We start from the raw sequence: 182,960 nt of genomic DNA on the forward strand, positions 1-182,960 counted from the left end.
CCCGCAGCAAATCCGGGAGAGCCTGGTGACTATACCTATCGGAGCTTTACTTACGGCAGCGGCGAGGACTTGCACCGTTCTGAATACGGCAAGGAAGTCGGTCTTCTCTCCTCCACTGCGGATGCCTCGGCTTATATCAAAACCTGGCCCAAGCTGCGGACTATATTCTGGGGATTCGACTACAGCTCGCTCCCGTTAAATGCCCGTGTCTGGATGCCCGACGGTGAAGGCCCCTTCCCGCTTGTGCTTATGGTTCATGGCAACCATATGATGGAGGACTACTCCGACGAAGGCTACACTTACTTGGGCCAGCTGCTGGCCAGCCGGGGATTTATCGCGCTCTCCCTGGATGAGAACTTCCTGAATTATTCAGCCTGGTCCGGCATTCCCGACAACGACTTCAAGGTGCGGACCTGGATGATTCTAAAGCATCTCCAGCAGATCGGTGTCTTCAACGAGCAGGCCGGCAACCCTTTCTATCACAAGGTGGATTACACCAAGACCGCCCTGCTTGGCCATAGCCGCGGCGGGCAGGCTGTTGCCATGGCTGCCGATGCCGGACGCTGGTTCAAGAGCGATCCCGTGCTGGCTGACGCCAATAAGTTCTCGATAGCCTCAGTCATTGCCCTCGCTCCCACAGATAAGGAAATCGACGAGCAGCAGGCTAAGCTGGTTGACGTCAATTACCTGACCCTGCAAGGCGCACGGGACGGGGATGTGCATGACTTCTATGGAGACCGCCAGTATATTCGTTCTAGTTATTCCCGCGGCTCCTCCGCTTTCAAAAGCTCTCTATATATCGCCGATGCCAATCATAGCCAGTTCAATACCGACTGGGGACTCTTGGATCAGTCATTGCCGGCAGGATTGTTCCTCAGCCGAACGCATATTATGGACGGAGACGAGCAGCGGCAAATTGCCAAGGTCTATGTAGCCGCGTTCTTGGAAACAACCCTGCATGGAGAGGCAGACTATCGCGGGCTATTCCGCGATTACCGCCGCGGAGCGAGGTGGCTGCCGGATACTGCGTATTATAGCCGATTCCAGAGCGGAGAATTCATCCCGGTAGCCACTTTTGACGAAGACCGCAACAAGAACACAGCACTAGGCGGAACAGCAGCTGCCACGGGTCTTAGCTGGACGGAAGAAGTTGCCCGGGACCGTGAGCTGAAGAGCAAAGCAACACATGGCATCCTGCTGGAACGCAGTGCCAGCAACAGCGGTGAAGAAGCTGCTTACACCCTCACGCTTAAGGATAGTGTCACTAACGACATTGCCGGGTCCGGTGCAGAAGGCCTGAGCTTTTCCCTGGCTAACCGCAACGCCGATACTGATGAGGATGAGAATACCGGCACTGGTGACAATACAATGCCTTCCCTCTCGCCTGATGTAGTGGTCGAACTCACGGATAGCAATGACATTGCCGCCCGCCTGCCGCTGGATGAGGTGATGGAGATTCTGCCGCTGCCCCAAACCCAGTTCACGGTAAATCCCTGGCTGGAAAAACGGATAAGCGACGGCAAATACGGTGATCTTTCGGAAGCCGTATTCCAGACCTACGAGCTGCCGCTTGAAGCCTTCCTGGAGGAAGAGCCCGCACTTAATCCCGGCAAGCTGACTGAAATAACCTTCTATCTGCAGGAAGAAGGCGATAAAATCATGCTCGACGATATCGGATTTTATAACAAATCCGGCGAAATCAATGGATTGCAACAAATAGGGCCTCTCCCTTTTGCTGATTAACAGCGAAGGGAGGGCCCTTATCCTATTATTCCTATTACAATTCCTTCTTGCTTCTTATTTCAGGGCTTTTATGCAGACCGGTGAAGGAACTTCCAGTTCATTGCCGGTAGGAATCAGCCTGCCACTCTCACAGTCGATTCTAAACGAGACGATATTGCCGCTGTTCTGATTGGCAGCGAGCAGCATTCCGCCCATAATGGCAAAGTTGCGCGGCGTGCGGCCGCCCGAATTGACCCAGTCCGCCGGTTCAAGCAAACCTGTAGCTGCATCAATAAGGAATAGGGCGATACTGTCATGCCCGCGGTTAGAGGCATAAAGGAACCGTCCGCAAGGAGAAACATGAATGTCGGCAGCCGTATCATCACTGCCCGCTGTGTACTGCTCCGGCAGTGAACTGACACTCTGGAGTACTCTCAGGTCCCCCTGCTGTTCGTCGCTTGCAAATACCGTAATGGTGCTGTTCAGCTCATTGATCAGATATAACCATTGTTCTGTGGGGTGATAGGCCAGGTGGCGCGGTCCCGAACCGGGAGGCAGATCCACTTCACGATGTGTAATCAGCTTGCCGTCCTGCACACGGTACAGCAGAACCTGGTCGAGACCCAGATCGCAGACCAGCACCCGCCCGCCGGTACTGTCGGGAATTACCGAATGGGGATGCGGCGCTTCCTGGCGGTCTGTGCGAATCCCTGAGCCTTCATGCCGGACCTGGGCCGACATCTCTTGGAGAGAACCGTCCCCGCCCACAGGGAACACGTTGACATTGCCGCCCGTGTAATTGGCGACATATATGTAATCCCCTTGCGGATGAACGGAGACATAACAAGGGGCACCGCCTTCTGTACTTCTGCCGCCTAGCGGATGCAAGGCTTTGGTTCCCGCTTCAATGGCAAAGGCATGAATTTCGCCCTCATCCTGTTCGCTCGCTGCATATAGAACAGTTCCCGCACGGTTTACAGCCAGATAGGACGGATTCTCAATCCCCTTGGTACCGTCCAGTACTCTCATTTCCCCTGTATCCTTGTTCAAAGCCCCCAGCAGAATAGCATCCTCTTCCTTGGTATTATAAGTCCCCACATAAAATAGTACTTCATTAGGCTGTTCCATAGCAGCGTCTCCTTTTAGTGTAATAGCAGCGTATCTTGCTTGACCCCGGGAGACCCGCTTTCGGAGCTATCGTTTGCAGGTGTATTCCCTTACTTCTTATATACCCTGCAAAGCACCCTGTTCACTCATATCCGCGCTTCATTTTCACTATAACATGTTTATATACCCAACACATTATGCGGGTTAAACAGCATCTTTTGGGGCATACTTGAATACTGATAATAAGCAGCTAGGCAATATTTTACACATGGTTTAAACGTTCCGCTTGCGGTTAATAGTAACCATCGAAGATAACAAACACAAAGGAGCTGAAGCATAATGAGTTTATTATGGATGTTAATTGTAGGCGGGGTAATTGGTTGGTTGGCAGGTCTGATCATGGGCAGAGATATTCCTGGAGGCATTATCGGCAACATTATTGCCGGTGTTCTGGGTTCATGGCTCGGTGGCATGCTGCTTGGAAGCTGGGGACCAAAAATCAGTGATTTCTATGTCTTCCCTTCATTGATTGGTGCCATTGTCCTGATCTTTATCGTCAGCCTGATCCTCCGTTCGGTCGGTGGACGCAGCCGTTCTTAAGCTTGCCGACGAGCCAAGCTGACCAGATGAGTTGAACATTTGAACACAACCCGCCAGGGTCACCCTGGCGGGTTTATTGTGTCCCGACGAGCAGATATCCTCAGCATACCCGCCTGAATTTTTAGTTTCAGCTGCGATTCTGAACATCACAGAATTTCTGCTATAATGGAGAAATAGTGACACAAATCACAGAGAGGAAAGTGAATCATGGGCAATATTAACCCCTCGCTTCTGCATGTGGGCTCCACACTGGGGGCCGTGTTTATGGCGCTGATGGTTATTTTTATCCGCCTGAAGGCAAGCGCGAGACCGGTGACCCTCCGTAAAATATGGATACCGCCGCTCGGCATGTCCACAGGTTTTGCCATGTTCGTTGTACCAGAGGTCCGGTTTCCCTGGTGGTGGGCCGTTGCGGCTTTCCTGATCGGCTGGTTCATTTTCGCCTATCCGCTAATTCGCAGCACGGTATTTGAAGAACGGGACGGGCAGATCTATGCCCAGCGTTCCAAGAGTTTCGCCTTCATTCTGCTCGGATTGCTGCTGATCCGCACAGTGCTTCATGAGTTTATCAACCGATATGTATCCATACCGCAGTCAGGCGGATTATTTTTTATTCTGGCCTTTGGCATGATCCTCCACTGGAGGGTGTACATGTATAAGCGCTATACCCGAATGGCTCTGCCGAAGGCACCTATTCCCCAGCCCCGCGGATAAGAATGAAGCCTAAAATGAGTAAAAAGAGCATTTCATTGACCCTTAGGGCCGCACGAATGCTCTTTTTTTTATTCCTGGAAGTCCACCTTCACGCTACAAGCATAGAATATTCTATAACTCCGCCCAGTCATTCCTAACCTTTCATGTCATTTGTGGCAGAAAATGTTCGGTAAACACCCTCTTTTTTCACCTTCATGTCAGGTAACTTGCAATCAGATCAGTTAGAATATAAGCATACTTCACCAAGGATAGGAAACTCATACTTTTTAGAGAGCGAGGACAGGCAATTGAAAACAAAATCGAGAAAAGTGGCGATCGTCGGCTCCGGTAATGTGGGCTCCAGCTGTGCCTATTCCATGGTCAACCAGGCGATTTGCGATGAGATCATGATGGTCGACCGCACCTATGACTGGGCCATGGCACAAGCGCTTGACCTCTCGCATTGTATGGATTTCGCAGGGACACGCACCAAAGTATATGCCGGCACCGCCAGCGATTGCAGCGGAATGGATGTCGTTATCCTGACTGCCGGAGCCAATCCCAAACCGGGCCAGACCAGACTTGATGTCCTGGATGATGCTGCGGTTATAACCAAGGCTATTATTACAGAAATTATGGCTGGCGGATTCGACGGTATCTTTGTTGTTGCCGCCAATCCGGTTGATATTGTCACCTATATGGTATGGAAAATCTCCGGACTGCCGCGCCACCGCATTATCGGCACCGGCACCTCCATTGATTCATCGCGGCTGAAGACGCTGCTATCAGAAGTATTCTCCATTGATCCCCGCAGTGTGAACGGCTATGCACTCGGCGAACATGGAGAATCCCAGTTTGTTGCCTGGTCGCATGTAACGATCGGCGGCAAACCGCTTCTGCAGATTATGGAGCAGCACCGCGAGCGGTTCAGGGATCTGGATCTGGAGGACCTCGCCCGCAAAACGAAGGATGCCGGCTGGGAGATCTTTACACGCAAAGGCTCCACACATTTTGGCATCGGCAGCGCTCTGGCTTATATCACGCGCTCCATCCTGAATGATGAACACAAAATCATTGCCGTCTCGGCGATTCTGGACGGAGAATACGGGCAAAAGAATGTATGCGCCGGAGCTCCTGCCATTATCGGCGGGGGCGGCATTCAGGAACTGCTGGAGCTCAATCTCAGTGATCAGGAGTATGCGAAGTTTGATGCTTCATGTGGCATCATCCGATCCGGCATCGAAAGCCTGCACCTGGAAGAGCAGGTTTAATTCTCAAGTGGAAACGGCTTCTCGTTCCTCAAAAGGACGGTATCCGTTAGCGAGAAATAGAAGGATAATTTATAGCGTGAAGCATATAAATTCTTATCTTTTCAAACGAAACAGCCCCCGGCTGCCGCGCTGCAACTCGCGAAGCCGGGGGCTGTTCTTATTTTATCTGCTGATTAACGGAATTTCTCGATCTCTTCTTTCAGCTCGGACATCATCAGATTCAGTGATTCCGCAGAATTGACTACCCGCTTCATTAGCTCCTTCTGATCTGTCGAGGCCTCAGCGACCGCCTGGGCGTTGTCCGCGGAAGTCTTGGCGATAATCAGCATATCGGAAATGGATGCCGTAATTTCTTCCGTGCCTGCAGACATCTCTTCATTAATAGCAGATACGTCCTGGATCTGCACCGAGACCTCACGGATGGAGGAGCGGATATGGTCAAAGGCGGACCCAACTTTCGTCATCTTGTCCATACCATCGCCGATTTCGGAAATACTTTTTTCCATGGATACTGCGGCATTCGTTGTCGAATCCTGAATTTGTCTGATTAATTCAACAATATGCACAATCGCTATATTGGTACGCTCGGCCAGCTTCTTCACTTCATTCGCTACCACTCCGAAGCCCCGTCCATGCTCGCCCGCTCTGGCTGCCTCGATGGAAGCATTCAAGGACAGCAGTCCTGTCTGGTTGGATATCTCTGAAATCACATCGACGATTTGCCCGATTTGTTCCGATTGCTGTGTCAGTGTGCCGATGAGTTCAGCAGTCTGGCCCGCCGTAGAACTGATTACCTTCATCTGTTCAAATGTCGCCTTGATCTCATGATAGCCGTTCTCGACCTCCACACTTACGGACTCCGCCTGATCGGATACACTCACGGAGGATTCAGCAATCCTTTGCAAGCCTACCGCCATCTCTTCTGTAGCCCGTGCGGACTGCTCTGAACTTCTGAACTGCTCCTCCATTCCCTGCGCCACTTCCTGAATCACCTCTGCAATCTCTGCCGAAGTGTTGGAGGACTGAGTGGCGTAATCCAGCAGACCTTCCGCAGATACCGCTACCTCCACTACGGTTGTATCGATCTTGCTGACAATTCCGGACAGGGATTCAATCATATGATTAATACTCCGGCTCATCTGGCCGATTTCATCCTCTGAACCAACAGCCACACGCTCATTCAGCCGTCCGTCTGCCACCCTTTTCATCACTTCTGAAATAGCGACAATCGGCTTAACAATCTTCCGGGTAAGATAGAGGGATAATACCACGACAAGCAAAATAACGATGACTATAAAAATTGTCGTCAAGGTCTGGGCCGAATTCACTTTAGCGTAAACTTCGCTTTTGGGAACATTAATCAGCAGCTTCCAATCGGTGCCAGGGATAGTTTTGAAATATGTAATAAGAACTTTGCCCTCTTCGCCCTTATAGGTTACCGAACCGTTAGGCTTACTCAATATACTTTTAACCGCTTTTTGCGTCCCGGGTTTCTCTGCATAATCCGCAATATTTTTCCCGATCTTTCCCGGATCAGAGGAGGCATAATAGTTCCCTTCCCCTGAAACTATAAATCCGTACCCGGTGTCTCCCACCTTGATATTTTTGGCCATTTCCATCATTATCTCCGGTGTAACCGAAAAGGCAATACCGCCGTTAAACTGGTTATTCTTATCCATAATTGGGACCATAATCGTAATGATATGTTTATTCAGCTGTTCCAGAAAAGTCATATCAGCTATTGACGGTTTATGTGTCTCCTTAGCCTCCAAGAAATACGGGGAGGTACCCGAATCCGCCGTCATCCCCATCATATTGCTGAGTTTACCTTCTTTACTGATAACGCTATAGCCTTCAGACTGAATGTCACTCTCTTCGAGCACCTTGATTACCGGGAAAATGCTCTCCGGCACTGCCGTATCAAATTCGGGATGCGTAGCGATCAGTTCCTGCACCGCAGAGGTTTTGGACTCCAGCCATTCCCCGAGCTTGGAACTATTCATGTCCAGAGTAGTTTCCGCCAACTCTTGACTATCCGACTTGGTTACACCGCCGAAATACTGCATAAAAAAGATGGTAGCTCCCAGCAAAGGCACGATGGAAATGGCAAGAATCACAAGCGACCATTTCGTCTGCACAGATGCTGGCTTTCTTTTCTTTGCTTTCATTTTCATTTTTTCCCGCTTCATTTCTGTCTCTTCCACCTTAAGTCCTCCTAGCAGTACTAGATACAATTTTCCAATTGCTGTAAATGTATACTAATATATCGGCAAAAACAGACATAAATCATTATATTCAATACAAAAAATAAGCCCTTAGTCCCACAATATGGAATCTAAAGAGCTTACTTTTTCATACTATTTTCATGTTTTTTCACATAATTTTCAAGCTATACAAGTTGAACTTAAATTTACCGAGCCGGCATAAAACGCAACTGCGGTGAATGTTTGGACTTCCGGCCGCTGTTGTCTACAGATTTCTTGAATTTATTCCGCTGCTTTTGCCTCTTGGTAGTTCTTTAGTTCAACTGATATAGCTTCAGGACTCCTATGACATTCATTCCGATTTAGGTGCCTGCAGCGCCCTGATGCTGTTCAGCACAGCAAGTACGGTTACACCCACATCCGAGAATACTGCCTCCCACATTGTAGCAATCCCGAATGCACCCAGCAGCAGAAAGACCGCCTTGACCGCCAGGGCAAAAATTATATTCTGCCATACAATGCTCCGCGTCCGCTTGGCTATTCCGATGGCTGCCGCAATCTTCGACGGTTCGTCGGTCATAATGACAATATCCGCCGCTTCAATCGCTGCATCCGAGCCAAGTCCGCCCATTGCAATGCCCACGTCTGCCCTCGCCAGCACAGGGGTATCGTTGATTCCGTCGCCGACAAAAATAATTTTCTCCCGCTGTGACTTTTCCTTCTCTAATCTTTCGACAGCTTCTACTTTATGCTGCGGCAGAAGCTCGGCATAAATTTCATCAATTCCCAGCTGGCGCCCGACAGCCTCCGCTACCGACGAAGCGTCACCTGTCAGCATGACCGTCTTGCGGATGCCCAGCGCCTTCAGTTTGCGGATCGCCTGAAGGGAGTCGTCCTTCACTTCATCAGATATAACCAGATATCCTGCATATTGTTCATCAACAGCGATATGAACGATTGTTCCGCTCACCTCAGGAGTCCGGCTGGAGATCCCCTCGCGCTCCATGAGCCGGGCATTTCCGGCGAGTACTGCCCTGCCTTCTACAGTAACGGCTATCCCATGACCGGAAATTTCATTGTAATCAGCAATAGCTTCACCCGGAATATCTGAGCCGTAAGCCGACCGGATGGATTCCGCAATAGGATGGGGCGAATGACTCTCCGCATAAGCGGCAAGCCGCAGCAGCTCGCTCTCGGCAATACCTTCCGTTGGAAAGATGCCAGTAACTTTGAACTGCCCTTTTGTCAGCGTTCCCGTCTTATCGAACACAACAATCTTCACATCATTCAGTGCCTCAAGATAATTGCTGCCTTTAACCAGAATGCCATTCCGGGAAGCCGCTCCAATGCCGCCGAAGAAGCCAAGCGGAATGGAGACAACCAGCGCGCAGGGGCAGGAAATGACGAGGAAGACAAGCGCCCGGTAGATCCAATCCGAGAAGGTGGCCCCACTGATAAACAGTGGCGGCAGTACTGCCAGCAGCAGAGCTGTAATGACTACAACCGGAGTGTAGGCCCGGGCAAATTTCGTAATGAAATTCTCTGTTTTCGCCTTGTTGCTGGAAGCATTCTGCACCAGTTCAAGAATTTTGGATACCGCTGATTCTCCGAAGGTTTGAGTGACCTGAACGGTAATCACACCGTTGCGGTTGATAAAGCCGCTTAGCACCTGAGCGCCCGGCTCAGCCGAGCGTGGCACCGATTCTCCGGTAAGTGCGGACGTATCCATCATTGCACTGCCCTCGAGGATTGTTCCGTCAAGCGGCACCTTCTCACCCGGCTTGATAACAATGATGTCTCCAACGGCTACTTCCTCCGGCGATACTTTTCTCAGCTGCTCCCCTTCCTTAAGAAAGGCAAATTCCGGACGGATATCCATCAGCGCTGTAATGGAGCGGCGGGAACGGTTAACTGCCAGGCCCTGGAAGAGTTCGCCGACCTGATAAAAGAGCATGACAGCAACGCCTTCCGGGTACTCGCCGATGGCGAAAGCTCCGATCGTCGCCAGTGCCATCAGGAAATTCTCATCGAACACTTGGCCGCGGACAATATTCCTTGCGGCTGACCAGACGACCTCGCCGCCGACAATAAAATAAGCAGCCAGGAAAATCAGCAGCTCCGTGAATCCGCTGACCGGCAGGAACATTCCGGCTGCCGCTAGAATTCCGCCGGCGCCCAGCCGCAGTAGGATTTTGCGCGTATCCCCTTCCCCATGCTCATGGCTATGGGAGTGGCCATGAGCTTCATCATGTGCATGATCATGATTATGGGCTTCATCACTGCCATGAGTGTGACTATGTCCGTGGCCCTCCCCCTGCCTTCCACCGGCAGTTTGAACCTCCTTCAGCTTCACATGCGGCTCAAGAGTAGTTACTGTCCGCTTTGCCTCTTCGGATACCGTGTCCGCATAAGCTGCGGCAGTCTCCAGTGTCATCATCTTCATGGTGAAATTTACGGAGCAGGATGACACTCCTTCAATCTTTTTCACCTTGTTCTCAATTTTCATGGCGCAATTTGCGCAATCCAGACCTTCGAGCACCCACTGACGTCTTACGTTTCCCTCCACCGCATTCAAATCACTCATCTCCCTTGGAAAAATCTATATATGAGTATCTGTTCATATGTTTACTTACACATATTATATTCTCCCTAAACTTGCAGTGTCAATGCAGATTCCGTATACTTCACCACTTTTTTTAAAATGATAAGAAGATCACAATTGTTTCCAAAAGGGACTTGTAATTCAGCTCAGTTGCGAATACTATTAACATATGAGCAATCATTCATATGTTATTTTAGGAAGGGGTACCTGTATGACAAATCATCAACACAACGATAGCCACCATAAGCATGAACATCAGGAGCAGGAGCACGGACACCATCATTCGGAACATAATCATTCCGGCCATTCTCATTCTCATTCTCATTCCCACTCTCACGCCCCCGATAACCTCAAAGGCCTATTAATCGCTCTGATCATTACCGGAAGCATCATGCTGCTGGAGTTCTTCGGCGGCCTGGTTACGGGCAGCTTAGCCCTCCTGTCAGACTCCGGCCATATGCTGGGCGATACGGTTTCGCTGGCCTTAAGTCTTGTCGCCATGATCTTTGCTGTAAAGCCCCCTTCTCTGAAAAATTCTTACGGCTACTACAGATTTGAGATTATGGCAGCCTTATTCAACGGAGTTACGCTGTTTATCATTGCCGGATTTATTATATGGGAAGCGTACCAGCGGTTCTTCTCACCCCCGGAGGTAGCAAGCGGTACAATGATGATCATTGCGGCAGTCGGACTGCTGGCTAACCTGGTCAGTGCATGGTCTTTAATGCGAAAAAGCAATGTGCAAGAGAACATCAATGTCCGCAGTGCCTATCTTCATATCGTTAGTGATGCATTAGGCTCGGTCGGAGCTCTGCTTGCCGGGTTAATCATGAAATTGTTCTCCTGGTATATTGCAGATCCAATCATCAGCGTGCTTGTAGCACTGCTCATCCTGAGAGGAGCCTGGGGCGTAATTAAACAGGCATTCCATATTTTAATGGAAGGAACTCCGCTTAACGTGAATACCCGTGATGTACAAGAAGCGCTGCTGCGCATTGACGGAGTCATCGAGGTTCATGACCTGCATATCTGGACCATTACCTCAGGGCTGGATGCGCTTAGCGGCCATCTGCTGATTCAGGACCCTAAGGATCATCAGCGTGTTCTCCAGGAGGCCACCAGTCTCGTGGAAGAAACTTTCGGCATTCATCATTCGACACTGCAAATTGAGGACTCCTCCATGAAGCACAGAAGCTTGAAGGTATAACGTGCGCTAGGACGGTGAAATCTCCTGACGCAAACAAAAGAAACCGTCCTTGCGCTAAAGCTAGCGCAGGACGGTTTTGTGTTTACAGCTGAGTTCTCATGAAAATCTATTCATGTCTGATATGCTCATGCGTCTGCAGAAAAATCTGTTCCACATGCGCATCGTTTAGTGAATAATAGACCGTCTTGCCTTCCTTGCGGCGCTTTACGATCCGCAGATTGCGCAAATAGCGGAGCTGATGGGATACGGCCGATTGCCCCATGTCGAGGATAACCGACAAATCGTGCACACACAGCTCTCTCTGCGACAAAGCGTAAATGAGCCGTACCCGGGTCGGGTCGCCCAGTGCTTTGAACATTTCCGCCATTTTATCCGTTGTTCCGCGGTCCGGCAGAATCAGCGCCATAGATTCCGGTTCCAGCTCCGAACCATTGCATGTGTTGTCGCATTCTTCAAGTGCCTCAGGCTCCATGCTCTCGCCCTCCTCTAATATGCTTATCCGGTGTTACTGGTTGTTAATAGTATCTTCTACGATTAATTATAGAAAAAACTTCACCGGATGTCCATGAGAAGGATTCAGCACTGCATGCAGCATAGAGATATTATACCGCTTTGCGCAAGAAGTGGAGCAGGCCTCCCGCCAAAAAGAGAACCAGGCTTCCTGTAACTACCAGCATCAAACTCTCCATCGGCAAATTAAAAGCTCCGAACTTATCTTCACCGTAAGGAGACATGGCCAGCAGCGGCTGCACCCAGGGATAATATGGGCCGTAGGTGGCTGAATTGGAGATGAGCATATTCGGTAAAGTCAGGCTTACATTCAGTGCCAGCGGTGCGCCGAAGCTGCTCCAGCCCTGGGATACTGCCAATTGCAGCGCGGCCAGCGGCAGGCAGGCGAACCAGCCGCCGAAGAGGCTGGTGAGAAGCAGCTGCCAAGGCACAGCACCTTCCGCACCGCGATATATCCCCATGCTTACCACCATAACTATAAACAGCAGCTGCACGGCGGCCAGCATTCCCATTATCAGTGTGAATTTAGCCAGGTACACAGAACTTCGTGTTACAGGCAGGGACAACAACTGCTTCCAGCCACCGTCGGTATGCTCGGAACGGCAGATTAAAGCCGCAAATATGCCGGCGAGCACGGGAAGGAACAACATTGAATGCATTAGCGACATTACACTCAGCAGCACCTGCCAGGTGATCTGCCCATCATCCTTCATATCGGCTAGCCCTCCGATAGGCAGCGCGACAGCCGGACTGAGCAAAATAAGCAGCCAGATATGAGATTTGGACATTTTCAGCTTCTCAGCCGATAGAACTCTCCAAAAGGTTCTCATCCTAGTCCACATCCTTTCGCGCAAAATGTATGGATCCCGGCAGCAGAATCAGCAAGCCAAGCAGCAAGCCTGCTCCGCTGAACAGCCAGGGCCGGGGAGCGCTCCAGGCTAGGGCCGGCCAGCTCAGGGGAACCCATTCCGACAGAAACAAGGAGAAGATGCTTAGCAGCGACAAGGTAATTCCCACCGACACCGGAAACGTCTGATTGCGGCTGGACAGGGAGAACCACAGCTGCAGTGAGATCACCGGGAGTGCTGCAGCATAAGAAGCAAAGCCGATTTGCAGCACCTTCGCATAAGGGATTGGCTGCGACTGGAACCCGAGGATCACTCCCAAGCCCACCGTACCCGCCGCCAGCAGCAGACAGGAGATAGTAAGCAGCAGCAGGCAGAGCAGCAGCTTGGCCATAAAGACAGAGGTCCGGGAAATCGGCAACGCCAGGAGCTGCTTCCACGAGCTCATTTGGTGCTCCACGTTGGCCATCATCGAACAGATCAGCGTGCCCCCCAGATAAAGAGCCACCGGAACGAAGTCAGCCACATTGCTGAGCAGCCCGCCCCATAAATCGGCATGATATTGCTGGGTCAGATAATCGTAACGTAGCCCAAAGTTCAGCCCCTGCATGGCAAGCAGGCCGATGGGGCCAAGGAAGACCAGAAACCACAGCCCTTTGCCGCGGATTTTGAGCCAGTCAGCCGACAGCGCCCGCCACATCATGATGCGCCTCCCTCAACAACCTGCAGGAAGAATTCCTCCAGTGATTGTCTGCGTTCTTCCACCCTGTAGATTGCATGTCCATCCTCGACCAGTTCTTTAATCAGGAGCGCCACTCTGGCATCGCTCATCCGCGGCAGCACGAGCCGCCCTTCCTGCATTTCACCGCCGCAGCCTCTTCGCAAGGCGAGCGCCAGTGCTGCTTCCGGCTCGGATACGGCAAGCCGGAGGTCTCCTGCCGCCTGCTGCTGCAGATGGACAATGGAGTCCTGATAAACCATCTTGCCCTGGCGGATAATGCCGACCGTATCCGCCATCTGTTCAATTTCGCTCAGCAGGTGACTGGACACAAGCACGGTAATTCCCTGCTCTTCCGGAAGCCGCTTGATCAGCGAGCGGATCTCCTGTATACCTGACGGATCAAGTCCGTTGGTCGGCTCATCAAGGATCAGCAGCTCCGGACTCCCGAGCAGTGCGGCAGCAATACCCAGCCGCTGCTTCATGCCCAGCGAGAAGCCCTTCACAGGCCGCTTTTCTTCTCCTGTCAGCGAGACAATATCCAGCACCTCGGCGATCCGCTGCTTAGGCACATTAAGAATCCGGCGGATCGCCTCCAGATTGTCCAGTGCACTCAAATGCCCGTAATATGACGGGGACTCCACAAGCGACCCCACTTTGCGCAGAATCTGCAGCTTGTTTTTACGGAGCTCCTGGCCGAATACCTTGATTTGCCCCGATGTCGGCTTGATCAGCCCCAGCAGCATGCGGATAGTCGTTGTTTTGCCTGCGCCGTTGGGTCCAAGAAAGCCGTAAATTTCACCTTTACCAATATTCAGGTTCAAACGCTCCACCGCAGCCCGGCCGCGGTATTCCTTCAGTAAATCCTTTGTTTCAATCACAGTTTCTTTCATTCTCGTTCACCTCGGTAACTAGCATAACGTCCCAAGGTTAAAAGAGCGGCGGCAGCAAGTTTAAATTTCGTTTAAATTTTATCCCGGCGCTGAGAAATGACAATAGAGGTACCCTGCTCACTGCTGTCGACCGTCCATTCCAGCTCCATCCGCTTAAGCAGCAGCTCTACAATAGACAAACCAAGTCCTGCCCCTTTGGAGTCAGAGTTGCTCATCATTCCCTTGCCATGGTCCGAGACGATAATCACAGGGCGGCTGTCCCGGACTTCCAGCGCAATGCCTACATATAGTCCGCAGCGGGCATGGCGCAGGATATTCTGAAACAGGTTGTCCAGAATCCGGCGGAACCAGCTCTCGTCTATAGTCCAGTATAGAGGTTCACCCTCCAGGTCAATATCAACCTGGAACCCTTCCTTCTCCCAAAGCGGATACCAGGCGGCGGCACTTTCGCGCAGCAGCCGCAGCACGTCCCTGCGCTCCAGCTTCAGCGTTATCTTTCCGCTGCTGAGCAGATTATAAGAGAGCAGATTCTCGATCAGCACGCTGAGCCCGGCAATCCGTTCATCCATCAGCTCCAGCGATTCCTGCCCGCGCGGCGATAGGCTTTCCTTGCCCAGCACATGGAGATGAGTACGGATTACGGTGAGGGGAGTCCGCAAATCATGCGACAGATCGGAAACCAGGCGCTTGCGCAGCCCCTCCTCTTCCGCCTCTCTAGACCGGCTGGCAGTAAGCTCAGTCACCATCGTATTAAAGGCCTCCTCCAGACGGCCAATCTCATCCGTTCTGCCGCCAGAAGTAACGGGCTTCGGAATTCCGGCCCCGCCCGTGAAACTCATCGCCGTCTGCAGGCGCAGCAGCCGGGTCCGGATCCCTATGAAGAACAGCAGCGACACCACAATGAAGCCGGCAAAAAACAAAACCAGAACGATTAAATACCACGAGCTTAGCCCATCAATACTTTCTTCATCCCTCAATGCATCCGGAATTTGCATCACCATAAAACCTTCTCCGGCTTCCGCACGGTCTCCTACAAAGGCGACAATGGCGAGCGGATTAAGCTCTGTGCTCTTTTTCATAAAGGCAACCGCCTCTGCAGCACTCCACTGCGCGGGCAAAGCATCACCCTTTACCTGCTTCTGCAGCTCGGGATCTTCCGGCATAAGGCTTAGCCTGGTTTTCCCGTGGCTGTCTACCCAGAACATCCCGGCCAAAGGATACTCACTGCTGAGTTGCCGCATCCGCTCATTGATCGCCTCCGGCGGTTTGCCCAGCAGATCCAGCGCTTCCTGATGCCACATGGTCTCCAGCTTGGTGATTCTGGAGTAAGGGGCATACTCATCAGGCGGACCTTCCCGGGTCCATGCGCTGAATAGGCCGTATCCGACAAAGGTTGCCGTCATCATGACAGGCAGGAACAGCAGCGCTGCAATAATGATCAGCAGGTAGCGGGAAAGCAGCGAACTGCGCAGTTTATACAAGCGCCTAATGGCCCTCATGCTCTCACCCGGTAGCCGATTCCCCGGACCGTCTCTATAATCTCGGGTGCAGCCGGGTCAAGCTCCAGCTTCTCGCGCAAATACCGGATATGTACCATCAGTGTCTTGTCCCCCTCTATGTAAGCCTCACCCCAGACGGCTTCATAGATCTGTTCCTTGGTCAGAATCTGCCCAAGATGGCGGAGCAGGTAGGAGAATATCTGAAACTGCTTGCCGGTTAACAGGATTTCTTTGCCGCTTGCCGCTTCTTGAATAAGGTGTTCCCCTTCATGGACGATCAGATGCTTAATCCTTATCGGTGCAGGTGCCGCAGCACCGCTCCTTCTCAGCAGGACTTCAATCCGTGCGACCAGCTCATCCGGGTGAAACGGCTTGGTTAAATAATCATCGGCAAATTCCAGCCCCTGGAGCTTATCGTCGATGGAGGTGCGGGCGGAGAGCATCAGAATTGGCAGCCCCGGATACGTCCGCTTCAGCCGCTGCCCAACGGTGAAGCCGTCAAGACCGGGCAGCATGACATCGAGAATGGCTAACTGACAGCCGGCAGCCGCCTCCACTGCCCCTTCACCGCTCTCCAGCCAGCGGACGGCATACTGGCGTTCCCGAAGATCGGCGGAAACCGCACTGCCAATCTCCCTGTCATCTTCAACATATAACAATGTAACGCTCATTTAGCTTTCAATTCCTTTCTCGGTGGAAATGGCAGGACATCATAAAAACCCGAAGGCGGCGGATTACCGTCTGCGCTTCGGGGAGGGTATAGGTTGTATTGATTAGCACCAAAGGAACCGGACCGGTAACATTATCGAGTACGTCTAAATTTCAAATTTTCAGCCCTCTAATTGTAACATGATTTACCATAAGCCAGCTATCCTCCGGACGGCAAAAAGCCATCTATAAACCGTAGGGTTTACGATGGCCAGCTGTTTCATATCTTAGGTTTATTTGCCGTTAACTGCGGCCGCAGGCTGCCAAACGCCATGCTCTTCGTTTTTGCCGACATACTCTATCCGTGCCGGTGTAAGCTCCAGAATGACATAGTCAGGATCATCCGGTCCTTTGAACCATTTCTCCAGTGATTGGTCCCATACTTTGGCCCGTAAGCCTTCATCCCTGGTAACGGCGACTGTTGCTTCGATCTCCAGCACATCCTTGCCGCCGCCCTTTTCATATCCAAGCAGCAAAAAAGCATGCGGATTATCCTTCAGCTCTTCTACCTTATGCGTCTTCCGGTTGGTAGCGAGGTAAATGTTTAACCCCTCATGAAATACTGCCATATAACGCACCTTAGGTTTGTTGCCGGCTTCTATCGTGCCGAAGGAACCGAACTTATTGTCATCCAGCGCTTTGATGATATTTTGCTCCAGCTCATTGTTATCCATTGACGAAACAGCTCCTTTCCAATATGTGTGCTTATTATAGTGTACCCGTCCGGTTCAGAATGAATCCGGGGCAAAATCATGAACTCACTTATGCTTTTCTCCCGCCCTGGGGCTGGGTGTATGTCATCGCCGTGGCTGCAGACGCTGGCCATTATTGCAGGAATCCTATTTTCACTCAGCTTGGCAGCCTGGAAATTAGGGTAATATAGAAGATGTCAAAATCCTGTGCATAAGGGTGGAATCGTTAATGACTGAGCATTTCTCCGAACACACCGAACCTACACTACATACCGTTCTGCTGCAGTTTATTTTCCCCTTCTCCATCAAGGACGGTGAGGACAAGAGCCTGGCCCGGCAGCTTGGGCTTGACGGCTTCACCCGATTTTTTCTCAACAACAAAGAGCTGGAGGATGCTTATTACGGCGAAGGCTACTGCGTATCCCATGAGAAAATGGAGCGGAGCTATCTGCCGTTCGCAGCCCATGTCTTATTCCCGCGGGACAAGGATAAAGAAGATTCCTTCCGCCGGTTTTCCCGGGTAAACAATCTGGCCTGCAGGCTGGAAATGACACAGCAATCCGTAAACTTCCGGGTACTCTCGACGGATGTATTCATTTGTCCGTTTCAGCTTGGATTTCTGACCGTAAGAGTCCGCATCGAGGAAGAGAACCTGCCCTTCAGCACAGCGCTGGAATTCGCCGACCGTTTCCGCACACTCGAGGATGTCTCCTACCAGGACAAACATACCTATATCCATTACCAGGACAAAACCTTCGATCAGGTGGAGGATTTTGTGTTCAGGAATCTGGCCGATGGCCTGCAGCCGTTTATGGACCAATCGGAAATTGACGGGGCCTATTTTGAGACACTTCCCTTCTTCGTAGACGAACGAATGCTGGTCCAAGCCTTTTATGGCTTCAACCGGCAGGAGGATGCAGACGAGATCAGCGTGGAGCTGCGTTACCGCGCCTCCCAGCTGGATGGGCTGAATCTGTACGGAAAACCCTATATCAGCGCCAGCGATCCCGAGTATATCGAAGAGTACTGCCAGGCACATTCGTACAACCGCTGGGGGCCGGATACCTACTATATGACCAACGAGCAGACTTTCTGCTGCCTGAGCCGGGCCGAACCGGAGGTAGCCACTCCACTGGTCAATCAGATGTACGGGCAGTATTACTACGGGCTGCTCCTTAGTATTTTCCACAAAATCGTCCTGTTGAAGCTTTCCAATCTCCACTCCCGGCTGCGTATCAACCACGATTATGATCAAATTGAGAATCTGATCTTCCTGATTAACAAGTTTTCGGCCAAGTTTTATTTTCTGGAGCTGATTTCACAGTCGCAGGGCCGGGAGATCTTCATCCAGCTGCGCAAAGTATACGGCAATGATGCCCTCTTTGATGAAGTCAAAATGACCCTGAACGACCTGTTCCAGTACCAGGAGAAATTCCAGGCTAAACGCCGGGATACGCTGCTGATGATTCTGACTGTCTTTACAGTGGTGAGCGGCATCTACGGGATGAACCAGGTTATTGAAGACTTGAAGGGACGCATTGAATGGAGCAAAATGCTGGAATACTCTCCTTTTGAATATTTGGCACTGCTGCTCACCTTCACCGGGATCCTCGTCAGCATCCTCCTGACGCTGAAAGAGCTGTGGAACGGAATCCGCAGCCGCCGCAGAAAAAGATTTTATACCAAGGATTGATAAGCTTCCGGAAACTATCATGAGCGCCGGGGCGGAACCGGGGAAGCTGCTGCTGCCGGAGCTGCACGGAACGAAATTTCCGCCGAACAGGAAGTTCTTTCCCGCGAGACGGCCAGTGAATTGATCGGCTGCGTGCAGCAGATGGGCGAACCGGACCGCAGCCTGTTTCTGCGCAGATATTTCCTCTATGAGAGCCTTGATCAGCTTGCGCAAACCTTCAGTCTCAGTAAAAAGGCAGTCGAAAGCCGCTTATACCGTTGCCGGACGCTGCTCAAGCAGGCGCTAGGCCTGTCTGAGAGTCAGGGAAAGGAGGCGCAACATGGCCAAAGACATGAAAATTGAGGAACAGCGCCTGTTCGGAATGATTGATTCTATGAACTTCAGTGATGCGGAACTTGCCTTAGGTGTACTGCCGGAGATTAACCAAGGTCCGCACCTGGCAGACGAAGAGGAGACAGCTTCGCTCGCCCGCATCAAAGCACGTACACTTGCCCGTCTGGAGCCTGAAGCCGCTGTCCACACCGTCCGTTCCTTCGCCCGGAGATCCCGGAGGCGGAATATCTTCGCGGCCGCAGCAGCGGTAATACTCATTGCTGCCGGTATGCTCGCCTTCTCTCCTGAGGTACAGGCCGGGTTAAGAAAGGCGCTGAGTTTCCTTCCTGGCTTCGGCACCGTCGTGGAGAACAGCCCCGGTGACCGGATCTATGTGCTGGGCAAATCCTATGATATTGCTCTGGGGGACGGAAGTCTGACCGTAGATGCCGTTCTCCTGCAAGAGCTTGGCGGGAGTATTACGCTTCGCGGCCGGAAAGTCCCTGAAGTCAGCGAATTTGAGGCAAATATCGGCGGCAACCGCTATACTTTCACCTCTTACATGCGTTCGTCCTCGGAGAGTGAGTGGTACGGCAGCTACAGTTCAACTCAACCGCTGCAACTGAAGAAGAATAATCTTCTAACCCTGCATCTGGTCGGCACAACCGTTGGTCCGTTACAGCTCACCGCTCCGAAGACAGCTGAGGAGCTCGGGGAACTCGGCGCAAGCGATATACAGCAGGATGTGCGGATTACTGCTTTTCCGGTGGACCTTGGCGGCGGGCTTGTCCGTGTCCAGTTATTGCCCACTCTGACGGCGGAATCCGGGCTGACTGTCCATGCTTACGGACTGGAGCCGCTGGTCCCTGGATCAGGTCTCTATATAGAGAACGCAGCAGGAGAAAAGGCGGCACTGGAGCAGCCTGAATCCATGTCCTATCCTTCCGACTTCCGGTTTCATGAGACTGCCGGGGCGGGCGCTTGGCCTTATACGGTCTTCATTCCTTATATTGAAGTTTCAGATCATGACGCTGTATCTGCAGAAGTAGAGATTCCGCTGCCTGATATCGGCCAGGAGCAAATGCTCCACACACGCGCGGAAATCGCGGGCTTTCCGGTAGAGTTCACCCGCATTGAACGTACCGGCGAGACGGCTGCCAGCGTCGATGTGAATGTGAATTTCAATGCCGCAAAGCTGCGGACGCTGAAGCATTTTCTTATTCGCTATCCGGGGCAGGCGGACAACAGCTCGTTCTCTTGGGTGAATACGGACCAGACCTACGGCGTGATGAAGACCCTCCATTTAGAAACAAAACCCGGGGAGGATAAGCTGCGTTTTAAGCTGTCCGAGCCGCATTTTCTGCTCAAAGGGCCGTGGCGCCTGCCGCTGAAGCTTGATAGCTAAGCAGAGTTGCTACTGGACAACTATGGAGCAGGCGTCTATAATACACCGTAAGAACACAGCAATACCTATAACTTCATAGTACCAGGGGTGCTGGAATTGGCCGGCTGAGATTGTATCCCACAAGATACTGACCCTTATACCTGATCTGGATAATGCCAGCGTAGGAATCGTCAATCGCTTACGGCCGTTTATGGCCCAAGCCACAACCTTGCGCAAGTAACTGGTGTCCCGATTCTCGGGGCACCTTTTTTGTATGGGACTATTCAGAATTTGGAAGACTAGGGTTGCTGGAAGGAGAGAAGAAGAGAAATGGGAGTCACAAAAGTATTAAAGCTCAGCCTCACCTGCATGCTGGTCTTTGCCATTGCCGGATGCGGCAATAGCAATGGGAACTCCGGGGGGAATGCGGCAGAGACTGCCGGGAACAGCACCGCTGCTCCTGAAACCACTGCCGGGGCAGCAACGGACGCTCCGAAGGAGCTGACCAAGGTCAAGGTCGCGCTGGACTGGACGCCGAATACGAATCATACCGGGCTTTATGCGGCAAAAGAGCTGGGCTATTACGAAGAGGAAGGGCTGGATGTTGAAATCGTGCAGCCGGGCGCTGCCGGTTCCGACACGATGGTTACCTCGGGCGAAGCCGCTTTTGGCATCAGTGCCCAAGAGGCACTGACGCTGGCCCGCCTGCAGAAGGTGCCGCTTGTGTCCATCGCCGCTATCATTCAGCATAATACCTCCGGGTTCGCTGCACCGAAAAACCGCAATATTAAGACACCGAAGGATTTCGAAGGCAAAACCTACGGCGGCTGGGGTTCCCCTGCCGAAGAAGCGGCCATGAAAGCCATTATGGACCCCGAAGGCGGAGATGTGAAAAAGGTGAAGCTGGTGAACATCGGTGAAGCGGACTTCTTCACCGCCGTGAAACGCGACATTGATTTTGCCTGGATCTTCTATGCCTGGACCGGGATTGAAGCGGAGCTGCGCGGAGAACCGCTCGACATGCTCTACCTCAAGGATTATGCACCCCAGCTCGATTACTACACGCCGGTACTGACTACGAGCGAGAAGGAAATTGCCGAACATCCGGAGCTGGTGAAGGCTTTCCTTAAGGCTACCTCGAAAGGTTATCAATACGCCATTGATCAGCCGGAGGAAGCCGCAGCCATTCTTTCCAAAGCTGTTCCTGAGCTGGACCCCAAGCTGGTCCTGGCCAGCCAGAAATGGCTCAGCCCGAAATACAAGGATGATGCCGTCCGCTGGGGCGAGCAGAAGAGCGAGGTCTGGCAGGATTACGCCGACTGGATGTATGGCCTGAAGCTGCTCGATCAGCCGCTGGATGTTCCAAGCACATTTACGAATGAGTTTTTGCCAGCTAACTGATTAAGGATGAAGTGATTTAAACTGAGAGGATTGATATATTGTGGCCAATACATTGCTAAGCATTCAGGTAATTCCCAAAACTCCGAACAACGAGGATTCGATTCCTTACGTGGACAAAGCCATCGAAGTGATTCAGAAATCCGGTGTAAAACATCAGGTTAACCCGCTGGAGACCACGATGGAGGGCGACATCACCGAGCTGCTTGAGGTTGTGCGCCAGATGCATGAAGCGCTGATTGCCGCAGGCAGTCCGAGCGTCATCTCCCAGATCAAAATCGCCCATAACCCGAATGGAATCAGCATGGACAAACTGACGGAGAAATACCGGCCGTGAGATCGTATTGGAAACAGATTTGGCCGCCCCTTGTGGCGGTCGTCTTTTTTCTGGGGTTATGGCAAGTTTCGGTATCCCTGTTCCATATCGAGTCATGGATCCTTCCCAGCCCAAGCGATATCGCCCGGGAAACCTCGGGCAATGCTTCCGGCATTTGGGCACATACAGCGGCTACGCTGCGCCTTACCCTGATCGGCTTCCCCATCGGCACAGGCGTGGGTCTTATTGTTGCCCTGCTGCTGCATCTGCTGCCTTGGCTCAAGAGAGCTCTCTACCCGCTGCTCATTCTCAGTCAGAATGTGCCCTCGATTGCGCTCGCGCCGCTGCTGATTATCTGGTTCGGCTTCGGGCTGCTGCCGAAGGTTGTCCTGATTACACTTGTCTGCTTCTTCCCGGTTTCAGTCGCCGCCATGGGCGGCCTGATGCAAAGCGACCGGACCATGCTGAACTATATGAAGATGGCCGGCGCGAACAAATGGCAGATCTTCACCAAGCTGGAGCTTCCGGGCTCCCTGCCCGCCCTGTTCTCGGGGCTTAAAATTTCGGCCACCTACGCCGTAATGGGCGCTGTTGTCGCGGAATGGATCGGAGCTGACAAGGGCATCGGCTACTACATGCTGCTGCAAAAATCCGCTTACCGCACAGACCGCGTATTCGTCGCCATTGCCATCATCGTGCTGCTCAGTCTTGTGCTGTTCGCACTTATCGCGCTGCTGGAGAAATGGCTGGTGCGCTGGAAGCCGCGCAAAAGTTCCTAGAAAAGGAGGATGGCCGACAATGCCGCATATTACAGATAACCCGCCATCCGGCACTGAAGCAGCCGGCATTCCTGAAGCCAGGACCTTACCGCCTGCACTTGAGGTAAAAGGAATCTCCAAAACCTTCACCCACCGCCGCCGCGAAACCCGCGTGCTGGATAACGTATCCCTTACAGTGCGGCCGCAGGAATTCGTCTCGATTGTCGGACCCTCAGGCTGCGGAAAAAGCACTTTATTCCATATTATCGGGGGCCTGGAGCTGCCGGATGCCGGAACGGTAAGCATGAACGGCAACCTTGTTACAGGGCAGCGCGGAGAGATCAGCTACATGCCGCAGCAGCCCGCGCTGTTCCCTTGGCGAAGCATCGAGGACAACGTCCTGCTCGCCGGTGAGCTTAAGGGCGCGCCGCAGGCTGCGGCGCGGGAAACCGCCCGCCACTGGCTGGCCAAGGTCGGCCTTGGCGGCTTCGAGCGGGCCTACCCGCATATGCTGTCGGGCGGCATGCAGCAGCGGGCTGCCTTCCTGCGGGCGCTGCTCGCGCCGCAGGAGCTGATGCTGCTGGACGAGCCGTTCAGCGCGCTGGATGCGCTGACGCGCAGCGAAATGCAGCGCTGGCTGCTGGAGCTGTGGGAGGAGAACCGCCGCTCCGTGCTGTTCATCACCCACAACATCGAAGAAGCGCTGCTGCTCTCCAGCCGCATCTATGTGTTCTCTGGACGTCCCGGCTCCGTCCTGCATACGGTCGATGTCCCGTTTCCCCGGCCGCGCCGTGAGGAAATCGCCGATTCGCCGGAATTCCTCCAGCTCAAGCGCCAGCTGTCACAGTGGATGCGGGAAGAGCAGGCGAAGAGTTCCAAGTAGTCTTAAGCGATATCCGCTTAACAGCCTCTACAAAAGACCAGCCGCCCTATGAACCGGACGGCTGGTCTTATTAATATGTAGTTATTTCAAGATAACGGCACACGAATGCGCACTGATTCAGCAGCGCAGGGCTCAGCAACACAAACAAAAGGAAACTTGTCCGCTAATTTTATATAAAACCCACTTAATATTGATTTAGAGGGAATTACTACCTGTATTATTCAGTAATTAGGCCATTTTTCCATTTCTCAAGGAATTACCGGTAGTAAATCCCTCTGATTACCCATCATTCTGTCGGTGGCATAATTAGCGGGACCCTTTCCCTTTAAGCTATAGGCATACATCGGCTCCACAAAGAGACTAATAGCCCCCTTCCCGCCGCTCCATATAGCATTCAGCCTTATCACAATTTATCCGTACATAACCAGTAACAATCCACCTGTAGCACGCCCGCCACAGCATTCGGGAATATCAAGAGATAATAAACGCCTAGATCCAGCCCTTCTCCTCAGCCAGCCGTACGGCTTCGATCCGGCTTTTCACTTCCAGCTTACCCAGAATTTCCGAGATGTAATTGCGGACTGTGCCATACGAGAGGTGCAAACTCCCGGCAATTTCACCAGCCGTCTGCCCTGCACCGGCCAGCCGCAGAATCTCCCGTTCACGGGAGGACAGCGGATTCTCTTCCCGCAGGCTGCCGAAGACCAGTTCCGGAGAGACCTCACGGTGTCCTTCCATGACGCGCCGGATCGCATCCGCCAGCTTGTCGACCGGCTCGTCCTTCAGCAGATAGCCCTGAATCCCGGCCTTCACGCCCCGTTCGAAATAGCCCGGCCGGGCAAAGGTCGTCAGGATAATGATCTTCGTCCGGCAGCCTTTGGCTTTCAGCAGCTCCGCAACCTCCAGCCCGCTCTTCAGCGGCATTTCGATGTCCATAAGACACACGTCCGGCTCCAGCCGCCCGATCAGCGCAAGGGCCTCTGCCCCGTCACCGGCCTCTCCGAGAACCTCAATGTCCTCCTCCAGGTCAAGCAGCGAGGCCATCGCCCCGCGCAGCAAACGCTGATCCTCGGCGATTACAATGCCTATCATGCCAATTCCCCCTCCTTATGTTCCTTGATAATCCTCGGAATTACTACAGATAATGCTGTCCCCTTGCCCGGATTGGAGCTAAATGTCATGGAGCCGTCAACGAGCGATAACCGCTCGGCCATCCCTTTCATTCCGTTGCCTTCGCGGCGTTCACGGCCTGCTCCATCAGGAGTGAGGCCGATTCCGTTATCCTCAACGGTGATCCGCACCGCCCCCTCCGTCAGTGCAATTCCGATTCGGCAACGGGTGGCTTGGCTATGCTTCACTATATTTGTCACCGCCTCCTTGATGCAGAGGCTAAGGATATTCTGTGTCAGGTCAGGCACGTCCTCCAGCGACACCTTCCCCTGCACTTCAAGGGCGATCTCCGCAGCCCGCAGCATTTTCCCGGCCTCTGCCAGTTCCTCGGCTACGGTAACTGCCCGCATCTCCGAGACCAGCTCGCGAACCTGGCGCAGTGCCGCACGCGAGGTGCGCTGAATCTCCCTGGCTTCGGCCTGCGCGCGCTCCGGGTCCTTGGCGACAAGCCTCTCGATTAGCTGGCTTTTCAGCGTAATCAGCGACAGGGTATGGCCCATCGTATCATGCAGGTCCCGGGCAATCCGCATCCGCTCTTCGCGTTTGATTAGCTCCTCGATGACTTCATTAGCCTGATCCAGCTGTTTCTCCAGTATTTTCCTACGCCCTAGAGATTTTATCCCAAACGGAGAGACCAGCATGATAATTAAAAAAGGAAAAAAGAACAGCAGGTCATATGGATTCATCCCCCATGCCGCTATAACCAGTGGTATCAGAATCACGCCGCAAAAAACTACATAAGCTATCTTAAACTCTCTCTTGCCGGCATACCAGCCGACAAAGTTGGAAGAGAAAAAGCCCATGAAAAAATTAACCGGGTTGTAGCATAGGCTCAGCACCACAATCAGCAGCATTTGCAGCCCCAGCCAGTAGTTAAAGGCTTTGTCACCGGCCCAGTATAACTGGCGGTATGTCACGGCGAAGAGCAGCAGCAGAGCTGCTCCAATGATCAGCTTCAGGCCCCGCTCCTCCTGCAGATTAAAGGCCGGAAGCAACAAATAGAACATCCATACAAAAGGGAAAAAACCGTATTTTTGCGGGAACAACCGAAACTTCCTGCCTGACAACATGCATTACACCGCTTCCTGTTTTTTTCGAATATACAGCGATAGTAACATAAATATTGCCAGATAGCCGAGCAAAATCAGCACACCGCTCCACTGTGGATGGCCTCCGCGTACAATCTCCCACGCCCCGTTTCCATAATTATAAGAAGGCAGCCAGCGGCCGATCCGCTGCATCAGCTCCGGAAGAATATCCAGCGGCATCCACATGCCGCCGGCGAGCGCCAGTCCCATATAGAGCACATTGCTGACACCGCTTGCCGTGTCTACCCGTTTCATAAAGCCGACAAGTGTGCCCAGTGCCAGAAAAGGCAGGGAGGCGACAACAATCCATAATCCGCTGAACAGCCACTGCCCTGGAGTCAGGGACACCCCGTTCATCACATAACCAGCGGCAAATATGCATACCACGGAGAAAAGCTGCATCATCATCTGAGCGAACATTTTGCCGGTGAAATAGACATAGGACGGCAGCGGAGTAATGCGGATAAAGGTGTTCCAGCCCTGGGTCCGCTCCTGCACAAGCCGGATGCCAAGCGTCATTATCGCTGACCCCATTACACTGAACGCCGCCATCGACATCAGATAATGAGCCTGCCAGAGGGCAGCGTCGTCCATGCCTGTATTCACCACTTTAGTGAAGATGAAATAGAACATGATCGGCATGACCAGCGACCAGAACACATAATAAGGATTGCGTAAGATCCGCAGCAGCTCGGACTTGCATTGGTTGATCATTATTTTCATGGCTTGACGCCCTCCTCCGGTTGAATCGTCAATTGCTCAAAGGCCTCATCCAGCCGGCCCTGATCGATGCGGACATCCTTCACTTCAAGCCCGCCGGTAAAAATTGCACGGAGCGCCTCGTCCGTATTCTCTGTCGTGACCACAATCCGGCCGTCCTTATCGTACATTTCCTCGACCGCCGCCAATTGCCGCAGCCGTCCGCGCAGCTCTTCAGGATCGCTTGCTGCCAGAAAGGACAGCGATTGCCGCACAATTCTCCCCTTAATCTCATCCGGGCTGCCGTCCGCCACCAGCGCGCCTCGGCTGAACAGCAGAATCCGGTCGGCAATATCCTCGGCCTCCTGCAGATAGTGGGTCGTGAAGAGGATCGTCTTTCCTCCAGCGGCCAGTCCGCGTACCCTGTCCCAGAAATGCCGCCGCGCTGTAATATCCATCCCAACCGTAGGTTCGTCAAAGAACAGCAGATCGGGATTGCCCGCCAGGGCCAGGGCGAAATTCAGACTGCGCCGCTGGCCGCCGGAGAGCTTCTCGGCATACCGCTGCAGATCGGCCTTGGCCAGGCCCGTCGCCTGCAGCAGAACCTCCATAGCCATGGGCTGCGGGTAATAGCTGCGGATCAGAGCGATGATCTCCCGGACCTTCAGCCGGTCCATTACGCTTACTTCCTGCAGCATGGCCCCCGTTTTTTCCCGGACCAGCCGGCTTCCGGGCGGAAGCCCGAACACCTTTATACTGCCTTCCGTCTGCTCCTTCAGTCCAAGCAGCATGGATAACACGGTTGTTTTCCCCGCCCCGTTAGGCCCCAGAATCGCAGTAACCGACCCCCTGCTGATCTTGAAGCTAATGCCGTCCACCGCTTTTTTGCCGTGAAATATCTTGCTTACCCCATCCATTTCGATCACGTTGTCTATACCGTCCATGTCCGTTCCCCCCGTATCTTAAGCCCTGATCTATATTTCTATGGTATAAAAAATGGGGAAATGAGATCAGTATGGACTGTCATTCCTTTGAGATGACAACTGTCACCTGGCTCTAAACGCATAGCAAAAAGCCCCGGCACCAAACGGCAAGCATTTGGCATGAGGCTCTTTGGATCGCTTCAAGAAGCTTATAACCATGCTATTTTTGCATGAATCCCTTTTCCTGCAGAAATTCCTTCATATGCATGCGGGCCGGCTCCGCGAAACGTTTAGCCATCATAGCGGACCAGGGTGCATCACTCTGTCCGCCCGTCCGCTCACGCATATATGCACTCGACACTTCGTCATAAGCTGCAACCTGCCCGGCAGTTTTGGCCTTGTCATAGCCGTTCCGGTGCAGTACAGCTTCCAGCGGAAGACGCGGACGAAGTCCGGAGGCCCCGGCAGGATAGCCGAGACACATGCCGAATACCGGATAGACCCGTTCAGGAAGATTCAGCAGCTCCGACAATTCGGCGATATTGTTGCGGACTCCGCCGATGTAGACGATGCCCATGCCTAGCGATTCTGCAGCAATGGCAGCGTTCTGCGCCGCAAGTGCTGCGTCAACGGTCGCAACAATGAAATTTTCAGTGGAATCGAAGGATTCGGCTGATTGCAAATAGGGTGCCGTTGTTTCATGCAGCCGGTACAGATCGGCACACCAGACCAGAAAGACCGGACACTGCTCGATATAAGCTTGATTGCCCGAGAGAGCGGCAAGCTGTGCTTTAAGCCCGGGCTCAGTGACTGCGATGACACTATAGGCCTGAACATTGCTGGAGGTCGAGGCCATCTGGCCTGCGCCGATGATGGCAGCAAGCTGTTCTTCACTTACCGGCTTGTCCAGGTACTGGCGGACGGAGACATGCTGGTTTAATAATTCAAGGGTTTCGTTATTCGGTTTCATGATCTGTTCGCCTCTCTTTTCTCCTTATTAGCCACAAACAAATGAATATAGGCCACACTCTTACCATCCGCCCCCGCGTTTCACTTCTTCGACAATGGCCTTGACGCCTTCGTCGATCTGGTCCAGCCGGGCGCGTGAAATGCTGATCCGCATAAACTTCTCCCGGTTCCCGTAACCGGTCATATAGAATCCCTTGCCTGATACGACGCTGATCTTTCTCTGCGCAAGCCGCTTGACCACACGATCCAAATTCACTGTCTCCGGCAGCTTATACTGCATGTAGATCCCGGAGCTGTCCGAAGACACTTCAATCAGACCTTCCGTATTGTGCTGCTGGAGTGCCTCATACATTGCACTGATTCTTTCGGCATACAGAGCTTTTATTTTGTGCTTGTGATGCTCATACATGCCATTCCTGATATACACCTCAAGAGCTGCCTGGGACAATAATGAATTGTCCGTGTATCCTTTATACGCGCAGAATGTCTTAAACAGGGTTTCCGGCACAACAGCCGCACCCAGCCGGAGGCCCGGAAAAATGATTTTGGAATAGCTTTTCAAATAAATAACATGTGAAGTCTGGTCATACGCATAAATAGGATCAAAGCGCCGTTCTGCACCCAGGTCTGCCATATAATCATCCTCAACGATGTACACATCGTATTTGCCGGCCAACCGGGCAATGGCTTTCCGTTCCTCCGTACTGAGAGAGGTTCCGAGCGGATTATGATATCTGGGCATGGTATAAAAGAATTTGATCCCCCCGGCTCTGAACCTCTCCTCCAGCTCCCGCAGATCAATACCGGCTGCCGAACGGGTAATCCCGCTCACCGGCATCCCCTCAGCCTCCAAATAACGCAGGTACAGATCGTATCCGGGCTGTTCAACAAGGATTTCTGTCCCGCCATTCGGAAATGGCATCTTGGCCAGTACCTCCAGCGCCTGCTGGGTTCCCGAAGTGATGATAATCTGCCCCACTTTGGCAAAGACCTGATATTCCGCCAGATGGGGCACAAGGGTCTGGCGCAGCGTACCCAGTCCCAGCGTATCTCCATAGGTGAACAAGTGGTATTTGTGCCTGTCAATCGCTTTATTGAGACAATGCTGGAAATCCAAATATGGAAACACATTCAGATCGGGCGAGGCCGAGGCAAAATCAATCGTCTCCCCGCCCCTGGCAGGTCCCGCATCTTCAGACCTTTCAACCATGTAGTATCCGCTCTGCGGAATAGAATAAATCGCATGTTGTCTTTCCAGCTCCCCGTATGCCCGCAGAATAGTGCTGATGCTGCAGCCGTAGAAATCTGCACTGCTACGCACAGAGGGCAGTTTTTGCCCCGGGCTGTATTGCCCCTCTCTGATCCGGTTTTCCATATCGGACAAGACCGAAAGATACTTTTTCATAATGCGCCTCCTGAATGGCCTTCTACACTAAGTAAGTTCATGTTACCACTATTCGTCTCTATTCATTATATAGCAATCAACAAACTGTATCGGTACAGTCATAGAAAAACAGTATTGTTCGCGCAGGCATTTCCCTTTAATTTTAAAGTAACAGATAAGACGTTTAGACGATCCTGTCCTGTTAACGAAAAGGAGATGCTACTATGCCGCAAAAAGGACTCAAGCTGGCTTATATATTTGCCGTGCTTAACGCAGTTATTATCGGATTCTCATTCTTATTCACCAAAGTAGCGCTCGGTCATGCCGGACCGCTCGATACGTTAACCTACCGCTTCGCGGCTTCGTTTATAGTGATGTCGATCCCGGTTGCCTTCGGCTGGGTCAAAATATCCTACAGCGGCAAGCCGATTGGTAAAGCACTGCTGCTGGCAGCCATGTACCCGCTCGGATTCTTCACCCTTCAGGTATTCGGACTCCAGCATGCCAGCTCTGCCGAGGGAGGAATTCTCTATTCTTTCACCCCGGTTGTGACGATGATCATCGCCTCTATATTCTTGAAAGAGCGCACGACGCTTCTGCAGAAGCTGTGTATCTTCCTGTCCGTATTCGGCGTTGTGTTCATCTTTGTCATGAAAGGGAGCAGTATTAATCTGTCCAACATGACCGGGATTGTGTTGTTATTCCTGACCTGTCTGGCCTTTGCCGGATACAGCGTACTGGCCCGGTCACTCTCCAAGCATTTCAGCCCCGCTGAACTCAGCTATTTGATGATGGGAATTGGCTTCGCCACATTCCTGATCATTTCGCTTACCGGACATGTGTCCAGCGGCACGCTTGGCGATTTCTTCAAACCGCTCGGCAGCAGCACCTTTATCTTGTCTACCCTTTACTTGGGTATTATAGCGTCGCTCGTCACCACCCTAACATCAACCTATATTTTGTCCAAAATCGAAGCTTCCCTTATGAGTGTGTTCACCAATCTCTCGACCATCGTCTCCATTGCGGCCGGGGCGATCTTTCTCGGGGAAAACATCACTGTGTATCACTGGATCGGATCGTTCCTGATTATTGCAGGGGTTATTGGCACCAACCGTCTGGGACGCAAGAAAGCCGCCGGGGCTTAATGCCCGGCGGCTTTTTTATCCGTTCTGCTCCAAGAAAAGAGCATTCCCCTGTGGAGAAAATGATGAGATTTACAGCTTGACCCGCTGCAGCCGCAGCGCATTCAGCACGACCGATACAGAGCTGAAGGCCATTGCCGTACCGGCAAGCCATGGCGCCAGAAAGCCTAGCGCAGCAATCGGTATCCCAATGGTATTGTAAGCAAGCGCCCAGAACAAATTCTGCTTAATATTGGTCATGGTTTTGCGGCTCATCAGGATCGCATCCGGAATGCTCATCAGATCACCCCGCATGAGGGTAATATCCGCTGCTTCCATCGCTACGTCGGTGCCGGTACCAATAGCCATACCGGTATCGGCAGTGGCCAGGGCAGGGGCATCATTGATGCCGTCCCCGACCATCGCCACCTTGGTTCCCCCGCTCTGCAGCCTGCGGATCTCGGCAGCCTTCCCTTCCGGCAGCACCTCGGCCAGCACCGTACGGATGCCAGCCTGCCCGGCAATGGCCTCGGCTGTCAGCTTGTTGTCTCCCGTAATCATGACCACTTCAATGCCCATATCATGCAGCTTGGCTACGGCAGCCCGCGAAGTATCCTTGATGGTGTCGGCTACCGCGACAATCCCGGCAATGGCCCCGTCCACGGATACCAGCATCGCGGTCTTGCCTTCCTGCTCCAGCTTCTGCATCAGCCCGGTCCACGGACCGGTGTCTGCACCGCTTTCTTCCATCATCCGCCGTGTTCCCACGCGGATGCTCTGGCCGTCAACCACCGCAGAAATGCCGCGTCCCGGCACCGCCTCAAACTGCTCGGCACCCGGCAGGTCCAGGCTTCTTTCCGCAGCACCAGCCACGATGGCATCCGCCAGCGGATGCTCTGACAGCTTCTCGGCAGCAGCCGTAACGGACAGCAGCCGGTTCTCGGCCAGTACTCTGCCATGTGCGGCGATTTCCGTTGTCGTTATAATATCCGTCAGCACCGGCTTGCCGCTGGTTACAGTTCCCGTCTTATCCAGTACAACGGTCTTGATCCCCTGTGCGGCTTCAAGATGTTCGCCGCCCTTGAACAGAATCCCGAATTCAGCCGCGCGTCCTGATCCGGCCATAATTGAGGTTGGTGTAGCCAGACCTAGTGCGCATGGACAGGCGATAACCAGTACAGCGATGGCTTTCTCCAGTGCATCGGCGAACTGGCCCGGCGCTCCCCAGATATACCAGACTCCAAAGGTTACAGCTGCAATTACGACCACTATCGGCACAAAGATGCCGGAAATCACATCGGCAATCCGCTGAATCGGAGCCTTGGAGCCTTGCGCTTCCTCTACTACTCTGATGATTTGCGCCAAGGCGGTGTCACGGCCAACTTTGAGTGCCTTAATCTTCAGCATTCCATTCTTGTTCAGTGTTGCCCCAATGACAGTATCTCCCGGCTTCTTCTCTACCGGAATGCTCTCGCCTGTCAGCATGGATTCATCCACAGATGACAGCCCTTCAACGACCTCGCCGTCTACCGGCACCTTCGTTCCCGGCTTAACCAGCACAATGTCTCCCGGAATGACCTCTTCCACAGAAATGCTGAGCTCAACACCGTCACGGATGACCAGCGCCGTCTTAGCCTGCAGGCCCATCAGGCTTTTAATGGCGTCGGAGGAACGGCCCTTGGCCAGTGCTTCGAACCATTTGCCTACCAGAATCAGCGTAATCAGAATCGCGCTGGTCTCGTAATATAATTCCACCGAATGGCCCATGCCTGCCATCGACAAGGAATCTATCGTCAGGTACAGACTATAGAAATAAGCAGCCGAGGTGCCCAGAACAACCAGCACATCCATATTGGCACTGCCGTTCTTCAGCGCCTTATAGGCGCTGACATAGAACTGCCAGCCGATAATGAACTGCACAGGGGTCGCCAGCACAAGCTGGAACCAGGGGTTCATCAGTATATCCGGTGCAGGAATCCATGAAGTGAAGGAGAAATGCGCCGCCATCGCCCAGAGCAGGGGAAAGGACAGAACTGCGGAAATGATCCATTTATTCCGCTTGCGCACAATTTCCTGGCTGCGCTGATCGGCCGTGTCCTTGCGGTCCTGTTTCAGCGCAGCCTTATATCCGATGCTGCTTACTTTCTCCATGATCTCAGCCGTGCTGATGTTTCCGGGTGTATATTCCACATGTGCCGTCTCCAGGGCCAGATTCACATTGACCGCCGCGATTCCGGGCATGCGCCCAAGCACCTTCTCAATCCTTGCAGAGCAAGCGGCACAGGTCATTCCTGTAATATCAAAATCTGCCGACTCCTTCAGCGTATCGTATCCCAGCGAGCGGATCTTCTCTTCAATTTGCGGCAATCCCGCTACCGCCGGATCAAAGCCCACTGTCGCTTGCTCCAGCGCCAAGTTGACGTTGGCCCGCGATACCCCCTCCATCCGGGACAGCCCCTTCTCGATCCGGGCCGCGCAAGCCGAGCAAGTCATGCCGGTAATCTGCAGCGTGGTCTGCTGCAGGCCGGATTCTGTCGTTTTCTCCACGATCTCCGCGCCTCCTCATACCCCTTAGGGGTATATTAATGTGTAAAAGAAAAGGCTGAAGCCTACGGAACCTGCAAAGTTCCCCGCCCCAAGCCTCATTATTCATTCATCCGACTTAAACCACGTCGTATCCCTGGTCCTCAATCGCTGTCTTAATTGCACTAAGGCTTACCTTGTTCTCATCGTATTCAACAGCGACTGTCTTCGCAGGCAGGTCGACTTTGGCGGCAGCGCCAAGACCGCTTACGGCTTTCTCCACAGCACTGACACAGTGACCGCAGGACATTCCTTCTACAGTTAACGTTACGTTTGACATATTAAAAACCTCCTTAAAGTTTTGTGAGCTTAACTTCATTGATTCTACTTCGTACAAAACTGTCTTCGAAAGCATACGCTTAGTTTTGTGAGCTTTACTTCGTTGATTCTACTTCGTACAATCCTTATTTCATAAGCTTGTTAACCGTGATCAGCAGCTCATCAATAACCTCATGCTCACCGGCTTCAATGCGCTCAATAATACAGCTCTTCATATGTCCTTCAAGCAACAGCTTTCCGACACCGTTCAACGCAGCCTGTACTGCAGCGAGCTGATTAAGCACATCGTCACAGTAGGTATCCCGTTCAATCATGCCCTTGATGCCGCGAATCTGGCCTTCGACCCGGTTGAGGCGGTTCGTGAGGCCATTCTTGAATTCCGGTGAATGGTGGCTCTTGCGTTCTCCGGGGGTATGACAACCGCTATCACATGATTCAGGTGACAGCTTCTCTTCTTTGGGCGCCATCTACGCACCTCCTTGTATCCTGGCTGCAACTTAATCTTAATATACCCCCCATGGGTATGTCAAGAAAAATCATCTTCCTAAAAAAAGGTATTTTGGCGAAGTATAACGAATGAAAGACTCAGGAATCCAATTATTTCATATTTCCCATTCTTGAACAGAGGCAGGTAGGGTAATGGTTTACGATGGCATCATTCTTGGTCTAATTGTAGGGTTCTTCCGGGGCGGTTTAAGACACGGCCTCGTCCAGTTCAGCAACATTCGGCTCAAGGCAGGATGGATCTTCCCGCTGCTACTGGTATTCCAATTTTTTATGTATTATATTCAGGAGCGGTCGTCCACTGTAGCCGCAGCCAGCGGTTATATCTTTACCGCTGTGTATGTGGTTGGGCTGATTTTTTTATGGTTGAACCGGCACAACAAAGGATTCTGGCTCATTATGACGGGTGTATTCCTTAACTTCCTGGTTATGCTCGTTAACGGGGGGAGAATGCCGGTATCCTTTGAAGCGGCTTCTGTACTCGATCCGGTTTATCTGGAGATGCTGCAGAGCGGCGATGTGGTGACCAAGCACTATCTGCTTGACGCCTCAACACGCCTGCCGTTTCTTGGCGATATCATCCCCCTGTCCAGCCCTTATCCGCGTACTCAGGCGATCAGCATCGGAGATGTAGTGATGAATCTCGGGATTTTCCTCTACATTCTGTCGATCATGACACCGGCTGCTGCAGACCTGAAAACATTGCCCAAAGTACAGGGATAAGCCGTTAACCAAGTGAAAGGAGGAGTTCCCATGAAAAAGAAACTGGAAGGCATCAAATATTCCCGTCTTGCGATCAATGCTATTATTGTAGCTTCCGTAGTTATCGCGCTTACTTCGGGTTTCAGAATCGGCGGACACTAATTCCTCCACAAGAAGCAGGCTGAAAACAGCCTGCTTCTTTGCAAATTACTATTCATTTATCCCTAAAACCATTATTATGTACACAGGCACATTTTGTTAATAAAGAGGGGTAATCATGACCAAGCTTAAAACGTTTGCAGGCAATATTAATTCAGGCCATATCTATGCACTGCTCATATCTCTTCTGGGAGTAGCGCTTTTCACGTATAGCAATCATTTGGAATTTCTGCAGTATCCAACCCCAAGGTGGGTATGGATTTATGCGCTTACCGGAGCCAGTTTAATACTCACCTTTTCCCTGGTGCAGCTTCCTCCGGAGGGCAACGAACTGACCATGGAATCAGCGGTGTATTTGGCCTGCATTTTTGTCTTTGGCGGCTCTGCCACTTTGACTGTTCTTCTTCTCAACTGCCTGATCTTTTTCTTTTTTGACACAAGCACCAGCTGGTGGAAACATCTGACAAATTTCTCAATTTACTCCATTATGATCTGTGTTTCTTCCTATACCTTTGATTTGTTTGGAGGACATCCCGGACCGCTGATCAATGACGAACTGCCGGCTTATCTGATGACACTTGCGGTCTATTTTATAGGTAACACCCTCTTGATCGGACTATATTACTACATTATATATAAAGGCACCCTTTATGAGACGATTAAGGATATTATTAAAGATTCTTTCGTCGTTTATCTGTGCACATTGGTTCTTTCTCTGGTTCTCGTTGTACTGATCGTCCATAACAGCTTTTTCGGGCTTGTCCTATTCTTGTGCCTGAGCACGCTGCTCTGCTACTCCTTCAAAAGATTGTTCTCCATGTACCGCAGCATTGAAGAACGGGCCAACACCGATCAGCGGACCGGGCTATTCAATCACAGCTACTTTGAGGAAGCTTTGGAACAGGAAATCCAGAAATCAAGGGCATCGGGCGTTCCGCTTTCACTCGCCATGATCGACCTTGACGACTTCAAGAAATATAATGACCATTTCGGCCATCTGCAGGGGGACAAGCTGATCGCATTTGTTGGTGAGACGCTTAAGAGCGAAGCCCAGCAGCATGGGATTATTCCCGCCCGTTATGGCGGTGAGGAATTTACGCTGCTCATGCCGGCCTACGATATCCTTCAAGCCCGTGTTTACATTGACCAGCTGCGCAAAAAGCTGAACAACAGCCGGTTTGACGGCGTTGAAATTTTCCCGCTTGGCTGCCTCGCCTTTTCCGCCGGCATTGCCTCCTGCACCAGCGATATCCACGATAAATCACAGCTCGTCGACCAGGCCGACCAGGCTCTCTACTATTCCAAGCGCCAGGGCAAGAATACAGTGCATACGTACGGAGCATACTCCTCACTGGAGCAGGAGCTTGACTTCAGCCAGGATGTACGCGACATCGAGCAGCAGCTGAACCTGTTTATGTATAAGGATATGGAGACCTTCCGCCACTCCAAACGCGTATTCCGCTATGCGATGGATATCAGTGAGCTGCTCGACATCGACGCCCTTTCCAAAAGACACTTCACACTCGGCGCGCTGATCCATGATATCGGCAAGCTGGAAATTCCGTGGGGCATCCTTAACAAGAAAGACAAGCTGGAGCCGGAGGAGTGGGAAATGGTCAAGTGGCATGTCACCTGGGGCAAAAAAATGGCACTCACCAACGACAAATTCAAGGATCTCGCCCCCTACATCGAGCTGCATCACGAACGGTATGACGGCAAGGGATATCCCTACGGGTTTAAGGGTGAGGAAATTCCCCGCTTATGCCGGATGCTGACCATTATCGATTCCTTTGACGCCATGACTACGGAAAGACCCTACCAGCCAACCAAGTCCGTGGAGGAGGCGATCATTGAGCTGAGAGCTTGTGCGGGAAGCCAATTCGACCCTGAACTGACTGAATTTTTCATTACCTATATTGAAGCCCGAGAGCTTAGCGCCGGAGATGCAGCTATATAGCTGCAGAATTCCCCGGCCGAAGCTCTTTTTTTGTTCCCTCGTCTAGAAGCCCCCAATCCTGACCACAATACAAAAAGCTATACTTTAATTACTTAATTCCCCCCTAAAAAAAATAACTCTTGCTCACCTATTCAAATTTGAATATAATGAGTTCTGTTTCCACTTGCCGTTTTTTCTTAAGGAAATCATTAACTTTACAAAAAGGAGCCTGCGAAGCATGCACACTAAAGAAAGCAATCTCAAACTCGTAGTTGTCGGTCTGCTGCTTGGTATTCTAATGTCCGCTATGGACAATACCATTGTTGCCTCAGCTATGGGTACTATTGTTTCCGATCTTGGCGGACTCGATAAAATCGTCTGGGTCACCTCGGCTTATATGGTCATGGTCATGGCCGGAACACCGATCTTCGGCAAGCTGTCCGATATGTACGGGCGCAAGCGTTTCTTCATTTTTGGCCTTGTCGTGTTTCTGGCCGGCTCGGCACTCTGCGGGATCGCAACCAGCATCACGCAGCTTAGCATCTACCGCGCTATTCAAGGCGTGGGCGGCGGCGCACTTATGCCAATCGCCTTCACTATCGTATTTGATATTTATCCGCCGCAAAAAAGAGGCAAGCTGACCGGACTTTTCGGTGCCGTCTTCGGCATCTCCAGCGTAATCGGCCCTTTGCTCGGGGCCTACATTACTGAGTATGTAGGCTGGCAGTGGATCTTCTATATCAACCTGCCGATCGGCATTGTCGCTTTTATTCTGATCTCCATGTTCTATAAGGAATCCGTCTCCCATGCCAAGCAGCGGATCGACTGGGGTGGAGCTTTTACCCTTGTAGGCTCCGTCATCTGCCTGATGTTCGCCCTTGAGCTGGGCGGCAATGAATATGCCTGGGACTCCGCGGTCATCCTTGGCTTATTCGCCGGCTTCGCAGTACTGCTGATTGCGTTCCTCTTTATAGAACGGACAGCAGCCGAACCGATTATATCCTTCGACATGTTCCGCAAGAAGCTGTTTGCAACGAGCAGCATCATCGGTTTATTCTACGGCTCGGCCTTTATCGTAGCTACCGTGTATATCCCGATTTATGTACAGGGTGTATATGGAGGTTCCGCCACCAACTCGGGACTGATTCTGATGCCGATGATGATCGGCACGGTAATCGGCAGCCAGACCGGGGGGCTGCTCACCACCAAAACCAGCTTCCGCAATATTATGATGCTGTCAGCCGTTTTCTTTGTGGCAGGCGTCTTCTCCTTAAGCACCTTGTCGCCGGATACTTCCCGCCTGCTGCTTAATGTATTTATGGCGCTGACCGGCTTCGGTGTAGGCTTCTCCTTCTCCGTGCTCAGCATGTCCTCGATTCATCATTTCGAGATGCGCCAGCGCGGTTCGGCTACTTCTACCAGTACCTTCATGCGTTCCCTAGGCATGACGCTGGGCATTACCATCTTCGGTATTATCCAGCGCAACGGATTCACAAGCAGCCTTAGTGATGCCTTTGGGGGTGGTGCCGAAGCTTCCTCGTTCGGCGATCCACGCGCCGCCCTGACACCGGAAGCCAGAGCACAAATTCCGGCTCCTGTACTGGAGAAGATTACGGGCGCATTGTCCAGCTCCATTGCCCACACCTTTATGTGGGCGCTGATTCCGGCGGTGCTGGGTCTGGCTTTTGTACTGCTGATGCCCAAAGACCGGCTCACCGATCATAGTAAGGAAACTCAGCCTTCGGGCGGAAGAGGGTAAACGGAAATGTCCATGAAGATGGTCATTCTCGGGCTGCTGCTGGAGAAGGACAGGCATCCCTATGAGATCACACTCGTAATGAAAGAGCGCATGTATGACCGGATGATAAAGCTGCAGATGGGGTCGCTGTACTACGCCGTTGATAAACTGGCACAGGAGGGACATATTGAAGCTGTAGAGACCATCTCCAGCAACGACCGCCCGGATAAGACCATCTACCGGATTTCTGATAAGGGCAAAACCCTGTTCGAACAGCTGGTCATTCAGCAGATCAAGAAGACCGATGAGGTCTTTCACCCGCTGTACATGGCTCTTGCACTCTCCCGGCATATTGATCAGGGCAAGGTGGAGAAGCTGCTGCAGGAGCGGATACGCGAAGTTGAGCATCAGGTCAATTATGCTTATCAGGTGTACGAGGAGCATATCTCCATCGTCCCCCGGTCCGCGCTGCACTTGATGTACGGCAGATACGAGCATAGCCTCACTGAGCTGAAGTGGCTTAAGCGGCTCTATGACGATGTAGCCGCCCGCAAGCTCAGCGACATCGGAACACCGCTCGATTTGCAATAAACGTTATACACTGGAGGCCCTCAGGGGCCTCTTTGCTGTTTAACACAGGTCAAAACCGTTTATTAACGAGCAACTGCAACTGAACATCAGGCGGGTATATAGGGCCGTTCCGCCTCCTAACTTATAAGAGAGCGAGGGAATCACACATGAGTGAAGAAAAGAAATTTCAAGGAGACAAACGCGACCATCCCGAGCAATATCCAACCGACACTCCCAGTCTGTTCGACCTGGACGAAAGCGAGCAAAATGTGGATCCGATTCCGCTGGAAGACCTGAAGCTGGAGAAAGAAGAAGAGAAGGATAAAGAGGGCACGAAACACCGCTCCTCCAGCGACAAAAAATACCATACCGGTTTCTAAAGATGTACAATATTCGGTATAACGTTAATCCTATCTCACGGAGGGATATTATTGCTGAAAACGCTACCACTGCATACGCGCGGGATTCCAGCCAGCCGCATTGCTCTGGGCTGCATGGGACTGGGCGGAGGCTGGGACCATGAGCCGATCACTGCCGGGAATGTCAGACAGGGACATGAGGCCGTTGAGGCTGCACTGTCTATCGGAATCAACTTTTTTGATCATGCAGATATCTACACCTGCGGAAAGGCGGAGAAGGTATTCGGACAGCTCTTCAAAGACCGCCCCGGACTGCGGGAAGAGATTATTATCCAGTCCAAATGCGGCATCAAGCTGATTGAGCCAGGCGATACCTCTAACAGCTTCGACCTCTCCGGGGAGCATATTCTGAAGAGTGTCGAAGGAACCCTCTCCCGGTTGGGCACGGAATATATTGATATTCTGCTGCTGCACCGTCCCGATCCACTTATGGACCCCGAAGAAGTAGCCGAAGCGCTGCGGAAACTCAAAGCGGCGGGAAAGGTGCGTCACTTCGGCGTTTCCAACATGAGTGCCGCCCAGATCCGGCTGCTGGAGCATTATTGTGACGAACCATTCGCCGTGAACCAGCTGCACATGAGTCTGGCCAAAATAAGCTGGCTGGATGCCATGGTCAGCGTAAACCGTGAACCCTGGAAAGACATCACCTTTCCCGAAGGTACCCTCGAATATTGCCGGACGCAGAACATCCAGCTGCAGGCCTGGGGTCCGCTGGCCCAAGGCTTATTCAGCGGGCGTTCACTTACAGGCCAGCCTGAGAGTGTCGTGAACACGGCGGCTATGGTCCAAACGCTCGCCGAACAGAAGAACACTACCCCTGAAGTGATTGTCCTGTCTTGGCTGATGACTCATCCTGCGGCCATCCAGCCGGTAATCGGGACGGTGAATCCGCAGCGGATCGCCGCCTGCGCGGGTGCGGACAAGCTGGAGCTTACGCGCAAGGAATGGTACGACCTGTATGTCAGCTCGCGCGGCGAGAAGCTGCCGTAAGCCTCATATCCTCATCCGCATGCCAAAAGGAGCGTCATCTCCGGTTCATGTAGCCGGAGATGACGCTCCTTTTATGTCCTATTCCCGATTCTAATTATTCTTCACCTGCTCAAAGTTGTTCTTGAAGGTGAAGTTAACCGATTTGCCCTGCAGACTGTCATTATCGAAGCCGAGGCCGGTATCATCAACAAAAGTCACGTTATAGGCCAGATGCATTGTCTTCTTGGCAGGAAGAATCAGGTTCGGGAGATTGGCATCCCGCCCTGCCCCGCTGTTGTACAAATCCTTAAGTGAACCTACATACGCATCGGAAACGCTGACCAGTACAGTCTGGCCGTTATTGTCTACGCGGTATGTCCAGTCGAGCACAGCTTCTCTGGCAATCGCGAAGGCTTCCTGTCCGTTGCGTGCCAGTGCCTTCAGGAAGGAAGGACCGTTAATCAACGATTTGAACAGCCGGTCCGCAGCTTCGTTCACCTCATTGAGCGCATCGGCATTAAGAGTGACGCCGCCTGGAGCAGCCAAAGCGGCTACAGTAACCACCGCTTGCTCACCGAATGCGAGCGCATCGGCCTGCTGTGCAGGTGTTCCTTCCGGGATGGCAATCAGATCGGTCAGTTTGGCATCCAGCGTTCCGGTATTCTTGATCAGCATGGCGCGGGTATGGGTATCTTTCGGTGCCCACAATCCTGTTCCCATGCGTCCGGCATCGGAGTCGCTGGTATAGAACATCGGGCCTTCAACCGGCACATCATTGCGGTGAGTACTTAAGGACAACGTACCGGAAGCAAAGGTGTTGCCGGTGTTTTGGGCGGAGCTGGTGAACAAGGCATACGTGCCTCCACCAATGGCGGCGCAGAGCAGCACCACAGAGGAAAATGCGGCAATCAGCATTTTTTTCTTTTTCATCATTGAAGTAAGCTCTCCTTATTAAAAAAGGGGGCAGCCCCCTTTTTATTTGATTTTTAGTTATAGATCCGTTCGTTATGAGGCTTAGTTATTTTTAGTCTGCTCTGCATCTACTTTAATGGAGGCTGTACCCGACTTACCTTGATAGCTGTTGTCAGCTGCTTTCGGGAACTCTGCTTTGACATAAATCGTCTCCGATCCGCCCACGGTAAGTACACGGTCGGCAACGGTAAGCGGTACCGTTCCAGCCGCATCTGAATATGCGGTAATAACCAGCGGGGTTGCTCCGCCGCCGAGGTCGCCGCCTACAGCCAGCGAGAGATCATAACGCAGCTCAAGCGTTCCTTTGTTGCTAACTACTACAGGCTGGATTTCAGAATCTCCCGGAGCCCAATTTGTGATGTTGAAATATTTCTGCTGAGCTTCATCCTTCTTATCCAGTTCAATCTTGAGCGTGCCAGCAGCAAACGTATTGCCTATATTTTGTGCGGAGCTCGTAAAGATAGCGAAGGATCCCCCGGCAATTAATGTTGCCCCCAGTGCTGTAGTCGCCATTGCCATTGCCATCGTTTTTTTGAGATTTGCCATTGTTATTTGTCTCCTCCTGGATCTCCATGAATGGAGTATGTTATGAATTATTTATTGAATCTTCCCTAACCACGTTAGGAGAAGCATCAACCGTTCGTAACAGGCGGGGATTCTCCGGGCGCAAGCTGCACCTCTGCAGGATCCTCTATGCGCATGATCGATTTGAAGATTGTAATAAGGGACGAGATGACCAGAAAAATCCCCGGAATAACCATTACGACAATAATCCCGGCGGTCGATTTTACCCAGTTCATGAAATATCCCAGAAACGGAACGGTAAAGTCCGCGTACTGTGCAACAACATTACTCGAAGGAATAGGATCTGCATCCTGCGCATCGTTATTGTCGCCTTTGGTGATATACTGGGTGTTTTCTCCCGAGCCGAGCACGCTGACAATGCGGTGGGTAATCAGGCTGTTTGATCCATCCAGAGCTTTGTAAGTGATTACATCTCCTGGTTTAAAAGATCCCTGACTCTGTTCACTCACCGGTTTGACGGCAATGACAGCCCCCGTCTGGATTCCAGGCTCCATGGAGCCTGAGAGCACCGTTAGAATCTCCTTGCCCAGAATCTTGGGCGTTCCGCCATTCATCCGGCTAGTGATTGCAGATACCAGCGTAAGTAGAAAAATAAGAATTAACGCATACATCAATAGGTTACGAGTCCATTTAAGTATCACTGGAGAGCACCGCCTTGGTTAGAATACGTCTTGCTTTTCGCCTGTTTTTACCGTTATGCTGTCAGGATTCGCGTCCGGGACAGGGGCTTCCGGCTCAGCAGCCTTATCAGGCTTTGCCTGCTCCTCAGCTTCAAGCTTCGCCTTCTCCTCGGCTTCGAGCTTCGCTTTCTCCTCAGCCTCGAGTTTCGCTTTCTCCTCGGCTTCGAGCTTCGCCTTCTTCTCAGACTCGAGTTTTGCTTTCTCCTCGGCTTCAAGCTTCGCCTTCTTCTCAGCCTCGAGCTTCGCTTTTTCCTCGGCTTCAAGCTTCGCCTTTTTCCCAGCTTCGAGCTTCGCCTTTTCTTCCGCTTCGAGCTTCGCCTTCTTCTCAGCCTCTTTCAGTCCTTGGATCACGTCAGCGGCCTCCGTATGCATCAGCGAGGTTTCGTCCGCATAACTCCTGGCCTGTTCGGCCGCGGTCGATGCCTGATGATAGGCTGCCTGCACATAAGCGTCCACTCTTCTGATGGAGCTTAACTTTCTAACCATCTCCTGAAATTCGCCCAGCGTCAGATTGGCTTGGCTGAGCAATTGTTCGAATACCGGGATAGCATTATTTTGTGCGGTTGTTAATTGATTAAAATCGACCTCATATGGAGAAAGTCTCTGGTTCACTTCATTGACTTGCTGCTCCAGCTCTAGTTGTGAGCGTGTTAGATAGCCTTGAAGCTCAGCTAAAAGGGCAGCCGCGCCGGCCGCAGCCTCACGCGTTTGTGCAGCAGCCTCTTGAATACCTCCAATACGTCCCTCTGCGGTCTCCGAGTCCGTATTCTTGTCCGTTATCTCCGCTAACGCCTCTCTCGCCGCTTCACGCTGCCAGGCAGCAAGCTTCATCGCCTCGCTGGCTTGGTTGGCAATGTGATCGACCGTACTTGGAAACACAAATGCTGTGGTGATATTGGAGGATTCGGTTGCTGCGACGTCAGTCAGCAATGCATACGTGGGCGTTGTAATTTGGCCGATGCCATAAGCCGAAATCACTACGATCCCTGCAATTTGGGGAAGCGTATACCGACGGATGTTTCTATTCCGGGAAGAACGTGAAAGCCTCACAGGAGCCTCTCCTTTAGCTGCTTGCAATTTCCTGCAAACAAGGTAATCTATTAACATCCAGCCTTTATGACGAACGTTATTCGTTCGTTATAAAGAACTATGACGTAAGTATATGCCATTACTCCTACAAATCAAAAATCGCATTTTGTTGCAATATTCTCAATAAAGAACAATTTATAGTTAACTTCCTGCTTTAAGCTTCATTTTCCTCAGTTTATCGTACTTTTTAACGAACGTTTTTTGCATGAAAAATCTAAATGATACCGCAGAGGAAACAAAAATAATGGGGATGTGGAGTGGAAACGACATAAAAGGGGGATCATTCATACCGGAACTGATTCTATAGTGCTTTGTCCGTCTTACGGTTATTTGATATACTGTAACAAAAAGTACGGAGGGACGTTTTTATCGTGCCAGATAATATGGGAAGTCGTATCCACCATCTCCGTCTGGAAAAAGGCTTGTCTCTTTCGGAGCTTGCGGATAAGGCTGATGTGGCGAAATCATACTTAAGCAATGTGGAAAGAAATATACAATCCAACCCCTCTATTCAATTTATTGAAAAAATCGCTGACGCACTTCAGGTGTCCATTCATGCGCTTCTTTACGGAGAGCCTTCCGGTGTACAAGAGTCACCTCTGGATGGAGAATGGTCCCGGCTCGTACTGGAAGCTATGGCTTCGGGTATAAGCAAGCGGGAATTCAAAGAGTTCTTGGACTATCAAAAATGGCGGCTGGAGCAGAAGGATTCCTGATTCATGCAGGTTCCCTCTCCTGCCGGTCATACAGAAAGGGCACAGCGGAGAGATCCGCTGTGCCCTTTCTGTATGTACAAAGCTATTAACAACCAACCGCTACATTGCCTGCAAAGTCTTCTCATTAAAAAATTGGCGGATTTCATCCGCTTGGATGCCAGCCTGCTTAGCCGACATCAGCAAATAGACCCATTCTAAATCCAGATCAACTGTCTGCAGTTCTCCGTTGTTCCCCTGGTTGGACTTATCCAAGAAATCTCCTCCTAAGATTACGCGTCCCCAGGCAGTCCGGCCGTCGTAGTATTTCTACATTAGACCCGAGACTTTGTGCCCCTGTCTTTCGGCAGGTTTACCCTTTACTGGATCCTTTACATGAAAGGATCTGGCTAGAAATTCATGAAACCGTTATCCGCAATAACATTATACAATATCTTACACGAAAAGTGTGTCGATTTATGGGAATATTGTATAAATGGAAACGGAAAATAATTGATTATTTTGCCAACTGCTTGTACGAATTACTCGATAATCCCAAAAAATTGTAGAACAAGCCTCTTTATCTATGTATGTATATATGAAAACTGAAAACAACATTTTTATTTCATTCATTTCAATCACACCGCCGCATTATTTTCATATAGTTAAGAAACCAAACTTATAATAGTTCTGTATGAATTAGGCACTGAATCATACCGTTTTGCGAACGGATTCAACCAAAGTATGAATTGATTACCCGGCTTGAAAGTTGCACAATAAGATGAGGAATGAAACCGCAAACATCGAAGCTCCACAAGGGCGCCGGCGAAATTTTGGCGCGCGTGGAGTTCATCCGTTAGGAGGATGTATTCATGGCAGCCAAAGATCCCTATAACGAAACTGTGTGGAGCAAGTATTACGGACCCAATTTGGGTTACATCCAAGAGAAATATGAGCAATTTGTAAAAGATCCAACTTTAGTAGAGCATAATTACCGCGATCTTTTCACCCGTTCCGGCCCCCCTCCATTGGCTCCCGATGCTGAACAGGCACCGCTGCCTGTGGTTTCAGGAGATACTGAGTGGCTTAGAAAGGCCGTAAGGGCATCCAAGCTGATCGCCAATATCCGCATACATGGCCATATGGCCGCCAATATCGACCCGCTGGACCGGGGAAACAATCCGATGGCGAAATATTTGGAGTACGAAACCTATGATCTGACCCGCGAGGATTTAATGGCTATGCCCGCCTCGCTGATCTGGGAGAATGCCCCGAATGACGTTCATACGGCCTGGGATGCCGTTCACCGGATGCGCCAGGCCTACACGCAGACCATTGCCTATGAATTCGGGCATGTGCGTGACGAGCAGGAGCTGCGCTGGCTGAACAGCCAGGCGGAATCTACCAGCTCTCCCGCGCCTCTAAACAACACAGAGCGCAAAGAATTGCTGAAAAGGCTGATTCAGGTAGAGCAGTTCGAAACTTTCCTTCATAAAACCTTTGTCGGCCAGAAACGCTTTAGCCTGGAAGGCAATGACGCCTTGGTGCCGATGCTGGATGAAATCGTGCGTGCTGCCGCTCATGACGGTGCCGAGCATATCCTGATGGGTATGGCGCATCGCGGACGGCTTAACGTCCTGGCTCATATCCTGGGCAAACCTTATGATATTATTTTCTCGGAATTCCATCATTCGCCGAACAAGGAGCTGTTCCCTTCCGAAGGCTCCATGGGCATTAACTACGGCTGGACCGGCGATGTGAAATATCATCTCGGCGCTGACCGCGCTGTCCGTGAAGGCGAAACCGTCCGTACACGGATCACTCTGGCCAACAATCCCAGCCACTTGGAATTCGTCAATCCGGTGGTCGAGGGCTTCACGCGTGCGGCCCAGGAAGACCGCAGCACTCCGGGTCTGCCTAAGCTAAACACCAATAAAGCCATGGCTGTGCTGATGCATGGCGATGCTGCCTTCCCGGGTGAAGGCATCGTGGCCGAAACCCTTAATATCGGCAAGCTTAAAGGTTATCAGAACGGCGGTACGGTGCATATTATCGTCAATAACCGGATCGGATTCACGACGGAAAGTGAGGATTCCCGTTCTACCCACTATGCCAGTGACCTGGCTAAGGGCTATGAAATTCCGATTGTGCATGTCAATGCCGATGATCCGGAGGCTTGCATTGCAGCCGTCCGTTTGGCCAGCGCCTACCGCAATCTGTTCAAGAAGGATTTCGTGATCGACTTGATCGGCTACCGCCGCCACGGACATAATGAAATGGATGATCCGGAAACGACACAGCCGATTGTTTATGGTAAAGTGCGCAATCATCCTACTGTATACAAAGTGTACGCGGAACGGTTACAGGAGGAGCGCGTCATCACGGTAGAAGACGTTACGGCAATGAATGCCGAAGCCGAAGGCGTACTGCAGCAAGCCTTTGATAAGATGAAGGAAGGCAAGCATAAGAACGCAGACGCCAAAACCTCAGTTGCCCTGGACAGCGCACCTACACCGCAGCGCCCTACAGCGGTTCCGCTTGACAACCTGCAGGAAATTAACCGGGAGCTGCTGTCGGTTCCGGACGGCTTCCAGGTCTATCCGAAGCTGGAGCGGATTCTACAGCGCCGCAAAGACGCTTTGAATGATGGAGAACGCGTGGACTGGGCACTCGCAGAAGCCCTCGCCTTCGCTACGATTCTGAAGGATGGCACACCGATTCGTCTCAGCGGCCAGGACTCCCAGCGCGGTACCTTCGCGCACCGCCATCTGGTGCTGCATGACAGTGACACAGGGGCACTTTTCTCTCCGCTGCATCAGCTTAAGGACTCCAGCGCCTCCTTCGGGGTGTACAACAGTCCGCTGTCGGAAGCGTCGGTGCTCGGGTATGAATACGGCTATAACGTGTTTGCCCCGGAAACCTTTGTCATCTGGGAAGCACAGTATGGTGATTTCGCCAACGCCGGACAGGTCATTATCGACCAGTTCATTGCTGCCGGACGCGCCAAATGGACCCAACGCAGCAACCTGGCGATTCTGCTGCCGCACGGCTACGAAGGCCAGGGGCCAGAGCATTCCAGCGGAAGGCTGGAACGGTTCTTGCAGCTGTCGGCTGAAGAGAACTGGACCGTAGCCAATCTGACCTGTGCGTCTCAGTATTTCCATCTGCTCCGCCGCCAGGCTGCCCTTTGCGGCAGATCGGATGCCCGCCCGCTGGTGGTCATGGCTCCGAAAAGCCTGATCCGCAACACACGCAGCACTTCCCCGGGAGCCGAACTGGCTTCGGGAAGCTTCCAGCCGGTCCTGCCGGAGCCGCTTCTGGGCAGCAAGCCCGGCGAGGTTAGACGACTGGTTGTCTGCAGTGGTAAGGTCGCTATCGACCTGCAGACTGAGCTGGATTCAGCCAAGGGGCAGGATTGGTCCTGGCTGCACATTCTGCGGCTGGAGCAGCTCTACCCGTTCCCGGAACGGGAACTGGCCGCTCATCTGAGCACCTTCCGCTCCCTGCAGGAAATCATCTGGGTACAAGAAGAACCTAAGAATATGGGCGGCTGGAGTTATGCCGAACCACGGCTGCGCGCCATCGCCCCGCAGAATGTCAAAGTGAAGTATATCGGCCGTCCGGAACGTTCCAGCCCGGCCAGCGGTTACGCGGATGTGCATAGCTTTGAGCAGCGGCGTATAGTTACGGAAGCCCTGAAACTAAATTCGCAAGTACAAGCGGCTGTACCGTCCTCCTGAAAGGGGACGGTGTCACGATAACGTTAACTATTATATTTGGGGAGGTAAGGGCCTGTGTCCGAAATTAAAGTACCCGATCTGGGCGAATCCATTTCCGAAGGAACGATTTACAAATGGCTGGTTAAAGAGGGCGATACTGTCGGCCAGGGGGATGTGCTTGCTGAGCTTGAAACCGACAAGGTCAATCTTGAAATCAGCGCGGAGGAGGACGGCGTCATCTCCTCCATCCTGCGCCAGGCCGGCGAGAATGTAGCCGTTGGCGAGGCTATCGGCGTGATCGGCAGCGCAGACGCTGCTGCCGGAAGTGCGCCGCAGGCCGCTGCGGGCGGTAAGCCCGAGGCGGCACCTGCGCCAGGCAGCGTTGCACCTGCCGCTGCCGCACCTGTGGCAGCGCCTTCGGACGCTGCCGTTCCTGCCGCCGCACCCGAAGGTGCGGCAGGCAATGCGGCCCTGGCTTCGCCGGGGGCGCGCAAGCTCGCGCGTGAGCGGGGCATCGACCTCGGCGAGGTCAGCGCCCGCGACCCTATCGGCCGGATTGGCCAGGCCGATGTGAAGGACCATGGCGCAGCCGGCCCAGGGGCCGCTGCGCCCGTGTCTCCGGCGCCGCAGGGCAAGCCGGAGCCTGCCAAAGCTGCGGCGGGCAAAGCGCCGCAGCAAGAGGACGGCAAGGCCGTGGAGCGCAAGCGCATGTCGCGCAGACGGCTGACGATCGCCAGCCGCCTGGTCGAAGCGCAGCAGACCGCGGCCATGCTGACCACCTTCAACGAGGTGGACATGACTGCCATCCTCGACATCCGCAAGCGCCGCAAGGATGCCTTCAAAGAGAAGCATGAAGTCGGACTGGGCTTCATGTCCTTCTTCACCAAGGCTGTGATCGGCGCGCTCAAAGCCTATCCGCTGCTGAATGCTGAGATCGACGGCGAGGATCTGCTGCTCAAGAGATATTATGACATCGGCATCGCCGTCGCTGCCAAGGAAGGGCTGGTAGTGCCGGTCGTCCGCAATGCGGACCGGCTCAGCTTCCCTGAGATCGAACGGCGGATCGGCGAGCTCGCCTCCAAAGCACGCGCCAACACGCTCAGCCTGCAGGAGCTGCAGGGCGGCACGTTCACCATCACCAATGGCGGCGTGTTCGGCTCGCTCTTGTCCACGCCGATTCTCAATACGCCGCAGGTTGGTATCCTCGGCATGCACAAGATCCAGCTCCGTCCGATCGCCCTGGACGAAGAAAGAAGCGCCAACCGCCCGATGATGTACATCGCGCTTTCCTACGATCACCGGATCGTGGACGGTTCCGAAGCGGTAAGCTTCCTCGTCAAAGTCAAGGAATTGCTGGAGGACCCGGAAGCATTGCTGCTTGAAGGCTAACACGCCCTCAAGAGGCCGCTCTTCATCGCCAGCGTATGGATAATCACATACCAAGAGGGATACGAAGACAGCTCCATCGTCCTCGTATCCCTCTTTTCTTTAACGAACCGTTATCTACTATAAGCTGGGCCACTTTCGCGAACTGGTACCTCGGACTGTGAGTCCTGACACTTAAAACAATGAACCCGTTCTCCACATGACCGCCGCGTAAGCCGTTACTGTGATCAGCAGCCCTGAGGTTGCAGCCGTTTTGCCGGCAAATCTTATTCCGCTCCGGCTCCGGACCTGCTCCAGTCCCCTTATCCGCGCCATAACGCGCTCCGTTACGTTAATGCTCGGCAACTGCTCCTCACGGGCAGCGGCTCCTATTATATCTTGGTATCCGCTATGGATTCCGGTTCTTTTCAAGAGATCCCCTCCTCTGTCTATAAATTCCCTGACTTTCCGTTTAATCCGTTCCAGCCGCTTGTGCAGCGCATTAGGACTGCTATTTCAGAATGTGGCCCATCTCCAGAAAAGTCAGCTCCTCAAACAACCGCAGCACAAGAATATTCCGCTCCTCCAGTGCAGCCATCAGCGCTAACTCCAGGGCAGGGCTAAACAGCTGCGCTTCCATCTGTTGCTCCGCACTCCAGCAAATTAAGACAATGATTGCCGGCAATTGTATAGCTCTATAACACTTGCGCCCTGCAAAAAGCCTAAGCCTGAATTATATTCTGTACGCCCCGAGCTATTTTCCATCCTATACATTCGAGTAGCGGCTGCACCTTCCTCCTACCCGATCTGGACAATCCATTTCCGAAGGAACGATCTACAAATGGCATGATTTTTATCCCCGCTTAAAATGGGTGCTTGACTTTGAGCATACTCCAAGTAGTACATTCATCACAGGTGGCCACCGTATCTTGGAACATGAAAAGGGGAAACAAGAAATGACACAACCAACAACCGTTCTGATCACAGGGGCAAATAAAGGGATCGGCTATGAAACGGCCCGGCAGCTCGGAGCCCTCGGCCATACAATTTTGATCGGCTCACGCGATGAGCAGCGGGGCAGCGAAGCAGCCGCCGCTTTGGTAAAGGAAGGCGTCGATGCACGCTTTATCCAGCTTGATCTGCAGAACCAGGATAGCATTGCAGCAGCAGTGCAGACTATTGCCAAGGAATATGCTGGTCTTGATGTGCTAATCAACAATGCGGGCATTTCCCTTGGAGGCAGTGCTGCTCCCAGCCAATTGCGGATGAATGACCTCAAAGTCACATTCGACACCAACTTTTTCGGTACGATTGCCGTAACTAAGGCTATGCTTCCACTGCTATTGCAATCTCCTGCTGGGCGGATTGTCAACATGTCGAGCGGTCTGGGTTCCTTAACCTTCAACAGCGACCCCCATCACGAGCATGCCGAATTTAATCTGCTTGCCTACAATAGCTCCAAAGCAGCGCTTAATATGGCTACAATTACTTTTGCCAAGGAATTCAAGGATACTCCGCTCAAGGTTAATTCTGGCGATCCCGGCTTCACTGCCACCGATCTCAATGGCTTCACCGGCCATCGTACCGTGGAGCAAGCGGCGGTTATTGCCGTACGTCTGGCGACACTGGATGCGGATGGCCCGACAGGAGGATTTTTCGACGAGAATGGAGAAGTTCCTTGGTAACATTACTCAAGGAGGTTTCCATGAATATCACCACGCAGGAAATTCCCGATACCGTCACCTCCATCAGCCAGGCTGCCGAGCTGACCGGCTTGACTGAGGATACGATACGCTATTATGAGCGAATTGGTCTGCTACCCTATGCCGACCGCAAACCTAACGGCCATCGGCACTACAGCAAGGATCAGATTCTGGGCATTCGTTTCCTGATGCGCCTCAAGGCTACGGGAATGACGCTGGAAGAAATGCGGCATTATCTGACACTGACCCATCAGGGCGGGGGTACGCTATCCGAACGGTACACTCTGCTAGAGGAACACAATGATAAAATTTCCCGTGAGATTGCAAAGCTTCAAGAGACGCAAGAGGTTATCCGCTATAAGCTCCGCCACTTTCGCGAGCTGGCGGAGAATCCGAATACCGATTCTTATGACTGTGAGGCTCCGAAGAGCAGCGGGCAATAAGCAGCTCAGGAAAGAGTCAGACTGCTGATTGCCAGACACCGTCCAATACCGAACCCGGCGTTCACATCCATGTGGAGACCGGGTCCGATGTATTCTATTCCGTTATCACCACACCACTATATAAAAGAGATATCGCCAGCCGTTTCCACGAAGGGCCGGGATATCTCTTTTTTGAATAACTATTCTCTTTGTCTGTATACTTCTTAAGCCAACATGTTTGTATATGGTTAAGCCGTATGCCGTGATGGCTTGAGGCTCATTCCCTTTTCTCTTGCCTGTCTCTGCACCGGAGGCTTTAAGGAAACCGCCAGAAGACAGGCTACAATACACAGTGCGCCGATGACGATGAAGGTAGGCTTGAACCCGCCGAGAGAAGCGGCGATGAACGAGCCGGACAACGCCCCGATTCCGAAGCCCTGATAGACAATGCCATAGTTCTTGCTATGGTTCTTAAGGCCGAAGAAGTCGCTGACAATCGCCGGGAACACCGTAATGTTACCCCCGAAGCAGAAAGCAATGGCGGCCACACAAGCAAAGAACAGGCCGTAGCTCAAGGTCGCATAGCTTAGGGTTAGCATCGCTAGGGCTGTGACCAGCAGCGTGGCACTGACCAGCTTCAATCGGCTCATACGGTCGGACAACGCTCCAAGAATCAGCCGTCCTGCAGTATTGAAGATCGCGATCATCGCAACGGCATTAGCCGCTGTAGCGATATCCAGACCCGCCAGCTGTACCCCGATATCCTTAACAATGCCAATCAGGTAGAGACCGCTCATGCAGGCGGTGAAGAAAATTACAAACAGCAGGTACGCTTCCTTGGTGCGCAGCATTTCTTTGACGGTATAGTCTTTCACTGCAGCCGGAATTGTTGCGGCAGAGGAATCCGTCCCTCTGCTGTTTGCTTGTGCCAGTGCCGGAGCAGCCACAGGAGCTTCCCTGACCAGTAGCGAACCCGCGACAACCATGATCATAACGGCCAGGCCCCAATACAAGAAGGTATTCGATACGCCTGCCGACTCGATCAGGCTGCCGTTGATATATTTGAAGATCAGACTCCCGGTTCCGTAAGCGCCGACCGATACGCCGGAGATCAAGCCTTTATGTTTAGGGAACCACTTAATCAGATTGGATAACGAAGTAATATAGGCCGTACCATCGGCATAACCCACGACTACGCCGGCCAGCAGGTAGAACATCAGGAGGGAATTGGCCTGCGAGCTAAGCATCAGACCGAGCCCCAGCATAATCCCGGCGGAAGCAGTCAGCTTGCGGAGGCCGAACCGGTCCTGCAGTTTACCGGCAAACAAGGTTGCGAAGGCAAGGGCAAAGCTCGTAATGGAAAAAGTTATCGAAACAGCGCTGAGCTCAAAGCCGAATTTGCTGACAAGCTGCGCATTAAACAGGCTCCACGTGTAGATTGTGCCCAGTCCCATTTGCATAATCACTGTACCCAGCACGATCATCCAGCGCTTACTGCCAGATTTAGCCGTAGTCATGAGTCATTCCTTCTTTCTCTCTATTGTCGCTGCAAGGGCTTTCTTTGCTCCTTCATTGTAGCGAAACAACGCTTTCTTGAGAGAAATCGGGAATGAGATGACCGAATGCGGGAATGAAATGCCGCTACAGGCGCATGATCTGCCTGAATTCCTTGACCTTGCTGCGGCTTACCGGCACTTCAAAGTCCAAATCACGAAGCCGGAGCAGATACGTATTATTGAACCAAGGGATAATTTCCTTGATCTTGGACAGGTTCACAAGATAGGACCGGTGGCAGCGGAAGAAGCTGTCCTGCGGCAGCCGGCTGTGGAACTCGCTGATGCTCAGAGCCATGCTGTATTCCTCTCCCTTAGTCATCACGCTCGTTGTCTTCTCCTGCGCTGATGCATAATAAATCTCGTCGGCATCGACGACGATGATCTTCTCGTTTTTCCACAGATTGACCTTGTTGCTGACCGCAAGATGCCCTTCTTCTCTGGGACGGCTACGCGCCGCGAATGCCGCTTCCAGCTTGTTCAGCATGGCTTTCATCCGCGATTCACTGTAGGGCTTCAGAATATAGTCGAATGCTTCAATCTCGAAAGCGTCGGCGGCATGCTCCTTGTAGGCAGTGATAAATACTATATAGGGTTTGACCGAGAACCTGCTGATATTCTGGGCCAGCAGCACGCCGTCGATGGACGGAATATTGATATCCAGAAAAATCACATCGACTTCCTCAGCCTGCAGAAATTTCAGCGCATCCAGTCCGTCCTCAAACTCGGCGGTGATCACTATATCGCTGTGTGCTCCGATCAGAAAGGCAAGCTCACTCCTTGCCAGCACTTCATCCTCTACAATTATCGCTCTCATCGCTTCTCCTTTGTGACGTCGAAATAAATGTCCGTCCCTTTATCCAGCCGGTGAATAGTCAGACCCTTGCCATAAATCAGCTTTACCCGCTGTTGTACGTTATATAGCCCGATTTTGTTATCCGGCATGCTTCCGCTGTAGACCTTCTCCATCGTCTCCTGCGCGATACCCGCTCCGGTATCGGCGATGCCGATCCGTACGGTCTCTCCCCGGTCCTTCACCGAAATCGTTACCGTGCCCGGTCCCTTCACTTTTAAAATGCCGTGAACAATCGCATTCTCCACCAGCGGCTGAATAATCAGGCTGGGAATACGCACCTCCACTTCGTCGATATCATACTCAACGGCCAGGCGGCTGCCGAAGCGGGCTTTTTCAATCTCCACATATTGCTGGACCTGCTGCAGCTCACGCCGGATATCAATAAATTCATCGGTCAGCTCCAGATTGTATCTCATATAGCCTGACAGGTTGATGATCAGCTCCCGCGCCTTATCCGGGTTGATCCGGATCAGGGAACTAATCGCGTTCAGCGCATTGAACAGAAAATGGGGATTAATGCTCGTCTGCAGCGCCTTCAGCTCAGCTTTGTTGGCCATCTCCTTAATGCCTTCGACCCGCGATACCTCCATCAGCGTAGAGATCATCTGCGACAGCCCTACTGCCATTGCCTGCAGTGAGTAAGTGATTTTATGGGCTTTGGTATAGTAAATTTTAAGTGCTCCGGTCACTTCGCCTTTCTCTTTCAGGGGAATGATAATCAGTGACCGGATTGCCCGGTTCATATATTCAGTATCGTCATCGCGGATCGTAATTTCGCCGTCCCTCAGCGTCTTTTTCGTCTCTTCACTGATAATCTCGTTCGTCTCGGTGTAGTATTCCTCCCCCACTCCCACATAGGCGCGGATGAATCGGGTATCCGTGATCGCTACCGCATCGGCACCGATGTCCTCCTTGATAATCCCGCAAATGGTGCGCAGCGACTGGGGATTAATGTTGCGGAAATACGGCAGCGTCTTATTGGCAATGTCCAGAGCCAGCTTGGACTGCTTCGCGGCGATCCGTTCCTTCTCCCCCTCCACACTCTGGACAAGCATAACAATGAGGCCGACACTGATCTGACCCACAATCATCGGAAAAGCGATCTTCGAAACGATATCCACACCCAGCGATGAAGGATCTGCCATAACCAGAATAAGCAGCATGGTCAGTGCTTCGCAGCCCATCCCGGCCAGAATGCCGGCAATCCAGCGGCGGTCAGCCGAGGTCCGGCGGTAAATAACGCTGGATACAATTCCCGCCGTGACACTTGTAATCAGGCAGGGCACGGAAGTCACGCCGCCGATATCAATCAGAAAACGGTGAACCCCGGATATAATGCCGGTAATCAGTCCGACCCAAGGACCAAACAGAATCCCGCCGGCCATGATAGCGATAATCCGCACATTTACCAGCGAGCCGTCGACTTTAATGCCGCTGTAGGTTCCGAAGATCGCGAACAGGCTGAAGATCACCGTCACGATCACAAGATCCTGTGGAGCGTAAGCCCCTTTGACAAAAATCTCTTTAAACCGCGGCAGCCGGGTCAACACAAACAGGCACATCAACAGCAGTGCCGCCCTTTCGAACAGTTGCAGCAATATCGTCAAGTTATGTTCCACAGCCACGCCTCCAATGGTCAATCTACCGGTCCATTATAAGATGTGCCAAATCATAATAGCAATCCGCCCTATTGTCTTTTTAGAGTACCCAAGCCTGTAAATTGGGCCTTATAATAAAGGCATCGGATAAAAATCCCGTTGCTTTATGTAGTTCAACTATTTAAAGGAGGACCTATGCTGCTGATCCATACGGAGGAAGATCTCCTGCGGGCCGTGAGAGAAGACCCGTGGATGATGAATATTCTATCTGCCGCCCGAGCGCTAATGCTGCCCGATTCCTGGGTCTGCGCCGGATTTGTCCGCTCTAAAGTCTGGGATGTCCAGCATGGATTTACGGAAAGAACACCGCTGGCAGATATTGATGTTATTTATTATGATAGCAACGACATCCGCGAAGAGACCGAAAAAGCCTGGGAAGCGCAGCTGCGAGCTGCCGATCCTTCTATCCCCTGGTCGGTCAAAAACCAGGCGAGAATGCATGTGGTTAACGATATTCCGCCCTATACCTCTTCTGCCGACGGCATGTCCAAATTTCCCGAGACGGCAACCGCGCTTGGGCTTTCGCTGGATGAACACGGTAATTTAAGGTTGGCCGCCCCTCATGGCATCCAGGATGTCATCCAAATGGAGCTCAGACCCACTCCGAGTTTTATAAGCAACCGCCAGTTGCACTCTATCTATGAGAAACGGATCGCCAGCAAGAATTGGAGGTTGTTATGGCCTCGGGTGCAAATTACAGCTGTCGGCCAGCTCGCCCAAGAAGATAGGAACGCTTGGTAATATCACTTCAGAACATTTACGAGCAACACCCTTGCCGCCTTTTTACTGTCTCCGTCCAACCAGACTCTGACTGTAGGGGCGACTGGGGATGATTCTACTATGGAGACCAGGCCGGAAATCGTACTTTCTTCGTAGGTGGTGATGATCCTATTTTGATCAGACGCCAAGTGCCTGATAATGATTTTGGTGGAGGCACCTACTGGAATGGTACTATTCTCTTGCCCAAGTTCTGTTGTTTCCGCTGTTTTCTTCAGCATACTATACTTAGGATTGTTATATAGGGTTATAGCGTCAGTCTGGGCAGCGGTCAAATCGCCGAACAGATCCGCCGTACTCTCATCTACGCCTGTCATGAGCTGCTTATTCTCATCTATGTATTCCATCTCCTGATCGGCAAAAGGCAGCAGGCTGCGATCCAGCACCCCCGTCACAACACCTCCGCCAAGTCCCGCCAGTAAAAAGAATCCAATGATCGCTGCAAGGAGCTGGTTTCCGGAAGGAGCGATCTTGAAGAGTGCTTTATACAAGGCTACGCCAATCACACCTCCTGCACAGTTCAACAGAATATCGTCAATATCACTGCTTCCCAGCGCAAAGATATATTGAATGATTTCAAAAGCTATACTAACCGAGAAGACGAAAACAAACTTAAATCCCCAGTTCCTGCTCTTTCCTATATAAGCTGCGGCAAGGCCTAAGGGGATAAAAATCCCGATGTTGCCCAATACATTGGTCACCATTCTATCGCTGCCGATGGATTCATCTGTAAAAAATCTGTAAATCGTATGGAAGGGGATCAAGTTCACACTTCTTAAGGCTGCGTCACCCTCTCGAATTTACAATTATGATAATTATTGTATACCATATGAGCGGGAGTTCAAATGATAGATAAATAGAAGAAGGGCAGACTCAACGCAGAAATTCCTGCAGTGAGTCTGCCCTTCTTCACTTATTCTATTGTCTTTAAGCGCCGGTTTGTTCCAGCATCCCCCGGGCAATCCATACCCCGGCGGCTCCGGCTTGAGCCAGACCGCGGGTAATGCCCGCACCGTCTCCGCCGCAGTACAGTCCGGAAATTTCCGTCTCCAGATTGTCCGTAAGCTTCGGACGGGCCGAATAAAATTTCGCCTCTACTCCATAGAACAACGTATGTTCGGAGGCGATACCCGGAGTTACTTTTTCCAGCGCTTCCACCATTTCAATCAGGCTCTTCATGGTGTTGTACGGCAGTACCAGTCCCAGATCGCCGGGTACCGCTTCCTTCAGCGTCGGCTCCAGGAATCCTTCCTTGATTCGCGTTTCCGTTGAACGCCGGCCACGGAGAATATCACCGTATTTCTGTACAATCACGCCGCCGCTGGACAAATCGTTCGCCCGCTTGCAGATTTCCCGGGCATATTCATTGGGCTTGTCGAAGGGCTCGGTGAACGTATGCGAGACCAGCAGGGCAAAGTTGGTATTCTTCGAACCCAGTGCAGGGTCTTTATAGGAATGTCCGTTGGCCGCCATCACACCGCTGTGATTTTCCACAACAACATGTCCTGACGGATTGCTGCAGAAGGTGCGGACACGGGTGCCTACAGATGTATTGAAAATGAATTTCCCCTCATAGAGATGTTCATTGATCTCCCGCATTACCACATCCGAAGTTTCGACTCTTACACCTACATCGACCTGATTATTGTACATTTTCAGCCGGCGCTTCTTCAGCACCTCGGTCAGCCAGGCCGAACCGTCACGGCCCGGGGCAATCATAACCTTATCCGCCTCATGGCTTTCCCCGTTTTTCAGCGTAATGCCTGTAATGCGGTGCGTTCCATTGTCTTTTACGGTTACTATATCCTGAACCTCTGTCTTGAACAGCATTTCAATACGTGTTTTCAAATATTCGTATATGGATTTAAGGATTTCCAAATTTTGCTCTGTCCCCAGATGGCGTACCTGTGCCCGCAGCAGCTTCAGTCCGGCAGCGTAACCCCGTTGCTCAATATTGCGGATACTCTCGGTTGTCGGATCGGTAATGACCGGTGTTGCGCCATGCTCCAGGTTAATGCTGTCTACATATTCGATCAGCTCCAGAACTTTGGAGGGTGCCAAATAATCGGTCATCCAGCCGCCGAACTCCGTCGTGATATTAAATTTGCCGTCACTGTAGGCCCCTGCTCCCCCGAAACCGGCAGTAATTGAACAGGCAGGCAGACAGCCGGCAAATTCCTTGCGCCCCGAAGCGGGCGGACAGAGCTTGATCTTCTCCTCAAGGATCGGGCAATTACGGCGGTAAATATCATGACCCTTGTCCACAAGCAGCACCTTCAAATCAGGCGCCTTTCGTGTCAATTCATAGCAGGCGAATATTCCAGCCGGACCCGCACCAACGACAATCACATCATATTTACTCATCTGTTTCTCTGTTCCTCCTAGGGAGAAACGGCATCGCCGTACTCATGCAGGCCATTATCCGTTTCTGCGAAAATAGATAGTTTATTAACCACAACACAAAAATCCCGGATACTTCATAGGTATGCAAAATGCACCCTATTCGTAGCCAGGAATTTACGGTCCCCTGTAGAAACCCCCAAACCTTATCTTTGAGGATATACGAACAGCTTAACTTTATTATATGAGCCAATAGAAATTTTACAGATTATTCACGAATGTGTCAAGGACAAAACCATACAATAATTCGCCTTTAGATCCTAATTAGAGAATTTTTAACTATATCTCCTGATTTCAATTCACTTAAACACGAACATTATTAGATGAATTTCAGTGGAAGGAAACCTGAGGTATTTGTCGAATATATAGTTATATCGCCACTGGAAAAGAGGAACCGCTCATGCACATCCCAACGCTAACTCCTCGCCAAATCTATTGGAATCGGGTACTCCTCAATACATTCTGGATGGTGCTGATTGTACATTTGGCAAGCCAGCTATTTGCCTCCCTGTCTATGTGGGGACATCTTCCACAATTTACGAGCGGGCAATATTTTATTCCCCATATGCTGATTCCAGATTCGACCATATTTGCTCTAATTGTCGTTCTGGAAGCTGTCTACAAGTGGAAGCCCTTATTTTCAGAGTTTTCAATAATTTTCACCAGCCATATTTACGCAATTTTGATGATTTCAAATCTTAGCCCGGAATATCATGTTAAACCCCTGATCATGCTCCTCCCATTGCTCGTCTCTATGATTTATCTGAAACAAAGCTATATGAAGGTTTCCTCAGCCGTCTGTCTGCTGTACGCCGTTATGCTGTTTCTTAATACATCGCCCTATGACTATACGCTGCGAATTGAGCATATTATAATCGCTCTCATCTTCGCCGGAACATCCCTGGCTGGATTCGGGGTGATCGTCAGAGGCCGCGAGCTCATACAATCACTGGAGAACTCTATGAAATCCGAGCAGGATCTGCGCATTCAGAATATCATTATGGACCGTCTGTCCAAGATCGACCCCCTAACGGATTTGTACAATCACAAAACCTTTCATGAGTATTTAGGCTGGCTGATTGAGCATCAGCAGAGCAACCCCTTCCCGATGCAGCTGGCGGTGATGGATATTGATAATTTCAAAAAGGTAAATGACCAATATGGGCATTGGGTCGGAGATATCGTCCTTAAGCAGGTTGCAGGAATGGTATTGAAGCATATTGGCTCAGATGACTTTGCCGCACGTTACGGCGGAGAGGAATTCGTCATTATTCTCACCGCCAAGAAGCTGGAGGAATCAAGCGAAATTATAGGGCGGATCTTAACGGGGATTGCAGGCATGCCAGTCACCGAAATGGACGGTAAATCCGTAACGGTGAGTATCGGGATGCATGACTATCGGGGCGAGGATTCCAAGAGCTCCACCTTTCAGCAGGCGGACGATGCCCTGTACGAAGCGAAGAAGACCGGCAAGAACAAAATTATCATTTTCTAAGCCGTCCAGTAGACATATGAGGAGACTTTCCCAAGACTATTCCTGCGTGAAAATATAAGCGAGCCCGCGGACTGTATCGTCCCGGGCTCGCTTTGCTATGCAGCTATCTCTATTTCTGTTTCTATTTCTATTTCAATAATGAGGCTCCAGCAGTTCCCATACTCCGCGCTCGGGAACCGGCCTGCTGATTAAATAACCCTGTACCTTATCGCAGTCGAATTGCTTAAGAAATTCCAGCTGTCTGGCATCCTCTACTCCCTCAGCTACCACATCAAGACCCATTTTGTGGCCGAGAACGATGATCGTCTGAACAAAGGATTGGCTGTAGGCCTTATCCTCCAGAGAATCTATAAAGATTTTATCCATCTTCAGTGTGGAAATCGGCAGCTGCTGCAAATAACTCAAAGAAGAATACCCTGTTCCGAAATCATCCAGGGCGATACGGATCCCGCGCGACTTAAGGAATCCCAGCTTGCTTACAGTGCTTTCGAAGGATTCCATAAATATGGATTCCGTGATTTCGAGTTCCAGGCAGCTGGGCTCAAGTCCGCTTTCCGCAAGGCTGTCCAGCACCATTTCCACGAAATCATCCTGCAGCAGCTGAATGATCGAAATGTTGACGGATATTTTATATGGAATTCCGGTGCGGTCATGTACGCTTTTCATGAACCTGCTGGCTTCTCTAAGAACCCATTCGCCGATATATATAATCAGCCTGGAATCCTCGGCAATCTTGATAAATGACAGCGGTGATACAAAACCAAGCACAGGACTGTTCCAACGAATCAAGGCCTCAAAGCCGGAAATCATCCCGGTCCCGATCTCCACCTGCGGCTGATAATGAAGCTCAAATTCATTGTTGTTCATCGCACTTCGCAGATGCTTCTCAATGTTCATCCGTTCATTAAACGCGGTATGCATGGACTTATCATAGACTACATACGTGCTTTTGCCCTCTTCTTTGGCCCGGTACATCGCCACATCGGCATTCTTCAGAATCTCCTCTGTGGTCTCCCCGTCTTCCGGATAGAAGGAGATTCCGATGCTGACAGAGACATACAGATTGCTTTCTCCGATAAGGAAAGACCTGCGGAATGACCGCATGATGTCCTCCGCCAAATTCAGCACGGCTTCACGGTCATCCGTATCCTTGAGGAAAATTACAAATTCATCTCCGCCGAGTCTCGAGAGCATGGCTCTTTCATCCACAAGCGACTGCAGCCGTTCACTGGCTTTGCGGATGAGAATATCACCCGACTTATGACCCAGCGTATCATTGATGTATTTGAAATTGTCGGTATCCACAAACAAGAGCGCCGCTTTGCCGCCCGGCCGCTGGAAGTAATTCTCCATCGTCTCCAACAGGCTGAGGCGGTTGGGCAGATTACTGAGTGAGTCCACATAAGCCAAACGGTGCATATTCTTCTGATTTTCGACCAGCATATCATATTGTCCTACCAGTTCCTGCTGTGTTGCCGTAAGCTGCTCATACGTCGCCTCCAGCTCCTGATAGCTGTTACTCAGCTTGAACTCAGCTTGCTTGCGTTTGCTGATGTCAATCAGGGAACCCAGGAACAGCACAATCCTGTCCTTTGGATCGACAATCGCTTTGCCGCGCACCTCAAACCATACATAGTTGCCGTCATGGGTTCGCATGCGGTATTCAGTCTCGTAAATCGGGGTCAACCCGGACAGATGCTCTTGTCTCGCCTTTCGTGCAGTCTCCTGGTCATCGGGATGAATGATACTGAGCACCCCGCCGTCGAACGAGTTGATTTCTTCTTCATTGTAGCCCATCACTTCGTACCAGCGGTCAGAAAGCTTATAGACCCCTGTCTCCCAATCCAGCTCCCACATATAAGCACCGGAGCTTTCTGAGGCCAGGCGGAACCGGCGTTCACTGACCCCCAGCTTGTTAAGCTGTTCCTGCAGCTCCACCTCTGCCGCCGCCAGCTCCTCATAGGTCGACTCCAGCTCCTCGTAGCTGAGCTGAAGCTTAAGCTCACTCTCCTTGCGCTCATCAATATCCAGTCCAACCAGTACGAAGATGTCCTCAGCCTGCTCATCCATCCCCTTAATCAGAGTAGTCCGTATGGAGAAATAGCGGGCATCCGGCACATGATCGGGAAGCCGCACTTCAACGTTGCCTGCGTAGTCCTTGTACACCGCTTTGATAAGGAGATCTCTGAGCAAGGCTGCGCTGCCTTCCAGACCGGGAATATCATCGAGGCTTATTCCAAGCATGTCCTGCTCCTTCAGCCCCGTCATCTTTTCCGCATACTGATTGAAACGCACGATTCTCTTATCACCCTGCACCGCCCAGACAATCATCCCGGTATGCTCAATAACATCCTCAAAAAATTCCTGCTCGGAGTGGATAGTCCGGCGTAAATGCCTGATGTAAGCCCTTATTAGAACAATACCAAAAAGCAGCACACAGAAGCCGATGACAATTCCTGAAATGATCCTCCCTTTGGTTAGGGATTGGTACTCATCCGAATGAGCGAAAAAATATTGCCGGTACAGCTCCTCAAAAGCACCGGACCGCTGCAGCCGTTCCAGCCGTGCATTAACGTAGGAGACCAGCTCCGGTGCTGATTTGCTGATACCATAAGCGATATCCTCAGGGTATAAATTACTCATTTTATGAATAATCGCACCGGTTAATCCACGGTCAACAATCAAATAATCGACAACGCCCTGATTCTCGAACAAGAGATCAATCTCGCCTTTCTGCAGAGCCTCCAGCGCTTCTGGTACTGTTGCATATTCTATGTAATGTGAGACTCCTGCTTTGCCGTGCAGCACCATCTCGGAGTACTGACCTTTGCCCACTCCTACCTTATAGTTCTCCAAGGTGCTTAGCTTCACTTCTTCTTTCAGCGCCTGGCGCGAATAGACAGAGATATAGCTTTTGAACACAGGCTTAGAGAACAATGCCTGCTTCTTTCTCTCCTCCGTAACGGCCATAAGTCCGGTGGTATCAATCTCTCCGTCAATTAGCCGTTTATACGTTTCCTCCCATTCGCCGGTGCTGTATTGAATCAGATAATCCTGCTTCTCAAAAATCATACTTGTCAGGTCAATATCAAAGCCGGTCAGATATCCGTCCTGTATGTATTTATAAGGCGGATAACCCAGCTCTGTCTGATACCTTATCTCTTGTCTTTCAGCGTGAGCGGCAGCAGGGGGTGCAATCATGAGCACAATGCTAATTAGAAGGATGAGTTTACACCGCTTCATCGCAATTCTCCTTTTTCCAATAAAAATCGGGCTAAGAGCATTTATAAGAAGCTGTATTCGACAAAAAATGGTATGGTTCCTGCAAGTTACCCGATCTATTGTGATAAATTGTGCAAATATACCAGTTCACTTCCCCGCTTGAGCAAAGTGCTGCACTGTCCATTACAAAGACAATTCATCTTTTTAATTTATTTATATTGCTTTTTTAGCTTAAAATGTGGATAATAGCAATAACACTTGATAATGATTATCATTATTAAATAAACGAATACATTCAATTCACTATATGGAGTTAAAAGGAGACTGAACACCCATGAACTCAGCCAATACCCGGACCGCTCTGCAGGTTGACGACTATCTGGATCTGCTCAATCTTGCTGTTAAAGTTGGAGATTTGAAATGGCAAAAGGAAATTAAATCCAGATTACAATATATTCTCTGCCTGCAAATCAGATAATGATCGTGCAGAATGCCGCATTCCCGGATTACGGGGGTGCGGCTTTTTTTGTTTCCATTTATAGAAAAACAATTGATACAAGCTGCAAAAGGGCCATTAATTGCTTAAAAGTGCATCTGCAAAGCTTAGAATGTTTAATGATATAGTATAATAATCGGCATAATATACTGAACAATAGTCCTATAGATCGGAGCGTGCCAGTTTGAAAAAATATATTTCCTTGTTCCTGATCATCAGCCTGCTATGGATGCCAAGTATCTATGCGGCAGCGATTCCCGCTCAGCAGGGACTGGTTACCGATGAAGCCGGTCTGCTCACAAAGCAGGAGACAGCTGCTATTGCCGCTATTGCTGAGGGAGACCGCTATACCATCCGGGTGCTGACTGTCGATTCTTTGGATGGCGCCGAGCCTGGCACCTATGCCACTGACGTCTATGATTCCTGGGGCCTGACGCCGCAGGATGTTCTCCTTCTGATCTCTGCCGGAGACCAGAGAGTTGAACTGAACTTCAACAATCCGGGCCTACAGGACTATATCAATTCCTGGTCTCAAGCTCAAGGCGGAGCCTTGGATACCGCAGCCCTCACGGGGCTGCTGGACACGTATTTTAATCCTTATGCCCGGGAAGGGGATTTTGCCGGGGGAATCCGTTCCATGATTCAGAAGCTGCACTCCTTCGGCGGCACTGGCAGCAGCAGCGACCCAGGCCTTGGACTGCTAAAGTTGGCCGGCATTGTCATTGGGATAGCGCTGCTGGCATTAGTGCTGTATGTGCTGTTCACCGGCCTGCGCAGACGGGGGCAGCTCCGCAGCCAGCAGGAGCAGCTGGCCGACTTGCTGGTCCGGGCGAACCGGGCGCTGGAGTCCCTGCAGCCGTTCCAGGGAATTGTTCAAGGCAAGACGGGAGAAATGGTCGAGGGAATCTCCAAGCGGCTGTCTGCACAGCTGGTGGAGATCTCCGCATTGCAGAGCAGTCAAAGCTCACAGCCCCCCTTCTACCGTCTGAAGGCGCTCAAGGCTGCCAGCTCACAGTTGCAGCAGACTGAAATAGCTTTCCGCTCCTCGCTGGAGGAAGAAGAGCAGCACATTGCCGTAATCAGTGATGCTGACCGCAACGTTAAACAGCAGATTACCGAACTGAAGAAGGAAGCGCCTGAATTGAACCTCCAGCTTCAGAGTGCGGTCAAGGAGACCGGCTATGGGCTGCAGGAAATTGCTGATGATCTGAAAGAGCTGGCTGAAGAGACCGCCAAAGCGGATGAGCTGGAGCTGTTCGACCCAATTGCCGCACAGGATATGACCGGGGAGGCGCAGGAGAAGCAGGCGCAGATCGAGCAGGACCTGCACGATGTCGATACGTATGACGACAAATTGAATAACTTTTCTGGAGTTCTGGCGGCTGCCCGCAGCACAATCGCCGCATTGATCGAACAGAATTCCCTCCACAATATGAAGGTCAAACCTTATGAGAATCTGGATCAGGCCTCCGCAGCAGCCGCAACACTTGAAGCTCCCCTGCGCAGCGGAGACATGGATGAAGTGCGCAAAATCGCTGCCCGTATGGATTCCCTGCTAGGCGATGCCATTGCCATGACAGAGCGCCAGGCCCTGATCCGCCAGAACAACCTGAGGGATCTGGATACGATCCGCAGCCGTTGGAGCGGGCTGTCTCAGCGGCGCAATGAGCTGAACAGCCGGATCTCCGAAGCCCGCAGCCGGTTTGCGGAGATCCATCTGACCCAGCTTGAGGAGGTAATGGAGACTGCGGGAACACAGCTCCGTCAGGGTGCGGGAGAAGTTCCGCAGATCGAAACCTGGACCAATGACCAGCGGGGGGAATATGACAATGCCCGCAATAGCCTGGACCAGCTGCTCAAACTTCAGGAAGAAACCGCCCAGAAGTTCGACAATGTCGGCGAAAGTCTCAATATGCTGGGCCAACGCTTAGCTAACGTCACCCGGCTCCTGCCGGAAGGACAGGAGCGTGTGGATACGGCCCAGCGGCGGCTTCAAAGCAAGGGAATCGCCTCCAGAAGCCAATTCCAGCTCTCCCTGATCCCTGAGTATGGTGAACTGGAGCAGCGGCTGTCCATCCGGCCTTATAACCTGGATGAACTGGAAGCTGTGGCACATGCCTACGAGTCCCGGATTTCCTCCTTCGTGGAGGAAGCGAACCGTCTCGTACGCCAAAAAGAAGAAGAGGAGCGCCTGGCACAGCTGGCCATCCTGCGGGAACAGCAGCGCCGGGAGCAGGCACGCAAGCGTGGCTCCTCTTCGGGCGGCTTCGACGGCGGCAGATCATCCGGCGGTTCCTCTTGGGGAGGCGGCGGCCGCTCGACTGGCGGATCATCCTGGGGCGGTGGCGGCGGCAAATCCGGCAGAAATTCCTCTGGCGGCTCCAAATGGTAGACAGCGAACATATCTATGCAAAACGCCACCGGCCCGGAAACGGGCCGGTGGCGTTTTTGACTTGAACTCTTTTTCACTTTTCATTCGTTTTTTTCTGAAATAACCAGAAATATCCAGAAAAACAATGAAAATGATAGAACGGCTTCATTATATGAGTATACAAGGCCCCATATATATCAATATGTAAATTTTTGTATTTATTTGAACATTGAGTAAAATGAACATTAGACTTACGATTATTTTGTTAATTAATTCCAAATAAGGACGAAGGAAGGCGATCAAACTATAACGCTCACTCTCTCATGCACCGTGGTATATACCCGCATGTAAGTTTCTTAAACACAGTGAAAGGAATGTGAGAACTTGTGAAAAAAGTTGCATTGGTAAGCCCATTAAGAACAGCCGTTGGTTCTTTTAACAATGGACTTTCGTCAGTGAGCGCCTCAGAATTGGGGGCAAACGTGATGACAGCCTGCCTTCAGCAAAGTCAACTAGAGCCTGCATTGATTGATCAAATTTACTTAGGAAATGTCCTTCAAGCAGGCACTGGCCAAAATCCTGCCAGACAGGCGGCACTAAAAGCCGGCATTCCCATTGAAGTACCTGCATCAACAATAAACACGGTTTGCGGTTCAGGGCTTCATGCCGTCGCTTTAGCTTACAACTCTATTTTGGCAGAACAAGGCGGCGTCCTCTTAGCTGGAGGTATGGAGAGCATGTCGAACGCCCCTTATGTACTAAGGAATGCACGAAATGGCTACAAGCTGGGCAACAGTGAATTGATAGACACCGTGGTAGCCGACGGCCTTACGTGTCCCATCAACAAATATCATATGGGAATTACCGCAGAAAACATTGCCGCGAAATATAACATTTCAAGACTTGAGCAGGATGAATTTGCCTATGGAAGCCAGATCAAGGCTATAGAAGCAAAAAACAAGCATGTTTTTGCAGAGCAGATTGTTCCCGTTCTGACCAAAACCAAAAAAGAGAATATTTGGTTCTCAGAGGATGAACATGTAAGAGGAGATGCAAGCAAAGAAAAACTTTCTAATTTAAAACCTGCATTTAAAACAAACGGATCGGTTACCGCCGGAAATGCCTCGGGGATCAATGATGGAGCGGCGGCTGTACTTGTTATGTCGGAAGACAAATGCAAGGAACATGCGGTTCAACCGTTGGCCTATATCAAGGGTTATTCACTTGTTGGCGTTGACCCTGCATATATGGGGATGGGCCCGGTGAAAGCCGTTTCGTCACTTCTTAAGGATCAGGGAATCTCCCTTGATGCCATCGATCTGTTTGAGATTAATGAAGCCTTCGCTGCACAAGCATTAGCGGTAATAAAAGAGCTTGGGGTCAGCCCGGAGAAGGTGAATGTCAATGGCGGTGCAATCGCGATTGGACACCCTGTCGGTGCAAGCGGAGCGAGGATATTGGTTACGCTTGTGCATGAAATGGTACGAAGCTCTGCGCGTTATGGCATAGCCTCGTTATGTATCGGAACGGGTATGGGAATCGCGATGCTAATTGAGAATGCACTCATCTAACACTCTTCTATAAGAAAGGGAGATCCGATTGTTATGAATCCACAAGAGATTTTTTCACTACAGTCCATGCCTGCAGCCAGCGCTAGTTATGGCCGTCCCCCCTACCGCTTCATCGACAGGGAATTTTTTATAATTACCTATGAATCCGATCCCGCTGCGATTAGACAGGCGGTCCCGGAGCCTCTTCAGCCGGATGGAAGCAACACCGTTTCCTATGAATGGATCAAGATGCCTGATTCATCCGGTCTAGGAAGCTATGAGGAGAGCGGCATTGTCATCCCGTGTACCTTTCAGGGCGAACCCTGCAATTTTGTTGCCCAAATGTATTTGGATAACGCACCTGCTATTCTTGGGGGACGTGAAATTTGGGGGTTCCCCAAAAAATGGGCGAATCCCCGCCTGAGTGTTGAAGGTACAGAAACGCTGACCGGTACATTACATTATAACCATGCCCTGGTGGCCATGGGAACCATGCCTTTCAAACATAACATTCTCAGTGAAAAGGACACGGCTACAGCCATCGCAAAAACCCAAGTGAATCTAAAATTAATTCCCGATGTTGATGGTGGCCCTAAAATTGCGCAGTTAGTGGCGTACAATCTCGAGAATATTACAGTAAAGGGCGCCTGGTCAGGGCCGGCCCGGTTAAGTCTGACACCCCACGTCCATGCTCCTGTGGCAGATTTTCCTGTTAAGGCGTATATCGGCGGCAAACATTTTATTGCCGATTTAACACTGCCATACGCAAGAGTCATTCATGATTATCTCCAGTAAACTTTGCTTTCCAAGTGGAAACGGCTACGCCGTCCTTTTAAAGGACGGGGTGCTTCAGCGAGAAATAGAAGGATAATATATAGCGTGAAACATAAATTCTATATTTTCAAAAAAATATACAAGGAGTCAGAAACCATGAACAACAAATTAATCTCCGCAGAAGACGCCGTTAAGAAGGTCAAAGACGGAGACACGGTGATGGTCGGCGGTTTTCTGGCCGGAGGCCATCCGGAACAGTTGGTGCGTGCGCTTGTCGAGACCCATTCCGCCGGTAATCTCTCGATTATTTCCAATGATACTGGCACCACAGAATTATCTATATATAAGCTTGTAAATAGCGGCAGAGTCAAGCGGATTTATGCATCCTATATCGGCTCCAATCCGGAAACGGGAAGACTCCTTATGACCAAAGAAGCTGAGGTAAACCTCTTCCCGCAAGGCACATTAGCTGAAAAAATACGTGCAGGAGGAGCAGGCTTGGGCGGTGTTTTAACACCTGTAGGTGTAGGTACCATTGTAGAGGAAGGCAAAAGGAAAATTGATATTGACGGAAAGGAATATCTGCTCGAACTGCCGCTCAAAGCGGACGTGGCGCTAATCAGAGCCCATAAGGCAGATGAAGCGGGCAATCTTGTGATCAACGGCTCCTCACGCAACTTCAATTTCGTTATGGCTACGGCGGCAGATTATGTAGTTGCCCAGACAGACGAATATGTAAAGCTCGGGGAGATTGATCCCAATCATGTCAACGTACCCGGAATATTTATCGACGCCATTGTAAAGGTAGGGGATATGCATGAATAACCGAGAATTCATTGTGAGAAGAATCGCCCAGGAATTCAAAGACGGCGATGTGGTCAACCTGGGTGTCGGCATGCCTACCATGGCAGTAAACTATATTCCCGATAATGTTCATATTATGCTGCAGGCTGAGAACGGAATCCTTGGTGTTGGCCCCAAAGCCACAAAGGAACAAGAAAATATCGATTGTATTGATTCTGGCGGAAGTTATGTTACAACAATGGCAGGAGCTTGCTATTTTGACAGTGCGCTTTCATTCTCCATCATCCGTGGAGGGCATGTGGACATCACCGTCTTGGGTGCCTTGGAGGTTGATGAGAACGGCAACCTTGCAAGCTGGATGATTCCAGGAAAAAAAGTGCCGGGCATGGGGGGAGCTATGGATTTGGTGGTCGGGGCCAAGCGTGTCATTGTAGCCATGGACCATGTGAACAAAGATGGGGAACCGAAAATATTAGAACATTGCAAGCTTCCCCTGACTGCTGTAAATGTTGTGCAAACCATTGTAACCGAAATGGCTGTCATCGATGTGATTCCGGGCACAGGGCTGATGCTGAAGGAAATTGCGCCGGGTCTGTCGGTGGAAGACGTTCAAAAGGCAACCAGGGCAAAGTTGTTGATCTCGCCAAACTTGAAGGCCATTGCCGTTTAAGCAAAAAGGTAACCTACGGTATTTGGCTAATTCCAAACACCACCGTCCCCAAAAAACCAGCCCGCCCTCCCAATCTGGGGAAGCGGGCTGGTTGGTCTTGGGTTAATGCGTATCCTTGGGCTTGTCATGCTCCTCGTCAAGAAACGGCTTGTTCACATAGTAATACATTACACCCATCAATACACCGCCGCCAATCAGATTCCCAATGGTGACAGGCACCAGATTGTGCACCACACCGCCCCAAGAAATCGTACCGGGATGATCGAGCACCAGTGCAATCGCAAAGGTACACATGTTAGCTATGCTGTGTTCATATCCGGAAATAAAGAAGCAGAATACGAACAGGACCATGGCGAACATTTTAGCCCCGTCGCTTTTCATTGACATCGGAACAAAAAACGCCAGACAGACCAGCCAGTTACACAGAATCGCGCGGAAGAACAGCTGCATTGCCGGGGCTTCCATCTTGTGGGCCACCACATTCAACAGGAATCCGTTCACACTGGAGTCATAGAACAATCCTGTCAAAAAAATCAGCAGCGCAAAGGCCGTGGCCCCGAGAATATTGCCGATGTAGCTGATGACCCACATCCGCACCACCTCGGTCCACTGCATCTTGCGTCTTAAGGCAGCATACGTGTAATAAAATGTATCCCCGGTGAACAAATCGCCTCCGCCGTAGGAGATCAGGATGATGGCTGCGCCGAACGTAATCGCAGCCATCGGATAGGTCATCGGTGATTGCTCCATGTAGAAAAAGTTGCCCGTCTTGAAGGCTACAATTACGCCGAATCCGATAAACATACTAGCCAGCATTGCTCTGGCGATATAACGCAAAATGCTTTGCTGATAAATCTTCTGTTTCTTCAGCGCCAATTTCTCAACCTGCAGCAGTGCCTCGTTCTCCATATGACCTCCGCTTAATGCTTGTATTTTCCGCGATGATGGCAGGCTGATACAGCCCCCTAGGGTATTATACCCAATAAACCGCTGGAAATTGCTTGAATCACGGAGCGTCAATATATTACAAATTTTATTTAGTGAGAATCCGTTGCCGCTGTGCTAGCTGCCGTCATCCGGATCATTCAGCTTGGCAATGGCTTCCGCCTTTTCGCTGCTGGCTACGACAATAAGCACAAATATCAGGCATCCCAGAATCATCCGCAGTTCCTCACTTCCTCCATACGTTGCCTTAGTGACAACTTATGTAGGGTAGTACTCTATTATGAATGAATCTTAAGCTGCTGATATCCGAGGCTTAACCGCTATGCGCAAAAAAAGCCTGCTGAACCATCCAGCAGGCTAGAACGAAATAGCTGTTTATCTATACTCGGACAAGGTGTCAGTTCAAGAAGCTGCTCAGCTCGCTATCGCTGCCGGCTTGCTTCAGCACTTGCGGCTGCGAGGCTTCGTTCAGCCCGAGACGGTTGTTCAGCTGCGTGTTGATTGTCGTCATTTTGGACGTATAATCCTGGCAGCTTTCGATAATCCGGCGGTTGGACTGCTCGGAGGTATCCAAGGCACTGAGCAGATCGCCGATGGCCTGATTCACTGCCTCCAGCGACATGGAAGGCTTGGACAGCAGCTCTGTCGTCTTCTCAGTCGTGGTGCGCAGCAGACGCGCATTCTCCTTGAACTGGTCCTCAATCGTCTTGTTCGTCGCTTCCACGGCGGAAATGACATTTTCCTGATCGGCCAGGGACATTGCAATCATCGCGGATACGGTGATCAGATTTGACGTCTTGTCAATCGCATTGTTGACCGAATCAATCAGCTTATCATTGTTGTCATTGATGATGTCCGTGGCGGCAATAGCCTGATTATAAAGCAGAATCATCTCGGTCATGGACTGGATCCGCACCATGACCTTGCGCAGACCGCGCTCCAGATAAGCCTTGCGGAATTCATTCTCCGGTTTGGCGATTTCCACCTCGAACAGCTCCTTCAGCTTGTTGCCAAAGGCAATCTTGGTCTGCAGGTTGTAGATTTCGTCCATGGAGGTGCGTTTCAGCTGCCGCATGTTGACAATGCTCTCTTCAAGCGTATCACGTCCGTCCCGCAGGCCGGTCACGATGGCATCGATATTTGTGCGTACGGACTGATATTTGTAGACATAATTCTTGAGCGGACTCTTGCGCAGCATTTTGCCGAAAAAGCTGACATTTTTGCTCTGCTGCAGATTCTCACATTCATTACGCAGCTTCATAATCATATTCGGCACTTCGACGCGTTTGCCGGACATCAGATCATTGACCGGGCGATCCAGCAGTTTCAGGGTTTGTCCCGCTTTTTCCTGCGTCTTCACCCCAAGCTTGCCGATATCATCCATTAAGGAATCCAGTGCAACGGTATCGGTCTTGGCTACCTTCTCAATTAATTGGGAAGCTTCTGCAACTACCTTCTGCTCATCTTCTTTTTTGAGCTCTATCAACTGCGTGGACATGGGTTTCCCTCCTATAATTCGGAACTGCTGTACCGCTGATGAATCAGTTCCGCCTTGGTCTGAAGTTCCATCAGGTCTTTATGCTCGATCGTAGAGGCAATCTCCGTAATTTTAGAATCAACATCCCGCAGACCGTTCAGCAGCATTCTCCGATTTTTCGTTTTGGCCTCACCGCCAAGCCGCAGGAAAGGATTGATGACCCCGTTCAGGTCCTTCAGCACCAATCTGCGAACCGTGTGGTTGATCTCACCGTTGCCGAGCTCCTGAAGCAGCGGAATGATCCGCAGGAGCCTGGCGATCAGTGCCAATGATTTCTCGACAATTTCATTGTCGAGCGTATCCTTCTGACCCTCCGAAATAATCATATCCTCCAAAATGCTGAGATACTCCACCACCGGAGCGAATTCCGCTCCGATCCTGACCTCAGCCTGTCCTCTGCCGGACAAGGAATGTGGTGCACCGGTTTCCGATCCTGCGGGAGCAGCCCGGATCACTTCAGGACTGCCCGCAGCAGAAGCGGGGGCGATCGCTGCCGGCTCCTGCCCGGCCGGAAGTATCTCCGCCGGCAGGTTGGTTCGTGTGCGCTTGCCTCCAAGCAGCCCGATGGCAGCTCCGGCAACCGGGAACAGCAGAGAGAGCAGCTCTGGCAGGAAAGCGCTCGTCAGCAGAGCCACAACATAGCCGGCTCCTGCATACAACAATACTTTTGATTTCGAATAAATTGTCATCACCTCTTGCGAGCGTGTGAAATCACACTCAATTCACGGGATCCGTAATAGCGGATTCATCGTGTATTCTCATGATCATAGGCTGCTCTATATGGCTGGCCAGTATATCACCGGCAAACCCGGCAGGCTGAACCTCGCCGCCCAGCGCGCTTTTAACCGCCAGATAAGGGAAGTTTATACCAGTCAGACAAGAAACATGCAGCCCGCCGGACATCCGGGGGTTAATCTCCAACAGCTTGGGAACTCCGCCGCCGTATTTCATTTGTATATTGTAATTATAAGGGATCTTATAGGTTTCGGCGACACGCTTCGCAATATTCTCAAGTTCGGGAATATGCTCCATAACCCGCAGCCGCCCGTTGTCCTTGCGGCGCGGCACGGCGGAAAGCAGACTGCCGTTCTCGTCCGCCAGACAGTCGATACTGTACTCGTACCCTTCGAGAAGCTCCATAACCATCAGGGCAGGAAACGAGTCTACTCCGGAAAGGACGCGGTATGCCTCATCAAACGAAATATGCTGCGTCACATAACCGAAGAGCTCCTCTATAGGGCTGCGGCTGTTATTAATGATACGGAAGCCAAGCCCGCCTTCCGTCTCGGTAGGCTTAAAGCAGACCTCATGCCCTTTGGCCACAAGATCCTCGTAAGCCGCCTTGAATTGTTCCGCTGTATCAACAACATGATAATCGGGAATTTCCATTATTCCGCTATCCTTAACTTTGTTATAGAACTTGCCTTTATCCAAAATCATCTCCAGCAGCTCCAAATCGCGGCAGACCAGCACTTTCGTGCCGACGGCATCAAACATTGCAGCATGTAGGGCGATATCCATCATATGCAGACGCGGGATGAAGATATCAATCTCATTGCGGCGGCAGAAATCTACACAGAACTGCACGTATTCGATCCCTTCCAGAGCAGGTTCAGTTCCTGCAACGTCAGCGCCTTGCAGCGACATATGCCGGATATCGGAGTGGGTAGCAAAGATTTGAACAGGAATGCCGTCCTCATTATTCCGTATGAGATTCATATAATGAAAAGCCACGGAGAACCAGCGGTTGAAATAAATATTTACCTTTTTCATTGCGGCCCAACTCCCAATGTCGTTAGATTGTTATAAATCTTCTGAACATACTGCATAATTTCTTCCCCGGCATGGACGCCCGACAGCTCTGTAAAGGGATAGTTCAATTCTACTAGAGTGGCCTGCTGCTCGGCAAATATTTCCCCATGCCTCGGGGCAATGGCATAATCCGCGCTCTCCAGCAGACATTTGTCCAGCAGGGAATCCCCCGAAGCAACCATCGGCTCCGAATGAACCGTGCGGCGCACATGAACAATCGCATCGCTTTTGTTCACAGCCTCCGGCACTACATACAGCTTGCGGCCCTGCAGAGAAACCTTCCAGCCCAACCCAAGCAGACGTTCTGCCAGATGGTTAATCTCATCCAGAGGCAGGAGACCGCGGTACACCATAAATGTATAGAACAGCTCATCGCAATACCGTTCGTTGATAATCCATTCCGGACGCACCACCGATCGTACAAGCTTTCCCACTTCTTCAGCGGCAGCTGAATTGCGTTCCACCAGCCTGCCGATCAATGCCCGCCACTGCTGATCTACCACTCCGCGAACAAGAATGTTGCCACCGTTGCTGGTGACGGCATAATCCGGAATAATCGTCTCCTGGAACAGGTTGATCCGCTTATACTCCGCAATGGTCCGCGTAGTCACCGGCATGAAGATGATACTTGCGGTGAGCTCCTTCAAGCGTTGCAGTGCTGCGTGTGAAATATAGGAGACCGTTTTGCCGTCAATAATTTCAGCCGGCACCAATCCCGGTGAATCCTCTGGAACAAGCAGCGCGCCCAGGGAATAGATCAGGGTACGGTCTAAATCGCTGGCGTAAATCAATCGCTTTCCCCTCCTTTCAGCGGCTGGATAATTCCGCAGCAGGAATAGGTAAGCCCGGGATACACTTCTACCGGAACCCCCCGCTCCTCCGCCAACAGCAGAATGTGGCGCAGATTCGGGTTATCCATAGTATCGACAAGAATTTTCCAGGGTACTCTGCGCAGCAGCACACGCGTCGTCTCTCCCACGCCCGGCTTGACCAGATTGATGTTATCAATGCCGAACGTCTCCTGAATACTCTGGACATCACGCATTCCCTGCCAGGTAATCTCCGGCGGCGCTTTCAGCATGCCTGCAGCTATTGCCGCAGCATCCGCGGTTATGGAAGCGAAATGGGGTGTGATCGCTTCGATAAACACATTGGAGAGGTCACTGTCCAGCCATTCCCTATAGAACTTCGCACCATGGAACTCCTGCGGGCCGATCAGATCCTCTCGCAGCACCGTACGGCTTATGAGTCCTGACACCGTCGAATTCAAGCAGGCGCTTGGGATCAGATAATCCTCCCTGGTCCCGAAAGTCTGCGAACAGCTTCCCGGATCCGCAAGTACAGCCAGATCGTCATTCAGCGCAATCCCGAATTTCTTATAGAAATCGGCACAGGATTCAGTAAGCACTTGGGTGATTGCGCCTTTGCCCGTCCAGCCGTCAATAAACTGCAGATTGGCATCCATACCATGCTGCTGCAGCATGTAGAGAATTGCGTTCTCATCCATGCCTTTGCCGCGGATAATTGAGATGCTGTAATGCGGCAGATCCACGCCGTACCGTTCGGCAATATAGCGTTTAATCAGTACGCCAATCGGCGTTCCCGCTCTGGCCAAGGAGACCAGCACCATATGGTCTGTCCCCCGCCGGGATACGATCAGCTCGGAGACAACCGCAACCGCCTGCGCAACCTTTACCGCAGAGTGCCGGAGTGTCTCCAGAAACAATGCAATATACGGCTCCGTCGGCTGGTATTCCACAGGAAGCATCTCCGAATAGCTCACCCCGGACTGAATGGCTTTCTCCCGCTCCGCCGTACCCAGCTCCAGGGATACATTACTGAGATCCTTAAGCAGAAAACGAACATCCGATGGAGGATAGCTGCCGAGCGGAACCGGAGGGGCTATTCTTTTGCTCATGATCGTTTCTCCGCTATCCGTTCCCTTCATCAGCGGGCACCTCCACTTCCAGTTCAGGACCCAGTACAATCAGATGCACCTTGTTGCCGGCCAGCCCCTTCAAAATATCCATCATCGGCTCAATCCGAATATGAGGTACATCACGCTCCAGCAGCACAAAAATATCCCCATATTGGCCGGGGTCCACATTGTAGATATAATTCGTAATCCCCGTGTCTGTAGCCGATGGATAAGCAGCTGCGCTATGCACGCCATAATCCGGCCGGCGATCCGGATGAATCGGGCTGCGGGTGGATGACTGATAGGCAACCCCTTCCCCCATTTCGGCCGCAATCCGCATAGGCAGATACATAAATTCACCGACACCCATCACCAGGGCAGAGGGGCTCTCGCGCAGTTCGCGAAGCTGCGCTGCCACCTGTGCTGCACCCTTGTCGATCCAGACATTATCCTCCGAGCTAAGACCGAAGCGGCCGCTAAGCTTCAGATACGGCGAAGTGTTGATTTCCCCGCGCGAGTCGGTAGAGCTTACTGCCAGCCGCTCCAATCCGTCACGGATATACGTAATCATAACAGGCGCCTCACGGGCAGGCTTCGCCTGTCCTTTACCAACTTCTGCATCCAGCACAGGCGTCCCCTTCACTTCAATACAACCCTGCAGCAGAGACAACGCCTTAATCTGAATCCCGAGCTCCTGCTCCAGATCACGGTAAGCCTGAATATGCCCTTCGCTTCTCCAATCCAGCAGGGAGGCTACTACGTATTCCTTGCGCGGGAACTTGGACTGGATATCCCTGATCGTGTTGATCGCCGTATTGCCGGTCGTAATCTCGTCATCTACGAGTACAATCGGCTCTTCTCCAGATAACAGGGCAGCGTCCAGGGCATAACAGAGATGGTCAACTGCATGAGAATGCTCTTCTTCAAAGCTGATAATTGACGCCATCTCCGGAATGTCTTCACGGGTGGTATGAATATATGACGCGCCTCCGGCAAAAATGTTGTACATGCTATGACCCAGCGCAGTAGCAGTCTCGGCAAAACCTACAAAAACGACCGGCCGCGGAAGCACCAGCTGCGCGGCCAGCAGCTCGTGATAGGCTTCCTCTGCATGGAGAGGATGAATAAGTCCGTGAACCGCCGCATCCAGCAGCTTGTCCATCTGCTCATTGCCGGCAGCTCCGCCGTTCATTTCCCGGTATAAAAGCAGCCCCAGCGCTGCTCCGCTGAGCAGTGGAGTATAGGGCATTACCGGAATATGCTTGCCGAGCACCTTGCTGACAAAGAGAAAGGAACGCTTTTTATTGATCCGTGCAGCCATGGAGAATAAAGCTTCAACCGGCATATCAAAGGGGTTGGATGTTTCGGTTACCGTAACTTGCAGGTTCTGGACGATATTAAACGTGTGTATATTCGTTCTCGGGCAGTAATCCGACAAAATGCTGTTGTTCATGTAACACCCCGTATACTTGAGATCGTAGTAAAATACGTCTTGCCCAGTTCAAATGCGGCTTAATTTCATTCATTTTGTTATAGTATTCGCTCTTGAACACTCCACGGCTGCCATCATTGCTCTCTACAATGCTGAGTGCATCCACATATTCCTCATGCATCACCGTATACAAGGCCTGCACCGGTCTTAGATGGGAAGGATGGATAATCGTCTTGCCGACAATCCCGTTTTCTTTATCCAAAATCACTTCACGGATCAACCCGTCCATGGCGCTGGAAATATAATTGTTGCGCATCTCCCGGCCCTCCCGGCCGAAGGTATCCTCAAAGGGGGTCTGCCGCAGCTGCGGGCGGAGCACCCGGTGTCCTTTGCTGGAGAAATACTCCCAGACCGGTCCTGAAATGACATAACCTTCTTCCACCCGGCCGAACACATTAATAATATCCGACATGCAGTCGCGGATGGGCGTTAGATCATAGATGCTTATGTCCAGGCTGCGGCGCAATCCGAACAGACTGGAGAAATCGGTCGCTCCGATCCGGACATTCAGCACATAATCACGGTAATCGCCAAGCAAGTTGCGGATGGCCAGCAGGCTGGCTATCCGGCTCTCCCGGTAAATAATCGGGGCGCTCTCCAGAATCGGCATGCCATACAGCACAGGGGCCAGATAACTGCGTGAACTGTTATAATCGGCAATCGCCTCAAAGTACTCCACGCCATTGTCCACTGAGAACTTGGGAAAGACAAACCCGGTAAGCATGGTGATAAGCGCTCCCAGCCGGAAAATCAGCTGCTGCAGCTGTTCCGGATTGCGGACGCGGATAAATAGCAGGGGAAGACTATTTCCGGGGTCAGACTCATTCTCGGCATAAGCCGACAGAAAAGAAAGATGCCTTACCACTGACTCTTCAGCGTAATCAACCTCTCCATCGCCTATCGCATCCTCCAGATCAATAATGACCGTCACCAGTCCCGAAGCTCTGAGCTTCAAAATATCTTCAGCCACAGAGGACCGGGTAGCCGGCATATAGAGAGCGGCCCCAACCGCATAAGCCAGCAGTTCCTTGCTTGTAGTATGATTAAATGAAACAGGCGGAGAGTAGAATAATGACGTTTCTTGTTCTTGTGTCAGGTAATCGAAGTATCTCAAAGGCCTTCCCCCTTATAGTTTTGCAAAGCGGAGCAAAACAAATAGCCTCTCCTTATAGAGAGCTGCAGAACCGGCTATGCCGTCCTCTCGGGGACGGCTTCCGGCTCTCTCAAATACAAGCAAAGGCCATGCTATTCCATATACGATTACCCGGGATAAAAGGGAGTCACACCTTCCCTGTGATGGTCCTCTTTATCCTATGAAACCTTAAAATTACGCGTTTCTGTTCATTTCTTTCTTTTTCTTTCCGGAACTGTACAGAATGGTTCCCACAAAGACCGCAATCAGAATGGTGAAGAAAATGAAATGCGGCATTTCAAATCCGAATGCTCCAGCAAGCATTTTGCCTGCAATCAGGGCAATCAACAGGAACGCTGTCTGCTCCAGTTCAGGGAACTTGGCAATGAGCTTCAGGAACACCTGTGCCACACCACGCATCATCAGCACGCCTAGGATACCGCCCAAGAAAAGTACCCAGACTTTGTCGCTCAGACCAAAGGCGGCTACCACACTGTCGATACTGAACGCAATATCCATCAATTCAACCAGCAGTACAGTTTTCCAGAAAGAGGTGCCTTTATGTTCTTTCCCTTCTTCACCTTCACCGGGTTCATTGCGCTTGAATAATCCTTTATAAGCGATATAAAAGAGATATAATGCCCCAAGGACTTTGACGAGCGTAAATTTAATCAGGAATGTCCCTAATCCAATCGCCAGGAATCTAAAGAGGTAAGCTCCCAGAATCCCGTAAAACAACGCCTTCTTCTGCTGTTCTTTCGGCAAATGCTTAACCATTACCGCAAGCACAAGCGCATTATCTGCCGATAGCAGCCCTTCGAGCAAAATCAAGCTCCCGATAATCCCCCAGCTGACCGGGTCAGAGAGCGTTCCTACAATGTCGCTCCAAGAGAAAAAGTGCCCATAATTCTCGCTGATACTTCTAAAAAAATCACTGAACCAATCCATTTTGCTTGCGCCTCCGGAAAAATTAAATTATTTACTGCCTGCTACCCAGCGCAGTCCCCAGCCATAGGCCTGATCCATCTCCTGATGGCCGCTGAAATATTGCACAAGCCGTTCAATGCTGAATGTATCGCCTACGTTCCGGATTAATGCAATAGCGCACATGCCTTTCCGGTTGTTATGCTCGTCCAGATTCACAATAATCTCCGGACCCCCAGCCTGAGTGATGGTGACGACTCCATCGGCTTCAGACCAGTGCGTAACCCCCTTGTAAATAAATGAAAAGATTAAAACTCGTTCTATTTCCGCAAGCTTACTTCCGTTTATACGCAAGTTCTCGCCGGATGTTACGGTGCCTGTCCGGTCATCGCCATCGAGCACCACATAAGGCGGCTGCTGAAGATTGCCGAAAGCATTGCCCAGCGCTTGAACGACTCCTTTACGGCCATTCTTCAACTCGTACAGGCAAGCGAGATCCAAATCCACGCCCCCTTTACGGCTGAATAACCCTCCGCCTTGCTTCTGATTCCAATTCAGATTGATGAGCACTTCTCCAAGACCGGCAGCTGATTTCTTCAAATTTATGGAATCGCCCTTTTTCTTCAGCTCAATCTTCTTGAGGTTGAGATTCAGAGGTGGCGCAGAAACCTCTTCAATCCTGGGTGGTGCAGGCGGTACAGCCGCCGGGATACTCCGGGATTCTTGCACGGGAGGTACGGTTGGCCGAACCAATTCCGGCGCAGAACCTTTCTGCGGTTCACGGAGTTCAGGAACCGGATCATCTTCGACATCAATTCCATAGTTAGCGCACAAGGCTTTAAGTCCGCCGTTAAATCCAGCCACAATAGCACTGAATTTCCACTCACCGCTATATCTATATAATTCTCCTACTACAACAGCTGTTTCCACAGAGAAATGATTTTCAAGATTACAGCGCAAAATCTCTATACCCGTCGCCCGATCCAGAATCCGGCAATGGGCCTCGCTCATCTGCCCGAACATTTGATTGCGGTTTTCGCCATCGTACAGTGTAATTGCAAATGCAATCCTCATCGTCTGAGCAGGAATGATATCCAGCTCGATTTCAAAGTGTTTAAGACCGCTTGATTTGGTACCGGCTACATCCTTATCCTTATATCTGATGTATGCCGTAGATGGATTGTTATAAAAGATCAGATCTTCATTGCTGCACACTTTGGCTTGTTCTCCAAGCAAAAATGCAGAGGCATCAATTTCCATAGAGGACGGAGCCTGCCAGCCAATCTCCACGATAATAGAGCGAAGCCCGGGATTTGCTTTGGTCAGGTCTGCCTTCTGGCCTTTAACCACTTCAATATTCATTCTTAAGCCACCTTTGTAAATGGATAAGAGTATAAAAAGGGCAGGATCGATGAGATCCCGCCTTTCAAGCCTTTGAAGCTGTTATTGCGCGTCCAGTCCATAGTTTCTGCATAGAGCACTTAGGCCGCCGGCAAATCCGCTTCCAATCGCCTGGAATTTCCAATCGGCACCATGCCGGTAGAATTCACAGAATACAACAGCTGTCTCCGTTGAGAAATCTTCACCCAAATCATATCGCAGCACTTCGCGATCGCTGGAAGCATCCACGACACGAACAAATGCATTGGACACCTGTCCAAAGTTCTGTGCCCGTGCATCACAATCATAGATCGTTACCGTGATCCCGATACGCTGAATATGGGCAGGAACCTTGCTGAAATCAACAATGATCTGCTCGTCATCCCCGTCGCCTTCTCCTGTACGGTTATCCCCCGAATAGGTTAAAGAGCCTGCACCGCCGGTTGGATTATTGTAGAATACAAAGTCGTCCGCACCTTTAGCTTTGCCGTCTTCATGCAGCAGGAACGCTGAAGCATCCAGGTCAAAATCCTTGCCGCCACTGTATTTGTTCGTATCCCAGCCGAGTCCCACCACTACCTTCGTCAGACCCGGATTGGTCTTGGTAAGATCAATCCGTTGTCCTTTAGAAAGACTGATCGTCACTGGCATCAACCCTCTTTCGTGAATGGTTTCATCTAAGGTCTAGATGTCTAGGTTGGCTGCAGCAAATTTTATTGCAGTCCGTAATCGCGCGTCAGACCGGCAAGACCGTCTTTGTAGCCTGCGCCGATAGCATTAAATTTCCACTCTGCTCCGTGACGGTACAGTTCACCAACCACCACGCCCGTTTCAACGGAGAAATCTTCACCAAGGTCGAAGCGGATCAGTTCTTCATTGTTTTCCTCGTTGATGATACGCACATAAGAACGTGATACTTGTCCAAAGTTCTGGCTTCTGGACTCCGCTTCATAGATGGTAATGGTAAAAGCAACCTTATCAACATCAGCAGGGATGTTCTTCAGATCCACTTCAATCACTTCATCATCGCCATCACCTTCACCGGTACGGTTATCGCCGGCATGAACAACGGAAGCATTCTCATTCTGCTTATTGTTGAAGAAGATGAAGTTGCTTTCTTTCCCAACTTTACCTGCGGCATCTGTCAGAAAAACGGAAACGTCGAGGTCGAAATCCTTGCCGCCATCGTATTTGTTGGTATCCCAACCGAGGCCGACTTTGATTTTGGACAATCCCGGATTACTTTTAGTCAAATCGATCTTTTGCCCTTTGGATAAATTAATTGCCATAGTTATTAAACCTTCTTTCCGAAATTAGATTTAAATGTATCGTTCAGCCAATTGATTGATATGTGCCGCATGGGCACCTTCACCGATTGCGGCAAACTTCCATTCTTCGCCGTGCCGGTAAAGCTCTCCACAGATCAGCGCCGTAAAGCCTGTGTAATTGTCGGTCAGATTAAACCGGATCAGCTCGGCATTTCCGGCAGCATTGATAATGCGGATATACGCCGATTTGATCATGCCGAAATCCTGCTTGCGGTTCACGGCATCATAAATGTTAACTACTACAAGGACCTTGTGCACATCGGAAGGGATCGCCTTCAGATTGACATTGATTTGCTCATCGTCTCCGTCACCATCACCCGTCAGGTTATCCCCGGAATGAACAACGGAATTGTTAGGATTCTGCTTGTTGTGAAAGCATACCAAATTCATCTTGCTGGTCAGCTTACCATTCTCGTTCAGCAGCAGCGCCGAAGCGTCGCAGTCCACATTCGCCTGTTTCTTCGCACCGAAGAACCCGCGGGCAGGTTCGGCAGGGTCCCAGCCCAAACCTACAATAACGTTAGCCAGCCCGGCATTTCCTTTAGTTAAATCAATCTTCTGTCCTTTTACCAAATTAATTCCAGCCAACTTTACGTACCTCCGTTTCCGAAAAGAATCACAGCCTGTAAGTCTAGCATTCTTGGTTGTTATACCACTCATACGGTAAAAAACCCAATCCGTTTCATCCGATTAGTGGATATTTGTTCCTGTTTTAGAGACTGAATTCGCTTGGACTAAGTCCCAGTACACTGCAGATATTCCGCACAACCGCTTTCTCATGCTCATCAAAATCACCGTCTGCTGCACCGATAGCCGAACATACACCAACAATTACGCGTCCAACCTCCGGCTTGCTGCTGAATTTAGCAATAGCTTTGAGTGCTTCCTGTTTGCCGATTTCCGGGGAAAATTCAAAATTGCTTACGTAGAAATTGAACTGGGCAATGACATCTCTCATGTCAAACACTTTGAGTTCATTGCTGAGATTCATATACCCCGCCATTTTGTTCTTTTCGGTTTCTTCAATCTTGCCATCAGCCGCCGCAACCAGCGCGCAGCCTGCAACTACCGCGTTCATGAAATCTTTATTTTTAAATTTCTTAACTTGTTCGGTTAACCCGCTCTTTGTTGTATTCAACCAATTTTTAAATGTGCTCATCGTATTCTCCTTCTATCATTATAGAGTATGATAAATAAAGATATCCCAGAGCCTCCTCTCCTTCTATTCGACAGATATTCTTAGTATTTGTCGATCCGTAAGTTTACTATTCTAATATAACCGATAAAAAAACAATATTCTAGTTTGCCACAATTTCACAGTACTTTCGACAAAAATTCCTTAGTTCGTTCATGTGAAGGATTGCCAAACAACTGCTCCGGAATACCCTCCTCAACAACAACGCCCTGTTCCATAAAAAGTACACGATCGCCTACTTCGCGCGCAAAGCCCATCTCATGCGTGACTACAACCATAGTCATACCCTCGCGGGCCAAATCCTTCATTACCGCCAGCACCTCACCGACCATCTCCGGGTCCAGCGCCGATGTCGGCTCATCGAAAAGCATGATCTTCGGCTCCATCGCCAGCGCCCGGGCAATTGCGACCCGCTGGGCCTGCCCGCCCGACAGGGATGCCGGATACATTTCCGCCTTCTCGCTTAAGCCGACCTTTCGCAGCAGTTCCAGCGCTTTCTGCCGCGCTTTGTCCTCAGGCCATTTACGGACCTGCATCGGGGCCAGCATAATGTTCTCAATGACCTTCTTGTGCGGAAACAGATTAAATTGCTGAAACACCATGCCAACCTCTGTACGGATATCGTTAATTCTTGTACTTTTGGCCATCAAGGAAGTTCCTTCAATGATAACATCGCCCTCTTGCGGCTCCTCCAGCAGATTAAGACAGCGTAAAAAGGTCGATTTTCCCGAACCCGAAGGCCCGATAACCACCACAACCTCCCGGCCGTGGATATCCACGTTAATATCGGCCAGCACCTGATGGGCACCGAATGATTTATGTAAATGTCGCACTGAAATAATAGGCTCCATATAAGGTTACACCTTCCGTTCAATATAATTGAGCAGCTTGCTGAGTGAATAGGTAAGAAGGAAATAGATAAAGGCAGCGGTCAAATAAGGCTCCCATATCCGCAAGTATTGGCCTTTCATCGTATTGCTCCAGTACATAATCTCCGGTGCGGCAATAAGCGCAAGCAAGGAGGAATCCTTGACCAGGACAATAAATTCATTCCCGAACGCCGGAACCATCCGTTTGATCGCCTGCGGCAGAATGATAAAACGCATCGCCTGCCATTTACTCATTCCAAGCGACAACGCGGCTTCCCGCTGTCCAGGATCAATCGACTGGATACCGGCACGAAAAATCTCGGCGGAATAGGCGGCAGAATTCAACGAAAGTGCGACAAATGAGGTCATCAGGACGTTGGTCGTGCCGTACAAAAGTGGAATTACCCCAAAATGCACGATCAGGATCTGTACATACAGCGGTGTGCCGCGAAAGAAGTTAATATAGGAATGGAACGGCCAGCGAAAATACCATTTCGGAGCCATTTTGCCGAAGCCTATCCCCAAGCCCAGGATCGAGCCGCAAAGGATAGATACAATAGATACTCCAATTGTGAATAGCGTTCCCTTCAGTAAGACCGGCAAATAATGAACGATGATGTCGAATCTGAAGTCCATAGAATTCTTCCCTTCTCTTCTGCTCTAATTTTTAAAAAAAGAAGCATGCGCAATAGCAATCATTACGCACGCTTTATTGTTCCTGCTTGCTTACTCCGCGCTAAGAAGTGTGGCTGTATCCGGTTCTTCCCCGAACCAGGTTTTGTAGATCTCGGCATACTTCCCGTTCTCAATAACAGCTTTGATTGCCGGATCCAGTTTGGCTTTCCACTCACTGCCCTTAGGATACAGAATGCCGTAATATTCGGAACCAAAGTTCTCCTTATCGAGGATGCCCGTTACTTTCTCTTTCGGATTGTTCTTAATGTATTCATTCACGATGGCGATATCAGCCACCACCGCGTCGGCTCCGCCGCCTTTCAGTTCCATCAGCGCTACTGCATTGCTGTCAAAACGTCTCAGGTTGGCGTTGTCGACACCCATAATCCCGCTCATCAGATCATCGGCCGTTGTAGCCCCTTGTACCGCTACGGTTTTATCTTTCAGGTCCAGCGCATTCTTAATATCACTGCCCTCTTTAACCATAATCATATTAGTGGATTCAAAGTAGGGGATAGAGTAGTCATAGGTTTCCTTGCGTTCGTCCGTAATGGATACCGAGGATAGACCTGCCTGATATTCCGTGCCCTGTTTCACACTGGAAAGCATTGTGTCCCATCCCGTATTCGTCACTGTATAATCGATACCCGCTTCTTCCATAACCGCCTTGATGAAATCAATGTCAAAGCCCTTGATCGTATCCGTATCCATATACTCCATTGGTGCGTAGCTGGCGTCACTTGCGAATTTGATCGGCTCTCCTGCCGCATCTCCGCTTTTGGCGTTATTGTTGGAACCACAGCCCACCATAGACAAGACCAAAAATGCCGCCAAAGCTGACATTGCCCACTTTTTTCTGATCCCCATTTTCCAATCCCCCACTCATTTTGTAAAATACTTAAGGAGATTTTAACAGATCACAGTGGTGATGACAATTAACTTTTCTCATTTATGTAATGTTTTATAACATCAAATCCATAGATTGTAACATCCATTGTTAAAAACAGTCCTCATATCTGCCATGAACATGCCATAAAAGCAAAAAAAGACACGGCCAAGAGATCATGATTCTCCCTGGCAGTGCCTTCTTATTTCATGTTATATACTTCTGTTCGATGGTTCCTTAAAAGGTTAAGTCCCCATCATACGAAGATATCATTCTGTACAGCTCCGGACGGCGGTCACGGAAAATGCCCCACTCTATCCGGCCCACTTCCAAAGCATCCAGATCAAATTCGCTGACCAGTACCGTCTGCTCATCCCGCCCGGCTTCAACGATTTTGTTGCCCTGCGGGCCGGCAATGAACGAGGAGCCGTAGAAGTTAATGCTGGAATCCTCGTCAATTTCCTCGCCGATCCGGTTGGAGGCCACGACAGGAATCAGATTCGCCGCCGCATGGCCCAACATGCAGGCCTGCCAGTGATCCTTGGAATCAATGGATCCGTCCTGCGGTTCCGAACCGATGGCTGTAGGATAGAACAGAATCTCCGCGCCCATTAGACTCATGACTCTGGCGGCTTCCGGGTACCACTGGTCCCAGCAGACGCCGACACCGATCTTGGCATAGCGGGTATTCCATACCTTAAACCCGGTATCCCCCGGATTGAAATAGAATTTCTCTTCATAGCCGGGACCGTCAGGAATATGGCTCTTGCGGTATTTGCCCAGCACCGTGCCGTCGGCATCAATTACCGCCAGCGAGTTGTAACGGGCATAGTTCTTTTTCTCGTAGAAACTGATCGGCAGCACGACTTGCAGCTCTTTGGCTACAGCCTTGAAATGATTCACTGCTTTATTCTGCTCAAGCTCAGTGGCGTAGACGTAATAATCAGATTTCTCCTTCTGGCAGAAATACGGGGTTTCAAACAGCTCCTGCAGCAAAATAATCTGTGCGCCTTGAGCCGCCGCTTCTCTGACCAGACTGTCAGCCTTGCGAATATTCTCATCAATGTCGCCGGAACAGCTCATTTGTGTAGCGGCTACTTTTACTTTTCTCATGATTCTGTCCTCCCTAGCGAGTAAGTTATTTTGTGGCAGGCATCTGCTGGGTCGTGCAGTGTACGTTTCCGCCTTCGCCGATGACCGCCATACCGTTCACCGTACGGATTCTACGGTCCGGGAACAAGGCAGCCAGACTCTGCTCCGCCAGCTTATCCGTCTCGGAAGCCGTCCCGCCGAATACCGGCAGTATAATGCCGCCGTTGACGAAATAGAAATTCAAATAGCTAAGCGTCAGGCGGCTGTCCTCATAGTCCACGCGTGGCGGCTGCTGAATCTGGATAATCTCCAGCTTCCGGCCTTTGGCATCCACCGCATTCTCCAGAATACGGAGATTCTCCTGAGTGATGCCGAAGTTCTCATCCTGCGGGTCGTCGCAGACCTGAATGATGACTTTGCCCGGAGCGGCGAAGCAGGCAATATTATCTACATGGCCGTCAGTCTCGTCACCGCTGAGGCCTCGCTTCAGCCAGATGATCGACTCGGTGCCGGTATATTTCCGTACATATTCCTCAATGTCTGCCCGGTCCAGCTCCGGATTGCGGTTCGTGTTCAGCAGACATTCCTCCGTGGTGATCAGTGTGCCTTCACCATCAGTATGGATAGAGCCGCCTTCCATTACCAGCGGTGCGTCAAAACGTTTCATCTTCAGCTGCTCCAGAATTTGCGGAGCCACCTCATCATCCAGATCCCACGGCGAATATTTGCCGCCCCAGGCGTTAAATTTCCAGTTCACACCGGCGAGCACGCCGTCTTTACCCAGAACAAACGTCGGCCCGTTATCACGCAGCCAGGCGTCATTATGCCGGATCGGCAGCATCGTTACATTCGCCCCGAGTTCTAGTTCCTCTACCATCCCCAGATCGTCCGGATTGACAACCACGGTAACCGGCTCGAACTCAGCGATGGCACGGATGATTCCGGCATAACCGTCACAAACGGATTTATGGTTGTCCGGAAAAACCATGGACGCCTTAACCGGCCAGGAGATGAAGGTCCGCTCATGCTTGCCCCATTCCGCCGGCATTGTATAGTTCAAATCTTTAGGATACATTTGTTGTTTACCTCTGCTGTTTATATTTGAAGCGGGAAGATCCCTGAAAGCTCCTTACCCATCATACAATAAACCGTCATTACGCTCAATGCCGCGCAGAATAAGGTCACCCTACAGTTTGATATGCTTAACGACGTTGCCCGTAAAATCTTTAACCGTGAACTCGCCGTTCTCAATAATACCGTAGGAATTCGGGTTATTCTCTTTGGGCAGCGAGATGGAGCCTGGATTCAGCACATAGATGCCTTCTTTTATACCGGCTACCGGCAGATGGGTATGTCCTTGGATAAATACATCCCCTTCAGCAAGTGCAGGCAAATGCTCAATGCTGAAGCCATGCCCGTGAGTAGCATAGATCTTCCGGCCTTCGTGGAGAATCAGTACATAATCCCCCATCATCGGGAACTCCAGCAGCATCTGATCGACCTCTGCATCGCAGTTGCCTCTAACAGCCACCAGAGATTTCCCGTACGCGTTAAGCTTCGTTGCGACTCCCTGGGGATTATAACCGTCCGGCAGCGGATTTCTCGGACCGTGATATAAGAAGTCCCCCAGAATCACTAGCGTATGCGGCTGCTCCTCTTCTACTTTTGCCAAAGCCTGCTCCAGCCAAAATAACGATCCGTGAATATCAGAAATAAACATCAGCTTCATCGTATAATCTCCCTCTCTGTTCAATCCGTTTAAATAGCTTATCTTTTATCTTAACTTTCCTTGGCCCCGGAACGCAAAGCGGACGCCCCGCCGGGACGTCCACATGAAACACCTATCCAAGATATACTTAAGGCAAATTGGAGGCTCCTGTCAGGAAGCGGTCGACTTCGCGCGCAGCCTGGCGGCCTTCATTAATCGCCCAGACTACAAGACTCTGGCCGCGGCGGATGTCTCCTGCGGCAAATACACCCTCGACATTGGTCGCCTGCGCACCGAATTCCGCTTTGGCGTTGGAGCGTTCATCACGTTCTATCCCAAGCTCATTCAGCACCGTTTCTTCCGGACCGGTGAAACCCAGCGCCAGCAGCACCAGCTGCGCCTTAATTACCTCTTCGCTGCCCGGAACTTCTACCGGAACCATCCGGCCCTGCTCATTGCGCGTCCATTCGATGCGCACCGTGTGCAGCTCCTGCACATGTCCGCCGTCATCCCCGGCAAAACGTTTCGTGGAAACGAGGTAACGGCGCGGATCTTCCTTATACAAGGCAGCGGCTTCCTGCTGGCCGTAGTCCACTTTGAGTACCTTTGGCCATTCCGGCCAAGGATTGTTGGATTGGCGGGTCAATGGAGACTGTGGCATAATTTCCAGCTGGATGACACTGCGGCAGCCGTGCCGGATCGAGGTAGCTACACAGTCGGTGCCGGTGTCTCCGCCCCCGATCACAACAACATCCTTGCCGGCCGCAGACAAATATTCACCGTCAGCCAAATCAGAGTCAAGCAGGCTCTTTGTATTCAGCGTCAGAAATTCCATCGCCTGATGGATTCCCCGAAGCTCGCGGCCTTCCAGCGGAAGATCACGGGCTTGTGTCGAGCCGCCGCAGAGCACTACAGCATCATTATCTTCTTTGAGCTGCGAAGCAGCAATGTCTCTGCCGATTTCGGTCCGGGTTACAAAGGTAATGCCTTCCGCCGCCAGCAAATCCACCCGACGCTGCACGGTTTTCTTATCCAGCTTCATGTTTGGAATGCCGTAGGTCAGCAGACCTCCGATCCGGTCAGCCCGTTCATATACAGTTACGCTATGGCCTGCTTTGTTAAGCTGTGCGGCACAGGCAAGGCCGGCCGGTCCGGAGCCGACTACGGCTACCTTTTTGCCCGTACGGGTCAAAGGCGGCTCGGGAACAATCCAGCCCTCGGCGAATCCTCTATCTACAATCGACTTTTCAATGGATTTAATCGTTACGGGATTACCATGAAGGCCCACGGTACAAGCACCTTCACAAGGAGCCGGACACACGCGTCCTGTAAATTCAGGAAAGTTATTGGTCTTGTGCAGCCGTTTCAGCGCAACTTCCCAATTGCCGCGGTAGACCATGTCATTCCATTCCGGAATGAGATTATGCAGCGGACAGCCGGAGGCCATCCCGGACAGCAGGCGTCCCACATGGCAGAATGGTGTTCCGCAATCCATGCAGCGCGCTCCCTGCTCCCGCAGCTTCTCCTCTTCCAGGGGCACCGAAAATTCATTCCAGTTCTTAATCCGTTCTAAAGGCTCACACTCCGCAGGAGTCTGCCGCTGATATTCCAAAAATCCGGTTGTTTTACCCATTCCTGTCATCCTCCGAGTCTCTCTAATTGACCGCCGAAAACTTCAGGGGCGGCATGTTGCCCATTCGGCTCCAAAAAGGCAGTTACGCTCTGTCACCGACTGATCATTTGTCACTGTAAAGCAGCAAAGCAAAAAACTGCGAGGAGGCCAAGTTCTCCCTCCTTCACAGGTCCTGCCAGGTACTGTCGTGGATTGAAATGCCTTAATATTATCATTGTTCCACTATACCCTAAATGAGCAATGTCACTTTTTTAAATAAAATTCCGGAGAATGGGCAGAGCTGGCTGAAAGCGTTATTTCACCTTAATCATTTTATACACAGCATTTAATACTTCCAGCAAAATCGCTGTAACCGGGAAGATCACCCAGTTGATGTCCCAGCGTTCAAAAATAAATCCGCTAATCAGAAAACAGCCGGTAGCCAGCGGCCAAGCGATGGCTGCGATAGAGCTCTTGAAGCGTTTTTCCTCTTTCTCTTCAGAGACCTCGGTGTACTACTTCTCCTTGAGCAGAAAGCCAAAGCTTTCCTTGATACTCCCATAGTAGATGAACAGGAAGACAGGCAGCGCAATGAGCACAAGCAGAATAGTGACCCCGTAGCCGCTGGCATCCTCATTGATTGCAGACCAGGCAAGGACAGGAACCGGAGAGAGTACACACAGGGATACACCCAGAGTCAGAGACAGCGTATAGGTAGGGGCAAATGCACGGCTGCGCTGCTCGATCTCGGTCCGCAAAAAATAGGGCAGATTAAAACCCTTTTGCAGATATTTATACCGCTCCAGCCTTGTGTCGCTGAATATGAACAGTGCAACCGCCAGCGCCACCAGCAGCAGCAGCACAATCACGCCAATAATTCCGGCAGTGTCTTCTGAAATCACCCCACGGAGAAAACCAAACTCTGCCAGGGTAACAAGCAGAATCAGCAATGCAGGGCCGATGATGCACAGCATTACTCCAATCCCCACCATAAAGCCGCTGGTCTTCTTGGCAACCAGATATCCCCATGTATCCTCCGGGGCAAGTACAGGCAGCAGTGTATCCTCTCCCCCCATTGTAATTCCAAGCTCGTCAATCAGCTCATCAATGTTGCCGAACTCGGAGATGACAATACCGACCGCCTCATTCTCTGATTTGCCTTCTTTCTTCAGTTCGTAATATTTCTCCTCCATACTAGCCAGCAGATCCTGCTTCAGCTTATATGTCTGTTCTGTCCTGGGCAGGGAAGTAAACATGTTGTTCAAATAGCCCATAATGGTATCCATCCTGATCACAGCTCCTTTATGAATTTGTTAACGACCTCTTGCGTAACTTTCCATTCCTCGCATTTTTCCAGATAATAAGCCAGACCTTGCGGAGTTATACGGTAATAGGTGCGTCGTTTCCCAAAGGTCTCATCCATAAAAAAGGAATCGATGTACCCATTCTTCTCAAGCCGGGTGAATGCGGAGTACAGCGTAGTCTCTTTCATGATGTACTTCTCCTCCGACAGCTTCCTGATGTTCTTGGAAATCTCATAGCCATAGGATTCTCCGTCCAGAAGCATATAGAGGATGAGCGTATCGTTGTATCCCCGTATGACATCACTACTGATCAAAAGCCTTCCTCCTAACTTATTCCTCATTACTTCATCTGTCGTAGTAATTGCATTGTAGCATAATTACTACGACAGATAAAGTAGTTTTATAAAAAATGGGCCTCGGATTCCAGTGTCCTTATTGGGTGGCTGCGCTCCGTTTATTAAGGTTTGCGGACGCTAACGGCGTTATCTCTCCAGATTGCCACCTGCGTTCTTCCCTAACGGGCAGATAACGCCCATGAAGTCCACCAATCTCACAAAACCACTGATTTGGGCACACTAGCGCCTCCTCGGTCCGTTTGGTCAGAAATCAGCCTTGCTTCACGGGAGATTGGTTGAACATGGATAGCTTCTTACTGCTCATCTCTTGTTGCTGCTGTTGGGACAATATGGATCGACGCAAAAAAAGGATGCCACTCTCCAACCGAGTGGCATCCTTTTTTATCAAATCATTATATACAGTGTATTCGGGAACTTATTGCCGGACGGCCAATACGACCATTCCAATGCCCTTGGCGGTCAGCTTGCCCCCGGCAAGCTTCGAGACCAGATCCTCACCGAAGAGGATGCTCCACTCGCCAAGCTGTGGCACATCCAATGACACTCCGGCTGTATTTGAATTATAAAGCACGTATAAGTGCAGCGCCGGATCGCCTCCGGCGTGATCCCGGAGTGTATAGGCTATTGCCCCGGCAGGCGCCTTCTCAAACATCAGCTGTGCGCGGATTTCCTCCGCGCTGCGCAGGCGAAATGCCGGGTGGGCTTGCCTTAGCGCAATCAGCTGCTTCATATAAGCAATATCCTCCACATGTGCCGCTGCGCGTTCCCAGTCCATACGGTTGATCTCAACGGGAGACTTAAAGCTGTTCTCCACCCCGTCCTTAGTTCGCATAAATTCCTGTCCTGCATGAAGAAACGGAATCCCCTGGCTCGTCATTACCATTGCCGAAGCCAGACGATGCATCTCTCTGCGCCGCTCATCGCTTTCCCCTTTGCTGGAAATTACAATTTTATCCCAGAGAGTATGATTGTCGTGGCATTCAACGAAGTTCACACACTGCTGCGGCTCATCAGCAAACGCCCCCATGGATTGACCGTACACGACTCCTCCGGTAATCCCCGTTTTCACCACCTGCTCGAGGCCAGTCTTGCCGCCGATAAATCCAGGCTCTTCATAGCGGAAAATATTCCCCTTTACTGCATCGCGGAACCCGTCGTTGAACTGTCCGATGCCCGGAAGGGCATCCGCATTGCTCTGGCTGGCAAGGCGCTCCGCCGGAAGCTCCGTATCCAGGAGCCAGCCTTCCCCGATAGTCATCAGTGAAGGATCAATTTCGTCCAGACGGCGGCGGATCTCCTGCATGGTTTCTATGTCAAGCAGTCCCATCAGATCAAAGCGGAAACCGTCGATATGATATTCATGGGCCCAGTACAGCACCGACTCCACAATAAACCGGGTCATCATGATCCGCTCAGAGGCGACATCATTGCCGCAGCCCGATCCGTTCGACAGACTGCCGTTCTGCTTATAACGTAAATAATAGCCGGGAACAAGCTTGGTGAAATTAACAAGGTAGCCGTCATAAACATGATTGTAGACCACATCCATGATTACGCGCAGTCCGCGGTCATGCAGTGTCTGGATCATTGTCTTCAGCTCGCGGATTCGCAGAGCCGGATCATACGGATCCGTAGCGTAGGAGCCTTCTGGAGCATTGTAATTTTTGGGGTCATAACCCCAGTTGTAATGAGGCTGGTCCAGCCGGGTCTCATCAACACTTTCTGTAGCATAGTCATAAATAGGGAGCAGCTGCACATGAGTCACTCCAAGATCGGATATATGATCCAGTCCGGTAAGAATCCCGCCCGGTCCGCGCGTCCCTTCTTCGGCCAGACCCAGATATTGTCCCTTATGGGCAATGCCGCTAGCCGGATGAACAGACAGATCCCGCAGATGAAGCTCGTAAATCACCGCGTCCACAGGGTCAGCCAGAGGTGGCTTATCTTCTGTCCAGCGCTGGGGATCGGTCTTGCGCAAATCGAGAATCACCGCTCGATCTCCATTCACGCCGACAGCCCGGGCGTAAGGATCGGCCGCTTCATTCCACTGCTCCCCGATGCGCACACGATATGTGTAGAACTTGCCCTCCAGGTTCCCGGCCACGCTCAAACGCCATGTTCCCCTGACATCACGGATCATCGGCAAGATATCTCCGGCGGCTTCATGCCATGAGCCATAGAGCACAACCGCTGCTTCTTGCGCGGTAGGTGCCCACAAGCAAAAGGCCGAGGAAGCAGGCGTATACGTCACACCAAGGTCATCCCCGTCATAACTGAAAAGCTCATCAAATTCCTGGGCGAACACGGATATTCCTCCGGTAGCCGCCGGATCACCATAATAAATCGGTTCTTTCAATTCCTTTTGTACGGACAAGGCCATCTGTCTCCTTTACCCTTTAATAATTGGAATTATATCCTAATTATTGATTTTGTGCAAACGTTTGTACTCGACGGTTTCATCAAGCTGCCCTTCCTGCCGCCTGAAGGTTACAGCTGATGCCCTATGGTAGCTTCCTTGATATCCAAAGCCACCATGGTTATAACATCTTTATTGACGTTATAAGGGATAAGGCGTGCCTGCCCGGGAGTGAACCCGCCGTGCTTATGCCGCATCCCGTTGTCATGAACAATAAGTACAGGGCCTCCTCCGCCCTCAGACTCCTGATAACCGATTCCCAGCACCCAATGATAATCATAGGCGTATTTTCCCCGCCAGCGAAAAGTGAGCCATTTATCGAATTTGAGCGCCACCGGCCGCTCCGCATCAATCTCTGCTTTGTACCGGTCTATATCATTAAACACACTTACGGAGAATAGTCCGTGTTCCTTCGCCTCCAGAGGAGCAGAAGACCGGATATAAGCTGTGACGCCTTTGGTAAAGCTACCCACGCTCATTCCCCAAGGTGTTCCGCCATGATGGCTGTATATGTGATTAATATGCGCCGCTTTGGAAGTAAAATGACTTGCTCCGGGAATAAAAGTCCGGCCCTTCCGCGTGCGCCAATATTCCATTAATGCGGCGATGGTCGCCGGACCGCAGGCCGAGCCGGGTGAAGCAACACCCGGTTCCCACTGCGTATAAGGTTCAGCGGGCAGCTTGTGCTGCTGCGGTGCTCCCCTCATAAGGATATCTTCTCCTGACGCTGCTGTAGTATCCGTTCAATGTCGGAGGTGAGAAACGGTTTACTGATGAAATCCTCCATACCTACAGCCAGGCATCTTTCACGGTCCTCCCGTCTGGCATAAGCAGTCACAGCCACCATAAAGGGCCGCTTGGCCTGGGGGAGCTGTTCCCTGATTCTGGCCGCTGCGGTAAGCCCGCTCATCTCCGGCATCTGCACATCCATAAATACCAGATCATAGGGCTGCTGAAGAACGGCTTGCACCGCCTGCTGGCCGTTCTCCACCAGGTCCGCAGTATATCCGCGTTTCTCCAGCATGATCAATAGAAGCTTTTGATTAACGGGATGATCTTCTGCGACCAGAATCCGCAGCGGACCGTATTTCGGCTCCAACTGAGGAAGGCCTTCAGTAAGCAGAAGGCCACTCCCTTCCTCCTCAATCCGGGAATAATCATCGGTATCGGCAACATCAAGGCTACTCTCCGGTACTGACGGAGTCTGCTCATGCACCGGTTCCTCCTCCAAATCACTAGGATCATGATCAATATCCAAGGGCAAGGTAAAGTAGAAGTTTGAACCTACGCCTTCCACACTGTCCACTGCAATCGCTCCGCCCATAAGCTCAACCAGCCGCTTGCAGATGGAAAGTCCCAGTCCGGTTCCGCCATACTTGCGGTTAATGGACGGATGCAGCTGGGAGAACGATTGGAACAGCAGAGACTGTTTCTCCGGCGGAATTCCGATTCCCGTATCCCTGACATTAAACTTCAGAGTCAGCTTATTCTGGTTAGGACAGAATTCCGTCCCCACCTCAATAGAGATATGACCTTCTTCAGTAAATTTCACTGCGTTGCTGACCAGATTCACCAGTATCTGGCGCAGCCGGGCCGCATCGCCCATGATCAACTCCGGAACATCGGAAGCAGCTTGGCAGGTCAATTCCAGGTTCTTCTCTTTCGCTTTCAGCGAGAACAGCTCGGTTACGCTTTCCAAGACCCATTCAAGACTTACCGGCTCATGCACAAGGATCATTTTTCCGGCTTCTATTTTGCTGAGATCCAGAATTTCATTGAGGATATATAGCAGAGAAGTACTGCTCTGGCTAATAATCTCCGCATATCCGCGCTGCTCTTCATCCAGCTCGGTCTCTGACAGGAGATCCGTCATCCCCATAATTCCGTTCATCGGCGTCCGCAGCTCATGGCTCATAATCGCCAGAAACTCCGATTTCGCCTGATCCGCTTTCTCTGCCGATTCCTTGGCGCGGATAATCTCCTTCTCATCCGTAATGTCACGGAACACAACAACCGCACCTTTACGGTCTCCTTTATCAAACAGCGGAGTAACCTGATACTCGGCCAGAAAGCTTGAACCGTCTTTGCGCCACAATACCGCATCTTTGCTCTGATGGGATTCCCCCGCACGGACGGCCTGCATCAGCGGGGAATCCTCCGGCCGGTAATGCAGGCCGTCCAGCGCTGTGTGCTGTATGTGATCCAGATAAGGATGGCCCATAATTTCACCGTAGGCGAAGCCCAGCATCTGCGCCCCCGCCGGATTGATGAAGGTTACCTTCCCCTCCGTATCAAGACCAAATATGCCTTCGGAGACTGCATTTAAGATCAGTGTGTAATCATTGCCCAGTTTCTCGATCTGCTCGGTATACCGGATACGCTCCGTAATGTCACGGGAAATTCCGTATACACCGACGACCTTGTCCCCGACAATAATCGGAATGTTGGTCGTACTGATTTCTACCAGATGGCCATCTTTATGAATAAGGGTCAGATCATAGCTTTGAGGCATTCCCTGGCAAGCCAGATTAAAATGATACTGCGTCTTCGCCATATCCTTCTCATGCACAAGGGGGCCGAAATAGTTGCCCACCAGCTCCCCCATTGAATATCCGCTCAGCACCTCCAGATTGGAGTTGCAGGTTAAGTAATCTCCCTGCAGATTCATGGAGTATACAGCTGACGGATTATATTCAAACAGCGACTTATAGCGCTGTTCATTCTCTTGAAGCTTGGACTCAAATTGCTTACGCTCCGTTATGTCACGGCCGACGGCAATAATCTCCACAATCCCGCCCTGCTCATCTAAAATATACCTGCTGTTCGTCTCAAACCAGACATAGCCTCCGTCCTTGCGCCGGTAACGGTAGACCGCCGCCGGGATGCAGCGGGTCTGCTCACTTTGTGCCATCATTTCTTTCATTGCTATTAAATCATCGGGATGCAGATAATCAAAAGCACTAGTGCCGACCATTTCCTCCGGCTCATAACCGAGCAGAGAGCGGCTGGCCGGAGAGCAGTATAAGAAAATGCAGTCTTCTATCGCATGGCGCGAGATCAGATCCAGGGAATTTTCCGACATTAGCCGGTAATTCCGCTCATTTTCTCTAAGCTTCTGCTCCATCTGCTGGCGTTCAGTGATATCCTGCATCATTCCGATAAGCTGAACAGGCTTGCCGGCCGGTCCCAGTACGGTATCCCACTGAATATGTACCGCAAGCAAGGTTCCATCCGCAAGGACCAGCCGGTAGGTATTCTCACCGGAATTCCCGTCTTCCAGCGTCTCCCGCACCCTTGTGAACATGTCATTGATGTCGTCCGGATGAACCAGATCGAGAAACTTCTGGTACTCGACCTCGGCTGCTCCAATACCAAGCTTCAGCATACGCTGCAATTCTTCCGAGAGAGACAGCTTGCCTTTCGTCAAATCCCATACCCAGGAACCGATTCTCGCGACTCTTTGCGCCGTGGCCAAAGCCTCCTCATTATGCTTGCGGCCCGTCACGTTACGGCCAATACCCATGATCCGGATGATTTCATTGTTTTCTCCCCGAATCACATGAAAAGAGCTTTCGAACCACAAATAATGCCCGTCTTTATGGCGTAAACGGCGGACATAGATGTCATTCTTCAGAAGACCGTCAGACTTGTCCATGCCCTCGATATCATCAGGATGATAAAATTCCAGCCGGTTTTTACCAATTAATTCCTCAGGTGCAAATCCGATTAGCGAAAGCGATGAGGGGGAAATAAAGCTTAGTGTGCCGTCGGGCAATGTGAACGAAATCATGCTCTGATCGTCTTTTAGAAATAAATCATACAAATCACGGCTGTCTACTGTCAGCTGATCGGCGATTTTCCGGTCGGTGATATCCTGCGCGTATACAATAATATGTGAAGAGTCTTGTCCTGCATCAGCCCGCACGAATGTAAGGGAAACCCATACAGAATGTCCTGCACGATTATAAAACCTTTGTTCACTCTTTAAGGTATCACCGGGGGTGTAGGAAAGACCCTCCAATACACTCATTAGTGTGAGCCCTTCCCGGTCTTCCTGTTCTGGCTGTGACGCACTCTTGTTTCTCAATAAAGCTCCGGCTAGAAATTCCGTTTCACTGCAGCCGAGGATGTTGCAAAAAGCGGAATTGACCTTTATCCATTTGTCCTTTTCTGAGGCCAGGACGGCCATTCCTACCGGAGACATCATGAAGGCTTGATCCAAAATATTGCTATTATATGCCAATTCCATTAAACAAGGCCCCCTTCGTCATGAGCCGGCTCGTATGCAGCTCTCTGTTGTATTATTAACCAGTATACGATAAGAGAAGTTCGGAATAAACGCGCAGCCTGGTTTCCATGGAAAAAAGTTTAAATTACAAATATTGACTGGGTTTTGTCCTTCCTTTATAGTTTAGATAATATTTCATTCGTGACCTATTACGACGGAAGCACCCGTAATAAAGGCTTAATAGCCTTTACTGCGGGTGCTTTTTTGTTGTTGCGGAATTAGGGATGAGAATAAGGAGGAAAAAGATGAACAAGCTTAAGAAGATTTCCCTGGCAATGCTGGCACTTCTGCTTGCAGTATTATCTTCAACAGGTGCTGTAAATGCATCCGGAACAGCACTGACCGACCCCTTCGATTCAAGCCTCGTTTGAACTGACTGCCGCCACTGCTGACGATACTGCAAGGACCAGACTTAAAGGGTATTACAGTGATTTATCCGTTCTGATTACCCAGTATGACAGCCGTGAGGCGCAAATCCGCCGGCTCCATGACAGCAATACGCAAGCGCTGATCATTGTCCGAAACCAAATTAAGGAAATAGATCAGTCCACCGTGACCCGGCTGTCCTCAGCCGTAAGCGGCACCAAAGAACGTTACCAGCCTCTCTTTGATCAATACAGCGCACTCAACCGCCGGATTAACCTCCTCAGGGGGCTTAAGGACAAGGTCCTGAAGGATGTGCTCCGCACACAGGCTGATGCTATGAAAATTCTCGTTCAATTTGCCCGTGAGGATATCCGCAATAAAGAAGCCCTGCTGAAAGCGGCCAAAGAAACCCGTACCAAAAAGATGGCCGCCGCACGTAAAACCTTGGCGGGGATCGAAAGCCCCCAGGCCTCTATCAAGTCCCAGAAAAGTGTGGCAGCCTCCTTGAACAAACGGATATCGGCCGATTTCAGCGACTTCAAATCGGCTATCCGCAAGCAAAATCAGGCTTTAACTGCTCAATCCTTGTCATCCCTTGTCTCAGGCTACCGTCAAATGGCAGCCAGCAAGCTGAAGATCATTGAGCTTGAGCAAAAAATTGCCGGTGTGATTGCGGACGCGGCCAAGCAAATCGCAGCATGATTGCTGAAGGAATGTGTCTTCCGACTCTTGGTCCGCATATGGTAGGTAGAGACAATATCCATCAGCGGGCCTTGAGGAGGCTTATATTATGCATATCTGTATTATTGCACCGGAGCAGTTCCCGGTGCCGGGGAACGGTTCAGTGGAGATCTGCATCTGGGCGATTGCCAGAAGGCTGGCCCGGCGGCATATGGTAACGGTACTAAGCCGCAAGTCACCAGGACTGCCCGACTCTGCAGAGCTTGAACAGGTCCGTATTATCCGTCTGGCTTCAGGCAGTCCTTCCCGTTATCTTGCCTCGGTACTCAAATATCTTGAGAAGACGTCCTTCGATATGATTCAGATCGATAACCGGCCGCTGCTGATGGCCGCCGTGAAACACCAGCATCCCCTGACTCCGGTACTGCTGTATCTGCACTCTCTGACGTTCGTACCGGCAGAACGCCGAATTGCCCGCAGCCTGGCGAAGGCTGACGGAATCGCTGCCAACAGCCGCTCCCTGCAGCAACGAATTTCCCGGCGTTTTCCCGGCCTGGACAAGAAACTCAGTGTCATTCCGCTGGGAGCGGACCTGTCCCGGTTCATACCGGCCGAAGAACCGGAACGGCAGCGTCTCCGGCGGTTATACAGACTCCCGCAAGTGTTCACGGTGCTGTTCGTCGGGCGGGTGATCCCCCGTAAGGGAGTGCCCGTACTCCTGCAGGCCATGCGCATTCTCAATAAACGCCTGCCCTCTCATCTGATCATAGCCGGCCGGGGCAAACCTCCATATATCCAGCGGCTCAAGACCCTCTCGCGGAGACTGGGTGTATCTGTATCTTTCGTTGGAAACATCGCCCACGAGGATATTCACAGCCTGTATCAGATGGCCGATTGCTTTGTCTGCCCTTCCCAAGGTCATGAATCCTTTGGATTGGTCAATGTGGAGGCCATGGCCTCCGGGCTGCCGGTTATTGCTTCGAATAACGGCGGCATCCGTGAGATCATCACGTCAGGCCACAACGGCTACCTGGTGGACCGTTACCGTCAGGCCACCCCTTTTGCCAGACGTCTGCTGATGATCGGACGCAATCCCGCGAAGGCGGCAAAGATCGGGATGCAAGGGCGGAGTGATGCCCTGCGGGCTTTTGAGTGGAGGCATACCACAGCACAATTGGAGGAGCTGTACCGCTCGCTTTTGCCGTAATAACAGAGGAGTCTGCCGCAAGGGTGCTCCTCTGCAATGCGACAATGTGTAACAAGAAATTAGTGATCTTATTCGCAGGATATGGCCTGCAGTAAATATTATACTCGTATTGTAAGCGTTGCCATTAACAAAATGTATTGCTTATACCGCTATCATGAAATTGGCAACCCCCTACAACACACTAATGGCTGTAGAAAGGGTGCATCGTTATGTTAATGATCAAAGCTATAGTTAGACCCGAGAAAGCGGATGAAGTCATGGCTGAATTAATGCTTGCCGGCTTCCCCTCCATCAGCAAGATGGATTTGCTAGGCCGCGGGAAACAAAAGGGAATTCAGGTCGGCACCAACTATTACAATCAAATTTCCAAGAAGCTGCTGATGATTGTCATCCAAGATGATGAGAAGGACGATGTAATCAGCATTATTATGAGAACGGCAAGAACCGGTGAGCACGGCTCCTTCGGTGACGGTAAAATCTTCGTGCTTCCTGTACTGGAAACCTTCACAATCAGCAACGGTAAAAACCAACTGTAACCCTTGTCCCTTTGATAGACAGGTCAATAGAAAAGAGGCAGCACAACATCCCCCGGTTCCGGCTGTTCCGGTTCAAGGGTACGCTTTGCTGCCTCTTAATGTTGTAGTCTTCTGACTTTAGATCATCTGGATGACTGTAAGCACAAGTCCCACGACAAAGCCGCATACCGCGCCGTTGACACGAATCCACTGCAGATCCTTGCCCACCTTGTCCTCCAGCATGTTCACCAGGCTGGCATCATCCATTTGATCAAGGTTCTCCTTGACCAATACGCCAAGCCGGTAATGGTTAGCCTCCACGAAGGTGATTAATGAAGCGCGAATCCGCTCCTCCCAGCTCTCCGTCCACTCCTTTTCCGTACTGATGCGCCGGGCCAACAGGGCATACAGTGCAAACAGCTTGCGTCCTCCGGAGCTGCGGTCCTCTTCCAGCATCGCAACCGCCTTGCCGCGCAGAGCCTCCAATTGCTTATGCAGAAACGCTGAAGCCGCTTCGCCTTGCAGCTCCTCCAGCGCCCATTCCTTCAGTGAAAGGATCCGCGCTTCGTCGTTCACAAGCTGAAACAGCGCGACGCGGATTTCCTGAATGATCTGCTCACGGTAAGGATTATCCGCTTCACGGAAATCCCGGATACCGGATTGCAGCATGCCCTGGAGCATTTCTCCCAGCATTTCGGCATCCACAAATCCGACAAATGCCTGAAAGGCCATGCCTTTCAGCCCCCCCAGCTTCACCTCAGCCAGTTTCTCACTGGCGATCTTGCCGAGCATCGCCCGTGTCTCAGGGCGGCTGCTCCAGCCGGAGATGCCTTCAAGCGCATAATCAAGCGCGGCAATATCCTTGCCGTCGTTCATTAGTTTGGTGACGATGCTGTCGGCGGCGGTACCAAGCTCCGCTTCACGGATATAATCTGCAACAGCCGTCTGAAGATAAGGAACCGCCTTATCTACCGGAAGCCGCTGAACAAAGGTGCTGAGCTGCTCCAGCATGCCGGCTCTTGCTTTTTTCCTTGCTACGAACTTCGTCAGCAGTCCGCTGCCGAGCGACACGAAGCGGATCTTGCGTAGCTTGTTCTCGATGCTCTCTTTGTTCAGCAACTCATTCTCCATAGCGGAGATAAGAGACTGAATGATCTTATCCCGGTTCTTCAGCAGAAGCGAGGTATGCGGAATCGGCAAGCCCAGCGGATGGCGGAACAGTGCGGTAACTGCAAACCAGTCGGCAATTCCCCCTACCAGCCCGGCTTCGAAGCCGCCTCTCAGCAGAACAACAGCCAGATTATCCGGCAAAAACAGTGTAAGCAGAAAACCGCAGGCCATGACAGCCAGCGATATCGTAGCTAAATTTCTGGATTTCATCTTTATCCCCCTTACCTAAAGCGTCGGACAGCTGTTTCCCTGGACAGGGAAATACCGCCAATCACATTGTGACCCTATGAGCTGACGATTACGGCGGCCGTTCACTTATTAGTCTGCCTTTCATTGTACCACGAGTAAACTCCTTTCTGAAAATTCCAGTGCGCTACACATTTTCTACGGTTGGTTTCTTTACATGAAAATGGATTTTTTATTTTCAGAACATTAATGATAAGATACTAGGAACGATCATTGCCCTTGAAGGGGACAACCTGCAGTACAGGAAGGAATGCAAACGATATGCTGATAGCACTCGATATGGATGGAACACTGCTTAACGAAGAAGGAATCATTAGCCCTGAGAACCGGGAAGCGATAGTACACGCCCAAAACCAGGGGCATATTGTAATCATCGCCACAGGCCGCTCTTACATGGATGCCGAGCGGCAGCTGCGGCTGGCCGGGCTGGAATGTCCGGTAGTCAGTCTGAATGGAGCCGTAGTGACGCTGGCTGACGGGACGCTCGTGGCAAGCAAGCCGCTGAACAAAGAGAATATTATTCCCGCGCTGCGCTGGATGAACGAAATTCCTGAATTGTATTATGAGGTGTACACAGAGGATAACGTGTATGTAGAGCTCGATAAACGGGTGCATCTGGAGAAAATATCGGAGCTTAAAGATGACGAGGTGCCGGAAGAACTCCGCTGGCTGCTTAAAGCCATGATCGACCAGCAGTTTCAGCAGGCTGCCGTGACCTACGTGGAAGACATGGAGAAAATCTGGGGCAAAGAGGATAAAGTCATCTACAAGACGCTGGCGTTCTCGCTGAACCTTGAGCTTCTGAAAGAAGCCTCTACACGTTTCGCCGCCATTCCCGGACTCATTATCACCGCTTCTCATGCCAACAATATTGAAATTAACCATCAGGACGCTAATAAAGGGGCCGGTGTAAGCATGCTGGCTGAGCATTTCGGCCTGGCTCTGGAGCAGGTAGCTGTAATGGGCGACAGTTACAACGATCTGCCGATGTTTGAGGTGGCCGGCTACCGGATCGCCATGGAGAATGCTGCTTCAATCCTCAAGGAAACGGCCGATTTCATCACGCTCAGCAATGCTGAGCATGGTGTGGCAGCGGGAATCCGCCATCTTTTGGACAAGGCGTAGGGGGAAGCTAAATGAACATGTATCCAGGCATTGCCCTGCTGTATGATAATCGGATGCTGCGCACAGAGCTGGAGTGCGAACAGTTTGAGCAGGCCCTGGAAGGCCTGGCTGGGGATACGGAGGATGCTGTGATCCAGCAGATTTTCAAGGTGTTCGATGATGATACCGAACAGGAGGAGGTTATGTTCGGTCTTGTTCATTTTCTGGAGAGCTACCAAATGGAGATGTACCTGACCCAACTGCTGGAATCGCTGCCGGAGCTGCTGGAGACAGGCCGTAATTGGGCGATTATTTTGATCCAGAGAATACTGGGCGATGACAGCTACCGCAAGGAGTTTGCCGACATCGCCGCCGGCATGCCCCTGCGGATCAAGAGATGCCTGGCGTTCCTGCTGGAAGAAATCAAGGAAGACAAGCCGCGGCTGTTCGAGCGCAGAGCCAATTCTATTCTGGGGAAATTAAAATAAGCGCAGCAAAACCCCGTTCCCAGGATACTTCACGTTGCATGGGAAGGGGCTGCAGAAGCCTATTATTGTTCAAAATCGAGATTGACCGGCGCAAGCGGCAGGGTATCTTCCCCGCCTTCATCTGTCGTGGGCGTCTTGGCATCTACGACTTCGAAGCGGAACTGATCGACCCATGCCTTGCCGGAACCGTTCAGCAGGACCCCGAAAGCTATCGCATGGCTGTCCTGCGGAATATCCAGAATGACGTTGTATTGATTCCATTCTCTGGAGCCTTTAATGGGCCTCTGGGCCATATTATCAAATTTCAGCATTTCCCCATTCGCGGCATCGACTCTCATCCATAAGCCGGCCCATCCGAAGATATCCCCTGCTTTGACAAAAGCAGACAGCTTCAACCTCTGCCCGCGGTAGGCTTCCGAGCTGAATATTTGCATGAGTGTAACAAATCCGTTTTCGCTTGCATTACCGGATTGCAGCAACGCCGATGCCTTGCCCATATGCACTTCCGATTTGTCCACCTTAACATCATAGCCTCCGCCGTTCATGCCGGTTATGGTCCAACCCTGCAATGCCTTTTCTGTACTCATCCTGATCTCTCCTTTATTAAGTTCTCTTGAATAGGTCCGGTATTGTCCGGGGGTGAGCCGGTATGCTTTTTTGAAAGCGCGGGAGAAGGCCTCCTGAGATTGAAAATGGTACTCCAAGGCGATATCGAGAATACGCTTATTGCTGTAGATCAGTTCCCCTGCCGCTTTCGCAAGTCTTCTCCGCCTTACGTAATCCGCCAAGGTTTGCCCTACTACCGCATAGAAAATCCGGTAGAAATGGTGGGTAGAAAATTTGCTGTGCACCGATACTTCCCTTAGGGTAATCCGCTCTGTGAGATTCCTCTCTATATAGTCCAGTGAGCTTCTCACCGTTTTGAAGTGCATTTTATCGCTCATTGGCGTTCCCTCCTCTGTTCCAAAAATAACATAGCGGCCAAACGGATATTTGATCTTTTATCTCATAAATCGGCTGTTCTATACAGAAAGGGAAATACAGTGGTATAGTGTAAACTGGCTAAAAATTAAACCAAACCCGTATTGTAAACAAACGAAGGTGAATCTAATGAACAAGCTCTTATTTCATAATATACCGCTGGGCGCTACCGGCGAACGGATTCCCCAGGCGGCAATCGCCTCAGCCCGGACCAGCCGCGAGATGGTGAAGCCGGAGGACGGCGATGCGGCTTATTTCCGTTTGCTGGAGGAAGGCGGAATTCTCCTGAATCAGCCGCAGATCGCCGCAGTACGGCATTACCAAGGTCCGCTGCTGACGCTGGCCGGGGCAGGCTCCGGCAAAACTTCGGTTCTGATCTGCAGAACCGGTTATTTGCTGTCGGTGCGCGGCATATCCCCCAGCCGCCTGCTGCTGTTGACCTTCTCCAGCAAGGCGGCAGCGGAAATGCGCGAACGCATTGCAGTGCTGCCGGGCGTGAGCGAAAACGACGCAGCGCGCCTTCAGGCCCGCACGTTCCACTCCTTTTTCCTCTATTTCCTGAGGCGTCAGGGTCTGCGGCAGGACATCTTCCATGAGACACGCCGCCAGCACATTTTGCTGAAGCAGATCATGCGCGAGCTGGGGCTGCCAAAGGATGCTTATCCGCCGGAAACCCTGCTTGCCCTGCTCTCTTCCTGCAAGATGAATATGGGTGAGCCGGAGAATCTGCCGGAAACTACAACCGCCGAGCAGGAAATGAAGGCCGTCCTGGCCCTGTATGAACAGTGGAAACGGGATAATCACAAAATTGATTTCGACGATGTGCTGCTAATTGCCTACAGGATGCTGCAGGAGCAGCCGGCGCTACTGCAGGAATTGCAGAATAAATTTCAATATGTAATGGTTGATGAGTTTCAGGATACGAATGCGCTGCAATATGAACTCGTCAAAATGATCGCCCATCCGCAGCATAATCTGATGGTCGTCGGGGATGATGACCAGACGATATACTCCTTTAACGGAGCGCGCAGCGAGTTCATTCTTGAATTCGAGAAGCTTTATCCTGGCGCGAAGGTTATTACGCTTGATATCAATTACCGTTCCGGTCCGGCGATTGTTGGCTTGGGCAACGGAATCATCCGGCATAATACGCGGCGGCGCTCCAAAACGCTGCAAGCGGCCAAAAATGGCGGCAGCCCGCCACGGTACCTGCGCCCGCAGACGGCGGACGAGGAAGCCGAGCAAATTGTGGAGCATATTGTAAGCCAGGTTGACGGCCATTCCCGGGAATACCGCCATTTTGCACTGTTGTACCGGGCGTCGAGCAGCAACCGGGCAATTCTGGAGCTGCTGCTGCTGCGCGATATTCCCTACATTGATTACGGCGAAGGCCAGCTGCTCTACGAGCATTGGCTGATTTCCCCCGTGCTGGACCACCTGCGGCTGTCCGTGAACCGCCGGAACTTTGCCGCGATGGAGAATATTCTGCCGACCCTCTATATGAACCGCGAAAAGGGTATGGACCATATCCGCCGGATGGAGGCCATCCAGCCCAAGCAGGGACCGCTGATTCATCTGCTGTCGATGCCCGGCATGGAGGATTTCAAAGGAACCAAGCTGCGGGAACGGCTGGAGCTGATCCGGGGGCTGGGCAACGTAACTCCAGTACAGGCTATCCGCCAGATCCGTATCAACTTCTATGATTACTTCATTGAAGCCAATGAGCGTCATCAGGCTACACTGCACCGGGAAACGCTAAAGGAAATGCTGGACGAGCTGGAAACCTCGGCGGAACGGTTCGACAACATCACCGTCTTCCTTGATTTTATTGATAATATTACCGAGCGGAATGAGCTAAGCCGCCAGACCGGCCTGAAAGAGCAAGGCAACCGGATTGCACTCATGACCATCCACAAATCAAAAGGGCTGGAATTCCCGGTAGTCTTCCTGATCGGAGCCTCTGAGGGGATTCTTCCCCACAGTTCCGCGCTGGAGGGTGACCGGCTGAAGGACCGGAAGACAGCAAAATCGACAGTAGGCAGCCCCCTGAAGACCGGTCCGGAGTCCGGCATTGCAGCGCTGGAAGAAGAACGCAGACTGGCCTATGTTGCCGTCACGAGAGCCCGGGAAGAGTTGTTCATCAGCTCGCCGGCAAGGCATCGGGGCAAAAAAGCTGAGGTCTCCCGCTTTATGCTGTCCGCCTTCCGCTCTGCCGTAGCTTCTTCTGCGCCTGCTGTGTCGGGATTAAGAAACGGGTATAACAGAACAGAGCACAACTCCACCAGAACGTCAGCGACAAGAACCCATACCGTTGCCGTCTGGAAATGCACCGGTACAAATTGTCCGGGCTGGACCCGGATGAAAGCCGGCGGAGCCGAGGATCACTTACCCTCCAAGCCCTGCCCGCTCTGCAGCTCCCCTATGGAACAAAGCACACGGGTAGTTCCCGTATAACAGATATTTCGCAAAAAAAAGCCCCTTCAGGCAGCTTTGGCTGGAATCATGAAACCATGAGTTCCCTGCACTGCTGCCGGAAGGGGCTATTAATGTCCTCTTATACTTGAGCCGGAGTCTCCGCCGGTTCTTCAACTTCTTCATGTACTGTTTTGATCTGAATCATTACTGTGCTCGGATCCGTCAGCACCTCAATGCCCTTCTGGAAGATCAGATCGGAGACAGCCAACTGGTCGCCAATTTCCAGACCGCTGATATCTACTTCCATGGAAGAAGGCAGATCGCCCGGCATGCAGCGAACTTCTACTTCATAGATTTCAACCTGAAGTACCCCGCCAGCTTTGACACCAGCAGCTTCACCGGCAAAATGGATCGTTACCTTGCTGTCCATACTGATCGACATATTCACATGCTGAAAGTCGATATGCTGCACTTTGCCTGAAATGGAGTCCTTCTGGATATGTTGAACAACTACCGGAACCACCGTATCGTCGGACAATTTCCCTTGCAGGATTGCCCGCGGGTTGGTTCTAATCACGTTCAACAGCTCTTTCTCTCCCACTTCAAGGCTTAGAGTATCTTTTCCAATACCATACAGCACAGCCGGAATCCGTCCTTGCTTTCTTGCGACGTTCAAGTTGGACTGTGTTTCTTCCGTACGATTGTTCAATAGAATAAATTTACTCATTTTTGTTTTCCCGCTCTCTTCGACCATAAATTCTTGTCATTAGAAGCATAACACGACCATAGAATCTAGTCAATTCTCACCCGTTTAGCTCATACTCCAAAAAGGGATCGGGAAGTTCAATTCTGTAGGCTTCGGCATCGCTGACGCCCACTGACAATACCGCCAGCCCGTGCTCTCCCCGAACCAGCCCGCCGCTAAAGATAACGTCCTGAAGATCCGGACGTTTGCCGGGACCGATCGGAAAATCACTCCTTGCGGCAATAATCTTGATCGGTGTGGTTTCAAACGTACCGGGATTAAGCGAGAAGACCATGGAGTAGTAATGTTTTTTTCCTAAGCGGTCAAAACAGGCGATATGTCCCAGAACGCCTATATGACCGTTCTTCAATAATTGGGCTTCATTCGCCCCGCCCCACTCCTCGGGCACAAACTGATCTTGAAATATTTCCGCTTCCAGAAAGGTCTGCTCATTTAATTCCTCCAGCGAATCGATAATCGTGAAGCCGATCATCCCTCTTCCGCCTTTCTCTCCTTGCGGCCGAGTGAATACACCGATCCGGCCATCCTGAAGCTCTATCAGCCGGATATCCTTCATCATTGCCGGCCCGGACGAGAAGTGGCGCATGGAATCAATGCGGTACCCGCGGTAGAACTGCGTAACCCACGAGACGATTTTCTGCGGGTCATCCCCTGCGGTAATCACTTCAACCCCGCCCACAATCAGTTCTCCCTTGATGTGGGTTACACAGGGGTCCTGCAGATTATAGGTATGTGTATGCGCACGGGGTATCCAGACGCCATCGCAGAGTGTAAAAAAGAAGACTTGAGAGAACTCACTGTCCCGTTCCTCAACTCTTCCCAGAATCACTTCCTCCCCGTCATGTACAAACGGGGCCGTTATATTGTATACATCGCGTTTCCCAACACCGGAAAAAGCCAGCTTCTCCACGCTCACCTGACGGAGCCTAGCATAAAAGGTGTCCAGCAGTTCGTTACAGGTTGCCGTCTTGAACGGTCTCCTTGTCATTGCCTTCCTCCTCATATTCGTTTGCTTTATCTATCGCCCAATCGTTCTCATCCGCTTCCATCCGGATCAATTCACCGGGCTGGATATTGAAATAGGTACAGAGCTTCAGAAGCAGATCCCGGGGATACTGCACCATCTCGTCTTTATACATCCGCCGGACGGAATCGAAATGGTAGTTAATCTCTTTGGCAAGCTTGCGGATTGATAACTTGGGGTCATGTTTCTCCATAACCTCACTTAATTTACTGCGTATAACCGGCATTCCTTCACCTCCTACATCACTATATCTGGAGAACAGAGGAGAGTCAATAAATTGACAAGAAAAAATGGTCATGTTATAGTATGGGCAGGAAATAAATTGCAGAAGTCAAATTTTATACCACTTCACTTCAGAAAATAAGAACTCCTTATTTTCTTTTTTTTTCATAAAAATTCTTAGGAGGCTCTCTATGTTGAATCATGACAGCAACAACCGAAACATTGTTTTTCTATCTACAAGCCTGCCTAGAGAATGCGGAATTGCTACGTTTACCCAGGATTTATTAGATCAATTTACCGGGCTGCCGGGCTTCAATACGCCTCGGGTCATCGCCATGAACAACAATGAAACTTACCAGTACAGCAGCCAGGTCATGAGGGAAATCAACCAAGATACGTTGTCTGACTATATAGAGGCCGCCGATGAGCTTAACAAATCAGACGCCCATTTGCTCGTCATCCAGCATGAATTCGGCATCTACGGCGGGGAAAGCGGAGAATATCTGTTGTCATTGATCGAAAGGCTCGAATTGCCGTATGTAGCTATTTTTCATACCGTATTAAGAGAACCTACAGCCAAGCAGCACCTTATCATCAGCCGGATTGCAAAGGGAAGTGTCAAGGTAGTAACGATGGCCCAGTCCACCCTGCACGATCTGACCTCCATCTATAATATCGAGGATTCGAAGATCGCCTGCATCCATCACGGTGTGCCATATGTAAAAACAGCTACTAGAGCGGAGCTTAAAGTGCAGTATGGTTTCGGAGAACGCAAGATCCTCTCTACCTTCGGCTTTTTAAGTCCCGGCAAGGGAATTGAATATGCCATTCAGGCCATGCGCGGAGTGGTGAAGCAGCATCCGGATGCGCTATATATCATCTGGGGCAAAACCCATCCCGTAGTCAAGCTGGAAACGGGTGAAGTGTACCGGCAAAAACTGACGGACCTCGTCGGCGAATTCGGTCTGTCCGATAATGTGCTCTTTGTCGATAAGCTGTTGACCCAGGAGGAAGTTATTGAGTCGCTGGTGATGTCCGATATCTACTTGACCCCCTATCTCGGCAAGGATCAAGCCGTAAGCGGCACGCTTGCCTATGGCGTCGGCTATGGAAGAGTAATTGTTTCCACCCCTTACCGCTATGCCGAAGAAATGCTTGCCGAAGGCAGAGGCCTGCTGGCAAAATTCCGTGATTCAGCTTCGCTGGAGGACTGCATCCTCGAACTCCTGGATGATCCGGCCAAAGTGGAGGCCATGGAAAAACGGACCCAAGAGCTGGGACAAACGATGATGTGGAATGAAGTTGCTAAATCCTACGCTGCGATTTTTCGGGAGAAAATTTCGCAAGTGAGCCTGGCAGACCGGAGTGTGATTTGATGCAAACCTCCGTTGCTGTAACGTTCAAGGCGGATTACATGCGCAGAATAACCGATGATACGGGAATTTTTCAGCATACCAAGTTTGGCGTCCCCGACCGTTCGAAGGGCTATACGACCGATGACAACGCCCGGGCTTTAATTGCAGCTGTTCTGTTGTATAAGAAGGATCAGGATTCCGTCTCGCTCGACCTGATCCACACGTATCTCTCCTTCATTCATCACGCACAAAATGATCAGGGCAACTTCCGGAACTTTATGGATTATAGCCGTTCATTTCTCGAGGACAACGGCTCCGAGGATTGCCAGGGGCGTACGCTTTGGGCACTTGGCTTCGCCCTCTCCTATTCGTCGATTCTGCCCGACAACCTGCTGAATACCTGCCGTTATCTGATCAATCAGGCGCTGCCGCATATAGAAAAGCTTGGTTCGCCCCGTGCCGTAGCTTATGCCGTCGTAGGCCTCAGTTATCTGATCAAAACGCCCGGCGCGTTAACCTACTCCTTTCCCTATCCCCATACGCCAAGTACGGCAGAGGAAAAGGCATTTCTGTCCAAGGACTTCATCACCGGCCTGATTGAGCGCATCGCTGTCCGGCTGCATAATCAGTATAACCGCACCAAGGGAGAAGGCTGGAACTGGTATGAAGACAGCCTTACGTACGGAAATTCCATGCTTCCCTGGGCGCTGCTGAGGGCTTTCAAGCTCTCCGGAAATACTGCGCTTAAGCATACAGCCAAAGAAAGCCTTGATTTCCTTGCTTCACGGACTTTTGCCCGGGAGGGCTATTACAAGCCCATCGGCAGCCACGGCTGGCTGCTGCGCGGCGGGGAGCCGGCTCTCTACGACGAGCAGCCCATCGAAGCCTGCGAAATGCTGCTGACCTGCCGGGAGGCTGCGTCCGTTCTTCAGGACCCGTCTTATCTGCAGCAGGCTGACTTATGCTATGCATGGTACACAGGGCATAATTCCTTAAATTTGCCGCTGATTGATCCACAATCCGGGGCTTGCTATGACGGTATCCACAGCAGCGGGCTGAATCTGAATCAAGGGTCGGAAAGCATCATTTCCTTCTCCATTGCCCACCTGGTGACCCATCATGGATAAATACGCGACCATCCTTGCCGGCGGAGGGGGCACCCGGTTCTGGCCGCTGTCCAGGCAGGAGATTCCCAAGCAGCTGCTCAATATCAGCGGCAATGACATCATGCTCAACGATACGATTGAACGCTTCAAGGGCATTATTCCCCAGGAGAACACCGTCATCGTGACAAACCGCACTCAGGCTGTGCTGCTGGAGAGCATTATGCACAGCAGCGTGCAGAAGAGCAATATTCTGATTGAACCCGTGGCCCGCAATACCTCCGCCAGTATCCTGTTCGCTGCGTTCTCTATACAGCATATGGCCCAAGAGGATTCCTTAATGGTCGTCCTGCCCTCCGATCACTATATCACTGATGAACCGCAGTTCCGGCTTACGCTGGATGAGGCTTGTACGGTAGCCATGGAAAGTGACCGGATTGTCACGATCGGCATCAAGCCTACCTTCCCTTCTACAGGCTATGGTTACATCGCTTATGACAAAGAACCCATCTCAGCAAGTCCGGTAGCGGTCTATGATGTGGCTGAATTTGTGGAGAAGCCGAACTTCCAGAAAGCCCAGGGTTATCTCGCGTCAGGCAATTATTTATGGAACAGCGGGATTTTCATCTGGAAGACATCCGTAATCCTTGATAATTTCAAGCGTTACCTCCCCCGGCTGTACAACACCATGCTACCGATCAGCGAGGCGCTTGGTACGGATCAGGAAGCGGAGACGATTAACCGCATTTATCCCCTGCTTCAAAATATTTCGATTGATTACGGAGTCCTGGAGCGTTCTGACGAGGTGGTAGTCCTGTCCGGCCAATTCGGATGGAATGATATCGGCAGTTGGGATGCGCTCGGCGCTATCTTCCCTCCGGATGAGTCCGGGAACATTATTAAAGCCAACCATATAGGCATTGATACCCGCAATTCGATCATTTACGGAAACGGGCGGCTGATCACCACGATAGGTGTAGACGGATTTATCATTGCCGATACCGGAGATGCGGTCCTCATCTGCCCTAAGGACAAAGCTCAATCCGTCAAGGACATCGTCGATCTGCTCAAGGAAAAGGGCATGACTTCATATATCTAAATTCCGCAAAATGTAAGAATGGCTGTGGCTCCCGGCTTGTTTATTTCAAAAAAAGTGACCGTTGCTCTAATAGCAACGGTCACTTTTTTTGAATTCATTTATAGATGTTCGGGGTTCCCGCAATTAAGTCCACGCCCACAGGAAGCCGTCGCGGTCCCAGGCAATCCTTCCGGCATGCAGCTTGCGGAAAGCCTTCTTCACTTCCTTGGACAGCGAAGCATTTCCGTTCTCGTTCACAAATACAAATTGCTCACCAAAATTCGCCTTCACGTATTCAATCGCAGCAGCCTGGTACAAGGTTCCGGTAAATTGGATCTCCTTGACCATCCACTCCGCAACCTCTTGCGCAGTAACTTCCATCAGGTGTTGCCCCTTTCGATCATCCTCTATTTCAATGTTCCCCCATTATAGCATAAACAGCGCCGAATCCTGGAAATGTCCAGATAGGGTGTAAGTGTCCAGATGAAACTTATATCACTTCACTGCGTCAGTATTTACAGAAAGTTAGATTCCGATCTTCCGGAGGAACTGAAAATGAATAAAGCGTACAAAGAGTTATTTCTGAATACAGTCTATCTCTCCCTTGGAATTAGTGCAGTTTTCGCAGGTATAGGAGCGACAGTTAACGATGAGTCCCCGCTGGGGTTCTCCTGGGGGTTTAATTTTCTCGGTATTTTTCTGTTTATATATTTTTATAATCTGATCGTGAGTGTAATAAATTTCATCCTGACCAAGCTCTGTAAGTTATTGGCCGTACGGCTTATTGTCTTTAATGCTGCGGGGCTTTTATTGACTGCACTGCCTGCCTATCATTTTCATGAGTGGTTCCTGCTCAGCCTGTATGCTTCATTTATTGTCCTGTCGGCCCATTCCATATGGAGCCAAGGAACGGCTGACCGCCCGTAACCCCGCCTATTCGTCATTATTATAGAAGATCAAACAACCGCCCGGAGAAACTGGGCGGTTGTTTGAAGATTCAATATGAAGGAAATAGAATAGCTACCGCTTCCGCACTGCCACGCTGACCACACCGTAGCGATACAGCACCTTACGGCCGAACCAGTTGAACAACCGGTCGGTGAAAAAGCCCATAAATCCAAGGCAGAACAGCCCAACAAAAATCCAGTCCGTGCGGAAAAACAGCCGCGAATTCCAGATCAGATAGCCTACGCCTTCGTTCGAAGCGATCATTTCAGCACCGATAATCGCCATGTAGGAGGTTCCCATCGCCAGACGTACGCCGGTAAAAATATACGGAGTCGTAGCCGGAACAATAACATGCAGCAGAATTTGCCATTCACTTGCGCCCATGCTGCGTGCCGAACGGATTTTATCCTCTTCCACAGACACCACCCCGGTCAGCGTATTCAACACCACAATAAAAAATGTCGCGTACATGATCAGCGCGATCTTCGATTGCTCTCCGATGCCGAACCAGACCAGAAACAGCGTAATGAAGGCGATCGGCGGAATAAAACGGATAAAATTCAGAAACGGCTCCGCAAAAATACGGATTACATGGACTTTGCCGATTACAAGTCCTACAGGGATAGCAATCAGACTGCCCAGCACCCAGCCGACCAGCACCCGGTAGAAGCTGATGCCGATATATTTCATCAAGGTACCGTCACTAATCAGCTCCCGCCCGCCTTTAAGTGTAGCCCACGGTCCGGGGATCACATCAGGTCCATAGAGCACTGCACCCAATTGCCAGATCGCCAGTGCGGCCAACCACAGCAAAGTGACGGAGACCCATTTTTTCTCTATCCATTTCATCATGCTTCACACCCTATCCTATTCTTCGAAACGGCCTTGAATTTGGTTGTACAGCGAGTAGAACTCCGGTGATGCCACATCTCGCGGATAGGAGAGCGTGTTGTCGTAAATATCCGTAATATTGGAGGATGGACCTACGGACATAATGCCGATCCGTTCACCGAGCAGCAGCGCCTCTTGAATATCATGGGTGACGAAAATAATAGTCTTGTGCGTCTCACGCCAAATATTGACCAGTTCCTTCTGCATCGTCCGCCGTGTCATCGCATCCAGCGCACCGAACGGCTCATCCATCAGCAGGATGGCAGGATCGTTCGCAAGCACGCGTGCCAGCTGCACCCGCTGCTTCATGCCGCCCGAGAGCTCTTTGGGATACTTCTCCTCATGACCCTTCAATCCGACAAGCCCGATATAGCGGTCCGAAATTGTGCACCGCTCCGGCTTCGGTGTCTTTTTCATCCGCAGCCCAAATTCCACATTCTCACGCACCGTCAGCCACGGGAACAAGGAGGAGTCTGCCTGCTGGAATACAACTGCGCGGTCCCGGTCGGGTCTATCCACTTCAACATTGTCCACTCTGAGGTTTCCTCCGGATTTGGAGATAAACCCGGCAATCATATTCAGCAGCGTCGATTTCCCGCAGCCGCTCGGTCCGAGCAGAACAAAAAACTCCCCGCCTTTAATGACCAGATTCACATCTTTGATAATGTAATGGACGTCTCCGGCTGCAGGCTCGCTGTAGCTTTTGCGAAGCTGCTCGATATGAATGGCATTCTGCTTGGCAGTTAAGGCCATATGGACACCTCCTAAAAGTTTTGTATGCATAGGGCTCCTCGGTCAGCCTTGGTCAGAACTGGCTTCAGAACCCGCTTCATAAGAGCATGTTATTTGCCGTAGGTTACTGCATCCGGCAAAGCCCTCTTCAGCGGCTCCAGATTGAGCTTGCTGTCCAGGTCAAAATCCTGTGCGATGATCCCCGTCTCGACCATGTATTTCTTCTGGCCTGCCAAGCTGTCATAGGCAGCCTGTGTAAAACCAACCTCCCATGGGTTTACAGGCAGATCCTTCAGCGTATTTTCTCTCGGCTGCTTCACTTCCTCGTACATGAGATCCGCCACTTCATCTGGATGCTCCTGGGCATAGTCTGACGCTTCAGCAACAGCCGCCAGGAATCCTCCGATCACATCCGGCTTTGCCTCCAGAAGTTCATTGCCGGCCACAATTCCTGTACCCAGCCGCACTGGAGTTTTGGACATGTCAGTTAACTGGTGTACACCTTCCAAGGCATTCAGCTTATCTTCCAATGCTGAACCGATGACCCAGGTGGCATCAATATCTCCTTGCTTCAGGGCAATAAAGGCTTCGTCAAAAGCCCCCTGCCCGGTAAGCTTCACATCACTTAACGCGATGCCCTGCTCCTTCAGGTATTCATCCCACAGATACGGCAGGAAGGTTCCGCGCAGGAAGCTAAGATTCTTGCCTTTCAGATCGGCGGCACTCTGGATCTCATCCCTCACGTACAGCTTCCAAGCCGCCGCAGCCTGATCGGTAGCCAGACCGGCAGAAGCAATAATCGAATATTCGCCTTTGGAAATAGCGTTCAGCAGCGGGAAGTCAGCGCCGTAGGCTACATCCACCTGCTTGATGAAAAGAGCATTCACACCCTCTGCGGGGGTGCCAAAGTTGACAATTTCCGCGTCGATTCCATGATTTTTGAAGAAACCTTTATTTAGAGCTACACGGAAGGTCGGATTGGAATTCGTGTCGGCAATCTTGATTTTCACGGTCTTCTCCTTGCTGCCGGATGATCCCTCAGACGCGGCGGCATCCCCCTTGGAACTGCAGCCTGACATAAAAATTACGAAAGATAAGGATAAGAGCAGAAAAGCAGAACCATACCAGGATTTTTTCAAGTAAACACACCTCTTCATTTTCGAATTAATCTATCTCGCTCTCTGAACAGCGCTCTCATCAGCGGTAGCCACACAAGCAGCTCCTTCTACAAACGGCAGGGTTGTCGCTACACTTACTACAGAATCCGAGCCCTTCGGCGCTGCACCAGGCACTCTGAAGGTGGTCACATCTATTGGTTCAATCGCAATTTCCTTCGGCTCCTCCAATTGCGGCACCCATGCATACGGCAGCCGGTAGGAACGGTAGACCATATTCGTGTTTCGGCGGTCGGTAAATGGCGAGACATACTCCCAGACCAGCTCATACTCCGCAGTAACCTCAAACAATCTGCCGTTCGATCCTTCTGTAATCAGCGTGTTTCCATTGGCTAGCCGCTGGGCCGAGCTGATATAAGGACTGTAAAATTTATAGGAATCCGTCGGAACTGAGAATCCGGCCTCTGCCGAAGTGTATTGCCATACGACCTCTAACGTTACGGGATCAATCTCCAGGATACGGGAGTGATCGCGCACCGCATTCTTCTGCCCGAAAGATGATGCCGGATTCGGCAGACCGTAACCGCCCCAGCCGCCGTTGTCGAATACGAGAAGATTGCCTTCACCCGGCAGCCCTTTTGGAATAATGTGAGCGTGATGCTGGCCGATAATCCATCCGATATGCTTCACTTCAGGGAGAGAATAGTCCGGTCCGAGCCGCCAGACAATAGCACCTGTTTTCCTGTCCGTAATCGCGATGATGTTCGCTTCCCGGGCATCCCAGATGACGTTATCCGGGTGAAACCGTTCGTCTCCATTATCATAGAACTTGTTCAGCCCCACGTACGATGCAGAGTTGATATGCAACCAGTCGCCTACGCCGCCGCCGAGATTGCCGAAAGAACGCGTGTTAGGGTCGCGGAACAGGACATTACGGGCCGCTTCGTCAAAGCCCAGTTCAGCAAAGTGATCGCTGGCCTTCCACTCCCAGATCATTTTGCCTTCCCAATCCACTTCAAGAATGGTGTCATCCAGCAGCTCTTTGTTGGAGATGATTTCGTTGTGCAGGTTCTTATGGGCGAGAATTAATGTCTTGCCGCTGCTTACCTTAGGCTCAAGCCCCGGAGCGTAATAGCCGACCGGATTACCTTCCCGCTGGTAATCGTGGTGCTGGCGGGCATACCACAGCGGCTCATAGCCGGGATCTTCAATATGCTCATAGCTGTTGTACTTCCAGACGATATTGCCATCCCAATCGACCTGCACCAGATCCACATTATCCTGAATGCCAAACTTCGGATCTCTCCGGCCCGTGCTGCCTAGTACATAACCTCCGGGGAGGATTTTGGCCGGAAAGCCAAGCAGCCCCTGCCACAGATGAACCTCTTTGCCGTTCATGTCGATCAGCACTACACCTTCTTCACCCGCCTGAAATACCGTGTAGCCGCTCCACGCCTTGGCCGGATTGTACACTGTTGCTCCTGTTGGATAAACTGTTGAATGTCCCATAATCATCTCTCCTTAAAGTTTTGTGTATATTGGCTTCCTGAATCGGCTTCGAACAAAACTGTCTTCGGAAGCATTTGCTTAAGTTTTGTGTGTATACACTTCCTGAGTCACTTCGAACAAAACTGTCTTCGGAAGCATAGACATTATTTTCTCAGTAACTAAGATATTTGCTCTCTGTCGCGGTTCTCGGCGGCTTCAGTTCAGGGCTGGCAGGAACGGGGGGCTCGGCATTCTGCTGCGCCAGCTCCAGCAGCGTATCCGAGAATCCCTCCAGATTGCTGATGATCCGTTCATAAAAGCGGCTCTGCAGCTCAAGCTCCTCCTCCGTGAAGCCCTCGAACAGAAGCGTGATACATCGGGCCCCGATGTTGCTGTTGCGCTCGGCCACTTCCCTGCCCTTGGCTGTAATATCGAGTAATACGGTTCTGCGGTCATCTTCCTTGCGCCTGCGCACTGTATACCCGCCGGCCTCCAGCTTATCGCTTAGTGCAGTAATCGCACCGGAGGTGAAATCGAGCTGCCCGGCCAGATCGCCAAGCCGCTGCTCACCCTCGCGGATGATTTTGTGCAGAATCAGCATACCCGGCAAGGTAATCCCCGCAACACTTACACGGTCACGCTCCTTCACAAACCTGCGCACCATTTTGCGGAACAGATAATCCGCCTCTTCCAGCTTCTCCCATTGTTCTTCCGTCATGCTCTCCCTACTTCCCCTCCATCAGCCAACAAAAAAAGACTCCCGGCACACTCCCCCATAGGGAGATCATGCGGGAGCCTTTGGCGGTCCAATCGGCTCAGTTAATTATTTCACTGTTCATTTAATGACTGGTGAATTATTGCAGTAATCATAAACCCCTTTAAACCAACCTGTCAAGTGAGGATTTGAAGAAAATAAAAAGCATCCCTCAGGATGCCCCGTCCTTCATATTAAGTTAACCGGATCACGTAAGTTATGAACTGGTAAGCATTATCCTTCAAAATACCGGAAGAAGCGAGCAGCTTCTTCCCGGAAGGGCTCCAGCGCAGCTGGTCGGCCACTTCAATGTCAGCCAGAACCGGTGTTTGTTCGCCCGTTTCCACTTCGGTGATAAATAAACCATCCTGGCCCGGAGCAGCGTTTCCGGCAGTCAATGCATAAGCCAGCTTGCTGCCGTCCGGGGACCAGCTGGTTCCGAATATTTGCTGCGCCGAAGCTAGTGTTGACTGCTCATTGCCCTCCGTATCGCAGAGAACCAGGACCATCTCTCCCGGCTTGGTCCGTTTTACAATAGCCAGCCTGCTCCCGTCCGGTGAAGGAATGACCCACATGACACTTTTCTTCAGCAGCTTGGATTGCTTCGTTTCGGTATTATAAGCGTTCAACTCCTCTTCTTCACCTGTGACGTAATAGACTTGGCTTCCCGACTGCACCACCTCATGAACATACCCCGCACCGGGCTTAACCACAATTTCTTGATCACCATTCAGATCGGCACTTAGGATATTGCCCTCCATATCGGGAAAAAGAATCAGCCCGTTACCCATCCATTTCCCCTCTTCGCTCCTGAACTGCGTATCGTCCACCTGTACGGATACTCCGGTCTCCAGATTCATAATGTAGCCAAAGCCGGTGAAATCCTCCAACTCTTTGTAGAGAAGATGCTTCTTGTCTGGAGACAGCAGGGCCGAGCCGTAATTCTTCTCCCCTACCAGGAGCGGAGTATCCTCACCCGTGGAAAGGTTATGCAGATAGAGATTATGAGGATAACGTTTCTGGCCCTCAACCGTCTGTGCAGGAAGCTGGCGGTTCTCCTTATCCACAACGAGGCTGTCTTCACTGACAAAATCCATTCCACGGACGTTCTCCACCTTGTCAATGCCCTCCAGCTCCAGCTTCGTGTAGACTGATTCGCTGGTATTGTCCAGAACGGTGATCTTCTGGCCGGATTTCTCTATGACCTGCCGGGACTCCGTTTCGCCCGTATTGCAAGCCGCCGTGGACAACAGTACTGTTGTGCACACCAGAAGTAGCGCCGCCTTGCCCGGCTTTCCGCCTATCTTTGCTGCCATGATCGTTCCCCCTACAAGCTTAAGTTGCTCCAAGCATACCGGAAGAGTATTTCCAAAGCGCCTCCGGATGTTTCCAAATTGTAAATTAAGAGACCCTCGGAAAAGACAGTTCAAATGCCGTCCCTTCCCCTTCAGTCTCCAGCAGGGTAATGGTTCCGTTCTGCTTCTCCACCAGATTGCGCACCAAGGACAGGCCCAGGCCAGTCCCGCCTGAGGCTCTGGAACGGTCACGGTTGACCGTGAAGAAGGGTTCAAAAATCTTGTCGTAGGCCTCGGGAGGAATCCCGATACCGGAATCCTTGATGGTGATCCATACCCGCTGGTCCCGGACCTCGCTATGAAGATGAACGCTCCCTTGCGGGACATTATATTTGATCGCATTGTCGAGCAGATTGATAAAGATATGCATAAAGCTCTCCTTATCAATCCAGATATGGGCGGGCTCGGCATCCAGCGTAATCGTAATCCCGTAGCGCTCCGCCTTGCCGTTCATACGCCCGCAAATATCCTCCAGGCTCCCAGCCACCTCCAGCAGTTCTGCCTGTGACTCGAAATCGTATTTCTCCAGCGCCGTCAGCTGCAGCACCTTCTCAACCATCTCATACAGCCGCTCAGTTTCTTTGGAAATATTTAGCTTGGCATCAAACAACAGCTTGGGATCATCGTCATACATATTCAGCAGGTCTACATAAGCTTTTATAGAGGTCAGCGGCGTCTTGAATTCATGGCTGATATTACCGATATACTGCTTCTGCTGCTGCTCCAGCGCCTGCAGCTTGGTGACGGCCAGCTGCAGCTTGCGCTGCTCCTCATCCTTCGCGGCAATGCTGCTCTCAATCTCGCGGCTCATGAAGTAAATGCCTTCAGCCAGCTCGCCCAGCTCATCTTTCCGCTTTACTGGTGGAGCAGAGATATATTCGGCGCGGCGGATCGACTCCGCCGCTTTCTTAAGCCGCCCGATCGCCGCAGCGGCACGGTTGAAATATAGATAGCCGACGATGAAGCTGAGCACCAGCACCGCCGCACCGGTCGTCAGGAACAGGTTCTGTAAGGTTTGCTGGAAGCTTTGGGCGCTCTTCAGCGAATACTGCAGCTGCACAACACCCATCTGCTTCTCCGGTCCTTGCACAGGAGCCAGATAAAGCAGCTTATCATCCGCTGCGTTCTGGTAGGCAATTTTATTCTGCAACGCATAAGCCAGCGCACCGGAGACATCCTGCCCTGCCGGGGCAGTCTCTCCTTGGACCGAGCTGCCAACGACCTGCCCAGCCGCATCGTAAAGTGTGACTTCCAGGCCGGTGAACCCGGCCAGCTCCACAGCCAGTGATCTGCCCCGCTGCTGCATGAATGCCTGCGGTTCGAGACGGGCACCCGTATAATACGTCTGCTTCACCCGTAGATTCACTGTTTTGACATGCTGGTCCAGGTAGTCTTCAGCCTGCAGCTGCTGGTTCCTGGCTACACCTTGCAGCACAAAATAACTCAGCACACTTACAGCCAGAATGAGCAGTACGGCCAGGAACAGGCTGAATTTCAGCTTGATGCTGATCCTCATGGGTAACTCCCGGCAGGAATGGCTTTATAGCCGACCCCATAGACGGTTTGCAGCACATTCTGGTACGGCTCACCCAGCTTTTTGCGCAGCCGCTGGATATGTATGTCCACCGTACGCGTGCCTCCGGCGTAATCCATTTCCCATACCTGTTCCAGCAGCTCTTCGCGCATATAGACACGCTGCGGATGGGACAGCAGGAGAAGCAGCAGATCAAATTCTTTTGGCGTCAGCTCAAGCTGCTGCCCGTCAAGCTCGGCGCTTCGCCGTCCGGGATACACGCGCAGCGCCCCATATTCGATAATCTCGCCCGGAGTCTCTCCGCCTTGTTTGTCCAGCCTGCGCAAGAGCGCCTTGACACGGGCCAGCAGCTCACGGATTTCGAACGGCTTGGTCATATAATCATCCGCACCCAGTTCCAGGCCGACGATTTTATCAACGATATCATTTTTGACGGTCAACAGAATAATCCCGATGTCCTTCCGGTTCTCCAGCCTGCGGCATACATCGTATCCGCTCAGCTTCGGCATCATCACATCCAGCACCATGGCATTCGGCCGGAAGGTCAACACCTTGCCAAGCGCCTCTTCGCCGTCAGCGGCGGTGTCCACCTCGTAACCTTCACGGCGGAGCGCATAGGCAATCGCACTAACAATGCCCGGCTCGTCATCGACAACAAGCACTTTTTTAGCCATCTTCGGTTCACCTTCACGCTTCCGGTTTAATTATTTCTTGGCCAATTGTTCTAGTTGTAGTATACCTTTGTTCGCCTGTTTGACCAAAATCCTTGCCTGCTTCCAAAAAAACGAACCCGCTTGCCAATTTAAACGTAGTATCCGTCAGGAGCCCAATTTTTAGGTTATCTTAAACCAGACTTAAGCTTAGCCTCAGCTTCACCGTTTACAATAAGCTTAAGCTAAAGTCCTAATTACCGTAACCTACGCCCCTTGATTCATATAACATTACACTTAAAGTGAGGATGACACTGATGAATATAAAAGATATGAACATTAAACGCATGAACATTAAACGGGTGATGATTGTCGGAACGATGATTGTAGCCATGTCCTTCGGAGGAACCACTTGGGTCAAGCCAGCTGCAGCCGCAGCCGCTCCGGTCGCCAAATGGTCCACTTCTACCAATGTGGCAGACAAAGATGAATTACTGGAGGCACTGAATCAATCCTCCGACGAGGAGCTGTACGAGGCACTCTATGACGGGAAGTCCTTACATGATATCGCTGTAGAAAACGGCGGGAATATTGACAGTGTGATTCACCTGCAGGTTGCCCAGCTAACCCAGCAGCTTGATGCCAGACTGGCAAGCGGAAGCATTAGTTCGGAGCAATATACCGCTCAGAAAGCCGAACTCAGCGAACTTGTGGCTCAAAGCGTTCTTACCTCATTTGATTAACAGGAACTACATAACAATTTGAACAAAGAAAAAGTGGCATTCCAACTTTCGTTAAGTAGGAATGCCACTTTTTTATTGTGCCGCAAGGAATCTGACAGGTTATTGAATCTTTTTCGCTTCAATATCCAGAGGTACCTGCTTCTCCCGGGTAATATCCAGAATATCTAAGAAGAAGACAAAGATCGGAATGCCGAGAATAAGTCCCCATACGCCGATATAATGCTCGGAGAACAGCAGCACGATAAAGGTGTAGAACATCGGCAGGTTCATTTTGGAAGACATCAGCTTCGGGTTGAGGAAATAGCCTTCTACAAAATGCAGTACTGCAATCATCGCCAGCACATAGATCGTCATTTCCAGCCCGCCGATGCTATAGCCGATAATGCAGAGCGGAATCAGGGAGATGACAAAGCCTACAACCGGGATCAGACTGAGCATGAAGATCATGATCGACAGCGCGAAGAGGTACGGGAAGCCAAGAATCCACAGCCCGATGACCGTGAAGAAAGTATTGAACAATGCTATCAGAATTTGGGCCTCAATGACTTTGCCGAAGGAGGAGATGAATTTTTTGCCGAAATACTCCAGCTCCACATAGAACCAGGAAATCTTGCTCTCTCTCAGGCGGGAGGTAAAACTGACAATCCGGTTCTTCTCCAGGATGAAAACAAAGCTCAGAATGGTTGACAATACGAAGGTTGTGCCCCAATTGCTGATCTTGAGCACATAATCAATGCCGCTCTTCATATAGGACTCATAGTTCAAATCCTTCAGCATGTTAAATAAATACTGCATAATCTCATTCTGCGGAATATCTTCAGAGGTTAAGGTGCTGAGAAAATTGGTTAATTGCTTAATTTGCTCAAAAACCTTGGGCAGATATTTGACGAGGGCCATCACGATCATGCTGATTAAAGCGAGATATAAGATGATAATAATAACCTTACTGTTCACCTTAACAAATCTACTGGTCCGCTTGGTCAGCAATACCTGAAAGCTGTTCATTACATAAGCAATCAAAAACGTCAGCAGCACCAAATTCAGCATGTCTCGAATACTGTACAGCAACAGTGCGATCAGCGCCAGAATCAAAAACCGCCGGGCTGTTAAATTCGCGTAGTAACGCTTGAATACTTCCATTGTTCCTCTCCATTCGCTTGCAATTAGGACTTTTACTTATAGTCTACAGTAATGAAATCACTTATAGCAACTTGGAGGGCTTCTAAATTACGCGGAAATACAAACTTTATGTCAACTTATCATAGCCGAGCCTTTATTATGCTATAATGTGGAAAATAATCGCTAAATCCGCAGAATTATTTCTGCCACTGGAGGTCTTTATCTTATGGGAAAAATCATCTGTATTACCGGAGCCTCATCCGGAGTTGGCCTGGCCTCGGCCTTGAAGTTCGCACGTGAAGGCTGGATCGTCTACGCTGGTACACGAAACCCCGCACACGATCAGGAACAGTACCGTGGAGAGAGCAATCTTCATTTTGTGGAGCTGGAGGTTACGAAGCCGGAATCGGTTCAGGCTGTGATCGAGCGGATTGATCAGGAGCAGGGCCAACTTGATGTGTTGTTTGCCAATGCGGGCTTTGGCTATCTCCGGGCGCTTGGACAAGCACCGCTGGAGGACATTCAAAAGGTGTTCGACACTAACGTATATGGCGTCATGCATACGATTCGGGCCGCGCTGCCGCTGTTGCGCCGCACCGGGTATGGACACATTGTAGCCACTTCAAGCGTCGGCGGACTGGTTGGCCAGCCGATGAACGAGATCTATTGCGCAAGCAAGTTCGCGGTGGAGGGCTTGCTGGAAAGTCTGGCTACCTACTACAAGCCGCAGTTCAATATTGATGTCACGCTGCTTGAGCCTGGAGCCATCGCCACTGAATTCAACAAGACCGTGCTCGGTCATGTAGCCGACACCGGAGGAATTCTGGAGGACGAATATAAGCCGGTTCTTGATGCCTATACCGCGACATTCCTGCAGCGGAACGTGGTGCCGCAGACCGCTGCTTCTGTAGCGGACGTCATGTGGGACCTGGTGCATATGGAAACCAAGCCGCTGCGGATCCGCACCTCGGAACAGGCGGAAGCCTTCGTCACCCGCAAGATAAGCACAGACCCTACCGGACTCGAAGGTGTGCTCAACACCCGCAAGATCCAGCTCAATCTATAAACGGCTTGAAAGAGGAGCTGGCTCTAAACTGCGTTTCCGGTCTTCAAGTCTGACCGGCAGTTTCAGCCAGCTCCTTCTCTATCAGCTCCCTGTTGCACAGTCCATCACCCGTATGCCCCGGCGCAACATAGCCGTCAGCACCTTATCTCCGAATACTAGCGTTTGCCCATCCTGTAACACCAGCGCTTTTCGATTGTAACACTGATTCCCCTCCTAGCCCGGATTAACGTTTCTATTTCATATTATATTTCAACAAAAAAAGATTGCCCCGGCAGAGCGCCGGGCACAATCTTCTCTGATGTCGATAAAACTTTATGAATGCCTTGTACCCCGTTTACCGCTGGATCGGCTCGATCCGGTATACTCCGGCCTCAGCCTGTCCAGAAATCATCTGCCATCCGAAGGAGAGCACCGCTTCCAGACGGCTTTTCTCAGTGTCCAACAGAGCCACCTCCACCGCTTCCTTGCCTTCCTCCAGCTCAAGCTTCGCCTCTTTGCCGAGGGCTACAGCAATCCAGCTGCGAATCCCGCGAATGGTATTGTACTTGATCTGGTAGCCATCCGTTACCGCACGGCGGTACTCCTCCGGCTGCTCCGCAGCGAAAGCTGCCAATTGCTGATAGTCAAAATGGAATTCACTCTCGTCCACCGGCAGCTCTCCACCGGAGGTTATTCCGAGCAGTTGCCCGCTCTCCCAACCCAAGGACCGCAGCGATTCCAGCAGCAGCGCATCCCATTGCGATAATTTAACTTTGCCCGATGTTTCTGTCATTGTATGACCTCCCTCCAGTAATAACACCATTAACTCAGCCTATCCTTATTTCAAATCATAGCACAGCTGCCCTTTATTCCGCGAAGTCGTAGGCCACAAAGTGGCCTGGGCTCACTTCCTGCAGCTTGACGGCTTCACCCTCGCCGCGCGAGACAGAGAAGCCGTCCAGATGAATTCTCTGATTCACCTTCATTGGGTCAGTCTCCAGAATGGAAGACAGCAACGCTTTGGTATACGGATGAATTGGGTTGTCGTACAGCTCATCGCTCTCCGCAACCTCGACAAGGCGTCCGCCGTACATGACGCCGATCCGGTCGGAAATATGCCGGACCATCGACAGATCATGGGCGATGAAGAGATACGTCAGTCCGAATTCGGACTGCAAATCCTCCAGCATATTGACGACTTGAGCTTGGACGGAGACGTCGAGCGCCGAAATCGGCTCGTCACAGACGACAAATTCAGGGCGCACGGAAAGCGCTCTGGCGATGGAAATCCGCTGGCGCTGGCCGCCGCTGAACTCATGAGGGAAGCGGTACAAATGATCTCTCTTGAGTCCTACCTTCTCCAGCAGCGAGGCCACCGCTTCTTTGCGTTCTTCACCTTGGTGCACGCCATGGATTTTCATCGGCTCGCTGATCAGCTCCAGCACATTCAGACTGGGATTCAACGAGGAATACGGATCCTGAAAGATCGACTGAATCCGTCTGCGGAAAGGCTTTAGCTGCTTCTCGCTAAGAGAGCCGAGCGACTGGCCGTCAAATGACACCCCGCCGCCTGTATAATCATATAGCCGGAGCAGGCAGCGTCCTACCGTCGACTTTCCGCTGCCCGATTCTCCGACCAGTCCGAAGGTTTCGCCCCGGCGGATTTGGAAGCTGACGCCGTCGACTGCTTTCAGCACGGCGGTGTCGCGTCCGCGCATATCTTTGCCTTTGGAGAAATGCTTCTTGAGATTGTTCACATCCACCAGCACATCGCTTTTACTCACAGGGCTTCCCCTCCTTCCGCACGAACTGCAGCAGCTTCCGGCGCGCCTTCCGCCAGCCAGCACATGGAGCGGTGGCCCGGAGACAGCTCGGTTACCGGAGGCCGCTCGCTGCAGCGGGCAAAGGCATGCGGGCAGCGTTCCATGAACGGGCAGCCCGGCGGCGGATTCAGCAGATCCGGCGGCGTGCCCTCAATTGGAATAAGCCGCTCGCGCGAGCCGCCGCCACGTTTCGGGATCGAGCGCAGCAGGCCCTGGGTATAGGGATGCTGGGGGCGGTAGAAGATATCCTGGACCGTCCCCTCTTCCATAATAAGCCCACCGTACATCACGATAACCCGGGTGCAGACCTGAGCTACCACACCGAGATCATGGGTAATCAGCGCGACAGCGGTCTCCGATCTTCCCTTCAGCTCTTTAAACAGGTCAAGAATCTGCGCCTGGATCGTTGCATCCAGCGCGGTTGTCGGCTCGTCGGCAATCAGCAGCTCCGGCTGGCAGGAGAGCGCCATGGCGATCATTACCCGCTGCCGCATTCCTCCGCTGAATTCATGCGGATACTGCTTCAGCCGCTGCTCCGGATCACGGATGCCCACTTGGCGCAGCATATCCGCCGCTTCGGCGTAAGCCGCCTCTTTATTCAATCCGCGGTGTCTGCGGATGACTTCCGTTAATTGCTGCCCGATTCGCTTGACCGGATTCAGCGAGGTCATCGGGTCCTGAAAGACCATGGCGATCCGGTTGCCGCGCAGCTTGCGCCAATGCTTCTCCGAGAGCCCGTTCAGATTCTCGCCGCGGAACTCAATATTTCCGGCGGTAATGCGGCCCGGAGGTGTAATCAAGGACATAATTGCCTTGGCCGTGACACTTTTACCACTGCCGGATTCCCCGACGATTCCCACGGTTTCACCGGCATCTATATGAAAGCTGACTCCCCGGACCGCCTGGTTCTCCCCATCGCGGGTAGAGAACGATACTTGCAAATCCTCAACAGACAGCAGCCTCTGCGTCATGATGTCTTCACTCTCCTATCTCCGGATCAGCTTTGGTTCAAAGCCGACCCGCAAAATATCACCCAGCACATTAAAGCTCAGTACGGTTAACAAAATCATCAGCCCGGGAAACAACGCCAAGTAAGGCGCCTGGGCAATATAGCCCTGCGCGCTGTTCAGCATGCTGCCCCAGGTGGCATGCGGCGGCTGTACGCCGAAGCCGAGAAAGCTCAGCGAGGATTCCATCATAATGGCCGAAGCAATGTTGTTCGTTGCTCCTACAATAATGACCGGCACCAGGCCGGGAAGAATATGCCGCCAGATAATGCCTGTGGCGCTTTGTCCCGACGCCTTGGCGTACAGCACATATTCGCGTTCCTTGATCGTCATCGCCTCCGCACGGATAACCCGGGCTACATTCATCCACATCAGGAGCGCAATAATGATGATAATATTGCTGACGCTTGGTTTCAGAAACACGCTGAGCAGCAGCAGAATCAGGAAGGAAGGAATCGACATGATAACATCCAGCATACGCATCAGGAGATTATCCAGCCAGCCGCCGAAATAGCCGCTGATTACGCCCACTGTTACCCCAATGACGGTTGCCACAATCATCGAGGCGAAGCCGACCAGCAGGGACACGCGGCCGCCGTACAACGCTCTGGCCAGATAATCCCGGCCATAATCATCCGTTCCAAACCAATGGGCGGCCCCCGGCGGAGTTAGTCTCGCCATCGCATCCATTGCATTGGGATCATAGCCGGACAGGAAGGCGAAAATGGCTCCAAGGGTAAATACAATCAATATTACGAGAGCGGCGACACCCAGACCGTTCGTAAACAGCTCCGATTTTAGATTTTTCCATTTACTGCGATTCATGAGGTCACCCCTTTAATTTAATTCTCGGATCAACGAAGCTGTAGAGAATATCCGCCACCAGATTGCCGATAATCAGCATCAGGGAAGAGAATAGCGTGATCCCCATAATGACCGGGTAATCCATTCCCTTGACTGCCGTCATTCCCAGCGACCCGATGCCCGGCCAGGAAAATACCGTCTCCGTCACGATGGCCCCTGCCACCAGATCGCCCATGGACATGCCAAGCAGCGTAATTACAGGCAACAGCACATGCTTCATGACATGACGGAACAGTATCGTCGACTTCTTCGAGCCAAAAGCATACTGAATCTGCACATATTCCTCTTTCAGCTGACCGATAGTGCTGGAGCGGATGTAGCGCACGTACGTGGCGAGAAAACCAAAAGCCAGAACAGAGCAGGGCAAAATCCCGTGCTTCAGCACATCAACCGCCGATTCCACACCAATCGTACGCATCCCCATACTCGGCAGCAGATGCAGTTTAATGGCAAATAAGTACATTAGCAAAATGGCCAGCCAGAATAATGGCACCGAAATCCCGATGTAGGAGATAAAATTAATCAGCTTGTCGGCCCAGCGGTTGCGGTTCGCACCGGCAATCAGGCCAAGGGGAATCGCCAGCAGCACCGCAAGCAGGATCGCACTGCCCATCAGTCCGGCTGTCGCCGGCAAACGGTCCAGAATTTGATCCAATACCGGCTGATGGTTGACCAGGGAATACCCGAAGTCGCCCTGGGCGATTTCTTTGATCCAGATAAAATATTGAATATACGCCGGCTTATCCAGCCCCAGGTTATGGCGGATGCGCTCGATATCATCGGCATGCATATTCGGTGTTACAAAGGACAGCACCGGATCTCCCGGAGCCAGCTTGATCATCGTAAAGCAGACAACCGACACGAAGAACAACATCGGGATCGTTTGCAGCAGTCTACGAAAAATGAGTTGTCTCATACGCATATTCTCCCAGCTCTTGATCAGCAAAAAATAAGCTGGATGTCCAGCTTATTTTTTGCCGTACTTATTTTTCGCTGCGCTTTATTTCAAATAGATTTTGGACAAATCTTCGAAAATAACGACAGGCTTCAGAACAGCTTCTTCAATTCCGCCATAGGCGTTGGACACGGCTACAACAGTTTTAGTATAAGCGATTGGGTAGATCGGCGCATCTTCAGCAACAATTTGCTGTGCTTTCTTGTAGATCTCGCCGCGTTTGGCTGTGTCAGCCTCGCCGGCTCCATCCTTCAGCAACTGGTCAACCTCTGGATTCGCATAATGCGAGTAGTTGGAGGAAGCGCCCGAAGTGAACAGGATGCGGTAAGCATCGGGATCATATCCCATGATATATCCGGTCAATGCCAGCTCGTAGTCCTTAGCCTTCAGGTCAATAAACTTCTGCACCCAGGCTGAGGAATCCATATTCTGCAATTCAACCTCTACGCCGACCGCTTTTAGCTTCTGCTGTACATACAGGGAGATGGCTTCCTGTGTCTTGTTGCCGCTTTGCACAATATATCTCAGCTTGAGGTTGCTGACCCCAGCCGCCTCCAGCAGTTCCTTTGCTTTGGCGACATCATTGTCATACGTAGTCACGTCATTGGTGAAGTATAGCGCGTCCGGAGTCAGGAATGACTTCGCCGGATCGGCATATTCACTGGAAGTGTATGCCGTTTGAATCAGTTCATCACGGCTAAGCGCCAGGGACAGAGCTTGACGTACTTCTTTTTTAGCCAGAACACCTGTGTCGCTGTTGGCATTGAACATCAGATAAGCCAGGCGGCCTTCACTGTAAGGCAGGATCTGAAAATTATTTGTAGCCTGGATAGTCGCTACATCCTTTGGATCCAGGTACTGCACGTTGATCTCGCCATTCTGCAGGGCAAGGTTGGCAGCGTTCGTATCCTTGGCAATCCGGTAAGTTACGGAATCCAGGTGCGGCTTACCGCCGAAATAGTTATCAAATCTTTCCAGTGTAAGATACTCACCGGCTTTATACTCTTTAAACTTGAATGGGCCCGAACCTACAGGAGAGGCGTTTTTGGTGCTTTTCTCCAGATCGGTTTCATTCTCAAAGATATGCTTTGGAATCGGGAACACCTGCACCAGTGCAGCTTCGAAAGCCGGGCTGACTTGTGGCAGCTGGAATTCTACAGTCACATCATCCACCTTCACCGCTTTGACCGGCTTGTCGCCGATAACAAAGCTGGCTCTGAGGAAGCTGTTCTGTGCCTCATCCAAAATGCTGTCAATGGTAAACACTACGTCGTCCGCTGTCAGCTTCTCTCCGTCATGCCAGGTGAGCCCGCTTTTCAGCTTCAGTGTATAAGTAAGATTATCGGCCGAAGGCGTAAGGCTGTCCGCCAGATAAAATGTTTTCTCTCCGTTATTAACCTGGAACAACGGGGCATACAGCGCCTGGTCAATCGTCAGGCTGACCCGGTCACCTGCATAGTTCGGATTAAGCACTACCGGATCGGAAGCCACCCCGATAATCAGGTTCCCGCCGTCTTTGGGTTCACCTGCCGCAGGCTGCTGCGAGGCGTCCGGTGACTGGCTTGCATTTGTTGATGCTGCGTTATTCCCCCCGGAGCACGCACTGATCATAACCGTTAACAATATTAGAACAATAACCCCTGATAATCCTCTACGCATTTGTTTCTCCTCCATGTCTATGAGCAACTTCATTACTTCTTTTATGAATTATATATCGGAATACTCGGAATTACAATGGATGCAATTTCACAATAATGGGAGTTCGAGGGAATCGCCTATAAAGACGGGTAGGGCGTCTAACGATTCCACACCTTAACCTCTGACATGACGTCCCCGCGCTTCAAGGCGTCCACATGCTCCATTCCTGCCGTGACTCTTCCGAACACCGTATGCCAGCGATCTAAATAATCAAACGTATCATAGCAGATAAAAAACTGGCAGCTGCCGGTATTAGGTCCGAAATGAGCCATCGACAAGGCGCCGCGCACATGCTTGTGGGGATTATTCTGCGTTTCACAGGGGATTTTATCGGTGCCTCCACGCCCTGTGCCTTCGGGACACCCGCCCTGAGCTACGAACCCGCGGACTACACGCTGAAAAGTCAGGCCGTTATAAAAGCCGCTGTTCGCCAGCTTTTCAAAATTGGCTACGGTACCCGGGGCTTCCTGCTCATGAAGCTCAAGCTCAATAAATTGTCCTTGCTCCAGCCTGATGGATGCCTGCTTCATGATCTCCCCTCCGGCTCTTCATTTCTATAAGGGCCGCCAATATGGGCAACCGTCTTGGCAGTTTCCTGCGGCGCATAGATCTCCTGTACATCCTCATCCCGCAGCGGCCGGTAGTTCCCCTCCGCATCATGCCAGAACACCTCGGCACGAGGATTCATTGCCAGCAGCAGATTGATCAGCTGTTGTACTTTCAGCGGTGATTTATCCATAGCGATAGTGCCACTCCTCCCGTCAGCCTGCCGACTGCCCGTTGCAGTCTTTAAGCGGTATTGTACAACAGGCTGTCCCCAGACACCAATCCATAAATTCCCACCCCCTATAAAAAATAAGGCTTAGTCTAGTACCTCTCTAAATATATTGAATACATATAATCTAAATCATCTATTTGTAAATCCAAGGGGATGTTCTATTAATGATGACCCTGTACTGGAATGGAAAGCTATGAGCGGACCCCAGACACGCGTACTGCTCGGCAGCCCGATCCACCAAAAACCGCTGATCCTGCACCAATTTCTAAAATCACTGCTGCGCCTGCAGCTTGAAGGTGTTGAGCTGGATTTCTACTTCATTGATGACAATGAGGATGAAGCGTCCAGTTCGCTGCTGCAGGAATTCTCCAAAAGCGCCAATAATGTATTCCTGCAGTCCTCCGGCTTCCGCGATACCTATGTCCGGGATGATCATACCCATTTTTGGAATTCGGGCCTGGTCTGGAAGGTAGCTGGCTTCAAGAACCTGATGATCCGGCGGGCTGAAGCCTTCGGCTATGACTATCTGTTCCTGATCGATTCGGATTTAATCTTGCATCCAGACACGTTACTCCACCTGATCCAGACGCAAAAAGATATTATCTCGGAGGTCTTCTGGACGCAATGGCAGCCGAACACGATGCTGCAGCCGCAGGTCTGGATGCATGACGAGTACAACCAGTGGGAGGCACTTCCGGGGGAGAAGCTTACCCACGAGGAGATCAACCACAGATTTCACGCCTTTCTGGCCAAGCTGCAGCAGCCGGGAATCTATGAGGTTGGCGGCCTTGGCGCCTGCACGCTGATCAGCCGCCGGGCTATCGAGTCCGGGGTAAGCTATGATGTGATCCGGAATATCTCCTACTGGGGCGAAGACCGCCATTTCTGCATCCGGGCCGCCGCTCTGGGCATTCCGCTATATGTCGACACCCACTATCCTGCGCTGCATCTCTACAGGGACAGCGACCTTAGCAAGGTGGAGGATTATATCCGGCTGACGTCACCCGCTCCGGAAGCAGCTGTAGGCGGGACTGATAACGGGACAGATACAGCCGATACGCTGGGAACGATGGGAGGCGCACAAGCTGCCGCTGCACCGGGAGGCGTACAAGAAGCGGAGGCAGTTCCGGGAGTGGTAGAAGAAACGGAGGGTTCTGCGGCACCCGGGGATGTACAACAAACGGAGCCTTCTGCGACACCCGGAGATGTACAACAAACGGAGCCTTCTGCGGCACCCGGAGATGTACAACAAACGGAGCCTTCTGCGGCACCCGGAGATGTACAACAAACGGTGGCGGAGGCTGGCCAAGCTGCAAAAGCCGAGCCGGAAGCGGGATCCGGGGAAACGTTGGTTCATCAGGATTCACCGCAGCACTCTGCTCCGTGGACAGCGGCTGAGGCGAAGGTACGCCTGAGCAAAGACCTGCCGGCACTGCCGGGAGATGAACCCGCTGAGGCAGCGAATCGTACCGCCAATGCCGTCCCGTCGGCGTCTGCTGCCACTGCTTCTCCGGCTGCCAGACGACCAAAGCTGACTCTGACGATGGTCGTCAAAAATGAGAGCCAGCGCTTCCTGCGGCAGATTCTGCAGGAGCATCGCAAGTATATCGACGAAGCCGTCATTATTGACGATGGCAGCACGGATAACACGGCCGATATTTGCCGGGAAGCCCTCCAGGGCATTCCACTCTTTCTTATACACAACACTGTCTCCAAGTTCAGCAATGAGGCGGAGCTGCGCAAGCAGCAGTGGGATGAGGTTGTTAAGAGTGGGCCGGAATGGATCCTGAGCCTGGATGCAGATGAGATTTTTGAGGAAAGGTTTGCCGGGGACATCGACGCCCTGCTGCGGGAGGATGCTTGCGACCTGTTCTGCTTCCGGCTCTATGATTTCTGGGATGATCATCACTACCGTGAAGACAGGTATTGGCGTTCCCACCACAGCTATCGGCCGTTTCTGCTCCGCTACCGCGAGGGTTTCCCCTATATCTGGAATGAATCGCCGCAGCATTGCGGACGGCTGCCGGAGAATATTTTTGAGCTGCCCCATCAATTAAGCAATTTGCGGCTAAAGCATCTCGGCTGGTCCCGGCCAGAATTCAGGCTGGATAAATATTTGCGCTATATGCTGCTTGATCCGGATGGAATATACGGTTGGAAAGAGCAATATGCCTCCATTCTGGAGCAACACCCCAACTTGGTTCCTTGGATAGAGTGAGTGGTAGTATACTGGACCCTATGCGGTTTTTCATGCAAACTTTACTGCACACATCAACTAAACGAAACTATATTCTGCAGCTGCTGACCGTGTTCGTCAGCTTTCTGATCTGCGGCTGTACGAAATACAGCTTGGTACGCTTTTATCGCTAAATTCGCTGGGTTACCTGCTGGCCTGCTCCCTCACCGCTCTATTGATCCGCCGTATCGGCATTAAGGCTGTAAGTTTGATTTACCCTCGCCTCGATGGCCGTTTCGGGCATATTCATCTTCCTCCCGCACTGCTATCCGGCGCTTTCCAGCTCCTTCTTCCTGATATAATATACATCGACAACGGGATGCTGGAAATTGGTCTAGCTGTGCTGGGAGCGTGAATCTTCGTGAAGAATACGGACACAATGATGAATCTGTCCCATTTCTTTTACGGCCTCAGCTCAACAGTAGCACCTGATTGCTCTACCGCCATTTGAAGAAACGCGATCAACTGCTCTAGGGCCGCTGTTGCCCTCAGTTTTCTTGAGTAAAGAGCATTTTTAGTTGAAAGCTTCACCATTATCCTACACCGTTTCAATAGCACAAAAAGAGTGTCCCTCAGCCATTGCTGGTGGACGCTCGTTTTGTGCCGGACTTGGACAATTTGATGCAGCAGAAGCAGTAGATAGCAGTAGATAGCAGTAGATAGCAGTAAATAGCAGCAGATAGCAGTAGATAGCAGTAGATAGCAGTAGATACCCTTAGTCTGCTCCAGTTTTTGCTTCATCAAATGCAATAAATGGATGCCTGCCGTAATCAGATTGATTGCAGAATTGCGGAGTACAGAATTTCAATTCCAGATCTATAGCTGTATTTCGTGCAACTATTCCCAGCCAAAAAGGCCAAAAGCGGGTTATAGTTGCAGTTCCTGCAATTAAAAAACCGTCACAAGGCTGAATGGGCGGGAAATCAAAAAAATAGCTGCACGAAATACAATTAAACCTCCACCGCTTGGATAACGGGTCGATTTAGTTGTACGAAGTGCAGCTATCTGCTGATCAGACCGGAAGAACTGCCTTGGCGGCCAATTCCAGCCAAGGCAGGGCATCAAATAGTCTGAACTGAGCGGTGCGCGATGTGGAACGCAGAGTACCAGCGCCCTGCTTCGCTGCGCGGAGTGCGGCACTAGTAATGTTACGCAGCACAGAGTGCGCACCAGCAGTGTTACGCAGCACAGAGTGCGGCACCAGTAGTGTTACGCAGCACAGAGTGCCTCGTATCGCGAGTTTCTTCGTGGCGCGGAACACAAGCGAACCACAAGCCGCTTAGCAGCTCAGAACGCAGCGCATCAATGCCGGCTGCTCCCTGCCCGACACGACTTGTCTGCCAGCTTCTCACACCGTGCTTATTTCTCCGCCGGCTCCGGCTTAGCAATGGAAACTTCCAGCTCACCGCCCGCATGGTGAACCTCCAGGACAGATCCCTCCGGCGCCTCCCCGGCAATGAGGGCGCGCGCAACAGGTGTCTCCAGACTGCGCTGGATGAACCGCTTGAGCGGTCTTGCTCCGTACACCGGATCAAACCCCTCCTTGGCGATGAACCGCACCGCCGCCTCGCTTAGCTTAAGGCCAACCCCCCGGTCGCTCAGACGCAGACGCAAGCCGTCGACCAGCTTGACAACGATCTGCTCAATTTCAGCCAATGTCAGCGGCTTGAACATTACGATATCGTCGACCCGGTTCAGGAACTCGGGACGGAAATGCCCGCTCAGTTCCTTCATGACTCTGTCCTTGACCGCCTTCGTCAGCTCCCCGTTATCATCGGTACCCTGGATCAGATGCGGCGAGCCGATATTCGAGGTCATAATGATAATCGAGTTTTTGAAGTCGACGATCCGGCCCTGTGAGTCGGTCAGCCGCCCGTCATCCAGCAGCTGCAGAAGAATGTTGAACACATCGGGATGGGCCTTCTCCACCTCGTCCAGAAGGACAACGGTGTAGGGCTGACGGCGCACCGCTTCGGTAAGCTGGCCGCCTTCCTCATAGCCGACATACCCCGGAGGCGCACCGACAAGGCGTGAGACGCTGTGCTTCTCCATATACTCCGACATATCAATACGGATCATGCCGTCTTCACGGTCGAACAGCGATACGGCCAGCGCCTTTGCCAGCTCGGTTTTGCCAACACCGGTCGGCCCGAGGAACAGGAAGGAGCCGATGGGCCGGTTTGGGTCTTTGATGCCTGCCCTGGCCCGGAGTACGGCATCCGCCACCAGCCGGACCGCCTCCTCCTGCCCGACAACCCGCTCATGCAGCGTATCCTCCAGCCGCAGCAGCTTATCCCGCTCGCCTTCGACCAGTCTGCTCACGGGAACTCCTGTCCAGCGAGAGACGATATCCGCGATTTCTTCCTCTGTCACAGCCTCGCGCAGCAGCCGGGTCTCCTGATCTTGCTGCGCCGCTTCCTCCGCAGCCTTCACCTGCCGCTCCAGATCCGGGATGATGCCGTAGCTCAGCTCCGCCGATTTGTTGAGGTCGTAGATTTCCTGCGCATCCACCAGGTCCTTGCGCGCCTGCTCCAATTTTTTCTTCAGCTCACGGATGCCTTGAATAGCTGACTTTTCCTTTTCCCAGCGCGCCGTCATCCCAAGATGCTTCTCCTTAAGGTCGGCCAATTCACGCTGCAAGGATTCCAGCCTGCGTTTGCTGGCGTCATCAGTTTCTTTCTTCAGCGCAGCTTCTTCAATCTCCATCTGCATCAGGCGGCGGGTCACCTCATCCATTTCTCCCGGCATGGAGTCGATCTCCGTGCGGATCATTGCACAGGCCTCATCTACCAGATCAATCGCCTTATCCGGGAGGAACCGGTCCGTGATATAGCGGTTCGACAGCACGCCCGCTGCTACAAGTGCGCTGTCATGGATTTTGACCCCGTGATGCACCTCAAAGCGGTCCTTCAGCCCGCGCAGAATGGAGATCGTGTCCTCTACATCCGGCTCGCTGACCAGCACCTGCTGGAAACGGCGCTCCAGCGCCGGGTCCTTCTCAATATACTTGCGGTACTCATCCAGCGTCGTCGCCCCGATACAGTGCAGCTCGCCTCGGGCCAGCATCGGCTTCAGCATGTTCCCGGCGTCCATCGCTCCTTCGGTTTTGCCTGCACCGACAATCGTATGCAGCTCATCAATGAAGAGAATGATCCGCCCGTTGCTCTCGCGTATCTCCTTCAGAACCGCCTGCAGCCGCTCCTCGAATTCCCCGCGGTATTTGGCTCCGGCGACCAGTGCACTCATATCGAGCGAAAAAATCGTCTTGTCCTTCAGTCCCTCCGGCACATCCTTACGGACGATCCGGTGAGCCAGCCCTTCGACGATGGCCGTCTTCCCTACGCCCGGCTCCCCGATCAGCACCGGGTTGTTTTTGGTTTTGCGGGAAAGGATGCGGATGACCCGGCGAATCTCCCCGTCACGTCCAATAACGGGATCAATCTTGCCGGCCCGCACTTCGGCCACCAGATCACGGCCGTATTTCTCCAACACCTCGTAGGTGGCTTCCGGCTCCCGGCTCGTCACCCGCTGGTGCCCGCGGATATCTGCAAGCACAGCCAGCAGCTTGTCGCGTGTAATCCCCCGGCTGGCAAACAGTTCGCGCAGCTCGCGGTTTTCGCTGCCGGAAACAGACACCATGGCCAGTACGGCATGCTCTACAGCAACGAACTCATCCTGCATCCCTGCCGCTTCCTTCTCAGCCTGCTCCAGTACGGCAATCAGCGATGGCGAAGCATACCGCCGCATCGTGCCGGCACCCGATCCGCTGACACTGGGCTTCCGCTGAAGCAGCTCATCCGTACCCTGCAGCAGCTCGGCAGCGGGAATGTTCATCTTCTGCAGCAGCCGCGGCAGCAGTCCATCCTGCTGCTGGAGCAGCGCCTTAAGCAGGTGCAGGTTACCGATCTCCTGATGTCCGCCCGAACCCGCCAGCGATTGTGCGGCTGCAACGGCTTCCTGCAGTTTTTGTGTTAGTTTGTTGAAGTCCATCTCCTTCATCACCTTTCCCTTTCTTCATCGCTCCTATATCTAATTACCCTCTGGCGGCTGTGCGCCGCTGCGCTCTGGAGCCTTGGCGTTTGGCTCCGGCCTGAAAGCTTGCACCCTCGGCCAGACGGCGGTAAATGTTCTTCTCCGCTTCCGTAGTTCCGGGCGGGATGACAATCTCAATCGCGAACAGGATGTCACCGTTTGTGCCGTTCGGGCGTTTCAGCCCCTTGCCCGGAATCCGCAGCGTTTTCCCGCCCGTGATCCCGGCGGGGATCTTCAATTTGACACTGCTGCCATCGGGCAGCGCCACCTTGGCTTCTCCGCCCAGCACGGCTTGCCATGGGGCAATTTCTACCGTCCCATACAGATCGCCGCCTTCGGGCTCGTAAATCTCATGCGGCAGGATATGCAGCGTAATCAGCACGTCTCCACCCTGCACAGCAGCATTCCCGCCGCCGGGAATCCGCAGGACCGTGCCTTCGGGTGACCGCGCCGGGATGCTCAAGTTCACGTCTTTGCCAACGACCTGCACCCTTACTTTCCCGCCCTTATAAGCCTGCTCCAGCGTAATCTCCAGCTGAGCCTGCATGGTGCCCTGCGCTTGACCCCACGGTCCTCCCCCGCCTTGCCGCACACCGCCGCTGCCGGAGAAGAAATCAAATCCGGCCCGGTCCGCCGCACCACGGCTGCCGAAGAACATTCCGAACAAATCCTCTTCGGAAATACCGCCGCTCCCGGAACCCGAATGCTGCGTGCTGCCCGTATTTGCGCCGCCAAATCCGTAGCGGAGCTCTTCATCGTAGGCTTTGCGCTTTTCCTCGTTGCCCAGCACCTCGTATGCTTCTGCCGCTTCCTTGAATTTCATATCCGCTCCAGGAGATTTATTAACATCAGGATGCCACTTTTTGGCGAGCTTTTGATAGGCTTTTTTAATCTCCTGCCTGGAAGCCTGCTTGCCTACCCCCAAGGCCTCGTAATAGTTTTTTGCCGCCAATCTAACCTCTTCCTTTCTGCTGGCTGCACCCATCCTCCGGCGCTTTCCGCTTGTATTCTTAAATATACTCTTCCCGTCCCATCAACTGGTAATTCGTCAGCCGGATCATCCCTGTGCTGCAGCTTTACCTTGTCTCTTCTGCTGCCCACAGGGGATATACTCTCAGAAAAGACGCACCATAGCCGGAAATCCCACTACAATGCGCCTTCTATGGTTACTGCTATATGAAAAGCCCGGTGAAGCCGCTGCAACTGCAGGGATCAGAGGGGGCATGCGGCATAGGCCGCTCTGCCCGGGACCCCTTTTACACAGCTCATTCCTCCAGGCTTGAAAGTCTCACTTCACCTTCCATCCGAGTGCGGGACTCTCCGCTTCCCCCGGATGTTATAGCCTTGGAATATGTTACTGAAGCTGTTCCCCGGATGAACCATTATCCTGGATCTCAATGCGTTTGCCCTGAGATTTCTGCTGCTTCGGTACTTCCAGCGACAGCATGCCGTCTTTCAGGGAAGCCCGGATTTCATCTTCGGCAATATCCTGCACATAGAAGCGGCGCACATACTCCCCGTAGCGGCGTTCCCTGCGCACTACCTGATGCTCTTCGTTCTCTTGAGCATTCTCTTCCTTGCGTACCGCTTTGATCGTCAAATAAGGACGGGTGTAATCAATGTCGATTTCCTCTTTTTTGAAGCCGGGAAGCTCGGCCTCGATCAGATAGGCCTGACCGCTCTCCCGGATATCCGTCCGGAAGGACTGGGCAGCACCGGTCATGGGAGCAAAAAACTCATCATTAAACACTTCGTTTAAAGACTTAGCCAGCACACCAAACACATCATCTCTGCGTTTTCCAAAAGGCACCAAATCAAACATGATCCATTCTCCTCTCAATGTCTTGAATTTTGAACTCAATTTTGACTTTGACTTTATTTGACCTTATGGCTTCATTATAGTCCCGCTCCCGCTGGATGACAAAACCGGAATAAGCCGAAAATCCGGCAAATCCCGGCGTTTCGGCTTATTTTATATTACAAATTTTAGCTTTTTTAACGATTTGACCTTGTTTGACCTTTATCGTAAATAACGCTCCCGGTACTCCTGCTCCAGCATGCCCATCTTGATCACATCATGGTATTCATGGTTATAAAAAAGCGCCTCCCGCTGTACGCCCTCCCTGACAAAACCGATGCTCTCATATACATGTACAGCACGGCTGTTGTAGCTAAAGACCTCCAGTTCGATCCGGTGCAAATTCAGAATCCCGAAGCCGTAATCCAGCATGAGCAGCAGAGACTCCCGGCCGAAACCCTGCCCCTGATGTTTCCCCTCGCCGATGGCGATCCGCAGATTCGCAATCCGGTTGTTCCGGTCGATATCCTGAATCGCAATGTCACCGATCACCTCGTCATTCTCCTGAAGGGCAATCAGCAGAAGCACTGCGCTGTCATCCCCGGCTTTTCGTTCAATATACCCCTCGATCTGTTCCTTGTTGATATGCTTCTGGGTGCCTGTGAGGTAGCGGGTCTCCTTATCGTAGAACATGTGGTAGTACAGTTCGGCATCTTCCCCGTTAAGCGGACGCAGATACACTTTATCTCCATTTAATAGCCCGGACTGCTTGTTCATTACGGCCAACTCCTGTCTCTTAGTGTAGCTCTATGATATTGCAAGACTGTATACTATAAAATAGACAAAATCATTCAATTTCAAAGGACAGATGGAGAGGATAATATGCTGCTTGTCCCCGCTCTCAGCGAGAACCGTGAAGTTCCCTACTATATTCAGCTATATCATTATTTCAAAAAAGAGATCATCAGCGGCTCCTTGCCGGCCGGTACCCGTCTGCCTTCAATCCGTGTGTTCGCCGCCCAGCTTAGCCTTAGCGCTACACCGGTCGAGCTTGCTTACCAGCAGCTGCTGTCCGAGGGCTTCATCGCAAGCAAGCCGCGCAGCGGCTATTATGTTCAGCCTATGCATATGTTCAGCGGGCTGACAGCCGCTGCAGGCGCTCCACCGCTTCCCAGCCGCCCGATAACAGCCCGTGACTCCCGGCCGTATGCTTATGATTTCCATATGTCGAAAAATGACTTTTCCCTATTTCCCCACAAAATATGGCGCAGCCTCTATCAGGAACAGCTCGCCAACCCTGATCTGCTGCAATATGGCGATCCGCAGGGTGAGCCTGCCCTCCGCGAGAGCATCGCCGCTCATTTGCGGCAATTCCGCGGACTTCGCTGTACGGCGGAGCAGGTTGTAATCGGCGGGGATCAATATACGCTATGTTCTCTGCTCTGCCTCATACTGCAGGGCAGCAGCAAACGGCTCGGCATTGAAGATCCGGGCTATCATCTGCTGCCGGCAGCATTCCGCAGACACGGATTTAAGATGATTCCCATTCCTTTACAGGAAGACGGAATAGATGTGGAGAAGCTCTATACCAGCAAGGCCAGCAGCGTGTATATCTCGCCTTCCCACCAGTTCCCCAGAGGCATGACCCTGCCGATCGCCAAACGCCACGCCTTGCTGGACTGGGCCCGGTCAACGGACAGCATAATCATTGAAGACGACTACGACGGTGAGTTCCGCTATCACGGAAGGCCGATTCCCGCACTGCAGGGACTACTGGAAGACAGCCCCGTAATCTACATGTGCAGCTTCGCGCAGTCAGTAGCCCCTGCCCTTAGCATTCACTACATGGTTCTGCCGAAGGCACTGCTGCTGCTGTATCACCATCTGGCGAGGGAGCTGTACCTGGAGCATTCAGCCTCCCGGCTGAATCAGATCGCGATGCATTATTTTATGGAAAGAGGACATTTCGAGAAGCATCTGCGGAGAATGCGGCTGCTCTACCAGAAAAAACATGACCTTCTCCTCCGCTCCATTCAGCGCTATTTCGGAGACCGGGCAGCCGTAAGCGGAAGGGACGCCGGATTTCACATTCTGCTTACACTGAAATCCGGCGGCAGTGCACGGCAGCTTGCGGCTGTGGCAGAAAAGGCCGGCATTCGGGTTACCCCGATGTCTTATACCTGGTGGGAGCAGCCCGAAAACGATGACCCTGAGTTTATCCTTGGATTCGGGGGCATCCCTGAAGACCTGATCGAAGAGGGGATCCGCCGCCTGGCTGAGGTATGGCTCCCCTTGATTTAACGAAGTAATTCAGCAGACCATTCAGGAAGGTGAATCCCAATGACCCTCAATCATTACCTTGGCTCGGACAGACCGCTGCCGACCGGAAGCTTCGGATATGTATACACGTATCAGAAATATTCCGACATTCCGAAGTCGGACGATAAACATGCGCTTCACAACATTATGGATTTATCCCATCTGAACGATACCCTTGTTCAAGTGTTCGAAACGGATCTGGATGCGTCAGGACTGGACATCGGGGAAGTAAGCTCAATGCCCTGGAGGCATGAGCTGCCCATATCCAAGCCATACGTTTATGGATTTAATGGTTCTTTCACTCTCAGCAAGGAGATGAAGACGCAGAATCCGCAGGGTTATGCCTGCAGTCTGAAATCCATCCGGCTGCTGCTCTCCCATATGAATGAACATTTGGCCGCAGGCGAATCTATGGAGATCTATACCTGTTGGGACAGTGATTTCCCAAAGACCATCAACCCGGATCTAAACTGGACCCTTCATCTGCCGGACTTCGAGCCGGAAGGCCCCTTTAACCTGGTGGATAAGCAATTCATCCGCGTGACCAAATAACGAAGTTATCACCCGGCCCGCTCGGGCCGGGGGTTCGTGTACGTTATTTCCTGTCAGCTGTATTTCTCCAGCATTTCGGCAAGCATACCCTTTAGTTCCCCCACCAGCTCCGGCGGTCCGTGGACCGTTGCCCCGTTTCCAAGCCCCATAACAAATCTGGCAAAAAAGCGCAGATCGCTTCCAGGTACCTGGCCTTTCAGCCATCCGGTTCCATCTTCACGCCTATGCAGCAGGGATGCCGACCACAGCTCGGCCTCACAGCTCTGGACCCCTGCTTTCCCAAGCTCTACGTGAAGTTCGACCCGTTCCTCTTCAGGTACCTGCTCCATGGCGCTGTAAATTTCCTTATTTCCCAGGTGGATATGCCGCAAATCCAGCGGCGCTAACCCCGAATGGTCATAGTCTGCCGAATAGATCCGGTCGCAGCGGAACACGCGGATATCCCCGCGCACAAAACAATAAGCCGGGCAGTACCATAAGCCGTTGCTGGCATAAATGCCGATAGGCTGTATCGCTCTGCACGACTGCTGCCCTTTGGATTCATAGTCGATCCGCAGTACTTTCTGATCGGTAGCCGCCTCCAGCAGAATCGGCAAATAAGGAAACTCTGCCTGCCTTGACGGGGTCACGAAATCAATCCGGTTCTTCATCTCATCAATCCGGTCGCGGACATCGCCGGACATATAATTATAAAATTTGTGCAATGCTGATAGGGACTCTCCCTTAAAGGGCAGATACTGATAGTGGCGCAAGGCATGGCTGGCAAAAAAAATCGCCACCGCCTCCGCTTCCGTAAAAGCAATCGGCGGAAGAATCCGTTCGTTCAGCACCTGATACCCCCCGTGGGGGCCTACTTCGGAATACAGCGGCACCCCAAGCTCGCCAAGCTCCTGTAAATCCCTCAGAATCGTCCGTGTAGAGACCCCGAATTCGTCGGCCAGCTCCCTGACGGTAAATTTCCGCCTGCGGTTGACGGTCATCATCAGGTCCAGCAGTCTTTTCGATTTGGACATACGCCAGCCTCCATTCAGATGATTTGAAATTGGCTTCATTTACTTTTCTATTCATGACAATACTTGTCACTATTATAGACTAGAATGAAATCAAAGCCCAGCCGCAACGGGCAAATACAGCTTGAAGGAGTGAATTAGAAATGAGTATTCAATTAAATCCTTTTATCCTGCTTGACGGTACGGCAGAGGAAGCCATTGCTTTTTATCAGGACACTCTGGGAGCAAAACTTCAGTTTAAGCAAACCGTGGGACAAGGCCCGCAGAATCCGGATTCACCATTGTCGGACGAAGAAAAAGCGCGTATCGCCCATTCTGTCCTGAGTGTGGGAGACACGGATATTTTTGTGGCCGATCTTGACATCGGACAGGTGCTGCAAACAGGCAACGGCATCAACATCTGTCTTTCGACGGAGGACGCCGGGGAAGCGGAACGGTTATACAACACCCTTAAGGAAGGCGGGCAGGTAAACGTTAAACTCGGTCCGGTCTATTTCAGCCCAGCCTACGGCATGATCACCGACAAGTTCGGTGTAACCTTTCAAATTTTCACCAAACGACCACGGTAAAAAACAGGCCATGGCTCCTGCCCCTCCAAGGGCAGGCAGCCAAGGCCTGTATCTGTATTAAGTGCCACGATTGAAGCGGCTTGAACAAATGTTGATTTTGTTCCTTAGATTAAACTTCGGCGATAGTAACCTTCCCGGTACCGCCACCTAATGTAGATAGAACATAAATCAAGCTGTGTTGGTCCTCATTCGAAAGTCTTACGCAACCATGTGTCGGACGTAGCGGATAAGAAGGGGCACCTGTATCTGCTGGATCTCCACCATGAATCCATAGACCTGAGCGGCCATTTTGTTCTGCAATTAACGCATTGCCACTAACAGGGTCCATTATGATATATTTCGACGGGCCATATGAACGTTTATTTTTAACCGTCTGGGGCATTGGCTCTTTCGATATTGTTGCTGAATATACTCCGGTTGGTGTATGTCCGTCAGTCTGGGACCAAGGATAACCGTATTCTGAGCGGCCAAGTGCTTGTACAGGACCAAATACTAAAGCCCCGCTATCATTATACATTTTCAGTGAACCCAATTTTGTCCGGTTTGCGTTCAAGTTAACCCTAATGTGGTATCCCATTTATAAAACCTCCAATTTTTTTGAAGGATTAGCTGATGGAGTGGCAGAGGCTAATAGATAACTCCATATCATTGTGCTCTGCATCAACCGCCTTCTATTTAATAGGGAGTTAGAGGAGGAGAATTTACAACCTTGGATTACTAATTTTCTGTATCTTGCTTTCCGCTTCCTAAAGTAGTATTTGTTAATTGTTGAATAATTCTACATTTGTGAGGTGCGGAATTGAAAGTTGTCGAATTGGCTGTTGTATTAAATGATGATCCTGGAAACCGCGTTGAGTATTTTGACTTGGTTGCCTTACCTTTTGTCCCAAGAGTAGGAGAAATGCTTTTATGGAATTATAAATCTTACCTTGTGACAGATGTTTTGTATGCTTTTGAAACAAATCCGGCTGATTATAATTATGACGCTAATCCCGCTAAACAAAGCTTGGTTGCACATGATGTATGCTATAAAGTTTATTTGAAACCCTATCACTAACTAGAGCATGTCTTCAAACTGGAAGAGCTCTGGGGAAGCAAGGATTTAGTATTGAAAGTAGGGTCCCTAAAAGCCCGCAGCGGGTTCGTTTACTCGTACCGGACTCAGGGGGCGCTATGGAGAGTAAAATCCCTGTTTATTCTCTTTTGGCGGACTCAGTTGACCTTATCTGCTCTGCATTCTATCTAAAAACGGCCGCAGGGAGAAATAACTGCGCTGGAGTCCGTTGTCCTCCTGTAACAGGCTAAAAGCCTCAAATAGTTGCAACTCGGTCCGTTCGTACTCGAAGCCAAGAATACACTTTCCGGACGCACACACACGCCTTCGGAAGAAGAGCGAAGTTTTTTAAACACCGAGACATAAGCCTCCACCGAAAAAACTGCCTAGTGGCGAAACGCCTTTCTCCGCGTGTGATCAGAAAATGGTACTGTACCCATGATTCCTTAGGGCATACAGCGGCAGTTTTGGCGGGGAAGCGGTTTAAAGACATGCCCTATACAACTTTGATTATATCTGCGACATAAACTCTGAGGTGTTCTTTAAAATAGACGTTGCCTTCCTTTCGATATTGCAGCGTCTGAGCTTATTTCAGGCGCTTTTGTATGGCATGTACCGGATGTTCTGCTTGTTTTCCATATAATGATTTTTTATGTATAAAAATACCTTTAAGTGTGACATGCGTCACTTACTAGTATGGGTGAAATAAAGAACAATGATTAGACAAAGAAATTCTTATTTTGTATTTTGTGGAATAAATGGAGAGACTTTTTTTCGTTTTTTACGGAAGGATGGATCATATTGGAGTTGGATCTTAACGGGATCAATGCTGATTCATTGGTTCAGATGCTGCGGGCATCATTTACCCTTGAAAATTGGGACGGTATCCTCCAAATCGCCGATAGGCTATACAGCGAGATTAATCAATTCTACAGCATCTATCAGCGGGAGCATGCCGATGGCCAGAAGGTGTGCAACTTCGGATTAAACCGAAGCATCGTCTATTACTTCGGCTATTCTATGTGTTTGAAAGGAATCGCGCTTGAGAAGCTGGGCCGATATGACGAGGCGAGAGAGTGCATCTCGAAGTATGAGGATTTGGGATGGATTAACGGTATGAACGCCGAGGGACGGGCCGAGGTTGAATATTATTGTGAAATTGCCCTAGCTAATCTGCACGTGATCGAACTGAACGAGGGGAACACGACCGCGCTTTCGGATTACCTGGTTTTCCTGCGGCATAACAAAGAAGAAATCCTGCCAGGCATGATATACATTCTGGAGTCAGCAATCAAGCATAAGTACAACGTCGATGAGGTGCTGATCGAGTTCAAAGAGCAGATCGACTCAATGGGGGAATACTACATAACAAAAAGGAACATCCGTTATTACATAGATTACATCTACTTGAAGGCAAAATATTATTACATAAATGGAAATATATATGATTCTATAAATGCGCTTCTATGTTCTTTGGCATCATCAGTTAAGCTTAAAGATGATACAGGGTTCCGTAAGTCAGCGGTTCTCTTTGAGAAACTCCGAAATCAAACAACTTCCGGGCAACTGGACGAGTACCTCTGCTTGATGGAACAAATACAAGACTAGGGAGGATTTCAAAATGAAGAAAAAAGTGTTTACGCTCATCTTTATTGTGGTCGCTTTGGTAAGTGTTAATGCTGCTGTTGTCAGCGCGGACGCAGGATCCACCGGCACGGATAAGTTTGCAAGCGGCGGCTTCGAACCGCTGCGCCACGGGGTAGACCATTAAATAAATCAATAGCCGGACGAGCCTCTGCAAACTCTGCAGGGGCTTTTTCATGAGCTTCTAAAAAGTGTGGGGCTATCAAAGCTGGTCTTATTTCCATTGATGCATGGTTAACTGCTGGAGGATTATAAAACACTATACCTTTAGCGATAAATAAACCATTGTATAGTAAATAGCTAATATGGAGGATTAAAGTGAAAAAGAAGCAGTTAAAAAAAAAAGAACACATAGCATCTGGAAAATACAGGTGACGAATTAATTTACCTGCAGATTGATTTAGAACGTGCGCATATGGCTTGGTATAATATTCCAGTACAATGGCATAAGGGCGGTCGGCTAATCTCCCGGAAGGGAGGTGATGCCTGTGGAGGTATACCAAGCACTGACGCTGATGATTTCATTTGCGACACTGGTTGTGCTTATACTGTCTTTTCACAAAAAAAAGTAGACCGCCCCGTCCTAGGATAGCGGTCTACTACTGACCAAACTCCGTAAGCCAACCGCTCTTATAGCGGATTATACATGAGTGGGAGTCGTGTTGACGCACGGCTCCTTCTTTAATTGTATCTTAGCATATCGGTTTTTATACAACAAGGTGATACAAAAACAATCCAAAACTATTGACCGATTAGAATACTCGTTCACAGGCAGCGGATAGTCAATATAACGCCCGCCACAAATAAAATGTGGCATAGGCTTCCCAGCCGCGCCAGGGTACCGACAGTTCCAGCAGTTCCGCCGGGGTCGGCTTTCTATCCATTCCAGTGAGGAATTTCACCGCATTCTGCAGGCCGACATCTCCTACAGGGAAGGCAGTGGCGTCTCGCAGGCAACGCATCCGCACATACTGCGAGGTCCACGGACCGATTCCCCGGATCTTCAGCAGCCGCTGCTCGGCGGCTTCAGGGGACGGCAGGGCCAGCAGCTCCTCACGGCTCAATTCTCCTCCGGCGATCAGTGCAGCCACATCCAATAGGGTCCGCGCTTTGCTGCGGGTCAGCTGCAGACTACAGAGATCTTCCATCGAGACCTGTAGAAACGTCTCAGGCCCCGGAAAATGATAATAAGTGTGCCCTTCATATTCCAGCGACTTCCCGTATTCAGCGGTGAGTTGCTGCTTCAGCCTGTAGGCAAAAGCCAGATTGACCTGCTGGCCGAGAATAGCCCAGCATAAAGCCTCGAACAGATCGGGGATGCCGATGATCCGCAAGCCCCGTTCACTCGCCGCGAGCTTCTGCAAGAGCGGGTCTGCGTCAGCCAGCCGGTAGAACGGTGCAAGATCGCGGTCCAGATCGAACCATTCCACGATATACTGCGCCAGTTCCGCCAGAGGGTTCGGACCGGGAAAAGCACCGGTCAGCAGCGTGGCCTGCAGACGCGGCGTACCAGCCGCGACCGTCAACCTCACCAGCGACGGCGTTCCTTCCAGCATGAACAGCCGGGTAACCCCTTCCCCATCCGAACGGAACAGGCATTCCAGCGGAGAGCGGTTCATGTATTCCAGACATGCGGACAAGTCAAAAAACTCCGGCAGCGGCAGCTCAAAAAGCAAATCGTTCATGTCCCGCCGCCCCCACATTCGTAATGCCTTCCAATTTCAGCAGCTCCTGCTTCAGCTTGAGGCCGCCCCGGTATCCGGTTAGTGTGCCGTTCGTACCAATGACCCGGTGGCAGGGCAGCACGACCGGCAGCGGATTTTGCCCGTTAGCCGCACCCACCGCGCGGACTGCCTGCGGTCTTCCGATGCTTACGGCAAGCTCCTTGTAGGTCACTATTGCACCATGCGGAATACCGGCCAGCCCCATCCAGACCTCCTGCTGAAACGGGGTGCCCCAGAGATCCAAAGGGATACTGCTGAAGCTTACAGGCTCTCCGTTAAAATACCTCTCCAGAAGCTGCGTGGCCCCGAATTGATCGAAGATGCCAGCGTCCTCGCTGAACTGAGGTGACGGTGCATAGGTTTTCAGCCACGATGCCGGAAGCACACCTTGATCCTCCTGATAAGATATGCGGATTAGGCCCTTCTTGCTGGCCCACAAAGTCCAGTCTCTATTCCCGACGTTAAGGGTATGATGGAAAATCTCAATGGTCTTGAGTATCTGGGTCATGCTGGATTCCTCCTTTGAACTCTGTACGGTATTCTGTCGGCGCAAGGCCGGTCTTCCGCGCAAACCATGCGGTAAAATGGGACGGTCCCTGAAAGCTGACCGCCTTGCCAACCTCAGCAATGGCGAGCCCGGTGTCCGCGAGCAGTCTGCTTGCTTTCTCCAGCCGCAGCTGGTCCAGCCTCGCGGCAGGAGACTGGCCGGTTACCCGCTTATAGGTTCTTTGCAGGTGAAACGGGCTGACTTTCAGCTGTTCAGCCAGTGACTGCAGCGTCAGCTTCTCTCCATAATGTTCTGCCATAACGGCATCTGCCTGCGCGGCAAGCACCGCGTCGGGTCTTAGCCTGCCGCCTTCCTCGGGGCGGCATCTTTTGCAGGGGCGGAATCCTGCTCTTATCGCCTCCTGCAAAGAACCGTAAAAGACCACATTGCCCGCCTTTGGTGTTCTTGCCCGGCAGGAAGGGCGGCAGACAATATGTGTAGTCAACACTGCTGTATAATAAACTCCGTCGTAGGTTGATTCCCGCTTGACTACCGAATCGTAAACCTGTTCGAATAATGCCTGATCCATATGAAATCACCTCATACCGCCAGTATAAACGATTGCTTTGGCCTTATGCAGCCTATCGCAATAGGAGAGCAAGATTACGACAGTGAAGACCTATGCAACGGACTCTGACCAGTCACCATGCTGCGCGAAATGCGTTACAGCGGTCCGCTTCAGCCAGAAGGGAGCTTTCAACGCTGCCGGACTGGAGAGACGCTAAATAGCAGAAAAGCCCACTTTCTTGCTCAGGGGACTGCATTGACGTTATTTCCTGTTTCCTGCGGCAATTAGACAGTTTTTGTGAAAATAGCGGCGCTGGGGTCCGTTTCGCCCCCAATTAAGACTGATTTTTCCGAAATAGGAGCGCTGGAGTCCGGCTGCTTCCACATGCCGGCTCATCTAAACCGGCAATCTAAAAAAGGACCCTCCGGCACCGCCCATTAGGCGCCCGGAAGATCCCAGCTTTTTGAAGCTAATCTTAGCTTTTGTAATCATCAAATATAAAAAAATTCCGTTGTTATATGATGTTATTAGATTGCAGCTTTCTGAGTTTTTAGATCCACAGGGCCATCGGCAGCCGGGGGATTCTTTTTCCGCATATAGTCGGAATAGTATGCGGTAATGATCGGAACGAGAATAGAGGTGACAATGACGGAAGCCGCAACAAGTGCTGTTGCTGATTCTGCAGCCGGCAGGAGCTCAGGCTTCATATTTGCCACAAGCATCGGATTGGCTACGGCTGCCCCGGCGGTGCTGGAGGCCGCAAGTCCGGCAGTGCCGTTGCCGCCGCCGATAAACTTATCGGCCAGAATCAGCGGAATCCCTGTAATAATGATGACTACGATACCCAGCAGAATGCCGAGCAGTCCGGTATCTACGATGACGCCGAGGTCGATGGAGCTGCCCAGTGCGAAACCGAAGAACGGAATAAGTGTTTGTGTCGCTTTGCCAAAGTAGGTACGGAGATCATGATCCAGGTTACCCAGAACAAAACCGATCAGGAAAGGAAGTACAGCACCGACAAAGACATGCGGTTCAAATACAGCTACCCCGGTGCTGCCCAAGATAAGCATCGTTACCAGCGGGCCGGATTCCAGTGACATCAGCACGAATGCGCCGGATTCTTCTTTGGTGCCATATTGCTGCATAATGGAGGCGTACAATCCTCCGTTGGTCATATCCATTGCGGAGATAATAGCCAGCACCGACAATCCGGCGAAGAAGCCGTTTTGAATGCCGCCCTCCGGCAGGAACTGGATCGCGATCAGGGCTATTACCCAGGCCACGGCAATTTTGGTCAGTACCAATGTGCCTGATTTCCGCAGCACACTTCCCGTAGCGCGTACATCTATAGCCGCCCCCATACAGAAGAACCAAACCGCCAGAATCGGTACAGTCCCCGTCATCAGCCCTTTCGTGAAGCCGCCAAAATATTCGCCAGCATTCGGGAATGCGGTGTGAATAATCGCCCCGAGGAACAAAGGTACCAGCATCATACCGCCGGGAATTTTGTCCAGCGCTTTTTTAATTTTCATATCTTATCAGACCTTTCATGTCGGATTCTTAATTCTTGCATAAATTGATGATTTTACCTGAAGAAGGCGCAGCAAATCAGCCCCAAGACCTTACCTGTCCACTAAAGGTAAATCATCAGTGAGCAGCAGATTCCGAGAAAATTTGCCTGACGGCGCTTTCATGTTACTTACGGCTTAGCCCTAGCTGCGGAATCATCCCGGAGAATAAATCGTCGCTTTCCTTCAATTGCTTGGAGAACGCTTTGCCGTCCGTGACCAGCAGCCCTAATCCGTTGATTTTCATATACTCGCGGAAGTCCCTGTCCTCTGTCCCTTTGATAAAGGCCCCGGCCAGCAGCTCGGCAATAGCGTCCGGCGTATCCTTCGGTACAGCAAGCCCCCTCCATGTACCTGTGAAATTGACATGTATCCCCGTCTCTTCCTCCAGTGTAGGTACGCCTGGCATTGCCTCCGAGCGCTTGTCGGCGTTGACCGCCAGCGTCCGCAGCTTCCCTTCATCCACATACTTTTTCACTTCGGCAGGGCTTACAGGCACTGCATCGACAAAACCGTCCATCAAGGCGGAGACGGCAGGGCCTCCCCCTTCAAAAGGGATATGTGCAAACTTCACACCGGTTTCCCGCTCCAATGTTACGGCAGCCAAATGCCAAATACTCCCCGTTCCTGCGTTCCCCATTTTCAATTCACCTGGATGCGCTTTCGCAAAGTCGAGAAACTCATTTACGGTTTGCCACGGCGCTTCGGCTCTTACGGTTATGGCGGAAGGATCAAAATTCGTTTGGGCGATCGGTTTGAACTTCTCATAGGTAATCGGAAGCAATCCCAGATGCGGCAGGATGGTGAGCTCGGCAGGAAGAAATGTGACCGTATACCCATCGCCCTTGGCATTGGCACCCTCCATGAGTCCGACGGAACCTCCGCCGCCTGTCCGGTTGAGCACGATAATCGGCTGGCCCAGTACCTTCTCTGTTGCTTTTGCTAAAGCTCTTGCTGTGGTATCCGTCCCTCCGCCCGCTGCATAAGGCACGATTAAGGTAATCGGTTTCACCGGAAAATCACCGCTTACATTCTCCCGGCTGTTATCGCTGGTTATCATGCGGCTTCCTGCCCATACCATCGTCAAAACCGCCAGGACGGATGCCGTCCAAATGCCTATTTTTGTTGTCCGTTTCAAGACCATCCCTCTTCCTTAATAATGACAATTGAGCCGCTGGCCACAATGGATCTACTGCCAAACGTGCGCCGCTTCACCCCCCCAATTTCTTCAATCACAGTCTCATTCACGAATCTGTGAAAGTTTTCTCAAATAGAACTTTAACGTAAACGGGGGGTTGCCATCAATCGTATAATCTTATTCTGAATCGTCAGAAACGCCGGAATGGCGCGGTTTTGGCCGATCTGCATACTCATTGGGATATTTGCTGCTCTCACGGAACTTGCCCGGTGTAACCGATTTGATCTTCCGGAAAGCACGGATGAAGCTGTTCTCATTCTGGTATCCGACCCGAAGAGCAATTTCGGCAATCTTCAGGCTGCTGCCTTGCAGCAGTTCACAGGCTTTATCTATTCTCAGGTTGGTCAAATAATCATATAGTGTCGTACCCGTCTCTTCCTTGAAGATGGTGCTTACGGAGGAAACGCCCATTTTGACATGGGCAGCGATATCCTGCAGCCCGATGTTATCCTGCAAATGAGATTCCATGTACCGGATCAGTTCCTGTACCATCAGATATTCTTTCGACTGTCTGTGCACTTCAAGCATACCTGACATATGAATAACAATACTACAGAGCATCTCCTCAATATCGGACAAATCCATTGTCATCACCTGATGCCACGTATAATCCGCCAGCTCGGCAGGTAGCGGATGCCCCCCGGAAGTCGCCATATTTAGAATTTCTCCTATTAAATCGTCTACAACACGAACAACTTTTTGCGGCTGCACGGCTTTCTTGCGGGTATCAGCCGACCACTTACGGACCCATTGCAGGGCAGTCGAAGCATCGAAAGACCTCAGCGCATGCAGCACCTCCAGCCTCCAGGCATCATCTGCCGCTGCCCCGCCTTCCTCATATTTACTCTCATTCGCCGAAAACTCACGGACATGGCCATAGCCTTCATATAGACGATAAGATAAAGCCAGCTCGGACTCCGAGTAGGACCGGGCTGCCTGTGAAATCGCGGAGACCGGTTCGCCGATGCCTATGGATACAGATACTTTTAAAACGTCGGTCAGGATGGCAATCAGCTTCCCGGCATCCTCGCGCAGCTGGTCCCTGTTATCGTCTTTGGGCTGCAGCAGCACCACGAGGTTGTCCTTCCGTGGAGTGGCCGTAACCGTCCGCCAGGCAGGCTCGAAGAACTCAACTACAATATTGTTCATCGCATATTTAAGCAGCAGCTGATCCTCTTCCACATATGCGGAGGTCCACTGAGAATGGCGGTCTACAGAGATCGTCAGAATTACGAAGGGGCCTTCCTTCCAGCCTCCAAAGTAGTGCTCCCATTTCGTTAACGTCTCCTGCGTCCCGATGCTCCGGGTAATCAGATCGCTAACAAATTTGGACCTTAGCTCCGGCAGGCTCCATTCGGCCACCAGCGACTTGCTCTGAAAATCACCGACCAATTTGCCGATGACCGGCTCCAAATCATAAAGATTTCCATGCCCGGCCAGCTTCTGGTCCGGCATCAGGAGTTTATTGATCCGCTTCAGCGGCCGGAAGGCGGCAAAGCTGTAATAATAAATCGCGGAGCAGCCAACAGCGATCGAAATCAGCGAGAGCATCAGCATCATATTGCGCGCCGTCTTCACATTCTTCAGTAGCTGCTCCATCGGAACGAGGGAAATCAGCCGCCAGCCGGTGACATTCGAGAACGTCTGGTTCGCCATATAAGCCTTTCCTTGAAGCTTCACATGGGCAAACGGACTTACATCAATGTCCGACAGCACATTATTCATGTCCGCCAGAGGGAAAGGCAGATTGAGCTTGGGGTAAATCAGCTCTCCCTCCAGGTTATATACAAATTGATAGCTGGATAAATGGGTATACATCTTGGAGAACAGCATGTCATAGTCCAGATCGATCAATACCGCACCAGTGACGTCCCCGTTCCGGACAATCGGCCGGGCCAGAGAGAGCAGCTCCGTGCCGGTCAGCCGGGCATCCGTGCCGGTATATACTCTTCTTTTGATCAGAAGCGGCTTCTGTTTCATTTCATCAATCCATGAGTTCCAGGCATGCTCCGGTGCTTCTTCCCAAAGAGCTCTATACCCGTAATTGCTGGAGACGACGGAATGATCCCCGAACTTGATTACACTGATGGCATGGACATCCGGCTCCGTAGCGAGCGTCTTCAGGAAATTCTGCGGCTCTGCAGCCGCCAGCGCATTATCCGCCGGATCGGCATCCATATATTTAAGGACGGCCGGATGAAACGCCAGATCGACCGCTTTATTATCAGATTCCCGGAATGCCCGGTTAGTCACATCCATGTTAATTTGCAGCAGCTCTACATTTGGCGTGTTCAGCTCAGTATCCAGCGCATTCCTGTACTCTCTATAGGAAAAAAGGCCAATTAGAGTAATTAATAGAGATACACTGAATGTCAGCATCAGAATTAGCCGGGTCTGCTTATTGTTCAGCAAGTATTTTAATTTAAATCGCAGCATGGGTGCAGCTTCATCCTTCCGCAGTTCGCTTAGTTCAGACCTTAGAGTAGCATGTTCGCCTATACGGCAATATGGAGCATGTCATATTCTTTAAGATTTTAGGGAGTTAAGGATAAGATCGTCACAAATGTTATAATGAGAAAATGAGTTAAGACTAATTTGCTACAGGAGACCAATTGCGATGCAGCGAAATTTCTACATGGCCGATCAGGAATGGGACAAGCTTATTTCGGACGTAGCCTATCAATTCAGTGACATCACCCTCAAGCGGGGATTTCAGTATTATAAGCAGGACCGTGTTCATGCGTTCAAAATGATCTCAGTCGGGAGCATTCTGGCACTTGTGGAAGGCGGGGAAGACTACAGCGTAACTATTGATCTGGATACCCTGTCCGCCAGCCGTTGCAGCTGCCCGGTACAGCATTCCTGCAAACATATGGCCGCTGTATTAATGAAGTATGCCGAGCAGCAGGGCCGGCTGGTGCATATGCTGGCCAATGCCAAGACGACAAGTCAATGGATCCGCAATCCTGTGGTCAAGGAGACTCCCGTTGCCGGTGGCTCCGCCCGCCGCAAGAAGCAGCTGGAGGAGCTGGCTGCCCTGGTTCCATCCGGAAATGTGGAGCAGTGGCGTGAATACTTAGCGCTGCTCACCGCACCGCTGGCGCCTACCGTGCGAAATTCCCAATATACCGACAGGGCGCTGGCGGCCATCTCCGGGGCCACTCCAGCGCTCCCTCCGGCCTCCGGGCTGTTATATAAGCTTCATGCCCATCTCTTTGTGCTGGAAAGCTTACTGAAACCGGCAGGCCCTCACGTCCCGGGAGCAGGTGCTTCTCTGGGTTATTATACCTCTGTTGCTGTCTCCGAGCTGCAAAAAGCGGTAACGGATCTCATGAAAAATAGTCTGCCGCTCGGCGCAGAGCCGGAAGCCTGGCCGCGGGTCAGTGAAACGCTGGCCTATCTGCGGCGGGAAATGCTGAGTGAGCCGCGCGACCGTTCACGGGAACAGCCCTATTACTCCCTCTGCTACGATCTGATCTGGAGAGGCTGGATTGCACCAAATGCAAGCGGCCCGGCTATGTACCTGGAAGAGCTGGAAGCGCTCCGCCAGGCCGGCGAGGAAGCCGGCATATCACTCTCGCGCCACTCGCAGCAGTTGGCGGAGAGCCGGATGTATTTCTATCTGAACGATGACAAAGGCGCCTGGGAGCTGCTTGACAAAGCTTCCGAACGCCCGGGTCTGTACCCGGACGAGCTGATGAGTTTTCTGGCTCCCCTGGCGGAGGCCGGGCATTGGTCCCGCCTTGCCCTGTGGCTGGCCAAAATCGGCCCTCTGCTGACCAGCCGCCTATATAACCTGAAGAATTATGCCGGATACTGGGAGGAAGCCGTCCGCCGCATGCCGGAGACCGAACCCCGGATGTGGGATACGCTGATCGGCATGCTGCCGCTGTCCCGGGAGATTTATGAAGAAATGCTGCTGGACCACGGGCGCTGGCAGGAATGGATGGATTACCAGCTCTCCTCCGGCAAGGAACCCGCCAATTTCCGTGTCAGCGACCTCCAGCCGATCGAGAAAAACGCGCCGGAGCTGCTGCTCCCGTTCTATCATCAGGCGGCAGAACGGTTCGTGCTGGAGAAGAACCGGCACGGCTACAAAGCGGCTGTAAAACTGTTAAAGCGCCTGTCCAAGCTCTATAAAAAGCTGAAACGCGAGGAGCGGTGGGAACAATTTCTGGATTCCTTCACCTCCCGGTACAGCCGGCTGCGCGCACTGCAGGAAGAGCTGCGGAAAGGAAAGCTGATCCCATGAGCAAATATATGCGAAATATTACTGTCCAGCTTGCCTTAACCCAATATGGCGATGCTCTGATCTACGGCGTGGATGACAGGGATGATTATATGCCCGGTGTTCAGCTTAAGCAGAAGCTGTTCTCCTGGCATGAGGAGTCTTTTTATGGAACGGAGTTAACGCTCCAGAACGCCGATGGGGTTGACCTTGTGGTTCTGCCCGCCGAGCAGGTCATCCCCTTCTTTGCGGAGCGCAGGCTGCTGCGGCATGTCGGCTGGAGCTGGCAGGGTGACGCCGAACTGCTGACCGGGCTGGCGCCCGCCATCGCCGGGCTGCTGGCGGAGAAGAAGTATGCGCCGAGCCTGTCCGCCTATCGCGAAGGCAAACTGCAATGGGACTGGGATGACAAGGCGCTAGAGCTGGTTACGGAAGGCAACGAGAGCGCACAGTCCGCCCTGCGCGGGCTTACCGGGCGCCGGAACCTTGCGGACGGAATGCGCGCTGCCTTCTCGGCGGCGGTGTTCCGGCAGTATTACGGCACCGAGGCCGAAGCCGCAGACCTGCGCAGCGAATACCCGCTGCTGTTCAGCAGCAGCGCGGGCGCGGCAACTGCCGGCATGGACGATGACAGCTGGCTGATGTCCATCGGCTGGAAGGCGGACACGGCGCCTTTCCGGCCGGCCCTGCAATTGCTGGAGCCGGACGACGAGAAGTCGTACTGGCGGCTCCAGCTGCTCCTGCAGGACAAGCGCGATGCATCCGCGCTTGTGCCGCTGCGGCTCACCGGGGACGGCGAGCCGCATGGCCTGTGGCCGGCAGCGTGGACGCCCCACGTCCACGAGCGCGCGTCCGGGTGGCTTTCGCGCCTGCGCGAAAGCCTGGCCGGGGAGCACATCGGCCACGGGGACGATGTGCTTGGTGAACCGCTCAGCGACGGAGACGCCTGGCGGTTCCTGACCGTGGACAGCCGGCTGCTGCTGGAAGCCGGCTGGCAGGTCCTCCTTCCGGCGTGGTGGGAAGCCGCCAGCCGGAAGAAACCCCGCCTGCGCGCCAAGATCAGCTCCGGCGAGGGCAGCGGCAACAGCGGCGGCCAATCGCTGTTCGGGTTAAATGCGCTGGTCGATTTCGACTGGCGCATCTCCATCGGCGACGCCGAACTCTCCGAGGCGGAGTTCGCCGATCTGGTCGCACGCGGCGAGCGGCTCGTGCAGTTCAGGGGCAAGTGGATTCCGCTTGACCCGGCTCTGCTGGCCCAGATCCAGCGGGCCATGGCCGGGATGGACAAGTCCCAGGGCTTGTCCTTTCAGGATGTGCTCCAGCTGCACCTGCTGGGCGGCGGTGAAGAGCAGGACAACGAGGCGGCCGAGGCGGAGCAGGCCGAAGAGAATGCCGCCCGCTTCCGGCTGGAGGTCGAGCTGAACGAGCATCTGGTCCGGCTGATCGGCCAGCTCGGCCACCGCTCGGATTGGCCGAAGCCCGAGGTGCCGGCTGGCCTGCATGCCGAGCTGAGAAGCTACCAGCATGAAGGGTACGCCTGGCTTGTATTTCTGCGCCGCTTCGGACTCGGCGCCTGCCTGGCCGATGACATGGGCCTCGGCAAAACTGTGCAGCTGATCTCCTACCTGCTCCACTTGAAGGAACAGCAGAGCGAAGCCGGCCCATCAGCAACGGGGCCCGGGCGGCAGACCGACCCGCCGGACTGGCCGTCGCTGATTATCTGCCCGACTTCGGTGCTCGGCAACTGGCAGAAAGAGCTCCAGCGGTTTGCTCCGTCCCTGAACATCATGCTCCACTACGGAAGCAGGCGTCTCGATGCAGGTTACTTCTACGGTGCCGCTTCCCAGGCCGACGTGGTCCTCACCTCCTACGCCACGGCCGCGCTCGACCAGGAATTGCTGAAGCAGTTCACTTGGGCTACGGTTTGCCTGGATGAGGCGCAGAATATTAAGAATGCCGGAACCAAGCAATCTGCGGCGGTGCGCAGCTTCCCTGCCCTGCACCGGATCGCCCTGACCGGAACACCGATCGAGAACAAGCTGTCCGAATTGTGGTCGATTTACGATTTCATCACACCCGGCTATCTCGGCAGTCCCAAAGCATTCCAGGACCGGTTCGCAAATGCGATTGAGAAGGAACGCAATGCGGAGCGCACGGCGGATCTGCAGAAGCTTGTAAAGCCGTTCATGCTGCGCCGAAAGAAGAAAGACCCGGCCATCCAGCTCGATCTGCCCGACAAAAACGAGATGAAAACCTATGTTCATCTCACGGCTGAGCAGGCCGCCCTCTATGACCAGAACGTAACCGGGCTGCTGGAACGGATGAAGCAGCTGGAGGGCATTGAGCGCAAAGGGGCGATTCTTGCTGCTCTGACCAGCCTTAAGCAGCTCTGCGACCATCCGATGCTGCTGACGAAGGAGGCGCTGCCTGATCCCGATGGCGAGGGTGGGCTGGATACCACGTCCCTGATTGAGCGTTCCTCGAAGCTCGAACGGCTGCTGGCGATGGTGCGGGAGTTGCGCGAAGAGAACGAACGCTGCCTAATCTTTACCCAATATGTCGGCATGGGCAAAATGCTGCAGGCCGTGCTTCAGCAGGAGCTGCAGGAGCCGGTCCTTTACTTGAACGGCAGCACGTCCAAAACGGCACGTGACCGGATGATCGAACAATTCCAGACGCCGCCGCAGGAAGACGGGGACCTTCTGGCGGCAGGCGAGCGCCAGTCCGATCAGCCAAACGTCTTTATTCTTTCCCTCAAGGCGGGGGGCGTCGGCCTCAATCTGACAGCGGCCAATCATGTATTCCACTTTGACCGCTGGTGGAATCCGGCTGTGGAGAACCAGGCCACCGACCGCGCCTACCGCATGGGCCAGACCAAGGATGTGCAGGTGCATAAATTCATTTCACTCGGCACGCTGGAGGAGCGTATTGATGAGATGCTGGAGAGCAAGCAGCAGCTCAGCGACGATGTGATCTCCGGCTCCGAGGGCTGGATTACCGAGCTGTCTACAGATGCGCTGAAAGATCTGTTCACGCTGCGGCAGGAGTGGGTTGGCTAACCCGGCCCCCTCCTTTTTCCTTCAAACTCTTGAAGAAGCAGGCAGCACCTATAAAGTGCAAAAAAGAACATCTGCTGCATGCTGCATGCGCCGGTGTTCTTTTTATATGCCCGGATTATTGAAAAAGATCGCTGTTCGGCGCAGCCAATCTTACCATTGCTCCACCATTCTAAAGGTGGCTGCCAGTATCCTTCCCGGTGAGCGAGCTGACCACAAGCGTTACCGGTTCCTCCTGAAGGTCATATACAAGCTGCTGATTCAAAAGATTAACCACCACATCCTGATAAGCACCGGAAATCCCGGAGCCCAGGCCCTGCGTAATGACTCTGCCGCCCGTAACCGTCGAGCAGGTATAATTCACCTGCAGCGCCGTGTCATTCACGGAAATAGCGGTAGTGGGTGTCGGAAAATTAACAAAGCTGCCGTTAACGGTACCGCCGGCCACGATTTTGTAGCGGATGGGCGTTGACGCCAGAATTTCCACACCGTCAGGCCGGATCTCGGCGGCTACCCCTTCCGGAATCGTCAGCGCCCCATTTTTGCGGAAGCTGATTGCGGCGAAATCAGTACTGGTTACGGCGATGTTATCGCGAAACTCCGAGGTAATCCGGCTCACCGCAAGCTGCATCAGGCTGACCGGAAACCACTTCCCTGCACTATCCACAAGAAAAATCTGAACACCCAGCTTTTCCTGAGAATAAAGTACATTAAATTGAAAAAAGTTTTCGGTGATATTATAGGTTTTGCTCACCACTTCCCTGAAGTTCACTTCAAACAATTCCTGGGCAAAGAGGGTTGCCGGACTTACATCATTGTTGAGGCCCGTTATATAGACCACTGCTTTGGCTGTTCCACTATTTAGAATTTTTACAACAGCCTGGCTGATCGGTCCTAATCCGCCGGTAGGATTCCTGGTGATCGTATTTGTAGTTAGAACTGGCATGGCTCATCCCTCCTTCCTATTAAGACAATTAGTATATTGTATGCAAACAAGAAGGTAGGAAGTTTCTGGTTGAATGGCAAATGGCCAAAAAGCCGCGAATTCCAGAAGGTGCTTGCAAAGGAACAGGATTGCCATAAAATGACTGATGTGCTAAAATGAACACAACTTTTAGGAACGGAGGGTTGCAAATGAATGTGATAGATTATATCCGGATTCGTACTTTACGCGGCTAATCAGCTTTTAATAGCGCTAAAGCTCTGCCTTGTGCAGAGGACTCAGGATAGGTCTATCCATTTTTAAAGGCAACCCACAGATTAACCAGCGGACCGATAATGTTCCGCCGCATTCGCCTTTAGAGATTCGCACAGCCATAGACAAGGAATTACCGCATGCACCAGCGGTGGAATAGGCAGCTATTCCCCGTTGCTGATGCCGGTTCTTTCCTTTTACCTTCTATGGTTATGCCCAACTGGAAGAAGCATTGCATCCTTTTGTGATGCTCTCCCAGTCCTATTCTGTTTCCTCTACGATATTAAGCACAGGCCGCTGATTGCCTGTGTTTTTTTATGCTTTCGAAGCCAATTTTGCACGGAGTCTATTCAGTGAGGTTATGCTCACAAAACTAGGTGTATGCTTTCGAAGCCAGTTTTGCACGAAGCTTATTCAATGAGGTTATGCTCACAAAACTTTTAGGAGGTTGATAAATATATGGAATCCACACCACAACACGCAGTAATCGTCGGGGTTCAACTGCAGAATGAAACTAATTTCGCCTATGCCATGGAGGAACTGCGCAATTTGGCAGCCGCCTGCAACATCAAGGTGATCGGGGAACTCAGCCAGAAAGCCAGCCGGATCAACCCCTCCCACTATATTGGCACAGGGAAGATTCAGGAATTGTCCCTTATGCTGGAGGATGAAGATACCCTTGTTATCTTCAATGATGAATTGACCCCTTCGCAGATCCGTAATCTGGAATCGTCGCTGGACCGCCAGGTGATTGACCGTACGATTCTAATTCTAAATATCTTCGCCGAACGGGCCAAAACCAAGGAGGCTCAGCTGCAGGTGGAAGTTGCCCAGCTGCAGTATATGCTTCCCCGTCTGACCGGAATGCGCGAGTCCCTCGGCCGACAAGGCGGCGGGGCGGGCCTGAAGAACCGGGGGGCCGGTGAAACCAAGCTGGAGCTGGACCGCAGAAGAATTGAGGAACGCATCTCGGCACTGCAGACGGAGCTGCAGACCCAGGTATCCAGGCGCCAGATTCAGCGGAAGCAGCGGCACAAGAATGAAGTCCCGGTGATTTGTCTTGTCGGTTACACCAACACCGGCAAATCGAGCCTGATGAATGTCATAGTAGAGACGTATCATCCGGGTTCAGGCAAGCAGGTATTTGCCAAGGATATGCTGTTTGCCACGCTGGAGACTTCGGTCCGCAGCATTAAGCTGCCCGATCAGAAAACGTTCCTGCTTACGGACACTGTAGGCTTCGTCAGCCAGCTGCCCCATCATCTGGTCAAGGCGTTTCGCTCCACGCTGGAGGAAGTGACCGAGGCCGACCTGCTGATTCATGTCGTCGATATTTCCAATCCGCAGCATAAGCAGCATATGGCGGTAACCGCTGAGACCCTGAAGGCGCTGGGCGCAGACGGCATTCCGACAATCTATGCCTACAATAAGGCGGATTTGACGGACCAGCCCTATCCTGTTGTCAATGAGGATTCTGTTATTCTTTCGGCTAAGCAGAACAGCGGAATCGCCGAGCTTACCGGGCTGATCCGGGGGCATGTCTTCAATGACTATATCCAGTGTGAAATTCTGGTTCCGTTCGATCGCGGCAGCGTCGTCTCGTACTTCAATGAGCATGCCCATATTCAGAAGATCAGCTATGAAGAGCAAGGCACAAAACTTCAGCTGGAGTGCAGGACGGCCGACTATGAAAGATTCCGCGGGGATTTCATCGAGCTTCCGCAATAACAAGGTGCACAAAGAATAGGAGCTTGCCTCAGGTCCGGTGACCAGGGGCAAGCTCCTTTGTTGTTTAACTAAATACAGCTATGGAGGAGACCATTTTATATTATTTATTCGGTGTCCCTGATCAAATTTCACCTTGTGATTCGTAAGACGTTGCCACTCCGCTACCTTGCTTCCTTGCTTCCTTGCTTCCTTGCTTCCTTGCTTCCTTGCTTCCTGCTTCCTGCTTCCGTGCTTCCTGCTTCCTGCTTCCGTGCTTCCTTGCTTCCTAGCAGCTCACGGATTAATTAACGGGATTTACTGCCGCTATATAGAGATTACTCCGACAATCGAACACCTAACGGAAATTCTGCCCGCTAATATTTTATAAAAAGGCTTTATTGAAGAATAAGTCCATATTAACGCCATGTATTCCCTGTATATCCCTCAAAAGGGCTGTCTGCACAAATATAGCGGGCATTTTTCCCGGTGCAATCATCATTTGCTGCTTTTCTCATAGATGCCAGTATCTTCGTTGAGGCTGCCTTCCCTGGAGATTAGCTGTACTCTTCTTCTACTTCTACTTCTACTTCTACTTCTTCTTCTTCTTCTTCTTCTTCTTCCTCTTCCTCTTTCTCTCCCTCTCCCTCTCCTTCTGCTGCTTCTGCTTCTGCTTCTTCTTCTGCTTCCTCTTCCTCTTCCTCTTCCTCTTTCTCTTTCTCTTTCTCTTTCTCTTTCTCTCCCTCTCCCTCTCCTTCTGCTGCTTCCTCTTCCTACTCTTCACCCGCAGCACGCACTCCCTAGGCCTCAAAAAGCCGCTGCCGGACCGGCCTCGCCAAGCAGCAGCGGAAGCATCTCCGTCAGGCTGCCAAATTCCTGCTGCAGCAAGGGCAGCACACCACTGCTGCGGATATTGCCGCCGGTCACGCCGAGCGCCGCAAATCCGGCCAGACGGATCGAGATGACACCCGCCGCTGAGTCCTCAATGCCGACCACCCGGCGGCGCTTCTCCGTACCCAGGCCCAGGCCGATCCTTGCCGTCTCGGCATATAGCCAGGGATGCGGCTTCGGCGACAATTCACCCAGCGTGCCCGCCTGGCCGGGATGAAATGTCTGCCCGGCCGTAATGACCGCATCGTACATGCCAAACGGATCGCCTAGATCCAGCATCCGGAAGGCTGACAGGATTTCCGGCCACGCCTTCTCGTACAGTCCCGAGGTTACAAGCCCAATCTTTACGCCCTTAGATTTCAGGGTCTGGAGGAACTCTCCCAGACCGGGCGCAGGAACAAAAGCCCCCGGCTTCCCCCGGCCCTGCATAATCTCATTCATTTCATAATGGGTAATGTCAAAGTAAAGCTGACGGGCCTCCTCTACACTGTGCTGCGGACAATATTTGGCTATGCAATACTGCAGATGCTCCGACACGGAATGCCCGGAGACATGCGGCTCATCTCCGGGGCGCAGCGCGAAGCGGGGATTTCCCAGCAGCCGGGCTACCGTCTGCTCAATAATCCACATCCAGAAGCCTTCGCTGTGGACACTGGTTCCGTCCAGATCCATCAGCACCGCTTCTGCCGGACCCTCGAAAGCTGCATCGTAAAAAGGATACAGCGCTGGGGAACCCATCGAAGACTTCACATAACAAAGTGTTTTGTCTTCATATATGATAAACTCAGTCTTCCGGTCCTTCGGTGTCAGAATAGCGGAAACACCGCCAACTCCCCTGCGGAATAACCCATCTCCTCCGCTCTCCTGCTCAAAGAAGCCGGCGGCCAGCTGTGACATTCCAAGACCAAATCCAGGCAATTTCTTCTCCGTCATCTCGCCCAAACCCCCATAGAGATCTTATAGCTGGCGATCTTTTTGGCCGGTATCGTCACTGCCAAGAGATTGGCAGCCAGCTGCAGCTCCGGCTCATCCAGAAGCGTTTCGTCCATCCGGCAGCACTGCACCTGCTCCGGGGCGATGCCGAAGGTGATGTCCGCCTTCTGTTCCGTATCCGAACCGTTAAAGAGCCGGAGAATAGTTCCGCTGCCATCCTCCGCCTGCTTCACACAGCTGACATGAAGGGCAGGGTTATTCAGCGTAAAGAAGCTGGCCTCTGCCGGAAGCGTGCCCTGCCCACGGCCGGAGGCTGCGAGCCGCACTGGAGTGTACAGCTGCGCCGCCTGTGCAAGCAGATCTGCCTCCTGCCAATCTCCTTCATGTACGTGGATGGCATATTCGAAGCTTTGCAGGCCAGGGCACTGAATGCCCTGGTCGGGCAGCTCCGTCAGCTTCTCTTCGCTCACTGCCAGCTTGATCCGGCAGGCCCGGATTAAGGTTAGCGCCAAGGTACTGTGCTCATCCTCAAAGGCTTCATATTCATAGATCCCTTTGGGCAGAACCGCGAGTCCATCTCTTCCATCCGTCATGTCGGCAAAGGTGCGCAGCGGATGAGTACCTTCGGCCCGTTCCGCCCAATCCGTGGAATCCGGCAGCGGGATGGGCCGTGATAACACATCATAATGGCTGTCGGCCCAAGTAACCCCGGTACGCAGCCCTGTAGGGAAATTGGCGCGCAACCAGTGATCTTTGGCCCTATTATCTACCGTTAGCTTCACAAGTACATGCTTGGCGCCCTTTTCCAGCGTATAGGCTACCTTCACCGGAAGCTTTGCCATTACCCGGCTGCGCGACTCTCCGTCCCCGTAATCTGCCGGAACCGCAAATTCATACTCCGCTTCGATCGTACTGCTCAAGGGACCGCTCACCGTTACCGCTACCTGGCTCGGCACACCAAGGCTGCTGTATTTGCGCTCATGCAGAGGAGACACATGCTTCCAGGCGTTTCCGTTCTCTCCCTGATCGCTCAAATAGTTGAGGCTGCTATAGCTTCTGCCGGTCGTTTTATTGTGCAAATCCAGCGTCCCGTCAGGATTCACCTGCACTTTCAGAAATTCATTCTCCATTGTGCCGGGTCCTGTAATCAAGGTGCCGCTGCTGCGCAGCTCGCGCGCCTCCGGCACAATCCGGTACGCCCGGTAGCCGAGTCCGGGCAGACGGGTCAAGCGGGCCAATAACCGGATGCGGCGGCTCTCCAGGATCGTGGGCACATCCCATATGCTGTCCACGAACACGCTGGAATTGCCGCTGGCAATGGCCTGGCGTTCTACCAGCGGATCCAGCGCCGAGCTTAGGCTGACGGAAAGGGCCCCATTGACTCTCGGCACCTCCAAATCGAGCAGCACGATAGCATTCCGTTCCATCGGCAATGGATTATAAACGATCAGCTGCATCTCATCCTGCTCCATGCCTTCGGGTGACAGCTGCGAGGCGATGTACGCCATCGCATCCTCCGTTACGATATCTCCAATATCGCTGGCTTTCCGGTATCTATACTCCATATCGGCGCAGACGTTGTCCGGCGCACAGCCGCCGTTGGCATCATGGGTATGGTTGGACAGTAAATACCGCCATCCCCGCTCCATGTATCCAGCGGGATAGGCGGACCCCAGCGCCGAGGCCAAGGAAGCGAGCGGCTCCGCATAATACACCAGCGCATTGCTGGCCGAGAAGTCCATTTGCTTCAGATAGGTTCTCGCACTGATCGTTCCCGGGAACAGGAATGTCCACATCCCTTCCTTAAGGTAAGACCGGCGCTCCCCCGTGAGGACAGGAAGATGCTCCCGGTCCAGATGTTTTTGCGCCTCCTTCCAGAAGCCCTCCAGATCTGTCTGCTCGATGTTATATTTGTCCCCCAGCAGTTCCCGGGCATCGGCAATAATCCGCGATTCCAGAGGATGGGCTACCGAAATATCGTGCCCATGCATCGCCAGGAACACTTCAGTCGTGAAATGGCGGCCTTCACGCTCAATCATGTCCTCAACCGCCTGCTTCAACTTCTCCTTGTCGTATTGGACAACCGGTGACTTTATCTCGTAAGCCTGATCCTCTCCGGACAAGGTATCCGACAGCCGGAAAGGCAGATCATTCTCCTTGCCCCACTGATAGGTCTTGTCAAAAACCGTACCGCGGGTCACTGCACGGTGAACCTGGTAATACCAGTTATAACGTGCATACAGGCCAAAACGGCTGGCAAGCACCTGCGTTCCGTCAGGCGCGCTCCAAATCCACTCCGCATCGGCCTCGTGATGGGAGATGCCGCGGTAGAACATCATTTTATCAAGTCCGAAGTCCTGGAGAATCTGCGGCAACTGCCCGGTCTGCCCCCAGGAGGACGGGGTGTAGGCGACCGTTCCTGTCTTACCGCCAAATTTCTCCACCACGCTCCGGCCCAGGATCAGATTACGGACCAGCGCCTCATGCGAGATGCTGAACTCTTCAGCCAGCGTATAATATGGGCCTGCGATCAGCCGCCCTTCCTGCATCAGCTGTTCAAGCTGTCCCCTGCGCTCCGGCCGCATTTCCACATAATCCTCCAGCAGGATGGAATGGCCGTCCAGCGTAAAAGACGCATAGTCCGGATCAGCGGCGAGAATATCCAGTGTTGTATCCAGCATGGTCAGCAGATTCCGGCGGGTCCGCTCAAACGACCGCCGGAACTCCCGGTCCCAGTGTGTATTAGAGACAACCTTGATTTGTTTGATATGGGAGGTGTCTGGTTTCATGAGCTTCCTATCTCCTTTGTCATTCCAGTCTCGGGGAACTTCATTCTGCGGGACCCGGGCGCAGGGTCAGGGAGAAAGCTTCAGGCTCCTCTGTGCTCCCGCTGATCCGCAGCCTGCCGCTGCTGGTCATCTCCACCAGCGGCCTTGGAATGTCCCCGCCCTCCTGAATATCCAGAGAGAATACAAACGCCGCTTGCCGCAGATGGGTGAAATTAATGCTTTTACGTAGGCCGGAATACAGCACCATATCCACCAGGATGGCATCCTCGTCCGTGTGGATCTCCCAGCCCCAGCTCCGCTTGGCTCCTGAATGTCCCGTGAATGCCGCGAACCATGTGGTTAGACGCAAGACGGTCTCTCCTATCTTAATCACAGCCCCGTCTTCTACAGTTTCGGTGAAGATGCCGTCCAGGCTGCCCCCGATCTCCAGTCTCAGCCGGAAATCCCCAGCCTCAATCTCACCGTCAATGCGGTCTAGATTGGGGTGCGTATCTCCGCCATTGGTCAGAAAGTCCACTCCAAACAGGAGATGCCCCTGATCCTGTCTGGCTTTGAAACGGGCGGAACAATAGTCATAGCCGTCATGCAGACAGCGGAGCTGAATATAGGAGGGTGAACCGTTATTATCCACGTAAGCCACCAGCGGTCTTCTCTGATTCCACAGGTCACTGTCTGTAAAGGAACCTATGCTAACCTGCGGGGTCATAAAGGTGACTGCCCATTTGCCGCTGCCGTCGCCCGCATTTCCTTCGTAGAGCTGCCGCACTTCTTTTGTCCCCCTAACCTTAAATGCATCCAGATAAGCGGCTGGGCAATAGAATCCGCTCTTGTACCACTCCTCTTCATAAGGCAGTTCCTCCCAAGGAAAAAACATAACCTCCCCTTGAGTTGCGACCTGCAGAAAAGCCTTACTCTGATCATTCAGAAGCGTCTGATAGGAGCGTGAATGCGGCCCGGACCATTGGGCGGTCGCAGGATGATAATACCCGGCGACCGTCTGCCAGGTCAGCTCGATCAGCTCATCGCTGAGCCTTTTTACCGTGCTGTCTGTAGTCTCGGAACGCAGCTTGGACAGCTCCAGAATAGCGATATAGGTATAGACCGGGCTGTTGTACTCCTGAAAGGCCCCGCGCTGCTGTGTATACGCATACAATTTTTTCAGGCGTTTCAGGCCGTACTCGGCATAATCCTCGCGGCCCAATTGCTCCCCGGCAATTCTCGTAACGAAGGCTCCAATAATGGCAATATTGGTGTAATCCGGACCGACATTCCGCTTCATAATCGCCTCGCAGGCATATTCAATAGAGCGTATGACGTCTTCACGCAGAGCCTCCGGAAAGCGCCAGCCATGGCGCGACAACGCCTGAATCAGCCGGCTGCCGCAGAAATCGGCCCAGTTCCAGTCCGGAGGCGACATTTGCGCAAGCGGCTCTTCATAGAACCATGACCAGATTCCGAAGGTATCATGGCTGCGGTCTGTATCCTGCAGGGAAATCACCTGCCTGATAATATCAAAGGCCCGCTGCTCCAGCTCAGCCAGCTCGGTATCCAACAGCCCGAGTGCATACGAAAGCGAATCTCTGGTGGAATGGATAAACTCCGCCTGCTTCAGCGTTGTATGATATCCCGGGCTGCCGAACGGCGAGCGCAGCATGCAAATTCCCGGATCATATCGGGACTCCAGCATGCGCATTTTACGGATCAGCATTTGCTGCTGGTCTATCCCTTGATTGGTATTGCCGGTCATCTTGTTCATCGATCTCCCTGCCTTTCTCTGGTAAAACGGTTTGGCTGATCCTACTGGGCCAAGGCCGGATCACCGACCCAGACCCAGATCTAAATTCAGATCCAGATTCAGTGCCTGCGCCAGCAATTGCATGACCAGCCCCTGCCCGTACAGCGACGGGTACAGCGCAATTTCGTTATACGCCTCCTCCGACGGCATGACGGGGGTGCCTCCCGACACCCCCTGCACCTCACCGTTATCCTGGATAAGCGGGAGGATGCCTTCAATTGTGACCCGGGCGCTGCCAAGATAAGAAGGTTCGAGCATACCGTGCCTGACTCCCTGAATGAAGCCGCAGGCGATGCCCGCGCTCCCCGATGTTTCCTGGTAATAGTCCGGCCTGTCGAGCACCGTATGCCAGAGTCCGCCTGTGTCCTGGCAGGACCTCAGCGCTGAAGCAAGCTCCGAATAGCGGCTGTACAGCTCTTCAGGAACCGGTACAAGCCCCTTGATCCCGGCTACAATTTGCGGAACGGCAAGGGTAATCCAGGCGTTGGCCCGCGCCCAGCGGACCGCCGACATATGGCTGCCCTCCCGGCAGTTCCAGCCGTGGAACAGCAGGCCCGTCCCCGGGTCCTGCAGCAGCCGCAGATGAAGCAGAGTCTGCTGCAGCGCAGCCTCGGCCATGCCGCGGTCTCCGGTGAGACTGGCGAGCCGCGCCAGAAACAGCACAGCCATATATACCGTATCTGCCCATACCTGCTCAGGGAACAGGGCCGCTTCAGTGACGGTATGCTCCAGCGCGCCTTCCCGGGTCCTCGGTGCATCTTCCAGCATCCAGGCGGCGGTTTCCTGCGCTTTATGCAGAAACCACTCATCCCCTGTCCGCCGGAACAATTCGGGGAACACGGCATAAGGAGCCATGGAATTAATGACTTTCACGCCTTCTGCCTTCTGCTTATTCCGCTCCACCCATTGCAGCAGGTAATTCATGGCCTTGTCCTGTCCGCCAGCCGCTCCATAATCCAGTATGGAAATCAGCCCTACCCCGGGGACCCAGTCCCAGTGATCCATGTCCATTCCCCAATTTCCTTGGTGCCGGGGGGAAATCATACATTCGAACAGCAGGTCCAGCTTTTCCTGCAATAACTGCTTAGTATCGGGCATGCTGAAGCCCCCTTGGAACATTGTTCATTCCCTCAGGATCTGCCTGCACCGGTGATTCCCCTTGAAACGGAATCTCCCCGAACAGCGCCTTAACCGTCAACGCCACCGTATCTTCATGCAGTGAATACGCATTTACCAGCGTGTCGAGAAACGGCATATCCCGGAGCAGGTACGGTGTGGCAAAAGAGATCCCGATCGGGTGGATCGTCTCCGCATGCTGCATCGCCCAGATCGCCTTGGCAGCCTCCCCCACCGGACGGGCCGTGTTCATCATGCCGTGGAGCGGCAGAAAATAAGGCGTGAACGCAGCATCCCAGCGAATCCCGGATTGTTCCCACTTCTGCAGCGTATTCAGCGGTTCGAATTCATCCAGAATATCCACCTGCAGCCCTCTGGCCTTCAAGTGCCCGACAAACAGCTCCATGCGGTCATATTTGCGTCCCTCTGTCACTTTGTTCAGCATAATGACGAGAACTCTGCGGGTCGTCTGCGGATTCAGGGGCAGGAGATTTCTCCGGTTACGGACCAGCGTAATACACCGCCCGGCAAGTGTCGTGCTTAGTTCTCTGGCCTCCCGGTCCAGCTCAGGATGCAATTTGTCATTCAGCAGCGGCGCAGCGGAGTGATCCCGGCCCTCGGCATCCAGATGCTGCATACCCAGTTCTGCCTTCATCTCCAGAACCCGCCGGACACTTACGTCCAGCCGTTCCATCGTTACCTTACCGCTGGCGACTGCCCTTTCCATGACTTCAAAATAGTTCACACCCGGCCATAGCAGCACATCGGTCCCGCAGTTGAAACAATCTATGGTCCGCGTCTCATAATCGCCCCAGGCCAGAAATCCGCCCATATCCAGCGCATCCGACAGGACAACTCCCTCAAACCCCATACGCTTCCGCAGAAGCTCCGTTGTAATACGTGCCGAGACCGTAGCCGGAACAGGCTTATTCCCCTGCGCATTCGCCTCCAGCCAGGGAAGGGCGATATGTCCCGTCATATACGACATCACGCCCTGATCAATCATCTGCCGGGACACCCGGCCATAAGTGGCGAACCATTCCTCTTCGGACAAACCGTTGATGGTGGTAATGATATGCTGATCCCTGTAATCCACCCCGTCTCCCGGAAAATGCTTGGCACAAGCGGCAATACCGTAATCCTGCATTCCCCGCATCACAGCGCTGGACAGGCGCAGTGCCCGCTCCGCATCATCTCCCAGACAGCGGGTCGTAATCACCGGATTCATCCAGTTCAGCAAAAGATCCGTACCCGGTGCCAGCGCCCAGGTAAACCCGGCCGCACGCCCTTCGATTGCTGTATACTTGCCGTACTCGTAAGCCAGCGCTTCATCATCTACTGCGGCAAGGGCAAGCAGCGGAGGAAAAGCGGTTAAGCTTTTGACTGCAGAGCCAGCCCCGAACTCCAGGTCGCCCGAGAACAGCAGCGGATATTTGCTGACCTTCTGAAGCAGCTCCACCCACTCGCGGTATTCCTCCGCTTTTCCGGCAGCCTTCTGAATCACCTCTCCGCCGATAAAGAAGCTGCCCACCGGATATTTCTCCAAATACGCCCTTATAGTCCCTTCGTCCATCCCTTGGAATGGCAGCCTGCCCGCATGATCCTGCATCGTCTGCCCGATCTTTTCACGCAGGCTCATGGATCGTAAGGTGCGCTCTACCCAGTCCCGCTCTTCCTTAGCTAATGCCTTTCGCATGGTCACGATTCCTCCCGGTAGTTTCTAACCCCAGTGTAACGAAACCCGGCGCCACTCTAAATAAAGGCAACTACAAAATAAGTTCAAAATTCTATAAACATATAGAATCTTCTACATTTAGCAAACTGAAAAACCCCGCTGCCTCGTGATCCAAAGCAGCGGGGGAGGCTGGCCGATCCTTCGATCAATTCAAACTGATTTGAAGGGTCTTGTTTAACTTGTTATTCTCCTTGTTCATCTCCTCATACCGCCAGATATCGTTGACAAAAAAGCTGATGGTGAAGTCTCCGATGGTCGGCACTGTCCACCTTGGCGTTCCCTGGGCACTGCTGTTGGCCGTAAGGGTAATTTCCTCGCCCGGCTGGATGACCGTGTTATTCGTGTCCGACCAGGATACGACCCCGCCGTTAACAGAGAAAGCACCGCCTGTAATCTGCCCCAGCCCGGTGGAATTGTTCAGCGGGGTAGGACGCACGCCGACGTTTTTAACCTTGGCCCAGAAGATTAAGGAATCGCCCAGCTCGGGGGTCACATGGCTGGAAGGTGTGCCGTCGCTGTTTACAATATTCCAGCCGACCTCCGTGACGGTTAGATCCGCCATTGGAGCCGGGAGTGTTGACTCATAGCCCTCGAACTCGAAGCCGTGCACCATTACCGTTCCAGTGTTATGGACGACCTCGATCCGGTGCAGCCCATAATCCAGGCCCGTCAGCTCGTAGACGATCTTGTTGTCGCCTTCCAGCCCTGCCTGGGGAATGACAACGGTCTCCTTATATTGCCCATCAACGTACACATCCGCGCTGCCCATATTGCTCTTAATATCCGATCTCCAGCGGACACCGATTCCGTTAAAGTTAAACACCGCCGACGAATCCGGCGAGTAGGTTACATGGGACACCCCGTTCGGCGCTGTTTCAAACCCGGTATAGTCAATATAGGCATGGTCATGCTCTACCGTGTACCAGTCGGACACCGGAACATAAAGCCCTTCCTCCAGCTTGAAATAATCGAGATTCGCTCCGTTGCCAGCGGAAGTGAAGCTGATCGTGTTATAGCCCGGCTGAAGTGTAACGCCGAACTGTCTGGCCGTAATGTTGCTGTTCCAGCTGCCTGTTGAAGGCAAGGTAACCGTGGACTGCCTTTGTCCGTTCACGACAATATTTTTCTTCGAATCCTGATTGGAAGCGTATGCAATAGTCAGGGTATAGCTTCCGCCCACTTCCGAATACAATCCCTGGATGGAAATGCCGCCTCCATGGGTCTGTTCCACAACCTTTCCTCCGGATGCACTGCTGTTGTTACCAATTCGCAGAGGCAGGGCAAATGAGGCTGCTTCCGCTTCAAACTTGGTGGGATCACCCGGGACATGCGGCGTGATCGGCATGGCCGATGTAGTTGCCGATACGGCCGGGCTTAATGCTGAAATATTGCCGAAGTCATCCACGGCTTGAACCCTGTAGCTGTACTGCGTTTCCGGGGCCACACTATAGTCGCTGAAAAAGGTTATCCGGCCCGGAACCGTCATCACCGGAGTAACCCCGCCGTCACGGTACACGTTGTAGCTGACCACCGCATCATTGTCAGCCGAGGCATTCCAGGTCACCTTGATCTGCTCATGGCTGAGCGCTATAGCTGCAGGACTTCCCGGTACTGTCGGTGCTTCTGTCTCCAGTTTATCCAGAATATACTGGACTGTTTCGCCGGCTCCCAGGGTAACCGTAAGGGTGATATTCGGAGTTGCCGTAAGCTGCACGGTGGAATGTGCGGCAGCATAGGAATTGCCCGCTCCGAACACTTCTCCGGCATATTGCCCGCTGCTAGGCATGGTTACCCGAACCTTCATCGTCATCGGCTTTTTCTCGAAATTGACGAAGTTCAGCAGGATTTTATCCGATTCTGCCCCGATAGCCGAGGTACCCAGTGCCGACGTATCTACCGCGCGGAAGTAGACCTTTTTCATGTTCATGTTCGAGCTGCATCCACATGTATTCAGCACCTCGTAGCTTAGCGGACGGCCATGGGTAGCGTACGCGGCAGCCAGCCTGCGGAAAGTCTTCAGCCGCGTTTCTCCCGCCTCACTGCTGTTGGCCGGTACCGCAACAGTATCTTCATAACGGTGCGTGTTCCAATTGATCCCGGAAGCAAACAGCCCAAATTCCGTGCCGTCGTTAAAGAAAGCCGCATGCTGCATAATATGGTCCACATATCCAATATTTCCGCGCATCTCCCGGTCAAAAGCAGCAGCGAACCTGTAGGCATAGGTTCCATACTTCGTGTTGTCGGAATGGTTGTCATTGGCACCTGTTTCACTCATCGCCATCTTTTTGCCGAAGCCGTCATCTGCGTCGTCATAGACCTGCAGAGTCTCATAAAGGCTGCCGCCCGGCAGCGGCTGCACTCCCGTTCCGCCATAGCTGTGCCCATTCGTCACATCGGACAGCTCCTCGATCTCCCTGCGCTGCTCCGCGTCCCGCTCCCAGCCGTCGGGAGCTCCGTTATACGGCCAATACGCCCAACCCGGAGCAACAATCTTGAGATAGGGCTGACTGTTCGTTGCCCGTTCTTCATCCATCAGCTCGTGCGTAGCTACTACGGCTTTCTGGGCCCAGCCGAACAGTCCCGGTTCATTGCCGGTTTCGGCATACTGGTACAAATCACCGAACTTACTGACGAAGTTAGCGTAGTAACTCCGGAGTGCTGCCGGGACTGTGCCGCTGCTTAGCTCGCTGTTATTCCTCCAGTTGCCTCCTATGATATTGACCATCGGCTCAAGGTTCAGATCACGGAGCGTTGCCAGGTAGTTTCGCCCCTGCGGGTCCCAGCCTGCGCTGGTATCAGACCAGAAAGAAGCCCGCATCCAGTTGCCGCTATAGGCAATGCCCATCCACTTGGCCATAGGCCCCAAATGGCGGATCGCATGCTCGTCGTATTTGAAGGTTGCCGCGGCAATTGTACTTCCCAGATGGACATACCGTCCATGGATCGGCTCGACAGCCGGTGCATTCAGCGACTCCAGCTTGAAGTAATCCCACTCGAACCATAAATATTTGTCTCCGTTATAACCGGGAGCCTGCGGATCCGCGTACAATCCGCGATCCACGGTTAGCCGGACTACATTTCGCCCGGTCTTCAGCTGTTCCTTGGGAATGTATAGCCTATAGGTTTGTTTCCAGGTATTCTCCAGCGTCTTCTCACCGTCATTCAGGCCGGTGATCTGAATAAGCCCGCTCATCAGACCGTTTGTAAATACAGCAAGCTGGGGAATAGCTGTGCTTGCATCGATAACTTTGAAGCTAAACTGGACTCCATATTCAGGGACCTGGCTCAAATGGAAGGAAAGATTCATGAATCCGTTGGCATCGGCCTTCATGCCCTTGGGGACGTTGTCCCAGTGGCCCGGGGGTACGGGAACTTGGAGAGTCTTGCTGTAGACATTGCTAAAGACGGTAAATTCTGCAGAGCTATTATCCGAATCGCCCACCTGCCATAACAAGGTCATCGGAGGTTCATAGGTTGATGCAGTCACTGTGCTATTGTGTACAGAATCCGCGGCCGCTTCTTGTGAATCGGCCTGTTGTTCAATCACCTGACTTGTAACAATTGCATCTTCAGCAGCGGCCGATGCCAAACCCTTTGACCCATCCGGTATCCAGAAGGTCATCAGCATCAACACCAGAATGAGCAGTAAAGCAATGTTTTTTTGAATTCGCACAATAAACACCCTCTTCTAATAAGGTAGATTCGGGGCACCCCAAGTGCTGGCTAGGCGAATATGAATACCCGAAATCCGGGCAAGCGGCCAATACGGCCAGGCTGTTTGCCGGATATCGGGTCTGCTACTGCTGCGGCTCCTTATTTGGCGGCCAAAAATGCATCCATTTGCGCTTGAATCTCGTTAATCACAGCTTCCAGTCCTGCGGCCTTCAGCTTGCTGTTCATTTCTTTGAGGATAGGTTCCGGATCTTGCTCCCCGGAGTACAAGGTATTCTTATACTGCTTCGTAATATTGATCAGTGCCCCAATCTGCGATTGCACCTTCGTCGAATCAAATACAAATCCGATAACCGGCGAAACTTTGGAGTTCTTGTTCCAGTCCGTGTAGAGCTGCACGCGTTTCGGGTCTTCATTCTTATTCAGGTAGTTGAGCAGCACGTTCCCGATCATCCAGGAGGATACGGAGTTGTAGCCGCTGTCCGCAATGAAATCAACAGTGTTCTCGCCAACCTTGTTGTAGTGTTTGCCTTCAATACCGAAGGTAAGCAAGTTGTAGAGGACAGGATCTGTATGAATCAGGTTCATAAACATCATAGCGCGTTCCGGATTCTTCGATGTTCTGGAGATGGCGAGCATCGAGCCCTGCAAGCTTTTGGTGCTTACTTGAACCGGAAGCAGCGTTTTGATAATCATCGGTTTCTCAGCGAGCCGGGTCCAGTCGTTGGTGGATGTAGGATTCATATTGCCGTACACGAACCAGGCTTTGCCGCTTTTCACCGCATCCTTAAGCTCGGTCTTGTCAGTGGCTCCGTTCTTGTTGATGTATCCGGCCTCATACCACTTGCGGATCAGCTTAAGTCTTTCCACAATTTCAGGAGTGTCATATTCGTTGAACACCTTCATGGTTTTGTAATCAAGCAGCGTTGGAATTTCATTGCTTCCGTCCAGATCTTCACTTTCCGGATACACCGTGAACCAGTTTAGGCTGTCTGTATGGTTCATGAACAGCGGCGACATGGCCGGCTCCTTCTCTTTAATGGTCTTCAGCATCGGCTCGATATCCTCCAGCTTGGTGATGCTGTTCACATCGAAGCCGTACTTGTCGACAATCGCCTTGTCAAAAGCGAACCCTACGGATTGGCCCAGCTCTTTTTCGGTTGGAACCGCATACAAATGTCCGTTTACAGTAGCCGCTTGCAGATAAGCAGGGTTGATCTGTGCCTTGGTTTCTTTGGCGTAGGTATCCAGCAGCTCTTCCAGCGGCAGATACGCGCCTTTGGCAGCATTGGTCATGAAGTTCCAGGTAAAGACCATGTCGAACACTTCACCGGATTGGATCATGAGATTCACTTTATCCGCCGGTTTATCCCAGCTCAGCTGGTTAATCTTGATCGTGGCATTAATTTTATCCTTCAAATAAGCATTGATGGCCTGCTCAACAGATGCTACATCCTTATCCGGACCGCCCGGGAGATACAGGGACAGCTCCACCTGCTCCAGCTCATTTGTTGTTTCGGCTGCTTCGGTTGCTTTGGCAGTTTCAGTGGCGGCTGGGGCTGCTGTGCTTTCCGCGGTTTTCTCGGGGGCGGCGGTTTTATTGTTATTATTATTCCCTGAGCACCCGCTGAGTGTCATTCCAATCATAAGTACAAGTGAAAGCAGTAGACCCGTGCCTCTTTTACCTGTCATTACTCTTTTCCTCCCTTTGACTTGAAAATATATGCTAAATCGGTGGATTCCGAGGTTAGCCTTTAATGGACCCAAGCGTTAAACCCTTAATGAAATAGCGCTGGAAGAACGGATACGCCAGCACAATCGGACCGATTCCGATCAGCGCCATCGCCATGCGGATGGTTTCTCCCGGCAATTTGGCCAGTTCTGTGGCCGAGCCTTGAATCAAGGCGCTGTTGCGGCTCAGATAATCCGCCTGCGAGATCATTTTATACATCAGGTATTGCAGGGAATAGAGCTTGGTGTCGGTAATAAAAATCATGCTGTTAAACCAGTCATTCCAGTAATGCAGGGTGTTGAACAATCCAATGGTGGCAAAGACCGGCAGGGAGAGCGGGAACACAATCCGAAAGAAGGTTCTTAGTTCCCCGGCACCGTCAATTTTGGAGGCTTCAATCAGCGCAGGCGGCACAGACATCTGGAAGTAGGTTTTCATAATCAGCACGTTGAAAGGAGACAGCAGCATTGGGATAATCAAGGACCATATGGAGTTTTTCAGATCCAGCACCTGGGTGTACACCATGTACCACGGCACCAGCCCCCCGCCGAACAGCATCGTGAAGAAGATCAGAAAAGCGAAGAAGCCGCGATATTTGAAATCCGTCCGTGAGATCGGGTACGCATAGAGTGAAGAGATAAATACGCTGAGCAGTGTACCGACTACCGTCACAAAGATGGACACGCCGTAGGCTTTTGCAATGATGGTGTAATCCTTAAAGATATAGGCATACGCCTCCAGACTAAGCTTCTCCGGGAAAAATTGATAACCGTTGAGCACAATATAATCATAGTCGGTAATCGAAATCATAAAGACCAGCACAATCGGCAAGAGACAGGCTATCGTCAGGATGATAAAAATAATATGGAGTATCATATTCGTTACTTTGGATATTTCGTTATTGGTCACAGCTTCTCCCTCCTCTCACAAATTCAGAAAACGGCCTGGTCTTTGTCGACCTTGCGCACGATCCAGTTCGAGCCCAGGACCAGGAAGAAGCCGACCACCGATTGGTATAAGCCTGCCGCTGCGGACATGCCCAGATTGCCCATATTGATAAGCGCGTTGTATACATAGGTATCAATGACCAGCGTTGTCGGATACAGCGCCCCGGAGTTTAGCGTGGTCTGGTAGAACAGCCCGAAGTCGGAGCGGAAGATGCCGCCGATCGCCAGGATGGTCGTGATGATAATGACCGGCCGGATGAGCGGAATTGTGATATGAAGAATCTGCTTCCACTTGCTGGCGCCGTCGATCAGAGCTGCCTCATAGTATTCGGAATCAATGCCGATGATGGCCGCAAGATAAATGACACAGCCGTAGCCCACACCCTTCCAGAGGTTAATCAGCGGCAGAATAAACGGCCAGTATTTCGGCTCCGAATACCAGTTGATTTCATTCAGTCCAAACAGGGATAAGACACCTTTATTAATGAAACCGTATTCAACATTAAGAAAGGCGAACACCAGATAACTTACAACAACCATAGATAAAAAATAGGGAAAAAACATAATACTTTGATAAAATTTCGCGGCCAGCTTATTTCTCAGCTCGTTCAGGGCAATCGCAATCGAAACCGCAATGACCAGATTGAGAATAATAAACACGAAATTGTACAGCACCGTATTTCGGGTAATAATCCACGCGTCCGAGGTCGCGAACAGAAATTTGAAATTATCCATCCCCACCCACGGGCTTCTCAGGATTCCATCAACATAGTTGATATTTTTGAATGCAATGATGATTCCGAACATCGGCAAATAATTGTTGATGAGCAGAAAGATCAAACCGGGCAGCAGCATCAGCAGCAGCACCTTATGTTTCAGCAAATGCTTAAATATGGACCCTTTTCTGGCTCCCGGCCGGACCGGTGAGCTTTGTCCAGTGTTGATCGCGCTCCTCTTCTCATGAGTAATCATCACTTCCGCCTCCTGATTCCTTAAGCAGTCTCTCTCTTCCACGACTTAAGTTTAGCCGGAGAGCGGCGGCTTCTAAATAAGGTGATCTATAATAAAAGTTCGAAATCCTACAGTCTTTTGTGTTGAAAAAGAGAGGGCTTGAAAAAACACACATGCAAAAAAGAGCAGCCCATCCTGCTGGGCCACTCTTTTGTGAATAGATGTTCTTAAGTGAGTCTGTGAACAGACCACACAATGCCTGAAGATGTGCTGCCCAGATCCAAAGGAACCGTCAACCCATCGGATTCATAGAACAGGCCGATCACATCGCCTGCCGTCAACTCGAATTCTCCTGCCAAGGTTACTGTACCGTTACCTAGTATCGTGCGGAGCGTTAACAGGAGGGCAATGTTTACATTCAGCAGCGGAAATAACCCGCTTACCAAATCTGTTGTTACAGGCGAGGTTCTCCGTACCACAAAGGCCGGATCGACTCCTGCGCCCAAAGCTACCGAAATCGCAGCAGTTGTAGAATAATTGACGGTCGCTTCAATGGAATATCTGCCCGTTGCCGGTATGGTATAGTTCCCTGCAGTTTCATCGAATGTTGGACTATCATAATATGGCGACGCCACAGTCCAGCCTGTGAGCTGGGTACTTGTCGTAACCGAAAGTGCCGGCAGCAACGCCGAGAAGCCTTCAGTTGCAACACCCGCTCCCGTGGCTCCTGTTACACCGGTTGCTCCCGTTACACCAGTCGCTCCAGTCGCTCCAGCCTCGCCTGTTGCTCCCGTCACTCCGGTTGCTCCCGTTACACCAGTCGCTCCAGCCTCTCCTGTTGCTCCCGTCACTCCGGTAGCTCCCGTTACACCAGTCGCTCCAGCCCCTCCTGTTGCTCCCGTCACTCCGGTAGCTCCCGTTACACCAGTCGCTCCAGCCTCTCCGGTTGCTCCCGTCACTCCGGTTGCTCCTGTTGCCCCAGTTGCTCCAGCCTCTCCGGTTGCTCCTGTTACTCCGGTAGCTCCCGTTACTCCAGTTGCTCCCGTTGCCCCAGTTGCTCCAGCCTCTCCGGTTGCTCCTGTTACTCCGGTAGCTCCCGTTACCCCAGTTGCTCCAGCCTCGCCAGTTGCTCCCGTCACTCCGGTAGCTCCAGCCTCTCCGGTTGCTCCCGTCACCCCGGTTGCTCCCGTTACACCAGTCGCTCCAGCCTCTCCGGTTGCTCCTGTTGCCCCAGTTGCTCCAGCCTCTCCGGTTGCTCCTGTTACTCCGGTAGCTCCCGTTACTCCA

The 182,960-nt window shown here is 51.8% G+C and carries 162 protein-coding genes, 2 pseudogenes and 3 riboswitches (1 of these 167 only partly in view); of the genes and pseudogenes, 57 read left to right on the top strand and 107 right to left on the bottom strand.

The genetic code is table 11. From position 1 onward, the window contains the following. Nucleotides 1-1,743 carry the 3' portion of an alpha/beta hydrolase gene (locus AC3WT9_RS24290; protein ID WP_341377124.1) on the top strand. It extends 582 nt beyond the left edge of the window, so the window shows 1,743 of its 2,325 coding nt (coding positions 583-2,325); its start codon lies off the left edge, out of view; its stop codon occupies nt 1,741-1,743. Nucleotides 1,744-1,797: 54 nt separating this feature from the next. Here AC3WT9_RS24290 and AC3WT9_RS24295 read toward each other — a convergent pair whose 3' ends face one another. Continuing rightward, nucleotides 1,798-2,850 carry a lactonase family protein gene (locus AC3WT9_RS24295; RefSeq protein WP_341089441.1) on the bottom strand — a complete coding sequence of 351 codons (1,053 nt, stop codon included), beginning with the start codon at nt 2,848-2,850 and terminating at the stop codon, nt 1,798-1,800. Nucleotides 2,851-3,168: 318 nt separating this feature from the next. On the opposite strand from AC3WT9_RS24295, the gene AC3WT9_RS24300 reads away from it, so the two are divergent. The 3 genes from AC3WT9_RS24300 (at nt 3,169) to AC3WT9_RS24310 (ending at nt 5,393) form a co-directional block, all read left to right on the top strand. Further along, complete coding sequence (locus AC3WT9_RS24300; protein ID WP_038585188.1) at nt 3,169-3,429, top strand: GlsB/YeaQ/YmgE family stress response membrane protein; 261 nt, start codon at nt 3,169-3,171, stop codon at nt 3,427-3,429. Nucleotides 3,430-3,636: 207 nt separating this feature from the next. Continuing rightward, complete coding sequence (locus AC3WT9_RS24305) at nt 3,637-4,143, top strand: CcdC family protein (protein WP_341089439.1); 507 nt, start codon at nt 3,637-3,639, stop codon at nt 4,141-4,143. Between the two features lie 287 nt (nt 4,144-4,430). Further along, a complete protein-coding gene (locus tag AC3WT9_RS24310; protein WP_341089438.1) occupies nt 4,431-5,393 on the top strand; it encodes an L-lactate dehydrogenase in 963 nt (320 codons plus the stop codon). 173 nt (nt 5,394-5,566) lie between these two features. Here AC3WT9_RS24310 and AC3WT9_RS24315 read toward each other — a convergent pair whose 3' ends face one another. Both AC3WT9_RS24315 and AC3WT9_RS24320 read right to left on the bottom strand, forming a co-directional pair. Next, complete coding sequence (locus tag AC3WT9_RS24315; protein WP_341377121.1) at nt 5,567-7,597, bottom strand: methyl-accepting chemotaxis protein; 2,031 nt, start codon at nt 7,595-7,597, stop codon at nt 5,567-5,569. A gap of 352 nt (nt 7,598-7,949) precedes the next feature. Continuing rightward, nucleotides 7,950-10,181, bottom strand: a complete 2,232-nt coding sequence (locus AC3WT9_RS24320) for a heavy metal translocating P-type ATPase (protein WP_492407986.1) — start codon at nt 10,179-10,181, stop codon at nt 7,950-7,952. A gap of 229 nt (nt 10,182-10,410) precedes the next feature. Between AC3WT9_RS24320 and AC3WT9_RS24325 the strand changes: the two genes are divergently transcribed. Further along, nucleotides 10,411-11,406, top strand: coding sequence for a cation diffusion facilitator family transporter (locus AC3WT9_RS24325; protein ID WP_341377118.1), 996 nt, complete (start codon nt 10,411-10,413; stop codon nt 11,404-11,406). A gap of 106 nt (nt 11,407-11,512) precedes the next feature. On the opposite strand, the gene AC3WT9_RS24330 is transcribed toward AC3WT9_RS24325, so the two are convergent. From AC3WT9_RS24330 to AC3WT9_RS24360, 7 genes are all read right to left on the bottom strand, one after another. Next, nucleotides 11,513-11,878 carry an ArsR/SmtB family transcription factor gene (locus AC3WT9_RS24330; protein WP_341089431.1) on the bottom strand — a complete coding sequence of 122 codons (366 nt, stop codon included), beginning with the start codon at nt 11,876-11,878 and terminating at the stop codon, nt 11,513-11,515. 130 nt (nt 11,879-12,008) lie between these two features. Next, a complete protein-coding gene (locus AC3WT9_RS24335; RefSeq protein WP_341377117.1) occupies nt 12,009-12,746 on the bottom strand; it encodes an ABC transporter permease in 738 nt (245 codons plus the stop codon). 1 nt (nt 12,747) lies between these two features. After that, a complete protein-coding gene (locus tag AC3WT9_RS24340) occupies nt 12,748-13,464 on the bottom strand; it encodes an ABC transporter permease (protein ID WP_341089429.1) in 717 nt (238 codons plus the stop codon). Then, on the bottom strand, nt 13,461-14,372 hold the full coding sequence (locus tag AC3WT9_RS24345) for an ABC transporter ATP-binding protein (protein WP_341089428.1): 912 nt from the start codon (nt 14,370-14,372) through the stop codon (nt 13,461-13,463). The genes AC3WT9_RS24340 and AC3WT9_RS24345 overlap by 4 nt, the downstream gene beginning before the upstream one ends. Nucleotides 14,373-14,443: 71 nt before the next feature. Then, nucleotides 14,444-15,871: a sensor histidine kinase gene (locus AC3WT9_RS24350; protein WP_341089427.1), complete on the bottom strand. Its 1,428-nt coding sequence runs from the start codon at nt 15,869-15,871 to the stop codon at nt 14,444-14,446. Beyond that, nucleotides 15,868-16,542 carry a response regulator transcription factor gene (locus AC3WT9_RS24355; RefSeq protein ID WP_341377116.1) on the bottom strand — a complete coding sequence of 225 codons (675 nt, stop codon included), beginning with the start codon at nt 16,540-16,542 and terminating at the stop codon, nt 15,868-15,870. The genes AC3WT9_RS24350 and AC3WT9_RS24355 overlap by 4 nt, the downstream gene beginning before the upstream one ends. Before the next feature lie 270 nt (nt 16,543-16,812). Further along, nucleotides 16,813-17,253: a pyridoxamine 5'-phosphate oxidase family protein gene (locus tag AC3WT9_RS24360; RefSeq protein WP_341089423.1), complete on the bottom strand. Its 441-nt coding sequence runs from the start codon at nt 17,251-17,253 to the stop codon at nt 16,813-16,815. 247 nt (nt 17,254-17,500) lie between these two features. Between AC3WT9_RS24360 and AC3WT9_RS24365 the strand changes: the two genes are divergently transcribed. The 7 genes from AC3WT9_RS24365 (at nt 17,501) to AC3WT9_RS24395 (ending at nt 24,015) form a co-directional block, all read left to right on the top strand. Beyond that, nucleotides 17,501-18,964 (top strand): hypothetical protein, encoded by a 1,464-nt coding sequence (locus AC3WT9_RS24365; RefSeq protein WP_341377115.1) that lies wholly within the window; start codon nt 17,501-17,503, stop codon nt 18,962-18,964. Between the two features lie 120 nt (nt 18,965-19,084). Then, on the top strand, nt 19,085-19,306 hold the full coding sequence (locus AC3WT9_RS24370; protein ID WP_341377113.1) for a hypothetical protein: 222 nt from the start codon (nt 19,085-19,087) through the stop codon (nt 19,304-19,306). Next, nucleotides 19,284-20,681 carry a hypothetical protein gene (locus AC3WT9_RS24375; RefSeq protein ID WP_341377112.1) on the top strand — a complete coding sequence of 466 codons (1,398 nt, stop codon included), beginning with the start codon at nt 19,284-19,286 and terminating at the stop codon, nt 20,679-20,681. The genes AC3WT9_RS24370 and AC3WT9_RS24375 overlap by 23 nt, the downstream gene beginning before the upstream one ends. A gap of 73 nt (nt 20,682-20,754) precedes the next feature. Then, a riboswitch (TPP riboswitch) is annotated at nt 20,755-20,865 on the top strand. 125 nt (nt 20,866-20,990) lie between these two features. Then, the gene (locus tag AC3WT9_RS24380) at nt 20,991-22,061 is read left to right on the top strand and encodes an ABC transporter substrate-binding protein (RefSeq protein ID WP_341377111.1); all 1,071 of its coding nucleotides are present in this window, start codon (nt 20,991-20,993) and stop codon (nt 22,059-22,061) included. Between the two features lie 40 nt (nt 22,062-22,101). Next, on the top strand, nt 22,102-22,395 hold the full coding sequence (locus AC3WT9_RS24385) for a thiamine-binding protein (protein WP_038585151.1): 294 nt from the start codon (nt 22,102-22,104) through the stop codon (nt 22,393-22,395). Next, nucleotides 22,392-23,153 (top strand): ABC transporter permease, encoded by a 762-nt coding sequence (locus AC3WT9_RS24390; protein WP_341089414.1) that lies wholly within the window; start codon nt 22,392-22,394, stop codon nt 23,151-23,153. Before AC3WT9_RS24385 ends, AC3WT9_RS24390 begins: the two co-directional genes overlap by 4 nt. A 19-nt stretch (nt 23,154-23,172) precedes the next feature. Further along, on the top strand, nt 23,173-24,015 hold the full coding sequence (locus AC3WT9_RS24395) for an ABC transporter ATP-binding protein (RefSeq protein ID WP_341377110.1): 843 nt from the start codon (nt 23,173-23,175) through the stop codon (nt 24,013-24,015). 489 nt (nt 24,016-24,504) lie between these two features. On the opposite strand, the gene AC3WT9_RS24400 is transcribed toward AC3WT9_RS24395, so the two are convergent. From AC3WT9_RS24400 to AC3WT9_RS24425, 6 genes are all read right to left on the bottom strand, one after another. After that, nucleotides 24,505-25,107 carry a response regulator transcription factor gene (locus AC3WT9_RS24400; protein ID WP_341089410.1) on the bottom strand — a complete coding sequence of 201 codons (603 nt, stop codon included), beginning with the start codon at nt 25,105-25,107 and terminating at the stop codon, nt 24,505-24,507. Then, nucleotides 25,104-26,231 carry a sensor histidine kinase gene (locus AC3WT9_RS24405; RefSeq protein WP_492407987.1) on the bottom strand — a complete coding sequence of 376 codons (1,128 nt, stop codon included), beginning with the start codon at nt 26,229-26,231 and terminating at the stop codon, nt 25,104-25,106. The genes AC3WT9_RS24400 and AC3WT9_RS24405 overlap by 4 nt, the downstream gene beginning before the upstream one ends. Nucleotides 26,232-26,258: 27 nt before the next feature. Next, complete coding sequence (locus AC3WT9_RS24410; RefSeq protein WP_341377108.1) at nt 26,259-26,996, bottom strand: ABC transporter permease; 738 nt, start codon at nt 26,994-26,996, stop codon at nt 26,259-26,261. Beyond that, nucleotides 26,993-27,907 (bottom strand): ABC transporter ATP-binding protein, encoded by a 915-nt coding sequence (locus tag AC3WT9_RS24415; protein ID WP_341097524.1) that lies wholly within the window; start codon nt 27,905-27,907, stop codon nt 26,993-26,995. The genes AC3WT9_RS24410 and AC3WT9_RS24415 overlap by 4 nt, the downstream gene beginning before the upstream one ends. A 208-nt stretch (nt 27,908-28,115) precedes the next feature. Continuing rightward, complete coding sequence (nfsA, locus tag AC3WT9_RS24420; protein ID WP_341377107.1) at nt 28,116-28,865, bottom strand: oxygen-insensitive NADPH nitroreductase; 750 nt, start codon at nt 28,863-28,865, stop codon at nt 28,116-28,118. 60 nt (nt 28,866-28,925) lie between these two features. Next, nucleotides 28,926-30,269, bottom strand: a complete 1,344-nt coding sequence (locus tag AC3WT9_RS24425; RefSeq protein ID WP_341089403.1) for an aminotransferase-like domain-containing protein — start codon at nt 30,267-30,269, stop codon at nt 28,926-28,928. Between the two features lie 203 nt (nt 30,270-30,472). Here AC3WT9_RS24425 and AC3WT9_RS24430 point away from each other — a divergent pair, with 203 nt between their 5' ends. Further along, nucleotides 30,473-31,393: a DMT family transporter gene (locus AC3WT9_RS24430; protein ID WP_341377106.1), complete on the top strand. Its 921-nt coding sequence runs from the start codon at nt 30,473-30,475 to the stop codon at nt 31,391-31,393. Between the two features lie 69 nt (nt 31,394-31,462). Here AC3WT9_RS24430 and AC3WT9_RS24435 read toward each other — a convergent pair whose 3' ends face one another. From AC3WT9_RS24435 to AC3WT9_RS24445, 3 genes are all read right to left on the bottom strand, one after another. Further along, the gene (locus tag AC3WT9_RS24435) at nt 31,463-33,916 is read right to left on the bottom strand and encodes a heavy metal translocating P-type ATPase (RefSeq protein ID WP_341377105.1); all 2,454 of its coding nucleotides are present in this window, start codon (nt 33,914-33,916) and stop codon (nt 31,463-31,465) included. A 115-nt stretch (nt 33,917-34,031) separates the two neighbouring features. Then, on the bottom strand, nt 34,032-34,232 hold the full coding sequence (locus tag AC3WT9_RS24440; protein ID WP_038585127.1) for a copper ion binding protein: 201 nt from the start codon (nt 34,230-34,232) through the stop codon (nt 34,032-34,034). Between the two features lie 124 nt (nt 34,233-34,356). Further along, a complete protein-coding gene (locus tag AC3WT9_RS24445; protein WP_341089397.1) occupies nt 34,357-34,698 on the bottom strand; it encodes a metal-sensitive transcriptional regulator in 342 nt (113 codons plus the stop codon). Between the two features lie 172 nt (nt 34,699-34,870). Between AC3WT9_RS24445 and AC3WT9_RS24450 the strand changes: the two genes are divergently transcribed. The 6 genes from AC3WT9_RS24450 (at nt 34,871) to AC3WT9_RS24475 (ending at nt 41,249) form a co-directional block, all read left to right on the top strand. Continuing rightward, nucleotides 34,871-35,458: a DUF5317 domain-containing protein gene (locus AC3WT9_RS24450; protein ID WP_038585121.1), complete on the top strand. Its 588-nt coding sequence runs from the start codon at nt 34,871-34,873 to the stop codon at nt 35,456-35,458. Nucleotides 35,459-35,714: 256 nt separating this feature from the next. After that, nucleotides 35,715-37,553, top strand: a complete 1,839-nt coding sequence (locus AC3WT9_RS24455; protein ID WP_341377102.1) for a bifunctional diguanylate cyclase/phosphohydrolase — start codon at nt 35,715-35,717, stop codon at nt 37,551-37,553. A gap of 217 nt (nt 37,554-37,770) precedes the next feature. Continuing rightward, the gene (locus AC3WT9_RS24460) at nt 37,771-39,291 is read left to right on the top strand and encodes an MDR family MFS transporter (protein WP_341089393.1); all 1,521 of its coding nucleotides are present in this window, start codon (nt 37,771-37,773) and stop codon (nt 39,289-39,291) included. Between the two features lie 6 nt (nt 39,292-39,297). Next, the gene (locus tag AC3WT9_RS24465) at nt 39,298-39,861 is read left to right on the top strand and encodes a PadR family transcriptional regulator (protein ID WP_341089392.1); all 564 of its coding nucleotides are present in this window, start codon (nt 39,298-39,300) and stop codon (nt 39,859-39,861) included. Nucleotides 39,862-40,007: 146 nt separating this feature from the next. Then, complete coding sequence (locus AC3WT9_RS24470; protein WP_340895250.1) at nt 40,008-40,220, top strand: YczO family protein; 213 nt, start codon at nt 40,008-40,010, stop codon at nt 40,218-40,220. Nucleotides 40,221-40,271: 51 nt separating this feature from the next. Then, a complete protein-coding gene (locus AC3WT9_RS24475; RefSeq protein ID WP_341377101.1) occupies nt 40,272-41,249 on the top strand; it encodes an aldo/keto reductase in 978 nt (325 codons plus the stop codon). A gap of 90 nt (nt 41,250-41,339) precedes the next feature. Here AC3WT9_RS24475 and AC3WT9_RS24480 read toward each other — a convergent pair whose 3' ends face one another. From AC3WT9_RS24480 to AC3WT9_RS24495, 4 genes are all read right to left on the bottom strand, one after another. After that, the gene (locus AC3WT9_RS24480; RefSeq protein WP_341089388.1) at nt 41,340-42,161 is read right to left on the bottom strand and encodes a TasA family protein; all 822 of its coding nucleotides are present in this window, start codon (nt 42,159-42,161) and stop codon (nt 41,340-41,342) included. A gap of 81 nt (nt 42,162-42,242) precedes the next feature. After that, on the bottom strand, nt 42,243-42,746 hold the full coding sequence (locus tag AC3WT9_RS24485) for a TasA family protein (RefSeq protein ID WP_341089387.1): 504 nt from the start codon (nt 42,744-42,746) through the stop codon (nt 42,243-42,245). Nucleotides 42,747-42,832: 86 nt separating this feature from the next. Continuing rightward, entirely contained in the window at nt 42,833-43,426 is a 594-nt protein-coding gene (sipW, locus tag AC3WT9_RS24490; RefSeq protein WP_341089386.1) for a signal peptidase I SipW, read from the bottom strand. Nucleotides 43,427-43,444: 18 nt separating this feature from the next. Next, nucleotides 43,445-44,515: a hypothetical protein gene (locus AC3WT9_RS24495; protein WP_341377099.1), complete on the bottom strand. Its 1,071-nt coding sequence runs from the start codon at nt 44,513-44,515 to the stop codon at nt 43,445-43,447. Between the two features lie 422 nt (nt 44,516-44,937). Between AC3WT9_RS24495 and AC3WT9_RS24500 the strand changes: the two genes are divergently transcribed. Further along, a complete protein-coding gene (locus tag AC3WT9_RS24500; RefSeq protein ID WP_341089383.1) occupies nt 44,938-45,270 on the top strand; it encodes a helix-turn-helix domain-containing protein in 333 nt (110 codons plus the stop codon). 99 nt (nt 45,271-45,369) lie between these two features. Here AC3WT9_RS24500 and AC3WT9_RS24505 read toward each other — a convergent pair whose 3' ends face one another. After that, entirely contained in the window at nt 45,370-45,522 is a 153-nt protein-coding gene (locus AC3WT9_RS24505) for an anti-repressor SinI family protein (RefSeq protein ID WP_341089382.1), read from the bottom strand. A gap of 27 nt (nt 45,523-45,549) precedes the next feature. Next, nucleotides 45,550-45,634: riboswitch (cyclic di-GMP riboswitch) on the bottom strand. A gap of 484 nt (nt 45,635-46,118) precedes the next feature. Here AC3WT9_RS24505 and AC3WT9_RS24510 point away from each other — a divergent pair. Together AC3WT9_RS24510 and odhB are read left to right on the top strand one after the other, a co-directional pair. Beyond that, nucleotides 46,119-48,986, top strand: a complete 2,868-nt coding sequence (locus AC3WT9_RS24510; protein ID WP_341089380.1) for a 2-oxoglutarate dehydrogenase E1 component — start codon at nt 46,119-46,121, stop codon at nt 48,984-48,986. Between the two features lie 54 nt (nt 48,987-49,040). Then, entirely contained in the window at nt 49,041-50,354 is a 1,314-nt protein-coding gene (gene odhB, locus AC3WT9_RS24515; RefSeq protein ID WP_341377098.1) for a 2-oxoglutarate dehydrogenase complex dihydrolipoyllysine-residue succinyltransferase, read from the top strand. Nucleotides 50,355-50,525: 171 nt separating this feature from the next. Here the strand turns inward: odhB and AC3WT9_RS24520 are convergent, their stop codons facing one another. Together AC3WT9_RS24520 and AC3WT9_RS24525 are read right to left on the bottom strand one after the other, a co-directional pair. Beyond that, entirely contained in the window at nt 50,526-50,762 is a 237-nt protein-coding gene (locus AC3WT9_RS24520) for a hypothetical protein (RefSeq protein WP_341377097.1), read from the bottom strand. A gap of 79 nt (nt 50,763-50,841) precedes the next feature. Next, the gene (locus tag AC3WT9_RS24525) at nt 50,842-51,015 is read right to left on the bottom strand and encodes a hypothetical protein (RefSeq protein ID WP_341089375.1); all 174 of its coding nucleotides are present in this window, start codon (nt 51,013-51,015) and stop codon (nt 50,842-50,844) included. Nucleotides 51,016-51,286: 271 nt separating this feature from the next. On the opposite strand from AC3WT9_RS24525, the gene AC3WT9_RS24530 reads away from it, so the two are divergent. Then, nucleotides 51,287-52,015, top strand: a complete 729-nt coding sequence (locus AC3WT9_RS24530) for an SDR family oxidoreductase (protein ID WP_341377096.1) — start codon at nt 51,287-51,289, stop codon at nt 52,013-52,015. A 20-nt stretch (nt 52,016-52,035) separates the two neighbouring features. After that, nucleotides 52,036-52,476: a MerR family transcriptional regulator gene (locus tag AC3WT9_RS24535; RefSeq protein ID WP_341089371.1), complete on the top strand. Its 441-nt coding sequence runs from the start codon at nt 52,036-52,038 to the stop codon at nt 52,474-52,476. 227 nt (nt 52,477-52,703) lie between these two features. On the opposite strand, the gene AC3WT9_RS24540 is transcribed toward AC3WT9_RS24535, so the two are convergent. The 3 genes from AC3WT9_RS24540 to AC3WT9_RS24550 all read right to left on the bottom strand — a co-directional run bounded on the left by AC3WT9_RS24540 (nt 52,704) and on the right by AC3WT9_RS24550 (nt 56,483). Continuing rightward, nucleotides 52,704-53,972: an L-lactate MFS transporter gene (locus AC3WT9_RS24540; protein WP_341089369.1), complete on the bottom strand. Its 1,269-nt coding sequence runs from the start codon at nt 53,970-53,972 to the stop codon at nt 52,704-52,706. A 124-nt stretch (nt 53,973-54,096) separates the two neighbouring features. After that, a complete protein-coding gene (locus AC3WT9_RS24545; RefSeq protein WP_341089367.1) occupies nt 54,097-54,825 on the bottom strand; it encodes a LytR/AlgR family response regulator transcription factor in 729 nt (242 codons plus the stop codon). After that, nucleotides 54,822-56,483 carry a LytS/YhcK type 5TM receptor domain-containing protein gene (locus AC3WT9_RS24550; protein WP_341377093.1) on the bottom strand — a complete coding sequence of 554 codons (1,662 nt, stop codon included), beginning with the start codon at nt 56,481-56,483 and terminating at the stop codon, nt 54,822-54,824. Before AC3WT9_RS24550 ends, AC3WT9_RS24545 begins: the two co-directional genes overlap by 4 nt. A gap of 177 nt (nt 56,484-56,660) precedes the next feature. On the opposite strand from AC3WT9_RS24550, the gene AC3WT9_RS24555 reads away from it, so the two are divergent. Next, nucleotides 56,661-57,263, top strand: a complete 603-nt coding sequence (locus AC3WT9_RS24555; RefSeq protein WP_341097522.1) for a nucleotidyltransferase family protein — start codon at nt 56,661-56,663, stop codon at nt 57,261-57,263. A gap of 2 nt (nt 57,264-57,265) precedes the next feature. On the opposite strand, the gene AC3WT9_RS24560 is transcribed toward AC3WT9_RS24555, so the two are convergent. Next, nucleotides 57,266-58,063 (bottom strand): VanZ family protein, encoded by a 798-nt coding sequence (locus tag AC3WT9_RS24560; RefSeq protein ID WP_492407988.1) that lies wholly within the window; start codon nt 58,061-58,063, stop codon nt 57,266-57,268. Nucleotides 58,064-58,226: 163 nt separating this feature from the next. Next, nucleotides 58,227-59,663: an NAD(P)/FAD-dependent oxidoreductase gene (locus AC3WT9_RS24565; RefSeq protein WP_341089364.1), complete on the bottom strand. Its 1,437-nt coding sequence runs from the start codon at nt 59,661-59,663 to the stop codon at nt 58,227-58,229. Between the two features lie 122 nt (nt 59,664-59,785). After that, nucleotides 59,786-59,885, bottom strand: a riboswitch (purine riboswitch). Nucleotides 59,886-60,099: 214 nt separating this feature from the next. Here AC3WT9_RS24565 and AC3WT9_RS24570 point away from each other — a divergent pair. After that, entirely contained in the window at nt 60,100-61,194 is a 1,095-nt protein-coding gene (locus tag AC3WT9_RS24570) for a GGDEF domain-containing protein (protein ID WP_492407989.1), read from the top strand. Between the two features lie 132 nt (nt 61,195-61,326). Here the strand turns inward: AC3WT9_RS24570 and AC3WT9_RS24575 are convergent, their stop codons facing one another. Then, complete coding sequence (locus tag AC3WT9_RS24575) at nt 61,327-64,437, bottom strand: EAL domain-containing protein (RefSeq protein WP_342480967.1); 3,111 nt, start codon at nt 64,435-64,437, stop codon at nt 61,327-61,329. Between the two features lie 313 nt (nt 64,438-64,750). Between AC3WT9_RS24575 and AC3WT9_RS24580 the strand changes: the two genes are divergently transcribed. The 6 genes from AC3WT9_RS24580 (at nt 64,751) to AC3WT9_RS24605 (ending at nt 71,081) form a co-directional block, all read left to right on the top strand. After that, nucleotides 64,751-64,894: a hypothetical protein gene (locus tag AC3WT9_RS24580; RefSeq protein WP_179091777.1), complete on the top strand. Its 144-nt coding sequence runs from the start codon at nt 64,751-64,753 to the stop codon at nt 64,892-64,894. A gap of 202 nt (nt 64,895-65,096) precedes the next feature. Beyond that, complete coding sequence (locus AC3WT9_RS24585) at nt 65,097-67,304, top strand: TPM domain-containing protein (RefSeq protein ID WP_492407990.1); 2,208 nt, start codon at nt 65,097-65,099, stop codon at nt 67,302-67,304. A 365-nt stretch (nt 67,305-67,669) separates the two neighbouring features. Continuing rightward, nucleotides 67,670-68,854 (top strand): acetyl-CoA C-acetyltransferase, encoded by a 1,185-nt coding sequence (locus AC3WT9_RS24590; RefSeq protein WP_341377085.1) that lies wholly within the window; start codon nt 67,670-67,672, stop codon nt 68,852-68,854. A 33-nt stretch (nt 68,855-68,887) separates the two neighbouring features. Then, the gene (locus AC3WT9_RS24595) at nt 68,888-69,628 is read left to right on the top strand and encodes an acetoacetate decarboxylase (protein ID WP_341377084.1); all 741 of its coding nucleotides are present in this window, start codon (nt 68,888-68,890) and stop codon (nt 69,626-69,628) included. A 135-nt stretch (nt 69,629-69,763) separates the two neighbouring features. Then, entirely contained in the window at nt 69,764-70,432 is a 669-nt protein-coding gene (locus AC3WT9_RS24600; protein WP_341377083.1) for a CoA transferase subunit A, read from the top strand. Then, a complete protein-coding gene (locus AC3WT9_RS24605) occupies nt 70,425-71,081 on the top strand; it encodes a 3-oxoacid CoA-transferase subunit B (protein WP_341089352.1) in 657 nt (218 codons plus the stop codon). Before AC3WT9_RS24600 ends, AC3WT9_RS24605 begins: the two co-directional genes overlap by 8 nt. A 102-nt stretch (nt 71,082-71,183) precedes the next feature. Here the strand turns inward: AC3WT9_RS24605 and AC3WT9_RS24610 are convergent, their stop codons facing one another. The 26 genes from AC3WT9_RS24610 to AC3WT9_RS24735 form a co-directional block, all read right to left on the bottom strand. Next, on the bottom strand, nt 71,184-71,990 hold the full coding sequence (locus tag AC3WT9_RS24610) for a formate/nitrite transporter family protein (protein ID WP_341089351.1): 807 nt from the start codon (nt 71,988-71,990) through the stop codon (nt 71,184-71,186). Nucleotides 71,991-72,423: 433 nt separating this feature from the next. After that, nucleotides 72,424-73,524: a toxic anion resistance protein gene (locus AC3WT9_RS24615; RefSeq protein ID WP_341377082.1), complete on the bottom strand. Its 1,101-nt coding sequence runs from the start codon at nt 73,522-73,524 to the stop codon at nt 72,424-72,426. An 11-nt stretch (nt 73,525-73,535) separates the two neighbouring features. Then, nucleotides 73,536-74,246, bottom strand: a complete 711-nt coding sequence (locus AC3WT9_RS24620; protein WP_341097521.1) for a hypothetical protein — start codon at nt 74,244-74,246, stop codon at nt 73,536-73,538. A gap of 34 nt (nt 74,247-74,280) precedes the next feature. After that, the gene (locus tag AC3WT9_RS24625) at nt 74,281-75,336 is read right to left on the bottom strand and encodes an ATP-grasp domain-containing protein (protein WP_341089349.1); all 1,056 of its coding nucleotides are present in this window, start codon (nt 75,334-75,336) and stop codon (nt 74,281-74,283) included. After that, entirely contained in the window at nt 75,333-76,166 is an 834-nt protein-coding gene (locus AC3WT9_RS24630) for an HAD family hydrolase (RefSeq protein ID WP_341089347.1), read from the bottom strand. Before AC3WT9_RS24630 ends, AC3WT9_RS24625 begins: the two co-directional genes overlap by 4 nt. Beyond that, nucleotides 76,163-77,323, bottom strand: coding sequence for a cysteine protease StiP family protein (locus AC3WT9_RS24635; protein ID WP_492407991.1), 1,161 nt, complete (start codon nt 77,321-77,323; stop codon nt 76,163-76,165). Before AC3WT9_RS24635 ends, AC3WT9_RS24630 begins: the two co-directional genes overlap by 4 nt. Further along, nucleotides 77,307-78,614 carry a phosphoribosyltransferase family protein gene (locus tag AC3WT9_RS24640; protein WP_341380312.1) on the bottom strand — a complete coding sequence of 436 codons (1,308 nt, stop codon included), beginning with the start codon at nt 78,612-78,614 and terminating at the stop codon, nt 77,307-77,309. The genes AC3WT9_RS24635 and AC3WT9_RS24640 overlap by 17 nt, the downstream gene beginning before the upstream one ends. Nucleotides 78,615-78,690: 76 nt before the next feature. After that, complete coding sequence (locus tag AC3WT9_RS24645) at nt 78,691-79,899, bottom strand: HpcH/HpaI aldolase/citrate lyase family protein (RefSeq protein WP_341089344.1); 1,209 nt, start codon at nt 79,897-79,899, stop codon at nt 78,691-78,693. 213 nt (nt 79,900-80,112) lie between these two features. Next, nucleotides 80,113-80,865 (bottom strand): TerC family protein, encoded by a 753-nt coding sequence (locus AC3WT9_RS24650; protein WP_341089342.1) that lies wholly within the window; start codon nt 80,863-80,865, stop codon nt 80,113-80,115. 27 nt (nt 80,866-80,892) lie between these two features. Beyond that, complete coding sequence (locus AC3WT9_RS24655; protein WP_341377078.1) at nt 80,893-82,203, bottom strand: TerD family protein; 1,311 nt, start codon at nt 82,201-82,203, stop codon at nt 80,893-80,895. A gap of 81 nt (nt 82,204-82,284) precedes the next feature. Continuing rightward, nucleotides 82,285-82,866 carry a TerD family protein gene (locus AC3WT9_RS24660; protein ID WP_341089339.1) on the bottom strand — a complete coding sequence of 194 codons (582 nt, stop codon included), beginning with the start codon at nt 82,864-82,866 and terminating at the stop codon, nt 82,285-82,287. 68 nt (nt 82,867-82,934) lie between these two features. Beyond that, on the bottom strand, nt 82,935-83,510 hold the full coding sequence (locus tag AC3WT9_RS24665; protein ID WP_341089338.1) for a TerD family protein: 576 nt from the start codon (nt 83,508-83,510) through the stop codon (nt 82,935-82,937). Nucleotides 83,511-83,540: 30 nt separating this feature from the next. Next, nucleotides 83,541-84,137 (bottom strand): TerD family protein, encoded by a 597-nt coding sequence (locus tag AC3WT9_RS24670; protein WP_341089337.1) that lies wholly within the window; start codon nt 84,135-84,137, stop codon nt 83,541-83,543. Nucleotides 84,138-84,261: 124 nt separating this feature from the next. Further along, on the bottom strand, nt 84,262-84,708 hold the full coding sequence (locus AC3WT9_RS24675) for a tellurite resistance TerB family protein (protein WP_038585038.1): 447 nt from the start codon (nt 84,706-84,708) through the stop codon (nt 84,262-84,264). A gap of 155 nt (nt 84,709-84,863) precedes the next feature. After that, nucleotides 84,864-85,586, bottom strand: coding sequence for an amino acid ABC transporter ATP-binding protein (locus AC3WT9_RS24680; RefSeq protein ID WP_341097518.1), 723 nt, complete (start codon nt 85,584-85,586; stop codon nt 84,864-84,866). A gap of 15 nt (nt 85,587-85,601) precedes the next feature. Next, the gene (locus AC3WT9_RS24685) at nt 85,602-86,249 is read right to left on the bottom strand and encodes an amino acid ABC transporter permease (protein ID WP_341089336.1); all 648 of its coding nucleotides are present in this window, start codon (nt 86,247-86,249) and stop codon (nt 85,602-85,604) included. Between the two features lie 90 nt (nt 86,250-86,339). Then, a complete protein-coding gene (locus AC3WT9_RS24690) occupies nt 86,340-87,155 on the bottom strand; it encodes a transporter substrate-binding domain-containing protein (RefSeq protein ID WP_341089334.1) in 816 nt (271 codons plus the stop codon). A gap of 256 nt (nt 87,156-87,411) precedes the next feature. Continuing rightward, nucleotides 87,412-88,287 (bottom strand): N-carbamoylputrescine amidase, encoded by an 876-nt coding sequence (gene aguB, locus AC3WT9_RS24695; RefSeq protein ID WP_341089332.1) that lies wholly within the window; start codon nt 88,285-88,287, stop codon nt 87,412-87,414. Between the two features lie 25 nt (nt 88,288-88,312). Next, complete coding sequence (locus AC3WT9_RS24700; protein WP_341377076.1) at nt 88,313-89,341, bottom strand: agmatine deiminase family protein; 1,029 nt, start codon at nt 89,339-89,341, stop codon at nt 88,313-88,315. A gap of 111 nt (nt 89,342-89,452) precedes the next feature. After that, complete coding sequence (gene yfcE, locus AC3WT9_RS24705; protein WP_341089330.1) at nt 89,453-89,995, bottom strand: phosphodiesterase; 543 nt, start codon at nt 89,993-89,995, stop codon at nt 89,453-89,455. Between the two features lie 127 nt (nt 89,996-90,122). Further along, complete coding sequence (locus AC3WT9_RS24710) at nt 90,123-91,607, bottom strand: glutamate synthase subunit beta (protein WP_341089329.1); 1,485 nt, start codon at nt 91,605-91,607, stop codon at nt 90,123-90,125. A gap of 494 nt (nt 91,608-92,101) precedes the next feature. Beyond that, a complete protein-coding gene (locus AC3WT9_RS24715) occupies nt 92,102-92,872 on the bottom strand; it encodes a permease prefix domain 1-containing protein (protein WP_341089328.1) in 771 nt (256 codons plus the stop codon). A 5-nt stretch (nt 92,873-92,877) separates the two neighbouring features. Then, complete coding sequence (locus AC3WT9_RS24720; RefSeq protein ID WP_038585016.1) at nt 92,878-93,204, bottom strand: PadR family transcriptional regulator; 327 nt, start codon at nt 93,202-93,204, stop codon at nt 92,878-92,880. Nucleotides 93,205-93,661: 457 nt separating this feature from the next. Beyond that, complete coding sequence (gene pulA / locus AC3WT9_RS24725) at nt 93,662-95,620, bottom strand: type I pullulanase (RefSeq protein ID WP_341377074.1); 1,959 nt, start codon at nt 95,618-95,620, stop codon at nt 93,662-93,664. A gap of 113 nt (nt 95,621-95,733) precedes the next feature. Beyond that, a complete protein-coding gene (locus tag AC3WT9_RS24730) occupies nt 95,734-96,369 on the bottom strand; it encodes a C39 family peptidase (RefSeq protein ID WP_341089325.1) in 636 nt (211 codons plus the stop codon). Continuing rightward, a complete protein-coding gene (locus AC3WT9_RS24735; RefSeq protein ID WP_341089322.1) occupies nt 96,366-99,911 on the bottom strand; it encodes a PAS domain S-box protein in 3,546 nt (1,181 codons plus the stop codon). Before AC3WT9_RS24735 ends, AC3WT9_RS24730 begins: the two co-directional genes overlap by 4 nt. A gap of 284 nt (nt 99,912-100,195) precedes the next feature. Between AC3WT9_RS24735 and AC3WT9_RS24740 the strand changes: the two genes are divergently transcribed. The 4 genes from AC3WT9_RS24740 (at nt 100,196) to AC3WT9_RS24755 (ending at nt 102,740) form a co-directional block, all read left to right on the top strand. Next, nucleotides 100,196-100,321: a hypothetical protein gene (locus AC3WT9_RS24740; protein WP_492407992.1), complete on the top strand. Its 126-nt coding sequence runs from the start codon at nt 100,196-100,198 to the stop codon at nt 100,319-100,321. A 181-nt stretch (nt 100,322-100,502) separates the two neighbouring features. Then, nucleotides 100,503-101,018, top strand: a complete 516-nt coding sequence (locus tag AC3WT9_RS24745; RefSeq protein WP_492407993.1) for a hypothetical protein — start codon at nt 100,503-100,505, stop codon at nt 101,016-101,018. A gap of 88 nt (nt 101,019-101,106) precedes the next feature. After that, entirely contained in the window at nt 101,107-102,204 is a 1,098-nt protein-coding gene (locus AC3WT9_RS24750; protein ID WP_341089320.1) for a glycosyltransferase family 4 protein, read from the top strand. Nucleotides 102,205-102,413: 209 nt separating this feature from the next. Then, complete coding sequence (locus AC3WT9_RS24755; protein ID WP_038585008.1) at nt 102,414-102,740, top strand: P-II family nitrogen regulator; 327 nt, start codon at nt 102,414-102,416, stop codon at nt 102,738-102,740. Between the two features lie 117 nt (nt 102,741-102,857). Here AC3WT9_RS24755 and AC3WT9_RS24760 read toward each other — a convergent pair whose 3' ends face one another. Then, entirely contained in the window at nt 102,858-104,099 is a 1,242-nt protein-coding gene (locus AC3WT9_RS24760) for a DUF445 domain-containing protein (protein ID WP_342480959.1), read from the bottom strand. A gap of 297 nt (nt 104,100-104,396) precedes the next feature. Here AC3WT9_RS24760 and AC3WT9_RS24765 point away from each other — a divergent pair, with 297 nt between their 5' ends. Both AC3WT9_RS24765 and AC3WT9_RS24770 read left to right on the top strand, forming a co-directional pair. Beyond that, nucleotides 104,397-105,260, top strand: a complete 864-nt coding sequence (locus AC3WT9_RS24765) for a Cof-type HAD-IIB family hydrolase (protein WP_341089316.1) — start codon at nt 104,397-104,399, stop codon at nt 105,258-105,260. Between the two features lie 11 nt (nt 105,261-105,271). Continuing rightward, nucleotides 105,272-105,727, top strand: a complete 456-nt coding sequence (locus AC3WT9_RS24770) for an Imm30 family immunity protein (protein ID WP_341089314.1) — start codon at nt 105,272-105,274, stop codon at nt 105,725-105,727. A 62-nt stretch (nt 105,728-105,789) separates the two neighbouring features. Here AC3WT9_RS24770 and AC3WT9_RS24775 read toward each other — a convergent pair whose 3' ends face one another. After that, entirely contained in the window at nt 105,790-106,671 is an 882-nt protein-coding gene (locus AC3WT9_RS24775; protein WP_341089313.1) for a helix-turn-helix transcriptional regulator, read from the bottom strand. Nucleotides 106,672-106,837: 166 nt separating this feature from the next. On the opposite strand from AC3WT9_RS24775, the gene AC3WT9_RS24780 reads away from it, so the two are divergent. Continuing rightward, nucleotides 106,838-109,162, top strand: coding sequence for a UvrD-helicase domain-containing protein (locus AC3WT9_RS24780; protein ID WP_492407997.1), 2,325 nt, complete (start codon nt 106,838-106,840; stop codon nt 109,160-109,162). A gap of 100 nt (nt 109,163-109,262) precedes the next feature. Here the strand turns inward: AC3WT9_RS24780 and AC3WT9_RS24785 are convergent, their stop codons facing one another. From AC3WT9_RS24785 to AC3WT9_RS24795, 3 genes are all read right to left on the bottom strand, one after another. Then, nucleotides 109,263-109,850 carry a 50S ribosomal protein L25 gene (locus AC3WT9_RS24785; RefSeq protein ID WP_038584991.1) on the bottom strand — a complete coding sequence of 196 codons (588 nt, stop codon included), beginning with the start codon at nt 109,848-109,850 and terminating at the stop codon, nt 109,263-109,265. A 76-nt stretch (nt 109,851-109,926) separates the two neighbouring features. After that, on the bottom strand, nt 109,927-110,877 hold the full coding sequence (locus AC3WT9_RS24790) for a DUF1861 family protein (protein WP_341089310.1): 951 nt from the start codon (nt 110,875-110,877) through the stop codon (nt 109,927-109,929). After that, nucleotides 110,843-111,139, bottom strand: a complete 297-nt coding sequence (locus tag AC3WT9_RS24795; protein WP_052091753.1) for a helix-turn-helix domain-containing protein — start codon at nt 111,137-111,139, stop codon at nt 110,843-110,845. The genes AC3WT9_RS24790 and AC3WT9_RS24795 overlap by 35 nt, the downstream gene beginning before the upstream one ends. Nucleotides 111,140-111,326: 187 nt before the next feature. Here AC3WT9_RS24795 and AC3WT9_RS24800 point away from each other — a divergent pair, with 187 nt between their 5' ends. Genes AC3WT9_RS24800 through AC3WT9_RS24810 form a run of 3 tightly spaced genes read left to right on the top strand, consistent with a single transcriptional unit; the run spans nt 111,327 to nt 114,692 of the window. After that, nucleotides 111,327-112,511, top strand: coding sequence for a glycosyltransferase family 4 protein (locus AC3WT9_RS24800; protein WP_341089308.1), 1,185 nt, complete (start codon nt 111,327-111,329; stop codon nt 112,509-112,511). Next, nucleotides 112,511-113,617, top strand: coding sequence for a glycoside hydrolase family protein (locus AC3WT9_RS24805; protein ID WP_341089306.1), 1,107 nt, complete (start codon nt 112,511-112,513; stop codon nt 113,615-113,617). Before AC3WT9_RS24800 ends, AC3WT9_RS24805 begins: the two co-directional genes overlap by 1 nt. Next, a complete protein-coding gene (locus AC3WT9_RS24810) occupies nt 113,610-114,692 on the top strand; it encodes a mannose-1-phosphate guanylyltransferase (protein WP_341089304.1) in 1,083 nt (360 codons plus the stop codon). Before AC3WT9_RS24805 ends, AC3WT9_RS24810 begins: the two co-directional genes overlap by 8 nt. Before the next feature lie 123 nt (nt 114,693-114,815). Here the strand turns inward: AC3WT9_RS24810 and AC3WT9_RS24815 are convergent, their stop codons facing one another. Beyond that, entirely contained in the window at nt 114,816-115,052 is a 237-nt protein-coding gene (locus tag AC3WT9_RS24815; RefSeq protein WP_341089303.1) for a DUF6953 family protein, read from the bottom strand. Nucleotides 115,053-115,226: 174 nt separating this feature from the next. Between AC3WT9_RS24815 and AC3WT9_RS24820 the strand changes: the two genes are divergently transcribed. Beyond that, on the top strand, nt 115,227-115,598 hold the full coding sequence (locus tag AC3WT9_RS24820; RefSeq protein ID WP_341089302.1) for a hypothetical protein: 372 nt from the start codon (nt 115,227-115,229) through the stop codon (nt 115,596-115,598). A 93-nt stretch (nt 115,599-115,691) separates the two neighbouring features. On the opposite strand, the gene AC3WT9_RS24825 is transcribed toward AC3WT9_RS24820, so the two are convergent. From AC3WT9_RS24825 to AC3WT9_RS24860, 8 genes are all read right to left on the bottom strand, one after another. Continuing rightward, entirely contained in the window at nt 115,692-116,468 is a 777-nt protein-coding gene (locus AC3WT9_RS24825; protein WP_038598357.1) for an ABC transporter permease, read from the bottom strand. 18 nt (nt 116,469-116,486) lie between these two features. Beyond that, nucleotides 116,487-117,263, bottom strand: coding sequence for an ABC transporter ATP-binding protein (locus tag AC3WT9_RS24830; protein ID WP_492408002.1), 777 nt, complete (start codon nt 117,261-117,263; stop codon nt 116,487-116,489). 89 nt (nt 117,264-117,352) lie between these two features. Then, a complete protein-coding gene (locus AC3WT9_RS24835) occupies nt 117,353-118,381 on the bottom strand; it encodes an ABC transporter substrate-binding protein (RefSeq protein WP_341089299.1) in 1,029 nt (342 codons plus the stop codon). Nucleotides 118,382-118,411: 30 nt separating this feature from the next. Then, nucleotides 118,412-119,866, bottom strand: a complete 1,455-nt coding sequence (locus AC3WT9_RS24840) for an aryl-sulfate sulfotransferase (protein ID WP_341089298.1) — start codon at nt 119,864-119,866, stop codon at nt 118,412-118,414. 151 nt (nt 119,867-120,017) lie between these two features. Further along, a complete protein-coding gene (locus AC3WT9_RS24845) occupies nt 120,018-120,563 on the bottom strand; it encodes a MarR family winged helix-turn-helix transcriptional regulator (RefSeq protein WP_341089297.1) in 546 nt (181 codons plus the stop codon). Between the two features lie 230 nt (nt 120,564-120,793). Beyond that, nucleotides 120,794-121,915 (bottom strand): hypothetical protein, encoded by a 1,122-nt coding sequence (locus AC3WT9_RS24850; protein WP_341377071.1) that lies wholly within the window; start codon nt 121,913-121,915, stop codon nt 120,794-120,796. An 85-nt stretch (nt 121,916-122,000) separates the two neighbouring features. Then, the gene (locus AC3WT9_RS24855; RefSeq protein WP_341377070.1) at nt 122,001-123,470 is read right to left on the bottom strand and encodes a sensor histidine kinase; all 1,470 of its coding nucleotides are present in this window, start codon (nt 123,468-123,470) and stop codon (nt 122,001-122,003) included. Then, nucleotides 123,467-124,162, bottom strand: coding sequence for a response regulator transcription factor (locus AC3WT9_RS24860; RefSeq protein WP_341089293.1), 696 nt, complete (start codon nt 124,160-124,162; stop codon nt 123,467-123,469). Before AC3WT9_RS24860 ends, AC3WT9_RS24855 begins: the two co-directional genes overlap by 4 nt. A gap of 293 nt (nt 124,163-124,455) precedes the next feature. Between AC3WT9_RS24860 and AC3WT9_RS24865 the strand changes: the two genes are divergently transcribed. After that, nucleotides 124,456-124,881, top strand: a complete 426-nt coding sequence (locus tag AC3WT9_RS24865) for a hypothetical protein (protein ID WP_341089292.1) — start codon at nt 124,456-124,458, stop codon at nt 124,879-124,881. A 99-nt stretch (nt 124,882-124,980) separates the two neighbouring features. Here the strand turns inward: AC3WT9_RS24865 and AC3WT9_RS24870 are convergent, their stop codons facing one another. Continuing rightward, nucleotides 124,981-126,021: an AI-2E family transporter gene (locus tag AC3WT9_RS24870; RefSeq protein WP_038584955.1), complete on the bottom strand. Its 1,041-nt coding sequence runs from the start codon at nt 126,019-126,021 to the stop codon at nt 124,981-124,983. Nucleotides 126,022-126,226: 205 nt separating this feature from the next. Between AC3WT9_RS24870 and AC3WT9_RS24875 the strand changes: the two genes are divergently transcribed. Next, complete coding sequence (locus tag AC3WT9_RS24875) at nt 126,227-127,066, top strand: SDR family oxidoreductase (RefSeq protein WP_341377069.1); 840 nt, start codon at nt 126,227-126,229, stop codon at nt 127,064-127,066. Between the two features lie 334 nt (nt 127,067-127,400). On the opposite strand, the gene AC3WT9_RS24880 is transcribed toward AC3WT9_RS24875, so the two are convergent. From AC3WT9_RS24880 to AC3WT9_RS24915, 8 genes are all read right to left on the bottom strand, one after another. After that, nucleotides 127,401-127,838, bottom strand: a complete 438-nt coding sequence (locus AC3WT9_RS24880) for a hypothetical protein (protein WP_341089290.1) — start codon at nt 127,836-127,838, stop codon at nt 127,401-127,403. A 73-nt stretch (nt 127,839-127,911) separates the two neighbouring features. Then, entirely contained in the window at nt 127,912-128,829 is a 918-nt protein-coding gene (locus AC3WT9_RS24885) for an ABC transporter ATP-binding protein (protein ID WP_341089288.1), read from the bottom strand. Next, entirely contained in the window at nt 128,826-129,839 is a 1,014-nt protein-coding gene (locus tag AC3WT9_RS24890; protein ID WP_341377068.1) for an ABC transporter ATP-binding protein, read from the bottom strand. Before AC3WT9_RS24890 ends, AC3WT9_RS24885 begins: the two co-directional genes overlap by 4 nt. Nucleotides 129,840-129,854: 15 nt before the next feature. After that, nucleotides 129,855-130,700: an ABC transporter permease gene (locus AC3WT9_RS24895; RefSeq protein ID WP_341377067.1), complete on the bottom strand. Its 846-nt coding sequence runs from the start codon at nt 130,698-130,700 to the stop codon at nt 129,855-129,857. A gap of 4 nt (nt 130,701-130,704) precedes the next feature. Next, complete coding sequence (locus AC3WT9_RS24900) at nt 130,705-131,655, bottom strand: ABC transporter permease (protein WP_076114551.1); 951 nt, start codon at nt 131,653-131,655, stop codon at nt 130,705-130,707. Between the two features lie 84 nt (nt 131,656-131,739). After that, nucleotides 131,740-133,353: an ABC transporter substrate-binding protein gene (locus tag AC3WT9_RS24905; RefSeq protein ID WP_341089283.1), complete on the bottom strand. Its 1,614-nt coding sequence runs from the start codon at nt 133,351-133,353 to the stop codon at nt 131,740-131,742. Between the two features lie 137 nt (nt 133,354-133,490). Continuing rightward, on the bottom strand, nt 133,491-133,922 hold the full coding sequence (locus tag AC3WT9_RS24910; protein WP_341089282.1) for a peptidylprolyl isomerase: 432 nt from the start codon (nt 133,920-133,922) through the stop codon (nt 133,491-133,493). Further along, on the bottom strand, nt 133,919-134,131 hold the full coding sequence (locus tag AC3WT9_RS24915) for a hypothetical protein (RefSeq protein ID WP_341089281.1): 213 nt from the start codon (nt 134,129-134,131) through the stop codon (nt 133,919-133,921). The genes AC3WT9_RS24910 and AC3WT9_RS24915 overlap by 4 nt, the downstream gene beginning before the upstream one ends. 232 nt (nt 134,132-134,363) lie before the next feature. On the opposite strand from AC3WT9_RS24915, the gene AC3WT9_RS24920 reads away from it, so the two are divergent. Next, on the top strand, nt 134,364-136,388 hold the full coding sequence (locus AC3WT9_RS24920; protein ID WP_341377065.1) for a glycosyltransferase family 2 protein: 2,025 nt from the start codon (nt 134,364-134,366) through the stop codon (nt 136,386-136,388). Nucleotides 136,389-136,494: 106 nt separating this feature from the next. Further along, nucleotides 136,495-136,854, top strand: a pseudogene (locus tag AC3WT9_RS24925) (MFS transporter); the annotation flags it as partial. Nucleotides 136,855-137,418: 564 nt separating this feature from the next. Here AC3WT9_RS24925 and AC3WT9_RS24930 read toward each other — a convergent pair. From AC3WT9_RS24930 to AC3WT9_RS24955, 6 genes are all read right to left on the bottom strand, one after another. After that, a complete protein-coding gene (locus AC3WT9_RS24930; protein WP_341377064.1) occupies nt 137,419-137,595 on the bottom strand; it encodes a hypothetical protein in 177 nt (58 codons plus the stop codon). Beyond that, nucleotides 137,585-137,758, bottom strand: a complete 174-nt coding sequence (locus AC3WT9_RS24935) for a hypothetical protein (RefSeq protein WP_341377063.1) — start codon at nt 137,756-137,758, stop codon at nt 137,585-137,587. Before AC3WT9_RS24935 ends, AC3WT9_RS24930 begins: the two co-directional genes overlap by 11 nt. 7 nt (nt 137,759-137,765) lie before the next feature. Further along, on the bottom strand, nt 137,766-140,396 hold the full coding sequence (gene clpB / locus AC3WT9_RS24940; RefSeq protein WP_342480950.1) for an ATP-dependent chaperone ClpB: 2,631 nt from the start codon (nt 140,394-140,396) through the stop codon (nt 137,766-137,768). Between the two features lie 43 nt (nt 140,397-140,439). Then, nucleotides 140,440-141,390, bottom strand: a complete 951-nt coding sequence (locus AC3WT9_RS24945; RefSeq protein ID WP_446723283.1) for a DnaJ C-terminal domain-containing protein — start codon at nt 141,388-141,390, stop codon at nt 140,440-140,442. 402 nt (nt 141,391-141,792) lie between these two features. Next, nucleotides 141,793-142,260, bottom strand: coding sequence for an Hsp20/alpha crystallin family protein (locus AC3WT9_RS24950; protein WP_076113911.1), 468 nt, complete (start codon nt 142,258-142,260; stop codon nt 141,793-141,795). A gap of 198 nt (nt 142,261-142,458) precedes the next feature. Further along, nucleotides 142,459-143,013: a GNAT family N-acetyltransferase gene (locus tag AC3WT9_RS24955; protein ID WP_341377062.1), complete on the bottom strand. Its 555-nt coding sequence runs from the start codon at nt 143,011-143,013 to the stop codon at nt 142,459-142,461. Between the two features lie 105 nt (nt 143,014-143,118). On the opposite strand from AC3WT9_RS24955, the gene pdxR reads away from it, so the two are divergent. Further along, nucleotides 143,119-144,537, top strand: a complete 1,419-nt coding sequence (gene pdxR / locus AC3WT9_RS24960; protein WP_341377061.1) for a MocR-like pyridoxine biosynthesis transcription factor PdxR — start codon at nt 143,119-143,121, stop codon at nt 144,535-144,537. A 39-nt stretch (nt 144,538-144,576) separates the two neighbouring features. After that, entirely contained in the window at nt 144,577-145,107 is a 531-nt protein-coding gene (locus AC3WT9_RS24965; protein ID WP_341089273.1) for a hypothetical protein, read from the top strand. Nucleotides 145,108-145,160: 53 nt separating this feature from the next. Here AC3WT9_RS24965 and AC3WT9_RS24970 read toward each other — a convergent pair whose 3' ends face one another. Next, nucleotides 145,161-146,120, bottom strand: coding sequence for a helix-turn-helix transcriptional regulator (locus tag AC3WT9_RS24970; RefSeq protein WP_341377059.1), 960 nt, complete (start codon nt 146,118-146,120; stop codon nt 145,161-145,163). Nucleotides 146,121-146,260: 140 nt separating this feature from the next. On the opposite strand from AC3WT9_RS24970, the gene AC3WT9_RS24975 reads away from it, so the two are divergent. Beyond that, a complete protein-coding gene (locus tag AC3WT9_RS24975; protein WP_341089270.1) occupies nt 146,261-146,686 on the top strand; it encodes a VOC family protein in 426 nt (141 codons plus the stop codon). 109 nt (nt 146,687-146,795) lie between these two features. Here the strand turns inward: AC3WT9_RS24975 and AC3WT9_RS24980 are convergent, their stop codons facing one another. Further along, nucleotides 146,796-147,263, bottom strand: a complete 468-nt coding sequence (locus AC3WT9_RS24980; protein WP_341089269.1) for a L,D-transpeptidase — start codon at nt 147,261-147,263, stop codon at nt 146,796-146,798. Between the two features lie 222 nt (nt 147,264-147,485). Between AC3WT9_RS24980 and AC3WT9_RS24985 the strand changes: the two genes are divergently transcribed. The 4 genes from AC3WT9_RS24985 (at nt 147,486) to AC3WT9_RS25000 (ending at nt 149,956) form a co-directional block, all read left to right on the top strand. After that, nucleotides 147,486-147,743 carry a hypothetical protein gene (locus AC3WT9_RS24985; protein ID WP_341089268.1) on the top strand — a complete coding sequence of 86 codons (258 nt, stop codon included), beginning with the start codon at nt 147,486-147,488 and terminating at the stop codon, nt 147,741-147,743. A gap of 798 nt (nt 147,744-148,541) precedes the next feature. Continuing rightward, nucleotides 148,542-149,348, top strand: coding sequence for a DNA-binding protein (locus tag AC3WT9_RS24990; protein WP_341377057.1), 807 nt, complete (start codon nt 148,542-148,544; stop codon nt 149,346-149,348). A 13-nt stretch (nt 149,349-149,361) separates the two neighbouring features. Next, the gene (locus AC3WT9_RS24995) at nt 149,362-149,511 is read left to right on the top strand and encodes a hypothetical protein (protein ID WP_341089265.1); all 150 of its coding nucleotides are present in this window, start codon (nt 149,362-149,364) and stop codon (nt 149,509-149,511) included. Nucleotides 149,512-149,866: 355 nt separating this feature from the next. Then, complete coding sequence (locus tag AC3WT9_RS25000; RefSeq protein ID WP_222850467.1) at nt 149,867-149,956, top strand: putative holin-like toxin; 90 nt, start codon at nt 149,867-149,869, stop codon at nt 149,954-149,956. Nucleotides 149,957-150,166: 210 nt separating this feature from the next. On the opposite strand, the gene AC3WT9_RS25005 is transcribed toward AC3WT9_RS25000, so the two are convergent. From AC3WT9_RS25005 to AC3WT9_RS25030, 6 genes are all read right to left on the bottom strand, one after another. Next, a complete protein-coding gene (locus AC3WT9_RS25005) occupies nt 150,167-151,069 on the bottom strand; it encodes a DNA-3-methyladenine glycosylase family protein (protein WP_341377056.1) in 903 nt (300 codons plus the stop codon). Further along, nucleotides 151,050-151,616, bottom strand: a complete 567-nt coding sequence (locus AC3WT9_RS25010; RefSeq protein WP_341089262.1) for a methylated-DNA--[protein]-cysteine S-methyltransferase — start codon at nt 151,614-151,616, stop codon at nt 151,050-151,052. The genes AC3WT9_RS25005 and AC3WT9_RS25010 overlap by 20 nt, the downstream gene beginning before the upstream one ends. Continuing rightward, nucleotides 151,591-152,184, bottom strand: coding sequence for a bifunctional transcriptional activator/DNA repair enzyme AdaA (locus AC3WT9_RS25015; RefSeq protein WP_341089261.1), 594 nt, complete (start codon nt 152,182-152,184; stop codon nt 151,591-151,593). Before AC3WT9_RS25015 ends, AC3WT9_RS25010 begins: the two co-directional genes overlap by 26 nt. Before the next feature lie 506 nt (nt 152,185-152,690). Continuing rightward, nucleotides 152,691-153,695, bottom strand: a complete 1,005-nt coding sequence (gene kdgT, locus AC3WT9_RS25020) for a 2-keto-3-deoxygluconate transporter (protein ID WP_076113900.1) — start codon at nt 153,693-153,695, stop codon at nt 152,691-152,693. Nucleotides 153,696-153,858: 163 nt separating this feature from the next. After that, nucleotides 153,859-154,791, bottom strand: coding sequence for a tripartite tricarboxylate transporter substrate binding protein (locus AC3WT9_RS25025; RefSeq protein WP_231578447.1), 933 nt, complete (start codon nt 154,789-154,791; stop codon nt 153,859-153,861). Between the two features lie 255 nt (nt 154,792-155,046). Beyond that, entirely contained in the window at nt 155,047-157,365 is a 2,319-nt protein-coding gene (locus tag AC3WT9_RS25030) for a helix-turn-helix domain-containing protein (protein ID WP_341377055.1), read from the bottom strand. A 181-nt stretch (nt 157,366-157,546) separates the two neighbouring features. On the opposite strand from AC3WT9_RS25030, the gene AC3WT9_RS25035 reads away from it, so the two are divergent. Both AC3WT9_RS25035 and AC3WT9_RS25040 read left to right on the top strand, forming a co-directional pair. After that, the gene (locus tag AC3WT9_RS25035) at nt 157,547-159,181 is read left to right on the top strand and encodes an SWIM zinc finger family protein (protein ID WP_341377054.1); all 1,635 of its coding nucleotides are present in this window, start codon (nt 157,547-157,549) and stop codon (nt 159,179-159,181) included. After that, entirely contained in the window at nt 159,178-162,216 is a 3,039-nt protein-coding gene (locus AC3WT9_RS25040) for a DEAD/DEAH box helicase (protein ID WP_492408018.1), read from the top strand. Before AC3WT9_RS25035 ends, AC3WT9_RS25040 begins: the two co-directional genes overlap by 4 nt. Nucleotides 162,217-162,385: 169 nt before the next feature. Here AC3WT9_RS25040 and AC3WT9_RS25045 read toward each other — a convergent pair whose 3' ends face one another. After that, a complete protein-coding gene (locus AC3WT9_RS25045; protein ID WP_492408020.1) occupies nt 162,386-163,159 on the bottom strand; it encodes a hypothetical protein in 774 nt (257 codons plus the stop codon). A gap of 708 nt (nt 163,160-163,867) precedes the next feature. Between AC3WT9_RS25045 and hflX the strand changes: the two genes are divergently transcribed. After that, nucleotides 163,868-165,136 (top strand): GTPase HflX, encoded by a 1,269-nt coding sequence (hflX, locus tag AC3WT9_RS25050; protein ID WP_492408022.1) that lies wholly within the window; start codon nt 163,868-163,870, stop codon nt 165,134-165,136. A gap of 568 nt (nt 165,137-165,704) precedes the next feature. Here the strand turns inward: hflX and AC3WT9_RS25055 are convergent. The 11 genes and pseudogenes from AC3WT9_RS25055 to AC3WT9_RS25105 all read right to left on the bottom strand — a co-directional run. Next, nucleotides 165,705-165,896, bottom strand: a complete 192-nt coding sequence (locus AC3WT9_RS25055) for a hypothetical protein (protein ID WP_492408024.1) — start codon at nt 165,894-165,896, stop codon at nt 165,705-165,707. A 23-nt stretch (nt 165,897-165,919) separates the two neighbouring features. Further along, nucleotides 165,920-166,936: an HAD family hydrolase gene (locus tag AC3WT9_RS25060; RefSeq protein WP_341089252.1), complete on the bottom strand. Its 1,017-nt coding sequence runs from the start codon at nt 166,934-166,936 to the stop codon at nt 165,920-165,922. After that, on the bottom strand, nt 166,933-169,725 hold the full coding sequence (locus tag AC3WT9_RS25065; RefSeq protein ID WP_341377049.1) for an alpha-mannosidase: 2,793 nt from the start codon (nt 169,723-169,725) through the stop codon (nt 166,933-166,935). Before AC3WT9_RS25065 ends, AC3WT9_RS25060 begins: the two co-directional genes overlap by 4 nt. A gap of 40 nt (nt 169,726-169,765) precedes the next feature. Then, a complete protein-coding gene (locus AC3WT9_RS25070; RefSeq protein ID WP_341089249.1) occupies nt 169,766-171,481 on the bottom strand; it encodes a DUF8769 domain-containing protein in 1,716 nt (571 codons plus the stop codon). Nucleotides 171,482-171,541: 60 nt separating this feature from the next. Further along, nucleotides 171,542-172,618 carry a glycoside hydrolase family 88/105 protein gene (locus AC3WT9_RS25075; protein WP_342480944.1) on the bottom strand — a complete coding sequence of 359 codons (1,077 nt, stop codon included), beginning with the start codon at nt 172,616-172,618 and terminating at the stop codon, nt 171,542-171,544. After that, nucleotides 172,605-174,332: a glycoside hydrolase family 3 protein gene (locus tag AC3WT9_RS25080; protein ID WP_341377048.1), complete on the bottom strand. Its 1,728-nt coding sequence runs from the start codon at nt 174,330-174,332 to the stop codon at nt 172,605-172,607. Before AC3WT9_RS25080 ends, AC3WT9_RS25075 begins: the two co-directional genes overlap by 14 nt. 184 nt (nt 174,333-174,516) lie before the next feature. Beyond that, on the bottom strand, nt 174,517-178,044 hold the full coding sequence (locus AC3WT9_RS25085; protein ID WP_492408028.1) for a carbohydrate-binding domain-containing protein: 3,528 nt from the start codon (nt 178,042-178,044) through the stop codon (nt 174,517-174,519). Nucleotides 178,045-178,184: 140 nt separating this feature from the next. Beyond that, nucleotides 178,185-179,735, bottom strand: coding sequence for an ABC transporter substrate-binding protein (locus AC3WT9_RS25090; RefSeq protein WP_341089245.1), 1,551 nt, complete (start codon nt 179,733-179,735; stop codon nt 178,185-178,187). A 55-nt stretch (nt 179,736-179,790) separates the two neighbouring features. After that, complete coding sequence (locus AC3WT9_RS25095) at nt 179,791-180,684, bottom strand: carbohydrate ABC transporter permease (protein ID WP_038584856.1); 894 nt, start codon at nt 180,682-180,684, stop codon at nt 179,791-179,793. Nucleotides 180,685-180,707: 23 nt separating this feature from the next. Then, nucleotides 180,708-181,694 (bottom strand): ABC transporter permease, encoded by a 987-nt coding sequence (locus tag AC3WT9_RS25100; RefSeq protein ID WP_341089244.1) that lies wholly within the window; start codon nt 181,692-181,694, stop codon nt 180,708-180,710. A gap of 206 nt (nt 181,695-181,900) precedes the next feature. Next, nucleotides 181,901-182,960, bottom strand: a pseudogene (locus tag AC3WT9_RS25105) (collagen-like protein); the annotation flags it as partial.

This window comes from Paenibacillus sp. EB106-06-01-XG199 (genome assembly GCF_058791575.1).

Excerpts from the sequence above, each read along its gene's own strand:
- AC3WT9_RS24295 (WP_341089441.1), bottom strand. The coding sequence starts at position 2,850 with ATGGAACAGCCTAATGAAGTACTATTTTATGTGGGGACTTATAATACC.
- AC3WT9_RS24300 (WP_038585188.1), top strand. The coding sequence starts at position 3,169 with ATGAGTTTATTATGGATGTTAATTGTAGGCGGGGTAATTGGTTGGTTG.
- AC3WT9_RS24305 (WP_341089439.1), top strand. The coding sequence starts at position 3,637 with ATGGGCAATATTAACCCCTCGCTTCTGCATGTGGGCTCCACACTGGGG.
- AC3WT9_RS24320 (WP_492407986.1), bottom strand. The coding sequence starts at position 10,181 with ATGAGTGATTTGAATGCGGTGGAGGGAAACGTAAGACGTCAGTGGGTG.
- AC3WT9_RS24325 (WP_341377118.1), top strand. The coding sequence starts at position 10,411 with ATGACAAATCATCAACACAACGATAGCCACCATAAGCATGAACATCAG.
- AC3WT9_RS24330 (WP_341089431.1), bottom strand. The coding sequence starts at position 11,878 with ATGGAGCCTGAGGCACTTGAAGAATGCGACAACACATGCAATGGTTCG.
- AC3WT9_RS24335 (WP_341377117.1), bottom strand. The coding sequence starts at position 12,746 with ATGAGAACCTTTTGGAGAGTTCTATCGGCTGAGAAGCTGAAAATGTCC.
- AC3WT9_RS24340 (WP_341089429.1), bottom strand. The coding sequence starts at position 13,464 with ATGATGTGGCGGGCGCTGTCGGCTGACTGGCTCAAAATCCGCGGCAAA.
- AC3WT9_RS24345 (WP_341089428.1), bottom strand. The coding sequence starts at position 14,372 with ATGAAAGAAACTGTGATTGAAACAAAGGATTTACTGAAGGAATACCGC.
- AC3WT9_RS24350 (WP_341089427.1), bottom strand. The coding sequence starts at position 15,871 with ATGAGGGCCATTAGGCGCTTGTATAAACTGCGCAGTTCGCTGCTTTCC.
- AC3WT9_RS24355 (WP_341377116.1), bottom strand. The coding sequence starts at position 16,542 with ATGAGCGTTACATTGTTATATGTTGAAGATGACAGGGAGATTGGCAGT.
- AC3WT9_RS24360 (WP_341089423.1), bottom strand. The coding sequence starts at position 17,253 with ATGGATAACAATGAGCTGGAGCAAAATATCATCAAAGCGCTGGATGAC.
- AC3WT9_RS24365 (WP_341377115.1), top strand. The coding sequence starts at position 17,501 with ATGACTGAGCATTTCTCCGAACACACCGAACCTACACTACATACCGTT.
- AC3WT9_RS24375 (WP_341377112.1), top strand. The coding sequence starts at position 19,284 with ATGGCCAAAGACATGAAAATTGAGGAACAGCGCCTGTTCGGAATGATT.
- AC3WT9_RS24380 (WP_341377111.1), top strand. The coding sequence starts at position 20,991 with ATGGGAGTCACAAAAGTATTAAAGCTCAGCCTCACCTGCATGCTGGTC.
- AC3WT9_RS24395 (WP_341377110.1), top strand. The coding sequence starts at position 23,173 with ATGCCGCATATTACAGATAACCCGCCATCCGGCACTGAAGCAGCCGGC.
- AC3WT9_RS24400 (WP_341089410.1), bottom strand. The coding sequence starts at position 25,107 with ATGATAGGCATTGTAATCGCCGAGGATCAGCGTTTGCTGCGCGGGGCG.
- AC3WT9_RS24410 (WP_341377108.1), bottom strand. The coding sequence starts at position 26,996 with ATGAAAATAATGATCAACCAATGCAAGTCCGAGCTGCTGCGGATCTTA.
- nfsA (WP_341377107.1), bottom strand. The coding sequence starts at position 28,865 with ATGAAACCGAATAACGAAACCCTTGAATTATTAAACCAGCATGTCTCC.
- AC3WT9_RS24425 (WP_341089403.1), bottom strand. The coding sequence starts at position 30,269 with ATGAAAAAGTATCTTTCGGTCTTGTCCGATATGGAAAACCGGATCAGA.
- AC3WT9_RS24430 (WP_341377106.1), top strand. The coding sequence starts at position 30,473 with ATGCCGCAAAAAGGACTCAAGCTGGCTTATATATTTGCCGTGCTTAAC.
- AC3WT9_RS24440 (WP_038585127.1), bottom strand. The coding sequence starts at position 34,232 with ATGTCAAACGTAACGTTAACTGTAGAAGGAATGTCCTGCGGTCACTGT.
- AC3WT9_RS24445 (WP_341089397.1), bottom strand. The coding sequence starts at position 34,698 with ATGGCGCCCAAAGAAGAGAAGCTGTCACCTGAATCATGTGATAGCGGT.
- AC3WT9_RS24450 (WP_038585121.1), top strand. The coding sequence starts at position 34,871 with ATGGTTTACGATGGCATCATTCTTGGTCTAATTGTAGGGTTCTTCCGG.
- AC3WT9_RS24455 (WP_341377102.1), top strand. The coding sequence starts at position 35,715 with ATGACCAAGCTTAAAACGTTTGCAGGCAATATTAATTCAGGCCATATC.
- AC3WT9_RS24460 (WP_341089393.1), top strand. The coding sequence starts at position 37,771 with ATGCACACTAAAGAAAGCAATCTCAAACTCGTAGTTGTCGGTCTGCTG.
- AC3WT9_RS24465 (WP_341089392.1), top strand. The coding sequence starts at position 39,298 with ATGTCCATGAAGATGGTCATTCTCGGGCTGCTGCTGGAGAAGGACAGG.
- AC3WT9_RS24470 (WP_340895250.1), top strand. The coding sequence starts at position 40,008 with ATGAGTGAAGAAAAGAAATTTCAAGGAGACAAACGCGACCATCCCGAG.
- AC3WT9_RS24480 (WP_341089388.1), bottom strand. The coding sequence starts at position 42,161 with ATGATGAAAAAGAAAAAAATGCTGATTGCCGCATTTTCCTCTGTGGTG.
- AC3WT9_RS24485 (WP_341089387.1), bottom strand. The coding sequence starts at position 42,746 with ATGGCAAATCTCAAAAAAACGATGGCAATGGCAATGGCGACTACAGCA.
- AC3WT9_RS24500 (WP_341089383.1), top strand. The coding sequence starts at position 44,938 with ATGGGAAGTCGTATCCACCATCTCCGTCTGGAAAAAGGCTTGTCTCTT.
- AC3WT9_RS24510 (WP_341089380.1), top strand. The coding sequence starts at position 46,119 with ATGGCAGCCAAAGATCCCTATAACGAAACTGTGTGGAGCAAGTATTAC.
- AC3WT9_RS24530 (WP_341377096.1), top strand. The coding sequence starts at position 51,287 with ATGACACAACCAACAACCGTTCTGATCACAGGGGCAAATAAAGGGATC.
- AC3WT9_RS24535 (WP_341089371.1), top strand. The coding sequence starts at position 52,036 with ATGAATATCACCACGCAGGAAATTCCCGATACCGTCACCTCCATCAGC.
- AC3WT9_RS24540 (WP_341089369.1), bottom strand. The coding sequence starts at position 53,972 with ATGACTACGGCTAAATCTGGCAGTAAGCGCTGGATGATCGTGCTGGGT.
- AC3WT9_RS24545 (WP_341089367.1), bottom strand. The coding sequence starts at position 54,825 with ATGAGAGCGATAATTGTAGAGGATGAAGTGCTGGCAAGGAGTGAGCTT.
- AC3WT9_RS24565 (WP_341089364.1), bottom strand. The coding sequence starts at position 59,663 with ATGAGTAAATATGATGTGATTGTCGTTGGTGCGGGTCCGGCTGGAATA.
- AC3WT9_RS24570 (WP_492407989.1), top strand. The coding sequence starts at position 60,100 with ATGCACATCCCAACGCTAACTCCTCGCCAAATCTATTGGAATCGGGTA.
- AC3WT9_RS24575 (WP_342480967.1), bottom strand. The coding sequence starts at position 64,437 with ATGAAGCGGTGTAAACTCATCCTTCTAATTAGCATTGTGCTCATGATT.
- AC3WT9_RS24580 (WP_179091777.1), top strand. The coding sequence starts at position 64,751 with ATGAACTCAGCCAATACCCGGACCGCTCTGCAGGTTGACGACTATCTG.
- AC3WT9_RS24595 (WP_341377084.1), top strand. The coding sequence starts at position 68,888 with ATGAATCCACAAGAGATTTTTTCACTACAGTCCATGCCTGCAGCCAGC.
- AC3WT9_RS24600 (WP_341377083.1), top strand. The coding sequence starts at position 69,764 with ATGAACAACAAATTAATCTCCGCAGAAGACGCCGTTAAGAAGGTCAAA.
- AC3WT9_RS24605 (WP_341089352.1), top strand. The coding sequence starts at position 70,425 with ATGAATAACCGAGAATTCATTGTGAGAAGAATCGCCCAGGAATTCAAA.
- AC3WT9_RS24610 (WP_341089351.1), bottom strand. The coding sequence starts at position 71,990 with ATGGAGAACGAGGCACTGCTGCAGGTTGAGAAATTGGCGCTGAAGAAA.
- AC3WT9_RS24615 (WP_341377082.1), bottom strand. The coding sequence starts at position 73,524 with ATGTCCACGCAGTTGATAGAGCTCAAAAAAGAAGATGAGCAGAAGGTA.
- AC3WT9_RS24625 (WP_341089349.1), bottom strand. The coding sequence starts at position 75,336 with ATGAAAAAGGTAAATATTTATTTCAACCGCTGGTTCTCCGTGGCTTTT.
- AC3WT9_RS24635 (WP_492407991.1), bottom strand. The coding sequence starts at position 77,323 with ATGAAGGGAACGGATAGCGGAGAAACGATCATGAGCAAAAGAATAGCC.
- AC3WT9_RS24640 (WP_341380312.1), bottom strand. The coding sequence starts at position 78,614 with ATGGCTGCACGGATCAATAAAAAGCGTTCCTTTCTCTTTGTCAGCAAG.
- AC3WT9_RS24650 (WP_341089342.1), bottom strand. The coding sequence starts at position 80,865 with ATGGATTGGTTCAGTGATTTTTTTAGAAGTATCAGCGAGAATTATGGG.
- AC3WT9_RS24655 (WP_341377078.1), bottom strand. The coding sequence starts at position 82,203 with ATGAATATTGAAGTGGTTAAAGGCCAGAAGGCAGACCTGACCAAAGCA.
- AC3WT9_RS24665 (WP_341089338.1), bottom strand. The coding sequence starts at position 83,510 with ATGGCAATTAATTTATCCAAAGGGCAAAAGATCGATTTGACTAAAAGT.
- AC3WT9_RS24675 (WP_038585038.1), bottom strand. The coding sequence starts at position 84,708 with ATGAGCACATTTAAAAATTGGTTGAATACAACAAAGAGCGGGTTAACC.
- AC3WT9_RS24685 (WP_341089336.1), bottom strand. The coding sequence starts at position 86,249 with ATGGACTTCAGATTCGACATCATCGTTCATTATTTGCCGGTCTTACTG.
- AC3WT9_RS24690 (WP_341089334.1), bottom strand. The coding sequence starts at position 87,155 with ATGGGGATCAGAAAAAAGTGGGCAATGTCAGCTTTGGCGGCATTTTTG.
- aguB (WP_341089332.1), bottom strand. The coding sequence starts at position 88,287 with ATGAGAAAAGTAAAAGTAGCCGCTACACAAATGAGCTGTTCCGGCGAC.
- AC3WT9_RS24700 (WP_341377076.1), bottom strand. The coding sequence starts at position 89,341 with ATGTATCCTAAAGATTTGAACTATACAATGCCGGCGGAATGGGGCAAG.
- yfcE (WP_341089330.1), bottom strand. The coding sequence starts at position 89,995 with ATGAAGCTGATGTTTATTTCTGATATTCACGGATCGTTATTTTGGCTG.
- AC3WT9_RS24710 (WP_341089329.1), bottom strand. The coding sequence starts at position 91,607 with ATGGGTAAAACAACCGGATTTTTGGAATATCAGCGGCAGACTCCTGCG.
- AC3WT9_RS24715 (WP_341089328.1), bottom strand. The coding sequence starts at position 92,872 with ATGGATACCATTATGGGCTATTTGAACAACATGTTTACTTCCCTGCCC.
- AC3WT9_RS24730 (WP_341089325.1), bottom strand. The coding sequence starts at position 96,369 with ATGAGGGGAGCACCGCAGCAGCACAAGCTGCCCGCTGAACCTTATACG.
- AC3WT9_RS24735 (WP_341089322.1), bottom strand. The coding sequence starts at position 99,911 with ATGGAATTGGCATATAATAGCAATATTTTGGATCAAGCCTTCATGATG.
- AC3WT9_RS24740 (WP_492407992.1), top strand. The coding sequence starts at position 100,196 with ATGAACAAGCTTAAGAAGATTTCCCTGGCAATGCTGGCACTTCTGCTT.
- AC3WT9_RS24750 (WP_341089320.1), top strand. The coding sequence starts at position 101,107 with ATGCATATCTGTATTATTGCACCGGAGCAGTTCCCGGTGCCGGGGAAC.
- AC3WT9_RS24755 (WP_038585008.1), top strand. The coding sequence starts at position 102,414 with ATGTTAATGATCAAAGCTATAGTTAGACCCGAGAAAGCGGATGAAGTC.
- AC3WT9_RS24760 (WP_342480959.1), bottom strand. The coding sequence starts at position 104,099 with ATGAAATCCAGAAATTTAGCTACGATATCGCTGGCTGTCATGGCCTGC.
- AC3WT9_RS24765 (WP_341089316.1), top strand. The coding sequence starts at position 104,397 with ATGCTGATAGCACTCGATATGGATGGAACACTGCTTAACGAAGAAGGA.
- AC3WT9_RS24770 (WP_341089314.1), top strand. The coding sequence starts at position 105,272 with ATGAACATGTATCCAGGCATTGCCCTGCTGTATGATAATCGGATGCTG.
- AC3WT9_RS24775 (WP_341089313.1), bottom strand. The coding sequence starts at position 106,671 with ATGAGCGATAAAATGCACTTCAAAACGGTGAGAAGCTCACTGGACTAT.
- AC3WT9_RS24780 (WP_492407997.1), top strand. The coding sequence starts at position 106,838 with ATGAACAAGCTCTTATTTCATAATATACCGCTGGGCGCTACCGGCGAA.
- AC3WT9_RS24785 (WP_038584991.1), bottom strand. The coding sequence starts at position 109,850 with ATGAGTAAATTTATTCTATTGAACAATCGTACGGAAGAAACACAGTCC.
- AC3WT9_RS24790 (WP_341089310.1), bottom strand. The coding sequence starts at position 110,877 with ATGACAAGGAGACCGTTCAAGACGGCAACCTGTAACGAACTGCTGGAC.
- AC3WT9_RS24795 (WP_052091753.1), bottom strand. The coding sequence starts at position 111,139 with ATGCCGGTTATACGCAGTAAATTAAGTGAGGTTATGGAGAAACATGAC.
- AC3WT9_RS24800 (WP_341089308.1), top strand. The coding sequence starts at position 111,327 with ATGTTGAATCATGACAGCAACAACCGAAACATTGTTTTTCTATCTACA.
- AC3WT9_RS24805 (WP_341089306.1), top strand. The coding sequence starts at position 112,511 with ATGCAAACCTCCGTTGCTGTAACGTTCAAGGCGGATTACATGCGCAGA.
- AC3WT9_RS24810 (WP_341089304.1), top strand. The coding sequence starts at position 113,610 with ATGGATAAATACGCGACCATCCTTGCCGGCGGAGGGGGCACCCGGTTC.
- AC3WT9_RS24815 (WP_341089303.1), bottom strand. The coding sequence starts at position 115,052 with ATGGAAGTTACTGCGCAAGAGGTTGCGGAGTGGATGGTCAAGGAGATC.
- AC3WT9_RS24820 (WP_341089302.1), top strand. The coding sequence starts at position 115,227 with ATGAATAAAGCGTACAAAGAGTTATTTCTGAATACAGTCTATCTCTCC.
- AC3WT9_RS24825 (WP_038598357.1), bottom strand. The coding sequence starts at position 116,468 with ATGAAATGGATAGAGAAAAAATGGGTCTCCGTCACTTTGCTGTGGTTG.
- AC3WT9_RS24830 (WP_492408002.1), bottom strand. The coding sequence starts at position 117,263 with ATGGCCTTAACTGCCAAGCAGAATGCCATTCATATCGAGCAGCTTCGC.
- AC3WT9_RS24840 (WP_341089298.1), bottom strand. The coding sequence starts at position 119,866 with ATGGGACATTCAACAGTTTATCCAACAGGAGCAACAGTGTACAATCCG.
- AC3WT9_RS24845 (WP_341089297.1), bottom strand. The coding sequence starts at position 120,563 with ATGACGGAAGAACAATGGGAGAAGCTGGAAGAGGCGGATTATCTGTTC.
- AC3WT9_RS24850 (WP_341377071.1), bottom strand. The coding sequence starts at position 121,915 with ATGGCAGCAAAGATAGGCGGAAAGCCGGGCAAGGCGGCGCTACTTCTG.
- AC3WT9_RS24855 (WP_341377070.1), bottom strand. The coding sequence starts at position 123,470 with ATGAGGATCAGCATCAAGCTGAAATTCAGCCTGTTCCTGGCCGTACTG.
- AC3WT9_RS24860 (WP_341089293.1), bottom strand. The coding sequence starts at position 124,162 with ATGGCTAAAAAAGTGCTTGTTGTCGATGACGAGCCGGGCATTGTTAGT.
- AC3WT9_RS24865 (WP_341089292.1), top strand. The coding sequence starts at position 124,456 with ATGAATATAAAAGATATGAACATTAAACGCATGAACATTAAACGGGTG.
- AC3WT9_RS24870 (WP_038584955.1), bottom strand. The coding sequence starts at position 126,021 with ATGGAAGTATTCAAGCGTTACTACGCGAATTTAACAGCCCGGCGGTTT.
- AC3WT9_RS24875 (WP_341377069.1), top strand. The coding sequence starts at position 126,227 with ATGGGAAAAATCATCTGTATTACCGGAGCCTCATCCGGAGTTGGCCTG.
- AC3WT9_RS24880 (WP_341089290.1), bottom strand. The coding sequence starts at position 127,838 with ATGACAGAAACATCGGGCAAAGTTAAATTATCGCAATGGGATGCGCTG.
- AC3WT9_RS24890 (WP_341377068.1), bottom strand. The coding sequence starts at position 129,839 with ATGACGCAGAGGCTGCTGTCTGTTGAGGATTTGCAAGTATCGTTCTCT.
- AC3WT9_RS24895 (WP_341377067.1), bottom strand. The coding sequence starts at position 130,700 with ATGAATCGCAGTAAATGGAAAAATCTAAAATCGGAGCTGTTTACGAAC.
- AC3WT9_RS24900 (WP_076114551.1), bottom strand. The coding sequence starts at position 131,655 with ATGAGACAACTCATTTTTCGTAGACTGCTGCAAACGATCCCGATGTTG.
- AC3WT9_RS24905 (WP_341089283.1), bottom strand. The coding sequence starts at position 133,353 with ATGCGTAGAGGATTATCAGGGGTTATTGTTCTAATATTGTTAACGGTT.
- AC3WT9_RS24910 (WP_341089282.1), bottom strand. The coding sequence starts at position 133,922 with ATGAAGCAGGCATCCATCAGGCTGGAGCAAGGACAATTTATTGAGCTT.
- AC3WT9_RS24915 (WP_341089281.1), bottom strand. The coding sequence starts at position 134,131 with ATGGATAAATCACCGCTGAAAGTACAACAGCTGATCAATCTGCTGCTG.
- AC3WT9_RS24920 (WP_341377065.1), top strand. The coding sequence starts at position 134,364 with ATGAGCGGACCCCAGACACGCGTACTGCTCGGCAGCCCGATCCACCAA.
- clpB (WP_342480950.1), bottom strand. The coding sequence starts at position 140,396 with ATGGACTTCAACAAACTAACACAAAAACTGCAGGAAGCCGTTGCAGCC.
- AC3WT9_RS24950 (WP_076113911.1), bottom strand. The coding sequence starts at position 142,260 with ATGTTTGATTTGGTGCCTTTTGGAAAACGCAGAGATGATGTGTTTGGT.
- AC3WT9_RS24955 (WP_341377062.1), bottom strand. The coding sequence starts at position 143,013 with ATGAACAAGCAGTCCGGGCTATTAAATGGAGATAAAGTGTATCTGCGT.
- pdxR (WP_341377061.1), top strand. The coding sequence starts at position 143,119 with ATGCTGCTTGTCCCCGCTCTCAGCGAGAACCGTGAAGTTCCCTACTAT.
- AC3WT9_RS24965 (WP_341089273.1), top strand. The coding sequence starts at position 144,577 with ATGACCCTCAATCATTACCTTGGCTCGGACAGACCGCTGCCGACCGGA.
- AC3WT9_RS24970 (WP_341377059.1), bottom strand. The coding sequence starts at position 146,120 with ATGTCCAAATCGAAAAGACTGCTGGACCTGATGATGACCGTCAACCGC.
- AC3WT9_RS24975 (WP_341089270.1), top strand. The coding sequence starts at position 146,261 with ATGAGTATTCAATTAAATCCTTTTATCCTGCTTGACGGTACGGCAGAG.
- AC3WT9_RS24980 (WP_341089269.1), bottom strand. The coding sequence starts at position 147,263 with ATGGGATACCACATTAGGGTTAACTTGAACGCAAACCGGACAAAATTG.
- AC3WT9_RS24995 (WP_341089265.1), top strand. The coding sequence starts at position 149,362 with ATGAAGAAAAAAGTGTTTACGCTCATCTTTATTGTGGTCGCTTTGGTA.
- AC3WT9_RS25000 (WP_222850467.1), top strand. The coding sequence starts at position 149,867 with ATGCCTGTGGAGGTATACCAAGCACTGACGCTGATGATTTCATTTGCG.
- AC3WT9_RS25005 (WP_341377056.1), bottom strand. The coding sequence starts at position 151,069 with ATGAACGATTTGCTTTTTGAGCTGCCGCTGCCGGAGTTTTTTGACTTG.
- AC3WT9_RS25010 (WP_341089262.1), bottom strand. The coding sequence starts at position 151,616 with ATGACCCAGATACTCAAGACCATTGAGATTTTCCATCATACCCTTAAC.
- AC3WT9_RS25015 (WP_341089261.1), bottom strand. The coding sequence starts at position 152,184 with ATGGATCAGGCATTATTCGAACAGGTTTACGATTCGGTAGTCAAGCGG.
- kdgT (WP_076113900.1), bottom strand. The coding sequence starts at position 153,695 with ATGAAAATTAAAAAAGCGCTGGACAAAATTCCCGGCGGTATGATGCTG.
- AC3WT9_RS25025 (WP_231578447.1), bottom strand. The coding sequence starts at position 154,791 with ATGATAACCAGCGATAACAGCCGGGAGAATGTAAGCGGTGATTTTCCG.
- AC3WT9_RS25030 (WP_341377055.1), bottom strand. The coding sequence starts at position 157,365 with ATGCTGCGATTTAAATTAAAATACTTGCTGAACAATAAGCAGACCCGG.
- AC3WT9_RS25035 (WP_341377054.1), top strand. The coding sequence starts at position 157,547 with ATGCAGCGAAATTTCTACATGGCCGATCAGGAATGGGACAAGCTTATT.
- AC3WT9_RS25040 (WP_492408018.1), top strand. The coding sequence starts at position 159,178 with ATGAGCAAATATATGCGAAATATTACTGTCCAGCTTGCCTTAACCCAA.
- AC3WT9_RS25045 (WP_492408020.1), bottom strand. The coding sequence starts at position 163,159 with ATGCCAGTTCTAACTACAAATACGATCACCAGGAATCCTACCGGCGGA.
- hflX (WP_492408022.1), top strand. The coding sequence starts at position 163,868 with ATGGAATCCACACCACAACACGCAGTAATCGTCGGGGTTCAACTGCAG.
- AC3WT9_RS25060 (WP_341089252.1), bottom strand. The coding sequence starts at position 166,936 with ATGACGGAGAAGAAATTGCCTGGATTTGGTCTTGGAATGTCACAGCTG.
- AC3WT9_RS25065 (WP_341377049.1), bottom strand. The coding sequence starts at position 169,725 with ATGAAACCAGACACCTCCCATATCAAACAAATCAAGGTTGTCTCTAAT.
- AC3WT9_RS25070 (WP_341089249.1), bottom strand. The coding sequence starts at position 171,481 with ATGAACAAGATGACCGGCAATACCAATCAAGGGATAGACCAGCAGCAA.
- AC3WT9_RS25075 (WP_342480944.1), bottom strand. The coding sequence starts at position 172,618 with ATGCCCGATACTAAGCAGTTATTGCAGGAAAAGCTGGACCTGCTGTTC.
- AC3WT9_RS25080 (WP_341377048.1), bottom strand. The coding sequence starts at position 174,332 with ATGCGAAAGGCATTAGCTAAGGAAGAGCGGGACTGGGTAGAGCGCACC.
- AC3WT9_RS25090 (WP_341089245.1), bottom strand. The coding sequence starts at position 179,735 with ATGACAGGTAAAAGAGGCACGGGTCTACTGCTTTCACTTGTACTTATG.
- AC3WT9_RS25100 (WP_341089244.1), bottom strand. The coding sequence starts at position 181,694 with ATGATTACTCATGAGAAGAGGAGCGCGATCAACACTGGACAAAGCTCA.